The following is a 230,686-nucleotide window of genomic DNA, read 5'->3' on the forward strand; positions in this document are numbered from 1 at the left end:
AGCAAAAAACTCGTTGAACATATTGGTCTTCCGGATGAAGAATATTTTCTCGCTGCGGATGATGTTGAATTTTGCCTGAGAACCCAAAAAGCTGGTTTTAAAGTCTTTGTCGTAGGATCGAGCAAGTTGCACCACCCAGCAGCAGAAATGTACGATTTAAATCTGCTGGTAAAGAAACTCTCGTGCCTCAAACTTTCTCCATGGAAGCGATACTATGATGTCAGAAACAGATTACTTCTCTCCAAAAAACATTTTGGCATCGGATTCTATTTAAAAACAATACCTGGGTCTATTGTGCGCTATATCGGGTCACTGATATATGAAAAAAATAGAGGACTTCAAACAAAGGCATTTTTTGCTGGTATGCTAGATGGTCTGCTTGGTAAAAAGGGGCGTCGACATACCTTATGGGGATTATAGGTTATATTGTTACAGACTCCACGTATATACCACACACTTTCAATTTGCCTGACCAGAGGATTATCAAACAATGACAATGAAAACAGCATATCCCTCATTCCTCGTTGTTGGTGCAGGATTTTTTGGTTCGACTATAGCAGAGCGGTTAGCTACTACCTGTAACGTTAAGGTTTCAGTGGTAGAACGTCGTAATCATATAGGTGGAAACTGTTATTCAGAATATGATTCAGATACCGGTATCGAGTACCATGCATATGGTACCCATATTTTTCATACCTCCAATACAAAAGTCTGGGAATATATTTCACAGTTCACAGATTTCAACAGCTATTTTCACCAAGTACTGACAACCTATAAAGACAAGGTCTACCAGATGCCTATAAATCTGGAAACCATCAACTCTTTTTACAATCTCAACCTTAAGCCATTTGAAGTAGACGATTATTTATCTTCTGAAATTGCAAAGGATAACATCACAAATCCGACCAATTTTGAAGAGAAGGCAATATCCCTTATTGGCAGACCTCTTTATGAGGCATTTATAAAAGGGTATACTATCAAACAATGGCAAAAACACCCTCAAGATCTGCCTGCTTCTATTCTCAAACGTCTACCATTCAGGAAAAATTACAACGAAAGTTACTTCCATGACAAATGGCAGGGAGTTCCTGAGCAAGGGTACACTGCAATTTTTGAAAAGATGTTGGAGAACCCCAAAATCCATCTACTGCTGAATACTGATTTCTTCGATATCCGTGATAAAATAGCAGAGGAATCTATCATAATTTACAGTGGTCCCATTGATCGTTTCTTCGACTACAAATTTGGAAAACTTGAATGGAGAACACTTAAATTTGAAAAAGAAGCAATCAACGTCGAAGACTATCAGGGTACCTCTGTAATGAACTACGCTGAGGCAAATATCCCCTTCACGAGAATTCATGAACCACGACACCTTCATCCAGAGCGTGACTATACAAAAGATAAAACTCTAATCATTCGTGAGTACTCCGAAATGGATGATGGCACCGAACCCTATTATCCAATTAATGATTCAAAAAACCAGGCTTTACTCATGAAATATCATCATGAAACGAAAAAATACCCAAACGTCTTTTTTAGTGGCAGGCTGGGAGAATATAAATATCTCGATATGCATCAGACAATAGCAAATGCCCTCGAGTTGTTCGAAACCAAACTACGTCCTCTTATTGAAAACAAAAGGTGATATCAAACTGTGACGAACATGAAGACATTTGCAATAGTAGTTACATATAACAGAGAGATACTATTGCGGCGGTGCATTGAAGCCATTCAACAACAAACGTATCAACCCCACGCTATCATAATCATTGACAACGCATCAACGGATAACACCCCAATATACCTCAACGATATCAGTGATAATAATAGCAACATCACCACTATTACCCTAAAAAAGAATGTCGGTGGCTCCGGAGGATTTCACGCAGGCATTAAGTATGCTTCAAGTATTGATGATGCTTTGCCAAATACGGATGCACTTGAAAAATTCGTTGATAATGCAATAAATCCCGAGAACATCTATGGTAGTGTGGCCATTGATGAGACAGATGGAAGCACCAAAATTTGCTGGCCTTTTTCATTAATAGATGCCAGGTCCGGTTACCATAAAGAGATACAAGAGCACTGGCAAATATCCTCATTAGCAGAAGTGAATTGCCTACCCTTTCTCGGATTTTATATTCATACATCACTTACGAGAAAACTTGGTCTCCCTGAAAAAGACTTTTTTCTCAGTGGTGATGATATGGAATACTGTATACGTGCCCGAAAAGCTGGGTCGTCCATTATTGTAGTCCCAAACAGTATAATCAGACACCCTCTTCCCAGCCGTATACAAATCAGACTGTTTTTTACAAACATCCCCCTACTGGTTCTCTCAGACTGGAAGAGGTATTATGACACGCGTAACAGAATATTACTTGCTAAAAAGCACTTTGGTCCTAAACTCTGGACACACACACTTCCTGGGACATTTCTCCGATTATGTTTTTGCCTGATAATACAGAAAAACCGCGTTAAACAATTACAGGCATTCGCTAAGGGAATTACTGATGGGCTCTTAGGGCGAAGCGGAATTCGCTGGCCGCCTGGAGGATGACATAGTAATGAAAATACTCTTCCTGTGTAAGCGAAAATACATGAATCATGATGTTATCGATGACAGATATGGTCGACTCTACTATTTGCCCTATGAACTTTCAAAGCTTGGTCATCAGATCATCTGTTCGTGCCTCAGTTACAAAACAACACAAGAAATACCTTTTACAAACCAAACACAAAGTCACCAAGTTCCTAATTTTAGTTTGCATTCGTATAATGCAGGCCATTTCGGACAACACATACCCCGATATATACAACAGCTACTGGCTTCAATCAAAAACAACAAACCTGATATAATTATCGGCGGTTCAGATGCTTTTCATGTCATCATCACCCACCTGGTCTCTAAGTTAAGCAGCATTCCATTTTTTATTGATTTATATGATAATTTTGAAAGCTTCGGTCTCAGTAAATTGCCGCTTATGAAATGGGGATATACAAATGGTTTACGAGCATCCGGAGGAATAACGACAGTTTCAAAAGCTCTAGAACGACATATTAATGAGCATCACCCAAACGTACCTACACTTACACTTGAAAGCACCATAGCTTCAAACACTTTTAAACCCTGTGACACTTCAGTTGCTCGTGAGAAATTCAACCTTCCTCCAAATGCTATTCTCATTGGTACAGCAGGCTCTCTATCCTCAAATAGAGGAACAGATACTCTTTTCAAGGCATTTACTTCTTTAACCTTGATCAATCCAAATATTTACTTGGTACTTGCAGGCCCTTTGCATGGCACAATAATCCCTACAACACCAAGAATTATATATTTAGGTGAATTACCTCATGACGTGGTTAACTACTTTGTTAATGCACTTGATGTAGCGATAATCTGTATGAAGGATGATGCATTTGGCCGCTATGCTTTCCCTCAAAAAGCCTATGAAATTCTATCTAGTCAAACTCCAGTCGTTTCAGCTGATACAGGTGCACTCCACGATCTTTTTTTAGAGTATCCTGCCTGCCTGTATGCACCTGATGATGAGAGAGACTTAGCGGAAAAACTTTTGAATCAGATTAATGAAAAGATCATACCTGATATCATACCACCGGAATGGAATGATCAAGCCAAACACCTTGAAACCTTTATAACTTCAAACCTATGATGCCTTCTACAAGTACGCTTGGGTCCCAATGAACCATTGGGTTGCTACAATTCTCTATACACAAACATTATTTTTCAACAACACGCTTATATATATCAGAATAACTCTCTGCTATATGGTTCCAGTTATACTTCTCGATACATCGTAATCTACCTTTTCTGGCAATTTTTATCATCGCAGCCTGGTTCGACAGTGCATATATAATTCTTTCGGAAATAGCATCACTACTTTTCTGCTGTACCAATAGACCCGTTTGATGATCAATAATTATATCTCCAATCCCGCCAACATTACTACCAACCAATAAACAGCCCGACATAGCGGCCTCTACAAAAGTTAGCCCAAAGCCTTCCTGTTCCCCCCCTGATGCTTCAATTGAAGGTCCTACAAAAATGCATGCTTTTTTATAATAATTAGGAAGATCGGAATTTGGTATTGCTCCGGCAAAAGTTATATGGCCATCTAACCCCAAAGCAGTCACCTCTGCTTGCAATTCAGCGTCCAACTCTCCTGACCCAACAATCGTCAGACATACGTCAGGAAACTTTTCCAGAACTTCGCCTATTGCACGTATCAAATATACAACCCCTTTCACTTCAGTGAGCCTACCAACATAAAGAATTTTTTTCCTTTCGAATCGTTGAGCATTCACTCCTTGTTCATCAACTACCTCTGAGCTGAAAAGCTTATCATCAACCCCCATAGGCAGAACGATAATCTTTCTTGTGTCACAATGTTCAGTTAACAGCTCATTTTTGATAGCAATACTTACTGCCGTAACAGTAGTTGCTCTTTTACAAATCAAACTTCGTATTTTTTTATAAATAGAATTTTTAAAACCGAATACATCCCCGCCATGAGCCGTAACAATATATGGAATCTTGTACAATCCACTTATCAGATAGGTGAAAAAACCAAGTGGAATCAGCCAATGAGCATGGATAAGTGCTGGCTTTAGTGTACGTGAATACCTTATAAGCGCAATTAACGCAGAGATAAGAAAAAAAGGCAAAACACAATAATAGCGTTTGTCTCTCTTAAGTGTTGGAAGGATACCAATCGAACCTGCAAGCCTCTCATATTTAGGTATAAAATACCTGAATCTTTTCACATGAATCTCATCTAATTGCTCATGTAATGCTGCTCCTGGATAATGAGGCATGAGAACATAAACTTCAAATTCATTAGTCAAACGCTTGCATAATTCGAATACAAATGGAGGATCAGTATCTCTTGCCCAGCGCGGGAACGTCGTCGTGAAAACTAGAATTCGAGGTTTCATACACAGCTCATGGCCAGCAACATAAGTAATTATTTGACTCGATCATACCGCATCTGTGATATCTGCTCTGAAACGAGACCGATCATTAATATAATTACAGAGGTACTAACCAATAGTGCAGACATATTTGTAAAACGTCCTTGCGTGACAAAAGTGAAGATGTAATATGCTATTCCTGTCAAAAAAAGACTAATACTAACAGGTAAGAACATCCGCAAAGGTGAGAATAACGTAGCAATCTTAAAGATTATAAGCAAAAAGCGAATACCATCTTCAGCGATTTTTATCTTACTCTTACCTACTCTTCTGTTACTTTTAATCCCTACATATTTCAAACTGTAACCGAGCCGTAAGTAAGCCATAGTTAAAGTAGTTGGGTAAGAAAACGTGTTAGGCAAAAGATAGATGAAGTTACTGACAGTTTCTTTTCGGACTAACCTGAAACCTGATGTCAGATCTAGAATCCTGAAATTTGTGACATACGATGCAATCCGGTTATATAAATAGTTTGCAAGGTCTCTATGCAATGATGTTTCTGAAGATTTTGTGCGCGCACCAACAACCATATCATAGCTGTCTTTATGCTCTAAGAGTAATGCGATGTCTTCTGGGTTATGCTGGCCATCTGCATCCATCATGATGACCCAATCACCTTTCGCAGTGCGTAGACCTGATTTTATCGCAGCACCATTACCTATATTATAGGGGTGAGGCCAAACATTAGCACCAGCGTCCATGGCGACCTGCATTGTACTGTCAGTTGAACCGTCATCAACCACTAATATTTCAAAGTCAGGATGAAGCTCCTGAATTTTCAGAATTGTTTTGCCTATGCTGTGTTCCTCGTTAAACGCAGGAATCAGAACTGTGACTACTACCCTATCGTTTTTTTTCACGAAGTGATTCTCTCTTTTGCTGCTACCGGAAAGAACCGGTAGCAGGCGTTAGGAAAGAGATATCGGTCAGCTGCGGTCGGCCTTTCTTATAAGATCACATAACTCATCAGCCATTGTGTTTATCTCATTCTCATCCTGGCCTTCGATCATTACCCTGATAACGGGCTCGGTTCCTGAAGGCCTGACCAGTATCCTTCCATTTTTTCCTAGTTTTTCCTCTAACTTCTTTACAGTTTCAGGAAATTCAGGGATTGTGTCAACCGGAATTTTCGAGGACATTCGAACATTTTTGAGAACTTGCGGAAAACTCTCCATGACAGTCGCCAATTCTGAGAGAGTTTTTTTGCGCTTTTTCATAATTGCAAGCAACTGCAGACCAGCAAGGATACCATCACCTGTTGTGATGTGATCTAAAAACACCAGATGCCCGGACTGCTCACCACCAAAGGAGTAGCCACGCTTACGCATCTCTTCAACAACATAGCGATCGCCAACATCGGTGCGAACCATTTTGCCGCCCATCTTCTGCATGGCAACTTCAAGCCCCATATTTGACATGGTTGTTGAAACAAGGGTCTTTTTCTTTAGTTTGCGCTGCTTAATGAGTTCCTCTGCACAAATCGCCATGATGTGGTCACCATCAACAATCTGCCCGTTTTCATCACTGACAATCAACCTGTCACCATCCCCATCAAAAGCTAACCCAAGATCTGCGCCTAACGCCTTCACCTTCTCAGCCATTACCAGAGGGTGAAGTGCACCACAATCTTTATTGATATTTGTGCCATCCGGGGTAACACCCAAGGTTGTCACCTTGGCACCCAGTTCTTTAAAAACATGCGGCGCCACACCATATGTTGCACCATTCGCGCAATCAAGAACAATATGGAATCCGTCCAGAGTGTATTTTTTGGGAAAGGTATTTTTCAGGAATACAATATATCTCCCCTTGGCATCTTCAATTCGCGAAGCTTTACCAACCTCATCTGCAACAGGGCGAAGGGCTGCCATTTTCTGGGAGAAAATTAAATCTTCAATATCAAGTTCGACATCATCAGGGAGCTTAAACCCATCACTGGAAAATATTTTGATACCGTTATCCTGGAACGGATTATGGGAGGCTGAAATAACAACACCAGCGTCAGCACGCATGGACGTAGTAATAAAAGAAATACCTGGTGTCGGTAACGGCCCGACCAACAACACATCAACACCCATTGAGCAGATACCTGCAGCCAGAGCATTCTCCAGCATATAACAAGAGAGTCTCGTATCTTTTCCGATTACTATTCGGTGCCCTTTAGCTTTATCCTTTACAATAAAGGCAATCGCCCTGCCGACCTGCATAGCAATTTCGATTGTCATTGGATAGATATTTGCTACACCCCTTATCCCGTCTGTTCCAAATAATTTTCGCATTATTCTTCAATCTTTATTTTCTTTTTAATGGCTTGTAATTTTACAATTCCGTTTTTATCTACAACTGAAACAGACTCGCGGATTGCCTGAAGATCGAGTTCGTGATTGTCTTCTGTAGGTTCGTCTAAAACTTCTTCATCATCTCCGTTGTCGTCTAGTGATGTTCTTGAATTTTCATTGAGAGATTCCGGAAGTCTGACCAGCTTAACAGAATCTGGAACCACTGAAAGGATTTCTATAGGAAGCTCTGTATCTTCCCGTGGTATTACAGAAACTTTTAAGAAATCATCGTCTAGATCTCCGGCAATGGCAGTAACTGACAACAATTCCTTTAAATCAATTTTCTTTCGCATCAGTAATACCGGGACATTGGCAATAACATCAACAGTAGCAGGAGTCACAATTCGCTGGGATCCTCCAACGTATGCCACAACCTCCATATCACTGATTTTTTTCTCTACCGTCTTCGGACGAATGACTATGTCAGCTGTTACGGATGTCTCACCAATCAGGTCGACAATGCTTGGGTCAAGATCAAGCGGAACCTGAATTTGCCTTGACTCGTTCATCCCGTTAATATCAATAATATCGGTGAGAAGTGCGTCGGCAAATGAGAGAAGCGTCTCAGGACCTGTTATAGTAATCTCATCAGGATTCATTTGCATTTTTTCAAGAACAAATCCCATAGCGACATCACCTGTCGTAACCGGCATAACCTGAAACTGTTTTTGGATGAGTTTGTCGAGTGAAAGTATTATTGAAGACGGCTGAATACGAAGAACAGTTATACCGTTTGGCACCTTGATAGCATCATTACTATTTTGTACGACCTTAGTGCCTGGAATAGCATCTGAAAGATTAATCTGTCGAGTCAGACCCTTGTTCGCCATATCCTGAATCACGGAACGCGGACCACTCACAGTCAATTCAATCTCTTTCTTAAACTGGTTTGAAATGACAAGATCTCTAGGGAGGTTAATAATCTCGATAGGAACCATCACATTTTTATCGACGGTGTCCTCACCAGCAACGAAATACCACAGCATTGTTGCAAGCACTAAAGATACGCCCTTCAGCACCCAGTCCTTTGCCCAGATAGCCTGCCATTTTCTGGCAGAAAACACTCCACGAAGGAATCGGGAAACTTTCTTTAAAACCAACTTTTCCATGACTGGGAGGCCCCTTCCTTCGGTATAAAAATTGCTCGCAGGCTGTTACTCAAACTGATCTCATCACTTACCGTAGTTAACGCTCCATGGCGCACAACAGATATTTCCTGTGTTTCTTCGGACACGACAAGCACAACAGCGTCTGTCTCTTCAGAGATCCCTATTGCAGCTCTGTGCCTGGTTCCATACCGTTTATTGATATATGGATTCTGGGTCAAGGGCAGGATACATCCAGCAGACTGTATACGCCCTTTGTGAATAATTACACCACCATCGTGCAGCGGTGATACTGGCATAAATATAGAAATTAGCATTTCTTTGCAGAGTTTTGAGTCCAGATCAAAACCGGACTCAACATAATCCTGCAACCCTGTTTCACGCTCAATAACAATAAGGGCTCCAATGCGACGTTTCGACAGATAGAAAACCGATCGTATTATTTCATCCAGATCTTTGTCAGCGACATCCATTGTTTTTTGAAATGGAGATTTACCGACTTGAGTTAAAGCCCTTCTGATATCCTGCTGGAAAACAATGATTACAATTAAGAGCAGAGAACTCAAAAATGTCTGCATCAACCACATCAGGGCTGATAGATCGAATATTTTTGCAATAAAATAGACAATAGACAGAATAAACAGGCCCAAAACCATTTGAACGGAGCGCGTCCCGCGTATGATTGAAATGAGCTGATGGATTATGAAAGCGACAACGAGGATATCCAGGAGATCCTGCCAGCGAAAGTAACTAGGGACTTCAAACATTGGGTAATTATTAACAGGTTATCAATAGTTTAATCCGGTCTTCAGCAACCAGGTGATTTCTAGAACAACTTTTAATTAATTGTTTCATTTTGAACTGACTATTAACTTACTAGGTAACAACGTATTTTGCCAAATAAATTCAGAGGTGAAAGCAGGTTTTCTCAATTACCTCTAATTACCCTTAAACACAGAAATTATTAAATATCCACAGCCCCGGATTATTCATGCATGAGTTCTGATTATAAAATGACCGTAAATCCTAAACATAATTACACTCGTAAAACGTTATCATCCAAATATTACTATGATTCATGCTTGCAAAAAGCTTCAACAAAAGGCATACCTTTTATTCCGGCAACAATAGCTGCTCCAAATGTATCAATAGATTCCACTTTTGCGCATTTGAATATTTCAAAAAGAGCGGTAGATTTTTTCAAACCATTAGCCCTATTGTAGTGTCATCATGACTGATCGTTTTGGTACCATCTCTATCGACTCTGTTTCATCAGGCTCAAAAACGCCTTCACCTTCCAGCAGACAGAAGCAAAAAAAGAAAAGCAAAAAAACAGTCCCAGCGAAAAAAAAAGGATATTTTGATGTTGCGGCTATAGTAGTTATTGTCCTGTTTTTTCTAATTGGCGGCTACTCAGCCCTTGGCTTTTGGGCTGTACCTAAATATATCACTTCCAGCCTACCTGAAAAAATACAGAAAGATACAGGTTTGACACTAGAAATCAGTCAGGTGAGATTTCACCCTTTCACGTTTAATCTTGTGGTTGATGATGTTGTCCTTTCAAATCCTGATAAGCCTACCCCGCTTGCACAATTACAATCATTTCAAGCAGACATAGCTCTTATCCCGCTACTCAAAGGTGAACTTGTTACCACCAACCTGCTGATAAGTAACCTCAATATTGATATCATTCGCAATGAAAATGGTGAGTATAATTTTTCACAGACACTTACAGGTAAACAACAAAAGGTTACTGGAGAAATTTTTGATTTTACAGAACTCCCCTTTCTTTTCTCTCTCAATAATATTGCCATCAGAGATAGTAAAGTTACCTTTACGGATGTCCCGAAATCGAGCACACATCACATCGAACATATAGAGCTTTCCCTTCCAAACCTTTCGAATTTTTCATTTGCAGCAGAAGACTACATTCACCCAAGTTTCTCAGCAGTTATAAATGGCAGCCCTGTTAATCTTACAGGCCAGGCTGCAATTTCAGGCAACAACGAGACTAAAGACTCACTGCAAACCAACCTCGCAATACATTTCGACCTCATAGATCTCCCCCTCTATTTCGACTACCTTCCTGCAACACTGCCCTTTGACATAACACAGGGTAAAGCTACCGGTGACCTGCAGTTGTCATTTTCACAGGTATCAGCTAAAGAAAAGCTTGCGGTCGAATTCTCTTTTGAAGCAACAGATACTGTTGCAATAGACCAGCAAAAACTATTCAACCTTAAAATTCCAGTCGCTAAGTTTGAAGGTACACTCCACCCTTTCACTCAAGTCATTCGATTGAATTCAGTCGTTCTACGAGAACCGGTATTTCAATCGGGTAGTGACTTCTCAGAAATATTTTCCCGTAAAATCCCCTCTGATTCCCCAAATGCTATCAATCGTCAGTCAGGATCCATCACTGACAGCAGCATTACAATACAATCCGCACTCATTGATAATGGCACCTACCTGCGCGTTAAAGGGACGAGTGCAGATGTCATTGATAAGTGGGAATCCATTCAGTTTGGCCTGAAAAACTATGCCAGCACAGGTGCTTTAAGTTCATCAGAGCAAACACGGTTTCGTATTAGTGCAGAACAGAGCGATAGCCAGGCCACAATGAGTTGGCAGGGTACATTTGATGCACAAGGGTTACCCGCAGGAGATATACACCTTGATAACATTTCAGCTGACAAACTGTTTACTTTTGTCGACCTGACCAGCATCTCACAAACTTCAGGCACCGCTGACGCGAAGGGATTCATCAGTATTCGAAAAACTCCAGACGCCAGTTATCCATTTACAGCCTACATTGAAGAAGGAAACTGTTCACTGTACGATTTGGAGTTAAAAGACGACGATATCGTGTGGTATAAATCTGCTGTCAGCAAAATAAGCGGTTTTAGCAAAAAAGGAAAACTGATCAACCTTGGAGATATACAGTCTCAAAACAGTTCAATAGCCATCAACATCGACAGTCTGCCTGCTATATTAAATGAAATTTCTGCCCAGAATAGTTTACTTGGTGTTGATTCACTTGATATCTCTGGAGCATTACGATTGTCAAAAAGTAACTCTTCTACACCAGAACTTGTTTTCCCTGAGATATCTGTACAAGCCATCCATCTCAATAAAAACGATATAGCCCAGGAACGAGATAACCTGACTATTCGGGTCCAAACTGAACAGAACGGTGTTATTCAGGCAAAAGGGAAAATACAGATCAACCCTATGGCGGCCCACCTCAATACTCAGTTTCACAATTTAAACAGCCTGAAGATATTGCCATGGTTCAGCGACCATACTCTTTTAAAACAGATAGACGCTGAATTAAGCGGCAAAGGTGATTTTTCCTACCCTGATGTAGGCTTTACCGGCGAACTCTCCCTAAAAGAAGGTGCATTGTCTGAAAATGACAAAAAGTACTTTTCCTGGGAACACATAGAGTTTCCAGACCTGCTATATAGCCGCACGCCATCACACATAGGTGGCACAACATGCAATATATCCTCTCCAAAACTGCAACTGAATCATGATGCTTCAAGTAAACATATTGTCTCAACCCTCAATACCTTCTTTCAAAAACATATACCGTCCAAACATAGCAATCATGAAAAGACAACTATTGTGCCTCAGGTAGATTTCAAGGAAATATCTATAACATCTGGTCAAATTGAAGTAACTGACTCGCGACTTAAGCCAAGCTGGACTGGAGAAATATCTGAATTCAATGGTCGACTTGAAAAATTCACATCAAGTCCTCAAGCTCCGCCGACTTTATTCTCATTCGAAGGTTTGCTTGATTCTGTCACATTTTCTCTTTCAGGAAAGAATCATTTTTTTGACGCTTCCAAGCAAGGCGAGTCTACATTAACCATTAATGATTTTCCACTCCCCTCCTTCCACGCGCAACTATCAGAACAGCTTGATATTGACTCAAGCCATGGCAGTGTCTCAGTGGCAGTAAACACAACATGGGTAAATGATAAACTCACTCAGGATAGTCAGCTTGTATTCAGCCAGATAGATCCGATTTCTCCCACATCTCAATCGGCTCTTACACTTGCACTTATAAGTGATGCTGACAAAATTTTCACGTTATCCTCATCGACAGAAAGAGACCTTAACGACCTACAGTCTTCAGTTTTTTCCGATGCAGTTACCTCGTTCAAAAAGCTTGTTATTAAAGGATCAGTTTCACCATTACTCCTGTTACCTGATGACTATAAAGATCTCTCAGGTAACGAATTTGCTGAATTCTATCCAGGCCAGACGGAACTGACAGGTGCCGGGCGGGAGTCCCTCTCGCGGTTTAGTAATTTTTTATCTTCTCACCCTCAAACAGGTATCACTGTAACCGGTAGCGCAGATTCGATCGTCGATACTGCTGCTCTTACAAGGAAGCTGGAAATAATTGAACGTGATCGCGTTGAAGCAGAAAACCGCATCCGCAAAAATAGCTTACAACAGGCTAAAGAGGAGTATCTGCAAAAGATCATTGCTGCAAAAACAGCTCTCGGTGAACCAGTTGATTATATTGAAGAAAAAATTCCTCTGGAGATATTTCAAAAATTTGCACCTCTCCAGGCAGAACCCATAGCCATTGATGAGAGACTTCTCATAGAACTTGCCCAGAAACGTGCTCGAGTGATTACCGATTTTTTTACAGAGAAGCTCGCTCTTGAACCCAAAAGGATTACTGTTAACGCCGTCCCCCGGATTACCACTGATTCTAGCTCACAGGGTAATCGTGTACTTTTCTCAATTGGAACCTACTCTGAGACAGTAGAATCTCAGGTTCGGGATGATACTATTGAATTCAACACCAATCAAAACAATGACTATCAATAAACTCGTTGCACAGACCAGAACATGCAGAAGGTTTACAGGATCTCCAATTACCACTTCAACCCTGATGAACCTCATTGAACTTGCGCGGCTATCAGGATCGGCAAGAAACGGTCAACCATGGCAATATAGCATCATCAATGATCAGCAAAGCTGCTGTGACATATTCCCTCACCTTGGCTGGGCCGGCTATTTAGCTGACTGGAAAGGTCCTGCTCCAGAAGAGCGTCCGACAGCATATATCTTGTGCCTTCTGAACCATGATCGGTTAAATGTCGCGGAAAAGCATGCCCATTTTGACTTGGGAATAGCTTCACAAAACATATTGCTAGGTGCCTGCGAGCAACACATTCTCGGTTGCAGAATTGGTGCATTTTCGCCTGAAATTACTCGAACATTCAACATCCCTGACAATCTCACCCTCGAACTCATAATCGCTCTCGGTGAACCGAAAGAAAAAATTGTGATTGAAGAAGCAAAAGATAAAAACGACATACAATACTGGAGAGATACTGACCAGATACACCACGTCCCCAAAAGACCACTCAAGGAACTTCTTGTAACGCTGGAAAGGACTACAGACTGATTCTGTTTGGTATGAAAATTCCCATAATTACCTTTGACCAGCTGCAAACCTTGCTGCAGTATCTTGCGGGGTTATCAGTAATCACTTTCGTCTTGAGTCTTGTTTGTATCCCTCTACTTGTTTCACGCCTGCCTTGTGATTTCTTTTTGCGTTACAGTCCGGGAAGAAAAGCACTTCCGCGTGAAATCAGCGCTGGATATCTTGTTGTGTTGCTACTTAAAAACTTTCTTGGGTTAGCTCTTCTCTTTGCAGGAATTGCAATGCTCTTTCTCCCCGGCCAGGGGCTCATTACAATAATTCTCAGCTTCTCATTGATGAATTTCCCATATAAAAACCGTCTGATTTATGCTCTGATTAGAAGGCCATCTGTGCAGACCGGCCTGAACTGGATTAGAGAAAAAACTCGGCAACCACCATTTTCCTGGTCGTTTGATCATTGACTCGAATTTTCAGTCATTGGGCTAAATGGTCGATAAAGTGGGTCACCGACAAGAACCATCTGCCATGAAATATAGGGTAAAGAGATCAGGTAACTTTCTCCAAGATTCATGTACCCTTGCGTGAGTGCACCAAAAAACACTTCAGGAAGAGGAAATCCCTGCACATAAGGCTCATAAACCGGCCCAATAGTAGCAGCAACACCTCTTTTTAACATCTGCATACACCAGACCTGGCTGTCTTCCTTTTTCAGTGTTGTACACTCTGCCGATGCTATGTGATACGCAACAGCTCCCTGCACCCATGTAAAGCTGTCCACATACTTGGCAAGGGAATACCAACCTGAATATAACGCAGCATTCGGAGCAGAACCCTCGGGAAATAGTGAACTGGATGAATCCAGCACAACTTTCATTCGCTGCTTCACCAAGGCAGCAGCCTTATGCAGTGAAGCGTCCCATAGAGCATATCCACTCAATTCTTTAGCGTGTTCTCCTGCTGGTTCCTTCCAACGTGCATCAAAATATGCTGTCCCTTCAAGCCCCTTCTTCTCCGTCGCTATTGCGTCATCTATAAGTCGATAAACGGTCTTTTCATCAGGCCCATCAAGCCTGCTCACCAATATGACATCATTTTTCCCAATTGTTTTGTTCGAATCATCCCTGCTTTGAAAGCCAACAAAATACGGATTTTCTATCCATGCTGACAACTCGTAATCTTCAAGCTTTACCAGCATGAGTTCAGAGTCAACTGCAGCCTTTTTATCGTTTCCACTTACATCTTTTATAAGATCTGTAATCAGCTTCAATCGTGACGGATCTTTATCGAGTTTTTTCTGTAGAATGCTCTGTTCTTTTTTAAGATCCTCGAGACGCTCTTTTACATCCCAACCGAGTTCAGGGGGGCGAACTTTGAGAGGAACTCCATAAATCAGTACCAACGCATAAATATTAGACTTTCTTTCTAATGTGTCTATTTTTTTAACTATTTGTTTTTTAAGTTTATTATCAAACTCATCACGGTCCATTACCTCATCTAATGTAAGTGAGGTAACGAGCAGATTGTCTTTTGGTATTCCCCTGGCCTTCATATAGTACTTTGCTATATCAACGGCTCCGGACATCCTTTTGTTTACCACCACCAGCAGTTCATCAGCGGAAGCTGAGTAACAACTGGCAACACCGCTCAAGCAAAAAACAACAATTATGAGTGATATGAAAATCACTGATTTTATTCGCATACGTTCTCCAATATTCATCTGCCGGGAAAGATGAAAAAAAAATCATCCATTTTTAATTTCATGAGATATACTAACACATATATTCATTATGCTTTTAGTTGTAGGCCTTATCATCATATCTTCATATACACATAGAAATATCATCACTTATGATCGAAATTAAACAGGATATCGACAGACTTCTTCATAATCAGAGAAATCTCCTTGATGTAATGCAAGAGATGGTTCTACTCGTTCATGGAGGCGATAAGATCGAATACATGAACCCTAGTGCCATAAGCTTCTTCGGTGATATCAGAAATAATCACAAAAAGATCAACGCTGACAAAAACAAAAATCCGGCATCAGAACTTTTCTCGATTATTCATAGAGCAATTGAGCAGGATATGGTTGGGGTGCACAAAGAAATCACGATTAACGATGCATTCCTGGAATTCATACTTGCACCATTTGAAGGCTACAAGGGAGACAGACTTCACTGGCTGTTTCTTCGTGATATTACCCGTACAAAATCAAATATTGAGTCGATTCATGATTTCCAGAACAGCATGGAATCGATTCTCAATGATGAGATTAATGAGTTAAAAGACAGAGACCGCGTTCGAGAATCATTAGCAAGCGAGAAAAATTACCTCAACGACAAGTTCAATAATTTTTTCGAAGAAGGAACAATGGTTGGCTCAAGTAAATCATTGCGTCAACTTCGCGAAATGGTGCGTCGGGTCGCCAAATCCGATGCTACAATTCTCATAACAGGTGAATCCGGGACTGGTAAGGAACTTGTCGCTAACATGATTCGTGAATCAAGCGATCGTAACAGAAAGCCGTTTCTGAAAATTAATTGTAATACAATCAACGATTCTATCCTGGAAAGTGATCTCTTCGGTTATGAAAAGGGTGCGTTCACAGGTGCGGATTCTCAACGACACGGGAAATTTGAGGTTGTAGATGGAGGAACTATTTTCCTCGATGAGATCGGCGATATCAGCCCACGAATGCAGGCTGCATTACTACGAGTTCTGCAAGACGGAGAAATCATTCGGGTTGGCGGAAATACACCTATCCAAATTGATGTACGGATAATAGCAGCTACCAACAATGATTTGCCTAAAGCCGTTCAGGATGGCAGCTTTCGCCTGGATCTGTTTTACCGACTGAACATCATTAATATTTCGATTCCGCCATTACGTAGTCGTAAAGAGGATATTATTGATCTTGTCAGCCATTTTATCAGGCGATACAGAAGAGCATTTAAAAAAGATATCAATTTTCTCCCTCAAAGTGTTATTGACAGGCTGATTAAACACGATTGGCCAGGTAACGTCAGAGAATTAGAGAATGTTATACAACGCTCAATCCTTATGTCTAAATCTAATGTGATCACTGAAAATGATCTTTTTTTCGATAATCCCTTAGAAAAAATCAACTCAACAGATGAGATATCTTATCTGCACAGATTGGATGGGATGCCACTGAAAAACATGTTGGCAGAAGTTGAGCGAGAAATAATTTCCTATGCTTTAGCAAAAAATAAAGGTAATGTCGCAACAACTGCTGAACAGCTTAAAATTGGAAAAACAGCGTTTTACGATAAAATGAAGAGATACGACATATCTCCTAAAGAACATAAATAACGATTGCCAGGCCCAAGTATTGCAAAGGTGCTTTACGTACTTGCAATTATGCAACCAAACCAATCGTCATAAAAACTCATCGTAAAAATATTATGATCTGCCCTTACTGGTCAAGTCAACAAAACCGATGTCGAGCACAAGCCCATGGCCTACTAATTCCATTGGATATGCACGTCATAAGCTATTGCACATCCATACGCCACACAGATTGTCCTCATTATAGATCCTGTACCATCACCCCAGATGAGAATCCAATGAAGGAACCTGATAATTCATCACCAGACAAAACTCCAATTAATCAAAAAAAAGATAATTGATATGTATGGGTGTGAGGATTAAGGATGTATTTTTAGCACAAGTACAGCTTGAAAGACTACGCCCCCCGGCTATTTAACTTTCATCCACCTCATACTATTATCAGTTTACAGCCTCCCCGCGCACCAACCATACAAGCAGTAACACAGGTATACCTATACAGGCAGTCATCAAGAAAAATGACTCGTACCCTATAGCTGTTGATATAGTTCCCGAGTATCCGCCGAACAGCTTTGGAAACAACGTCATGACCGATGAAAATATTGCATACTGAACCGCTGTAAAAGATACATTTGTAAGCGATGATAAAAAGGCAAGAAACGCTGTAACTGCAATACCACCGCTGAGGTTGTCGGCCACAATCACCATAATAAGCATGGATACGCTGGCACCTGTTTTGGCCAGGAGTATAAAGAGCAGGTTAGTGAGCGAAGATAAAAGTGCCCCCACAAAAAGAATTTTATTCACTCCGTAACGCATGGTCAGCACCCCGCCACCAAGTCCACCAATCAGGGTAACGATCAGCCCGAACGTTTTCGAAACAGCTCCTATCTGAGGCTTAGAAAAGCCTACATCGAAATAAAACACATTGGAAATTACGCCAAGTACGATATCGGATATCCGATAAAATCCTACAAGCAACAAAAGGATAATGGCTATTCTCAGGCTATACCTACTGAAAAAATCCATTACCGGAAGTACATACGTCTGATTAACCAAATGCTTATCTACCAGTTTCACCTTAACGAGTGTAATAGCTACTATGCCAGCAACAAGAACAGCAACTGCGAATCGTAATACCTCAACACAAAATCCGACAAATTTTTCTGATAATGGGGCAATTGATGCGACACCTGTTTTCACTGCCTCAGCAATGTCACCTGAATGAAAGAAGGTCAGAGCAAAAGAGGCACTAACCACAAAGAACAAACCTAAAATCTGAGCGTATTGTCTTGCTGAAAAATTATGCGAAATTCGATCTTTGGAAATTTGCGGTTCTGGAATAACAAGGGTAGTAATCACTCCTATCAGCATAACCGCTGCCATTACTAAATAGGTCGATCTCCAGGCAACATAGCTGTATGCCGCTGCACTCGTACCAAACCATGTAGAGACATACAGAGACCCCGCACCTGCAACCACCATGGCAAGGCGATACCCGGTAAAGTACATCGATGCCAACAGTGCCTGCCTTGAAATGCCGGCACTTTCTATTCTATATGCATCAATAACAATATCCTGCGTAGCTGATGTAAAACCAAGCATAACTGCAGCACAGGCCATGTATGTAAGACTATTTTCTGACGCTGCCGGATCAACTAATGCCATCCAGCAAATGGCCACAATAATTGACAGCTGTGAAAAAAGTATCCAGCTTCTTCTTCGCCCCAGCATTCTGGTCAAATACGGGATAGGGAGTAGATCAACCAGTGGTGCCCATATAAATTTAAATGAATACCCTAGCCCTGCCCAACTGAAAAATGTTACTGCTGATCTACTGATATCGGCTTCCCGTAACCACAAAGAAAGCGTAGAGAAAATTAACAGAATAGGAAGTCCAGCAGAAAACCCAAGAAATAGCATTCTCACAGAAGTTGGATGTACCCAGGAAGTAAACGCTTCCTTCCAGCTTGGTTTTTCACCAATTTGTTGGCTCATTCTTGTCTTTTCCTTGTATTACGATTATGGTGTCAATTTTCTCAGCAAGGACAATTGAATAGCACCTTTACGCTTATCAAGCATAGAGGAATCAAACAACTTTAAGCTGTTCCTTTTCTTGCATCTGAGCAGTGTTGCAATATAATAACTCATACGGGATATTCCCGAATTACTTAATAAACGTTTTTCGAACTGTCCAGCCCCAGTCCATTTAAAATGACTATACGAATCTATAACACCCTTACTGGTAAGAAAGAGCCCCTTAAACCGATAGAGCCGAATCATGTAAAGCTTTATGTCTGTGGCATCACATCATACGACTACTGCCATATCGGTCATGCACGATCTTCTCTTGCCTTTGATATGATTGTCAAATATCTGCGATATCGTGATTACAAAGTAACCTTCGTCAGAAACTTCACTGATATCGACGACAAAATCATTAAACGAGCAGCCGAACAGAATACCACTTCAAGTGAACTCGCCAATAGATTTATTGACGAGTTTTATATCGATATGGACAAACTCGGCATTGATCGCCCGGATGTTGAACCAAAAGCAACTGAGCATATCCCTGAAATGGTCGCAATTATTTCGGAATTGATCGAAAAGGGAATGGCATATCAATCCGGCAACGATGTCTATTATGCTGTCGACAGTTTCCCTGAATACGGAAAACTCTCAGGCCGCAATCTTGAGGACATGCAGGCCGGCGCCAGAATTTCTGTTAATGAAATGAAAACCAATCCTATGGATTTCGTTCTTTGGAAAGGTTCAAAACCAGGCGAACCCAAGTGGGAAAGCCCATGGGGAGACGGCAGACCTGGCTGGCATATCGAATGTTCAGCGATGAGCCGTAAATACTTTGGTAAGACCTTTGATATCCATGGCGGTGGTAAAGATCTTATTTTCCCGCATCATGAAAATGAGATTGCCCAGAGTGAAGGCGCAAACTGCTGTCAGTTCGTTAATACCTGGATTCATCACGGCTTTGTCACTATTCGTGATGAAAAAATGTCAAAATCCCTCAACAATTTTTTGACTATCAGAGATCTTCTTGAGCATTATCATCCTGAGATTCTCAGGTTTTTTGTATTTTCTACTCAGTACAGAAACCCACTCGACTTCTCAGAAACTGCAATGCAGGATGCTACTGCCGGCCTTGAGAGATTGTATTCATGCATCAGCAACATTGACGCAATCACTACTAACGGGACAGCAGAAACCGCACCGATTGCTTCTGCCAAAGATCACCAGAAGCTTGAATCCATGAAAGATCGTTTTCAGCAGGCGATGGATAACGATTTTAATACTGCACAGGCACAGTCAATTCTCTTTGATGCTGTTAAAATCTTAAACAGAATTTCCAGAGAACTCTCCTCAGCACCCGCAGTTAAAGATATTGCTCTGCTTCGCACAAGTCGTGCGACCATGAAAGAACTTGGGGCAATAATGGGGCTTTTAAAAGAAGATGCAGCCACATTCCTCAGTAATCAAAAGCAGAAGATGCTCTCAGGCCTCGATATCGATGAAGCTGCAATACAAAAGTATATTGAAGAACGTCGACAGGCCCGTGCTGAGAAAAACTGGAGTCGCAGCGATGAAATTCGCGACGAACTCCTTGCCCATAACATTGAATTAAAGGACGGTGCAGACGGCACTTCCTGGACAGTCAAGCGTAGCTAATCCCACATTTTTATCCTGTGGAGCAATTATTATGCTCCACAGGGTGAGAAATTCGTCGTAAAATCTGCTATCATATCCTTTATAGGGTTTGTTGCCCCTCATTAATCGTCTGCCACACTGGTTTGCTAGTCGTATAGCAATCTCATTATCTGTTTTTTTGTTTTCTGCTTTAACGAGGGATCTCATGATCAGACAGCCTGCAGTAGCCGATCGTTTCTATCCCGGCAGCAGTACCATACTCTCCCGCACAATCGCGCAACTCCTGCCACCTCAATCAACTACCACCGCCAAGAAGGCCTTAGCGGCAATCTCGCCCCATGCAGGATACATGTATTCTGGCCCTGTCGCCGCAGAGACCCTTGGAGCAATCGCAATTCCGGAAACTGTAATTATCCTCGGCCTGAATCACCACGGGCAGGGAGACCCTATTGCGCTCTCACAGGCGACGTGGAAAATGCCTATGGGCGAAGTTAAGGTCAATCACGACCTTGCAACCTTGTTATTGTATAACGGCAGTCCTGTCACCCATGACGAACTTGCACATCAGGTAGAGCATTCTGTTGAGGTTCAGGTACCATTTCTTCAGGCGCTTCAACCAAACCTTTCGATTATCCCTATCGTGATCTCACACATATCGTATCAGATGTGTGAGGAACTTGGTGCCACCATTGCCGGAGCAATTACCACATATGGAAAAGATGTTCTGATAGTTGCTTCAAGCGATATGACACATTATGAGTCTCGAGAGGATGCCACGGAAAAAGATTCTCGCGTACTACGAATCATAGAAAAACTTAATCCGAGGTCAATGTATGACACTGTACACCAGCAAAGAATCTCCATGTGCGGAGTTATCCCTGTCACAGTTGCAATTATTGCCGCAAAAACGCTGGGTGCCAAAAAGGCTGAACTTATTCGGTATACAGACTCAGGTGAAGTTTCAGGTGACACTGATCAGGTTGTCGGATACGCCGGTGTAATTATTTCATGATCTTTATCATCTTTTTATTCGATTTTTTCTTGACACCAAATCCGATTTACTCTATATATCTCCGGACCTGAGCGACACACACCACTGGGAGATGGTCTAATGGCAAGACAGCGGACTCTGACTCCGCTTATCAAGGTTCGAATCCTTGTCTCCCAGCCATATATAAAAACGGCCCGTATCGAATTTCGATACGGGCCGTTTTGCTTTTTATGCTTGAGGTTTTCTCAATCAATCTTTTCTTAACACTACCCGAATCCCCCCCCAAAGTACATACCTCCAAGCCGGTAGACTAATCAGCCAAAGTAAAGATGGCAAAAAACGCATGATTACCTTAAAAGTATCTATCAGAAGAGATGGCTTGACCGGTTATTTCTTTCCAAACTTGCGCCTCTGCCGCTCTCATGACGAATTGGCCTTCTTCACTCGGCAGAGGCGCTTTTTTTATCAATCTTCCTGCTTGCGAGATATCCATGACCTCACAAAATTCCAAGGAAAAAAACACAGAGCACGTTACATCTGTTTCTGATGAAACTATCCTCAAAATTTCAAAAGAGATCGCTGTTAAATTTATTGAGGTGGGCAGAATAACTCCAGCCTCATTCAACGAACAATTCAGCGAGATCTACACTTCCATAGCATCAACAGTCAGGAAAAACTAACCATGGCGAATCTTGACCCACAGCTCAACTCTGCACCCTCGAAAATCAACCATATCCACATTATGGGTATTTGCGGTACCGGAATGGCAGCGCTTGCAGGAATGTTGCAATCAAGTGGTTTTACCATCACCGGGAGTGATCAGAATGTTTATCCTCCCATGTCCGACTTCCTTGCAGATCTTGGTATTACTGTAAAAAGCGGGTACAGCAAAAACAATCTTGAACCACGGCCTGATCTCGTTATCGTTGGTAACGTTATCACACGTAAAAACGAAGAGGCTATCCACCTTGCCGAGCTTGCTATTCCATATCTTTCTTTTCCGCAGGCGCTTTCCAGATTCTTTATTAATTCAAGAAAATCGCTGGTAATCACCGGGACTCACGGCAAAACGACCACATGCTCTATTCTCGCATCTGCCCTTTATCACGCTGAACTTGATCCGACCTTTATGATTGGCGGTATTGTTCCGGAATTTGGCGGTAATTTTAGAATTGGAGACGGAGAATACTTCGTTGCTGAAGGCGATGAATATGACACCGCATTTTTTGACAAAAAATCAAAATTTTTACATTACCAGCCTCATATAGCTGTTATTACCTCTTTGGAATTTGATCATGCAGACATTTTTGAAGATCTCCAAAGCATCAAGAGAGCATTCAGAAAGTTCGTCAGGCTAATCCCTGAAGATGGATTACTGATTGCCAACTTTGATGATGAGAATGTACGTGACGTCATTTCTGAAGCTCGGTGCAATGTTCAGAGCTACGGTTTAAACAGTGCATACGACTGGTCTCTTGCTGACGTTAGACGCGGAGAAAGCAACCTCACATCCTTTACCGCTCTTCAGGGAGGTAATCACTATTCTGATATTGCCATTCAGCTTCCAGGACAGCATAATTGTTTGAACAGCCTCGCTGTAACGGCAATACTGCATCATATAGGTGTACCTTCAGAAAAAATATCCTCAGGATTGAAAGCTTTTTCAGGTGTCAGAAGAAGACAGGAAATTCGAGGAATAGAAAAAGGTATAACTGTAATTGATGATTTCGCCCACCACCCAACAGCAGTCCGGGAGACACTGTCCGCTTTACGTATGGCATACCCTGACAATCGTCTTGTTATTGTCTTTGAGCCACGAACAAACACATCCCGAAGGGCAATTTTCCAGAAAGATTATGTCACCGCTTTTGATTGCAGCGATGTTCTCTGTATACGTGAACCTGTCCCTCTCACAAATGTTGCTGAAGACAACCAATTTTCTTCAGCACAACTCGCAAGAGACATAAATGAAACCAGAGAGCGCAAAGCAATGGCGTTCAATGATACTGATGCAATTCTGAGCTACCTCTCAACTCACCTGGAGTCAGGAGATATAGTTGCAATTCTATCTAACGGTGGATTTGACAACATCCACAACCGGCTCATTGAAATACTTCGAAACAGATAATACACACTGTCCTACGATTGTAGCTTTAAAAACAACAAAGGGGTTCTCCATACGGAGAACCCCTTTGTTATCTTTGCTGAGAACTATTATATCCCTACTGACTGACCAATTCGCCTAACGTTGTACGCAAATGGCCAACAAGGGCTGAATAATCAACTGATGCATCGCCTGCCTTACCTTTCTCTTCAAGATCTCTCGCTATTTCTGCACAATCGTGAAGACCAAGATTTAGAAGCGCACCTTTCATGGTGTGTGCGTTTTTACCAATCACCATCGTATCGCCTTCAGACAGTGCATCTTCTATGTTCTCCATGTGAGAGACTAGAGTTGAAATAAACTTTGGCAGCATCACGTCTACCTGGTCTCTGGGTAATTGGAATTTTTCGAGCAGGTAACGTCTCATCTGATCGATACGTTCCTCTTTCGACATGATCGCATCGTTTTTCATTATAAAACAGCACTCCAACTATGAGTTTTATGAGTTAATGGGGCAACAGAAATTCACGAACATGCGCTTCAAGTCGATCACGCAAAATCGGTTTGATCAAATACGCCTGACAACGACCAAGGTTGAAGGCATTCATAATGTTTCGTGCATCATCCAGAGCTGTAGTCATGAAGACAGTAGTTATCTTATCTCCGGCTACATTTCCCTCATGCTCCATTCTCCTGAGATGGCTCAAAACAGCATGCCCATCAAGTTCCGGCATCATAATATCAAGACAAACGAGATCATACCTGTCGTTGTTTTCATGTGCTTTCGTAAGTATCTCCAGTGCTTCCTTGCCATCTGCAGCTGTATCACAGATAGCATAAGGAGACAAAAATTCAGACAATAACGTTCGGCTGATAAACTCATCTTCAACAATCAAAACTTTCATTACACTCACCAATTTAATCCAATACACGCTATAAAGACGATAGTTGCAATTCAATGCAAGACTGCGTATAGCTATACCAGCCATATTTACAGATTTAAACAAAAAGCTCACTGTTTTTGTTAATAACCTCTTTGGAGCAAATCGTTTTTGTTACTACACAGAGTTTCCAGATATATTCGTAAATACAATCTCCTCAATGCGGGCGATACTGTTATTGTTGGTAATTCAGGAGGGCCTGACTCCACAGCTCTGCTCCATCTACTCCATTCCGTCAATCTCGACCTCAAACTGATAGCCGTTTATGTAAATCATAATCTCAGACCTGAAGAAGTAATAGCTGAACAGCGCTTTATCGAGCAACTGGCCAAAAGCCTCAACGTGATAAACCGAACTATAAGCGTCGATGTCACCGGTTATCAGCGTGACCACAAATGTTCACTCGAAGAAGCCGCCCGCAAACTCCGATACACTGCACTTGAAAAAGAACGTATAAACCATAATGCAGCAGCAATTGCTGTAGGTCACAACTCAGATGATCAGGTTGAGGAGTTCCTTATCAGAATGATTCGAGGCTCAGGTCTAAAAGGATTAAGTGGGATTTCCCGAAAAAATGGAAAAATTGTTCGTCCATTATTAGAGGAAACTAAAGCATCATTACTCAAGTACCTTCATGATGCAAACCTTGAATCCTGTCACGATTCCTCAAACGACGATGTCTCATTACTTCGTAATCGGGTACGGCATCATCTGCTCCCTGAACTTGAGAATCATTTCAACCCTGCTATACGCACAACCTTATTGCAAACGACATCCATTCTTGCAGAAGATGAAGCCCTGCTGGATCACCTGGCTACAACATCCTATGAGAATCTGTGTGAAAACTCGCATAAGAGTAAAGAGAAAACACGAGAATCAGTAATCACCGTGAAGTTGCTCCCCTTCCAGAAAGAACATGAAGCAATTCAACGCAGAGTTTTGGAAAAACTGATCTGGGCAATGGAGGTCAAACCTTCATACAGAACGATTACTCAGTTACAATCATTGGTCGCAACCGGAACCAACAACTCCTTACTGCATCTCCCAGAAGGACTGAGAGCACATATCAGTAATGGTGTACTCTCTTTTTCGTTTCCTTCAGGACGCAAGTCTTTACGTGGAGACAAACCAATCGCAGAGATTCAGGAACTGGAAATTTCCGAAACAGGTACATTCACAGTTTCCGGAATATCCAAAAAAATCACTATTACAAAAGAGCAAACCTCTACACTGGACATACGGGATGACAAAAAACTCTTTCTCGACGCAGCCAAAGTATCGTTTCCACTACACCTGCGGGCAGCTAAAAAAGGGGAAAAAGTCCAGTTGCTTGGCAGCCCCGGCCGTAAAAAAATAGCCAGGATCCTGAGTGATCGGAAAGTCCCGACCAGCAACAGACCTCACCACCCGCTTTTGATTGCTGATGATGAGATACTCTGCATTCTCGGTATACAGATTGCCGACCAGTTTAAAGTTGGACCCGACGGCACTGAAACACTTGTAGTACTTTGGGAAGATCTGGAAGAGAGTTGATTACCGCAGTCTGTTTCTATACCTTTTTTCTCAGGATACGTTTATCGCCAACACGGATAGTCAATTTAATCCGATCAATATATTCAAGTACAGGAATTGAAAATTTTCGAGTAAGACCTGTGAGATTTTTAAATCCCGGCGCATCAATCTCACCATCTCGTTTTAATACATCTATAACCTGATCGACAAGACCGTCTATAATAGCTTTTTCATAATAAAGGGTCTCACTGATTTTAACCAGGCGACCTTCCCGCAATAACAGGTCTATAACCTGCTTCACCATCTTCTCAGAGTACTCTGAGAATTTGTCCATGGTGTCACGCACTGTCGGCGTCGAGTATCCTTTACTCATGTACCAATCAAGAAGCTCTCTCTGCAACTCTTCTTCATCTGCCTTCAAGGCAACTTCATGGCCGGACAACCTGATCATTGACTCTTCCTGAACTATCTCTTCTTTTCTGAGCAGTTCATTAAGGCAATATGCAAAGACTTTTTGATCAATCTCCCTGCCGATTAACAATCGCAATTCCTCACGCACCAACCCTGTCTGCAAAGGATGGATTTTATGGTATGTTACCAGAGCTTCAAGAAGTTCTTTTTTGGTCTTTTCAGCTATCTGAACATCTACATATCGCTGTGTGGCAGAATCGACAACAACCATCTTCTTCGTAGAAAGTGGTTCCGTAAGCGCTTTTTTCAGATGCTTGCCAAAAAGTCCAAGCCGAATAGCAAGATCATCAAAGGTTAAGCCTTTTGCTCCGCTTTCTTTCAAAAACAGCAGACAGCGTTCTGTAAGATCACCTTCTATCAGGGTGTTAAAGGTCTCAACATTATACGCACGATCGGCATCAGTGAGACGCTTTCGCTTTCGTGGTGAGATATTACCAAGCACCCTGCCGCCACCAATGGTTGCCACAGGCGAATAACTTCTGATCACAAAATGATCATCCGGCCAAACCGCAACTGGTTTTTCAAGCAGAAGCTGGACGCCAACCTCTTCCCCCGGCTCAAGCTCATCACGATCAATAAGTGAAATCCTGCCTATAATTTCCGCTGTACCTAAATGAACACGTACCCGCTTGCGATGCTTTAGTGCTTTTGCATTGGAACCAAGATATAAAAACTGGCAATCCAGCATATAATTTGCCTGCAATGCACCAGGAGTGGCAAGTACCATTCCACGTTCAATCATGGAGGTATCAACCCCTTGCAGATTGATAGCTGTCCGATGACCAGCCTCGACGGTATCCACAGATTCGGAATGCACTTGAATCCCACGAACCTTTCCTACATTCTGGGATGGATATAAACGCAGTTCTTCACCAATATTCGTCCTGCCCGAGATTGAAGTACCGGTAACAACAGATCCAAAACCCTTCATGGCGAAGATACGATCAACAGGCAGGCGAAACGGGCCGAATGCTTCGTTGAATTGATGCTGACGAACGAAGTCATCCAACGTTTCAAGAACCTTGTCTATCCCGGTCCCTGTCGTTGAAGATACAGGCAATATTGGTGCTTCCTCCAGAAAAGATCCTTCGCAAAATTCCCGGATCTCATCCTGGACCATATCGATCCAGTCCTCTTCAACCATATCGATTTTGGTAAGGATGATCATGCCCTGCTTTACGCCAAGCAACCTGCAGATTTCAAAGTGTTCCACCGTCTGAGGCATGATGCCTTCATCTGCGGCAATAATGAAAGCAACAAGATCCATTCCGGTAACACCGGCGACCATGTTCTTTACAAATTTTTCATGCCCGGGAACGTCCACAATACCAATCCGATGACCGCAGGGGAGATCCAAATGAGCAAAACCGAGTTCTATGGTTATTCCTCGCTTCTTCTCTTCCTTGAGTCGATCCGTTTCTATTCCGGTAAGGGCTCGTATCAGGCTTGTTTTGCCATGATCAACATGACCGGCTGTACCAAGTACTATCTCACGCATGGGTAATGATTTGGCAATGTTTAAGGTTTACAGGAATGGATTGCTACGCTTCTCTTCACCGATGGTCGAACGATTACCTCCGTAACCATGACCAGGCCAGACGACAGTATCTTCAGGTAATACCAGAAGCTTTTGCCGAATGGAGTCCAAAAGGTCGATCTGAGATCCGCCAGGAAAATCGGTACGGCCAAGACCACCTACAAATAACGTGTCACCGGTTATAAGGTTTTTACCATTAAGCAGACACATACCACCGGGTGTATGTCCCGGGGTGTGAATAACCTGGAGTTCACAATTACCTATTGTAATGGTGTCACCTTCCTCTACCACAACATCTGTAGGAGGAGATGCTTCCAGTCCAAGCATAGAGAAATAACTGGTGACTTCAGGCTTCTCGAAAAATTCGACGTCATCCTTATGCATCACAATCTGTGCGCCAGTTGCTTCTTTTAACGCACGATTTCCGCAAACATGATCCGGATGTCCGTGGGTTGCGATGATGTATTTAATATCAACTCCCAGATCATTTACTGTTGCAATGATATGATCAACATCTCCACCGGGGTCAACTACTCCCGCCTGCTTAGTCTCCGGGCAACTTACGATGTAACAGCATACGCCCATGGAACCAACCGTAATCTGGTGTACCTGTATCACGTTGTCCTACCTCTTTAAGATTAATTGGTTATAAAGATGACTGTCCTGCGGATATGGGAAAACAGGACAGCCAGTCAGTAATCAGTAAAAGCAGTCAGGCTTATCAGGAACCACCACAACCACATCCACAGTGGGAATCTTTACCACCTGCCATACCTAAGGTAACAGGGGCAGAAACTGCAGGGAGTCTATTCTCGATTCCTGTCACAATCGCACTAAATGCCGTAATAGCTGGACTATCGCCGTCAGATGACAAATATGGTCTACCATCATCTCCAGCCATAACGACTTTCGGATCCATAGGAACCCGACCGAGGAAAGGTAGTTCAAACTCTCTTGCGATCTCTTCACCACCACCGGATTTGAATATATCCACAGTTTCACTGCAATGCGGACAAACAAATCCCGACATATTTTCAACAACTCCGGCAACCTCTACATTGAGGACGCGACAGAAATTGAGCGATTTTCTCACATCGGCCAAGGCAACTTTTTGAGGAGTTGTAACAACAACAGCTTTAACATTAGGGATGGTCTGAGCAACAGAAAGCGGCTCATCACCGGTTCCCGGAGGAGCATCGATCACGAGATAGTCTAGTTCACCCCAATCCATATCGGAAACAAACTGTCTAATAGCCTGTATTTTTAAAGGCCCGCGCCAGATGATAGCCTCATCCCTGTCCTTCATCATGTATTCAAGAGAAACAACCTTGAGATTCTCATTGTATTCAAGAGGTGGTACAAGAGCATCTTTTGAAGCAGGAGGCTGAAGGTTCCCTTTTAAATCGAGCATTCTTACAACATCAGGTCCATGAAGATCAACATCCATAAGCCCAACCTTGTAACCACGTTTTGCAAGGGCCAGGGCCAGGTTGACTGATACAGTCGATTTTCCTACTCCACCTTTACCACTCATTACCAGAATCTTATTTTTAATTTTTCCAAGTGATCTGGTTATCGCATTTTCCTGCTGAGCCGCGGCGGCCTGCTGTGATTCCTGGGTACCGCACCCTCCGCTATTACTGGAACAGGAACTTCCACATGAATCTGACATGATATTGCCTCCTGAAATTGTTGGCTGCTTTGTGATTATCTAACACACCTTCTAAAACCTGCTTCCTACGCGACATTGCAACACTACTTTCCGTAATATCACGTTATACCTCAGTAGTTTACACGAGTATTCACGCAGGATGGTTTGAAGAGATGCTTTATTAAAGAAGCCAATAGACGTAAATTTTTATATGTTACAGGGTCATACATTGATTATATATAGGGCCCGATTAAACGGCACCTCTACAGTAATCCTGTTGTCTGGAAATGCAAATAAAATCCGCTACAGTAGGTTACATGAACCTTAGCTGTCATTTGGTTATCACACAGGTAACTACCATTCTGGTCACTTTTTGTTGCGTAATTCGGACTCACTCCGTATTATGAAAAGTTCCTTTGAACACACAAATCGTTAGTTCTTCTCAAATCCATACTCACTCTCTAGCAGGAATACCTATGCTTGGTTGGTTTAAAAAGAAATTCTCGAAAAATAAAGAAGAGTCGCCCAAGGCTCCTGAAGATTTAAAAATCCCTGTGGCCCCTCGCGACTTCGGCCCTCCCAAAGAGGAAATTGAGCCTGAAATCGAAGCAAAACCGGAAAGCCATGACCTTCCGGAAATTGTCACTGAGATGGAGGAAGAGGTCACTCCACCCGTAGAAGAAGTGATAGATACACCTGAACCTGTTGATGAGATTGAACAACCTCAAATAGATGAGCAGGTTGAACCTGAAAGTAAGCCAGAACCTTCACTTCAGGAAGAAGCAGTTGCTGAAGAAGCTGAACTCAAAGAAAAAGACGATGACATTATTCGCCCGGAAGAACAGGGGCAGGATGAAGAGTTAGTCACCGAGCCGGCAGAAGAACTCCAGGCAACTGATAAAAAAATTGAAATTGAAATTAAAAAAGAAGTTCCCGCAACTGAGGAATCATCAAAGCCTGAGATAAAGATAGCAATCGACACTTCTCAAAAGATTCCAGTCGCACCTGTAATAACTCCGGTTACTCAGGAAGAAAAACGAAAACCTGCCGAGAAAGAAGGTTTTTTCTCGCGACTTACCGAAAAACTTGCTCAAACCCGTGAATCCTTCACCTATAAGCTTGACACGCTCTTTCTTGGTAAAAAAGAGATCGATGCTGAACTACTCGATGATCTGGAAGAACTGCTTATAACTGCAGACCTAGGCGTTTCTACCACTCAGGAAATTCTTGATCATGCAAGAAAGAAAGTAAAACGAGACTCACTCTCTGACCCCGCTGCGCTTAAAGAGGTCATTAAAGAAATAATTAAATCTTTTATAACAGATTACCAGCAGGATGCAGAACTGGTTATGCCGGACAAAGGACCATTTGTAATCATGGTCGTCGGTGTTAACGGTGTTGGCAAAACTACAACAATCGGCAAAGTTGCTCATAAATTCGTCAACGCAGGCCAATCTGTTCTTTTAGTTGCAGCAGACACCTTCAGGGCAGCCGCAGTTTCACAACTGAAAATATGGGGCGAACGGAATAACGTTTCGGTAATATCACAGCATGAAGGTGCTGACCCATCTTCTGTAGTCTACGATGCATTAGCCCATGCAACAGCTAAAGATTATGATGTTGTTCTTGTTGACACCGCTGGAAGGCTCCATACCCAGTCTAATCTCATGGATGAGCTTAAAAAGATTAAGCGGGTCATGAAAAAGAAAATGCCGGGGGCACCTCACGAGGTAATGCTTGTAGTAGATGCAACCACCGGGCAGAACGGTATTTCCCAGGCAAAACTTTTTGATGCTGCAGTTGACCTTACAGGCATCACCCTTACTAAGCTCGATGGAACTGCCAAAGGCGGTATCGTAGCCAATATATGTAGAGAGTTGAAGACCCCTATCAGATTTATCGGCGTAGGAGAACAACTCGAAGATTTACGAGACTTTGATCCAGATGAATTCATCGAAGCATTGTTTCAGGTAAAAGATTCAAGTGAGGCGTAAAGGAATCTCAACATGCAATACCAACGACGTGATCAACCAGGATGCGGCGGATGCCTGCTCATTGTCATTCTGCTTGTATTTGTAACAGGTGGTGCTCCTGCACTCATAAACTTTTTAGGTACCCTGATTTTCACAGGAATGGCCGGAGTTTTAGTTCTTTTTGCCTTATTCTGGGGGTTTTCATTCTGGATACGAAAAAGAGTTGCAGCATATGAGCAATCACAATCTGAAAGCCATAATCGTTTTGTCTGGCTTCTCGTTCAGATTCTCATGCATATCGCCAGGATCGACGGCGAAGTTACCCGTGATGAAGTGCAGACCATCCAACGCTTCTTTCAGTACAATCTGCATTACTCCCAGACACAGATGTTATGGGTTAAAGAACTGATTAAAGATGCTACAAACTCAAATGTTTCTCTAGAATCACTGCTTCAGGAGTTCAAGGATACGTTTGCCTATGAGCCGCGACTTATTCTTCTTGAGCTTGTTTACCAGATTCTCTACACAAAAAGCGTGGTTCCTGAAAACGAACTGAAAGTCGCACGCAATATCGCCAGCTACCTCGATATACCTGTATATGATCAACGCACCATTGAAGCGAAGTACAAATATGGGCGGCAACAGAGTTCAGCCAGAACTGCAGACAGGGCTTCACAGCACTATGCAGTATTAGGTCTTGAAACAGGCGCAACCAGTGATGAAGCCAAGAAAGCCTACAGGAAGCTCAGTATGAAATACCACCCAGATAAAGTTCGACACCTGGGTGAAGAGTTTAGAAAAGTGGCAGAAGAAAAGATGAAAGAAATAAACGTTGCTTACGATTTCATTAAAAAAGACACCGTATAAAAGCTGATTTTTATATAACCCATAGCTAATATAATACCCCACAAGGAGATACCACCATGTCCATTTCTCAGAAGATGCAGGCTTTTGCCGAGAAATCTTCATGGATACGTAAGATGTTTGAAGAAGGAACCCGTTTAAAAGCTGAGTTCGGCGCAGAGAATGTCTACGATTTCAGCTTGGGAAACCCAGATGCTCCACCCCCTTCTGCATTTTATGATGTTATGAAAAAAAGGGCTGACGATCACAGCGCGGGCGTACACTCGTACATGCCTAATAACGGCTACCAATTCGTTCGCGAAGCTATCGCTGCAAAGATGTCAAAAGAGCAGGAGGTAACCGTTGATCCTAACGATATGCTCATGACGTGCGGTGCAGCAGGCGGCCTGAATGTTGTTTTAAAGTCGTTGCTTAACCCAGGTGAAGAGGTAATACTTCTTGCCCCCTATTTTGTAGAGTACAACTTTTATGTAGATAACCACGGCGGAGTATCGAAGGTCGTCAATACCGATGAAGAGTTTAATCTCGACCTCGCCGCTATTGAATCCGCGCTGACAGAAAAGACCAAGGCACTGATCGTTAACTCGCCCAATAACCCTACCGGTCAAGTCTATAGCCAGGAAGCACTTATTGCTCTTGGCGGCGTACTTGAGGCAGCTGGTAAAAAATTTGGCACCACCATCTACATGATCTCTGATGAACCATATCGGAAAATCATTTTTGATGATCTGACTGTACCTTCTATCTTCAAAGCCTATAAAAATAGTCTTATTGTATCCAGCTATTCAAAAGATCTCAGTCTGCCTGGAGAACGTATTGGTTACCTTGCTGTTCATCCTGAAATTACAGACAAGAAACTGTTTCTTGGTGCGATGAATCTTGCCAATCGAATTCTGGGCTTTGTTAATGCTCCGGCACTCATGCAACGTGTTGTCGCAGAACTCCAGAATGAGTCTGTCGATAATTCGATCTACTCCGGGCGCAGAGAAATTTTCTGTAAGATACTTGAGGATGCAGGATACAGTTTTATCAAACCTAAAGGCGCATTTTACATCTTCCCGAAAACTCCAATTGCCGATGATGCAGAATTCTGTAAAATTCTACAGGAAGAGAAAATACTTGCCGTTCCAGGTAGAGGATTTGGTGCACCCGGCTATATCCGTCTGGCTTTCTGCGTACCGGATGACGTGATCAGTCGTTCCGCTGATGCATTTAAACGAGCAATGAAAAAAGCTCAGGAATTAGGTTAACTTTCTGCGAACCTGAAAAAATAGAACAAAAAAAGGGAAGCCGATTATGGCTTCCCTTTTTTATGGTACACATAACTCACTCAAGCATTCTGAGCAAATCTCTAAACACTGTTCTTATTTCTTGTTCCTTCCGCCTGATTTTTCTTTAAAAATCACTTGAATTGGAACCTTATCAAGACCCAGACCTTCCCTGAATCTATTAGAAATATACCGTTTATACGAGAAGTGAACCCCTTTCGCGCTGTTGGTCATAACCACAAAACGAGGTGGTCTGGTTCCGATCTGCGAAGTGTAGTAAAACTTCAAACGCTTGTTTTTGTAAATCGGTGGATTATGATCCTCTGTAGCTTCCTGCAACAACCTATTTAGTGCTGCTGTTGGAAATTTTGCCTTATATTGCTTGTAGACCTGGCCAATCACAGGGAATAACCGCTTAATACCAAAACCGGTAACTGCAGAAACTTTCAACAACGGTGCAAAACCTACAAATGGTAATTGCCTGCCGATCTCAGCAAGAACTTGCTCCTGCTGCTTAATATCATCAGCGACGAGATCCCACTTATTTACAAGTATGATCAGGCCTCTACCATGGTCTAAAGCATACCCGATAACTTTGGTATCCTGTTCGGTGATCCCCTCATCAGCATCAAGCAAAATAACTGCAACATCGCAAGTCTCAAGAGATGCCAGAGACTTAAGGATACTGAATTTTTCCAGTTTATCTGTGGTCTTACCCTTTCTTCTGATACCAGCTGTATCAATAAGAAAATAGCTGTAATTACCATGAGTAAGCATCGTATCAACAGAATCTCTCGTAGTACCTGAGATCTCCGACACAACCATTCTCTCTTCGCCAAGAATCCGATTGATTATAGAGGACTTACCTACATTCGGTCTCCCAAAAAATGCTACCTTAATAGCATCTTCAGGAATATCCGGCCCCATATCGCCTTCTTCTATGGTTTTAACCAACCCTTCCATAAGGGTGTTAAAGCCATAGCTATGCTCGGCAGAAAGAGACCACAAGGTTTCAACACCCAGTTCATAGAACGGAGAAAGCTTCGCAATTTCCTGCTCTGGTGAATCAATCTTATTGACCACATGATAGATAGGTTTCTGCGTACGGCGCAACAACTCTACAACTTCATAGTCAGCTGGCGTAACACCGTCTTTGGCATCCATCAGGAAAAGAACAATATCTGCCTCTTCAATAGCTGCAAGAGCCTGCTCTCGTATGTGGTTGACCAGCAGATCCTCTGGATTGTCATCAATACCACCGGTATCTACCAGCATAAAAGCACGCCCTGCCCACTCTACTCTTTCGTAGTGGCGGTCTCTGGTCACACCCGGAGTCGGGTCTACCAGTGCTTTTCGTGATTTTGTAATTCTGTTGAACAAGGTCGATTTCCCAACATTGGGACGACCAACGAGTGCAACAATTGGACATGAAAAATTTGCCATAATAATATTCCTTTGTTTTCGCAAAGGCTGTATGTAACCGATTGGGAGAAACTTTGCACCCTTTTCACGCTATTCTCGCGTTATTGCTGGTTAGGTACAATAATACGTTCAGAATAGAAGGCTTCATTTTGTCGTATAACATTGTCTTCAATCATCGCTTAACGCCATAAACTCATCCAATTAATTAACGATGATCACACCAACAAGATAAGCTATCGAGATTAAAAATTATTTTTTTCAAGTATGATTTCGGCTTCAGCAACCATATCAACCAATATGGGATAACAGTTTTCACCAGCCTGCTGAAGTAGATAGGTCATTGATATAAGTGATGGCTGTACATAGTTTCTGAAAAATAATTTGCCGCGCACTTCACTCAAAAAAGCAAAGGCACCGAGTATCTGCAGATTTCGTTGCATCGATAAAGCGATAAATTGACCTGCAAATACTTCCCGATCAATTGTAAGTATTGTTTCAACCTTTTGCAGATAATAATCATACAGCTCTTTCTGAAACCATAATGGCAGGCTAACATACGGATCAATAAGTAACGAGGCCAAATCATAACCTAGTGGACCACGCCGACCACCTTGGAAATCAATAATACGCACCTTACCGTCTTTAATCATGACGTTGCGGGACTGAAAATCGCGATGCAGAAAAAATGTGTTTTTTGCGCTGGCTGCTATATCAGCAATTTTTTCAAACTCGTTATTGATCCCTTTAGGTATATCCTTACCTATCAGTCCCTGCCAAAACGCTGTTAAAAAGTATCCTGACTCTCTTTCGAGCATCAGCTCTTTATCGTACAATGATGTATCCCAGCACCATTCTGATTGAAAGTCCAATCCTCCATGCAACTGCATCGTGACGAGTTGGTCGAGTGTTTCTCTGTAAATTTTTCTTAAATTTTCGGTAGATTCAGTTGACTCGAAACTCGTACCGATTACTAAACTATGCAGATGAGTATTGCCGAGATCTTCACATATCAGGATTCCGGCCTGCTCATCAAAGCCATACAACTCAGGTACAGAGACACCTGCTCGATATAGATGGTTCCCAATCTCCCAGACCGACTTAGATTCGCATAACTCTTTTGTCTCATTCTTTTCAGGTGCGACGAGTATACAATCACGACCGGACACAGTTCGTATTCTCCAAAATTTACGATTTGAGCCGTCACCTTGAAGCTTTTCGTGCGAGGTAACAAAATCAGTACTCTTTGAAGAACTGGCTTCAGTAGGAAATCGCCTCGTTATGAGCGTTTTCACAAGAGCCGCAAGATCTTTGGGAAAGTCATTATTCATATGATATCTATAAATCAGGATTCAAAGCAAAGAATAGTATCAGTTGATGAAATGAGCCTGTTGCGACAAACCAACCCATCAGGTAAATCCACACCATCCCAGATCACGGATCCGGATATGGTTATATTGTGCCCGTTAACCGATCCGATTGAACACCAATCTGATACATCAACGTTTCCGGTAAGCTCAGCGCTATCACTTATCAAATTGGGATTATCATCCTGGTATGCAAATTCAGACCACCTGTGAATATTACCAGTGAGTAATCCTTCATTAAGTCTCAGGTAATCTTGCGGTGTGCCCATATCCGTCCAGAAGTAATCATCTGCCCTGTAGACTGATAGTTTTTTACCTTTCGCCAGGAGTTGTCTATAATGATCGATTATACAGGACTCGATTCCTTCAGGTATTGCTTTAAGAATTTGAGGGTTAATTATATGGATTCCGGTAAAGGCAAGCAACTCACTCTCAGGATCAGTTCCGAATTCAACAACACGATCATGAGCTACAGCAACAGAATTAAATCGCGGATAATTGTGCATCGCAAGTGTAGCACAGCAACTAGCAGCAGAGTGAAACTGGTACAATTGCTTAAAGTCGATGGTATGATAAATATCGCCGTTTGTAACGAGGACAGGTTCATCCCGCATCAATTCAACTGCCTTGCGAAGGCCACCACCTGTACCCAGTATGTTTTCTTCCTGCTGAATCACTACCCCAGGGATATCAACAATTGCCTTAACCACCTGTTCTTTCAAATGGTGACAATTAACGATAATGAGATCGAAACCACTTCGTTGCAGTCGCTTAATAGTCAAAAGCAACAAAGGTTCATTAAGGATGGGAAAGAGAGGTTTGGGCCGTATGTTCGTATGAGGCAGCAAACGGGTGCCAAAACCTGCTGCCAGAATCATTGCCTGCACAGTGTTTCCTCAGGCAGGTAATATCTCTGCCATTACAATATTTCTTAGTTTCCAACAAAAATGCTCGAATGACTAAAAAACTCTAATACTCCAGAGATCCGTCCGCCATCTCTTTAACACCTACAACGATAATCCCGCCTGCATCAGCGGTTCTAACCATTTCATCCCGATCAAAAAGAAGCGCCTGTTCAGCTTCAACCGCCAAAACAGCACCTTTCACACTGCTCAGCGACTCAATAGTTTTTGCACCAGTGGCTGGCAGATCAAAACGAAAATCCTGCCCCGGCTTTTTAACCTTGACGACAACTGCTTTTTCCCTGGCAAGTGCTCCACCACGTTTAATTGCTTCGTCGGTGCCTTCAATTGCCTCGACAGCAACAACAGTACAATCGCGGACAACAACACATTGGCCGATATCCAGTTTGCCAATAGCCCTGGCATGATGCCAGCCAAACTCAATATCTCTTCGTTGCTTTTTGTTGGGTTTCTTTCGTGTAAGAATACCTTGTGGGAAAAGCAATTCACGCAGATACAGCGTAGACTCTAGAACCGCTATGCCTTCATCTTCAAGCACTCTGGCAATTGCGCGCAAAATAGCATCATCCTGCTTAGAATCTATCTTATTCCACAGAGACAATGCTTTAAGATCAGGCCGTATGTCCCTGAATATCTGTGTTTTTGTAATAGTCCCAAGAAAGACGGTTTCGCCAACACCTTCCTTATGAAACCAGGATACCAACTTCCCCAACTGACCAAGCTTTATCCAGATAACAGCATCAGCGGCTTCAGCAACGCGTTCATCAGTCTCACCGCGATGCGCAACAACCAGTACCTTACGCCCGGCTTTGTGAGCAGCTTCAATAAACAGGAGGGGAAACTGCCCACCTCCTGCTATAATTCCGATTTTTTGAGGATCGATTATCATCTGCTACTTAGTCCTCAATAGTGCGCTTTACCACCCCACGCTTTGACTGCTCCATAAAATCGATGAGATAATCAACTTCCGGGCAATCAGAAATATCTCTTTTCGCCTGCTCCAAAGCATCTTTATGAAGCAGATTCGGAGACCTGAAGATGATTTTAAAGGCTTGATCAAGCTTGTTGATGGTCTCTCTACTGAAACCATTACGCTTTAAACCAATTTTATTAATTCCTGAAATTCTGGTTCTGTTTCTGGTTCCTGCAAGAATAATATATGGTGCAACATCAAGGCTGATTCCGGAAACGCCTCCAATATAACTAAAGGCTCCAATTCTGCAAAACTGATGAACAGCAACCAAACCACCGATAGATGCACGATCGCCAACTTCAACATGCCCTGCAAGCGTAGCAACATTCGCAAGAATTACGTGATTGCCAATCTTACAATCATGGGCCACATGGGTATACGCCATCAACAGGTTTGAGCTACCGATTATTGTTTTACCTGGCCCATCCGGTGTTCCTCTATGGATAGACGCATATTCACGAATCTGGTTATCATCACCGATAATGAGTTCTGTTGGCTCTCCTTTGTAGCTGAGATCCTGTGGGTCACCACCAACGGTTGCAAAAGAACCTATAAGATTTCTTTTACCTATTTTGGTAGGGCCTGAAATCACCGCATGAGGCTCGACGCGTGTTCCCGCATCGATGCACACTCCGGCCTTAATGACCGCATATGGGCCTACAATAACTGAGCTATCAAGCTCTGCCTTCGCATCGACTACTGCTGTTGAATGTATGGACATAATATATCTTTAGTTTTACGAAACGAGTCGTAGTGTATTTTTTATCGGCTGATCTGGTCTGCCGCTCAATAATGAAGCAGGATTCTTACAAACTATGCCCACCAACCGCAAGGCCTAAATATAGGCTGTAAACAACGCTGTTCAAACGAACATACAGCAATCAGTTACGAAAACGAGGCCATAAGTTCTGCCTCTGCAACCACCGCATCATCTACATACGCTTTAGCTTCCATTATAAGAATAGAACGCTTCTGTTTAACAAGCTTCAGCTTATAAATGAGCTGGTCACCAGGTACAACCGGCTTTCTAAAGCGTGCTTTATCAATTCCGGCAAAAAACACGAGTTTCTCGCCAATGGCTTCCGGGTTAGCATAAAAGGCCATAACACAACCGACCTGTGCCAACCCTTCAAGAATTAATACGCCAGGCATTACAGGTTTTCCAGGAAAATGCCCCTGGAAAAACTGTTCATTTATTGTGACATTTTTCAGGCCTACTATTTCATTGCCAACATCCATTGTTAAAATTCGATCGACCATGATAAACGGATACCTGTGTGGTATCAGTTTCATGATTTCAACAACATCTATATTTTCCGGAGCCGGTAACTCACTCATCAATCTGCCCTCTTCAATTAATTATTTGCTAGTTTTTCCTGCAAAGCAGCAACTGCTTTCTTTAACTTCCTAAACTCGCTATATATTTCAGGGAGCTTGGCAAAAATGGTGTTCGCCTTAGCCCACTTTGTAATTGGAATAGCCGGATATCCTCCGACCTTTGCACCTTTTTCAAGTGATCCATGGACACCTGAACCACCTGCAACCATTGCCTGATCACCAAGGTGAATATGGCCGTTTAATGCGGATCTACCTGCCAGAACAACGTTGCGACCCAGTGTGGTTGAGCCGGCAATTCCCACCTGAGCGACTATCAGGGAGTTTGGCCCTACAACAACGTTATGCCCAATCTGCACCTGGTTATCAATTTTCGCACCAGATTGTATCCAGGTATCACCAAATGTACCACGATCAATGCTTACATTTGAGCCAATCTCGACATCATCGTCGATCTTTACTTTACCAACCTGAGGTCGTTTTACATGATTACCCATATCGTCAGTGGCATAACCATATCCATCACTGCCGATAACCGTGCCGGAGTGAATTATAACCTTCTTCCCCAATACACAGCCATAAGCGACAGTAACATTTGCTTTTAGATGAGTATCATCACCAATAATCACATCATCGCCAATAACAGTACCTGGCTCAATGCTAACACGCTCACCAATAGTAACTCTGTTACCGACAGCTACCAGTGGTCCAATAGATATGTTCTTTGAGATTGTACAATCGGATCCGATGTATGCACGTTCATGAATCCCTTCAGCTTTAAACTCTTTTTCAAGTAAAGCATTATGAACAATTGCTGAGGCCAGATAAGGATTTTTCACCTTTATTACCGGCATATGTTCAACGTCACCCATTGTCAGCGGAACCAGTGCGACTGCAGCCTTACAATTCTGGAGAAGCTCTGCTTCTTTCACCTTTGCTAAAAAAGCTAAATCATCAGGCCCTGCGGTCTCGATAGAAGCGATGTTACTTATGGTAACATCGCCATTTCCGATGAGTTCGCCATCAACCATTTCTGCAACTGCATCCAGTCGTAACGTTTTGGTTATCATAGTAGTTTTATAAATAATCCATTCAGGTTAATTAATCAGATGACACGATTCCGGGCTAAAAAATCTGTTAGTACAAAAAGTAGTGTTTTCGCCGGTTATCGAATGCTTCAAGTTGTGGCTTCCATTGTTCTTCCATGGCCAGGATCGATTCTACGCTTTCAAGATCCTTCCGCACTTTCTGACTTCCTAAAATTAGATCCATTGGCAGGCGTTTATACTCATATTCATATGGCGGTTCTTTGTAGGCAAACTCACCCTTGTACAAAGCCATGACCGCTCGAAGTAATGCCAGGCTAGTCCTGTAAGGAAGAAATGCATTGTTATCTACTACATGGATCTGGAACCCATTACAGGTTTGACCAGCAAATTTACCGGAGGTTGGTTCAAAAGCCAGAGTGCGAAGATAACAACCGGGAAGCGGTGTATCGCTCATGTGCTCCAAAATGGCATCAGCATCCCAGAAAGGCGCTCCGACAAGTTCAAATGGCAGTGTCGTTCCCCTTCCTTCAGAAACATTGGTGCCTTCCCAGATAACCTGCCCAGGATAGACGATTGCAGTATCCGGGGTTGGCATATTGGGTGATGGAAAAACCCACGGGAAGCCTGTATCACGAAAATACATCTTTCGGTCCCAGCCCTTCATCGGAATAACTTCAAGATCGACATCAATTTTGTATTCCCCTGCAATAAATCGCGCAAGCTCACCAAACGTCAATCCATGCCTCATAGGTATCGCGTAAAGGCCGACAAAAGATGCGCAGTCATCTTCGAGGATGTTCCCTTCAACCGCATTGCCGCCAATCGGATTAGGGCGATCAAGAACAACAACCTTCTTCCCCATTTGGGCAGCCAACTCCATACAATATGCCATCGTATACATAAATGTATAGACACGGGTTCCAACATCTACAATATCAATCAACAGAACATCCAGGTTGTCAAACATTGCAGAGTCAGGACGCCTCGAATCACCGTACAAACTGTACACAGTTAACCCCGTCATAGGATCAACCTGATGTGCAGACTCGATCATATTATCCTGTTTCTCTGCGAAAAAGCCATGCTGCGGAGAAAAGAGGCATGTCAGTTTTCCAGGAAACTGCTTCTCAATATGATAACGTGTATGGAGTAAATCAGAGGCAGTGGACGCCTGATTAGACAACAGGGCCAGTCGGGAATTCTCAGCCCAGGATGGCGGATTCAATAGGAAATTTTCTAGGCCAATCTGCAACATGGTTTAATAATATTTCTCAATAGATTGATAGTCGTGGAAAAGTCTTTACGTAAAGCATGGTATAGTAATTGCGCTGGATGAAAAAGTCAAAATGTAGATAGTGTTTACAGGAGAAAGCAGGGTCTCTTGAGTGCTTGAATAAAAACTACAGCGACTTGGAAAAGATAATCACGACATGTTTTTCTGATTGGATTCGAAATCCCTAACCTGGATTTCTCATCAATACAATTTTTCACAAGTCGAGACACACCGCTGCAGTAAACTACCGCACGTGGTTTGTAACGTTGCAGTTAGGGAAAAAATCTATTGACCATACGTGTTAGATTTTGATTTCAAACAGTACTATGAGGATTTGATACTGGAAAGAGGCCAGCTCAACCAAATAACTGTTTTTTTCTTTGAAATCAAAAGACAATGAGAAATGCGGGTTAGAAGGGAAAACCTAATGAGTGCTAATCAACTACAACCCGGTAGCATACTGAACAATCGTCATTCGAAAAATTCACGACTGATCGTCCAGTATCCTACACTATTACTCCACAACATTATCCAGCGCTAATAGCATTCTGTTATTCGACAGTTACGCTTTTTGCAAGATTCCTCGGTTGATCAACATCACACCCCCTGCGGGTTGCGATTTCATATGAAAGCAACTGAGCTGGAATTGTATAAAGTATCGGATTCATATCTTCATGAACCTTCGGCATATACACGATATCATCAGTGATATTTTGCAAATGATCATCACCGGCGGTTCCTATCAGGATTAATCGACCCTGACGTGCTTTTATTTCTTCGACGTTGGAGATACTCTTCTGATAAACAGCATCCTGAGGAACAAGTGCAAGAATCGGCATATCTTTATCAATCAGTGCTATCGGGCCATGCTTCAACTCTCCGGAAGCGTATCCCTCTGCATGGATATATGAAATTTCCTTCAGCTTTAATGCACCCTCAAGAGCTATAGGATAACTCAACCCCCGACCGACAAAGAGGAAATCTTTACTATCGTAAAACGATTCAATCAGCGTTGATATTTGATTTTGGATACGAGGCAGTTCATTATCAATAGTAGTAGAAATATCCAGAATTGCCCGGCCGAGTTCAATGCTTTTCTCTGCAGTAATAGTCTTTTTCTGCTGAGCGAAATACAAGGTCATCAAAAAGAGTGCGACAAGCTGAGCAGTAAATGCCTTGGTAGAAGCAACACCGATCTCCGGGCCTGCATGCGTATACACAGTTCCATCAGCTTCACGGGTCATTGTAGAGCCCACTACATTACAAATTGTTATAACCTTTGATCCAAGCTGTTTGGCAAGACGTATTCCGGCAAGGGTATCAGCAGTCTCACCCGACTGTGAGATTGAAATTGTCATCACCCGTTCGTCAATAAGCAGATTCCTGTATCTGAATTCAGAGGCTATATCAACTTCAACAGGGATTCTTGCATACTTTTCTATCCAGTATTTTGCAACCAGAGCAGCATGCCAGGAGGTACCGCAGGCAACAAGAAAGATGCGATCAATTGATTCAAGATCCTTCCCTGTAAAATTAATTTCAGGAATTGTTACCTCGCCGGTTTCAGGATTAATCCTTCCACTCAAGGTGTTGGTTATTGCCTGTGGCTGCTCATAAATTTCCTTCAGCATAAAGTGTTTATAACCAGCCTTTTCGGCCATGGCTGCATTCCACTCAATAAACTGAACAACTTTATCTACAACCTCTCCGGTATCCAGCGAGGTGATTGTGTAACTATCGGCAGTCAGTACAGCCATCTCCCTGTCTTCAAGGAAAATAACCTGATTGGTATATGGAAGTAACGCAGGGATATCAGAAGCCATAAATGACCCGATATCATCACTTACACCAAGAACAAGAGGACTCTGGTTTCTTGCGGCTACAAGTGTATCCGGATTTTTAGCCCAGAGAACACCAAGAGCGAATGAACCTTCAACATGCTTAACAGCCTCTCTGACAGCCTTAGGCAGATCATTTTCAAGATGTTCTTCAATAAGGTGAGCAAGAACCTCTGTATCTGTTTCAGAGGTAAATACATGCCCCTTAGCTTTTAATTCTTCACGCAGGGAATGATAGTTCTCTATAATTCCATTATGAACTACAACCAGATCACCGGTACAGTCACTATGTGGATGAGCGTTCTCTTCAGTTGGTGCACCATGTGTTGCCCAGCGCGTGTGACCAAGCCCTATGTGAGCTGGTGCGACTATGGCATCATCTATACGCGTTTCAAGATTGGCAAGCTTACCTTCGGCTCTGAATTTTACGAGTTTATCATCTTCTAGGTAAACAATACCTGCCGAATCATACCCTCGATATTCAAGTCGTCTCAAACCTTCAAGAATGACAGGGACGACGCGCTTAGGCCCGCAATAACCAACTATTCCACACATTAGTATCTCCTCAAATGTATATGTACGTATATACTGCAAGTGTTTCCACTACATATGCCTGACAACATAAAGATTATAGAATAACACGGGATTTTCATTCAATGCGAGGTTTTTCTTTTCACTAACAAAAAAACGAGCTAAGATGTAGGATTCTTCAGTTGAACATTGATCTCACATCAGCACACCAATAAATTAGCCAACCGAGGAATCCAACTTATTATGACTGATAGACAACGTCTTAAAGAAATACTACTTGAAAAATCTTACCGCAAAGGCACCTTCACCCTCACTTCCGGTAAAACTTCCGATTTTTATATCGATGGCAAGCAGACAACGCTTTCAGCTGAAGGCGCATACCTCTGTGGTAAATTACTTCTTGAACTTATCAATAAGAGCGGCGTGCAAATCGATGCAATTGGGGGCATGACCCTTGGCGCAGATCCTCTTGTTACTGCGGCTTCTGTTGTCAGTTTCCTGGAAGAAAAGCCAATCCCTGCATTTATTGTTCGAAAAGAAGCAAAAGGCCACGGAACAGGAAATTTCATTGAAGGCCTGAAAAATATGCCTGAAGGATGCAGTGTGGCCCTCGTGGAAGATGTTGTTACCACTGGCGGCACTCTTCTTCAGGTTATTGAAAGAGTAGAATCCCAAGGGTTCAAAGTCGGCCTTGTGGCCACAGTGGTTGAGCGCCAGGAAGGCGGTGTTGAAGTACTCGCGAAAGCAGGGTATCGCCTTGAATCCATTTTCACTCGAGAGGAGCTCTTAAGCTAATTTCGCCATGAAATGTCGAGAATGCTCAGCCAAACTTGAAGTACATAGAATGTGTCGAAGGGTCAGGATGCGTTGCACAGGATGCAAAAAAGAATATCACATACATGAAGTAGCCAGTGACCTCGACGAAGAGACTGAAGAGATTTTGGCCCGGTACACAACCATCGTATATGATTGATACTCACACGACTGAATAACACTCTTTCCTGCTTTATATGTCATCCATTGCTCTCAACTGGCAATGGATGACATGCACCTCTCACCGAGTCGCTCCATCCACCCTTATGCATTTAAAATAAAAAAGTAATTGCTTTATTTTTCGTCAGGCATAATAATATGTCCTGACAGATAATTGATTTCGCAAAACTAATTGTTCGATCGTCTCTATCGAAATCTTTCTCTCCTATTATTTATTTTCGAAATAGATGATTAGTGTTTCTGTCATGAACTCATCCAATAGGTGAAATGCGTGGCATCTCAACAACGAAAAAAAACACAGCATGATGAAGAGACAGTTGAAAAAGCATTCGTCAACGACGACGGCAAAGCTACTCTTGTATGCCCTAATTGTAACAGTGTAAAAGTAGTAACTACTGATCAATACAGAGAACGTCAACATCGCCTTAAAGTGCGTTGTTCATGCACCCATGTTTTTGTTGTGAACCTGGACTTTCGCCAGTGTTTTAGAAAAGAAACAAATCTGACAGGAATATTCAACATGCATCCCCCTGCAGTAGGTGGAGGCATGGTACAGATACAGAATCTGTCGCTTATTGGTGTAGCCTTTGCTATTAAGGGAGTACACTCTATTGAGCCCGGCCATAAAGGGCGGATCGATTTCACCTTAGACAACCGTAGAAAAACACGTTTAGTACGGGAATTTATCGTTCGAGCAACCAGAGGTAACTCAATCGGCTGTGAATTCAGGAAAGACCAGGCTTTCGAAAAAGAGCTTGGATTCTATCTCCGGTTTGGTCCCTGAGTTCCCAACACCTTACCTATCATTCGTTCAGCCTGGATAAGAAATGGTGTCAAGGTTGATGCGTCCAAAGCACTGATCACCACGCCCTCCCGTTCACTTTCTAATCGCAGCATATCCTGATTTTCAGCTTTATCGATTTTATTAAAGACCTTAAGCGTCGGAATGGTAGACAGGCCCAACTCTACAAGCAGCTTCTCTACAACAGCGACATGCTCATAGTGGTTCGGATTGCTTACATCTATTACATGCACCAGCAGATCAGCTTCCTCCAGCTCTTCAAGCGTTGCCATAAATGCTTGCAACAGATCTGCAGGAAGATTTCTGATAAACCCGACAGTATCGGTGATAATGACTTCCATGTCCGTCGGAAAACGCAATCGCCGACTGGTGGGATCGAGAGTCGCAAACAGCTTATTTTCAGCAAGAATATTGCTGTTGGTAAGTGTATTCAGCAAGGTCGACTTACCAGCATTCGTGTATCCCACCAGCGAGATAACGGGGAGATCCTTTTTGCGTCGTTGCGAACGTCTGCGATATCGTTCTTTACTGACATTTTTAAGCTCACGTGCCAGCCGTGCAAGCCTGTCATTTACGCGCCTTCGATCAATCTCAAGCTTGGTCTCACCAGGCCCTCTGGCGCCAATGCCACCGGTAAGTCTGGAAAGCGCATCATCCCGCGTTGAAAGATGTGGCAGCATATACTTAAGCTGTGCCATTTCGACCTGAAGTTTACCTTCCCGGCTCATTGCCCTATGGGCAAAGATATCAAGAATCAGTTGCGTACGGTCAATAACCCTGAGATCTGTAAAATCAGTAATCGACCGTATTTGTGACGGATTAAGTTCCTGATTAAAAATCAGCAGATTAGCATTACGCTGTAGCGCCATTATCATGATATCAGCCAGCTTACCCTTACCAAGGATAAGCCGGGGATTAACCTTACTACGTCTTTGCAGAACCGTTTCCAGCACTTCAACATCATCGGTTCGAGCCAACTCAACAAGTTCATTCATTGACTCTTCAGCCTGCATCCTCGATTCGGTACTTACACTGACAAGAATTGCCCTGTCTTTACCCTTGTCGACACTTCGCACCTTGTGCGCGCGGGCAAACTCATCTTCAAGCGCAGTTACAATCGACTCAAATGATTCTTTTTGTGCCGCAGGATGAACAGGATCGAGAAACGTCCAGCTTTTCCCTTCTATTGGAGCAGGAATAAGATGAGCTGAATACAGTCTTTCAGGTAAGCCATCTTCAGTAATTTTCAGGACTGACAACAGGTCAAAACGTAGAAACAGCAGATCCATAAGATCTTCATCGTCAATGTCCTCGCCCGATAAATGGGTATGGACAAGACGGAGGCCCCGTAATCTTCCTCCTGACGCACGTACAGACGAAAGTTGTGGAATCATGATGCCGCCAAAAGTACCGACAATGATCATCTCTATTTTTCCGGATCTGTGCACCAGAATGCCAATTTGGCGATTCAACTCTGTTGATATCTGGCAGAGGGATCGGGCCATCTCCGGGGCAATAATCATTTCCCGGGGTACGCGCTTAGTCCCAAGCCTTTCCAGAGTTTTCATCTGATTTTTCTTCAGGCCGTCTATATTGCCAGTTACGATACTAATAACTTCCTCCGCCTTCTACTGTTGAATAGCTGTTTCTATCAATGAAGTCATTCCACGCTTACACTGCATATCCGGTGTATAGGCTTTCCAGACAGGGTCGTTATACCTGTCATGGCACCCTACGCATAAACCGACTCGAAGTATTTTTTCTAGTTCAATCGAATTGAATGGACGAACATTTGAACGCGATCCATGCTGTAACTGCTCACCATCGATTGTTACCCAGGCATCAAATGGTACTGTTCGTCCATTACTTGTCTCAACGCCCTTATCTATTCCATTGAAAACAAGCTTGCCACCCTTTTCGTAAACAGTACCCTCACCCAGACCTACAGTCTTTGGAGAAGCATGACAATCAATACAACTCCTGCCTTTTTCTTCGGTGGTGTGCGGATTGATAGCTGCCATTGTAAAGCGATTGAACCCCTGCTCTTCCTCTCCGTCTTCATCAACAAGAGTAACGATATCCTGACAGCCTGGAGTGACAACAACTACTTCATCCCCCCAAACTCCAAGCATCGGCTTTTCATATCGTATATACGATCTGCCCTCTTGCCACATTCCATCAGTATCTTTAAGGGATAATTTATCTAAATGCTTCTTCCTCTTGTCCTGCTTGACGTGACAACCATAGCACTGGGGAACCCAGGTAGAATGGCAGGCTTCGCAAGTTACACGGCTGTGAGGTGCAAAATCGCAAACGCCTTGCTTAGGCCTGTTTAACGGTCGTATCTTATTATCAATCTTGCCTTTTAATGTGTTTCCGTCAGGGTTCGAAGAATAATTTGTAAGGAGTTGTCCTTTTCGAGTAGTACCAGGGTTGTCTGAATGACATGTTTGGCACGAAATCTCAAGCTGCTCCTCATAATGCGCATAACTGGTTCCATCACCCATTATCTCGTTTCGGGTATGACAATCAATACACTGCATCCCCTTTCGATGATGCACATCATCAGCAATTTCCAGATAAAATCGTGCTCCAGGCAGCTGTTTGCTACTTAATTCGCCACCTTCATACGGGGTACCATATCCTTCAGACTCAAACAAACCGGCATACGACAACCCTATACGGCCAGACCGGTTATGGCAGCGAATACAGTTTTCCTGATCAACTTTAGCGGTTATTAACGGGTGTTTCTTCTTTTCTTTTTCTGGACCTGTACTATCCTCATCATCACCTAGAAGTGCTTCCTCAACGGTGTTACCACCTTCTGGTCGCTGAAAATGGCATGCAGTACATCCACCACCCTTTTCATTAAAAAACTCAGGCGCTCCAGGCAGATCATTTTTCTGCTTCCACAGATGACATGTTGCGCAGAGTTTTCGGTAATAATCCAAGGCGAGTGATGTTTCTCCACTCTGCAGCAGCTCCTCGACAGTAAGCTCTGTATCCTGAGAATCAGTTTCACCCCAATAGTAGAGTAATGTTCCAAGAATACCACGATTAGTAGCCATCAGTGAGTTTTTCACCTTATGCACATCTGTCGGGTGACATCCTTCAACCGAACAGGTTTTTTCTACATGACGCAAATCACCAGGATTGATAACCATACCGGCATGAGCTTCTTCTTCTGTTATTGCAAGCGGGTCACCAAGATGACATGGTGCACATCCAATAATCTGAGCATCATGAGCGATATCAAGTTTTTCTTCCTTATGACAGGATAAACACATATCGACGGTACCAGCGGCTGTCAGATAAAGTTGATCAGGCCTTTTCAGCAATCCCTCTCGTGTAATGAGAAAAGCGACACCGGCAAAGAGAAGTACAACTGAAAGTATTGCCAGTCGTGAGGTTTTCTTATTTGTCATATTCATACCGGGATGATCAATCTCATTAGCCCCTGTACCTCTGTGTCGTCGGATATCGTCTACCGCATCCGAAAGCTTTTGTTGTCACCTTTAATCCAAGTGGTGCCTGCTTTCGTTTATACTCGTTAACCTGTACCCTGCGAATGATGTCTTTAACGACACTCTCAGAGAAACCACTGTTAATAATTTCTACGACTCCTATTCCCTGCTCCAGATACAAGTGAAGTATCTTATCCAGCACTTCATACGGGGGAAGATCATCCTGATCCAGCTGATCAGGTTTAAGTTCAGCAGAGGGAGGTTTTTCTATTATTCTCTCAGGTATCGTTTCTTCATCACGATTCACATAACATGAGAGTTCATAAACAAGCTGCTTCGGAACGTCGGAGATCACTGCAAGACCACCACTCATGTCACCATACAGGGTGCAATATCCAACAGCCATTTCACTCTTATTCCCTGTGGTAAGGAGGAGATGCCCGAACTTATTTGAAATGGCCATAAGCAGATTGCCACGTATGCGGGCCTGAAGATTCTGTTCTGTAAGATCTTCTTCACGTCCGGCAAAAAGTCCGCCAAGGCTGGATTTAAACTCATCAAATAACGGCTCTATTGCAATAACCTCAAAATTACACTTAAGGTTTTGAGCGAGTTGCTCTGCATCTTCAAGAGACTCTTTCGAGCTATAAGGCGATGGCATAGCTACTCCGAGCACATTATCCGCTCCAAGAGCATCTACAGCTATTGCGGCAGTGAGAGCAGAATCTATTCCTCCCGACAAACCAATCACGGCTGAAGAAAATCCACACTTTGTTACATAATCCCTAACACCCATAACCAATGCATCATACACTGCCTGAACTGACGGTGGATCGATGGGTGCATGGATATCCCCTTTCCAGTTGCTGGTATCAACAACAATCATATCCTCGCTAAATCCTTCAGCCTGTGCGACAATTTCACCATTTTGGTTCATTGCGAGACTACGGCCGTCAAAAATAAGAGAATCCTGTCCTCCAACCTGATTGCAATACATAAACGGTGTTTTGAACTGTTTGCAGTACGCGGTGAAAATTGAGCGACGAACATCTTCCTTTTCACGCTGGAATGGTGAAGCAGATATATTTATCATTGCTGTAAGTTGCTTGCCGTTCTTTGCGGCGTAGTTATGCAACTCTTCAACAGGTGCGATATCGTAATCCTTTACCTCATTGTGCCAGACATCTTCGCATATGGTCACACCGAAATATTGACCATCAATTTCATACAGATCCGAGGGTGGTCCTGGCTCGAAATATCGTGTTTCATCAAAAACATCGTAGGATGGCAGTAACTGCTTTCTCGCCTTAAAGACCACTACACCATTTCTTACAACGATCGCGGAATTGTATAAGGGTTTACCACCTTTCACATCATGACTTTCAATGGTGCCCAACATCACATCTATATCAGGCAACTTTCCAAATAGATTCTGTTCCGCCTGATGATAGTCAGATATGAATGACCTTCTTTCTAAAAGATCCTGTGGGGGATATCCGGAAATTACTAACTCAGGAAAGACTACCAGGCGGCAACCGTCTTCATATGCTTTATGAGCATATAAAAGAATCTTTTCACAATTCGACTCAAAATCACCAATTACCGGGTTTATTTGTACAAGGGCAATTCTCACCTTACACTCCGCACACGTTTATATTTACGAATGAATCCCGGCCATCAGCAATATCTGCTTTCATGATGACGAGAAATTTAATCAATATTGAACACAACTAAACAAAAATATCAGGACTTCTCTTTACCGTTTTTGTTCTCTTTTTTCCTCTGATATTTTCTTACAGCCCTGTTGTGATCTTTCAAATTGGTTGAAAACTGATGGGTACCATCATTTTTAGAAACAAAATAGAGGAATTTTGAGGTGGCAGGAAAAAGAACTGCATGCAAGGCCTCCCTGCCTGGATTAGCAATCGGCCCTATAGGCAAACCTTCTATGACGTAGGTATTATAGGGTGTTGGTGTTTTGAGGTGTTTTCTTGTTATGACGCCTGAATAACCAGCAACACCGTAAACAACGGTAGGATCTGACTGTAACCGCATCCCTTTTCTCAATCTATTTTTAAAAACTGATGCAATAAGTGGTCTTTCCGGTGAGCTCCCTGTTTCTTTCTCGACCATTGAAGCTAGAATAACCGTGTTAACCATATCAGGCTCGGGAGACATATCTTTTACAAGTTCCCCCCATACCTCCTGGAATCGACGGACCTGCAAAGTAATAATCTCTTCAGCTGTACGGATTTCCCGAGTAAGGTAATAGGTATCAGGATAAAGATACCCTTCCAAAGAAGTGATTCCTGTTATCCCTAATGACTCTATAAACGCTTTATCATGAATCAGGGATCCATACGTTTCAGAGTTCCCCCAGCCTCTCTCAGAAAATATCTGAGCAATCTCCTGAGCGTTCAACCCCTCGGGAATAGTTATAGCATGCTGGACAACTTTTGCCTTTACAAGCATCTTCAAGACTTCGACCGGAGTCATGCCTGTAGGGACCCTAAACTCGCCTGCACGTAATTTCCCTGCAACACCAAGCCACTTGGCGAGAAATAAAAACCGTATATCGTTATCGATTATTCCGGCATTTCCTAAGATCGCAGCTATGCCACGCATTGAGGTTCCCGAAGGTATAGTTATTATACTCTCCGCAGATTCAACCTGCGGTCCGTTACTGCTGGCGTAAATATACATCCAGGCAGATACCGACATTAACCCTATACACAAAAAAAGGGCCACCCAGAGGGCGACCCTTTTCCATATGCTTACAGAGCTCTTTGAACTGGGTTCTGTTAACTCTTCCACGACGTTCTTAATGATTTATTTCTTTTTATCGGTTGGCACTGCTTTTTTTACAGCTGCCTTTGCTTTCTTAACTGCCGGCTGAGCTTTTTTAGCGGTTGGTTGCGCCTTTTTCTGCAACCTCCCAAAAGCTATTTTAACAACCTGATCCATATCCTTCACCGGGAAGAATTCCATTTTATCACGGATATCCTGGGGGATTTCAACAAGATCTTTTTTGTTGTGAAGAGGGATAATCACCTTATTGATATCAGCTCTCAAGGCGGCAAGTGCCTTCTCTTTCAAGCCACCAATCGGCAATACACGACCCCTGAGTGTAACCTCACCGGTCATGGCCAGGTTACTGACAACCTTTTCGTCAATAATAGCAGAGTAGAGTGCTGTAGCCATGGTTATACCAGCAGATGGACCATCTTTAGGGATAGCACCGGCAGGAACATGCACATGAATATCTATTTTATCGAAATAATCCTCTGCAACTTTCAACTCTTTCGATCGGCTACGACAATAGGTTAAAGCCGCCTGCGCAGATTCTTTCATTACATCGCCAAGTTGTCCGGTAAGTATCAACTTACCTTTACCCGGCATGAGGTTAATCTCAATTTGCAGGATCTCCCCACCAACTTCAGTCCAGGCAAGACCTGTTACAAGACCAGGCTGCTCAAGTTTTTCAACCTCTGACTCAGGTATAGTCTTTGGAGGTCCAAGATAGGTGTCAATATTTCGCTGACTAACAGAATACGGTCCACGACCACCTTCAGCGACCTTTCTTGCTATCTTTCTGCACACCTTACCAATCTCTCTTTCAAGATTTCTAAGACCGGCTTCATAGGTATAATGGGTAATTATCTGTTTCAAAGTCTCATCAGTCATTTTCAGATGAGAAGGTCGTAATCCATTTTCTTTCAACTGTCTTGGCAACAAATATTTTCGTGCTATAACAGTCTTTTCTTCAAGGGTGTAGCCGGATAACCGGATAACTTCCATCCTGTCAAGCAAAGGTCCAGGAATCGTATCGGACATGTTTGCGGTGGTAATAAACATCACCTTTGACAGATCGATTGGAAGATTTAAATAATGATCTGAAAATTCTGAATTCTGTTCAGGATCAAGCACCTCAAGCAGAGCTGATGACGGATCGCCACGATAATCTGAACCTATCTTATCAATCTCATCCATCATAAATATCGGATTGTTAGAATCGACAGTTTTCAAACCCTGAACAATACGTCCAGGCATAGCACCGATATAGGTTCTCCTGTGACCGCGAATTTCAGCCTCATCCCGCATACCGCCAAGAGAAATTCTGTGGAACTTTCGTCCCATCGCTCTGGCAATTGATTGACCAAGAGATGTCTTACCGACACCCGGAGGACCTACAAAACAAAGAATTGGACCCTTTGTTGATTCGTTAAGTTTACGAACAGCAAGGTATTCCAAAATACGTTCTTTCACCTTCTCAAGGCCGAAATGATCAATATCAAGGACTTCTTTTGCCTCAACAAGATTAAGACGATCAGGAGTAGATTTTTCCCACGGCACATCAAGAATCCAATCAATATAGGTACGAATGATTGTTGCTTCTGAAGAATCAGGATGCATCATTTCCATGCGGCTAAGCTGTTTTTTAGCTTCTTTCCGCACTTCTTTAGGCATTTTCGTCTTTTTTATCTTGCTTTCCAGCTCGTCAATTTCTTGAGCACGCTCGTCTGTATCTCCAAGCTCTTTCTGTAAAGCATGCAACTGCTCACGGAGGAAATATTCACGCTGAGATTTGCTCATCTCTTCTTTGGCATCGTTTTGAATCTTTGCCTGAACAGTTGAGACCTCAAGTTCCTTTGAAAGAAGCTGATTAACAAGCGTCAGTCGTTTAACCGGGTCTGTCTCTTCGAGAATTGACTGAGATTCAACAATCTTCAGACGCAGGTTAGAACCAACGAGATCAGCAAGACGACCCGGATCATCAATATTATTAATGATCATCATGAGGTCGGCAGAGAGAATCCCCCTGAGTGACATGATTTTCTCTGTCTGCTCACGGACTGTTCTCATCATTGCTTCGACTTCAACAGAGATTTCTTCAACCTCAGTATCTTCGATTACTTCAATCGCGACTTCGTATGAAGGATCAGTTTTGGTAAATTCTGTTATCCTCGCTTTAGACATTGCCTGTACAAGAACTTTTAATCTGCCGTCCGGCATCTTCAAAGTCCTCATAACCATACAAACCATGCCTACATCGTAGAGGTCCGCCTCTTGGGGATTATCCTTGGTGGCATCCTTCTGAGTGACCAGCATTAAAAGCTTATTTGTATTCAAGGCCTCGTTAACAGCCTCTACAGAGCCGGGACGACCCACAAAAAGAGGAATGATCATATAATTAAATACAACCACATCCCTTACTGCCATCATTGGCAAAATATCAGGGATTTCCATCTCCTCATTATTGGAGAAATCGTCCATGCTAATACTCAAAGAATCATTAAATTCCACACATACCTCCTGACAGGACTGCTGAACCGTCGGATCAGAACAGCCAGCTCACTGTTTATAAAAAAAGCAGGATTGCCTCCCGCTTTTTTCTCTCCTGAACCAAGTATATTTTACATAAATTAAATAGTCTATCTGAAAACCGCCAAAAACCTAAACACAGACACCCCGTAAGTCAAGACAGGTTTCTGAAATCATTTGGCGGATTCGCATTTTTCCTTGAACTCAAGTGCAAATTTGTAGATAGTTGCATACTTCAAATCGTTTTATACAACTATACTTCCTCATTTTCGGAGATAAATATGCTGAGCGCAGAATCACTTTTCGACCTTTCCTCATTTTCACATTCAGAGATTTTCACTCATGGTGAACATGTATGGTCTGGCCTTAACAACTTGAAAGCATACATGGAAAAGTACAGCTACCTCTCACTCGACAGATCTCTGATACCTGATGGCAAACCTCTGCCTGATACAGTTATACTTCACAATGGAAAATTCATCAGTAGTGAGGATCTCGCGATTGAGTTTGGCGACGCAACCAAAGGTAGCCTGAAAGTGACTAGAAATAAAGAAGTTCTTTCAGGTGCCTCAGTATTAATGGCAGGGAGTGTCTTTTTAGGCGATCAAATTGCCCTCGGCGAAGGTGTTCTAGTCGAAACGGGGGCAATGATCAAGTCACCTGCAATCATTGGAGACTGCTGCGAAGTCCGCCAGGCTGCATATCTTCGTGGATACTGCCTGGCTGGAAAACGATGCGTTCTGGGTCATGCTACAGAAATCAAACATTCAATTTTCTTAAATGATGCCAAGGCTGGGCATTTTGCGTATTTAGGTGATTCCATACTCGGTACAAATGCAAATCTGGGTGCAGGTACCAAATTTGCCAACCTTAAAATGGTAAAAGGCAATGTTATAATTCGCCACAACGGTGATCGCATCGACACTGGAAGACGCAAATTCGGTGCCATCCTTGGCGATGAGAGCCAGACCGGTTGTAATTCAGTTACAAACCCGGGTACGATCTTTGGCAAACGTTGTATGCTCATGCCAAACACCACTTCACCTGCCGGATACCACCCGGAGAAAAAACTCATTAGGTAATACACTTTTATACTACTTGAGCAACATGAGGGTGAGCTTCAATCACCCTCAACTTCAGTGTCAATTGCCACAAGGTGACATTTGGCGCTGAATAAAATTAATGATTAAAAGATGTTTTCCGGATGAGATACTGCCACAAGCCCGGAAGCAGTATATTTTTATCTTGACGAAAAACCGCAAGACCACGTACATTGCGCAAACGATAATCTTCCTACTTATCGCTTTGCCCTTCCATTTTGCACTGCCTACCATACTATTTTCTGAACATCAATAAGGAGTAGCCCATATATGCTTACAGATAAAATTATCGGATTTATCGGCGGCGGCAACATGGCCGAAGCACTTATCAGCGGTCTTGTCGCATCCGGTGCAGCACTGCCTCAAAATATAATATGCTCTGATGTCCGTGAAGAGCCTCTGGCGGACCTTCGTCAAAAATATGGTGTGGAGACTTCAACAGATAATATTGTTGTCGCTAGAAAAGCAGAGATTCTTATCTATGCGACCAAACCGCAAATTCTAGCTACCGTGCTTAAAGAAACTGCTGAAGTTCTGGATAAATCCAAACTCATCATATCTATTGCGGCAGGAGTACCCCTTGCAGCAATTGCATCAGGCCTCCACAAAGAATTGCGATTGATACGGGTTATGCCTAATATCTGTGCCTTTGTAAAAGAAAGCGCAACAGCTATAGCCGCAGGCAAATATGTTGAAGATGGAGATATTGATATGGCTAAGGCCATTTTCGACTCTGTCGGAATAAGTGTATTCATCCAGGAGAATATCCTGATGGACGCATTTACAGGTCTAAGCGGCAGTGGCCCCGCCTATGTTTTCCTGATTATTGATGCAATGGCAGACGCAGGTGTGAAAATGGGACTTTCGCGCAAAGACTCTCTTCTCCTTTCCGCCCAGACGGTTATGGGTTCGGCTAAACTCCTGCTCGAATCCAAGGAGCACCCCGGTCAGCTGAAAGACCGTGTCACCTCTCCAGGCGGAACCTCTATTGCAGGTATCCATACACTCGAACAAGGCGGTCTTCGCACCACTATTATGGACGCTGTTGAAGCCGCTACAAACCGATCCAGAGAGCTTGGCGAAATGATGATCCAAAATTTTCTGGAAACAAACGGTAAATAACCATAAGCAGGGAAGCTAGCTGAAAACTATTTTTATACGGACAGCAAGGGAAAGGCGGAATGGTTTACCATTCCGCCTTTCCCTCTTTTTTACGCGGCCCTTGAAAGCCCCATACTGCTTAACGTACTCAATCCTTCGCGTGTAATAAGTGCCCGCTGACCATCCTGGTCACTCTCAACAAGTCCCTTACTGTTCATCACCTTAATCATTTGGCATGTCTCTTTTATGCTCAAATTAAGTCTTTGTGCTATCTTTCTTGAATCAACCACCTGGGGTTGAGAATTTTTCAGGTTTTCTACAAGAATGCCGAGTATCTGTTTTTTATATGCCAGAAATGCCATAACTAACCTCGAATTTTTCACTTCCTGATGTATCATGTCTAATACTTCAGGGACAAATGACGGTATAATCACTCAAGTAATAATCCATAATCTGATCACTCAGATCATTTTTTGAGTGCTTTAAAAAGCGACTTAGAAAATGAATCCTCAAAATCTTTAAGAAAAACTGACCACTCTGTTCCAAAGCTGTAATATGCGATAGACGCAAGCTTTTTAGTCAGGATCGCATCCCTGTAAGGCCTTAACTCGTCTGTATTCAGAATTCCCAAAATAGATTCCCTTCCTAGTTTTTCTATAAGAATCTGCGGGATATATTTTTCAAGTATTGCCCAGACAAGGCTTTCCTCAGCAAGAATTTCATCAATTCTCTCAATCAGGACATCCTGGAATGCAAATATCTCTTCACTTGTTTTTTCTGACAGATCAAACAACGGCACCATCGGATCTGCGTCATAGATCTTTAGCAGCATTGCCACTTCTATAGAAGTATAGCGTTCTACCAACTGGATAATGTCACGAATAAGTGCCCACCGGACCTGAACATCATTGAGCAGTTTTTCTTCATACTGATCCTGAAGCAGAAATGCTGTAAGAACCTCTGAAACCGAACTCGAGAAAACACCGCCCTTATTTGCTGATGAATCCTTTATCTGCTGAATATCCGTTGCCATTGCGATGTATCGTCTTGCAACATCATCAAAAAATACATTAGCTCCCTCAACAATGAATTTCAGTTCCTGGAACAGTTCCAGAAAATGCTTTACATTGCCCTGATTAATCGTGTCCTTAAAACCTCCACAAGGGATAAAGGCTGTGATATTAGCCTGCTCAATATATTTTCTGTTCTCAACAGTGGAGAGAAATGTCCGGTGAAAAAGTGCTCCATCCTCAACAAACGTTCCATCAGGCAGGGTAATATCTCTGGCTTTGAGCGGAACCATGAAACCGTTTTCACTTAGGCTATCAACAGGATAAAAGGTAGAATTATGGCGAGGATCGGAGTTTCTATTAAAGGCGAGCTTAAGAAGTTCTTTTTTATCAAGACCAGCAGGGTCAAAGAGGATAGATCCGCCATCGATAATCAAACAGATCTTACCTTTATAACACTGGATCTCGTTAGCACCAAGATCGCCGTCCGGGCCACCTGTAATCATTAGATTAAGATCTTCTTCCTGCTCGTTATAATGAGCTATAAGAGTGCGGAAGGCACTCATGACAGAGGTGGTGGTCATGCCTGAGAGATGTATCCTGCCGCCTATACGATCATTAACTTTCTCCATATCGTTAGTGACAAGGACAGATTCACCATCAATCTGCAAATCGACACCATCATCCCCGAGATTAAACAATCCGAACAGTTCACCACTGTCAAGAATCCCATACGTATCATGGGGGATACCAAATGATTTACCTGTGGTAATTGTTCGCCAGTATGGATAACCACGATCTTTTGCACGCATCGCGACACTATCCATGAGTGGAGCTGTGCCCTCATCAGGTCCGAAGAAGATGAGTTCAGGCTTACCATAGTAGTCAACAATTGAATCATCCAGCATCATCAGATCCATAATGCCTTCAGTATAGTCAAACAGAGATTGTTTGGAATAACATGCATACTCTGGGCGTGGAACGACCACACCTTTTGAACCACTCTCGCAGATATCCTTATGCTTCAATCTCTGAGCTTTTGGCCCAAGGGCATAGTTAAGCAGAACTGCATTGTCTAATTCAGTATCGTAATTTGATCGGGATACCCGTATCAACCTCAGTCCACCACGGGCAATATCTGCAGCCCGCAGATGGGTGCCGCAGGCATAATGACCGTTTACATAAAAAATTCCGTATACAAACTGATTGAATACAAGTGGATCTAGAATTTCCTGATTAAAACGAAAGGAAAATGATCGTTTTTCTTCCTTGTAAAAGTTTGTTTTCAAGGTAGAGCTGACAATCTTGAACATGAACTTAAATATGTCATATCCAAGGCTGAAATCAATAAAACGGGAAGTAATCAGTTTATCAAATTCACGCCATTTCTCATCAAGTTCAGCTTCAGATATCCTGGCTGTGGTAATCGGACTGAATTTTCTTTCAAAAAGGGTGTGAAGGATTTTTATGAGATCAACATTTTTCCTGGCTGTCTCTTCTATCAGCTGAATTCCGTAAATCGATTTATTGGAACTCTGCACCCTTTTGGCAAAAGCATCCTGATGATCTTTACTCGTCAGGCTATCAAGAATCTCCCGGTCAGTAGCATTTTCACTCTCCTTGTAGATGAACAGGTGAGTAAAGTCGATCGCATTTCCAGCAAAGAGCATCTCGTTGAAGGTGAGTTCATCATTAAGATACAGTTCTTTTACACTACTCACAGAAAATGAGAGAAATGAGCGCATATCTGCAAGTAATGCAGCTTCCTGGGTTCTAGTCAATTCCCCCTGTACATAGAGTGCACATACAGATGATGGTACAGAAGATTTTACGAGATAGGGCTCCCAGTATGCGCGCACAAGTTCCAGATCATGATCAGCAAGAAGCTTACGAAACAACGGCAACTGAGGCGTTTCAAAATCGCTGTGACACATCAAACGTGTCTCACCAGTCTCCGGCAGGTTGAATACTTCAATATATGGTACTACTGCCTGCTCGCTTTTCTTTAAGAAGCTCTCGTAACGCTTACGCGTCGGTTCAGGAGTCAGAGCATAATCTCCGGCCAGAGAAAAGAGAAAACGCGAATCTGTAAAAGAATCCCTAGGAAAATCTGCTACAACTTCAGGTCGGATGATATAGGTTGAATATTTGCTTTCAGGACTATAGTAATATTCTCTACGATGCCCGGAAATCTGGCTTTCAAGTACATCCTCCATGCTTTCTCTGGTTTCTTCAGTGGCAATACGTACCCGGCCGGCTGAACTCCCTGGAGCAAGATCAAAATCTATATTTGCTAAACGACCATAGAGGGTGACTGACCCGTCAACAATTTTAATACTCGTTGCAATTGATTTGAGAAGATGCTCAAGAGCTTCTTTCTGGATGTGTTCAAAGAAATATCGAGGTAACCCAAGGTCCTGCAGGAAAATACCTGCGGCTATATTAATACAGTTTGCAGTAACCAACCCTTCTGTGGAAAGATCTATAACCGCTTCATAGAGGAGCCGGGCATCAAGCCCGACACTCTCCGCTTTCTTGATAATATCTGCTCCCTGAGCTACAGGGCCTGCCGTACTTATTAACTTGTCCATGGTACCCTCCAAAAGAGTACATACTGGTCTGTGCTGTGTATGACCAGTTTCAGAAAAGATGCGAAACTTTCGTCAAAATACGTACCTAGCTTATAACTTGAATGTTTTTTTGCAGATTCCTCCAATGTTACCGAGGTTTTCACAAACCGTTATTCCGTTGTCACGCATCGCAGCAACCTTTGCCTGGCCGGTACCGCTACCTCCGCTGATTATTGCCCCAGCATGACCCATTCTTCGTCCTGGAGGAGCGGTGAGACCGGCAATAAAGCCTACTACCGGTTTTGTCACATATTCCCGGACAAAATCAGCGGCCTCCTCTTCTGCATTGCCACCAATTTCTCCTACCATGACAATCCCTTCAGTCTCAGGATCATCCTGGAAAGCCTTCAATACATCTATAAAATTTGTGCCGTTAACAGGATCGCCACCTATACCAATACACGTGGTCTGACCGATCCCGAGCTTTGTGAGCTGATCAACTACCTCATAAGTGAGGGTTCCTGATCGTGAGACAACACCGACGGGTCCACCGGCCTTATGAATTGAGCCGGGCATAATGCCGATTTTGCACACACCGGGAGTGATTATTCCAGGACAGTTAGGCCCGATTAATCTGCACGATTTTCCGGCCATGAAATTCTTCACTTTGAGCATATCCATTACAGGAACACCTTCAGTGATAGCGACCACCAGCTCCACACCGGCATCAACTGCTTCCATGATCGCATCAGCACAAAAGGCAGGCGGAACAAAGATCATGCTCGTATTGGCCCCGGTTTTAGCAACAGCTTCACGCACACTGTTGAAAACCGGTATGCCATTCATTTCCTGGCCACCTTTTCCGGGTGTGACACCGGCTACAACCTGAGTACCGTATTCAACACATTGCTCTGTATGAAACTGGCCTTCTTTTCCGGTTATTCCCTGCACCAGCAATTTCGTTTTCGAATTAACAAATATAGACACAACCCACTCCCTAATCAGTTATCGTTAAGGTATATTCTGCTACCGCTGTTATTTTACTGCAGCGGCTATCTTTTCTGCGGCATCGGCAAGGTCGACTGCAGTCACAAGGTTAAGTCCCGATTCAGCAAGAATCTGTCTGCCCTTCTCAACATTCGTTCCTTCCATACGAACAACCACAGGGATATTAATACCAACACTCTTTGCCGCCTGTACCACTCCTTCCGCAAACACATCGCATCGGAGGATACCGCCAAAAATATTGATCAGTATCGCCTTAACTTTCTCATCTTTCAGGATTATGCGTAATCCATTTTCAACCATTTCCGCAGTTGCACCACCACCGACATCCATAAAGTTAGCTGGCTCAGCCCCGGCATTCTTAATGATATCCATGGTCGCCATGGCAAGACCTGCGCCGTTGACGATATTACCCACATTGCCATCAAGATTAATGTAATTCAGGTTATATTTTGACGCCTCGACTTCGAGAGGATCTTCTTCACCAAGATCCCGATATGCTAGAATGTCTTTATGCCTGAACAACCCATTTGAGTCGACATCAACTTTTGCATCAAGCGCAAGCACCTGGTCATCATCGCTTATTATGAGTGGATTTATTTCAACCAGCGAGCAGTCGCGCTCCATAAACAGGTTAAACAGGTTCTTCACTAAGGTGGAGAAACCTTTGCGAACAGGTACAGGTAAATCCAGACCGAAAATCAATTCACGTAAGTGATATCCCTGTAATCCCTGAAGAGGATCAACAGTGACCTTAATGATCTTCTCCGGGCTGCGTTCTGCAACCTCTTCTATATCCATTCCGCCTTCGCGGCAGGTTATAATGATGATTCTCGCAGTCTCACGATCAACCAGCAGACTCAGGTAGAGTTCTTCACGTATCTTCTGGCCCGCCTCTATCAGTAAGGTATTGACCAACCTTCCTTCTGGGCCGGTCTGCGGGGTAACAAGAGTCATACCAAGAATGGCTTCTATATGATCTTTAGCCTCCTGCTTTGAAGCAGCAAGTTTCACACCACCGCCTTTTCCTCTACCGCCGGCATGAATCTGCGCCTTAACGACAACCGGGAATCCTCCCAGTTTATCGGCTGCATCAATCGCCTCTTCAACTGTTGTGGCAGCCTGCCCCTCTGGTACCGGTACCTTGTACTGTCTGAAAAGTTCCTTCGCCTGATATTCGTGAATTTTCATGAGACTCAATAATAGGTATGAATGAATAAAGGCAGGGAATGACCGCACACAAGCACAGTCACTGCCTGCCAATAGTTTATACTAAATGACTAGATTTACTGCTTATAAGGGGTACCCAACTCATATCCGAGATACAGCGCCTCGGTATTCATTTCGATAAAGTCCTTCGGGACCCTTTCACCAATTGCTTTTAAAACAGATTCAGGCTTAACCACTTCTGAAATACCAATAAGTGCCCCCAAAACACAGATATTGAAAACAATAGGTTTACCTATTTTTTCCATAACAGTCTCATACATAGGCAATTCTATCTGAAGCGCATCAACCTTCTTTGTGGTTTCTACAAATCTCGGGTCTGTAAGCAGTGTCCCACCAGGCCTGATCTCTGGTGCAAAGCTGGTGTATGCCTGCTGTGTCAAACATACAAGAATGTTGGGTTGCGATACCACAGGGAAATTTATTTCCTGCTCAGAGAGAATGACATCACTCCGTGTAGCACCTCCACGAGCCGCAGCACCGTAACTCTGTGACTGAGTCGCGTTCATGCCCTCATGGATTACAGCTGCCTCTGCCAGGATAATCGCAGCGGTAATAACCCCCTGACCTCCTGAACCGGAAAAGACGAGTCGTGCTCTTCTCATTTGCCAGCCCCCTTCATTGCGTGTTCAATAATCTTGTCATATTCAGAGCAATATTCCGGCCGTTCCTTCTGTACAAATATTCCACGTCCGAGAAGGGTTGGATCTTCTTCAAGAGCCTTTGAGCCGATTCTTGCAGTGATTTTGTTATAATTCTCCATCATCTGCGCAGCATCACCCTCTTTATTCTTTCTGCCGAAATGAGTCGGACACTGCGAGAGAATTTCAACTACAGAAAAGCCTTTATGCTCAATGGCTTTTTTGAGAATAGAGGTCGCTTCCTTGGCATGATATACTGTTGTTCTGGCAACAAAGGTTGCACCTGCAGCAGTTGCAAGGTCTACAATATCAAAATCATTATCAATCGTAGTGAAAGGAGCGGTAGTAGCTTTTACACCTAGACCGGATAATGGTGAAAACTGTCCACCGGTCATTCCGTAAATTCGGTTATTCATCACAATAGCGGTAATGTCTATATTACGCCGGGCAGCGTGAATAAAGTGGTTTCCACCAATCGCTAGCGCATCACCGTCACCCATTGGCACTAACAGAGTAAGCTCAGGCTGGCTCAGTTTAACACCGGTGGCAAAAGCAAGGGCACGGCCATGTAATGTATGAAGTGAGTGAAAATCGACATAACCTGATATTCGAGCGGAACAACCGATACCTGAGGTCATGACTATGTCATTTTTTTCTAACTGCAGCTCCTCAACAGCACGCAGAAGTGAGTTAAGTACGATTCCGTGGCCGCAGCCAGGGCACCACATGTGAGGGAAAAACCGTTGTCTGAGATAATCTTGTACTGCCATTGTTAAATTCCCCTCCCCTGGATTACCCGCAAGAGTCGCTTGATATCAGAAGGTGTAATAAGCTTACCATCAATACGGTTTGCAAGAAAAACCTTCTCCGGTTCATCAACTGCGATTTTGACCTGAGCAAGTACCTGGCCCATATTCATTTCAACAACCACTACAGACTTTGCACCAGCACATTTCTCACGAACTAGCTCATGAGGAAAAGGCCAGATCGACTGTAATTCAAGGACGCCTATTCTCTCACCTTTATCACGTCTGTTCTTTGCGAGATGAATTGCTGATCGCGCAGAAGATCCATACGAGACAAGAACATACTCTGCATCTTCAAGATAATGTTCTTTATAACGGGTGATCGACCTGATGTTATTATCTATCTTATCAACGAGATGACGCAGCAGTTCGTTTACAATTTTCGGGTTTGCGGAAGGAAAGCCCCACATATCATGATACAGACCTGTCACGTTATAACGATGCTCACCACCGAAATCGGACATCGGCAGTCTTCCATCCTCACGTGGCAGGTAAGGACGGTAATCAACACCTTTAGGTAAGGCTGTACGCAATCTCTCAACCAGCTCAATCTCATTCACATCCGGAACAACGAGTTTCTCTCTCATATGTCCGATCGCTTCATCAAGCAAAAGGATAACAGGAGTACGATAGGTCTCCGCCATATTAAAGGCATCAACTGTCATGGCAAAAACATCCTGATGATTCGAGGCTGTAAGCGCTATGATCGAGTGATCTCCATGGGTACCCCAGCGGGCCTGATTAATATCTCCCTGACCTACGTGAGTCGGATTACCGGTAGAAGGACCACCACGCTGAACATTAGCTATGACACATGGAATTTCTGCCATACAGGCATAGCCGATTGCTTCCTGTTTCAAGGAAAAACCGGGGCCACTTGTTGCGGTCATTACCTTATGACCAGTCAGGGAAGCTCCAATAATTGCACACATGGAAGCAATTTCATCTTCCATCTGAATGAATTTTCCACCAATTTCAGGCAATCTCCTGGAAAGATGCTCAGCAATTTCGGTGGATGGTGTTATAGGATATCCAGCGAAGAAATCGACACCGGCATACAATGCACCCTCAACACAGGCTTCGTTGCCCTGTACAAATTTAATCTTCTTTTCCATTTTCCCCTTCCTGGCTTTTCAGCACCGTTATTGCAAGATCAGGACATCGTAATTCGCAAAGCATACAAACAATGCAATCTTCTGGCCTTACCACCGTTGCCGTCCCCTTAGAGTCTAATTCAAGAACCTGCTTTGGGCAGAGCTTCACGCATATAGCGCACCCTTTACACCAATCGCGGTTAATGACTATTTCCTTGAGTTTTTGCCTCGCCATATTTTTTTCCTAACGGAGTCCCCGTCCCTCTTTTAAGGATGCTTTCATATCCATTTTACCACTTGGATAAGTTACTTATGCCGTAAACCGGTTTTTTTCCATTTCAGACCTCAAACAAATTGATTGAACCCAGTATTGGCAAATGCACAGAAACCTAGTTTCTACCATGTCTAAAATCTGCTTCCCAAATATATAGTTACATGCGGATTCCCCGGTAAAATCCTGCTACGAGAACCACATTGTATACAGAGAATGTAGACAGGACAATTAGCTCTCGATTCTACTCATGTCAACCATTTTCTGGGCAAAAATTGAGAAAGATATGACCTATGCTTTTTAAATAAATTTTTCACTTCAATCCTGTTATATTCTACCATTCACCACCACTGATATATTACAATTTTGTTAATTTACAATCATTGTGTACTCATTTTGCACACAATAGGTGTTTTTCCAACCAATCTATGCTATACAACATGATCGGAACAGCCTTGCATCTCCCACCTACCAGCAAACGGTCCAGGCAATACCCTTCCGTTGCTGGTTCCTACTGAAGATAAACAGTTTTTACTGCTGCCTGTACCGATGACGCCTATTAACACCAATTTCTCATTCACTATTTATTCAGTTTCATGCAGGTGACAAATGAGTACTATTCGTAAAAGTTCAGAAGAAGAAGTGTACAAAAAGCTAAAAAACGCTATACGCAAACGTTACATCAAGCAGGGAAGTCAGTTGGTTGAAGTAGCTTTAGCCCAGCAACTTGGCGTAAGCAGAACACCTGTGCGCAGTGCGATAAAAAAACTGGAAGTTGAAGGTCTGGTCAATTCGATCCCCAACAGAGGGGCCTTTGTTATTACCCCCACTCCACGCGAGATTGAAGAAACCTATATTGTACGTATCGAACTTGAACAGATGGCTGCCAGAATCACCGCTGAAATCATTACAAAAGATCAGGTGGCAAAACTCCGTGAATTTGTCGAAATGGAAAAAACCATCTTCGACCGAACTAATCTAGATGAATTTGATGTAGTCAACGCAAAGCTTCACCTGAAAATTGCTGAATTCACAAATAACAAAGTTTTATTTCAATATGTTAAAGAGCTTCTTGATCGTACCAGAATTTACATGATATTATTTGACCCCTTCATGAAGCTCGAATACAGCCCTACTGTTCACGCGCATGAAGCAATTATTGACGCACTTGCAGAGCACTCCCCTGCAAAGGCTGCCGAAGCAGTAAGAGTTCACTTGCAAACTTCAGTGGATGGATTGGAAAAAGTTGAAGTAATGCCTGAGGACTATCTTTCAATATGATCTGAGATATAAATAGAGAGCATTCTGCAATACGTTGCAGCCTTTGCTACTACCATGAAGGTTACCACCAAATCATATTCGCCGAATTCCGCGTAGTCTGCATTTCTCTGTATCTTTTTACTACAAGTACAACCATATCATTTCATATTGAACACACTTCTCACCTCAGATAACAGAGTAAGTTTCTCTTGCAAGCACTAGTGTCATGTCATGTGTCAAATGTAGTAATAATGCGAAGCTTTTTCTCTTCCTGCAAGGCACGACTGATTGAGCATAGCAGCGCTATGTAACAGAAGGAGTAACGAAGTCAGGAAGTGAAAAGGGCGAGCAGAATTAGACATCTGAGGCATGACAGGACACTAGGGACCCCTCTCTAGCCAATAGATATTTCTGCGGCTACCGCATTGCAAGGCCTATTCGATGGGGTGCTTCAGGTGAGTGGCATATGCCTTGTCCTTCGGAAAATTTCCTATGCAAAATCTACGTCAACCAATAGAATTGCGATTGATAACAATGAATTGATCTTTCAAAAATGTGACATACACCCGCCACTTAATATTTCACATAAAATCTGCATTTTATATATTTTTGATTATATTACTGTTAGACTTCTTTCCCAAAATATGTGAATATTGGCCCCGATAATCAATCAAGACTCAACCGCACAGGCCAAAGCTCTTCAAATCATTCGCCGTTTGCTGAATCCTGTATGATCCCTATAATTAGTAGAGGTAAAGTGCTTACATGGAACAGCACCTGATTGTGCCATTGCCAGCCATTCAGCACTTCGTAATTGCTTCGGCGTCATTTCTATTAATACGCGTAATTCCAGAAGGTCTTTTATATGTCTTTAAATAAAGTGGACTCTCCAGCCATCCCTAACGTTTATGTTCCTGACAATCCAGTATGGCCATCCTTAACAAAAACTGAAGTGCTGGATCTCAAAAATCAGATTAAATCATTGCTTAAAGAACACAATGCAGTTCTTGTCGCGCATTACTACACTGACGGCCTCCTTCAGGACCTTGCTGAGGAAACAGGCGGGTGTGTAGCTGATTCATTAGAAATGGCACGGTTCGGGGCTGAACAATCTGCAGAAACACTTGTTGTTTGCGGTGTTCGTTTTATGGGGGAGACTTCTAAGATACTCAACATTGAGAAACGTGTTCTGATGCCTGATCTTGCTGCAACCTGTTCTCTTGACGAGGGTTGCCCTGCCGACATGTTTACCAATTACTGCGATCAGTTTCCAGACCACACCGTTGTTGTCTATGCCAACACCAGTGCTGAGGTGAAGGCTCGATCAGACTGGGTAGTTACATCTGGAATCGCCCTCCCAATCGTAAAACACCTTGCAGAAAAAGGTGAAAAAATACTTTGGGGTCCAGATAAACACCTGGGCAGATACGTGCAGCGTTTAACTGGTGCAGAAATGATATTCTGGCCAGGCTCCTGTGTTGTTCATGAAGAGTTTCGATCTGTAGCTCTTGAGAGAATGCGTAAGCTTCATCCTGAAGCCGCTATTCTTGTCCATCCTGAATCACCTGAACAAGTTGTTGACCAGGCGGATGTTATCGGCTCAACAACCGCACTTATCAATGCAGTGAAAACCATGGACCGCAAAGAGTTCATTGTGGCAACAGATGCTGGCATCTTTAATAAAATGCGGCAGGTAGCGCCGGATAAGATTCTGCTTGAAGCCCCCACCATGGGAGAAGGAGCCACATGCCAAAGCTGTGCACGATGCCCGTGGATGGGAATGAACTCCTTACAAAACCTTGCAGAAGTGCTCAAGTCAGGCAGTAATGAAATCCATATCACAGCTGAGCTCGCCGAAAAAGCACGCATACCCATTCAACGGATGCTCGATTTTGCAAAAACAATGAAATAAGATACTAGCTGTTTCTTAGCGTGTATAGCAACAGGGGCGAGCAACACTACTGCTCGCCCCTGCACTATATGTTTATCGGGCAAGCCTCTCAACTATCTCTTCTGCAACCCTATTTAACGAACGCTCAGCCACATATATTTCAATCTCAGCCAAATCCCGATATATCGGCAACCTGCTCTCAAATAATTTACGGGCAGCCTCCAGGTTCTGGAGCAACGGCCTTTTCCGTATTTTCTTTTCAGCATTAGGATGATTCTCTATCCCTTTAATGATTGAGTCAAAATCAGAATGCAGATAAACTATTGTCCCGATATCCCTGATGTTTGGAACATTTATAAAACCGCCACCAGTTGATATTATCGAGCCTGTAACATTTTTTTCCAACCAAACAGCAGTTTTTCGCTCTAAAGATCTGAAGGCCTGCTCCCCTTCATCTCGAAATATTCTTTTGATCTTATTATTGGAAAAACTCTCGATAAGATCATCACAATCCAGCGCATACATTCCTGTTTTTTCAGCCAGCACACGTGCTGTACGCCCTTTGCCAACTCCCATAAAACCAATAAGGACAATATTTTTATTTTTATCAGCACACATATTTTTATTTCTTTTGTAAGTTCTTGATGGTTGATCTCTATTCATCACAGGCGGTGCTACCAAACAGCCAGTCACGATATTTTTCTGCAATATTTACCCATCCATACGACTCTGTCAAATCTTCTGATTCTTTGCGAGACATCCTTTTACTACTGCCAAGCAGGCGCTCCAGCGTATTTTCAAAACTACTGTCTGAATATAAAAATTCTTCAGGAAATAGTTCGGGGTAAGAGAGTCGATCAGGTAATAGCGGCACACACCCTGCTCTAACTGCCTCTAAAACAGAAATACCGAAAAACTCATGATGAGCGGTCGATACTACAATATCACCTTGCTTAAGCAACTCCCCGTATGCTTTTGCGGATTCAGCATAACCATAGTGAATTATCTGTTCAGATAACTCCTCTTTTCCCTCAACAAAACATTCGGGCATGTTTTTAAATGATTCTCCGAGCACAATAAGGCGAAAATCGATTCCTTTGTTTTTTAATGAATATAACGCTGCAAAAAACTCATCAGGATTTTTATCGTGTTCCCACCGATGATTCCAGACAATAACCGGACTGCCATTTCTACAACAATCCGGTGCAGCGTCAATGTGGCTAAAATCAATGCCTGGATGCAGAACAATACTTTTATCCCTGACACCATCATGCCAATCAATAATCGACATATCTGCAGCCTTTTTAACAAAAAAATAACTCCTGTCTAAAAAGGTATTCATGTTGTAAGCGGAGTTGAATGCAAGACGATCAGAAGCAAGTGCAGTCGTGAAATTTATAGCAGTAAACTGCTGGATGCCCTTATCCGGAACTCGACCAGGATAAGCGAATTGATTTTCGTGAAAGTATGTGCAAAACTGTGTTTTAGGATTCCAGCCTTTCACTTGACCGACGAGGGCCCGTAACACTGCGACATTTACAAAGGTAGAACATAAAACGGTATCAAAATAGCGGGCTTCAGGCTCTAACGCAGATATCTGCGAAACAAACCATGGTGCAGACATCTGCATCCGCATTTTCCATTTTCGAGCAGGCAGGCTAATGAGCTTAAAATCACACTCTATATTCTCCAAAAGTCCGTCAAGGAATGCTTGATGAGACCCACCATAATATGGCTCAATTACCAGTATTCTTTTTCTTTTTTTCATCTAATATGTCCAGTTCCTTTTTTAGTACCGTTGCAAAGGAAGTTATTTCCCTGAACAGGTAGCCACACTTAACCGGCACCTCTCCACCAGTAAAATAGAGATTCGTATCAGGAAAATTCCGACATATAGGCAATCTGTTTTCATGGTCTTTACAGATACCTGCCGTGGTAAACCAGGAACAGGAAAACAAAAGAAACCCCTGAGAATCGCGACCAACTACTGTAAAACGGGAATATTCAGGATGTTTTTCAACAACCCTGTAAAATTCTTTCTCTTTTCGTAACCATCTGCCATTAGCTTCAAGGCATATTCTTCTACAGCACCTTCCACACATGAGACAGTTACCTTCAATTACTACCTTTTTCCTGCGTAATTTCAAATGGAAAAAACGTATCCAGCCTAGCAGGGAATACTTTCTAAAATCCGCCAATACGTCATATAAGCTTTTCTTATCCATCATGCTTTTCCATTGAACAGGGAGGTTATCCAAGGTAAGGTTAAGGAACGCGTCAAGCAGTGAAAATACGAAAATGAAAACCGCATTGGAGACATATGCATGTGGAAGTCTAAAGATGTTTATTATGTTTCCGGAAACACGGGTATTCTCGCAAAGGATATGGGAAAAGCCCTGCTCTGCCAGTTTCCGGAAGTAAATTTTAATGAAGAACGCATACCGTTTATACGCACCGAGTCCCAGGCTAAAAAAGCACTAGAACGCATATTACAACAGTCAGCAGGGCGTTACCCTATTATCTTTTCCACACTCTTTAGTAAAAATCTTAATAAAATTTTCGATATACCCGAAGTTGAGTTCCTCAACATCTGTGATCACTTTCTGGTACGGCTTGAGGAAATTCTTGAGGCAAAGGCAATCAGGGAACCGGGAACCGCACGTGTAATGGACGATTCCGCTATGAATAAGCGCGTAAATGCCATTCACTATTCGATCGCCCATGACGATGGTACTGCTACCCAGGACTATGACGAAGCCGATCTTATTATCGTTGGAGTTTCCCGCTCTGGTAAAACTCCTGTTTCGGTGTTTCTGGCAACGCAGATGGGAATTAAAACAGCAAATTTCCCTCTCGTTGACGACAATCTGCATTCGTGCAGATTACCACCTGAAATCATACGTAATAAAAGCAGAGTTGTAGGCTTGTCCACAACCCCTGAAATGCTCAATTCCTTTAGGGAAAAACGCTATCAGGGCAGCACGTATGCCAAAATCGCAACCTGCTCGACAGAACTCAAACAATCTGATCAGATATTCCTCAAATATCAGATCCCTGTTGTGTTCTCAGATGGTCGATCTATCGAGGAGACTGCTACCCAGGTTGCCCAGGAGCTCAAACTAAAAACTGCACCGGATCATTAATTTCTTTTTAACATCCACGCCCCGATCTGATTTAATAGAAGACACCGCTTATACAAATCACGTTTCTTAATCGGGGCATAAAAGAAGTGCGTCCATGTCCTCCGCATAAGCACAATCTTCATCTCCGGGCTTTATTGCCCTGAAATATCATGACAATAAAAACTGCACCCTGCTTCTGCTGCAGCGAAAAACCCTTTAGTGAGTGCTGTGAACCCGTTTTACAGGATCACTCTAAAGCTTTGACGCCGCATACACTTATGCGCTCTCGCTACACTGCGTATATACTCGAAAATGAACCATACCTGCTCACAACATGGGACCCTTCGACACGACCCAAAAAGCTTTCTCTCGATGAAAACCCTGTAAAGTGGCTCAAGTTATCAGTCCATTCATATAGCGATGTCGATGAAAAGAGTAAAACAGGAGAAGTAAAATTCTCTGCTCAATTCCTGGACAAAGATCACCTCTGCACGATGGTAGAAACCAGCAGGTTTGTCCGCCATGGAGCACTGTGGTATTATCTTGATGGCCTGAACGAGATTAACCGCGAAAAGCTTGCCCGTAACGGAAACTGCCCCTGTGGATCAGGTAAAAAATTCAAACGCTGTTGTCTGATCAAATAATCACGTAGATATCATTTTTCACTTAGACAGTTCTGATCGTTGCTCTCTAGAGCAGATGTCTACAACTCTGTCGAGAAGCATATCCGCAATTCGTTCCTTCGAGACCAACGGAAGATTTTCAGAACCATCTGCGGTAAGCAGCAGCAGTTGATTATTATCTACTTCAAAACCTGTAGAATCTGACTTGATATTATTAACTGCTATCATATCCAGATTTTTAGCCTGAAGCTTTTTACGTCCTTCCTTCTCAAGCCGTGAACTTTCTGCTGCAAAACCTATCAGCACTTGTCCTTCTTTTTTTCTGCGTCCAAGTTCTTTGAGGATATCCGGATTTTTTTCAAGCTCAAGGCTTCCTTTGATCTGCTCTTTTTTGACTTTTTCATCAAAGATCGTCCTTGCTCGGTAATCAGAAACTGCTGCAGATTTGATTATTATTCTAGAACTACTTGCGTATTCCATAACAGCATCATGCATTTCAATTGCTGTCTGAATATCGATGCGCTTTACCCCAAGAGGGGCTGTAAGTGATGTTGGACCTGATACCAGGGTAACCTCAGCACCACGCCTGTAAGCGGCACGAGCCACTGCAAAACCCATCTTTCCTGAAGATCTGTTGCTTAAGAATCTTGCAGGATCAATCGGTTCCCGCGTCGGCCCTGCTGTAACAAGTACAGATTTTCCAGATAAATCGTGATTACTGAGAGCCCTTTGAAAAATATCGTCAACCTGATCCCATTCAGGCAGTCGCCCCTTGCCTTCTTCCTTGCAGGCCATCATTCCCTCATCAGGGTCAATGACCGTATATCCAAAGGATTTCAATTTTTCGAGATTGAGTTGTGTAGCAGGATGACTGAACATACGTGTATTCATTGCCGGACAAATATAGACAGGTGCCCTGGCTGCCAGAACAGTTGTGGAAAGGAGATCTTCAGCCATGCCGTTTGCAAGCCTGGCAATTGTCTGAGCACTCGCAGGTGCGATAATGATAATATCAGCCTCTCTGCCAAGATTTATATGAGCCATCACCTCACTGCTCTCAGTTTCAAACATATCAGTGTGAACCTTCTCGCCTGATAATGCACTAAACGTTAGAGGTGTAACAAACTGTCTGGCAGACTCTGTCATTATAACTGAAACTAGAGCTTCGGCCTTTGCCAGCGTACTCACCCAGCCGGCAACCTTAAATGCTGCAACACTTCCGGTAACTCCGATGAGTATTCTCTTTCCGGCATATACCCTGGCCATAATTACTCCTGCTTTACAATACTGAATCTCTTTAAACACAAAAAAGCATACCACTATTTCAGGGGTATGCTTCTGCTAAAAATACACTCTATAATATATCAAAAAAAACCGGTTCGACCCGGGTAACGTACTTACTCCCTGATAAGACTCCTATAGTAATTGCTTCAACTTAATGTGCAACTAAAACAGGCGGTGTAATGCATATCTCTTAACACCACGCCTCACTTTCCGTTTCGTTTAAACATCGTGACTATTGTCTGACCGATTATCTTGATATCTGTCCACAATGAATAATTGAGAATATACCAGTCGTCCATCTGCACCCGCTCAGTATAATTATCAACATCGGATCGTTTACCGACCTGCCATGGACCTGTGATTCCCGGCTTCATTGAGCAATACCGCCCGGCACTTTCTTTATAAAAGTTATCAAGTTCACAACCAACTATCGGCCGTGCTCCAACAACACTCATTTCACCTTTGAGCACGTTGAAAAACTGGGGAAACTCATCCAGACTCACCTTACGCAAGAACCTCCCTATTGCAGTCACTCGCGGATCATTTCTCAGCTTGAATCTATTCTGCCATTCCTCACGCAGTGTCTCATCCTGCTGAAGAATGGTCTCAAGCTCGTTATCAGCACCCACTCTCATTGTTCGGAACTTCAAACAGTTGAATTTTCTACCAGTAACTGTAATACGTTCGTGAGCGTAGAAAATCGGGCCACCATCCGACACCTTAATAGCAAGAGCTACCATGAGTGTTAACGGGAGTGAAAAGATCAATACCATCACTGAAAAAACAATATCGAAACTTCGCTTCCATTCTGTGTGTGGATTGAAGTTCAAAATGATCAACTCGCCAAGAGACTGGAGTTCAGCATGATGAATCCCAAAAAGATACAAATCAGGTATAAGATAAATCTTCGCCCCTAGTGAACGGCACTCACGGAGTATCTTAAATATCATCTGTTCTGCCCGCATAGGCAGTGCAATATACACATAATCAATATCATTCTGATCAAGATACCCCTGCATTTCATCAATGGTTCCGATGACTGGTATATCCATCACCTCGGTTATTTTTTCATCCTTTCTCACATCATCAAAGAAGCCAAGCACTTCAATACCAGCCCATGGCATAGCTTCAATTTCCTTCACCAGCGTCACACCTAGTTCACCTGCGCCGACAACAACTGCTCTTCGGACGTTTTTACCATTATTTCTTATCCTGCGAAGCATCGCACGAGCGAATACGTGTAAAAGAAAGATGAGAGCTGGTGTGCTGAGCGACCAGATAAGAAATACTACTCTGGAATAGGCGTGAGATATTTTGAATATAAAAAAGTAAAACAATAGAATACCGACAACCATGACCCAGGCTTTTAAAATGGCAAGCAGTTCGAGGTAAAACTTCCCACCACGCCAGGATCGATAGAGTTGCACTGATTGAAAGGAAACAAAACAGAGTATAAATGTCAGTACTGTAAGACGTGAATAGTAGATATTCCAAGGTATACTGTACCACTTGACCAGTGCTACCATATACCCGACACATAACAGGCAATCAACGAAATGCAACAATCTGGCAATCAGTGAACTTTGTTCTCGTAGATTGGTCGCGACCATAAAATTTAGTGTTTGGTAATCCTATTTATTTAAAAAGGTGAATGGAATTCAATCAGGCTTTCTGCCTTTTTTCCACCAGGCCTGATGCATGCTCAGCCCCGGTACTACTTCACCTGGAATCTTCTGATAATTTCTGCCGGCCTTATACCCTATAAACTTCATCATCGTACGGGCCATAAAATCTGCAGTCTTTACATACTCCTTCTTCTGCAGCAGATTATTCATGCCTGAACGGACATATTCGACACCGCGATTTTCAGCCTTCCCAAAATCATTAAAAAGAAGTGCTTCGACAGTATGCAGCACGCCGATGTCAAAAGAGCGTTTAAACTCCTGAACGATTTTATAATTATGGCTATGATAAACAGCTGCATCACTCACATATTTAATCGTATATCCTTTCTGCAGAAGTCTTCCTGCCGCGCAGGTGTCTTCACCGAAAATAAGACCATCCTTAAAATAGCCGACATCTGTAAGGGTTGATTTTCGGTATGCTGCAAACGAATTTGAAGTAAAGATTGTTCGTATCCCCAGCTTCTCCTTATCGTCATACTCTCTGGTATCAGGCTTATCAGGGTAATTGAAAGCACGTAGATGGGCAGCAGCAAAATCCGCATCTTCGTTTGGCAACTGTCTGCCATACGTCATTGCCAGCTTCTCATCGTCAACAAACGGTGCTATGAGCTTTTCAATAGCATCATTCGCTGCTGGAATTGCATCCTGAGTCATAAATACAAGAATATCGCCAGTTGCTTCCTCAGCCATACGCGTACGTGTTCCACCATGATCGAACTCTGATTGCGGGATTATGGTTACAGATGCCCCATAGTCTCTACATACGCTGACAGTAGCATCTTTTGATGATGAATCCACAACCAGAATCTCTTCTGGTATAACAGTCTGCTTCTCTAATACCTGAAACAGTTTAGTCAGTGTCTTGGCGCCATTATATGTTGGTATTATTATAGATAATTTCACACTACTCCCTGGTAACAGAAAAAGAGTGATTTTGGTGCTTACAGGTTAACTGATACAGATTCACAATTTATGTATCTCCTCGTAGCATACGAGCATTAAATTTTCACATACCGTACGAGAATGTATTTCATGACTGCCCACAGCATATACGGAGATGGATGCTTTCTGTAGAGAAGCATCTCACTTTTCGATGCTACTTCTCGTAAGAATACTTGTACATCCCGTCGTTTTCGCTTCCAGCCTCTGCCGTGATACGCAACAAGTTGAGGCTCAAAAAGCAACTTCCACCCATGCTTTCGCAATCGTATGGAAAATTCGATATCTTCTTTGTACAAAAAGAAATCCGGGTCAAAGATATACCCACTCATTGCCGCAAGCGCTTCAGGCCTGCAGGCGAGCAAGGCACCACAAACGGCAGGAAGAAACTGCCGCGGTCTGTTTATGCCAGCGTACCTGACTCCGTGGTCTCTATCGTACCAGCGACCATACCATTTCCTGAATACTCCGGTTGAATCAATATATTCTGTTGGTTTAGAAGAGTTCATGTCGTAACCAACAAGAACACCCGAAACAACACCCGCTTCAGGTGTATTTTTTAATAACGTTAAGGCTTTCTCCAGATATTTGTCCGGAAGTACTGTATCCGGATTCAAAAACACAACCATTTCGGTATCTGCAGATACAGCTTGATAGCCTATGTTATTTGCTTGAGAAAAACCAACATTCGAGGTTCGTATTAATCTGAAAGCATACCGATCTGCCAACTGGTCAAGATACCCGGTTTCTGTTGAGCCACTATCTACGACTATAAGATTGAGAGAGCATCCACTCTGATTTTCAAGCGCGCCCAAGCATTGTGGCAGCTCATGAGCTGAATTGTGGGATACTATAATCGCTGAAACAATAGGTATACTCATCGAATTTTAGTATTCGCCCATTCCCTGTTCTGACACCGGATTTCTTACGACCGAAAATCATCACCTGAACAAACTGCATTTACAACTGTTTCACGAGTTTTTCAATTACAAACACACGCTCAGAACAGCTATTTCAATATTGTTCGAACATATATTTCAACTGATGTTTGCCTAACCGCCCGAAAAGCATTGCGATTCACCCTGTTGTCAGGCGTAATGCTCTTCGCAAATTTTTTTTTGCAACCGGATTATCCTGCTGTTGTTATCTCTTCGTATACCTTCTCCTCAGTATTTTATAATCAAACACTGACTGGAAGTAATGCTTGTTGTACCCCTCTCCCAAAAACGGCAAAAATCACCCTGTTTATATTTACAGGCTGTCTTTTAAGCTGTTCTAAGTCACATGCGACAAATAAAGGATGTTATACTTTCAGAAAAACGCATTGCCATCCAACCAACATTGACCATCCGGAATATGCGCTAAGTTAAGTCTGCCACAAACAAAATAAATAATGAAGGGTAGAATTAAAAAAAATTCACTTTTTAGTTACACTATCTATAAATATTTATTTACTTGAAGTATCCACATTTAATGACGACACTGTAAGCATTATATAATTTATGAAAACAACAGGTAGATGTGTGTGGATTACCAGCATAAGAGCAGATCAAAGAAAAATCTTATTGTATGTCTCAAGAAGAAAATTTCCTTTGCCTAAAGCTTTTCTACGATTCATTATTGACTTCACTGCTTCCCTCTCGCTTAACGTCAACTCACCTCCAAAGGCTTTTATGGAAATAGCATGAGAGGAATTAATCAGTTCCCGTTTTTGCTGCATCAATTTCACCTGTTTTACGGCTTCACGTAGTCCTTTAAAATAGGCGTTAAGCTGTCCCTTTTTACATACAAATAAAAACCACATTAACTGGTAAATAACAATAACAGGAAAAAACCTGAAGAGCAAAGAAACAGGATAGTTTTTCACTAAAACATTAATATTATTTTTGGTTGATAAACGAATTGTAAACGGGTTAATTTTTGATCCGGAAGTTGCACTGCCGATATGGTAGACTTTGGCCGCGGCAAGATATTTACATTTCAATCCTGCACGTACTGCCCGCATATTTATATCAAGGTCTTCGAGGTAGGCAAAGAAATCTTCATCAAATAATCCTACTACTGAGAAAAATCTGCTGCTGTAAAGTGCTGCGCCAGCACATGCACCAAAAACATCACGGTCCGTATCGTACTGCCCGGTGTCCTTTTCGAGTGTTCCTACACGGTATCCTACACCACCGCGCAACACAGCGTCACCTGCACCATCAAACACCATACGCTCGTGATAGCTCATCATCCTGATGCTGAATGAATCGTATTCTTTGTAGGTTTCAATAGCATGAATCATCATCTCAACACATTGCTCTTCAACTTCAATATCATTATTGAGCAGCATGATCCAATCAGATTCGGATTGGCGTATTCCTTCGTTAACAGCCACGCTGAATCCACGATTTTCAGAAAACGATATGACCTTTACCTGTGGAAATTCACTACGAACAAACGGTAACGAGTCATCTTCAGATCCGTTGTCAACCACAGTAATGCAAAACTCCCGGCAGGTTTGCCTTGATAATGAATGCAAACATTCAGCCAGGAGTTCTTTACCATTCCAGTTAGGAATGATTATTTCAATCGTGCTATGAGGAGACAGGCTCTTCATTGTCGACCCTCGCAAACTTCTTGTCACCGATAACCCTACGCACATGATACACAGGTTTATTCTGTGCTTCATGGTAAGTCCTGGCTTGAAGTTCTGCTAATAACCCCATCGTAATAAATTGAAAACCAATGAATATCAGCATCACAGCAAGCAGCAATAATGGGCGATCGCCAAGAGGTACACCAAAGAACTGCTTCTGAACGGTTAAAACAGCTGCAATTGCGACACCTAGACCACCAGATAATACCCCCATAAGACCAAACACCTGAATTGGTCTCGTTGCGTAACTGAGCAGGAATTTCACTGTCAACAGGTCAAGAACAACCCGTAATGTACGTGAAATACCATATTTAGTTGCACCAAATCTACGCGCACGATGGTTAACTTTTACCTCTGTAAAATCAATGCCCATGCCACTTGCAATAGCGGGAATAAATCTATGCATCTCGCCATAAAGCTTTACGCATTTAATTACATCTTTATGAAAAGCTTTAAGTGTACACCCATAATCGTGAAGGCTCACACCGGTTGTCAGAGAAATAATCTTGTTTGCAATCATTGATGGTAACTTACGATTAATAAACGCATCCTTACGATCATGTCGCCAACCGGTAACGACATCGTACCCTTCCCGCACTTTTTGCAATAACAATGGAATATCATGTGGATCATTTTGCAAATCCGCATCCATAGTAATGATAACCTCGCCGCGAGCGTAATCAAAACCTGCAGCCATTGCCGCTGTCTGACCAAAGTTTCTTCTAAAGGATACGATAGTTACATTGTCATCACCGGCCTGTATTTCCTCTAAAATCGTTAAGCTTCTATCAGTGCTGCCATCGTCTATAAAGATTATCTCATGTTTATCCTCTAGTGAGACCAGCACCTCTTTCAACTCGTCATACAGCAGTTGAATATTGTCCTCTTCATTTAAAAGCGGTATCACAACAGAAAGTAGCACGGACCCCTCTCCCTCTAGATAGAGTTATCTATTTTCGCTCAACGTATCTGACCGCAATCCGTGGTCATCATAAGCCACAAGAACCATACGATTTAGCATGGTGTTCGAGTGTGCTCGTGTTCGTATTTCCAGGTAACTGTAATTACAGGGTAACACTCTGGAGCACACTGAAGACAAACATATGTAAATCAGCAAACTCGCATCATCCACACTTTACGGCAGAGTGCTATACAACCTATTGATAATGAATTATAAATATGATCAATGGAGCATTCATTCCAGACAATCTTTTCGTCAGGAGTGCTGTTATTCTTACTACTATTTTTCCTGACAAGCAAATGATTTCTGTCAAGATTTACCGTTGTTGGCAGATATACCTGATGTAATCAAACCCCAGAGATCAACATTGGAGATACAGGGCATGGACGACTGCCCTTTTAAATCGCAATTTTCAAATGCAATCGCATGCCCTACTACCTTGCATGATTGTGTAATTCCTTCAGCTCATCAAGTTCGGCACCATTACTACTTTTATACGACAGGTAAAATCCTAGACCAAGTATACCTAAACTCAGCATTTTCAACCGCAGCAACAACCCCATAGCAAGAGACTCAGCACCCGGTACACCAATTAGGAGAAAATACCCGACGAATATCGATTCGAAATATCCAAGATTACCAAGCAGTGTTACAGGGACATGTGCTACTAAAAGCGCGGGAGGAACAAGCACGCACACACCAAGGAAACTGATGTCTACTGAAAAGGCCTTAAAAGCAATAAAGACATTCACCATTGTAAGAAAATAAAACGCAACAGTCAGCGCAACGAGCTTTACCAAATAGCTCTTATCACTTCCCATTGCCGTAATAGCAATCTCAAGTCCGGATCTGATTTTTTTGGCTTTATCAACGATAATTTCAGTAACTTTTTCTAAACATTTTGCTATCTTCCCTTTTACTTTCAATTCACCAGCTTTTTCTGAACTGACAAATAGCCCTGGTAATTTGATTATACAATTGTTCAGCCATGAGTCCCGACTACCTGCATAAAACAAAAATGCAAAGAGAATAAGTGCACAACAGCCACCGACAGCCGGCAAATAGATGAATGGATTTACGTAGAGATCAATTCTGAATAGAGGCATTACGATAACCAGAACACACAAAAAAAGTATGCCTGTAAATCTTTCAAGAAATACAGAAACTGCTGCATACGCCTGATCGTTAATACGTTTACCAGCATAAAAGGATCGTACAACATCACCACCCACTGTAGATGGCAAAAAATTAGAAAAGAAATATCCAACAAAATACATTTTCAAGAGTTGCCACATCGGCACCCTGACTCGGCCTTTATCAAGCAAAAGTTTCCATTTGGCACAACTCACACAGAGCATCACTGGTGTCAGGCAAAATGATCCAACAAAATAGCCCCAATGGATTCGTGAAAAGACATCTATCAACTCATTGGTTTTCACAAATGAAAGAAGAACTGCAAAAAAGGCAATACTGCAAAGCGCTTTGGCAGTAATTTTTAGAGCTGGTTTTATATTTTTCATTGTTGATTAACCTGCTCTTCTTTTGGAGTTATTTAATACGGAAAACGACATGCATCATTAGATGATCTTGTTAACAATCCGTTTCATCAGGTTGTAGATCGAATTAGCACGCTGCTCATTACGAACCTGGAACCAGAAAGCCAACCCTGAAAAATGGTGGAGAATTCCAAGCACGAGCAGACAACGCAGATTGGGCCCGCTACTGAAATTACCAAGTGGTACAAAACGGGAAAGCACATACGTTCTGCCAACCCTAAGTGTTTCATTGCCTGTAATGTCAAATTTTTTACTCAATATCTTTTCCATTTCCCTTACCTTGCTCGTGTAGTTACTCACGAATACGTGCACGCAGATGCCCGATAAAAAGCCTCGTCCGTAACAACGGACTGAACCGAATCGCAAAAAGCGGATACTGCCAGAGGCTGGTTAGCTTTCCTGCTCCACTTTTTTTGGGCAGTTTATGTTGGCCATGGAAATCATCAAGATGATGTTTATGGCGGATAGCTGCAACCTCCCGTGCCTTTGGAAAGGCCAGTTTGCTCACCAGTAGATAATTAAACCATGGTTTATAATCATGAAGAGAATAACCAAGCAATGATGATGCCGCCCCATATCGTTCTGCACCGTCAAGTAGCCCTTGCTGTAAAGGGGCGAAATACTCATCCTGCTCTAACTCTGCACGTCCTACCGAATCGTCAGTCTGACGAAAATCAAGCTCATAACCGTCATCTGTGAGCGTATATCCGTTGAGTGTTGCATGGGGAGCCCGACACGCTTCTTCAAAGACATCTTGCGCCAGAAGCAAAGTACTTCCTGCCATGTCAAATTTGTGTTTGTCGTAGATAATTCCTTCAAGGTTATTATCAGGAGTTGCAGGAAACTCGATACCCCGTGTTGCTCCAAGCAAGTAACCGAAGATTCTGGGACAATCCGTCCTATGCTGTATAGCCTCATGGAGAAATCGTTGAATAGTACCAAGCCATCCTATATCTACTACAGCAATCTGTTTATGGTCAAAAACACCTGCATCCTCAAAATAGCGCTGCATCGCTTCGCTTGATGGTCGAACCTGTAATTTAACTTCCGCTTGAAAAGCTTCATCATCCAGGAGTTGTTCAAACGCGACCTGATGATCGGGACTATATCCGTCATGCATTGGGCTTAAGCAGGTATCGATGCGGAGCCCGAATCGTTCAAGTATAGGTATAAATTTGCCGCAATCAAATTTATAAATTCGGCATATATCTCTAAAGTCCCTGTTGCCAGGAGGCAAAAAAGCAATGTGGGCATTAACTCGGGTTAAGCCTTGATAGGCACAACTCGCGCCAGCCAGCGCCATTCTACTCACATAGAGGTATTCAATCTCAGGCAAACCACCCTGAGGGTAGAGTGCAGGCATTGCCTTTTCCCAAAAGCGTTTAAACGTGTACCCTTCACGCGAGAGGAAAAATATCTTCTTCACTCCTGCAGCAATACATTTCTCAGCAATCTGCTGTACAAACCCACCAATAATAGGTGCTAGAAAAGTATACCCCTCACGATACAATGCAGGCTTTGCAATGTTCTCACCCTCGTGCGGTTGCATGAGTTGCTGTAATGCCCTGCCCCTCCAGAACGGTAATCCTTTAGAGTAATTGAGATATCTCTTTGTTATTGATTTTCGTTGTTTCTCTGAAGCATCGTTTAGAATGATAGCGTTGATTCCATATTCAGACGGCCTTAAGCCATCTGAAATCGGGTTATCACCAACATGCAACCATCCTTTTTTCTGCAGATCGTATTTTTTTTCGAGATAGGGAAAGGCATTACCTGAAGCTTTGGCCAGAAAAGTGTCTGCCGACGAGATAACATCTTCCACACAGTCAAGAAAGCCAGCACGCTCAACAAGTGTTCGTAAATTCTCTGCGGGCAGATAAATATCTGAAACCACGAAAACACGTTTGCCCATATCAGAGAGTTCGATAAGCCACGCAACGAGTTCAGCACGTGGTACTATCATCTGCGACTCCATGAACATTTCGTATTCGGTAACTTCATGAAGAAGACTATCTACATCGTCACGATTAAAAATATGCTGGAGAAGTTCTTTCATGAAGTGAGGGTAACATGCTTCATGATCGTCAAACTGTTTTCCGGTTTCAGCGCGATGCTGAGATTCAATTTCGTCACGAAGAAGTTGAACTCGTTCGGGTGACACTACAATGCCATCAGCTTCAGCTTTGGTCGCAATAAAGCGTGCGACTGGCAGTTTGACAAGATCCGGATCATGGACCCGCCGAATTACCAGCGTATCAAAAAGATCAAATGTGACTACCTGAAGATCATCTTGAACAGCTTTGCCAGCTTCTATAAGAGACTTCAGTGAAAAGTATTTATTAAAGCTCATTCATGTAATCCTGAGTAAAATCGGGTTGCCGGATCAAGCCAGCTTTTTTCGGAACCAGATATTCAAACTATCAATCAGTTCCCGCAAAGCAGGTCGTACTCCCCTGCTAATGTGCTGAGGCTCAAGAATGTTTCGTACTTCGGTCAATTCCTGCTCAAGCTCGACCAGGCGTGACGAACCCGCATCAACGATTTCCTGAAGTTCCTCAGGAATTCTTTTAAGCATATATTTTTTTATCAGGTCGCGGTCCTGTTCACGGCCGATTATTGCAGCTTCACCCAGTGTGTTCCCTGAATGAATCCTGTAGTAGACCAGTTTTTCGTTATCGAGATAGTGTACTGCTCCTGGGCAGGAAAGCATCAAACGAAAAATGTAGTCATAGTCGTGAAGGTATCGGAGTGAACAGAATTCCCCTACTTTTTTCATTGCCTCTGCAGTCATAAACAGGTTGGAAGTTGTAACCATAAGGTTACCATGTAAAAATACAGAATAGAGATCGCCACAGGTCTTGTAGAACGTTCTGTTTTTCTCGTGCCACTGGTTCCAGCCAAAGGATGGAGATGTAAATTCCTTGCCGTCATCACCAATGGGGATAACATCGGTAATTATTGCCTGGGAGCGATGTTCATGCTGATATGCAACGAGTTTTTCAAGTCGGTCTGTGGTGTATATATCATCTGAATTGAGGATAGATATATACTTCCCCTTTGCCATGCCAAGACCTCTATTGATGGTATTAAACGCATCCCTGTTTTCCTGGTAGGTATACGACAATCGCTTATCATCGTAACTTTGCACGATATCACCTGTGCTGTCACGTGAACCATCGTCTATGACTATCAGTTCAAAATCATCCAGTGTTTGCTGCAATACACTATCGACAGCTGGACCAATAAATTTTTCATGATTATATGCCGGTATTACAACCGATACCAAAGGCGAAGCCATGCAGTTATACACCCCTCTTTAAGTGCTTTTTGTAAATCATGTCAGTTATCAGTGCGTATATATAAAGATAATTATAGCGAGCTTCAGCTCGTCTTTAGTGGCTGTACTATTAATTCCTGCCCAATTTTGAGAACCGTTCTTTCTGATTTTTCGTCTAGACTCGTCTAGAAAAATTTCAAGGTATTATCAGTCTCTTTAATACGCATACGTTGTTTACCTTCATTATGCAGATATCTGATTTCACCACCAATACACCTACAAGTCAGGCACACTATAACCTTTCCCTACCATTTCTGCTCCACCTTTCTATAACGAAACAGATGTAAGCACTATATACACTGAACTCAGCACCTAACAGCCTAACATTCAACTCAATAACATTGTTCATATCTAACCACAACAGAAGATGTCTACGTCAAAAGCAATTATTAGCATTGAACCCACATACACGGAAATCTATGTTGTCATCTGCAACAATTTGATTTCATGAGATTTTCATTCTAGACATTAAGCAAAACACAATCATCTGCGCTGTCCAAATTACTATCAAGACATTGTTTCCTTTGAAATGTCATATGACCATCGTCCCAATCCTCAGTAATCCGCATATAGAATAACGGAAATACATTTTATCGTATTATTGGATGTTTGAATCATGATTTCAGAAAAATTCCGTACTGATCATGCACCTTTCATGATCCTCTTCCTTGCCCGATTCGTTTCACCTCAGCCCATAAATTCATATCAGGCATCGTTCTTGCTGAACATCAGTATTATTGGCTTTTTTTATTAATGGTATTTACTCAACCACCTCAACAAACACCTCAATACCAATGTGTTAACAGATCAACAAGAAACGGTCTGATGACATGTTTGGGTTTCAGAGAAAAGATTTGAATTTCATTTAAGTAATTCAAATTCAGTAACTGAGATAAGTAAACGAAAGTTGATTGTTGTAAATCTCTACCCGAATTCTTGGTGATTGCATGAAAAATGTAAAACTCATAGCAGTAATTTCACTTTTAGCAATATCTGCTGGAATATTTACATTTCTTTTAACAAAAGATGATCATCAAACCACATCTGCCCTTCCTGTCCATGCAGACAATGCTGATGTTTCAGCAAATCTGTCACCAGAGAACACACCTCAATCGAAAAATACTGGTGTTCTTTCCAAGGATTATCACAAAAAAACGCCGACAGAAAATGGACGAAAAGCTTCCGGCACAAACACCACTCATGCTCATGTAGATACGACGAGTTCAAACTACATCGCCTCTGCCCCTGCTCAATTATTTACAGATCCCAAATCTCTGGTCTCTAACCCGAATGGAATCCTCCTTCAGAGGGGAGGATTTGACACATCACTTGGACAGGTTGAACTACCTGAAACACTGAAATTTGATCCGAAAAATACACCGCCCGGAATCCCCATACGATATTTGGTACAGTTCTCAGGTCCGGTCATTACCGAGTGGAAAAAAGCTGTTGAAAATGCAGGCGGTCTGATTGGTAACTATATACCGAACAATACTTTCATAGTAAGCATGACCTCAGAAACAAAAGATAGTGTGGCACAATTGTCTTTTGTTCAATGGATTGATTATTACCATCCGGCTTACAAAATTTCTAAAGATCTGATTGAGAAAAATGCCAATGTCCTCAGTGACGCGAAAAGAGATGATTCAAGCCGTTCACAAACACCTGATGAAAACAACTCTGCTCTTCATAACCCCTCTATAATAAAAGCTGACAGCGCTACAACCCAAACCGGGTCAGGAAATGATACAGTTTCCATTCCTGAAAACATATTACTGACCGTCCAGACCTTTGAAAACGGTAAACTACCTGCCCTCTATTCTCTTGTAGAATCGACAGATGTCGCTACGGTTGTAGACTCAAGCGATTCAAGAAAAAGCAGAGTACTTATCGAGGTTTTTGCTGACAGTCTTGATTACGCCTTGGAGTTACTGTCTCAATCACAAGATATAGAATGGATAGAACCTTACGTTCCACCTACCCTGAATAATGATACGATGCATTGGGTTGTCCAAAGTAACGTTTCAAATGAGAATCCGCTCTGGGATAAAGGATTGACAGGAGCAGGGCAGATTGTAGGTGTCGGTGATACAGGGCTAGATGTTGATATGGCCTTTTTCTGGGATGGAGTACAAGGTATTCCCACCAGCACTGTAAACAATGAACAGCGAAAGGTATTATCGTATCACGACCTGGCAGGAAATGGCGATTGGGACGCTCATGATCATGGGACCCATGTGGCCGGGACGATTGCCGGAAAATCCTTAGGTCCCAATGCATCCTACAACGGAGTAGCATACGATGCCAAACTTGTTATTCAGGATATTGGCTATGGTGGATCTCTTACTGGAATTCCCAACGACCTGAATCCCTACTTTCAACAGGCATATAACGATGGTGCCAGAATCCATTCCAACTCCTGGGGTGCTGCTGTTGGCGGTGCATACACCTCAATGTCCCAGGATGCCGATGAGTTTATGTGGAACCATAAGGATTTCCTGATTGTTTTTTCTGCGGGTAATTCCGGCTCTGCCGTAGACACTATAGGATCTCCGGGAACGGCAAAAAACGTTCTTACTTCGGGAGCCAGTGAAAACGCACACGCTGGCTACAACCAGGAAGATGTAGCATATTTTTCCAGCAACGGACCAACTGATGACGGCCGAATCAAGCCAACGGTTACTGCTCCCGGTCATTATATATCGTCAGCAAACAGTGACGGGAATATAACCACATTTAATTCAGACATCCGGACTATGAGCGGCACGAGCATGTCTGCCCCTGCACATGCTGGTAGTGCGACATTGGTCCGACAGTATTTTGTTGAGGGTTACTATCCTTCAGGTAGTGCTAATGGAACAGATTCTATCAATCCAAGTGCTGCACTCGTTAAAGCCATTCTCGTCAACAGCGCTGTTAACATGACGGGGGAATATACAGATGGTCCGATCCCCAGTACAGGACAGGGATGGGGACGAATACTACTTGATAATACGCTCCTATTCTCAGGCGACAGTCACACCTTATACGTAGATGACAATCATACAGGATTGAACACCAGTGAAGAAAAAATATATACCTTTTATGCAAGCGGAAATGAACGTGTAAAAATCTCACTTACCTGGACAGACTACTTTCCCTCACTTAGTTCAGCAATACAACTTGTAAACGATCTAGATCTTATTGTTGACGGTCCCAAAGGAACATTGCTTGGAAACGTATTTGCAAATGGTGTTTCAACATCTGGCGGAAACAATGACAGATTAAACGTACTGGAAAACATCCTCATTCCAGATCCTATAGAAGGCATTTATACAGTCACAATCCGTGCTCATAACGTTCCGAATGGCCCACAACCCTTTGCACTTGTAGCTACCGGTGTTTCATCAGGGTCCAGCGTTGGCACAATATCATTTGATAAACAATATTACCAACCAGGATCGACGGCAATACTAACAGTTACCGATCTTGATCTCGATATAACAGACGGTCTTGATACCGCTATAGTGAAAATCTCTTCAACGAACGATACCGGTCAAGATATAGTTTTAACAGAAACTACAGTGAATTCCGGCAGTTTTAAAGGAAGTTTTATCGTAGAATCAGTAGTACAGGTGGCAGAAGGCGATACTCTTACTGCATCATATTTTGATGCAGATAGTGGAGCGGGAAGTGGCGAAAATGTAGCAGATACAGCAGAAATAGACATTACATATCCAACCATCGCCAATATTCAATCAATTGGTATTAGTCATAAAACGGCGACGGTTACATGGACGACCAATGAAAAATCAACATCAGTTCTGCTCTATAGGGTTAAAGGTGACACAGAGTGGACAGAAAAGTTATCAGCATCATTGCTCGACCACACTATTCAGCTTGAGAACCTAACGTCCTCAACAAGTTACGAATTTTTAATCCAGGCAACTGACCAGGCTGGCAACACTGTTCTTGATGATAACAATGGACAATTCTACACGTTCTTTACAGACATTGAATATGTTTTCTGGTCAGACACAGCAGAGGTTGGTTCTACAAAATTTGCTCTCACAGGTGGGTCAAACACCGCTGGAGAAAACGGGCTCTGGCATGTAAGTGACTACTATGGTTGGAAATCGGAACCTACCTCCTGGTACTACGGCTTAGAATCTACATATACCTATGAAACCGGTTACCATAACTGGGGCCATATAACCACAGTTGAACCAATCGACTTGCAAGGCTTGGAAAGTGCAGAACTGCGATTCAAACATTACCTAAAAACAGAGAAGCTGTCTTATTATGACACAGCGCGAGTACAAATTTCCGAGGACAATGTAAACTTCACCACCCTCTACCAATCAGTATATTCAGCGACATTTTGGGAGGAGGTACAGATTGACCTGAGTTCCTATGTGGGTAAATCTGTATATATCCGATTCTATTTTGATACTGTTGACGGGCTGTACAATAATTATATGGGCTGGCTGGTTGATGATATTGAGGTTGTGACGTTTATTCCAGATGACGGTATCGCACCATCAACACCAGTAAATCCGATTATTTCCGACCCCGGCGATACCTCTCTAAATATCAGCTGGGATGCCAATATTGAGACGGATCTCGCCGGCTACAACATCTATCGTAATGCAGCACTACTCAATACAGTTCTTGTCACCGGCACCTCTTATAGAGACACAGACACAGTCCACGGTACCGATTACAGCTACGAAGTTACTGCTGTCGATAAATCCGGCAAGGAAAGCCCACACAGTAGTTCCGTCTCGGCAACAGCAGGCAAACCGGGAATTCCGACCGGCGTAACTTCCTCAAGCGGCAATACAGAGGTAACCCTCTCCTGGAATGCTAATAATGAAGCTGACCTGCAGGGCTATTTCATCTATACAGCGGATGCAGATGCCACAAGCGATGATGTGGCACTGCAATCTGCCGGTGCTTCGGTCATATCTAACCTCACCAGCGGCAGCAAAGCTGCACTTATTGATGGAGTTACCACTGTCCACACCAGTTATGGTGCTGTTAAATGGCCAGGGGATTTTATCCTTGATCTGGGCAAGGTGGTTAACATCAGCGGCATCGGCATACACAACTACGACAAGGACTCCCGGTACCAGAGATATACAGTGGCTGCCTCTGTAGATAATAGTACCTTCACTCAGGTTATCGACCGCTCCGGGGGCCAGAACAAAGGCTATCTTGAAGATGATATCTCGCCGGTAGTGGCCAGGTTCATCAAGATCAGAGCACTGTTTAATTCCGTAGGGCCAAACGTTGTATTGAAAGAGATCAAGGTCTTCCCTCAACCTTTCACCAAAATCAATACGTCTCCACTCATGGCTACTACCCTTACCATACCGAACCTTACCAATGGCGAAAATTATAGCTTTGCTGTAGGGGCGGTAGACAGTTTTGGCAACACAGGAGCATTATCCGATCCAGTCAACGGTGTACCTGATGACGGTATTGCACCTCTACCACCTGTAAATCCCGGCATTTCCGACCCCGGCGATACCTCTCTAAATATCAGCTGGGATGCCAATATTGAGACGGATCTCGCCGGCTACAACATCTATCGTAATGCAGCACTACTCAATACAGTTCTTGTCACCGGCACCTCTTATAGAGACACAGACACAGTCTACGGTACCGATTACAGCTACGAGATTACTGCTGTCGATAAATCCGGCAAGGAAAGCCCACACAGTAGTTCCGTCTCGGCAACAGTTGGCAAACCGGGAATTCCGACCGGCATAACCTCCTCAAGCGGCAATACACAGGTAACCCTCTCCTGGAATGCTAATAATGAAGCTGACCTGCAGGGCTATTTCATCTATACAGCGGATGCAGATGCCACAAGCTATGATGTGGCACTGCAATCTGCCGGTGCTTCGGTCATCTCTAACCTTACCAGCGGCAGCAAAGCTGCACTTATTGATGGAGTTACCACCGTCCACACCAGTTATGGTGCTGTTAAATGGCCAGGGGATTTTATCCTTGATCTGGGCAAGGTGGTTAACATCAGCGGCATCGGCCTACACAACTACGACAAGGACTCCCGGTACCAGAGATATACAGTGGCTGCCTCTGTAGATAATAGCACCTACACCCAGGTTATCGACCGCTCCGGGGGCCAGAACAAAGGCTATCTTGAAGATGATATCTCGCCGGTAGTGGCCAGGTTCATCAAGATCAGAGCACTGTTTAATTCCGTAGGGCCAAACGTTGTATTGAAAGAGATCAAGGTCTTCCCTCAACCTTTCACCAAAATCAATACGTCTCCACTCATGGCTACTACCCTTACCATACCGAACCTTACCAATGGCGAAAATTATAGCTTTGCTGTAGGGGCGGTAGACAGTTTTGGCAACACAGGAGCATTATCCGATCCAGTCAACGGTGTACCTGATGACGGTATTGCACCTCTACCACCTGTAAATCCCGGCATTTCCGACCCCGGCGATACCTCTCTAAATATCAGCTGGGATGCCAATATTGAGACGGATCTCGCCGGCTACAACATCTATCGTAATGCAGCACTACTCAATACAGTTCTTGTCACCGGCACCTCTTATAGAGACACAGACACAGTCTACGGTACCGATTACAGCTACGAGATTACTGCTGTCGATAAATCCGGCAAGGAAAGCCCACACAGTAGTTCCGTCTCGGCAACAGTTGGCAAACCGGGAATTCCGACCGGCATAACCTCCTCAAGCGGCAATACACAGGTAACCCTCTCCTGGAATGCTAATAATGAAGCTGACCTGCAGGGCTATTTCATCTATACAGCGGATGCAGATGCCACAAGCTATGATGTGGCACTGCAATCTGCCGGTGCTTCGGTCATCTCTAACCTTACCAGCGGCAGCAAAGCTGCACTTATTGATGGAGTTACCACCGTCCACACCAGTTATGGTGCTGTTAAATGGCCAGGGGATTTTATCCTTGATCTGGGCAAGGTGGTTAACATCAGCGGCATCGGCCTACACAACTACGACAAGGACTCCCGGTACCAGAGATATACAGTGGCTGCCTCTGTAGATAATAGCACCTACACCCAGGTTATCGACCGCTCCGGGGGCCAGAACAAAAGCTATCTTGAAGATGATATCTCGCCGGTAGAGGCCAGGTTCATCAAGATCAGAGCACTGTTTAATTCCGTAGGGCCAAACGTTGTATTCAAAGAGATCAAGGTCTTCTCTCAACCTTTCACCAAAATCAATACGTCTCCACTCACGACTACTACCCTTAACATACCGAACCTTACCAATGGCGAAAATTATAGCTTTGCTGTAGGGGCGGTGGACAGTTTTGGCAACACAGGAGCATTATCCGATCCAGTCAACGGTGTACCTGATGACGGTATTGCACCTGCACCACCTGTAAATCCCGGCATTTCCGACCCCGGCGATACCTCTCTAAATATCAGCTGGAATGCCAATATTGAAACTGATCTCGCCGGCTACAACATCTATCGTAATGCAGCACTACTCAATACAGCTCTTGTCACCGGCACCTCTTATAGAGACACCGACACAGTCAACGGTACCGATTACAGCTACGAGATTACTGCTGTCGATAAATCCGGCAAGGAAAGCCCACACAGTAGTTCCGTCTCGGCAACAGCAGGCAAACCGGGAATTCCGACCGGCGTAACCTCCTCAAGCGGCAATACACAGGTAACCCTCTCCTGGAATGCTAATAATGAAGCTGACCTGCAGGGCTATTTCATCTATACAGCGGATGCAGATGCCACAAGCGATGATGTGGCACTGCAATCTGCCGGTGCTTCGGTCATCTCTAACCTCACCAGCGGCAGCAAAGCTGCACTTATTGATGGAGTTACCACCGTCCACACCAGTTATGGTGCTGTTAAATGGCCAGGGGATTTTATCCTTGATCTGGGCAAGGTGGTTAACATCAGCGGCATCGGCCTACACAACTACGATAAGGACTCCCGGTACCAGAGATATACAGTGGCTGCCTCTGTAGATAATAGCGCCTACACCCAGGTTATCGACCGCTCCGGGGGCCAGAACAAAGGCTATCTTGAAGATGATATCTCGCCGGTAGAGGCCAGGTTCATCAAGATCAGAGCACTGTTTAATTCCGTAGGGCCAAACGTTGTATTCAAAGAGATTAAGGTCTTCCCTCAACCTTTCACCAAAATCAATACGTCTCCACTCACGGCAACTACATTCACCGTCTCAGGACTCAGTAACGGCACTGAGTACAGCTTTGCTGTTGGTGCCGTTGACTCTTTTAATAATGTTAGCAAAACATCCGATATTGAGAGTTCAATTCCAGTTCTAGATACAGATGGAGATAATATTCCTGATGAATGGGAAGTTTCTAACGGACTAGATCCTAACAATCCATTTGACGGATCGTCAGACAGTGATGGTGATGGACTATCGAATTTTGAAGAATACCAAAATAATATGGATCCATTATCTACAGATACTGATAGTGATGGCATCATAGATTATCTTGAAGTTTTTCAAGGAACCAACTTATCCCTGCAAATCGATTCAGATAATGATGGATTAAGTGATAATGATGAAACCATACTCTATAAGACAGATCCTTTTGATTGGGATTCTGATAACGATATGCTCTCAGATCTACGTGAAATTGTTGAAGGGACTGACCCCAACAGATATTCTCCGATTAATGCTTCACCAGATCCGGTTTTTGATTATTACACTTGGACACTACCAAAAGAATCCTCACCTGTAAAACTCGGACTACCAGCTAATTCGGATGATTTTGTATTTAATGCTGATGCAGGAATTACTGGTTTTGGAGTTCATCTGAGAAGGCAGATAAAAGGTATGGATTATGTCTGGTTCGACCTTAAAGCAAATACGCCAATATTTAGTTGGGCTGATGGAATTGTTAATGACATCACTGTTGACGATCAAGGACTCTACACTATAACGATTGATTACGGATCAAATCTAACAGGTTGGCACGCCAGTATTTCTGACACAAATCTTTCAATCGGCCAAGCCATTACTCAGGGGATGCCTATCGGCTTTGGCATGAATCGTGAGAAGGGGTCTGAATCATCAGCCTTTGGACTTATTGATGCTGGAAGAACTGATGGACCTGCAGCGATAGGCGGTGGAGTTCTAGTATCACCTTTTGATTACCTGAGCGATAAAGCCAAAGTAACTCTTATAAACGTTTATAAGCGACAGGTCATTGACAAATATGATCCTTCAGTTGAAACATCACTTGTCTGGGGATTTTCACCATACCAACCATACTTGACCAACAAACTCATGCTGCACAAAGATAAGCATGGAATGCTTTCAGGTGTATGGCAAATAGCCGAAGGCGAATTACCTCACGATCCTCTAAAAGACATACTGACATTTATAGAATCTGATGGTTCATTTCTTCTTGGAAATGTCGTATTTGGCATTAATGCCGACAATTCAGATAGCAATCTGAATCATATAGAGGGCCCTTTTGATGCAAATTATTCTGAAGGTACAGTTACGTTTCCAACTATAGAAGGTGTAACATACACTTTCCCATTCATCATCAATGAGGCTACATCACCTACAACTCTTACGATAAAACTTCATGAAACCAACTCAGACGGAGAGCTAATCGAAAAAAGAATCATCTACCATTTGGTAGAATAGAAAAGTAGAATGGGATAAGTTGTGTTTGTTCAAACAGAACTTATCCCACTTTGCAATGACTTCAGAAGAACTTACACTGCCGTAACACATATTGAGAGAAACTTTCATTTTGATGCCTTTTCAGTGATGCAAAAAAAGCCTTCAATGCGCCAATATTAGCGGTAGTCCTTAGAAATTGTTTTAAATCTGTAAGGTTTTGATTCTGATATTCAACAATCGACGCTAGAGCATCAGAACCAAGGGATTTAAAGCTCAGTTGAACATTTAACGATGCTGCACCAACCAGATACTCAGGACTGACATCCAGGAAACATTGCGGATCGTCATCAGCAAAATATCTGTCATTACCCAACTGGATAAGAGCATTATCCGAATTTACATATACTGTTCTGCTACTGTCATCCTGATATTTAAGGGTTACTTTTAGCATTTCTATAATTGCAGGGGTATCTATCGGATCAAAACGTAATCTTTGTATATTTTCATAATCATTAAGTTGAAAATCTATTGTTGAGGTTCCTTGCTCAACCTTCCGGCTAACGCTTCTTTCATCAGACACCCCTTCACCACAGTCAACATACAGCCTGCTGGTATAATAGTTTTCATTGGCATCAAGTAATGCCTCTATCCATACATCGATATTTTCACTGAACAACGTTTTGTGGCGCTCATATATCCTTTTGAGCATAGAGACTTTCTGCCATTTCTCCTTGCTGCGAATCATGGAATCCGAAGCGACCCGGTAGTAAAAAAGAATCTCGGGAATCTGATGAACGCCCTTACCCTTTTCAATGAGTGAAAGCCAGAAGTCGTAATCCTCCCAACCGTAGATCATGCCAGGATCATATCCTCCGACCTCTTCCCAGTCCCTTCTTCGAAAGAGCGCGCTGCAGAAAATGAGGTTGTCTTTTAGCATCCCTCTCAATGAATACTCAGGCAGCAGCCATTCCGTATCTACTGCGCCGAAAAGCTGTGCCCTGCAGTAGACTATACCTATATCGGGGTTTGAACCAAGAACAGCAACAGCTTTTTCGATATACTCTGGGCCAATACAATCATCAGCATCCAGCGGTAGTATGTATTCACCTTCTGCAGCTGAAATACCGTTGTTTCTTGCGGCTGCTAACCCCTGATTCTCTGTATGAATGACCTTCAGGTCGGGATGAGAAAGACTTCCGAGCATCTGTCTTGTAAAAGCATCACTGGAGCCATCATTTACAACAATTATCTCGATATCAGAAAACACCTGTTTATATACAGACTCAAGTGTTTCCGAAAGAACCGCCCCATGATTGAAACAGGGAATTATAACACTTACTTTCGCCATCTAGTCAGTTCACTTAACAAAGATTTATAATTTTGACATACTCGACTTTGCTCATTCCATCTCACTATCCAATTTTCTGACTTCGCACTACCGTCTACTAAACATAATATCCACAACACATGTTCACCTTTCCAATATTTGACTGATCATTCTGGATCATTTTCAATATCGTCCATACAGAGAAGTGCGTTGTAATCCAAATTATGCACATATTCCAAAACTAGCTCATTAGCTAAAGTTGAAAATTCAAAGCGATTCAGATAGACTGTAGTAGCATATAGAATTTAGTATTTCCTTATATACTGTAGACCGTTGCCAGTTATTGGACACCGACTACTTACTGTCATTCGAACACATTTAATAATATCTCTTTTTGTGTCGGGCTAAATAATCTATAGCTCTATTACTCCTACCATCATGGTAGGGTTCGACACGTTACCTATACCTTTTCGAAGAAGCATATGTTACATAGCGTCTATTAAATGATCAACATACTCAAATTTTTACTGGAGTACATGAGTAATGGCAATTCAAGCGATTTTTCTCGATATGGATCACACTCTCTGTGACACCGAACGTGCTGATAAATTAGCACTGACAGACTTTCAAGAAGCCCTAAGATCTGAATTTCAAAGTAATATCGCCATGGAAATAGGCGAGTATTATCTTAATGTAATTTATGGTAAAAATCGACACTTACAAGGTTGGCAAAAAGGGCCCAAAGATTCTGAAATAGAATACAGAGCCAAACTCCTTGAAAAAACAATAAATGATTTGACAGATATTAAATTAAAATGGAGCGAGTTAATTTTATATACAAATTTATTCATGGATCTGAGGATCAAACACTTTTCTTTTTTCCCTAGAGCAGGTGATATGCTCAGGGAACTCAAGCACCGTTACAGGCTTATTGTAGTTAGCAATGGTCCACTCTTTTCTCAAGAGCCAAAAATTAAAAAGGTGGCAATGATTGAGCATGTCCATGAGATCATTTTAGGAGGAACATTGAAATATGAAAAGCCTCACTCTTCTATTTTTGAACTGGCATGTCAAAAAGCCAAATGTAAGCCTTCTGAAGCAATTCATGTCGGAGATAAACTAGAAACGGATATTAAAGGAGCAAATGATTTTGGAATAAAGAGCGTCTGGGTCAACCCTAAAAATACTTTTACAGAGCCTATTCCAACTCCCAACTATACAATTGCTAATATTTGCGAATTAAAACAGTTACTCGACGACATATTTTAAGAGAAGCTTACCATAAAAACAGAATCAGTAATGAGGAGAGTATAGTTGAAAAATAACATTAAATTCAGTAGTAAACCAACTTTATTCCTGTTGAAATAAAGCATCTCTTTCTTCATTAAACTCCCAACCTCAAATATCTTTTTCTCCGATTTTTTCCTCCATGGTATCATCAAGATGCGATAAAGCTTCTCGACGTGTAAGTTCTGAAACATTTTGCTCAATTTTTTCAATTGCCGAAAGTAGTTTAAAAATGAGCATAAAAACAAATACAAATCCTATAATAATAACAGCATTAATATTTTCCCTGAAACCTAGAATCTTCGCTAATATTTCCGTTACATTTGGATAAACAGCAATTATAGCCATACCACCCCATACAAAAAAACGAACAATAAATTTCAAAAACGTTTGTCCGGTTTCTCTTTTCATATATTTTTTAGTTCCGTGAAACAGCATCACAGATGAAACACATAATACGACAATCTGATACAGTTGTATTTTCATTTAATATTGACCCATATACTATATTGTTAAACTATCATACCCCAAATCATCCGGAACATTGTTTTCAAACCGTTAATAAAACCTTGTTTTTGCGCTTTACCCATAGAGTATTCAGTGTACCTTACCTGAATTGGAACTTCTTTAAAAGATAATCTGTTGTTATTGATTTCACGAATAACTTTACTATCGTACTCGTATTTATCAGCTTTCGTGTCAATAATTTTTGCGGCATATCTTGAATAGGCACGATATCCGGATTGACTATCTGATACGTGAATACCGTACAATAAAAATGTTACAAGGTTTCCAATTTTATTTGCAATAATTTTAATGTAAGGCATCTCTCCTTTTATCTTCCGCCTAACCCCTAAGACTACTTCTATATTTTCACAGATTATTGGTTCAGTAAGGTTTTTTATGTCGGATGGATCATGTTGACCATCACCATCAATAGTAACAATGACATCCGCACCTAATCTGTTTGCCGCAACAATACCTGTTTTTACGGCAGCTCCTTTACCTCGATTAATCCTATGACGTAACGCTATAACACCTTTCTTTTTTGATTTATCGAACGTGAAATCCTTGCTGCCATCATCTACAACTACAATATTATGGTAATTGTGATGTTGTATTTCATCAATTACATCTTCGATAACCATTTCTTCGTTGTATGCAGCTATGACGATAAAAACATTTGTTTTATTCATGTATTTACCTATTTTCTCCAGACACATTATACGTTATGGTTGGACCACTGGAAGATATTTATAAATACTAAATGATTCAAAATGTGGTTTTCTGTGATACGTGATGCAATCTGGCGTTAAAACATATTCACTAATACTAGATGTAATACGTTCTTCAGGTTGCTTGTTGTTTAAATGTGCCACATAAAGACTGTTAAATAAATATTTATCCAGGTCTGTTATCTTTGTAGAAATGTAAACTCCTGGATTACCATTGTATCTTTTAAAAGATGTTAATTCACCCTTCGGCATCTTTATGTTTTCAATTACCTGACCATTTTTCGCGTTTATATTATAATGTTTGTTGAAATTAATGTATCTCGCCAAGTGAAGATAATGCAATTGGAGTGGATTATGCCATTCGTTGCCTTCCTCACATACAAAAAGTATTTTTGAAAGTGTTCGTCCTGATCTCAGAATATCATTATCCATATTGTTGGATAAATCATGAATGGTTTCAATTCCATAATTAGCTACTTCAGTAGAATAGTCCCTCATACTTGCAGCGGCAGGCAATATGGTGAAAAACATATAAATATACACAAATGAATAACTCAAAACCGCTACTTTAATATATTTTCCAGGAAGAGTTTTCGCCCAACAATAAACCACAGATAAAGAATATGACACTAGAAAAGAAAAAAGGAATACACTGGGATAAGTGTATTTTGTCAAAACAGGATCCCAAGGAATAAGTATTAGAAAAAAACCTATTGATAATGACAGCAATAACACAAAAAAGAGTAAATGATTATAAACTGATATATCATTAAACTTTTCCCTTCTCTTTGCCACAAGAAGAACTAAGGCAACGCAAACTGGAGTATAGGAAAAATAGTGATTAAGGGAATATTGGGTAGTACATGTCCACAACTTTTTAATTGATTGTACTAATTTAGAAAAATCAAGATGATATGCATTAGCATACCCGGATTTATTCATTGAGGTTATCAAAACAACACTTAAGGCTAACATTGCACTGGAAAGCAGGGTAACCCACAAAAAACGAACATTATATATAGGGAAATTGGCCAAGTCCACTTTCTTAAACATATACATCAATAACAATAAGATAAAATGACCGCCTACGAGAACAACTGCTGTTTCTTTTGTTAGAAAAAGAAGTAATAACGAGAGGAGTGAAACAACTAAAGCACTGGTTCTACCAGGGGATTTAAAATTGGCATTTAAAAAAACAAAGAATGAATAAATCCAAACCGATAGCCATAACATCAAAGGAATTTCCTGACTATCTATATAATTCTGGAGAAGATTTTCTGTCAATGAGGGGGATAAAGGAATAAAAAATATTGGTATTATACTAAAAATAATTGACCCAGTAAGTCTAAATATCAAATGAGCCATCAAAACCATCGATAGCGCAATACTTACAAGCAAGATGTATGAGAATATTCTCAAATCACCAGTCATAAGTTCTTTATATGATCTTCCCGGCATTTCAGAAAGTCTATTATGAACTACGGGTGAAATCATATATGAGGCTGAAATATACGTGAAAAAAGCTGGTCTGAATCTGCCATGGACAATATCTTCTTCAATAACATTCTTGATTTTTTCAATTACTGAAAGAGATTCATCCATATGAATATCAGGGTAAATTGAAACCCACCCATTTGCCAATTGTCTATATGCTAACTCGTTTTTAATGGCAAAATCATTGAACCAGAATACGCTCATACAAGACAATGCCACGACCAACATAAAAGGAATAAATTTATAGTTATTAAACATTATATTTAGCATTATTGTCTAGTATTACACACCTAACACAAAGTCATGATTATTTGATATTTGAATCAGCTATTATATAGTTTGGGCGCCCCTTCACTTCCATATATATTCGACCTATATACTCGCCACACATCCCTAAAAACAACAATTGAATTCCTCCAAGAAAATATATTCCAGCCATTATTGAAAACCATCCAGAAACCGCATGATTTGTGAAAATTTTCACATAAAATGCGTATAGAACATAAATAAAACTTACAAAGGCAATGCTTATTCCTACCAACGCGGCTAAGCGAAGAGGAAAAAAACTAAACGACGAGATCCCATCTACAGCCAATCCAACCATTTTCCGTAGAGTGTACTTACTCCCACCGCTCATACGTTTTTCTGGAATATATGTGAGTTCAAATTGCTTAAATCCTAGCCATGTAAAAACCCCTCTATAAAAAATAGATCGTTCTTGAAACCTAACAAGTACATCAACAACCTTTCTATCAAACAACCGAAAATCCGCAGATCCGTTTTTTAAATTAACATCTGAAATTTTACTTAAAATTTTGTAAAACATAGAAGATGTATGTCTTTTAAATAATGACACATTATAACTATCATCACGTATAGTACTTACTATATCGTACCCTTCATTCCATTTATTCATCATTTCATCTATGATATAAGGAGGATGCTGATGATCTCCATCCATTGAAATAACGATTTTCCCAGAGGTTTTTTCGATGCCAGCTCTCAAAGCATTCTGGTGCCCAAAATTACGCGACAACGAAATATAAAATACATTATTAATTTTCTTACAAATATCCTTCAACACATTTAAAGTATCATCTTTACTACCATCATTCACAAATATAATCTCATAGCTATTATATTTATCTAATACATCTATAAGAGAACAGACAAGTGAATTAACATTATCCTGTTCGTTATAGACAGGTATAACAATTGATATTTCTACAGTATCACAATTCATAATATATCAGAACATGCTCCCCATATATATTCGTTGGTTAAATATATTAATTCGTGCTTTACATAACCGACCTAAACATTGTCAGAAAGCAATACAATTACAACATATTGCTACATAGGAACTTTAGGTTTAATGTCGGCTAATCAGGTTGACTATTAATATTTTTTTCTAACTATAAAATAGCTACGAATTATATTCATAATGATTCTGACAGTCTTAAAATGTGACATGGCGCACTTGGTTGAACGCTGATTATCAATACTATCCAGCTAGTATATTGAGACGATATACATAAAGGATTCTGATTACGTATAAAGCTCAGCTATTTTTTTAGGGGTATCACTATATGAGTACCCTGTCCTGTTACACTACCTCCATACCACTAAACAAATGGAGGTAAATATGGCGAAAAATTCAATCCAGTTCCAACCAGGTCTCAGCTTGCAAGAGTTTATCTCAAAATACGGTTCTGAAGAACAGTGCTATCAAGCACTTTTCAGATGGCGTTGGCCTAATGGATTTAAATGTCCAGAATGTGGCCACGATCGCTATTGCACCTTAAAATCAAGAAAACTCATGCAGTGTAACAGATGCCGATCTCAGGTTTCAGTGACTGCCAGAACGATTTTTGACTCGACTAAGTTGCCGTTGACTACTTGGTTTTTCAGTATTTATCTTGTCACACAATCTAAAATTAGCATCTCCGCTCTGAGTTTGAAGAGAACTGTTGGTGTCTCTTATAATACAGCCTTATTGATCAAGCATAAAATACAACAGGTTATGAAAGAACGAGACGATTCAAAACCTATTTCAGCAACCCTTGTACAAGTTGACGACGCTTATTGGGGCGGCAAAAAACGTGATGGTCGCAGAGGCCGCGGGGCAACAGACAAAATACCTTTTGTTGCTGCAGTTTCGACGAATGAGAATGGTCATCCACTTCATATGCGTTTTAGCCAAGTTGCCTCCTTTACAAAGAAAGCTATCATTGATTGGGCAGCTAAACATCTTTGTAATGGCAGCGAAGTTGTCACCGACGGCCTTCTCGGTTTTGAAGGCCTTGATGATGCAGGTTTTTCTCACAAAGTAATTATCACTGGAGGTGGACCTGAAAGTGTTAAAATTGCTGATTTCAAGTGGGTTAATACTATCATCGGCAACGTTAAGAGGTCATTCCATGGTACATTCCACGCAATCAGCAAAAAACACTTTGGGCGATACCTAGCTGAATTTTGTTATCGTTTCAATCGCAGGTTTGATCTGCGACAGCTGCTACCCAGATTCACTTACGTGGCTCTAAGAACTCCACCGATGCCACAAAAGCTTATAAGAGTGGCTGAGCTTTGTGGGTAATCAGATAAAGGATTACGAGTATACAACCTTCCAAAACTCAACTATCCAATCTTACCGTATTTCCAATGCATTAATCATACTGCATCAGCAAGAGTAGTTGTTTCTTCACGCCTCACTCCTTATACCCGAATTTATACAAAGTAACTGTCAGGAGTAATCAAATATCAACTTACTTATAAAGAATCAAAGCCACTGACACAAAACCTAAGCATATACCAAGTATCTGAGTAACACTTAAAGACTCACTCCATAGTACTACACCAAAGATTATAACCAACAGCATGACAGACACTGTATTAACAGTGCTGGCAACACTTATTGGGAAGTACCTAACAGCAACTGAATAAAACACAAATGATAATACATATGAAACCAAACTGAGAGCAATAAAGCAGAACCAACCAAATGAGCTATAAGGTTTTTGTGATGCAACTTTAATAAGTAATTGCGCTGTAGTTGAAAATATAATTGGAACTACAAGTATTACATATTTACTCATAATTATTTTCTTCTAACTATCATAATTGTAACACATAGCATTTATAGCGACTCTGATAGTCATGTATTTTGCCTATGCACCGGGTGGAAAGGTGATTGCCCCTAATCCTCAATTTTGAACGGTGAGGAGAGAGGTGTAAGGTGTAATGAACAGGAAAACATTCACACACAGTAATCATCTTATTTCACAACAGATTTGAGATAATTTGCCGAATGATGCTGTAGACTCCTCACTCCTATCGCCTCACTTCATGTGGTTAGTTTTCGGTGGTAATCAAATAATTATTTGGAAATAACAGTTACAATGTGCATCAACAAAGAGAATTCACATTATTTACTGATTGCAACTAATCTTCAGCTTTGAAGTGTGACGCTTGAGGAACAAGGTGTAATGTCTATGCTGAACTGAAAACTAATTGCTATGATTGGCGACACCAATACATTTCAACCTGCTGTCAGCGTCCACAACACGACAGCATGCCTGACTTCTAACAATTTCAACGTAATTGCATGTGGCTGATCTTTAAAGGTAATACGTATTTTTTTACACATTTCAGCTCTATACAAACTGTTGATTCTCACAAATTACATTTCTCTTTTCTGCCTACTGATTTCAAGACATAGCAAGAAATAATACGTGGCTTGCATGAATGAATTTCGAATGCCGATTCGTCCTTCCTTCCCGCCCCCTAAAAACATTAATCCAGCAAAATGATAGGTGAAAATGAAAGGGGCCATCAATCTTGGGAACCGAGTGATTGCTGAATAGTGTGGTTTAAGTTCGATATCTTCAACAGGATAATACTCTAATTTGCTAGGGTCAGCCAGATGATATTGCGCATGAATTTTTATCCATTTTTTATGTTTGGTAAAAAGAGTTCTAAAATTAAAATTATCATATTCTGGTCTATGCTCCAGCAGATATGGAACCTTCTTGACTTTTCCTTCTACACGCACTTCCTCGTGAGGAAAGCCGATATATGACACCCTGTCCTTTTGAAAAAGTGCTTTTTTGTTCGGCCAGTTTTTTGTCCTGTACTTAAAACCGTCCCAATACGGCCAAAGAAACTCATAACATGCAACAGTGTCGTCTGTTACGAGGTCCTTAATATTTTCAATAAGTTCTTCAGAAAGAAATTCATCAGCATCAATCTGTAATACCCACTTATTTTTAGCATTAAAATACGTCCATACCCTGTGACCCTCACACATCCCTACATGCTTCCTCTCTTTGACCATACAGCCATACTTCCTGCATATAGTTAAAGTGTTATCCTCACATGGCCCATCATGAACGACAATTATTGAATTGGTCACCTGCTTTATACTTTTCAGGCATCTCTCAATGATTTTTTCCTCGTTATGCACCACGAGGCACGCTGTAACTAAATGACTATAGTCAATCTTCAAAATAAATCCTTTACTAGCTAATTTCACATTGAGGCTTTAAGACTATCTACTTTATCAATATAATTCCTGGCAATAACCAATGGGTCATATGCGGATAGAGCTTTATCTCGTCCTGATAATCCGACTTGTTTTCTTAACGACTTATTGCTCAATAGAATTTCCAGTTCAGATGCAAACTGCATGGTAACCGGGTCGGCAATGGGGTTGAGAGTGCCTTCCAACATTTCAGCCATCCCGCCATTTGGGCTGGCTACAACAGGTACTCCCCTTACCATAGATTCTAAAACTACTGTCGGGAATGTATCCCACCCTGAAGGAACAATAACAACCCAGGCACGTGAATATGCTCTTTCGAGATTTTTGCGATCAAGATGACCAAGGAATTTAATATGAGCGACATTTACGCCAAGTTTGCCTATCAACCATTTTCGTGTAGAACCAAGGAATCGAGCATAACTATCTTCACCAGCGATCTCTATTTTCAGGTTAGGGAATTTCTTTTTCAACTTTTCTATCATTTTGGACAAATGCGCTATCCCCTTACCTATATCAATTCGTCCAACAAGCAATAAAGTCGGGTCTGTCGCTTCCCTGTGGGTAACTTTCTCAATTGGTGAGATTGGATTAGGTATAACCCAACGTTTATCAGGAAGACTGACACCCTGTTCTTCCATTTCGGTCAAGAATCGCTCGCAGGGAGAAATAAGAACGGCTGCTTTTTTTAAACTATCTGATTCACGCCTCAAACATCTCCGATTACGAATACAAGCTAGTCCAATCAGATACTTTTGCCATGAATAATATACATGGCCATATCTTGATCGCTTCAAAACATCGTTATAATGAGCTTTGATAATAACAGGAATTCCTCTAAGATTTAAACCAAACAAACCGGCAGACTCACCAAGGTGGTCTGCACCCTCAATCCAGTCTACTTGATGTTTCTCAGCCAGCGTTCTTACAAGTTCTGAAACAAAAGGCTTACCAATGTCCTCGATCTTATAATATCTATAAATAACTCCGTTATTAAATTCTTCTCTCGATTTCCCTTCATCTCCATGGCTGGTAACAACCACAGTATAGCAGTCAAGCGACTGAAAAGCCTGTGTCATATGAAAGATATAACTGCCGATTCCAGACCCACGAGGCGGATATTCCCAACAGTGAAATAAGATTTTCAAGCGAAATCCTTTTTTTCAATTGCTAACATATAGAGTGATATAAGTTGATCTACGATCTTTTCTATATCAAAGTCCATCTCAGCTTTGTGCCTTGCATTTTCACCAAGCTGGATTTTCAACTTTTCATCACTTAAGATTTTAGTGGTCATTTCTGCCAATTTACATGAATTTCCTACCGGAAAGGTTATCCCATTAACCCCATCATCGACTACGGCAAGGTTGGCTGGAATATCTGATACAACACATGCAAGTCCCCAACTCTGGGCCTCAAGAAGAGCATTTGACATCCCCTCATGCCTTGATGGAAGGAGAAAAACGCTGGCTTGCTGATAATATCGTGCAGGATCTTCCACCGAACCAGTGAAAGTAAGAGAGTTTTCACAACCATATATCTTTGCTCGTGCCAACCATCCATTATAATCCCCTCCGCCAACGAGAATGAGATGCGCTTCGGGATTGACCTTGCCTATCTCAGACCATCCCTTTAAAAGAACATCAAACCCCTTATGTGATGCTCCTTGTGAAAAATTACCAACATACAAAACTGTCCCAGGTTGACTCTCTTTTGCTGACAAGTCCGGCAGGTCAACACCATTAGGTATGATGCTAATTCTTTTTTCCGGGATACCGGCGACAATAAGTTCTTCTTTTAAATATGGGTTGAGGGCTATAAAACTTGTCTCAGTTCTCATCCGACTCCAAAAGGACCTAAAAGGAGTATCATAGCCTATCACGTCTAATGCTGGAGTATTTCTGACTTTACAATAAACGGGGATACCGTTTTTTTTCCCAAGGTACCCCCCGAAACCAGCTAACCATGCTGTCTCATGCACATGGATCAAATCAATCCCATCATTATTGCGAGGGAAAAAGAGGAGGATGTCTATAATGAAACTCAACCGTGCAAGCCACTCAAAAGGTAGCATCAACCAGAATAACAATGCTCTCAATCCGGTCTCGAACCTTCCACCTTTTGCAGTTACTAGCCGTAACATTAAGCGTCGAAGCCATTCAGCCAAGGGACATAACCATCCATACCTCAGAACTATAGTCTCCCCGTCTTCGGATCGTCTGTTGAATTTAAAACTTGAGAGACTGGTAAGAACAACACTTTCCACGCCCTTTCGAGCGAGGTTCTTAACAACTTTTCTACATTGTCGCTCAGCACCACCTTCCAGACCGGGCCAATAGGACCATGTTATCATACATATTTTCATCTTTTTTTCCTAACGTCAACGTTGGCGGCAAGGAGCAAGTTTTATTCGTTTTCTTTTAGTGCATGTAGATTGATGGTCATAATGATTGCAAAGCGATATGCATTGCACTATTTTCTAGAAAAGTAAGTATATCATCAAGTACAATTGATCGAATTTTGTCAGAGTGATTGATTAACAACGTATATCAACAAAGCGTTAGGTAGGTCTTCCTCACCTCTTCAACCACTCTCTCTATTGAATACTTGTTTATCGTTCGTTCCCTGGCATTAATCCCAAAATTATATCGCAATGACGGATCCCTAAGCAGAGCGATTACAGCTGAAGCATATTCATCATGCGCATCAACAGGAACAATGTAACCGGTCTCACCATCTTGAACAATTTCTCGATTCCCTGGAATATCTGACACTACTGCTGGTATTCCATAACTATGAGCTTCTAACAGAGCATTGGACATTCCTTCCCCCCGAGAGGGCAATATGAAAATCCCTGCATCCATGTAGACCCGTCCAAGATCTGCTACGTGCCCAAGAAAACTCACCGTGTTTATGCATTGCAGATTCTCCGCGAGTGATTTCCATTTACCCAGATCCCCACCACCCGCCAGAACAAGATGGGCATCAGCAACGTTTTTTGAAACTATTGCCCAAGATTTCAAGAGAGTATCGAACCCCTTATGACCAGACCCCTGCGAGAAATTACCAACGTATAAGACTGTTCGATTATCCTCAACCGGTGCTCTTTCACTCGGAATTAAAACCCCATTAGGAAGAATCGTCACGTTCGCTTCATCAACACCTTCATCATAAAGCGCCTGAGCCATTTCAGGCACAAGCGCTATATAGTTTGTTTTTTTACGCCATTTGCTCCAAAATGATGAAAATGGAACTGTAGTCAAAAGTTGATCAAATGGCGGGAGATATGCAGCCTTGCAAACCACTGGTATATTTAGCATATTTCCAATCCAACCTGCAAAACCAGCATTCCAGCTAGCAACATGGGTATGTATTACATCAATTTCAGACCTGTTCCTGTAAATAAACCATCCGGAGGTAACAATAAAGCAGAGAGTATTCATCCACTGAACAACGATGGCCAATATTCCCACTTGTGCTCCGGCTTTCACATCAATACCGGTTTTGACTTGGCTCATACTTTCCTGACTGCAGTTTTTCTCTTTACTAAAGGTGTTTTTAATAGAAATCAATCGGTCAATAACCGGCTGTACAATAGGTACGCGGATAATCTCACATCCTTGGTCTATCTCCCTTCCCGGTAAATCATTTCCAACCTTAGCGGTAACCACAAAGCACCGGCACCCAGACCGGACTAGTTCTTTAGCCTGAAGCCTACATTGCCGTTCTGCCCCCCCTGTAGGCAGAGGGTAATAGTTATAAATGAGCATACAAACAGTTTTTATGGAATCAACCACCTTTCCTCCTGTGCTCATATAAAGATAAACATAAGCATATGACTCAAGAGCTATCCAAAATCATGCTCAAGAGATAGCAAATGCACGACACATCGCCAGATCAGCGACTATACTGTGTAATAATTGCGTCTAGATCTTTCCCGACCAAAGATGAAAATAACTCTCTACCGCTGGTTCTATTTAAATGATCTCCAACCCCAAAATGTGACTCCATTATGCCGGGATCACCCGTATAATCCAACAGGATACAGCCTTTCTCATTCAGGTATATTTTGAGATTTTGAATGTAATCTGCGAATTTATCTTGATCATCACTGGCATGAAGGTTTTTTCTTCGCTTTACTCTGACAAATACAAGTTGAATATCATTTTGTGCTGCCAGGTCAATAATTGAGGGCAGGAAAGACATCTCAAGCTGATCTTCAAAATCTAGCAGAGTTTTTGTATCTACCTTTTCCATCTCTAGTTGAGTCTTATTGAGCAGATCTTTATTCATTTTGGATTCTTTGAATTCTCTACCTATCGACTTATCAACTTCACCAGGGGTAAGTCCAAAACCTCTGGCCAAAAGCACATTTTTGAGCAGATCATCAACCTTTTCCTGTATGACAAACCTACGGGCAAGAAGAGGGATATTCCTGAACAGGTTACCTTTAAGAGAAGAACCGAAAACCAACTTGTCCACTATTGGTTCACTTTTCCCGGACATCTCGAGAATACTCTGAAGATACTTGCCTCCTGTTCTGTATTTAGGCAAAGTAAGAAAAGAGTCTCGGAAAAAGAAAACAACTGTCCGGGGTACCTTCTCAGCCTCGACAACCACATTCTTAAATGTAAGGAACCACCACGCTGAGGCGGAGCCGCCTCTAGCTATTTTCATTACTTTCATACCTGTTTTTTTAGCTATGATGTTTGGATCTATTCCTTCTCCCAGCATCGAATTGCCTATCAGCACAAACTCTGGTCCCAACGTTTTAATTTCATCAAGGTATCGCTTCATTTCGGACGTTTCATGGTTTGCTCCCGAATGTCCAAAACGGGTCTTTTCAAAAAAGATGTTCGCGCAAATAAACACGACCAGGGCTACAATAATCGTTATGAGATAAGATGAAGATCGCATATCAAAACTGGAAATATATAAAATCCTGACCACCCTCACCGTAGTACAATAGGGTAAAAATGAGGATAAATCCATATCCACACCCCGCTACTACTCGACCGGCCCTATCCTTTTTTTTCGGTAACATGGCAAACAAGACCAGCGGTGAAAGGTAAAAGAGTACGTACATCAAAATCGTCCCACTTGCATAGAGGGAATCCCCTGATATCCCGGCTATTGGGTTGGTGATCAGAGCCGCAAACAACCAACCGGTATCGGTTGTTCGGAACAAGCACCAGCCAAAGCATATAAACAGGAACATGACTGCACAGGAAACAATTCGTACACCTCTGTTGGCAGGTACCCAAGCGGAACCAATGCCTACAAGCCGATAGAGATAGATAAGCAAACCATGGTATGTACCCCACAGTACAAAGTTCCACTCCGCACCATGCCACAAACCGCACAGAGACATAGTTGCAACAATTACCCAAAACGACACTACTGGATTTTTTGAGCGTGAACCACCCAACGGAATATAGAGGTAATCCCTGATCCAGGTGGAAAAAGAAATATGCCAGCGCCTCCAGAAATCTGAAGGAGAAATTGACAGATAAGGGGTATTAAAATTTTCGATAAGCTTGAAACCCAGTAGCCTCGCAGATCCTCTGGCAATATCGGTATAGGCAGAAAAATCTGCAAAGATCTGAACAGAGAAAGCCAAAGTACCTGCTGTGAGTAGAAGTAACGACGGTTGCTCTAGCATGAAAACCTTATCTGCATAAATGGCTACATTGTCTGCAATAACAATTTTTTTCACAACCCCCCTGATCAAAAGAGGCCATGCGGAGCCAAAGAAATGAAAATCCCATCTACGTGCCGTTTCAATCTGCGGAAGTAACCTCTTTGCCCTTTCGATTGGCCCTGCAACCAATTGGGGAAAAAAGGAGACAAAAAGCGCAAAATCTATAAAATTTCTTCTGGCCTTCAGCTCGCCTCGGTAAATATCAATTGTATAGCTCAGCGTCTGAAAGGTGTAAAATGAGATTCCAACTGGCAGAATAATGTTTAGCTCTGTAAAACCAACCGTAAATCCAAATTCAGAGAAAACCTTATTGATGTTGGTAATAAAAAAATTGTAGTACTTGAAATACGCCAGAACCGCTAAACATGAGACGACACTCGTTGCAAGAAACCATTTCCTGTATCGACTATATTGTTCGATGAGTATCGCCGAAAAAAAATTCACGATTGTCATCCCAAACAGAAGAATACACAGTTTGGGATGGATGTATCCGTAGAAAAAATAACTGGCCAAAAGTAAAAGGACGTTTTGAATATCCTTTGATCTACTGAGCCAATAGAAGAGGAAAACAGTTGAGAGATAAAGTAAATAATCAATGCTTGTAAAAATCATAAAGCTGTACGCAATATTGTTCTGGAACAGAATATATCAACTGTCGACGGTAAGGTTTACGCCGGTTTAAAGTGAGGGATATCATCTCAAAGAGGCTTCCTGGCCTGAACGAAAACGCCTGCAGTTCTAAGATCTTCAGCTGTCATTTTCATAAACTTCTCTGGCAACCGGTCCTTTTGCAAGGTCGATCTCTGTTCATAGGTGCGTTCACAAAGCACCTCAAATCCGGCTTGCGACAAGAACGCCCGGTGAGTAGAAAATGGCTCTCTATTAATCAAAAACGGCCTTCTCCCTCTAATAATCTTCCATACCACAGCAGGGTATCCCCAATGACCATCCCAGGTCTCCGCAGTAGCGTGGGATTTAAGATCTATCTGATGTGAAATCATCCCACCGGGCTTGACCCATGTATACATGCAGTCATAGGCGTTCCACAAGGCATCAACATGCTCGAGAACAGCTTGGGAGTAAACTAGATCAATGGTTTCTCTCTCAATGACAGTATCGCCATCCCAAGGAACCTTATACTGAATGAAAGAGTTATCACTTTCTGTATTTCCAATCGCTTTTCTTATTTTTGCAATTCGCTCAGGTCGCAAAGAGTAATCTAGATGTTTCTCATTAAGAAGGTCGTGCGGAAAATCATAGGAGTCCAAATAGGGTTTGACCCTTGGAAATTCACCCTCACCCGGGATATCAGCTCTATCCCTGAACAGTTCAAGTAATTCCTCGAAGATTGTGGCATTGTAGTCGCTATTCGCATGCTCTACCACGTCGAGCGCATAGTATTTATCGCAACCGGAAATTAATGCAGCTAATCCTATCCCTATGGAGTCTCCAGGGCCCAGTTCTGCAACAACATGAGGAATAGTTGACAGACCATTTTTTCTGGCCATCACCAGATGTCTCAACCAGACAGAATAGCAGTATCTTGAGGATATAGTTCCACCAGTACCCTTCATTGAGTGATCGACTCCGGGTAAATATGAGAGAACTCCTTCTAATATCTGGCTTAACATTTTTCTCATCTCCTTCAGAGACTTTTATCTTCTACACTTTAAGACAATCCACTATCTTTCCGATAGCTACAATTCATTAGTTTTTTTCAGAAAAAGTTCCAAAGACTATGGCTCATTTCAGATTAAATATGACCTGGAATGCTAAAGGTTCGCATATCATCGAGAATGGTAGACATCCTGTTAATTATTACTGGTCAGCCGAAGTGACCATGAACACATCTTCAGTAAGAGGATATAATTTTAGCTCTGTTTTAAAGGACATTAAAGATTGAATATTACCCACTTCATCCCGCATCTCCTTCTCGCTAACTCCAGGAAATTTATGTTTGGAATAATCACCCCGCTCAGCCACACCAGATAACAGTTTATATAACAATACGTTAAGCTTCATATAGTATCGATAATTCAAACTATTGAGAAAAAACCATGGGCGACGGTTTTTTGTCTTTACACTGCTTACCACTTGATCAACATTGTCTAGAATAATTCCACTGGCACTAACCCCATCGAATCCATTCAGGTATTGCGACAAGACCTCTATTCTCTCTTCACTTCTTACATATCTTCCACTAGGTGCGTGGTCGTTCAACAACTCATTAAGAGCTGTGAGGAGATCATCTTCATCCTCAGCTTGAAAGTTTACGGAATTGGGTAGATACTGATCATAAACATTAGAAATTACTGGTCTGTACGCAATTGCAGGACGATCAAGTAACAACGCCTCAATTCCGGTTGTACAGCCATTATGTATCAAAACTGATGAGGCAAGTATCCACGGAATCACCTCTCCCTCGTGAAGGACAAAGACGTTGTTTTCAGTCTCAAACAACTCCACATAAGTTTCGTATCTTTCCCCGGGGTGCGGCCTGACAATGACTTTATAATCCTTGTACTCTTTGGCAATCCTTCGAATCATCGGAATAAACGCGTTGAAAATACACCGCTTATGAGCCATCCAACCAGAGGTGAATTTTTCATCCTCCGCTGAATTTAATTTACCAGCCTGCCGTAAGACCTCGACATAGCCATTTTCACCATTCCTGTGATTACAATGGCTGAAGTTTGTGTTGACTAGAATAAATGGTCCGTGTTTCTGCCTAAGCTCCTGTGCATCCTCTGAGAACACCTCTCTGTATGGCTGCTGCAGAAGGTCAAATCGAACATTGCCGCTGCAAACTATCCGGTTCTTCAGTTCTGGAAAATGCCTGGCGATCAAATCTGCCTGATATTGTCCCCAGGCAAAAAAGGTATCAACATTATTGATTTCATCCCGGGATATTTTTCTTCTCACGTAGTCAGCATCATCAAAAAAAACCAGGCCTTCCTCGCACCAAGCGACAACCCTATTACCAAGATGCTTGAATTTTTCAAAAGATTCCTCTTTTGAAGGTGCAACACCTTTTTCCAAAACTACCCCTGCAGGCAGCAAGTGAAGTGAGGCTCGTACAGCGTGAGCTTCACCTATGACCACATTATATCCACGCTGAGCGGCTAAACATGCAAGCAAGGTTTTTGCCTTGAACTCCCGGACCTTTACTTCAACCGGGATATAGAGCCATCTATCCTGTCTTCTACTTTCCATCATAATCAATAATTCTACCTTGCTAGAGCTCGCAAAAAATACCTTTTGGTTTTTAGGCCATTATCATTATTTAAAACCCGAAATCGAAAACTGCTGATCTTCGATCACGTTCTCTATTAGCTCTTTTCCTATTACATTTTCAAAATCGTATGGAGGTATTCCACCGCCAGGTGATTTCATACCAATATCTTCTCGTGTTAATACATGCCCTGCCTGCAAATCAGAATTAGCAACAAGGCTCTTGCCCATTTTGGTGATAGGCGCTTCTTCACTGGGAAACATCGCCTTATTTCCGTCGCCTAATGCTACCTTCAAGCGCCGAAGATCACGAACCATCTTGGTCAATCCTACCGGCTCAAGAGAAAACGCATGATCAGTACCTTTAGTAGCGCGGTTTAGTGTGAAATGTTTTTCTACAACCCTGGCTCCAAGCATATATCCGGCAATTGCCATTGCAATCCCACTGTCATGGCTTGAAAAACCAGTAACAATACCAGGGAAATTTTTCTGCAATGTGCTGATCACCCTCAAATTCAGCTCATCCCATGCTGGAGGGTAGCCTCCGGTGCACTGCATTATACAAAGCTGATTGTTTATCGGCATAATGGCATCGTATGCGCGTTTAATATCCTCAAGCGTGCCACCACCAGTACTCATCAATATTGGCTTGCCGAACCCTGCAATGTGTTTAAGCAATGGAATAGTCTTCAGATCACCTGAAGCAATTTTATAGGCAGGAACCCCAACCTCTTTGAGGAAATTTGCACTTGGAATATCAAAAGCAGTCGCAAAAAAATCTATTTTTTGTTCATCTGCAAATTTTTTCAGCTCAATATATTCTTGAAACCCAAATTCAAGGAACTCACGGTGTTCACCATACGTTGCACCAAAACTGTTCCGATTTTCATATGGCTTATTATACGCCTCACTCGTATACAATGTTTTGTTATCACGCTTCTGTAATTTTACAGCATCTGCCCCAGCTTTTTTGGCAGCTACAAACATTTCCTTGCAGACATCGACACTTCCCTGATGGTTATTGCCAATTTCAGCTATAACATAACAATCGCTATCATCATTAATCAGATGCTCACCTATCTTCAAGCTTCTTGTTTTTGTCATGGTATTTATCCGTCCGGAATTTTGAATTATTTCTTTACGGTTGTTTTCTTGCTTGTCTAAGTCCTCAATAAATCGCAGCCCCCCTAAGGATATAGCGTTGCAAGCTGCAACATTGCACCTGGCCCTTTAAGCTATCGAAACGTCATCCTTTTTTGATCTCCTTATTAACATCACAGTAACTTCTAAAGGAGATGGAAAACCCTTAGATACAGCACAGCTAATCAAAACTCATATGAATCGTCAAATAAGACATATTCATACCTGCGACCAGGTGATTTCATTCCCATTCAGACAATTCGTAGGCTTATATGATATAGTTTTCTTCATTGAGGTATAAAAGCACCACAGAAAGCAGTACGACTCACTATACCATTGAATAATGTCAGTTGTTTCCTGGATGAAAAGTATATTTCTTTATGTCACTTCTGTTCAGAGATATGATTCTTTATCTAGAAATGCATGAATTTAGAAACCATTTAAGATTCATTTTCACGCTAGGCGTATACGTGTTTTTTACAACTATTATGCCTGACATGCAACTGCATTCTTATTTGATTCTACTTTATTGACAGATATACTATCATCACTGTTTCGATTCTACAGACATCTCTCGTTGAACCATTTGCCTCTATGGAGCAGCAGATATGAATCTACTTCACAAGTCACTGCTTATGTGGTCAAGCAAAATGTTCACTTTTCTTAGGCGCCCTTTCTCCAATTCGTATGTTCTTTCAAAGTCATTAAGACTGAGATAGCCAAGAAATATATGCTGTCTCCTATTTTTGCAAAACAACTCTATGTGAACAAAAGATCTCTTCCGGGCAGAATCAGGTGAAATAGAGAGAACTATATATACGCTTAATCTTTAAAATTCCGAAGCAGGCTTCAGTCACACCGTCACCCCACCAATTTCCCTTACGGATATTGTTGCTTATCATCAAAATATATTTCTAGAATCTATTACTGTAGCACCAAATCCCACGATCTGAATAAAAACAGGGACCTGATGTTTGGCTGCGGCAGCAGACTGTCATTTACATTGCACTGATAACACTAGCTTTCGTCATCAAACTTTTCAAAAAACATCGACGACATTGCGGAAATACATCTATAGCAACTGTCAGATACAACCAACATTCTGAACTCCTGACATTTGATATCGTAACAATAAGCGTGTCAGATGCTGACATCTCCACAATACATGCAATATTAAACACTTGCAGTATATTTTGTATTGCTGCAGCATAGTCATTTTTTAATTGAGTTTTGAACAGTGTTAATGATCGTTTTTTTGTCTAATCCGTGTGCTTCAAGAACTTCGTCATTAGTCCCACAGACAGGAATCCCTATCACGCCCAGATGTTTGATTTCAGGGACAACATTGAGACAACCAGCAAGAGTATTAGATATCATCTCGCCCTGCCCACCTCGTATATAATGATTGTCCAATGTAATCAGAACATCACATCCATCAATAGCCACTTTAGTAAGCCATTCAGTGTCAACACAATTCAGCCATGGCAGATTGACTATCCTAACATTAATACCTTCAGCTTTAAGGATCTCAGCAGCCTTCCACGCCTGCGCGAGCAGTACAGGACCATAACCGATGAGAACAGCGTCATTTCCTTCTCTTAATATGATTCCTTTTCCTCGTTCAACTTTATGCTCTCTAGGAAGTTGATATGGTATTTCACATGGTATCGAAACAAGACGCATATAAGTACTACCAGAAGCAACGTTGAGGCAGTAATCCAGAAGAACAAAAACTTCAGCTTCGCAACAAGGCTCGACGACATCAATACCAGGAATTGCTGATAATGATGAGATATCCCTGACAGCCTGGTGCGAATGGCCTGGACCGCCAGGTACAATTCCTGCTAGAGATCCGACATAAACAATTTTGGTTTGTTCAGTTGCATTGTTATAAATCTGCTCATTGGGTCTCGCAGAGAGAAAGCAACCAAATGAATGAACAACAGGCAGCAATCCTCCTAACGCCATCCCTCCAGCTTGTGAAACCATATCCTGTTCTGCTATTCCACACTCAACAAAGCGCTCTGGGAATTCCTTTTTAAAGCGTATGAGGCCGGTATCTAATATGAGATCCGCATCAAGAGCAATTATATCAGGATTACGTTCTGCTTGCCCAACAAGTGCCTCTGAATATGCCGCAACAAGTCGTTCAACCTTTTCAGGCCCCTTGACGAGTGGTGGTGCAACAATATTTTCGAGAGCTACAGGCACTAGTCCAACATCAGAGGTCAACGTATCCAAATGTTCTTTCAGCTCAGTTATTGCCATGCGATACGCACTCTGATCCGGCGCACCACTATGGAACCGATACATTGCCACGTCAGAATCAAGACTTGTATGTTCCATAAATGAAACGCCACACCCTTTCACCGTGTCGGCTATCAGTACCTTCGGCTGATCAGTGATTCCTCTGAAATCATCGAAAACCCTTTGTAATTGGAGAATGTCGTTACCATCACACCGACCGACATGCCAACCAAAAGAAGAGAACTTTGCTTCGAGGTCACCAAGATCACTTGTCTTTTTAACAAACGTATCTGATTGAAGCTTATTATGATCCACAACTACAATAAGATTACCAAGCTTCTGGTTGGCTGCCGATACCAATGACTCCCAGATCTGGCCTTCCTGCAGTTCGCCATCTCCTGTCATAACAAAAACACTACCATCACGACCGAATCTTTCATTTGCAAAGAGAAGACCCTTTGCCTTTGAAATACCCATGCCAAGTGAACCGGTATTGGTCACACATGCAGACACAGAGACATCCGGATGACCAGGCAAACCTTTCTTTCGTCTTAGCGAGTGGATAAGATCAAAATTCAATCGATCCATGCCAGCCATCACCGCATAATACGCAGGGGCATCATGGCCTTTTGAAGAAAAGAAAAGATCATCCTTTCCCATTTCTCCAAGATGGAGCCAGGATACAATATCCAGACTCGAGAAACTGCTACCTATATGCCCGGAACCAGCTTTTGCGATCATGTATAACGCGTTTATTCTGGAAGCAAAGGCAAATATTTTGGCCTTTTGTGTTTCTTCAACTACAGCTTCACGAATTCTCGTGAATTCTGCGAATGGCACGAAATACAATACTCCCTCTACAGGTTCTCCTACAAGGTCACCCATCTATATATCCTTTCTTAACAGGTTATCTTTTATAAGGTGGCTGCGATATTTCAGGCAACTTCGCCTCAGCGTTTCTTATGTAATGTTCGGCAAGAACCCAATCCACTTCCTTATTAATATCGAATCCTTCAAAACCCTCTGTAATAAACGGTTGGATTATTTCTCCAGCTATGGTTCTGCCTTTTTCTATAACTGATGATCTAGCAATCTCAAGACTGGCATTCTGCACATACACCTCTGGTAAAGCTGCAAACTGGCTGGAGTGCCACGGTTGAGAGGGAGGTGTAACCGGCATCACCGGATACATTATTTCGCCACGAACAACCCACATTTTACCCGGATGCTGCGAGCAGATCTCAACAGCTCGAAGCGAATCCGCCTGCCCAAAGTCATGAAACTGTTTCCATGCTCGCTGAATTGTCTTCACCTGGCGGAAAGGAGATGTAGGCCGCAGTACACTGAAATACTGATATTCATCACCTTGGGCTTTCAACTCGCTCAAGGTGTATTCAACCCACTCAATATCAGGAGATTTCGAACCAGCAATACTAACAGGTCTCAAAAACGGCACTTTAGCCCCATAATATTGACCTATATCAGCATACTCTTTAGAATCTGTAGATATAAGAACAGTATCAAAAACGCCTGACTGGATTGCGGTAGATATCGTATAGGCGATCAGAGGATGGCCACCTAAGAGCCGTATATTCTTGTCCGGAACCCTTACAGAACCGGATCTTGCCGGGATAAGTGCTATTGATTTATTCATTCGTCTTTCACACTTTACCCGGGTTAGTAATTAAATTAATATATTTAACATCACTGTATACATCGAGCGCTTCAACGCCTGCCTCCCTCCAGCCCGTGCCGGAGTTTTTCAATCCGCCGAACCCCATGTGTGGTTCACTTCCGTGGGTTCCGCCATTTACAACGATCACCCCAGCCTGAACCTTGTTAGAGTATTCCATCGCCCGATTAATATCATTTGTGTGGATCGATGATGTAAGTCCAAACTCTGAGTTGTTGACTAACTCAATAGCCTCATTGAGATCTTTCACTTCATACAGACATGTTATCGGGCCAAACAGTTCATTCTGAGAAATCTGGCTATCAGGAGATACTTTCTCGACAATTGTAGGCTGCATATAGTAACCGGACTGAAGTTGCCCCTTTATCACTCGTTCACCACCAATAACAACATCAGCCCCATCCTCCTTCGCCTTACCAACTACTGAAAGCATGTTATCAAGTTGTTTCTCATTTATAACCGGACCTAGAAAATCAGTATCCCCGACTCCCATACTTAATTCATTCGTGGCATTTATAAGTTTCTTTTTAAACTTCTCGTAAATTGAACTGAAAACCACAATTCTACTTGCAGCTGCGCACCGCTGCCCTGCATTACTAAAAGCAGAGGCAACTGCCCACTGCACAGCATTATCGATATCTGCATCATCACAAACGGTCAGAGCATTCTTGCCGCCTAGCTCAAGACATACTTTGGCAAGCCTTTCACCAGCAACACGATTTATGAGACTGCCGGTCACATGACCACCGGTAAAACTCACCAGATCAACTTGAGGTGACTCTACAAGGGGCATCCCTGCTTCTGCGCCAAGCCCTTGTAAAACATTTAAAACACCGGCAGGGAGCCCAATCTCACGACAGATATCGGCGAATATCCAGGCAGTACCCGGTGTATCTTCAGAAGGTTTAAGAATGGATGCGTTGCCGCAAAACATTGCAGGAAATGCTTTCCAGGCGACATTTGCAATCGGGGTGTTCGAGGCGATAATCAAGGCTGCAACGCCAAGTGGCTGACGAACAGTGAGCACCTGTCGATTAGCCATTGTTGCCCCCATAGTTTTGCCATAATTTCGACGCCCTTCGCCAGCAATGAAAAATCCCATTTCAATGGCAGCCTGGGTTTCACCTAGAGCATGTGGAAGAGCCTTGCCGGACTCGGTTGCAACAATCTCTGCTATTTCACTTTTACGTTCCATCATACGAAAGGCTATATCCCGAATGATATCTGCACGTGCTACACTGGTCATGTTCGCCCATGCAGCCTGAGCTTTTTTGGCAGCAGCTATGGCCAGCAATGCATCCCCGGACCCTGAACGGGCGACCTTGCATACTTCCTGACCTGAATGAGGATTGATGTTCCCAAACAATTGTCCAGAACTAGCTGCACCCATCTTTCCATCTATGAAATTTGGAATCACTTCTGGAAAAGCTGTCATATTTTCCACCATATGTAAATTGTTACCAAGCAGACCAACCACCATCAACAACCAGGTTAGATCCTGTCATGTAGGATGAAGCATCAGATGCCAACAATATTACCGGACCTATAAATTCCTCTGCATCTGCCATCCTACCAATGGGCATCCTACTGAGATATGCATCTAAAAATTCTTTTGGTTGATCATTGAAAACACCGGCCAGTGTTAAGGTATTGACCCGCACCCCTGATTTGGCCCAGTAGGTTGCCAGGTATCTTGTTAGATTTAGTATGGCTGATTTAGACACAGAATAGGCCACCGGTTTGAAGAATTCTTCTCCTGCTGACCTGCGAAAATCGTATAAGTCCTGACAAGGCGAGAGAATGCCATATATAGAGGAAATGTTGATAATAGATCCACAACCTTTATCAGCCATGTCCTTACCAAACACCTGACAACAAAACAATGTGCCCTTTACATTGACATCCATTACTTTGTTATAGGATAACTCCGGATACGTTTCAAAAGGACCGACCTCTGAAGCAGGTGAATCCGGCGGGGAATCCAACGCGGCATTATTAATTAATATATCGGCAACTCCAAAATCATTTTTGATTTTCTGGGAAACCGAATCCACTTCTGCTCGATTGGTAATATCGACAACATATGGCTTTATCGAACCCTCTTCGAGATAGAGAGCAAATCTCTCATCTGCGATTTTTGGTACACTTGCCAAATCGAGAATAGCAACACGAGCTCCATGCTCCACAAGAGCAACCGAATAAATCACCCCAAGTTGCCCCATGCCACCGGTGATAACTGCAATTTTATCCTTAACATTAATCATAGTGTATATTTTTCTCCGAAAGAGTAAACACCAGCAGGTTTCAAAAAAATAGTTATCATTGTTATAATATCACCCCAAAACATTTTAAAAATTGTTAAGGATTGGTACCCCGTTATCAAAAATAAACGTTACTCTGCTCAGAAAGATCCAGGTGGACAAGGCTTGAAGGTAAATACTTAATCTTGACATTGCACAGCCACTAAGCACACTTTCCATTTACAGTTGATTGCTAACCGAAAAAAATGCAACATGAGAGTTATATCCCTTTAATATTTAAAATCTTTTCTATTGGATCAACTATAGACCTTTTTATACGATATAATCTTGAGAAGTTTGTATTTCTGACTTTCTCAATTTCGTCGAAGTACAATTGAGTACCATGCATCGTAAAGCTAATTCCATCCATAGAGAAAACAGAAACACATTGTTTAACGAAATCCAGGGTAGCTCCGTTATTCAAAACACGACAGAAAAAATCACGATCTCCGCAAATTCTATAGCTAGGATCATATAGTCCAAATTGTTCAAACAGATTTCGTTTAATGAAGGTAGATTGATGAGGTAACGGTCTATGGTAAATAAATTTTTTACGTACATCATGAAGATCGATTCTTTTTATAGCTGGCTCCCTTTTCCATATTTCAGGAAAAATTACTTTCAGCCAGCAGACAACAATATCTAAATGTAAATATCTTGAGCAAATCGATAACGCATCATAACTATAAAGGAAATCTCCAGCATTAAGGAACAAACAATATTCACCCTTGGATAACTTAATACCCTTATTCATTGCATCATAGATTCCTTTATCAGGTTCTGATATGTAGGTAGACACTAAGGGATTACTCTCAATATATTCTACTGTTCCATCATGGGAATTACCGTCGATTACCACCCATTCATAATCAATAAAATCCTGGTCTTTTATTGACTTGGCAGTGCGCTCAATTTCTTTTTTTGCGTTTAAACATACAGTAATTATGGAGATTTTAATTTTTCCCATAGTCTCTTCTAAACGGACATGTCACTATCGATATTTTCCCATTCATTATCGAGGAACCTGCAATAATTATTTATCACCTTTTTTCGAGGTAACTTATTTTCAACATAACTCCTAGCATTAACTCCCATCCTTTTAACTAAATCGCGATCAGTCAAACATAGTTTCAAAGCGGAAATCATATTTTCAAACAATTCAGACTCTTCACACAACAGCCCATTAAATTTGTCTTTTATAATCTCAGGATAACAACCCGAAGCGGTTGCAATTAAAGGTAACCCAGCGGCCATAGCTTCAATACCAGCCATGGAAAACCCTTCCCTTAATGTTGCGGGCATCAGACATACATCACCGGCACTTAGCAAATATGACATTTCCTCGCGTGGTACACCGCCACACCAAACTACCTGAGGGTGTGAGTCCAATAACTTCTCTAAGGATTTCCTATGATGAGGTGGTGATAAATTATGAAATCCTCCGATTACTAAAAAAGTCATGTCAGGGAACATTTGTTCAGATATTTCAATAAGCCGTTCTAAATACCTACTCCCTTTATAAAGTGCAATCTTAGATGGGAAAACAACAACAAGGTTTTCAGGATTTATTCCAAGATCATTACATACTTTTTGCCTTTTCATTGGAGATTCGGGTGAGAATTGATCAAGTTCTACACCGTTAGGAATTGTCAGAACAAAAGGATCAAGCCTAGCTGAATTGACGTAGGCTAATTTGGCCTGTCCTTGTGTTTGAGTTATGAGGACATCGCAATAATTATAAAAACTAACCTCACCTGGGTAACCATAGTGTCTTTGAGAGTATGCAATTGTAACATCAGGCAAAAGCCTCCTTAATTCAGGTAAAGAGTTAATTCCTCCCCAAACTAGTATTTTTTTTCCACCAGTAGCGCGAATCCATTCAGCAACACTTTTTAAAAAGACATCACCACCTTTACGGGTTATAACAGATTTCAACCAATTAACCCTACAGGTCATGGATGTGCTAAAATCCTTAGAATTTATATCAAATTGGCAAACAGCAGTGTTAGATTGATCAGCTAAATGGAATGATTTTGGAATATATTTGCAAATTAGAACATCCTTTTCGGCACGTTCTTTGATTAGTTCCCAAACCAGAAACTTATAAGACCCTCCTGTTATAGGCGGAACATCTTGAGATATACTAAGGTGAACCCAATCATATTTAATTTTTCCTTGCAGCATCTTTTCAGCACGATGTGTCATGTGACATTTAATCATAGAAAGCAACCTAGACGATTTTCATTTTGAATTTTCGCAACAAAAAAACCTGGAGCGCATGAGGTAGCCACCAGAAATTTTTCTTTGAGTATATTTGTATAATATTTCGCAAACCTGATTCATCGATCCCGACAAATTTCTCAAATTGACGATGTAATGTCTCATCATCATAATCAAGATTTTCAGGATATATTTGAGCTCTTAACCCGTATTCTGCTCCCAATAACGCATAGCCTCTTGATATATCATATTTTTGTTCAAATGCGCTTTTTAGTGCAGCTATATTAGACCAATGTCTAGCCCCTCCGGCAGAATGCAATACGGCACGGCCTGGCTGAATAGCCTTTATGGCTTTGTGAACTCCAAAATGAAAAGCCTGAAAGGGAGATGAATCTGGACAATGCCACGCAGCTGGTGCAAGATTTTCAAAATCTTTAATTTTTATGCCATGCGCAATAGGTCGAATATCAACAAACAAATCTTCTTTATTGTTTTTTTCCCATTTAACAGTGTTCCGAAATGCATTAAGGCCCATTATTAGTCTGTCAGTAAAATAATCATGAACAGCGACATATACACGATCTACGAGGGGATTTTCCTGAAAAACGTGGGATACTTCTTTGAAATATGTATCTCTAGTCAACACCATATCAGCATCAACTTTAATCATTATTTCAAACTCATCACTCATATCCATAAATGTTGAATATAAAGCATCATGGGCTTGCTTGTTTTTCAGATTATGAAATTCAAATATTTCAAAATCACAATCAATTTGTCTTTTTATACATTGCATACATCTTTCATATTCATTTTCATATGTATGCAAAACGCCAACAAATATTTTCATATTTCTATAATTTGATTGCCCTGAATCTCAGCAAGACATAAAGACTCGGATTTTTATTAAAAACAGTAGAGCGTTGAATTACGTTTTTTTATTTTACGTCTAACACAAGTTGATGTTCACCAAAACATGACCATAAAATATTTTTTTTGCCAGAGATCGCCTCTAAAAAACTATCTTTTAATTATCTTAATGAAGCTGAGAAAGAGGGGAAGTCACTATATGATCCCCCAAGCATGCCATCCTCCTGTTACCTACAACAACAGGAGGATATGTCATGGCAAAGAATCCGGTTCAATTTCAAAAAGGGTACAGCTTGCCAAAGTTCCTGAAAGCGTACGGCTCAGGACAAAATGCAAGGCAAAGCTCTACAAGTATCACTGGCCGAATGGTTTTGAGTGCCCCAAGTATGGTCACAATACCTGCTATGAATTGAAAACACGTCAACTTTTCCAGTGTATTCATTACAGATATCAGTGTTCCATCACCAGTGGTACAATTTTCGACTCATCACAATTGCCTCTTACGACATGGTTTCTCGGAATATATCTGATAACCCAAGCAAAGGATGGTATGTCTGCCCTTAGTCTCCGCGGGTTCCTTGACATATCGGTCAATACAGCAGTTAAAATGAAACACAAGCTTAGACACGTGATGAAGAATGCTGATGACCATGAACCACCTTGTTCTTGAAGGCGTCATTGAATTAGATGACGTGTATTGGGGTGGCAAGAAAAGTGGCGGTAAATAAGGCCGAGGAGCCCGAGAAAAAACACCTTTCCTTTCTGCTGTTTCCCGCAATGAAGCTGTTCGCCCAATTCATATGAGGATGAGTAAACGAAACATTTTTAACACATCTAAAGAATCATCTTGGTTGCAAAAGCATCTTCATGAAGAAGCGGATGTTATTTCCGATACTTTCAATCCATTTAACTGCTGATCAGATCTTATTGCATTTAATGCTAGAATTACAGCATTTTAAATTTACGAAAATACAGACAATAGAATCTTTCACTGGGTCAGCACCATGGTCAGCAATGTAAAGAGGGCTTTTCATAGGACATATCATTCTGTGAGTACAAATTACTTGTCACGATATTTGGCTGAATTTTGTTTTCAGTTTAATAACCGGTGTTACATAGGGCAATGATTGGAAATTTGATCATACATACCACTTAAATCAGCCCCTCGCCCCCTTCACCTCTTAGAGATTGCTGAGAAGGAGGGCGATTAGATTATTCGATAAACATTTGTTTTTTCAAAAAATCGAAAAAATGACAGCTCAATTAGTAATACGTTTATAAACATCTATGTATTGTTCTGCAACTTTAGTATATGCATAGTTGCAAACAACTTTTTCTCTGGCAGCTTTGCTTAATTTGTAGTGCCGCTCAATATCCCCTAAAACCCACTTGATTCCTTCTGCCAACATATTCGTATCAAAAGGCGAAACTAAAAAACCATTTTGTAAGTGATCAATCATATCAGGAATACCGCCAATACCAAAACCAACACAAGGTGTCCCGCAACTCATGGCTTCCATAACAGTATTTGGGAGATTGTCCATCATCGATGGAATAATAAATACATCTGCCAAGCTGTATAACATAGCCAATTTGTGGTCATCATTTATACGACCGACTTCAGTAACAGGTATTCCTTTAATGGTACTACGACCACTACACTTTCCACCAAAAGTAATACATTCTATAGCGGAAACTTCACTTCCAGAAGCAAACGTCTCAAGTGCTTGTTTCAGGAAATGAAAGCCTTTCAGTGGGTTTCTACTACCGCCATCAGCACCAAATAAAATGAGTTGTTTCTCTTGTGGTAAATTGAATGATTTTCTCGCATTATTTTTATCAGTGGGCTTAAAAACATCAGTGTTCAAACAATTAGGAATCACCGTGGCTTTTTCCCCAAAAAATAAGGAACTCATACAAAGACATTCTGCCATCCACCTGCTCGGCGTTACAAAATTAAAGTTTACATTATGCCAATGTTTCTTCTTACGGCGCCATGTCGATCCATCAAGATCAACCCAGCCTTTATGGCAAGTAGGCCGATTTTTGTTTGTATACCGTTCTCGGTAACGATTGGAGAAATCAATAGAGTCATAATGCTCAGCCCCACAAAAAGCCCACATATCGTGCAACGTCCAAACGATTGGCTTATTTATTTTTTTAAGCTCTGAGATACTAATTAGTTCCTTTCCTATCCAGTGAATATTAATAATATCTGCATCAATCCTATTAATTATTTTGTAGATTCCTGATTGGAAAAGGTTAAGCGAGTGGTAACTTGGGTTAGATGTTTTTTGATAACCAAGAAGTTTCTTAATAAAATGATTCTTTTTCACCTGATACGGTACAGGGTAACATCTTACACTTCTATCCAGACTATTCTTTCTGGCGACCAGCATCTCAGAATGGATACCACACTCTCGTAATGCAGCATGAATTCGATATGCAGCGCGAGCTGCACCGCCAGTAATATCAAAATTGTTTAAGTGGAGAATCTTCATGGCTTAATGGCTTCAATATAGAGCGAGTCTGGCTTATAAACAGTACTATCTGGTTCAGTATCAAGATTAAATGTAGACCAACCTGGGTGGTAGCTTTGCATAGCATCCCGCTGTACTATCTTCACAAAATTGCACTCCTCAAGCATCCTAGACAAAGAATATTTATCATACATCCACTGATGATTCTCACCTGAACGGCGAAATCGACCCACCATTAACGAGTCGTATTCACTACCAAGTAATATCTTGAGAATTCCCTCACGAATATTCCTTAAAACATTTTCAGGTTCTAATAAAGAGGAAAGGAATTTCGTCACTCCCATCTTACTAGTTCTGCGATGTTTTTCACCCCTACGCAGATCATATTTCCTTATTATATTTTTGGCTTCAATTCCACAACGTTCTACTATAAATTCACGATTTGGAATCGAATCACGATCTAGAAAGGCTGCCATCCCCCCCCCTGACGAGTTACGCACAACTTGATCATATAATTCAAGCATTATCCAATCATAACTATCACGTTCCGAAACATTTCCATCACTAACCCTTTGTAATATCCTTAAATAACATAAAACAATTTGTTCAAGATCAGGGACAGCAATTCGAATAATTCCAGCAGGTTTTAATACCCGAAAACACTCTTGGACAAATTGCCTGGCTTCATTCACTTCAAAGTGCTCTAATACATGCGAATGATAAACCACGTCAAAATGACAATCTAAGAAGGGCAGACCCAGTTCTACATCACACTGCTTTACAACTGGGTGAGCAGGAACCTTATCAATATTCACCCACTCCTCATGGATACGTTTGCCACAACCTATATTTAAAAGTTTCATTAAATTTTGCTTAAAGTTTTATAGCTACCCTGCCGGTATAATCAATTTCATGCAAACTGATTTCAACCGAATTCTTATCAAAATATTCATCTACAGCCTTCTTTGCCCCTTTCCAATGACCATAATCATCAATAATCAGTACACCTCCAGTTGCTAAACGTGGGAATAAAACCTCTAACTCATGTTTAGTAGATTCGTACCAATCAGTATCCAATCGTAATAAGGATATTTTTTCAGGAGCATTCGTAGTCAATGTTTCTATCACATCTCCAACAACATAATGAATTTTATTCCTAGGGTAGTCACTCTTATCCATTGTCTTTTTGACCTCAGAAAGGCCAGCAATACACCAAATATTACTACTCTGACAGCGGTCCTCCTGCTTCAGCAAATCAGATGCATCCATACCAGAAATATCAATATCACTTTCTGTTGGTTCTGTCATTCCAGTAAAAGTATCAAATAAGTATAATTCCTTATCAACAATATTTAAAGAGTCCAGGGTCAATGATGCGGCCAACATACTTCCACCTTTCCAGACACCACACTCAACAAAATCACCCGCAACAGCATTTTGCTGTAAATACCTTACTGAATTTATCAAGGCTAGTACTCTTTCTGGACTGGTCATTGTGTATGGTAAGACTGCAGTTAATATTTCTTTATCTATTGCTGACAGAGAACCTGGTTTCCCACTGCTCATGTACTTGTAGAAGTCTTTTTCAGCAGTACTTGCATACTTTTTAAATATTTTTTTTAAAAAACTCATTTTCTTCTCTGAACTTTTTATTGTTATTTCAAACCATTAAGAAGAACGCTAATCACAGTACAACATCATGGTCTAGAATATATCTATCAATATAATTCAACTGCTCAACGCAGCACGATGGACACTAAAACAGTCCCAAATAAACACTAATAAATATAATTGAGTAAGATGATAGGAAAAGTGCTAATAGTATTATAAACTCATCGAAGTCGCATACCAAGAGGATAGATCCCGACCTATAAGCTTCGATGTATTCTCAATATCTGCACGATATTTTGATTGAAGTAGCGTCTTAGTGTCCCCCTGCATCGTTTCCCAACGTAACTTGAACAGAGTTTGATTCCTCCTAAATAGATATTTGATTATGGCAGATTTACGCATCCAGCGATACCTATTTTCAAGACTCCGCAGCATAAAATGCAATTTGATGGAAACAGGCTTAAATTCCCCTTTATTATGGATCTTGATTGTTGGCTCATAATTATCGTCTACATCCAAAAAACGATATGTGTCCCGCACACAACCAACAGGGTCTCTTTTGATTTCATCCAACAAGATAATTTTAATTTGAGCAATCGGGAATGTTTTATAGTAGCGTTCCAACTGCTCAAAATACATACCAGATCCAAAATATAAATAATTGTAATAATACTGAGGATTTCCTATCATGAAATCCATGTCATCTTTTCGGGAAAACTCAGTTTTTAACGCCTTTTCAAATGGGTATATCCACTCGTAGCCATGACTAACCATCCACCTGTACAATGAATAAGCTCGATCAACAGGGTTCCGTAGTATCACAATAATCTTGGCATCAGGTATCTCTTCATTAATCCATTTAGCAGACTCAGGCGAGGTCAAATAAGCGTTTGAGGCGTCGCCAATAACCTTGCGTGATTTGGCAGATTCAAACAAATGCAGATATTTGTCTTTTTTCTTCACACCATAAGAATTACAAAAATAGGAAGGTTCTTTATGCTCGATATCCTCAGGCATAAAAATTTCTGGATGTTGCTTCAAGTACATCCAAAGTGAAGTCGTTGCGGCCTTAGCAGCTCCAATAATGAAAAAATTTGGCTTATTTATCATTTTTTAATAACCTGTTCTTAACCGATATCTCATAATTGTTATTTTTCGATAGCGGACCGTAAAACCACAGTCAATAATTCCCTCGAAAACATCAAACAGTATTCTATTTTCGAATGTTTTTTGATACTTTCAAAATGCTTAAAGCGCATCTGTTTATGAACAGGGATTAACACACCAAAGATAACAGATCTACTCCACTCACGGTTTATGAAAAAGTAATTATGTCTTAAGGTTACAATCAGTCAATATCATAACTCAGCATTTGAATCAAAGTACAATCCTCTTTTTTATGAAATGCTACCAATTCTTTATCGCCAAACACATCTCGCCATTGCCCTGAACGGCCTTTACGCACAAAAACAGTCTCACCATCTCCATATTTCCTGCCTTCATCGCGTTCAATTTTAGACATGGATTCAAAAGATGATTGTTTAATTGCTTTTCGAATCCTATCCTCATTTACTTGTATACCTGAGAATTTAAGAACTTTCAGCAAAACATTATATGTATTAAGTAACAAATCCTCGTATTTGATTACTATCACATTAGGTCGTTTTTCACCTATCCAAGATAGAACATGGTTACTCCAAGTGCCATATGGTCCGTCATATTTTTCTATAAAAGCAGCTAGGTCCCAAGATAGCGGAATCGTTTTTTTCATGAAATGATAGTAGGAAATATATACATCTCGCGGATCACGAACGATGTAAATAACCTTTTGAAAATTCTTATCATAAGAACTATGTGATTTATATATTTGCGGACATGTCAATCTTTTATTTTCACATTTCCTTTTTTCCCACTCGGGACAAAAATCGTGAACATTGTAAAAGTTAATTTTTTCATTTTCATTATCTTTCAACAAATTAGACAACAGAAATCGCATCCAGGTGTTACCGGATTTCGGGAACGAAACAAGAAAAACATCAGCACAAGAAACAGATGATGATTCTTTTGGTGACAGGATTTTTTCAAATAGTGATCTGATTTTATTCATGCTATCACTTCTCTAACTCCTTCATGGACCAATTCAAGCGAGGCGCTAGAACACCAGGCCATTTTTCTGTATATGTGGACCCATGACCACCAACCCCTTCAATATTTAAAGACAAATACTCTTTACCCTGAATCAACACTTTAACATTTGGGATACCAATATGGATTTTTATTAGATATCCACCGCTGTTTAAAAGATCAGCAGGAATCCGGCATGTCGTACAATATTTACCTGGTAGCAATTCCTGCGCTGCCATTTTTGAATGATTAGTAGATGAAAAAGCAACAACACCCTCAATTGTTAGCAAACTGATAATTATACGCATGCCACGGACTGGAAGCTTTACCTTAAACTTAATTTCCATATCGATGGGCTTTGAAGCACTATAAACAGAATGAGTTTTCCCCTCATCAAGTAATTTTATACTATGCAAACTTATTTCATCACAGTTAGGTGCACCATTATCATCCCATATAATCTCACCCGAATGTCCAACTCCTTCCTGCCCAAATGTCAAATACTGTTCAACCGCAGTATTTACACCAGCACTCAACATTAATTCTCCGTGATTCAAGATAATTGCTCGTGAACAAAGCGCTCGAACAGCCCCCATATTATGGCTTACAAACAAAATGGTACGTCCTTCTCGTGAAATATTCCCCATCTTTCCAATGCATTTTTTCTGAAATGCCGCATCACCAACTGCCAGTACCTCATCAACCACAAGGATCTCCGGTTCCAGATGAGCAGCCACGGCAAAAGCGAGGCGGACATACATACCTGATGAATAACGTTTTACCGGCGTGTCAACAAAATCTTCAACACCTGAAAAATCAATTATCTCATCAAGCTTACTCTTGATTTCCTGTTTAGACATACCAAGAATGGCACCATTCATGAAAATATTTTCTCGCCCAGTAAGTTCGGGGTGAAAACCAGTACCTACTTCAAGCAGGCTAGCAATACGACCTTTTACTTTGATATTCCCTCTAGTAGGTGCAGTCACCCGTGAAAGCAGTTTCAAAAGGGTGGATTTACCAGCGCCATTCTTTCCAATAATACCTAGAATTTCGCCTTGTTTTATTTCAAAATTAATATTCCGCAAGGCCCAAAATCGATTTCCATCAATTTGCTTTTCCTGTCCTGCTATATATGATGATATTTTTTCATTAGGATCTTCATTTCCTCTAAACTTTGCCCACCAAGACTGAAGATCATGAGTTAAGGTGCCATGACCGATTACCCCTAATCTGTATTCTTTCCATAGGTCATCTACTTCAATTACGCTCATTTTATTTATTATACCGACAATGTTTTTTTTGAAGGGGAGAGTTTTAAAATTAAATATCCCGACTAATTCTCAATCTATAACAACATAATTCATAGTTTATACTTCCGAATTAGAATGATAGTTGTAATGAAGAATATTTAAACAGTATCCATGAATGATTTCTCGATTCTACTAAATAGGAGTACACCGCAACCCAGCAACAGTAAAGTGACAAACCAACTAATTATAATATGATTAATGGTTAATGCACTGGTCCCAAAAACTCCGAATCGAAAGCTCTCAACAATAGCTACCATTGGATTTAAAACATAATATGGGAGTAACCATTCAGGAATTTGACTCAGGGGGTAAACTACTGGAGTACCATACATCCACAACTGTATCAGAAATCCCATGGCAAATTTTAAATCTTTATATTTAGTCGTTAATGACGATAAGAAAATTCCTAGACCAAAACTCAAGAGTGCCATCTGCAACAAAAGTACTGGCAACCCGATCAAGCTTAAACTTGGGCTGATATTTGCTCCTTGTGCCATAAAATAAACATAAAACCCAAAAAAAAGAGCTAACTGAATGAAAAACTGTAAAAAATTAACAATGACAGTTGCAATTGGAACACTCAATCGCGGAAAATAAACCTTCCCGAAAATAGCTGAATTCGTGTTGAATGTCCCTGCCGTTGCATTCAAGGTCGCAGCAAAATACCCCCACATCACATTTCCGGCCATGTAAAAAAGAAAAGGTGGCAAACCATCTGTGGAAATCTTTGCAACACGACCGAATATTATTGTAAATATCACTGTTGTAACAAGTGGTTGTATAATATACCAGAGAGGACCTAGGATAGTCTGCTTATAAAAGGTGAGAAAATCTCTTTTCACAAACATGCCGATAAGATCCCGAAATTGCCAAAGCTCCTTAAAATCGATATCGAACCAACCTGTTTTCGGCTTTATCACCAGATCCCATTGCTGATTTTTTTTCACCATGTGTTCTTTACTCATATATTCAACTCTTAATACCTGTAAGTAATTTTACCAGAGGGTTACCCAGTACCTGCTCCAACCCGTTTTTCAATTTTTGTGCTCTTTCAATTCTCTGTTTTAAAAAAATCAGCTCATTTTTTGATGGTGAATCATCCGGTATATCACTTATAAGAGCTAGACTTCCTTCTAACTCTCCGCCAAATACTTGTATTTTTTGGCGAGCTAGGGAGAGTATTCCGTGCTGAAGTGCATTGGCGATATTATCTGCACTTTTATAATAATTTCTTTTATCTCCGCCCTTCCACACTTTCTTTGCTAATCCCAACTGTTCAAGCTGACGGCCGGCAATACTAACAGAAGCCTTACTTAAGCCCAGTGCATCTCCGATATCATCCAATGAACATTCCCCGTCCTGCAAATACAGATACACCAAAACTTGACCGACTATCCTGCCAGTACCAAAATCCTGGGATACCCTACCACCAGTTTCGACGAGTCTCATTCTTGCTTCTTGAAGTTTTTTTCCGTCTTCCATAATTCACATGTTTTACAATTTTTAAAAACCTAACAAACATGTGAAACCTTTTCAAGCTAATTTTCGTCTTCCATTCACTAAAAAACAGCTTGAAATAAAGTGCTAGGAAATACTCTTCAAATCGTGTTTCCCCTGCTGTTTTATCACAAAAAAACATATCTTTGACATGAGCAAATTTCTATCAACATGATTCATCATGTGATCAGGGAAGAAGTACTAGCAAAAAAAAATCAACACTTTAGCATCCTAGACCTTACCTGACTAGCAGTGAGAGTATTACAGGTTTTGCCTAGCAGTTTTAACCGAATACATTATCAATTCACTATTAGAGAAAATTTCTTCAAACCTCAAATCAGCATTGATCTCCTTAACAAACTGAACAGGATAGACCCCAAGATTTGTGATTTGCTCATTCACGGTTGCAACAAGGTGTCTTTTTATTACCACCACGCTCACATGGTAACGTTCGAGTAATCTTACTCGCTCATCGTTGTCTGCCCGCCAAAAATCACGAAGCTGATATCCAAGATACCATTCATGTTGTGCAGGGAAAAATCGATAATTGCCTTCCGGGTACATAAAAATACGACCAGCTGGGGGATGGACTTTCAAAAAGTCAATACCATCTTGGAGTGCCGGTGTGATTGCACGCAGGCGGTATGTTTTTGAGAGAACAAAACCACTCTGTAAAAAACCTAACGTTGCAATTATAGAAATAATTACTTTAGTTTTAGGTAAACAGACCACTTTTTCAACAAAAGGAAGCAGCAAAAATGGTAACCCCGGCAGAAAAAACCTGGCATCAGGAGATGTCTTGATAAACCATGCCGCCAATAAAGTATATGATCCGCCGACTAAAAACGGCCATATATTTGATTCTTTAATTCTAAAACGATCTTTGAATCTATAGCTGTAATACAGCATGCCAATCACACCCAGTAAAACGAGAAGCCATACTACAGCCCCACCATAGATGAGGAAATTTTGCTTTATACGTAAATCTCCAGGGTGGTTCGCTATAACCTGGCGTCTTTGCTCCTTATTTTTGTTAATGTTCGACCCAACAGAAAGATTATTATTGTTTTTCTGTGATAGGTCTCTTTTTTTAGCGCTATCTGGAATATTATACTTGATAGCTTTATGTACTTTCTTAATTAATCTTTCTAATTGCTGTTGAGGATAAAAAGTAGCTTGGCCATACGTCTCGATCGCACTACCTATTAACCAGGTAATGCACATTACAATAACTAGACAACATACAGTTGCTATACTCCCCCTAAGCCATCCTGTTTTTTGGACCGCCAAATAGAAGAGTAGAAGAAAAAAAGCTGGATAAAACAGTACTGCAGTAACCTTAAAACCAATCGCCAAAGCTAAAAAGAGTGACGCCAGAAACCACCGTCCCTTACGTAGAAAGTAAAAGGAAGTAAGTATCTGTGCGGTCATTGGTACATCCTGATAGAATGTTACCGAAAAAATTAGAGACAATGGGAGTGATGCTAGAGCAATAACATACAATAGGGCAGATCGTGATTCTACTCCCTGACGATCACGGGCTATCAAATATCCTACAATGAGTAATTGAATCAGAAAAAACGTCTGATAGAGTTGAATGAAAGTGAAAGACCCTCCTGTAAGGCGGTAAATAACTGCTCCACCATAATGCCAGAAAAAGGAATGAGGATACCGCCTTTCTTCTATTTCACCGGTGGCAATAGGAATTTCTGCATAAAAATTAGGCTTTGATAAATCCTCCGCTTGATGAGTGAGCATATAATAATGAGTAACCTCATCACCAACCATCACTTGAGGTGCAGAAAGCCCTGTAAGCAGGACAGCAAAGGCACTAAGAGTTATAACGAGAGGGACACCAACGTTTGTCCCTCGTATTTCACGTCCTACTGTTTCTTCAGAAAAGATTGTACTTTTACAGTCTTTTCCTAAAGATTTAGCTGTAGTACTTATCTTCATTTCCCTCAACGAGGTATAGACAAAACCTGAAAGCGTTAGGAAAAATAATGCGCAGACTACAGTGCTTTGCTCGACTTCAAATATCCTTTGTAAAGAACTGGAAGTTACCTGATAAAAAGCTAAAGCAATACTGCAAAAACCTAATACAATAAGTTCAAGTACTCTTATCCTGCGATCCCAAAAAGCATTGATCAGAAGAATACAGAAAAGAATCCCAGCAAATGAAATGAGAACTCCAGACAGTCCTCCGAGCCACAGATCTATAAAATCTATTACCATTTTCATATGCTATACTGTCTTTTTAGGGGCTAGTTGATCTAGCCTTTCGGCGCCTTTGCTTCTTGCAGTCTCTGCATCAACCATCATCTGGACTACATCTTCAAGCCCATATGTTGCTTCCCACCCTAAGTCGCGTTGCGCTTTTGCAGGATTGCCAGAACCTTCGAGGATATCAGATGGTCGCAATAGTGACGGATCGGTCTCCACAAAATCCCGCCAGTTAAGCTTAAAAGCTTCAAAGGTCAGAGAAATAAATTCTTCAAGTTTTCTTGAAGTTCCTGTTGCAACAACAAAATCATCCGGATTGTCACGCTGAAGAATTCGCCACATTGCCTCGACATATTCAGGAGCCCACCCCCAATCGCGAGCTATTGAGATATTACCCAATTTCAGTTTTTCTCCGCTTCCGGTTGCAATTCTGCACGCGGTGGAAACAATTTTACGGGTAACAAAACGGTGCGGTCTCAATGGGGATTCGTGGTTAAAAAGAATCCCTGTGCAAGCAAATATCCCATACGCATCACGATAATTAGCTACAATCCAGTGAGCAGAGGCTTTTGCTACCGCATATGGGCTCTGTGGATGAAAAGGTGTCTTTTCAGTTGCTGCTATACCATTAGTATCCCCAAAGACTTCACTCGATCCAGCATTATAAAATTTAATATCCCTTTTCGAAAATCGAATCGCTTCGAGCAAATTAAGAACACCAATACTTATACTTTCAAGTGTCTCAACTGGCTGTTCAAATGAAAGGCCAACAGAGCTCTGGCCAGCAAGGTTATAAATTTCATCGGGTTCTACCTGCTGAATTGCCTGCAGCACGGATCTGAAATCATTTATAGCGAGCGATACTTTTTTAATCTTTTCGTTAATTCCTAGAAGTTTCAAATTTGCAAATGAACACATCTGTGCATCTCGAGAAGCTCCAAAGACTTTGTATCCTTTACTCAATAAGAGTTGCGCAAGATATGCACCATCCTGACCTGACACACCGCAGATTAATGCTTTCATAATCTTCCAACCTCAATTTTCATTTTGCCCCTGTTGATCTGATAGCTTTCTGAAACACTTCAAACATTGTCTGCGCTGATGTCAGCCATGTAAAAGTTTCGGCCCACGATTTAGCAGCATCGGTCATCTCTGTTCGTTCCTGTTGCGGGAGCGACTCTACCTTTAGGATTTGCTCAGCGATTGTGTGGTGATTAATAGAATTGACACGGAATGCATACTCCCCTGCTACTTCTTTAAGTGATGCTTCCTGAGTTGTTATAACCGGAACACCAGCCATCATAGCTTCCACAACAGGCAAGCCAAATCCCTCATAGGCTGACGGAAGAACAAACATATCGGCAGACTGATAAAGCATCTGCAATGTGCGGTATGGTAGCCCATCCTTAAATCTTATGACTCGGGACCTGTCTTTACATGATGACACCGAACTCGCAACAAGGTCTTCCCCTCTCCTGGCTCGACCGACTATAACGAGGTTATGGGGTATACTTTCCATAACATCATTAAACGCATCAATAAGCACATGAACCTTCTTGTGGGGATAGGTATGGGCTACACAAAGGATATATGGTGTTTCCAACTCCAGTAACCCACCAAGTGTCGCATTCTTTGCCTCTTCAGGGTAAAGCTCTCCAAAGGTCACATCCACACCAAGTAATACAGTGTGAACTTTCTCTGGACCAGCAAACTCATACCGGATCACTTCCTGTCGCGAAAATTCAGAAATAGCGAGAACAACCTCACACATACGGCATGCTCCACGCACAAGCACATCAAGTGTATTTCTCTCAAGCCAACTCATATCTTCAGGGTAACTTTTGTATTGCAAATCACAAATAGTTACCGCTTGAGGATAAAAAGAAATAAACGGAGCGGTATAGCCTGGCGACCATAAGACATCCAGCTCATATTTCTTAGCAACAAAAGGTAGCTTAAACTGTTCGAGAAGTATACGAACGGGTCGATTTGAAGCATTAAAATGCAAGCATACAAATCGTACATTTGATGAATCTTTACAGATTTGTTTAAGGTGTTCGTGGTTTTCGTTATTGGTGAACAGTATGAATTCAACATCTGGATAGGCCTTTAAAGCTGCAAGCAGCGTCTCACGTAAATAGGTTTCTGTTCCACCAACATCGCCTGGAACCATAAACAATGCATTGATACCTAGACGCATTTTCTCTCCCGATTAATTTAACTTCTATCAGTTATACACACAGCGATTGGTAGCGCAACGACCTGTATACAGGGTACAAGCCACATACTTGAATATATTATTGTCGTAACCTCTCCTACACTTGCCAGTGTTAGAAACAGCTTTTTAATTACATCTTGGAAGAGGTTGTGCTCCGAACTAATTTCATGCCGTTGTAGGCCCCAACTATGCCCCATCGAACAAAAGCATGTATCAATGCCTGCAATGATATTTTTCCTGCATCCTCTACAGCAGCATCAAACTCTTCCTTAAACTGTAGAGAGAAATTCTGTCCGCTTATTGACTGCACATGCCACCTGAAGGCTGAAAGAGGCTCCCCTTGAATACACACGCCCTTACCTTGTCGCCAAAGTCGGAGAATGAACTCATAATCCCATGCAGCAACCATATCAGTGCGTAATAGCCCGGCATCCAATAGCGCATTTCTTGAAAAAAACATTGCAGGCTGGGAAATGTAATTTATGCACTGGTACGTAAACCTTGAGTTGAGAGGAAAGAAAAATTCCTTAAACCCTGTAATGCCTTCACGAATCTCACTTCCTTTTTCGTCAATTATTAAACACTTACCAAATGCAAATGAAATAGAGGGGTCTGCCTTGAATAATTCAATAACCCTTTGAAGCGCTTTCGGATAATACACATCATCTGCATTTAACCACGCTACAACATCCCCAGTTGACGCTCTAAGACCTTTGTTGATAGCATCGGCTGGCCCGTCGTCTTTTTCGATTATCAGCCGGTCAATACTACTCCTATATTTCTCCAAAATAGAATGTGATTTATCGGTGCTCCCACCATCAACCACAATATATTCGAGATCAATACCGTTTTCCCGATGCTCAAGAACCGTGTTGATGGTTTGCTCGAGAAACAGTTCTCCATTAAAATTCGGTGTGATGACACTACATCGCATTTTTGTAATTTAAGATAGATAGTTAATATTTTGAAATGCTAGTGGCACGCAGCATTAGCTCATTGATTATGTTAGCGATTTGATTTGTTTGCTTATTCCAGATCATGTAATTATGCAGACCATCTTTTTTTCTTGTCCAGACATTCGAGCCATTCTGATCGATTCGCACCATTCCCTTTGGTGAGATATCCCAGTATTTACTTAAACCTTCTTCAAAATTATCTATGACTAGTATTGCCGTTTGATCCCAACTCTGTCGGTTTTCAAGATTGTTATAAAGCTCGTAAGCTTTATAAAGTGGATGGTTTTGGGAAGCGTTTCGTAAAGCCTTTCCAGTCATTACCTTCTTCCCGATCTCGAAACCACTAAATACTATTGGACTCGGCCAATGTGTCAGGACATAATCCGCAGATTGTGCATCCTGATAGATATTCCATTCCCTGCCTGTGGGAAACTGTCCTCCCATGCAGATAAATTGTGCCACCTTCTGCTTCACAAGTGTTACACCGTCAAGTGGACTGAACTCATCAGGTCCTGATTTGAGCAATAGCGAAAGATTACTCAAATAACCAATACTGACCACTGTAACGGAGTCATCTGGTTGTTCAGCAAGGAGTTTTCTATATAATTTAAAGGCCTCTGGTATATCTTGTCTCCCTAGAAGATCATTTGGATAATGCTGAGCTATATATTGGGTATACTTTGACACATGGGAAACTGCCTGCCCCTTGATTTCACCAATTGGTATATCCGGTCTCCCGAAGCTTGTGTTTAGTGCATCCAGACATGGACCGCTCCAAGGATCACCTGATGAAACCATCATTCCCAAAATTTCATTCCCCCCCTGTTCAACCAGAGCATGAAGAACTGCAACAGCTCCTGCATCATCTACATCAGAAGAAATGTCGGTATCCAAAATAATTCGATTCAAATTTCCAGCCTGTAATAAAGATGGCAAGAAGGTTAGAGCAAGCAGCAACAAACACATGCCGAACTTTACACTTTTGAGCCGCAATAAAAAGCATATACAGTTATACACAGATATCATTTCTATTCTTTTTAGCATAACAATCAGTAGCAATCAGAGGCAGTAGAAAATACGAACCAAGAAACGCAAAATAGTAGTATCGCCAATTAAAAATATTTAGAAAAACCAATACAGATACTGGGATGATAACAAAGAGACTAAAAACAGCTGTCATCGGCAACACTCTGAAGAATAGAGGTAGTAGAGGTAAAAGAATCAACATATAAAAAGGATTCCAACTAAAGTAGACCCATGGTTTCTGATAGCTTTTCCAATACAAATCCCAGGCAACTCCTCTCATTTTTTTTACCAGATCACCTCTTGGCATAGGTAAGTAGGGGTAAACATCATTCCATCTGACATTTTTCAAAAAATCATTGGAGTAGCGGCCATACATGCAAAGATGCACCAGGTCCCACTGCATGTTTGTTTGATTAACATCAAAAACACCAAGATATTTTTTCGCGCTATTCTCAACATACGAAAACGAAAGCCTGTTCATTGCCTGACTCAGGTATGTTCGGGTCTGTTTTACAAGATAACCGGATGTTTTTGAACCAACCGGAGTAGAAATAAATATTGTCCCGAGCAGGACAAAGAGCACTAAAAGTGCGCTTAATACTCTGGGTCGAATGCGAGCAATACCAAAAATAATGACAATAAATGGAACAATGGCCAGATACAGTATTCCATTATGTCGTAGCCCAACAAGCAATAGAGTTAAACAAATTATAGTGAGCCATGATCTCAAGGAGATATGAATTGATTTCGTCTGCTTATAAAAATAATAACTGGCTAATTTAAAACCTAAAAGCACAGTAATCAGCGCAAAAGGAACATCTTTCCACAAGACAATTGTGTATAGCCCAACCGGTAGAGAAAAAGCTATCATCCCATAACAAGGAAGAAGCAAATACAAGGGCAGACCTTTTCGGTATAGTGAAAAAAAGATATACGCAATCAATGATGAAGTCAGAACATTCTGGACTATTGGAACAATTGCCACATTGTTCCAAAATTGGCTTAAAAAGAGATAAAACAGTACATTCAACGGTGGATGATCGCCTAGATACATTCCCGGTAACTGAGCGGCTCGCCATACCTCCAGAGAGTCATTGGAAGTGACACCAGGCCAAAAAGACACATGCCAGAAAGAAAAAAGAACGCTGCTTAAAAAGAGCATCATCCAGAAGATATATCGTTTCTCGTAAATAAATATGTCTTTAATGCCATTGAAGCGTCCGACAAAAACCAACATGTATGAAAGCAACCAGGCAGATAACAGGGCAAATACTATCTGGAAAAGAAAACGGTGGGGATGAAAGTGACGTTCTAATTGGTCACTGATTCCAGACATAGGAAAATTTATCCCTTTGCGGTATTCAAAGCCTTCCGGTTGAAGCTCCTGAAAGTCCTCTGTCTGAATTGTCTGTGATACTAATGAAAAATCATTTTTTGAATCAACCCGCAGTGTGTTGACCCGGTAGCGCGGCATTGACATGCTGATAGTAAAACGACCGTTTTCATCTACGAACCAGGTGTTTATTCGTTTGACGGCTATACCATCCCACTGCGTTTCCTGTTGAGGCGAATAAAGATCGTAACGGGTTGTTTTATCCCCTAACCTGACATCCACCTTCCCTGCACGATTATGAACTGGAAATTCAAGCCGTACAGAACTTGTGGGTTTTATCATCAAGCGAAGTTCAGCACCCTCTTTTTTAAAAAACAGCTCATCATTTTTTTTTAGCTTAACACCTTGAGATAATAATTCTTCAGCAGGAATGTATTTTTTATCATCAATATAGATATTTCGAAGAACTACTTTCGATTCAAGGGATGCAGAATTGCGCACTCCTGGACGGGTTATAATTAAAGAAATGCCTTTCTCACTATTGAAATTCGGCAGAGGTTGAAGTGTATATCTTTGATATTCATAACCATTTAATCCATGCCCAGATTCCAATCGTACACCTATCTCGGCAGGAAGATCAGATACAGTTCCTGTGATATAAAACGTCGAAGCAGGATACCAGTGATTCCCCCAATAGAACCATGCAAAAAAACAACAGAAAAGGATCGGCGAAATCAATAACACTTTCCGATTATTTTTAAACCAAATGTTCATAGGTATCGATTAACCAAATTATATTTCACACATGCCTCTTTAAACTCTTAAATTGGCGAAAGTAACGGAGCCTGCCGTCAACTTTTTGCCAAAACCCAACACCAAATCGGCGGAGGAGTATCGGTGGCCAGATACCTATCTCTAATACAGGTGGATCTAAAACAATATTTTTCAGATTACGGAGTCGTTCAAAAATTGTGAATGTGTGATTAGTTTGAAAATTTGTAAATTCAAAAATACCGAAGTTTTCAAGATGGTATAGGTCTTCGAAAAATTCGATCTCACCAATATCAGGAAGATATACCATTCGCGCATGATGTCGTGAAAACCACTTATTAGAAGGAATAGTACATTCTGCTTCTATATATTTGGCTGTTAGCTGTACGAAATACTTTAAGAATGCATCCTGAATCGGCTTGATAGCTCTATTAAACAGTTCACGCTCCTCAGGGTGATCGAGAACCAGGACTGTGTACGATTCTCCATCAACAATTCGAGATTCATATACTCGTGCAGTTACTATCTGGCTGTCATTAAATTTGTCCTCAGTCAAATACCTCTCAGCGCTTCCATGAGATGCCCCCAGTAGCATCTCAAAAAGAGATCGATTATTGTTATACACATGGAAGTATTCGCTCTCATCTTCTCTATTTTCAAAGAGTATGCCCCTCTTTGTATTACCGCTCCATAATTCGGTTGGATTATAGGAACCGATATAATATCCCATTATGTTTACCGATCCCTCGAAAACATGGAAAATATTATCCTGAATCGACCCTTTCCACCCAACGTCCACCAGACACATCCCCTTCTGGGCAACGTCACCTACAAAGGAACTTACGTACTTCCGAAAATTAGCAGATTGCTCAGAACGAATATTTTCATATTTTTTTTGAAAATCATGCAACATCAAGAGAGCTTTAAAGTGAGGGTGAGCGGCCAATTCAGGTAAACGAAATTCGCAATCAAATGGGAGTCGATCAATTATCTCCGCAGTATCCTCTTTTGAAAAATTCAAACTCTGAAGAAATTCACGGATGGACAAATCTTTGTAATGGTTTAGTAGCCGCCCAAAATCTTCTTTCTCTAAAGGCCGCAATGAGGCAATAAACGTCGCCTTCCGTGATGCAATAAGATAATGGGACTGAATCAACCGTTTGCCGAAAAGACTTTTCTGATACGAGTCAAACAGGGCCTTTAAAAACTCACCCTCTTTTGACAGAAAAAAAACATCCCGAACATTGTGTTTATGCAATTCGCTAAAAAGCCTGTGAATAAACAACCAGAGACTTGCCCCCATCTCTTTAAAAGGGACTTGAGGAAAGGCAACTTCGCCAAACATAGCTTCTTGATGTATATGAGAGTTGCTTTCTCTTCTCTGCCTGTAAGAAGCATACTGTTTTTGCAGCTCAGGACGTACAACATGTAACGTTCTCAACCCGTGCTTTTCAGCCATGCTGATATCAGCGTGAGCATTATCCCCTATCATAAGGACATCTTGTGGATGGCAATTATGGAGAGCACATATTTCAGGATATAACGTTCCAGACCCTTTACTTTTACCACGAGTCGAAGAAACATAGATGTCACGAAAACAACCTGCCAATCCCTGAGATTCAACCATTGCCCTAAATTGCACTTCAGGGAGGTAAAAATCAGAAACGAGCAAAGTTTTAACACCAATTTGCTGTAAGGCATCAACTACTTGAATCATTTGTGGGCAACAGCGCTGAACAACTTTTTCGACAGACAGTTCTATGTCAAGAAGCATAGAGGTGAACTGTTCTTCATCGACATGCTCATCCCACTGTTTTTCAGCATCTTTTAAAACTTTATAAAACTCAACTGCAAATGTATCGAGCCGAAAATCAAGTTCGCCTGTGGCTCGGCCATTTGCAGTGGTCATCTCTAACTCTAGTTCACGACGCAACTCATACAGATCATTACCACTACATTGTAATTTCAGAGCCTTGTGTAACAACTCGCAGGCAACTACTTTAGTGTGTTCCGGCTCTACGGATCTGGTAACCAGGGTATCAAAATAGTCAAAACACACTATAAGCTTATCGCATAACTGTATATTCAATTCCTCAAGATAAGAAATTACAATAGTGGGATTCTTATGATCTACTATCCAGGTATCCATATATATGCTTTAAGCCGTCCGATGAGATTTACTCTTCAGGGATCCATCATACCAAAATGTTAATTTCAGAAATTCGTAAGGATTAGTGAACGAATCTCATTATTAAATATTCCATGAACATACTTACCAGGCGTCAAGGCAGTACATGAAAAGATATTATGGGCCCAACACTGAATGGTATGATCTACTGGATGGTCGCCCTCGCCCACACCAAGGGTTACAGTATATTCCTGCGAAATAACTTCCGGCCATTCAAATTCAAATTTTACAATTGAAAACCCGGCAGGAAGCTGGGGTGGAGTTTCAACAGTGGCTACACTATTCTCTCCAAAGACAGCCAAACCAACCCTATCTTTAACCGTATAACCGAAAATAACCTGTTCCAGTGCCCGTGCAGCACAAACAAGCATTCGGACCGTAACCTTTTCACCCTGCTCCACAGTTTTAAATATCTCACCATCTTTGGTAATTGAAACTTTGAGGATATCGACGGCCCCCCCACCACCACGACTTGAGCTATCGACAGGTATCCACTCTAGCAAATCTTGCTCAACTTCAAGGATTGCCCCTTGTATTTCTTCCGGCACCTTTTTATCTGAATCCATTGTTTTGGTAGCATCTTCAAAAAGCTCATCATGGACAAGTCGAGTATATAAAGCTATTCCCTCATCTGTTTTACCATCAAATATTTTCCGGCCGCCTTCCATGACAATGATTCGATCACAAAGGCTCGATACCGCCTGCATATCGTGAGAAACAAGTACGATGGTCTTTTCAGCCATCATTTTCTTCATATAATCCATACATTTCTGCTGGAAGAAAATGTCCCCTACAGCAAGTGCCTCATCCACAATCAAGAGATCAGGTTCTACGCTAATAGCCGTAGCAAAGGCAAGCCGAACAAACATACCACTTGAGTACGTTTTAACCGGCTGATCAATAAACTCACCAATGTCTGCAAAATCGATAATACTGGAAAATTTTGCGTCAGTTTCCTCTCTTGACATTCCCATTATCGAAGTAGACAGGTAAATGTTTTCTCTACCGTTAAAATCAGGATTAAACCCTGCACCCAATTCGAGCAAAGCCGAAACTCGACCGTCAACAATAACGGAACCTTCAGTGGGCTGTAAAATCCCGCAGATAACCTGAAGCATTGTTGATTTGCCACTACCATTACGACCGATCAAGCCAACAGTTTCACCTCTTTGTACTTCGAGATCGACCTCCCGTAGTGCATAAAACGGAGTATGATATTGTTTCCCGAACGGAAAAAGAGTCTCAAATACCCGGTGAACGTTTCGCCGATAAAGACAAAATATTTTATCCACCTTTGTTAATGTTATTGCTGTATTAGACATTGTACTCACACGACTAAAATTAAAGCACATCTACAAATTGTGGTTTCAATCTCCTGAACACCCAGCCACCTGTTAGAAGCATAAGTAGAGAAAATACCCAGAAATAAACAGTATAAGCACCATGTTCCCAGAAAGGGACAAAGTTGATAAACGAGTCCCTATATCCCTGAACGATATAACAAACAGGATTCAGCTTGAGCCAAAACTGTATATTCTTTGGCATAATAGTAATATCCCAGAATATCGGTGTAACCCAAAACCCTACCTGAATGACGACAGGAACTAATTGTCCAACATCCCTGGCATAGACATTGAGAGACGAAATAAGCCAGCCGACACCGCTTGCAAGTACGATCAGGCAGAGTAGATAATAAAATACTTGAAAATAATACAAACTAAATGGCATGCCGTTACAAAGTATGAGCACTATAAGCAGCAAGAGAAAAGCGCCATGTGCTACCATATTAGAAAGTATTTTTACGACGACAAGAATCTGAGACGGAAAAACCGTCTTTTTGATTATATGAGCATACTGGATTATCACTGTCGAGCAGGCCGTAATGATCCCTGAAAAAACAAACCAAGGCGCCATACCAGCTGTAAGCCAGATTACAAAAGGCACATCATTTAAAGGCTTGGCCTTAAAGCCAACACTAAAGACAAACCAAAAAACCAGAATCATCACTGCAGGCTGGATAAATGTCCAGATGAAGCCCAGAAAAGAACCGACGTACATGCTTGAGACTTCTCGCCATGCAAGCGATCTCAACATATGGTTATATCGTATTAAATCGCCCCCTAAACGGACAAGTCCTGCACCCACCATAGTTTCAACCTTCCCTATATGATACCGGCAAAATATTTCAGAATCGAATACAAATACTCTATGTTGAACCTGAGTCCAATATACACGTTCACCTGGCAGACTGATGTAAGACGACCTCATAATTACAACAGAATAGGTCTAGAAAATTGAGCTTTGTATTTTCTTCAGTAGTAAACAGTTGAACAGTTCGGACCAGTCAATGTACGCCCATCAAAATAGACGGTCAACACATTTATCAAAACCACTAATACGTTAGGAACCTGTTATCCCGCGCATCTTAACGATTTACATAACAATTCAGTTGAAAGTTAGGCGTGAATTTATTCTTACTGAACCAGTAAGACCGGCTTCCAGATAATACCTTCAATCGTTAACAGAATTGAGTTTACGCCATATACAACTCCAACAATCTTTAAACATTAGAAATGAATGCAGCGGGTTATGTATCAATCACCTATACGTTTCGTGAGGAAAGTATATGAGGATAAGCATTCCTAACAAACACATTGCCACAAATGTTGTTAATTTAAAAGAGTTTTTACCTGAATTTCTACTGTCCCTGTAATTATTTCATTATCATTGAATATTCTAACCGCTTGTCACAGAAGAGGTTGATTCAGATAGCAAACATTCGAATCTCACCTCTAATCAACGGGCTGACCTTAGTGTTTATCACTTCATGCACGACCGAAAACCGCTAATTTCCACAATTTCTTCGTTGGTCTCAAATTTTAATCCTCAAAATACTCAGTGTATTCATCCGGTTAAAATTATCGCCCGCCTTGAACTTGAGAAAAATTGCAGATTTTAGTTCAGGCACTACTTAGAAACACTTTAGTGTCTTATTGCTTGCCCTTTCAGCCCACAGAACTATAGTAGCCACGTTCCTGCTGATTATTTTATCAAACACATAATCATTGTGTTTTTACTATATACTCCAACACGCCGAACCACGACCCAGATATGTCACTCAAGCATAGATTCGAATATGGAATACTCAGGTCAATTATTTTCTTCATCAACCTTTTGCCCGTACCAGTTATCATCTGGTTTTCGGGTCTTCTGGGCAAACTTGCATGGTTAGTTTTCCCGTTCCGCCTTGATGTTGCATACAAGAACCTGTCAAATGTGTTTCCGCAAAAAGACCACTCACAAAAGTTGTCTATCTTAAGAAGAACCTATCTCCAGTTTGCAAAAACATTTGGGCTGATTTTTATTCTTCACCGAAAAAAACTCCTTGAGCTTGTAAAAAACACAGAAATAACTGGCCTGGAAAAAGTAGAAGCCGCTTTGAAAGAAGGTAAAGGGGTTATTTTAACCACATACCACGGATGCTGGTTTGAGGCATATTTTGCCTGGTTCAACCTATCCGGCCTGCCGACAAGCCTGATTTACCAGAAGCAGAGCAATATTTTATCCGACGCCTATTTCGTCAGGCAGAGAAATAAGTATGGTAACAGCCTTGAGCATGTCAATAGCTGGTCTGGAATGAAAGAATTTCAAGACGCGCTTGATCGCAACCGACTGCTCATCATCAGTCTTGACCAGAGTTACAGTCATCGCGGCACTGAGGTTCAATTTTTTAATACTCCACTCAAATGTGCAAAAGGTTCTGCTGTTTTGCATCTTCGGACAGGCGCACCAGTCCTGACCAGCGTCTATTATATGAAAGACGACAAACTGCATATTGACTTTGATACAGTTGACTTGCCTGCATACGATGAAATTAACGACGAGAACATCCAGGAAATCACGCAAAAATCAATCTGTAAATATGAATCTCATATTCGTGAATATCCCGAACAATGGTTCAGCCTGTTTCATAGACTCTGGAGTAAAAAGGGATATAGCAAAGTCAGTAGAAGTCTAAAAGAAGCCTTTTTCTCGTGAAAGACTTACTTCTCAACAACTTGCATACCGAAACAGCAGACAACAAGAAACTTTTTTTCGCCAGTCGGATACATTACCACACGTTCAATTCGTTATTCGAAAATTACCTTTGGTAATTCCTTTGAGTGGTGTACAACTACAGCCTATTTTAACGACTCAGTGCCTAAGTCCGTGTGGCTCAGGAATAGCGTATCTCTTTGGTTTCATTTCAGTGTAAATAAGCAAATCTACCAATTAATGTGATGTGTACAATTACACAATGTTCACCCAAGGAGCACCATCCTGTTTCGACTTCGATGTTGCAGAAAACATAAGCATACTTCAGGTTGCTTGCGACTTCTCGTCTCAACATCACCAAAGCCTTGACTGAAAACATTTATACTATATATTTATATAATTTCAGCCATTTATAACACACCTTCTTATCAACTTTTTTTACGATCTACGATGCAAGATAAAGAAATTCTTTTACGACTTTTCAAGGTAATCGGCCCATACAAGAAACTGTTGATTATCTCAATAATTGCGATGATTGCCTATTCGGCCTTCACAACAGCACAGGCGTATATACTCAAGCCTACCGTAGATAAAATATTCATAGACAAAGACCTCCAGATGCTGATGCTGATACCATTCGCTATCATAGGGATTTTTCTATTCAAAGCAGTCAGCTACTATGTATATACCTTCTTTCTTGAAAAAATTGGACAATCCGTAATTCGCGACCTGCGTACCAGTCTTTTTACCCATATCCATAAGCAACCGCTGTCCTTTTTTCATGACCATACCACAGGTACCCTGATCTCAAGAGTCATCTCCGACATTACACTGATGCAGAATGCTGTATCAACAGCTTTGGTTGGCTGTATAAAAGACTTTTTCCAAATAGTCTTTTTACTTGGATTTGTCTTTTACCAGGACTGGAAACTTGCGATGTCCGTTTTTATAATTCTCCCTGTCGCCGCTATCCCTATAGTTAAATTTGGTCGTATTTTCAGAAGATTGAGTACCTCTACACAGGAAGAGGTTGCCAAGGTCTCCGATCGACTTTATGAGTCGATTACCGGTAATCGCATAGTAAAAGCTTTTTGTCGTGAAGATTATGAAAACAAACGTTTTTCAAACCAGATCGCATCCCTTTTCTCGGTCACGATTAAAAATGCAAAATATCGTTCTATGCAGCATCCGTTAATGGAACTTATAGGCGGAGTTGCTTTTGCTGCTATTTTCTGGGTGGGGGGAAAAGAGGTAATTCACGGGACCGCAACTGCAGGTACATTTTTCGCCTTTGTCGTAGCACTTATTGCGGCATACGAACCAGTAAAAAATGTCAGTCACATCAATTCAGCAATCCAGCAGGGAATTGCAGCTGCAACCAGAATATTTGCAATTCTTGATATAGAACCCAAGATCACAGACAAGAAAGGCGCAACTACACTCAAGCCATTTAAACAAACTATCGAGTTTCAGAACGTCAACTTCACGTACGAAGACGATACCACCGTAATCAAAGATCTCAACCTGAAAATCCCTGCAGGACAGGCACTGGCTATAGTGGGTTCCAGCGGCGGCGGCAAGACAACCCTGACAAACCTTATCCCGCGATTTCTTGATATCAACACGGGATCTATTCGTATTGATGGAATTGACATCAGGGATGTCACTCTGGCCTCTCTCAGAAGTCAGATTGCAATGGTGACCCAGCAGACGATATTGTTTAACGATAGCATTCGCAATAATATCGCTTACGGCGATCTGGAGGCCACTGAAGAACAGATCAGAGCCGCAGCAAAAGCAGCCTACGCTCTTGATTTCGTCGAAAAACTCCCACATGGGTTTGATTCGATCATCGGAGAAGGTGGGGCCCGTCTTTCAGGCGGTGAACGTCAGCGAATCTCCATAGCACGGGCAATATTGAAGAATGCCCCCATCCTCATTCTGGATGAGGCCACCTCTGCTCTTGATACTGAATCTGAACGTGAAGTACAAAAGGCTCTGGAAAACCTGATGAAGAACAAAACCACCTTCGTCATCGCCCATAGACTTTCGACTATTATTAACTGTCACAAGATCATAGTTATAAAAGATGGTAATATTGTTGAGCAGGGCACGCATGATGAACTGCTTAAACTCCATGGTGAATACGAGATGCTGTACAATATGCAGTACACCTGAAACTGATGTTTACCCATTAATATCCTCCGCCTGATACGGTGTGTGCATCACACCTCAGGCGAAGACTTCAGAATAGATATGTAAGTGCTTATGACGCGAACACAAAGCTTTCAGCATTATGCAACCACTGCTGGTCAGATATCTGTTGTTTTAACCTGTCTGTTCATCCCGCTTTCAACCTCGTTGATGGGATTGTTTTCTTTACTGACCATGCTGTTCTGGCTCATTTCCGGCGGGATACTCAAACTGCCGACCCTTGTTGCGAAATCACCGACTGTTCTGGTGTGTATTACTCTGTTTATCTACATGGCCATAAGCATTGGATATACATCAGCCCCTGTTTCATTAGCTGTCGATACCCTGCTTAAATACCGAGAGCTCCTGTTTATCCCAGCAATAATAACACTTCTAAGCAACAATCAGCGCTATTCACGTATGGCAGAAAATAGCTTTCTTACAGGAAGCATCATTTTAATGGTCATCTCTTACGGGATATATTTCTCAATAATCCCGCCCCAAAAGTACGGCTATTCCATAATGTATCACATAACCCACAGCTTTTTCATGGCAGCACTCGGCTTCTGGGCATTTCAAAGGTTACTCGAAAACAGCAAATATCGTTATTTCTGGTTTATAGTTCTTCTTGGTGTCATAGTTAACATTTTCCATGTAAATACAGGAAGAACCGGAATGCTTATATTCCTCCTTCTAATTTTATTCTCTGTGATTCAACGACTTTCATTTAAAAAAATCGTTGCTGCCGTTGTAATTGCAGTTGCACTTCTCTCTGCTGCATTTATCTATTCAGACAACCTCTCTTCACGAACACAACTCGCGTTGTCAGAAATTCAGAATTATCAACCTGGAAAATCAAGATCTTCACTGGGAATGCGTTTTGACTGGTGGCAAAATTCCGTCGAACTCATACAGGAAGCGCCAATTTTCGGTCATGGGGCCGGCTCGTTTACTCAATTGCAAAAACGACTCATTGCAAATAAGAAAACTATGCCCACAGATAATCCGCATAACGAATACCTATTCATAAGCGTGCAATTTGGATACGTGGGATTAGTGATGTTTTTGTCTCTTCTACTCGCTCTAATTGCCGTCGCAAACAGCCTGACTAAAAACAACAGGCACCTGTTGCAAGGAGTAGTTGTAGCTATGGCTGCAGGCTGTTTTATAAATTCGTTCTTATATGATACGCATCAGGGACATTTCTTTGCATTCCTCTCAGCAGTCCTTGTTTCAAAAGCCCCATCTTTACAATTGGGCACATCCACTGAGAGGCAAATCGCCAACAGCACAGGTTAAACAGGCAACAATTCATCTGCCAAATAATTATACGACAGGCAATGCAACTTTCACGACAGTTCCCTCACCCTCTGTACTGTCGATTGAGATGGTACCACCATGCTCTTCAATAATCTTTGCAGATAGCGCTAAGCCCAAACCCGTCCCATCACTTTTAGTAGTGAAATACGGGTCAAAAACACGCGAGAGGTTAGTTTCAGCTATTCCTACTCCACTATCTGCAATAGTACATACCAGCCGATTCGAGGAAATCTCTGTACTAATGGCTAAAACTCCCCCGTCCGGCATTGCCTGAACGCTATTGAGAAGCAAATTCAAAAACACCTGTTTCATCTTGTCTTCATCGACGTTTACCAAAATTGGATTCTCGACAAAAGATGTAGTAATTGTGATTGCCAAAGACTCTGCATCGACGCCCACAAGCGTTGCTGCCTGCTTGAGCACGGTACTGAGATCAACGCTTTCTATCTGCAGTTTTTCTGGTCTAGTATAATCAAGCAGTTCACTAATGCTGCGATTTAGTCGTTCGACTTCCTGTACAAGTACATCTGCAGTTCGTTGACCCTCGGCATCTCCCACGGTTTTGCTTTTAAGCAAAACGGCCAGCCCCTTGATGGAACTCAAGGGATTTCGTAATTCATGGGCCACCCCTGCAGCCATCTTTCCTAACGCCGCAAGTCGTTCATTTCGTCTAAGATCGGTCTCTAGTTGTCTGAGTTCACTGATATCCTGAATAAGCAGAACGTCACCGATAAAACTCTTCTCGGAGTCGGCAACGGATAAAACTGTCAAAAGCAAAGAACGCCTGGAGTTTTCATCAGTGCGCAGAACTATCTCCTTGTTGATGTGTATTGAGTCCGTATGTCTACTCGAATTAAAGAGTTCGGCAACTTCACCCGGCAGTACGCTTGCCGGATGCTTTGTAATCATTTGCTCTGCTGTAAGTCCTGCAATTTTCTCAGCAGAAGCATTTACCATCCGGATATTTCCATCTGAATCGGTCGCGATAAGCCCTACAGGTAACGATTCAACGACAATATCATTAAAAGCACTAATTTGTTGTAATCTGGTTTGTGAACCTCGCAATCCCTGAAGAGTGAGCAAAGACAGCCATCCACCAACCCCTACGAGCAGAAGTATTATTGACAGGATGACAATTTCGAGCAATTTTCGCTGAACCGCACTATTGAATTGATCAAGATCCAGTTCAACCAGCAACGATAATTGCTCTCTATCCATCTTAGCCAACTCTGTCTGCATTTGCTCAGAACCAGAGTGTCCTCTAAACATCATGTCCATCGATTTGCCATGTTGGTTTGATCTGAACATTGGCCCCCTGATGCGTGGAGTATATTGTCGTGTAACCTGAAATGCCTGATGACTACTGCCATTCACAGTATAGATTCTAAATGCAGGTTCAGCTCCAACTGTTCTTTTAAGAAAATGTAAGCTTTCTGAATCTATACGTTTTCCAATTCTTTCAGGATTGGTCCCCGCCAGCACCACTCCATTACCATCTATCAGCTCTACAAAATGGATATCAGGTTGATTATGTATCTGGTCAATCACATTCTGGACATGATCAACCCAGCTGTACATAGCTTCTCCAGGACGTTGCCAGTTTGCACGCATGGAGACCATAACCCCGGTCTCCAGATACCTGACAACAGCAAGTCCTTTCTGGACCAGAGCGTCCGTCATGAGTTTTTTCTCACGACTATAATTGCTTACCGCAAAAACACCTATAATCACTGCAAGCAAGGTACAGGCTGCTGCAAGAATCCATGGACTTACACTGGCGAGTTTTCTTTTCATTCTTTGCAGCCTACTCATCTTCATAATTAAGAATCTTCTGCAGAATCACTTTTGAGATAAGGTAAGTTGGTATAATGCCCTCTTCGCCCATCGGGCCGGACGCCAGGGTCTGCCCACTAATGAGCGGGTTGTCTGATGCATAGTAGGCATATCGGGTTTTAAGACCTGCTGTAATATGGCCCTGAATAATTGCTGCATTGATTGCGCGCTGATAATGTCCTCCTTCCATTTCAAGCCCGATTGCATTCCAGCTTGAGGTATGGAAGCGCTCAAGCACATCCCTATTCTGGAGGGAAGTGCCAAGCACAGTCACCATTGGTCCACTATAGACGTCCACACTATCGTCAAAATCAGTTACCCTAAGATCATTCTTCACAATGTAATTATGTGGCGTCCCCTCCATCACGTGAGCGGTTGCCAGCATGATATCGCCTTTCTTACCTGGCAATATTCCTGCTTTTCCCATTACCGAGATTGATTCGATCTGAAACGAAACCACCTTGTCAGGAAAATAACAGGGGCATAACAGTTCATCCATCACTTCAAATGCCTGGGTGCCAAAAGCATAATCCATAACCACAAGCACAGGCTTCTGTTCTTTAATAAAATCAGGATTCACATTCAGACTCGAATGGATGTCTCCCTCATCAATCTGTGCCGTATCTATAATATGAACATCAATGTTGGAACCGGACCGATCTTCATGGACAACAAAACCATGGTTTACTGCATACGCCATAATTTTTTCTTCACGTTCCCGTATCAACGGCACCATACCATACATATCAGCAGGTACCTCTACCCCCTCAGATTTCAACATCCCCGGGCCGTAAAGAATATTTCGTATGGAATGGAGATTGGCACTGATCACATGACATGGCCTGGTTTGATAGCCGAGTTCATAGAGTTTCTCCTTAAGGGACTGAGCCCAGAGAGTCGCATATTTATGCTGACCAATCATCTCTCGGAGCGAGGGAGTGAAATACACGGTCAACTCCTCCCGACCGTTATCAGGGCTCTGCTCATCAAGAACGCGTTTACCTATTGTGTAAACGATTTTGAATAATCCACTATTACTTTGATGCTCTTCAAGGTTTTGCTGAAGATACTCAAACGTCTCCCGTGTTTCCTTGTAGGTGCGACCAAGAAGGATAGACAAATTCCAAATTGCCTGATCAAGTTCCCCGCCGTCAAGTTTTTTATCCTCCAGAACAATACGTTCCAACTCTTTCCATTCTGAAGTTGTCCCGTCTATACGGTTACAGGCCTGGTGGAATATCTTATGGGCTTCGATATTGAGAAAGGTAATGTGCGTCAGGATATCGTAGATTTCACTGAGCCCACGGGTTATAACAAAACACATCTCACGCTTAGATACCGAATAGGACTCACGCCGCCTTTTGAGCGGAAGAATCATCTTAAAGGCAGTATCATTAAAATCTTCCTGAGCTGTTAATATAAGCTTTGTGCACTGCTCAATGCCACGAGGCATACGATCGATTACGTACTCCAACCCCTTCAATTCGACAATTCGTGGATCTGACATTGACCCATATATCTCCGGGCTCAACATTTTTAACGATTCAGCAAGCTTTTCTCCCGCCTTGCCCGAAGGCGCATATACCCCCTGCAAAGTAAGGGCATCAGCGATGGTTTTGAATGCCCTTATGGCACTTCGTGCTTTCTGAGACTTTGACAACTCCTGCATGACCCACCTTTTTATAAATATATATCTAATTCAAGCCCTATCCGTGCACCTGGCAGACACACGAATAAACCCATTACAATTTATTGTGTTTTCTTTAGATGTTATAATACCAGCTTAATGATATTTTTTGAGGGCTTTTTTCTATCAGAACTATATCAAACTAGAAATTTTGCAGGTATGAAATGCAGGAAGAAGCTACGGGCAATGGAGGATTACAGCCGTGTTTTGACGAGTATGAGAATCACAATAGCGTTACTGCTATGATTCTCATATATTGGACAAGGTGCAGACTACAGTATTTACAGTATTACAGTCTGTGATCACATTTCCTTCAAAGATATTAAACCATTTACAGAAAGGTCTTTAACGCAGAAATCAATTCATCCCTGCCCTGGCCGGTTTTTGCAGAGAAAAGAATTCTTGTTTTAGGTGTTAGTCCGTGACCTGCATCAAGCAATTTTGCATTTTTGGTGCGCTCATTACCAGAGATTTTGTCAATTTTGGTGTACACAGGCAGATAAGGGATGTTTTTTTGGCTTAACCATGTCATCAACTGTGTATCCTGCGCTTTTGGTGCATGCCGGATGTCCAGAATAACCACCACGCATTTGAGACTTTTTCTATTCTCAAGATATCGCGTAATCAGCCCCTGCCAGGCATTTTGCATATCTTTTGACACTCTGGCAAATCCATAACCAGGAAGATCGACGAGATGCATAATTCCATCAACAAGAAAGTAGTTCAGGCCTTGAGTTTTTCCTGGTCGTGAACTGACTTTCACCATATCTTTACGCCCGATCAATTTATTCATCAGGCTGGATTTACCGACATTTGATCGACCAGCGAAAGCGATTTCCGGCAATTCTTCAAGCGGCAGTTGCTTATCACTATGTACACTAAGTACAAATTCTACATCATGAAAATTCATTGTTTTCCTTTTACTGCAACCGCAAATGTCTGGTGTTTTTCTGCAATAGGTAGAAATACAGCCCGCCAGTAGATCTGGCGGGCCAATTCCGTAATTGTACTATATTACTTTGTTAAGCGCATATTCAATAATCCCTTCAGCGCCTTTCTTTATAAGCTTAGGGATGAGATCTCTTACCACATCTTCACTGACAACAGTCTCTACGGAGAACCATTTCTGATTGTAAAGATTAGCGATAGTTGGAGCATTAAGGCTAGGTAATAATTGTACAATATCGTCGAGCTTTTCTTCTGCGATATTCATTTTAAGACCAACAATACGATCAGCTTTCAATGCACCCTGAAGCAAGATGAACATACTTTCAATCTTCTCACGTTTCCATGGATCATTCCATGCGTCTTTGTTCGCGAGAAATTGGGTGTTAGACTCCATCAGCTCGTGAATAATGCGCAAGCCGTGTGCCCTGATGGTACTTTCAGTCTCAGTAACCTCAACAACAGCGTCAACAAGACCGGCAACAACTTTAGCCTCAGTAGCACCCCAGCTAAACTCGATATCAACATTAATGCCCTTCTCTTCGAAAAAGCGTCGGGTAACATTTACAAGCTCAGTGGAAACTTTTTTACCTTCAAGGTCTTCAAGGGTTTTAATATCAGAATCGCCAGCCACTGCGATAACCCAGCGCGTTGGCTTTCTGCTTACCTTGGAGTAGACAAGATCGCCAACCAGAACTGTTTCTGATTCATTCTCAAGAGTCCAGTCTTTACCGGTAATACCGGCATCAAGCATTCCGCTTTCAACATAGCGTGACATTTCCTGCGGACGACAGATAGAGCATGTAAGCTCCGGATCGTCAATTTTAGGAAAATAATTTCTCGCGGCAGGTTTAATCATCCAACCCGCTTTTTCAAAAAGTTCTATAGTGGCCTTTTCAAGACTTCCCTTTGGAAGGCCAAGCTTCAATTCTGACATAACTATCTCCATCCCTTGCGGAACTGTATTCTTTAACGATTATTTCTACCGTATACGCGCAAGCTGCCCCAATCATAGCCAGATGGGGGTGCTGCTCATTAGTTACTACGATTATTTCTTACCGTATACGTCTTCGGGGTTGAAAACCTTCTCCCCTTCAACAATAAGTTCGCTTCCTGCAACTCTTCTGTAAAAACAGGAACGATGACCTGTATGGCACGCTGCACCACCGATTTGTTCAACATGATAAATCACGGTGTCAGCATCACAATCCACATGGATATCGTGAATCATCTGCACATGGCCGGAGGATTCCCCTTTAAGCCATAAGGAATTCCTGGATCGACTCCAATAATGAGCTTTTCCGGTTTCGAGGGTTTTTTGCCATGCCAGCTCATTAATATAAGCGAGCATGAGCACATCACCGGTTGCGTGATCCTGCACGATTGCCGGTAACAGACCATCAGCAGTTTTTTCAAAATTCAACATATCGTTACTCGTCCTTTAGCAAATTCTACGTGAGTACTCACAGGTAGGAACAGCATTTTCCTGCTTTTTCAGACAACTATGCACAACTTCCGTGCATGGGATTGCGTCTATTGTATGATTGCCAGCATATGTATAAATCGTTACAGTGACCATACAACCATTAGACAAGGGAACCTTGCACATTACGTGGATTGCCTGTCATTGTCAAGCATTTGAACAGGTTTTTTCATTTTATTGCTTATTCCTTGCAGAACACCCATCAACACATGTATTATTCCACGCTACTCAGATAGAAATCTGCCGTGAATTCGGACATCAGGTTAGGATGTCTAAAAGAATATAGTTCGCAAAAGGAGTTACACATCAATGAACGTTGTAGAACCAAAAGATATTGTCAGCCTTGCCTTTGTCGGTAAGCTCGATAACGGCGCAGTATTTATCCAGGCAACAGAAGATAAACCTTTCAAGGTCATTATTGGAGAAAGCGAGTTACCTCCGACCGTCGAAAATGCACTTATTGGCCTCAAGCCTGGGCAACAGCAAAACGTTAAGGTATCCCCTGATGAGGGATATGGTCCTCGTCAGAAAGACCTTCTTCAAACAATCGGCAATAAAGAATTCATAGAAAAAATCAAACCTAAACCTGGAATGATTCTCTCACTTAAGGTGAATAGAGAAGGACAGGATCATCAGGTTCCGGCAACTGTTATTGAGGTTAAAGACAACTCTGTAGTTGTAGATTACAACCATCCTCTTGCTGGTCACAACCTAACCTATGAAATAACCGTCGTAGACATTCAAAAAAGCGCCTAAATACATTCATCAAATCAGGGCATTACCTATCCTGTGGTAATGCCCTACTTCCCCCTGCATTTGTAGTATCACCTTGCTATTTTCTCATAAAAGCCCTGTACATTCAGTAATCCGTATGTATTAATTAATTAAGTTGCTTGCCACTAATATTGTTGATTGTAGGGAGTTCCTTTATGCAATTTGAAGATGATGAAATACTGCAGGGATTTATAGAAGAATCTCTAGAACATCTCGCAGACATAGAAACCGACCTTCTAGCCATAGAAGAGACCGGCGCAAACATTGATGAAGATCTGGTCAATAAAGTTTTCAGGGCTGCGCACTCAATTAAAGGCGGTGCCGGCTTTATGGGCCTTACCGCCATCCAGGAACTTTCGCATGCATCAGAAAATGTTCTGGGAATGATTCGGAGTAAAAAGCTCGTCCCCAATCCTGAGATAATCAACGTACTCTTACTTGCATCAGATCAGCTTCAACGAATGATTGAAGATGTTCAGAACAGTAACGATGTTGACATCACGTCTCATGTCGATCCTCTTAATGCTATTGCGGATGGCACGTTTGCTACATTATCGCCACCTGCTGAAACGGCTAAGGAACCACCTGTTCCGGATCAGGCAGAATCAGATCTTCCTGAACCTGATCAGCCGGAGCCTCTTCTAGAAGAAGACTTTGCAGATATAGAATCGATAGAAGAAGAACCAGAAGCTCTTCCCGAAGTCGAAGAACTTTCTCAACCGGAACCCTATTATGATCCGGAACCTCACCCCATTGAAGAGCCATCCTATATGCCGGACCCTGAACCTATCACCTCCGAAGCGACTATAGCCATGGCAGCTGTTACCGCAGAAGCGAGCCCTCAAGCCGCAAAAAAAGCAACAACAAAGCCTGAAACTTCGATACGTGTCAATGTTAGCCTGCTGGATTCACTCATGACTCTTGCTGGCGAACTCGTCTTAAGCCGCAACCAGTTACTACAAACCATCGGCTCAGATGATATTCGCAACGCTGAAACAGTAGGCCAGCGGATCGATCTCATCACCTCCGAGCTGCAGGAAGCTATAATGCTTACCCGAATGCAGCCAATAGGTAATGTTTTTAACAAATTCCCACGTGTTGTCCGGGATCTTTCCAAAAAGCTCAACAAAAAAATTGATCTCACCATTGTCGGTAAAGATGTCGAACTCGACAAAACTATTATTGAATCGATAAACGATCCGCTTACCCACCTTGTCCGAAATTCTGTTGATCATGGTATTGAAATGCCTGCCGACAGGAAGAAAACAGGCAAGCCTGAGAGAGGACTTGTTATCCTGAAAGCCTATCACGAAGCAGGCCAGGTCGTTATCGAGATAAGTGATGACGGAAGGGGGATTAACGGCGAGGCACTTGCTGAAAGTGCAGTCAATAAAGGCCTACTCACTGTCGAACAAACCAAAGCTATGTCCGACAAGGAGAAGGTAAACCTCATATTCCTTCCTGGTTTTTCAACCGCAGCCGAAGTAACCGACGTGTCAGGACGTGGTGTCGGTATGGATGTGGTCAAGACCAATCTTGACCAACTAGGCGGTCATGTAGACATTATTTCTGAAATCGGGCGAGGAACAACTATCTCCATTAAGTTGCCTCTGACACTTGCAATTATCCCATGCCAGATCATTATGACAGGCGGGGAACGATATGCAATTCCTCAGGTTAACCTCGAGGAGTTACTACGTATTCCGGCAAATCAGGTCAAAGAAAGGGTTGAACGGGTTGGTGATGCAGAAGTCGTCCGATTACGTGGCAACCTTCTCCCACTCATCCGACTATCAGATGTCATTGGGCTGGACCGAACGTACTGGGATGACCATGAAGAGGAATTCAAAGATGATCGGCGAGAACTTATCTCCGATCGCCGCGGTAAAGAATCGCCGATGTTCAACGACGATGGAAAACCTACCCAAAGAGCGCAGGAATCAGGGCCAAACCGTTCAGTTCTGGACAGACGATATTCTGCTTCGAGTGCTTTAAATATTGTCGTTGTCTCAACCGGCTCAATGAAATATGGCCTGGTTGTCGACCGCCTGCTTGACTCCGAGGAAATCGTCATCAAACCATTGGGACGTCACCTTCAGCAGTGTAAAGGATATGCTGGCGCAACAATCATGGGTGATGGCAGAATAGCCTTGATTCTTGACGTTGCCAATCTTGCCCGAATGTCAAACCTGACCTCACTTGACGGAACAGACAGAGCCACTGAAGTTGCAATCGCAGCAGATGAAGCACACAAGCTCAATAGAGATAAACAGGCACTGTTGATTTTCAGAAGTTCCGAAGAAGAACAATTTGCAGTTCCGCTTAATCAGGTCGAAAGAATCGAAAAGATCAAACAGAGTGATATTGAAGATCTTGGTGGCAAGCGTGTTATGCAATACCGTGGAGGCAGTCTCTCGCTTATACGGGTTGATGATGTAGCAATGGTCCAACCGCTTGCTGATATCGAAAATTTGCTGGTAATAGTCTTCAATGTTGCTAAGAGAAACATTGGATTATTAGCAATAGGCCCGATTGATGCTATCGAAATATCAGCTGATATTGATGATGTGACTCTCAAACAGACCGGTATCATGGGGTCGGTGATTATTGATACCCACACCACAATGCTGGTGAATATCTTTGAACTTGTCCAGACGTTGCTCCCTGAATGGTTTGAAGATATGGAAACATATGAATTTAGCGAAGATGAAGATAGTAATCCTCCTACTATTCTTCTTGCAGAAGATTCCAACTTCTTTAGAAATCAGGTTAAAAGCTACATGACTGAAGCCGGTTATGAGGTTATTGAAGCCGAAGATGGACAGATTGCATGGGAATCGCTGCAAGCTAATATTGATCAGATTTCAATGGTTATTACCGACATTGAGATGCCAAACATGGACGGGTTTGAACTTACCAAAACAATCAGGAATGACCCCCGATTTACCGGCATTCCGGTTATCGCCCTTACCACACTTGCGGGAGAAGAAGATATCGCCAAAGGCAAAGCTGTGGGAGTTGATGAATATCACATCAAACTCGACAAGGAAAGCCTCATGACTACTGTCCATCACTATATGAAGCAACTTCACTGACCCGATAGCTGCAGAATGTAGTACTTCTCCATTCTGCAGCATCAGCAACACAGCCCCTAACAGCACAAACTCTACCCTGACGAATTACTATGACAAATGACTCCACCCAGGTAACCAGGAAACAGGTTGTAGAATTAGCAACGTTTTATATTGGCGATGCGCTCTGCGGCATGGACATCCTCAAGATTCAGGAAATCAATAAACTCATGAAGATGACTAAGGTACCTCAAGCACCTGAGTATGTGCTAGGCATCTTAAACCTCAGAGGCCAGATCGTAACCATTATTGACCTTGGCAAAAAACTTGGGTTAGGCGAGACAGACATAACCCTTGACCCGAGAAATATTATAGTCAACTCGTCCGGAAGCTTTATAGGCTTACTCGTCAAAAAAATAGGTGACGTGGTTGAAGCCGATATGGAAAAACTTGAGGCATCACCTGCTAATATGCGTGGCATCCAGGGTGATTTTTTTACCGGTGTTTACAAAACCCAAACCCACCTGATTGGTATTCTAGACATTGATAAAGTTTTGAGCCTGGACGACTAGAGGATATATGATCGCACCAAAGAAGCTGCGTGTTCTTGTGGTAGATGACACGATCGTCTACAGAAAATCTGTGTCAGATATAATAAATGAAATTCCCGGCGTAGAACTTGCCGGTGTTGCCCATAACGGCAAAATTGCCATTGACAAGGTCATCACCCTTAAACCGGATTTACTGACCCTTGATATTGAAATGCCTGTAATGAACGGGATTGAAGTCTTAGCAGAACTCAAAAAGAATCATCCCGGCATAGGTGCAGTCATGCTCTCGACCTTAACTGCTGATGGCAGCGAAATGACAATGAAAGCATTGGACCTTGGTGCCTTCGACTTTATACTTAAGCCTCAAAGCAAAAACCTCATTGAAGGAAAACGGGAAATACGGCGCCTTCTTGAACCTATCCTGAGAGCATATTCAAGATCCCGTACCGCCAGAAATCTTCTGCAATCCAAACCAATAAGCAGACGACCGCAACCGGTATTAAAACGAACAACGCTTACCACGGCTCGCACAGATTTAAAAAAAGCAATAGGTGCCCAAAGCCCGGCAAGTGCGCTGCGGCGTAGAACCAAATCTGAAATTGTAACAATTGGAATTTCAACAGGCGGTCCAAACGCATTAAATCAAATGCTTCCCCAATTACCCGCCGATATAAATGTGCCAATTCTTATTGTTCAACATATGCCGCCCGTCTTCACCAAATCACTTGCAAATAGTCTGGACAAAAAATGTAAACTCAAAGTAAAAGAAGCTGAAGATAAAGAACCTATTCAGCCCAATGTTGTTTATATTGCTCCCGGCGGCAAACAAATGAAACTGGTAGCTGCCGCCGATGGTCATAACAGGCTCATAAAAATTACTGACGACCCTCCTGAAAATTCCTGCAAACCATCAGCAGATTACCTTTTCAGGTCTGTTGGTGATTATTACGTAGGCAGAACCACCGCCGTCATCATGACAGGAATGGGGTCTGATGGTACCAAGGGACTTGAAATATTAAAAAAGAAAGGAGCTCACATAATAGCTCAGGATGCAAACTCGTGTGTTGTCTACGGGATGCCCAAAGCTCCTACGGAACTAGGTTATGCAGATATTGTTGCCCCACTGCAAAAAATCGCTGAAGAAATCACAAAAAGCGTTAAATAATTTTTCACTATGAAAAAGCCACTTTTCATTAAACGGAACCCTCACAACAATGATTAAGATCGCCCCCGATGAACTAAAGATAGTTGCTCAGTACATCAAAGATATCTCGGGCATACATCTTGATCAGAGCAAGAGTTACCTCTTTGAAACTCGCTTGAGTTCAATAGCGGAAGAGGCAGGTTGTTCCTCCTACAGAGAACTGCAAAAAAAAGCAAAACTTGACGCATCCAAAAAAATTGAACGCCGGATAGTTGATGCTATCACCACAAACGAAACATTATTTTTCAGAGATAAGGGACCGTTCGAACTCCTTCAACATAAGATTCTGCCGGAAATGATTGACCTCAGAACTCCGAGAACCCCAACGATCAAAACCAATTTACGCATCTGGAGCGCCGCCTCATCGACAGGACAGGAACTTTACTCAATTGCAATAATCTTAAAAGAATTACTCAGAGACCTCTCTAAATATAAAATCACCCTTCTAGGTACTGATATTTCTGACAATGCGATCTCACAGGCCAGTTACGGCAAATATAATAAATTTGAGATAGAACGGGGCTTGGAAAGGCCGATGCTACAAAAATATTTCAGCCTCATCGGTGATTCCTGGAAGATTAAAGACGAAATCAGAAGCATGGCAAATTTCAGAAAACTCAACCTGATGCAGCCATTCACATCATTAGGTAAGTTTGATATTATATTTTGCCGAAATGTCGCCATATATTTCACCCTTCAGGACCGTCAAAAGCTGTTTAATAAAATCGCTGACAGCCTTGCCGATGACGGTTTTCTCGTGATTGGATCAACAGAATCGCTAACTGGAGTATGTAATCGTTTTATTCCTAAACGACATTTGCGATCAATTTTTTATCAGAAGAAATAGATGGGGAGGCCTCTACCATGAAAGATTTATCAATATTAGTGGTCGATGATGATCCAGTAATGAGACGACTTCTGCAGGAACGATTAAACCGCGCAGATTATACTAATGTGCTGGTTGCGGAAGACGGCCATCAGGCTACAAAGCAATTAAAACAGCATCGATTTGATGTAGTGCTGACGGATCTTGTTATGCCTGGCGGTATAAGCGGCATTGAAGTGTTGGAAATAGCTAAAGAACTCGATGCAACCACTGAAGTACTTCTCATAACGGCGCATTCATCAGTGGATACTGCTGTTGCAGCTATGAAAAAAGGTGCTGCCGACTATTTGGAAAAACCTATTAATTTTGATGAACTGCTCATTAGAATCGAAAAAATTTCGAACCTTAAGAACATCCTGCGAAGTGCACAGGAAATTGATCACGCAAGGTCAATTACTGAACGTGAAGCGTCTGCAACTATCCAGGATCTTGAGATGAATGTAGTTAAATTGCGTGAACTACTCGACAAGGTTGAATTGATCCTGCGTGACTATGGAGTGGCTGAAGATCAACGGATAGACGATGCACTCCAAGCTCTCTCGGAAAGCTAGCACGAAGTTCTCAGCAAAGACAACACTCTCTCTTTCATTGTGTTAAACCATTAATATCTATACGTTGGATAGGTACTACCCTCTTAGGTTTCGGCGTAACCTTAGAGGCAGTGACCAAACTCGTCCCCTTCCCCAGAGTCTTCACCACGTTAAGTTGCGGATCACTCGAGTCCATAACAGGATCATTAAACGATTGCTCACTGATGCTTTCAGTAATATCGTTTTCTATTTCAGAATATTCGACAGCTGCGAGCGGTGAATCAGAACGTCCTTCCTCAAGAATTGATTCCAGATCAATATCCTCGTCATCCTTTGCCACATCCTGATTATCGAATTTTGTTCCGGTAGTATATGCCCCCGCAAGAGATGTACCTGTAAGGTCAGCTCCACGAAGATCAGCATGAGCCAGATCAGCACCACCAAAACCGGTATTGCGTAAAATGCTATCTCGTAAATTAGCGCCTGATAAATTACAAAGATACAGTTTTGCCCCTGTAAGATCAGCACCCTGAAGATCTCCACCTGATAAATCAGCTCTATTGAGATTAACACCTTGCAGATTGCAATCACGACAGTTTTTTGTTTCAACCAGCCTGGCAAGATTTTCCTGAACCGTTTGTTCCACATCTCCTGCCATAATTCCAACAGGGCCAGCAATAAAACCGCATACGATTAATACAGAAATTGTGTGGGTTAGATAGTTCATATAGCCTCATTTGTCATCGGGTGATGATCTGAAATAAATGTCTCCGTAAACCACAGTTTTTTATTGAGGGGTAAACATTTCATTGACGCGTGCCTGGTCTAAACTTGAAATACTCTTAGAATATTTCATTACCGGAACCTGCGGATTATCTGGAATTCGCCGAATGTCGCCACTTCCAGGGCGGGACAGGATTCTTTCCGCCCCACAACCCGACCCGGTTTTTTCGTGCAGATCGTTCGGTTTTCTTCCATTCCCTACATATTGATTGCTTACAGTACGTTGTATACACCCAGGCTCCACCCTGCTTAACCAGAGCTTCATTAATATTGATGCTGCCAGTGTGTACTATTCCTACCAGTCTGCCATATCTGTCCTGGTTAATAACTCTAACTGAAACCAACTTGCCTTTCAGCAACTTTTCAGTTTGCCTCCTGGCTTTGTTGCCGTATGGCTGTTTATATTCAGGACTATCAATTCCCCATAGCCTGATTTCATGCCTGGTCTTACCCTCTCGTACAAGAATAGAGTCACCATCCAGAATTTTAACTACAGTCCCCTTGATAACGTCATTTGCAAAAACCGGGTCTGCGATTAAGAGCAGTACAGATATACCAACAGAAAAAATGCTACAGGCAATTTTTTGAATACATTGCTTCGAAAACGCAACCATGGTCATCCCGATTAAGCTGTCTGAAATAGACTGTCCCCACAACATATTAGACAGCAGGTAAAAATGCAATGACACGCGGGCGAACCCATGATCTCCGGTTTTATGAAAACTGCAAAAACATTATTGTTATTTGCAGTTTCGATGTGATATCGTTCAAATAGTCTCAGGTGTCAAAAAACAGTCACAGTTGGCAATATACCACGGCGGCCGGAATATTGTCAGCCTGAATTACTTCCATTTGAAATCATGGTTCAATTGCAAAAAAAAACTTAGCACATCAACTGATTATACAGGTATAGGCATTATGCCAGCAATTAAACTTACAGAATCAGAAGAAAATACACGATCATTTCTTCTCAATTTGCCCATTTTCGACAGCTTCAATGTCGATGAACTGACTATTCTTTCAAAGCACATGAGTTATGTGCACCTTCAACGGGGGGAACACCTTTTCCTTGAAGGCGACAAAGGAACATTCATGGGTTTTGTTGTACAGGGCTTGCTGGAAGTGGTCAAAAAATCTGACAACGGTCAGAATGTTGTCATTGCCAGGCTTACCAAAGGAAACTCAATAGGCGAAATGGCATTGATCGATAAATCTCCACGATCGGCAACTGTTATCGCCAAACAGCCGACAATTATGGTTACCCTCTCTGACAAAGGGTTTGACTTGCTTACAGAAAAATCTCCCATTCTCGGGGTAAAGGTAATACAGAAAATCGCCAGACTCCTTAGCCTCTATATGCGAAGAACATCAAGCAGACTTGCCGACCTCATGCAGGATAACGGACATGATAACCTCTAAGCACCACCTTGAGCATAAACAGATTTTATATGGTTCCATCAATATCAATACTCATTGCCTCAGAACCTTCAGAAAACAGTTCTGTGTTGCAATCACATATACACGCAGCATTTGATTCCACAGTTCATCAAACACAATCACTCTCAGAGTTGTATGATTGTCTAGAAAAGGAACATCCGGATATCCTTGTTGTTGACACCTCATCTCCCGTGCCGGAGCTGGGAATAAGCCTGATCAAACGATTGCGTAATGAATCGCCGTCACTTCTCATTTTACCGCTTATTTCCACAGATCGCCGTCAACTGATCCAACAACTGCTAAGCCTGAATGTTCAATTTTACATTCATACACCGCTGGAGGCTGCAGAAACTACTCTTACCCTCACACGGGCAACGGAATATTTACAAACACATAGACGGGTACCATCAGCAGAACTGAAAAATGACAACAGCGAATGCTTCCACGGGATGATAGGCGGAAGCAGTATTATGCAGAACCTTTTTGAACTCATACGACGGGTTGCTGATGACGATGAGTCAACAGTATTGATTCGCGGCGAATCAGGCACCGGAAAAGAAATGGTCGCCAAGGCAATCCATTCCCGTAGCGCAAGAGCCTCTAAGAATTTTGTACCGGTAAACTGTGCAGCAATACCTGATGACCTACTCGAAAGTGAGCTTTTTGGTTACACAAAAGGCGCGTTCACCGGTGCAACAAGCAACAAAATCGGGCGCATACAGTATGCTGAAGGAGGCACACTCTTTCTTGATGAAATTGGCGACATGAAGCCTTCGCTTCAGGCCAAACTCCTTCGTGTTCTGCAGGAAAAAGAGTTTGAGCCAGTGGGGGCACTCAAATCGATTCCAGTTGATACCCGCGTACTGGCAGCCACTCATTGCGATCTTGAACACCTTGTCAGTGTAGGAGAGTTCAGGGAAGATCTCTATTATCGACTAAGTGTTATCCCGGTTAATATTCCTTCATTAAAAGAGCGTCGAGAAGACATCCCACAACTCATCGAACGATTTGTCAGAAACTTCACAGAAAAGCGCAACAGAGAACCCTTCACGTTTTCAACACATGCCTACAATGCGCTGATAAACTTTGAATGGCGTGGCAACGTGCGAGAGCTTGAAAACCTCATCCAGCACATGTCGATCATATATAGCGGTAAAGAGATACATTTCGACGACCTACCTGAAAAATTTCTAAGCCTTAAGGATCTGGTTGAGTCAGCAGAGCAGATCAAATCACCCGAAACTGTAAATATACAGCGTGATGATATACTAAACAATTCTGCTCCACCGCAAGCATCTACGACTCAGGATCCTATAGGTAACGTAGCATGGCACGAGGGACAGGTAGACTTCAGGGAACTCATTAACAGCTTTGAAACTGAGCTCATTGTACATGCAATGAAACTTGCGGATGGTAATAAGAAGGAAGCAGCCCGCCTGCTTAACCTTAAGCGCACGACCTTGCTTGAGAAGATAAAAAAGAAAGATTTACAGGATATTTGGAAGAAGTAAAACGTATTTAGTTGAAGCCCCGCATCAGGCTGCTAATTTGACAAGATTGTTTTCCAGATTTTCCAGAATATCATCACCTGAGGCAGGAGTTAGCAGTATATCGGTTATACCGTATTTTACAGCCTTGATCACCTTACTTTTCGTCCATTGCGGCCCTGCTGCAATTAATGGCAGTGAACATGATGAATTCACCTTGATGATCATACCAAAAGCCTGTTCATCTATCCGGCTCATCACAATATAAATCGCCTTCAGCTCAGGTGTAATTGCCCCCCGTATATTATCCTTAAACGAGATTGTCCTGACAGCAAAGCCGCGAGCATCAGCACCGGCCACCAAACCTGATGCTGCTCCCTCATCATCACTGATAATCAAAATATCGACAGGAACATGTTTTGAAGGATCTATACTCCGCATTGCAGCGGCACCACCAGCCTCTTCCTGCGGCGGGGCGGATCCCTGCTTCACTGCTGCAGGTTCAACTGCCGCAGAGGCCTCAGACTCAGCCTTGGCCATTGCATCAAGGTTAAGCAACGCTGCCGGGAAGAGCATATTTACCTGTCCATGTTGTTCTCCATTGATTAACAACGACATGGAACTGAGATAATATTCTACATCAGGAACAGGCTCATCCGACTCTATATCAACCTTCATCGGAGTAATCTGATCAAGATCCGTTCGTACAAATCTGATCTTATGTATATATTGGGCCTCAAAGACTCCGGTATAGACACCAGCAATTATGTTGGCTATTTCACCGTAGGCATCTTTTGAATCTTCAGAGAACTCCTCTGCCGAAACTGTAGCTTCAAGTTCAGAAGGCGGTAGCATTATCAGCATTCCGCCCATATAAATAGCATCTTTTGTTGAAACAAAAAGATAGCTTTTTCCTTGAATCTCTCCAACGACATCCAGATTGGCCATAACCTGTTTGCCATTGACTGTATCAAAGAAAAAATCTTCTTTACTGACACTTGAGTTTTTCTGATCGACAAGCTCTATTTCTGCTCCCAGAAGTGCCCCGACCTCTCCCTTCATTTTGCCAACACACTCTTTCAGGAGTTTATCGACTCGTTTTTTATGTTTGACAATATCAAACTTCGGACCCGGGGCTGCAGCAGTTGTCGAAGGTGTCGTATCGGGTTGATCCTGTTGTTGTACCTCGGCATCAGGAGCCTTTGCTTCGGCCTGCTCACTCTTAGCTTGCTGCCCACTGTCTGCTGCAACATCCTGAACCACTTGATCAGCCTCGGCGATATGTAACATCGCCGCAGGAAACATCATCCTGACTTTCCCAAGATCTTTCCCATCGACATTAAGAGCCATGCAACTCATATAATACTGATCGTCAGCAATGGGCTCACTAGACTCTATATTGACCTTCATAGGAACGATATGGTGAAGATCCTTTTTTATAAAACGAAGGTTCTCATTATACTGTTCTTCAAATACCGACGTGTAGACACCTGAGACTATATTTGCTATTTCACCATAAGAATCCTTCAGATCTTCACTAAATTCCTCCTCACTGACAACCAACTCGAGCTCTGAAGGCGGCAACATAATCAACACGCCACCAAGGTGGATCGAGTCTTTAAGACTCGCAAAGAAATAACTCTTCCCTTGTTGATCACCAACAACATCCATATTTGCTGAAATCTGCTTACCTTCAACCTCTTCAAAGAAAAATTCTTCCTTGGAAATGTGCCGGTTTTTCAGGCCTGAAAATGTAATCTCAACCCCTAGCAGGCTTGACAATTCTTCAGAGAGTTTCTGCTCACATGAAGCAAGAATTTTATCAATACGCTTTTTGTGTTTTAAAGGATCAATTGTTTTCTTAGACGGGGCACCAGCTACTTCGGCTGCTTCAGGTACTTCGTCACCGGATTCGGGCGCGGTTTCTACTTCAGAATCCTGTTGTGCAGATTCAACCGTACTCTCGGCTTCAGCTTCCTGCTCCTGCGGAACTTCTTCTTGTACCAACCCAAAGGCCAACGCAGGCATGAGCATATGAAGATCGCCCATTTGACGATCAGCCATAGCAAGCTTGATGCTAACCTGATAATACTGCTGATCTGGAATAGGCTCATCGCTTTCAATATCTACTTTTACCGGCACAACCATTTCCTGCTCTTTACGTATGAATCGGCAGGATTTCGGGAACATCTCTTCAAACACTTTGGTGAACGATCCAGCTATGATGTTTGCTATCTCACCATATGAATCTTCAGACTCCTCTGTATATTCTTCACGGCCGACAACCTCCTCAAGCTCGGAATCCGGGAGCATGATAAGCGTACCACCAAGACGGATCGCATCTTTAATGCCGATAACCAGACATCCGACACCTTCAACCTCTCCGGCCACATCAATTTTAGCAAGGATCTGCTTGCCCATGAGGTTATCAAAAAATGCCTCCTTGGTGACAAGCTCAGCGCGAGCGTTGCTGACAGAGATTTCCACCCCGAGCAGTACACCCACCTCTTCTTTCACCTGGTCATGAACAGAACCCAGAATTTTATCGATACGTTTTTTTACGTCCATGTAAATATAAATTGATTATAAGACCGAGAGAATACACCTATATTGTTCACATTAGCCATAGTAGGTGTATCGGCTTCTGCTGCGTAAAACTTTAAATCTCTATCAGCTAAATTTCAACTTAAGACATAGAGCAGTTCGACCCAGAAGGTGCCGCTGTCTAATTGGAAGGAAATATTATGACGGATGGAACCAGACGCACCACTAACCCGAAAGCCATTTCCGACTACAGAGGTAGGAATAGCAAGTTCAACATTAATGCCCGCATCGGCATAGGATACCTTCAGGTTACCTGCTATCATGTTAACTATTTCACCAATTGCATCTTTTACATCTTCGTCAAGCTCCTCAACATCAATACCAAGAAAGGAGCCTGTTATAAATTGTGCTACCTCAGCAGGACAGTGTACGGCAAGCATTCCACGCACACCACCACCGAGACCGATCATGCTTGTAAGGTTAGAGGTGATTACATTCGCTTTTTGATCTGACACATCTTCGGCTGCAACTTCAAGCATGAGCATTGTCGAAAAAACATCCTGTGTTCCTGATATAATTTCCTGCCCAATATTTAATTGTTTACATTTATCAGTCATCGTATCCCTATATATTAAGCCGGTCGTTGATTGCCCGACATTAGAATGTACTTTGTCCATGGGTGCCTAAAGAATGATTTGACCTTTTCAGGAAGCCTCTGCAAGGACCGCATAATGCTCTCAACTCTTTTAAACAAATCAAAACCGTTCTTGGTGCATTGCCGACCAATTTTATGATTTTTAAGGTAATTCCAAACATGTTCATCAGGATTGAGTTCGGGAGAATAAGGTGGCAAAAAGAACAGACGAAGCTTTCCTGCTCTACTCTTAACAAACTCTCGTACTTCCTTGGATCTGTGAACTGAATGGTTGTCCAAAATCAAAAATACAGGCCGATTTGCCTTATAAAGCAAACGTTTCAAAAACTCTATAAAGACAGTAGCAGTGACATTCCCATCTGTGCTCATGAATCGCATAGTCCCTCTCGGGCTGATCGCAGAAACAAGGTTCACTTTATGCCGAGAGGCAGTAGTTTTGACAGTTGGTGTCTTCCCAACTGGTGCCCAAGTTGTGCCAGAATGATAATCAGATCGAACAGAGGACTCATCCCCAAAGAAGATCTCAGCATTCTGTTCTTTCGCCAGCTTGCGAATAGCAGGATAGTCTTCTGCCATCCATTTATAGACAGAAAGCTCGTCTCGTTGAATAGCCCTATGTGTGGGACGTTGAGGACTCAATCCCATCTTCTTGAGCAGGCGACCTACAGAGACCTCACTCAACTTGACTTTAAACTCACGCCAAATAAGCTCACGAACCATATCCCGCGTCCACAGGGCAAATTCGAATTTGAGTTGGCGTGGGTCAACACCAACCACAAGACGATAAATTTTCTTAAGTTGGCTACCGTTCAGCTTTGGCGTTTTACCTGGTGCCTTACGGCGTCGAAGAGCATCTATGCCACCTTCTCTGTACTTTGCAAGCCATTCGTAAATCTGGGATCTAGTAAACCCGAGTGCCTTAATAACGACTTCTGGACTTTCACCGGCTTCAACGCGTTGCACAGCCCTAATGCGAATTGCTTCAAGGGCCTTTCTGTCAATTTTTCTTCCGTCAGTATTTTTCATACGCTGAGTATAACAAATGTCGGCTAATCAATGCACGTCTTAATAACAGATTGAGAGCCTGATAAATCAGGCTCTTTATCGTCACAAAACAATATAGAATTAATTCTCAAGCTGCAGTTCAATTGCAAAAGTACCAACCTCACAGGAAAAGTTTATCAAGACCTTTTCCACCTCTTTAGTTGGTTGAAAATTATATTTATGACCGGAAATAGTTGATGGCATCGATAATTCTATATCCCTGCCTTTTTCTGACAAACTCGTTTTCACATTTCCGCCAAGCATGTTAGCAAGTTCACCTATAGCGTCTTCTACATCTTCACCAATTTCGGTCACTTCCATGCCAAGAAAACTGCTGGTTATTGCCATCGCCACCTTATTCGGCAAGTGTATAGCCAGCACCCCTTTATGCGTACCGGCAAGACCAATAACCCCGGATATACTATCCTCCATAATTTTGTTTTTTTCGATGTCTTTGCCTATGACCTCAATTTCCATCATGATCATTGTCGAAAATATCTCTTTAGCCGAATCGATGATTTTATCACCTAATTCCATCAAGTTATCCTCAGGTTGAACATTTACAACAAGGGTCCGAGAACCTCATTAACCTTATCAGGGGTAAAAGGTTTCTTTATTGCTCCGATAGCTCCAAGAGACTTAGCTTCACCAATAATATCATCTCCTGTTTCAGTGGATATCATCAGGACCGGTATATCCTTGATAGCGTCACGTGATGCTTTCTCTCGTAGGAAAGAAATCCCATCCATATTCGGCATATTGATATCACTGAGTACAATATCCACTTTCTCTTTTTCCAGCACTTCAAGTGCTTCAAGCCCGTCACTCGCTTCAAAGATGTTATCAAAATCAAGACCGGCCTGCCTCAGAGAGCGACCGATAATTTTGCGCATTGTACTTGAATCATCAACCAACAGCACATTCTTGCCCATTCTGTTCTCCTGTAATAGTAATCCTGTATTGAACAGACTGACCGTCGGGTAGTCTAAATACAGCGTAATAGCTTTTTTGTTTTGAAATACTATCGTAAATCGATAATTCGACATTTTTCCCTACAGGAAAATAATAGCAGTTAAAATCCGTAAAAATCAAATCTATGGCAAAAAAACATCTTTCAAGCTACTCATGTTGCCTCCCTTCAGGCTTCTTTGCACACCACCCTCATTATGCAATTACAACACGAAATCATTCAATACTATCGGATTGTTACTTCAGCACAGAGATGAGCACATTATACTCATCTTCAACGCACAGCATCAACAGTTCCAACTGCACATCGTCGACATCCATAAAAATGCATACTATTGATATAACACATGATAAACACTATCAACCTCCGCCCAATGTCCTCCAAGCACAGAGGGTATATTCCCAAGATGAACCATATAGACAAGTGACCGTAATTATTCACCTGCAGCTGAAGGTGTGTGGTAATGCTCTATTACTTCCTGAATATGTGTAAATTCAAGAAAACCTTCGTCGCCCTGCATTCAATGAAACAACCTGAATATCTCATTACTAGTTCCTGGCCAACCTTCCCTATCTTTTAAATCTGCCCGAGTTCAATTTTTATAGAATCAAGCTGTTCAATCATGTCACGACGTTCCTCAATCAAGTCCTGGATTTTATTTCTATAACTTCAGCTGAAGCTGAAACTTGAGAGCTCATAGCAACATCCTCTTTATTATCGCATACACACTCGAAACATCATTACCGTATAACTCAACATGCAATTTCAGCCATCGCAATACAACATCTTGTGGATAGCTATATATATGCAACAGTAGGGGCTACTCAAATCACACCTGTTTTTTTACTCCAGCAACTCAGTGGTCATTTTTTTGACACACTCAGCAAACATTCAATGTTTACAGCTGCCACAGGCATCACCTAACATTTCAGCACCCTACTCCCCCTAACCACAAAACCAATTACTGGTATATTTATTGCAAAAGATCTTCCATAAACCATGGAATACAATTGATATGAAAAATCTGATCACAACAATCTCCCTTTTAGGTATCTTCTTCCTAAGCCTGAATGCTATGGCTGAGTCCACACTTGTGAAACTCGCTAAGGCGGACAGTAAAGATATTGTTCAGATTTTTTTATCATTTGACGCACTGCCGAAATATACGCACAAGCTTGCAAAAAAACGTCTGGATATCATTTTTGAAGAAACTATTATTCCAAACGATATCAAACTGTTTGATTCGGACGGCCGAATTATAAAGGTCTTGCCGACCACCCGTGCAGGCAGATCTGTCCTCTCTCTTTTCTTTAGATATCCACCACAAAAGGTGAATGTCGAAACATCAAGCGACAACAAAATTGTCGCTGAGATTCTTTTGGGCAACCAGTACAGCAGATCATATCAGGAGCTATCCGAAAGACTTAAAGGGTTAACGGTAGTAGAAAGCGAACCTGTAGACTCTACCAACCCACTGATCACTTCACCCTATGCACAGGATTGGGACCGCTTCTTCCGTAAATACGAAGCTGATATCACTATCTCCGTACCAATTGAATTCACAGTTCCACCTTTCCCTATAATAGCCCTTATCCCTCCCGGCCTTGAGAAGAATATGGAACTGCTTCCAATGGAGTTTTACGAACTGGCCGAGCAGAACCTTTGGGATGATATGCAACCGCTTATTCTGGATCTACTAAGATCAACTCCTGACATAAAGAACCAGAAACTCCTGGCACTGACATATGGAGAAGCCCTTCTGCGGCATAATGATTATGAGGGAGCGTATAAGCAGTTGTATCTTCTAAACAGAGAATATTCTGACGAACATGTTGGAATCGTCTCACAATACCTTATCAACGTGCTCGATACAAAATTCCACGATCCATATACGTCAGATTATGAGTATAGAAAGCTTGAAAAATTACTCACTCCAACCAACCCGATCGCTCCATATTTTCTTATCTCGAGAGTAGAAACAGCTCTTGCCACAAAACAGTACAATAGGATGAAACGACTGCTGGACACAGACACCATCCCCTTCCCGGGGAAGTCGCAAAAAATAAGGGAACTCCGGCTTGGAGACTATTATAATGTCACTGATCAACCGGTAAAATCATTCGTTGCCTACAAGTTACTAAAAGACACCCCATTACTGAAATCTCACGCATTTTCATTAAATGGTTTCTGCAGCACATTATATAACCATCACAAATATGCACTAGCGTCCGAATGCTATAGGGACCTCAGCCCGCAAATAAACGATAACGAATCGCTGGGTTTAATAACGTTTCGAAAAAGCATGGCAGAACTAAAATATAAATCGGAAAACGAGATGATTGACAGCTTCGCAAGAATAGAGGACGCCTTTCCAGGCACAGAGGCTGGATTTAGGGCATCTTTAAAGCGAACCGATCTCAAATATCTCAACGACAAAGGCTGGGCAAATGAGGCAGTCAAATACTACCACGCTCTCGCACAACGATCGGTTATCCGCTCTACAGTTGCTGAAGCTGCATTAAAAGAAGCACTGATCCATTCAATCCTTGGGAACAAGGAAAAAAGTGTTTCACTTTTAATGACCTTTTTACGTGATTTTAAACTCAGTGAATTGCGGGATACGGCACTTGCACTCCTCGTAGATATTCTTCCAGGTGAGATTCAACGTAATATCAATGAGGGCGACTATATGGCAGCCCTTGTGCTGGCTAAACAAAATCGAGAGTTGTTCCAGAACAACTGGTTGGACATCGGCTTGCTTGCTGATATTGCCAACGCATATCAAAAAATTGGCATTTTCAGTGAAGCACAGCGGGTATATCTGTATCTTATAGAAGTTGTGGATGTCGAAAAACGTGAGAAATTTTTCCGACCATTGATCCAGTCAGTCTTCGACCAGGGCGAATATGGTCTTGTTGAGGATTTTGCTTCACAATACGCATATAACTATCCGGGCGGCAATGATACTGAGCCGATTCTCTCAATCAGAATACGTGCGCTCATCGCTTCTGAACAATTTACCAATGCGATAGAACTCTTACCATCACCACTTTCACCTAACAGAGAGATACGTCTTCTCGCCGCCGAATTGCATTTTAAAAACGATGATTTTGAAAAGGTGATAGATGCCCTGACAATTCTCAACGACTCAGAAACAGGGCTGCAAACAAATGAACATTTTTTACTGGCTGAAAGTAATTTCCAAACACAAAAGTATGACAAGGCAGAAGAACTGTTTTTACAACTAGAAAATGACAATCGCTTTGGTGAACAGTCACTTTACAGACTCGCCCAGATTGAACGTGAGAAGGGAAATTTTGAAAACTCCCTAAAACTCTTTCAAAAAATAGTCGAAAAAGGAAATGACACCTTGTGGCGTAAATACGCCGAAAGAGAGCTGGAATATTCCCAACTCACAAAAACAATCGAAAGTCTCATTGAGAACTGAACGTTTTTTTTTCAACCAGAGACTATGAGGAGGCTATCCGGGGATAGGAATTTTGGTCAAAAGGCCATTCTCGGACACAGCCCTCCTAGATTAACATGAAAAGACACAGGCACCCCACATGGAACCCAAATCAGGATTAATAGACCCGGGAATGCAACTGCTGACCAAAGTATTGGATCTGAGGGCACAGAACCAGCAGATTATCGCCGCAAACATCGCAAATGCTGAAACACCGGGGTATTCCCCGGCAAAATTTACTTTTGAAGATGAATTACGCAGCGTCTTATCTTCGCAGTCAGGCCTGCAACTTACCAGTTCACATCAGAAACATATACCGCTTGGGCCGCGAGATATTCAATCAGTTCAGGGAACAATCACCATTAATCCGGATCAGACCGGAATAGGTGATGAAAACGGTGTGAGTGTTGATGAAGAAATGCTTGCTCTCTCAGAAAACGAATTGCTCTATGAAACTGCAGCCCAGTTACTGAAAAAGAAAATGGGTATTCTAAAGTATGTCGTATCGGGCGGACAGTAAGCACCGTGGTCGATAGGAAACCATAAACAAACAAAGGACCATTATGGACATATTCACCACCTTTAAAATAAGCGCCTCAGCATTAAAGGCCCATAGGATACGACTTAACACAATCAGTTCGAATCTGGCCAATGTGGAAACCACTTCAACTCCTGAAGGCGGCCCGTATAAGAAAAAATCTGTGTTCTTTGAAACCAAACCCGTCGGGTTTCAGGACCATCTGGACAGTCACCTCAGAAACGCCACTCAGGGTGTTCAGGTAACAAAGATCCTTGAAGATACAGATCCACCTCAACAAATCTACAACCCTGCACATCCGGATGCCAATGAGGATGGATATGTAGAATTACCTAATGTGAATGTACTAAAAGAAATGGTTGATCTCATGTCTGCAACCAGATCCTATCAAGCAAATGCCACAACGATTAAATCCGCTAAGCGAATGGCACTCAAAGCCCTGGAAATCGGAGGATAACGATAAATGAGTATTACACCGATTATAACATCACAACCGCCAATGCCCTTGCGTCAACCTGACACCAGCAGTGTATCACAGGCCAAATCAGGATTTGGCGAGATACTCAGCAACACACTCAGTGAAGTTAATCAGGAACAGACAAGCAGCGAGGCTGCTGTGGAAAGACTCCACTCGGGGGGAGCCAAACACCTCCACGAAGTTATCATCGCTGTTGAACAGGCTGACGTATCTCTCAGAATGCTTGTACAGATGCGAAATAAGGTCCAGCAGGCGTATGAAGAGATAATGAGAATGCAGATATAATTGAACACCTTCTTTATACTGGTACCAATCGTAGATGATGTGCCCGAAAACACATAGGCAACAACAGACACATACAACCGCATATACTTTTCGAGCTAATTTTGAAGCTGCCCGCATGAAGCGCTGATGCAGTAAAACAGGACAATATGCATGGAAGCAGAACAGCAAATACCTGCTGATGGTATACCTGATACCACTCAGAAGCCTGTCAAAAAAAATGTGATACAACTGGTTCGGGATTGGCCACTCTCAAGGAAAATTGCCACTGGTGCAGTGATCCTCATCAGTATAATTCTCTTTGCCATCCTGATAATTCAGGCGCGGATAGCAGATCAGCAATTGCTGTATGCCAACCTCTCTGAAAAGGATGCAGCTTCTGTTGTGAGCTGGCTTAAAGCACAACGAATCAACTACACATTGAAAAACGGTGGCAGAAATATCTGGGTGCCGGCAGATAAAATCTATGAAACACGCCTTGACCTGGCTGCCAATGGTTTACCTAATGGTGGCAGTGTCGGATTTGAAGTGTTTGATAACCAGAGTTTCGCCCTCACCGATTATGTACAAAAGGTTAATTATACCCGTGCATTGCAGGGAGAACTTGCCCGAACTATCACCTCTCTTGATCCGGTAGAATCAACTCGTGTACATCTCGCCCTCCCAGAAAAACGGCTCTTCAAAGCCCAACAGAAGAAAGCCACCGCCTCAGTAATTGTAACGCTGCTTGCAGGCAGAACTCTGGATACCGAACAGGTAAAAGGCATACTTCACCTTGTTTCGGGTTCCATCACAGGTCTTGAGCCGGAAAACGTCAAGGTAATAGATAGTAACGGCATGGTACTGGAGGCCGAAGAATCTAAAAAGGATCAACTGCTCTCAGTGGATATGCTCGCTTTCCAGCAGGAAGTCGAACACCGCATGGAAATGAGAGCTCAGGACCTGCTCGACAAAACTATGGGTAAAAATAAAGCCATGGTCAGGGTAACGGCGGCACTCGATTTCTCCAAGGTTGAAAAAACTGAAGAACTCTATGATGCAGAAGAACCGGTTATCCGCAGCGAACAGATAGAATCTCAAAGCAGCGGCACCCAAACTACCGGCGGAATTCCCGGTGTTCAGTCAAACCTGCAGGGCAACAGTGGAGAAGCAGGATCCAATATTCCTCCATCAAACAGAAATTCCAGAATTACCAATTACGAAATTAGTAAAACTATCAGCAGAATCGTCAATCCAATCGGTACTGTAACTCAACTGTCTGTATCTGTACTTGTTGCAGATAAAACTGAAACAGATGAGGAAGGAAACGTCAAAAATATTCCGCTGACTGTTGATGAACTGAATTCAATAGAAAATATGGTTTCTGCTGCGCTGGGGCTGTCTACTCAACGCGGAGATCAGATCAATGTTCTCTCCATGCCATTCATTGATCCTCCCGAAGGAGTACTCGAACAGGAAAGTCTGGCTTCCAAATCACTCTATCAGTACTTACCTTTTATTAAATTGGGTCTCGTCTTTGTCGGCGCGTTACTCCTCTATTTCTTTCTTGTCAGACCGGTAATTAAAACAATGAAAGGTGAAGTTACAGAGCATTATAAAACAGTTGAAGAGCTTGAGAAGGAACAGAAGCTTGAAGCACAACAGGGAGAAGAGGAAATTATCGAAGCTCCTCCGACAATTGAGGATGAAATCGTCAAAATACGTCGTGATGTTATGCAGAATCAAGTACCTACAGCTCACATAATCAAAAACTGGATACACGAGGGATAACGGCATGGCTATCGAAACGCTTACCGGGCTCAATAAAGCTGCGGTACTGCTTATGTGTCTTGGCGAGGAAGCTGCATCAAGAATTTTCACAGAACTTTCAGACGATGAAATTCGTCAGGTAACACGCACCATGGCTACCATAGATCACATCCCTGTAGACATTAAGGAAAAGGTTTTGCACAGTTACGCCACTGCGCAGGATGATTTTGCCGGTGTTTTCGTCAAAGGCAGGGATTTCGCCAGAAAATCTCTCGAATCAATCTCCGCTGAGCCTCGAGGCAAACAGCTTCTGGATCAATTTATTTCAGGAACTGAGACCAGATCCCTAGAGACAATTGCGCTCATGCACCCAAGAATGGTTGCAGGCCTGCTGGAAAAAGAACACCCGCAGACTGTAGCCCTGGTGCTTTCCACCCAGCATATTGAACACGCAAGCGAAATTCTTTATCATCTCCCTGAAGAGCTGCGTGCCGATGTTGTCTATCGAATCGCTAAAATCGAAAAGGTTTCTCCTGAGGTAATTTCACGAATCGATGACGCCCTTAACCGCGAAATAGGCCTTGTTGCAGGCGCGGAGCACCGTCAAATTGGAGGACTCGATAAGGTTGTAGACCTGCTTGATCATCTTAAAGACAACATCGATGCAGAGATTCTCGAAGCGATGGAAGAGACTGATCCCGATATGGCTGAAGAGATCCGCAAGCGCATGTTTACTTTTGAAAATCTTGTCGCCCTTGATGGACGCTCACTGCAGATGATTCTACGTGAGGTCAATAACGATTCGCTCACACTGGCGCTCAAAACCGCTTCGGATGAGATGCGTGAGAAAATATTTGCCAATATGTCAGCCCGTGCTGCAGATATGATCAGGGATGATCTCGACGCAATGGGTCCTGTCAGGCTTTCTGAAGTTGAACTCATGCAACAGTCTATAGTGAAAATCGCCATGAAACTTGAAGAGGAAGGTAAGCTTGTTCTCAGCTCAGGAGGTGGGGATGAACTTGTCTAAAGTGTATACGTCAGAAACCGATTTTGAACCTGAAGATCTCATTTCGGGCAGAGTAGAAAGTGAAGCCGTTTTTGGTTCAATTATTACAGCAAAACTCCCGGCAGATCACATATTCAAACCGACTCCTCCCCGACCTCAGACACAGGCGCAACCTGAACCCAAAACTGAACCTGAGCCGGAACCTCAACAGGAACAAAAGACCCGGAACGAGTTTGTTCCACCAGATCAAAGCGTTCCCGAACCACCTCCGGAACAACCGGAGCCCATTACCCCGCCAACACAACAGACAAAACCTGAACCTCCCCGGCCCCCGATTTCCCAGCCTGAAATCCCTGTGAATCCTGAACCGGCAATCCCCCCCACCCCGCCGCTGCCACAGGGTATACCGGTTGAAGAAGTCGAGCAACTCGTGGCCGAATCATATGACAAGGGGGTACAAGAGGGACTTGAACAGGCTGAGGAAGATTTTGGAACAGCTACAAAAACTGTACTAAATATTTGCCAGCAACTCGATTCAATCCGGGAAACAATCCTGCGAAACAGTGTTGGAGAGATGCAGAGCCTGGTACTTGCTATTGCAGAAAAAATTATCAGAAAATCGGTTGAAGACCAAACCGACACAGTTTTACGTACTGTGGAGGATGCAATACACAAAGCGGTAAAATCTGATGAACTCTATGTTTATGTAAACCCGGATGATTTTGACATTGTTGAAAAAAAATCCACCGAGCTTGTAACCACCTTAAGCGGGCTCAATAATCTTATGATCAAACGGGATACGTCAATTGAACGCGGAGGATGTCGTGTAGAATCAGACAACTGCACTGTTGATGCAACTATACTGAGCCAGCTGGAAATCATCAGCGACCAGCTCAAGCAACAGGAATAGAATTCTCTCTTAAAAAGTCACATATTTTCTAATACCCATGCCTCTGCAAGCAACCCATATAAAAGAACTCAACACTATAAAAGTGTGGGGTAAAGTTACGCGAATAGTCGGCCTTGTTGTAGAGGGGTATTGTCCTTACGCATCGATCGGCTCGCTGTGTGAAATCATCCCAAGAGATAATGGCGAGCCTGTTCATGCAGAAATAGTCGGATTCAAGGAGCAGAAGGCTCTGCTTATGCCGCTCGGCGACCTCCGTGGCCTCGGGCCGGGCAGCAGGATTCGTGTAATCCGCGACAGTGCAACAATAGGTGTTGGCACGAATTTACTCGGCAGAGTGATAGACGGCATGGAACGCCCGCATGACGGCATGCCTGCCCCTTTGCTCACAGAAGAGATGCCTCTTTACGCCTCCCCACCGGGTCCTATGCTTCGGCAGAATATTACCGACATTCTCGATCTTGGAGTCCGTGCTATTAATGGACTTACCACCTGCGGCATGGGACAGCGAATGGGCATCATGGCTGGCTCAGGTGTAGGAAAATCCGTTTTACTCGGAATGATGTCAAGATATGCAAAGGCTGATATTAACGTAATTGCACTCATTGGCGAGCGTGGCAGAGAAGTACGGGAATTTATTGAACGAGATCTCGGGAAAGAAGGACTTGCCCGTTCGGTGCTTGTCGTTGTCACATCAGACCAATCCCCTCTTTTACGAATGCGTGGTGCTTTTGTCGCTACTACAATTGCCGAATATTTCTGTAAACAGGGTAAGAATGTCCTGTTAATGATGGATTCTGTTACCCGTTTTGCCATGGCCATGCGTGAAATAGGACTCGCCGTCGGTGAGCCACCAACGACAAAAGGATATACACCTTCAGTTTTTGCAACACTCCCAAAGCTGCTTGAGCGAGCTGGCCGATTTCGTGACCAGGGATCAATCACAGGTATTTATACAGTGCTTGTCGATGGTGATGATATGACAGAACCTGTGGCCGACTCAGTACGTTCTATTCTTGACGGCCATATAGTGTTGTCACGGAACATTGCCGCCAGAAATCACTATCCGGCAATTGACATTCTCAATTCCGCCAGCAGAGTAATGCGGGATATAATATCTCCGAGGCATCTTGAACTTGCAGGAAAAGCCAGAACTACCCTTGCAACGTATGCCGAAGCTGAAGATCTTATAAATATTGGCGCTTACGCCAAAGGTTCAAATCCAAAAATTGATTATGCCATCGGTAAAATCGACACTATCAATGATTTTTTACAACAGAAATTCGATGAATCTACACCGTTCAAAGTGACACTTGAACAACTTGGTGCCATCCTCAGTGAACGGAAAGATGAAAAAACACCTCAAAAGAACAGGCGTGATGGAGATTCAGGCTAATCACTCCAGATAACATATAGAATTATGCAGCCATTTAAACTTGATACAGTACTTGATTTCAGGCAGCGGCTTGAAGATATCGCCAAAAACACGCTTGCTGAAGCACGACAGATGGAAAGAGCCGTTCAGGTGCAACTTGATAATCAGCAGGCAAGCTATGCAACTTTGCTAACGACAATCGATCGTGTTCAAGCTGAAGGGGTTGATATAAATGAGCTTATACGACTTGAGGAACATCTGGTTTTCATTAAAAATCGTATAACCGAACTCAAAACACAACTTGCTAAAAGAAAACAGCAAGTAACTGTATGCCAGAATGAATTGCTGAAAAAAAGCCGTGAAAGACAGGTAATGAAAAAACTCAAAGAAAAGCAAAATACTGCATGGAAGCAGTATCTAAATAAAAAAGAAGCAGCGATGCTTGATGAAATCGCAATCATTTACCACAACAAATAGCTACCCTCATGATTTCAAATACTTCTCAACTCAAACACCCTCTTTCAATAAAAAAATGGATTTGTATCTCTGTGGTAATATCCACCGTGTTACTCCCGATTTCAATACACTGTGCGGTTGCCGCTGACACTGACTTAAAACAGGGAGAACAATTCAACTCAGTGGAGGAGCGCCGTTTATTCAATACAATACAGGCAGAGAGAGCAAACATACGTGAAGAGAAAAAAGAACTTGAACTCAGAAAAAAGGAACTAAAGAGCATTGAGGAGGGTGTCGATAAGAAACTTGCGGAGATTGACAGCAAGCTCGAAGAATTTAAACAGCTTCAAAAAACCATAGAAACGCTTCTCTCTGCAAAATCTGAAGAAGAAGTCAAACGGACCCAGGAACTTGCAAATATTTATGCAAAGATGAGTCCGGACAAAGCAGCACTTGCTCTTTCCGGTCTCAATCCGCAACTGGCAGCAGATCTTCTCGGCAATATGAAGGTTAAGGCTGCAGCAAAGATACTTGATCAGATAACCAGGCAGAAAGCGACTGAACTCAGTACAACATTCTCCACAATTCAAATAGAGTGACCAGATGGCTGACCTAGCTCCCATACTTCCCTTAGCACCGAAAACACCGCAGCCGCCGGCTTCTCTACCGGCAGCATCTGGCAGTAGCACATCTTTTGGTTCAGTTCTTGACGAGGCAGTAACCTCTCAACAACGCGTCAATGAAGCAGGCAACAGTTCAGCAAATGGTTCATCTGGTAATAGAAAAACAGCAGAAAACATTCATGAAGAAGGCAACCTGACAGCAACAAAATCCGCTGACTCTTCTACGAACGAACAACTTGCGAATAATGAGACAGACGTTAATACTATATTTTCAGCACGTTCATCCAAAGGTGCAGACGTTATTGAATCATTACTCAAAAGCGAAACAGTATCCGGCATTGCAATCGCCCTGCAGCAAAACGGATCTGGAGAGAACCTCACACCACACATGGAACGGGTAGCATCCTCACTCCTTTCGCAATTAAACACTTCGCTAGTCCCAGATAGCAGTACTATTCCAAAAGCAGAGCTGTCCTATCAGCAACAAACTGTTCCCACAATTGCATACACGGATTTAACAGGTGGTGCGCAGAATGCAACTGTAACCAACGAAGCGATACTGAGTAACCAGTTACGGGAACTCATCAATGCGAACGAAACAGGGACAGTCACTATTACGCGTCAGCAAACTGCAGAAGTTACCTTAGCTGACCTTCAAAATGGCACCCGCCCATTAACTGTTGCCCAATCACTTGAGTTATCCGCTACAACACAGTCGGTAACCATAGCCACACAAACAGCCACGGGTAACGATCCGCTGATGACAACTGTCAGCCAGCTGACCAGAATAGCGACACCGACAGGCGACACAGCTGTTGAAAAACCGGTACTGACGAAACTGGAAACATTACGTCAGGATGCCCAGAGTCAATTTCTTGAAGCTAAGGCAGAGGCTCAAAATACGGCAAATACCGGCTCTTCAAATCAGCAGTCAACTCAGCAGGAGGCAGCAACGCCAACCCAGGGATTGAATTCTCAACCGCAATTATCCTCTACAGAACAGACTACAGCTTTTTCTCAGACCCTGGCGAATATGCAAAACCCGACCACAGCACAACCGCAGATAGTTACACCTCAACCAGTAACTCTGCCACCGGGATCCCAGATCTACGAAGAGAATATAATGAATCAGGTGACAGAACGATTCCAGATAAATCTTCGAAACCAGGAAACCCAGTTGCAGATCAAACTGCAACCAGCTGAACTAGGTGAGTTGAAAATCGATTTATCCATCAAGGACGGGTCAATAAAAGCACATGTTGTAGCCCAGTCAGGAAAGGTACAGGAGATTTTAGAAAAGAATATGGCCCGATTAAAGGAATTACTTGAAGATCAGGGACTAACTGTCGAGGAAATCCTGGTATCACATAAACCTGATAATAGTGACAGCTTCGACCTACTCCATGAAAACCTTGCCAAACACAATAGACCATCAGGACAGACGAGCCGAAATTTTGACACCAGTTTCAACGAAACCTTTGAAGATATCGTCACGGACACTGAAAGCAGTGTGACCGGCGTAAATGTCCAAGCTTAGGGTAAAGATATGAGTAGTTATATAGAGAATATAAGCCAGGCAGCCACAGCATCTGCAGCCAAGACAGCTACTAAAGACGCCAAAACTGATGAAGTTCTCGGCAAAGAGGATTTTCTTACCCTGCTCGTGGCCCAGTTGCAGAATCAGGATCCGCTTAACCCGGATGACCCGACCGAATTTACAGCACAACTGGCTCAGTTCAGTTCACTTGAGCAGCTGTTTAATCTTAATGAAGGCATGGACGGTCTTGTACAAGCCTATGACAGTGCTGACAGATTATCGACACTCGGCGCAATAGGAAAGGAAGTTGTCTACAGTACCAGCAGCTTCGAATTTGACGGTGAACCTATTGTGATGGGATATAAACTTGACGGGCAGGCCAGCGAAGTAACACTTGCCCTGAGAAAGGATGGTGCAACAGTCGCGATCCTGGAAGGAGAACAACTCACCAAAGGCACGCATTACCTTACCTGGGATGGCACCACAGGCGGCGGTCAACCAGCTGCGCCCGGAAGTTATGAGATAATCCTGCAAGCCAAAGCCGCTGAGGGCGAAAGCGTTGAAGCTTCACCAATAGTGCGATCAGAAGTTACCGGTGTAGATCTTGATGGTGAAAACGGCGGTACATTGATCACAAAAATCGGCGAAGTACCATTTAACACCGTTCTTGGCGTATATGACCCTGCAAGCATTCCAAAAGATACACAATCTGAAGATACCAGTGAAGAAAACGTAAATAATGAGACGGCAGCAACCGATACAATAATAGATTCAGAAACAGATGCGACCCCTGAAGACCCAAGTCAGACCGGGTAACGGAAAGGCGTTATGATCGCCACCGCAGGATTCAATTTTAATAGACAGTACGTAGTATAGATACGCTAAGCTGGAAACGGAGGAGTAATAATGGGTATATCGAGTGCATTATACAGTGGCGTCAGCGGCCTGAACACCAACGCTCAGGCAATGACCGTCATTGGTAACAACCTGGCAAATACAAACACGCTGGGATTTAAAGGGGCACGTACGGTATTTTCAGATCTTCTCTCCAGTACCATTAACGGTTCAGGTGGTTTATCACAGGTTGGCCGTGGTGTTAACGTTTCTAAAGTTGATAATATATTCAGCCAGGGAACATTTGAATCTACTGAGTCGCCACTTGATGTTGCTATTGAAGGTGATGGTTTTTTCCTGCTCAAGCAGCCTGGCGATGACTCGACATATTATTCACGCGCCGGTGCATTCAGGTTTGATGAAGATGGGTTTATGGTTAATCCTGAAGGCTTCCGAGTGCAAGGACAGCAATACGACGCTAATGGAGTGCTAATCCCTGGCAACCCGAGCGATGTACAGATTGCCAACCAGGGACTCGTTGGTGCAAATGTAACCACTGAGGTAACACTCTCCACAAACCTTGATGCAACAGAAATAATCAATGCAGGCCCTGTTGATACTACAGACCCGACAACATATACCTATTCATCATCCACTCAGGTGTATGATACACTGGGCGGTCCACATCTTGTTTCATTTTACTTCAACAAAACAGGAAATAACACCTGGGATTGGAGCTGGAGTACAGTTGATTCTAATGGAGTGGCTATTCCGGCCGGAGCAGCCAACCCTTCAACTCCCGGTGGCACCCTCACCTTCTTACCAGACGGCTTGCTTGAAGATCCAACCAATCCTGGCAATCCCTATCCGGCGGGTGAAACACTTACTGCCAATATCCCGGCAATTGACTGGCAAAACGGAACAACTCCGACAGCCATGACTCTTTCTTTTGATACTACCCAGTTCAACTCGGATTCAGTAGTTATATCCCAGAACCAGAACGGGTATGGAGCAGGTGAACTTACTGGCGTTAACATTAATGAAGACGGTATAGTTATCGCCAGTTACGCCAATGGTGAGCAGGTATTTATTTCAAATCTGGTACTTGGTAAATTTACTAACCCCAATGGCCTTGAATCTGCCGGTAACAACCTTTTTCTTGCAACAACATCATCAGGTGGGTCGAGAATCGGTCTGCCAGGACCTGAACTCGGAAAAATTTTCACCAACTCTCTTGAGCAATCAAATGTTGACATGGGTTCTGAATTTGTACGGATGATTACCGTTCAGCGTGGTTTTCAGGCCAACTCAAAAATCATCACTACAGTCGATGAACTTCTCGGTGAACTGATAAACCTCAAACGATAACGTGTCAGTTTTTTGACCACATCGACGTCCTTGATAACGTAGAAAAGCATTCCATATGGTTTTCTACGTTTTTTTTTACCTCCCCTCCGGCCCTGCCATTGCTGCTCTGTAAATCTCGCTTTCAGATTTCAACATTTCTGCAAATTCTCATAACAAACTTTTTCAGCTATCTCATAAAATACCTAACCATCTCTGATTCCTGACAAATGATCACAAAGAGAATTCCAAAAGCACCATTAATACGATATTAATCGTGTAATTCCTTTTACAGACAATTCCATATTTCACCCTGCAATACCTACCCTTCTACTCTGTATACACATTCCTCTTCCAATCACAACAACCTCCATGCCTGCCTGGAATGAATTTTGCAAACTTGAGTTTTAAATTTCAAAGACCTATGATGAAGAGTGGAAGCATACGGCTGAAAGTATATAGATATCCCGTGCTTCGGAAAGTTCGTCGCATACGGTTAACTCTCAGCTGCACTCATCATTACATGGACTTTTTCAGGAGGATTGTTTTTTGGACCTTTCAACGATTCTGGGTATCGGCGCAGCCTTTGGGCTCATGCTCATGGCGATCCTGCAGGGCGGCCCTCTCTCGATATTTATTAATGTCCCTTCAATTCTCATCGTCTTTGGAGGCACTGCGGGAAATGCACTTGTTCACTATCCATTCAGTGATGTTTTCGATGCGATCAACGTAGCTAAAAAAACATTTCTGCATAAAGAACAACCGATCAATGATCTCATTATTCAATTAATGGAATTTGCGAACAAAGCTCGTAAAGAAGGAATACTTGCCCTTCAGGGAGCTATGGAAGAAGTAAAAGACGAGTTTCTGATTAAAGCCATGCAAATGGCTGTAGATGGGCAGGAACCTGAAACGCTACGGGCTATGCTCTCAACTGAAATTGAATACATTGAACAACGCCATGAAAAAGGCTCTCAAATCTTTCTATCTCTTGCAGCATATGCTCCGGCGATGGGAATGGTTGGAACTCTTATTGGTTTGGTACAGATGCTCCAGACAATGGATGATCCAGCGTCTATCGGTCCAGCAATGGCTGTTGCCCTCTTAACCACATTCTACGGAGCCGTTATAGCAAACCTTGTCTGTACACCGCTTTCAGGCAAACTGCAAATGCGGTCCAAGGCAGAAGTACTGCAAAAGACACTGATCATTGAGGGGATGCAATCTATCCTCTCCGGTGAGAACCCTCGTATTATGGAACAGAAACTGCATTCGTTTATTGCTCCAAAGTTACGCGAATCTACCTTTAATAAATAGGGAGATTTCTCATGGCAGAAGACCAAACTTCTCAGGAAGAGACAAAATGTAAACCGTGTAAATGTGCAGTTGGTGCACCAGCCTGGATGGTTACCTATTCTGACCTGGTAACCCTGCTGCTCACCTTTTTCGTACTGTTATTATCAATGGCCAGCATGGATCCTGTCAGATTTACAGAAGCCTCAAGCTCATTAAAAGATGCTTTTGGCATGCATGCAGAACCGGCCCATGTAGAATTTGCCATTCCGATTTTACCGTCTCCACCAATTACTAAGTTCACACCTGTCCAACAGGCAATGACCACAAAAGTGTATGAACGGGTAAAGTCACAGCTGGATCTAATGCAAATGAACAATGAAGTGGATGCTGTAAAAAAAGACAGTGATACCATAATATTACGGGTAAACGACTCGATACTGTTTAAACCTGGACAAGCCAAAGTTTCGCCAAATTCATACCCCATACTTCGGAATATTGCTGATATTATCAGACCATTACCGATGAAGCTGAGAATTGAAGGGCATACTGATGACATATTGATATCACAAAATCCTATAGGCAACTGGGATTTATCTGTATCGCGTGCAGTATCCGTTATGCGTTTCTTCAAGCAGGGAGATCTGCTTAAAATCGACAGGATGGCAGCCACTGGCTATGGCCCGGATCGACCTCTGGTGCCAAACAGGGATGATGCAACACGTGCCAGAAACAGACGGGTTGAATTTGTACTTCGTCTCGACAGGCTGCAGCAGGAATCAGATAGTCCTGCGAACAGGAAAGGAAGAGTACCTTTATAAATAGACGCTGCCAGTTACGCCAACACTCAGCACATCAGCACAATCGAGACAGGCAATTCATACCAACATTTTAAATAGAAAAAAAGACTATCATGGCTGATCAAAAAGATACCCAGGCTGAAGTCCCTGCAGAAGGTAAGAACAAGAAAAAACTGATCATTATTATTGGTGCTGCTCTGGTGGTTCTTCTTATCGCTGGAGGTATTGCCGGTTTTTTCCTGCTAAAGAAAAAGGAAGTCCCCAAAGAAGACCAGGACCCCGGCCTTGAAGTTCCTGTTCCGGAGTTGAGCCAAAGTTCCACCATCGGACCGATGGTAGATATAAGTGAATTTATCGTCAACATTATCAGTGATGACGTCAACCACTACGTAAAAGCTTCACTTACCGTCGAGCTCTCTAACGAAGAAGTTCAGGAAGAAGTTGAAAAGCGTATGCCTCAGATCAGAGATTCTATTCTGCTGTTGGTGGGCAATAAAACCTATGAAGAACTCCAGGATTTACAGGGCAAGAAGCAACTCAAGGCTGAACTCACCAGTAAAATTAACGGAATACTTCAGGCTGGTAAGGTTAAAGCTATATATTTCACAGACTTTGTAGTTCAGTAAGGGCAAATCGCGACCACTATGGAACCTATTCTCTCGAAACAGGAAATTGCCGATCTACTGATCGCCATTCGTGCTGGGAAAGTATCACTCGACCTTGATGATACACGCGGTTCTGATGATTTTTTACAATGCGAGCCTCTCGATCTGTTTGATATCACACAACGAAAAGATGATCAGGTTCGAATTCCTAATTTTGATTTGATCCTCGACAATTTCTGTCGAAACTATTCAATTTCTCTTACAAACCACCTGCAACGCACGTTTAGCATCACCCGAATCTCTATGGATTCATGTGAATACCGTGAATATTTAACCAAAAGAAAGAACCCGGGAGCAATCGGTTTATTAAATCTTCACCCTCTCCCGCACAGCTCAAAAATTATTTTTGATCACCAGCTGTCCTATTCAATGATTGAAATAATGCTGGGCGCATCTAATGAACTTGATCCGTTACATCTCGAAAGGCCGCTCACAACTATTGAACTGTCCATCGTAAAAACGGTCATGAATGATGCATGTGTTGATATAGACAAAGCTTTTACACCACTCATCAAGCTCGCATCGAATCTTGTTAAAGTTGAAAATGATACCAGACTGGTATCAATAACCGATCCTGAATCGGAGGTTATGGTAGGAACCTTTAACGTTAAGGTTGATGATCTCTCAGGCGAAATTGATTTGGTAATACCTGCAATGACGCTTGATCCTTTACGCGAAAAATTGAAAGAACTGTTGATGGTCGATGTTACTACACGGGATGCATGGAAAGACACATTACAAAATGAACTAAAACGAACAAGCGTTGATGTTATCGCACAGTCAGGCACTATTACCCTGATAGTTGAAGATATACTCAACCTTCAGGCAGGATTAATCATTCCGATCGAGTACGATCCTAATTCTCCGCTCAAAGTCCTGGTAGAGAAAATACCAAAATTTCATGCACGACCAGGAACCATTAACGGGAAAAAAGCGATCAGCATTTTAGGCACATATCAGGAAGGAGAATAGCATGGATCAGAACAACAATTCAGACCAGAGTGCCAGACCGGCACCAGAAGAACTTAAAGAACTTCTCGACAACAGCGATTCGGAAACCAACCAGCAGAAACATAAGCCGCGCGCCGCAGAATCAAATCGAGGCCTGGAATTTCTCTATGATGTTCCACTTGAAGTATCAGTTGAAGTTGGGCGAAGTAAAATTTTGCTAAGAGACCTCCTCCGGATGGGTGAAGGCTATGTTATTGAACTCGACAAAATGGCAGGCGAACCTCTTGATCTCTATGTTAACTCGAGACTTATCGCCAGAGGTGAGGCTGTAATGGTTGGTGAAAAATTCGGTATCCGCCTCACCGACGTGGTAAGCACCAGTGACCGCATAGAAAAGCTGGGGTAATAAAAATGTTACAACGATGCCGTCCCATCATTATAGCGATCATCACATTACCATTATTCATAACACCTGCAATGGCGGCTGAATACCCAGCAGATGAGTTCTCAGCTATTTTCCGGGTTATCTGGGCACTACTGATTGTTCTTGCTATTATTCTCATCCTGTACGCGCTTTTCAAAAAACGCTTCTCCCTTATCAACGCAAACAGCTCAAAATCGATACGAATCCTGGAGATTCAGCCCCTGATGCCAAAAAAAGCGATCTGTCTTGTTGAGGTAAGAGGCAAAGAATACCTCCTGGGGATTGGCAACGAGGATATCACCTTTCTTGCCTCTTTAGATCAGGATACTCCCACATCTTTCAGTAAAGCTCTACATGACTCCAAGGCCAAGTTGTGATCATGAAACGTTCATCGCTTTATAGCACAGCTTTTCTCATCTGCCTGATTCTCGTGGTCGGCAACATCTGTATCGGCACCACTTCAGAAGTCTATGCTGCCGGCCTGCCGACTGTAACTCTCGGCATAGAAGACGCTCAAACCCCTCAACAGGTCTCGACCGCTCTCAGGGTCCTATTTGTTCTCACAATCCTGTCTGTCACTCCCAGCATTATCTTGATGACGACCTGCTACACTCGAATCGTCATAGTGCTGGGATTCCTTCGCCAGGCAATGGGCACCCAGAATATGCCACCGACCCAGATAATTCTCGGACTCTCGCTTTTTCTTTCGTTTTTCATCATGTCCCCTACCCTGAATGAAATAAACGAGAAATCCCTACAGCCGTTTATGGCCGAGCAAATCAGCCAGAACGAAGCACTCGATCGTGCACTTATCCCTATGCGGGATTTTATGTTCAGTCAGGTCAGGGAATCAGAGTTACGCCTGCTGGCCGAATTAACGATGGATGCTGAGCCGATAGATGAGCAGGATATTCCAACCATGACACTCATTCCCGCGTTTATGCTCTCCGAGCTTAAACGAGCCTTTCAGATGGGATTCATGATTTACATCCCATTTCTGGTAATTGACATGATCGTTGCATCCATACTTATGTCAATGGGAATGATGATGCTGCCACCTGTAATCATCTCCATGCCTTTTAAATTGCTGCTATTCGTCCTTGTCGATGGCTGGAATCTCATTGTCGGCTCACTGGTTAAAAGTTTTGGTGTGTATTAAATCAGCTGAGGGAGTAGATCATGGAAATATTTACACCGGATATGGCAATTAATGTCTGCCGTAAAGCAATCCAGACGATTCTTATGGTTGCGGGACCAATGCTTATAGCCGGTCTCCTTGTTGGCCTGCTGATATCCACCTTTCAGGCTGCAACGCAGATCAATGAACAGACCATGACCTTTATCCCGAAGATTGTAGCTGTATTTCTTACCCTGCTTTTTTTCGGACCATGGATAATCCGTGTCATTACAACATTCACCATCGGCGTATTTGAAACGATGGGCACTCTTTAACAGACACCGTGGATCTCAACCTTATACCAGTCGATCAATTTCAGGTGTTTTTAGTAGTCCTTGCAAGAGTTGCAGGATTTATCGGAGCAATACCGGTTTTTTCCTCTGCTCAATCACCGACCAAAATTAAAATCACCATGATATTTGCCTTTGCGCTGCTCCTCTACCCCGCCATGTCAAAGGGGTTACCGGCGGTGAGCTTTGCACCTCTGGCGTTTACACTGTTTCTTGTTGCAGAGGTCTTACTTGGAGCAATTATCGGCCTGGTTGCCAGACTCATATTCACCGCTGTTGAATATGGGGCAACTGTGATTGGTTTCCAAATGGGTTTTGCTGCTGCTAATGTTTTTGACCCGACCAGTGAGCGACAGATAGCTCTGATCTCCCAGTTTCAAAATGTTTTTGCCATTCTGACATTTCTAGCGGTTGATGGACATCATCTATTTTTCAGGCTTGCAATACGATCCTTTGACCTGCTGCCCCCGGGTCACCTCAACCTCAGCGGTGATGCTGTGCCGTTTTTAATGGATCTCGGAGCAAAAATGTTTGCACTTGGTGTCCAGTTCAGTGCCCCGGTACTCGCCATCCTCCTGCTTTCAGGCCTGGTTCTTGGTATTTTGGCCCGTATCTTCCCGCAGCTCAACGTCTTCCTTCTTTCATTTCCTATAAATATCGCCACAGCATTCATTGTCATAGCTTTGACACTCGATCTTGCAAGCGCTCTGTTGCGACGGGAATTTGACCTGCTTGGGGAAACACTCATAAACATGATGGGTTACCTTAACTTCTGAATACACAACAAAAGGATTGAGGTTAAAGTGGAGTAGGACTGAGTAAATTACATTGAAAATGCAATACGCATCTGAAACACTCAGTACTTTCACCTTTGACCTAAGCCATTATCTACGCTTCCAGTCTATACAGTATGCTGGAAAAACAACAGATATGGCAATAAATGAAAAGATATGGGTGGAGCCTTTTGACTAGTGTTTTATAGGCCCCATAAACATTCAATCTCCATACAGGAGTAGCAGAAGTGGCAGAAGAATCCTCCTCTGGTGGTGAACGGTCTGAAGCGCCCTCGGCGAAACGGCGGGAAGATTTCAGGAAAAAGGGTCAGGTTGCACAGTCCAAGGAAGTGCAGACTGCCGCCCTGTTTACCATTGTTCTGATTTTCTGGCTCTTCTATATGCCGATTTTCTGGAATGGCCTCACAGACCTGCTCAAAGCACTCTTTCAATCTATCGACACCTTTGATGCAACTGCCTCATCAACACTTGTGCTGGCCCTGTTTATCATTCAAAAATCGATGATACTTCTGGCGCCTCTCTTTTTTCTTGTCTTGATAATCGGCTTCTTCTCAACATTTTTCCAAATAGGCTGGCTATTCACAGCTCAACCATTACTACCTGACTTCAACAAACTGAATCCAATTTCCGGGGCTGCCAGATTTTTTTCGAAAAAATCATTTGTCGAACTACTTAAATCTTTGATAAAAGTTGCTCTTGTAGGCTGGATTGGCTACTCCACCGTGCTCGATAAATTTGGTGAAGCTCTCTTACTTGTTGACACATCAATTGGCACAACAACTGCCTTTTTAGGCAAAACTGCTCTCCTTATTCTCGCTAAAATCTGTGCTATACTCCTCCTGATCGCCTTTATTGACTTCTTGTTTGTGCGGTGGGAAATGGAGCAGAAGATGAAAATGACTAAGCAGGAACTTAAAGAAGAATTTAAAGAAATGGAGGGTGACCCGTACATTAAGGCGCAAATCAGATCAATTCAGCAGGAAATGGCCAGAAAACGCATGATGGCTGAAGTTCCTTCAGCCGATGTGGTTGTCACAAATCCGACACATATATCGGTCGCACTGCGATATTCTTCTGGTGAAATGGATGCTCCGGTAATCGTTGCAGCAGGCACCAATTTTATTGCTATGAAAATTCGCGAGATTGCACGGGAACACGACATACCAATCGTTGAGAACCCTCCAGTGGCTCGATTATTGCATAAATTAGACATAGGCTCACCAATACCCGAAGATATGTTCAGAGCAGTGGCTGAAATACTTGCCCATGTATATTCACTCAAAAATAAAAATATCTGATGGAACTAGCAGAAGCACAGGCAATTATAAAAAAGATTCAAATTAAGGAACTTCTGGTACGCAGTGATGTAATTGCTGCGCTGGGCCTGGTTTCTATCCTGATGATAATGATCATCCCGATACCATCCATCATCCTGGATCTATTTCTGGCCACAAATATTACCATTGCACTGCTCATTTTGATCATCAGCTTATATGCTGCAAAAGCTGTTGAATTTTCGATTTTTCCTTCAATTCTTCTTACAACCACACTCTTCAGGCTATCACTCAATGTGGCTTCAACCAGGCTCATTCTGTTGCATGGAGATGAAGGGCCTTCAGCTGCAGGTTCAGTAATACAATCATTTGGTCAATTTGTGGTTGGAGGAAATTATGTTGTTGGAATCGTAATATTCGCAATTCTTGTTCTGATCAATTTCATGGTAATCACCAAAGGTGCAGGCAGGGTTGCAGAGGTTGCAGCACGTTTTACACTCGATGCTATGCCCGGTAAACAGATGGCCATTGATGCAGATTTGAATGCCGGACTTATTGATGAAAACGAAGCGCGGACCAGACGTGAAGAGATTTCAGCGGAATCCGCTTTTCACGGAGCCATGGATGGTGCTTCAAAATTTGTTAAGGGTGATGCGATTGCAGGTATTATCATTACCCTTATTAATATTGGCGCCGGGTTTGTTATCGGTGTTCTTCAAAAAGGCATGCCAGTTGCTGAAGCAGCACAAAACTATACCATATTGACTGTTGGAGATGGGCTTGTCGGCCAGATACCTGCACTCATTATCTCCACCGCTGCCGGTATGCTTGTTACCCGCTCAACAGGCGGCAAAGACTTCGGTACAGATATTCAGGTCCAGTTCTCTAAAAATTCTATTGCAATCTGGGTCGTTTCCGGAATTCTGCTACTCTTTGCTTTTATACCGGGTATGCCGTTTTTCCCTTTCATGATGCTCTCCCTCTCTCTTGCCTTCTTTGCATTTTCTCTCGACAAAAAGCAACGGGTGGAGGAAAAGGCTGTGGAGGAAGAAATTGTACCAGAAGCCCCGCTCCAGCGTGAAGAAAACTATGAGGAGATGCTCCACGTTGATCTTCTGCAGCTTGAGGTTGGTTATGGCCTGATTCCTTTTGTCGACTCGGCTCAGGATGGAGAACTGCTGACCAGAATACAATCGATTCGTAAACAGTTCGCTATTAACAATGGATTCATTGTCCCTCCGGTTCACATCAAAGATAATCTGCAACTTACCCCGAACAGGTACACACTGTCGCTAAAAGGTGTCATTGTAGCTGATTCAGAAATGCTACCTGGACATTATATGGCGATGGACCCCGGCATGGTGACTGAGACAATTAAAGGAATAGCCACAACAGAACCCGCGTTCGGCCTGCCGGCAATCTGGATCACTGAAGACAAAAAAGACAGGGCACAATTGGCTGGATACACCGTTGTCGATTGCACCACAGTTATGGCAACCCACATAAGTGAAGTTATCAAACAGCATGCCCATGAACTTATCGGCAGACAGGAAGTTCAGGGTCTACTCGATAATCTTGCCAAACATTATCCTAAACTCGTTGAAGAACTTGTGCCGACAGTCCTCTCACTCGGAACCATTATGAGAGTGTTGCAGAATCTGCTGAAAGAAGGTGTATCTATTCGCGACCTCCGATCTATTCTCGAAACAATGGCGGATTGGGCACCAGTTACGCAGGATATTGAAATATTGACAGAGTATGTACGTCATTCACTGGCAAGAACCATCAGTTCACAACTCGCTGTGGACGGAGTGATTCCACTTATTACTCTGGCGAAAGAGGTTGAAGACGCAATTCAGAGCTCAATACAACACCGGGAAACCGGGACATATCTGGCCATCGATCCGCAGATAGCCCAGAAAATCCTTGATTCAATTGGTCAGGCTATCCCGCTCTTTGAGGGCGGAAGCAGACCGACACTGCTGGCAGCACCTCAGATTCGTCCTCATGTCAGAAGCCTGACTGAACGTTACTACCCTGCCCTAGCAGTTCTGTCACATAATGAAATAAGCGCTAACTTAAAAGTACGATCACTCGGGACGGTAACCTTAAATGCAAGTTAGAGTATTTGAATCACACGACATGGCATCAGGTCTTAAACTGGTTCGTAAAGAGCTTGGACCAGATGCGCTCATACTTTCCACCAAAACCGTGAAAAACGGCAAGCTTGGTCTACTTGGGAAACCAACCATAGAGATAACTGCCGCCATTGATTCAGCATGGCATAAAGAGCAGCAGGAAAGAAAAAAACCTTCAGCAATGAGCACGACCAGAAAGAAGAAGAAAAACACCTTCGCCCCCGAACCCATGGTTGGAAAAGAATATACACATATCAACACGACAATCGGCGATGATGATCTTGAACTCGATTACGGTTACGACAGCACAGAAAACATTGATCACCATCAGGTTCGAAAGCTGTTCAGCAGTACCAGGTCACAACCAGCTGGTGACCTGCCCCAGGAACTGACACTACACAACGAAGTTGCTGAACTCAGAAATATGGTAAAGCTCATAGCCGGCCAGCTCGGTGAAACTGAGCGAACAACCGACTCTATTCAAGATCCTCACGCAGAAATCCCTCAGGGAAATATGGCCTTACGCGAACGGCTCAACCGTATCAACCAGATCAAAAACCCTGTAATCAAGTTACTTAACGAACATGGAATTGATAGCGACACAGCAACAACTATAGCCAATTTTGCGAAAGAACAGCTTAAAGGTGAAGAACTCGAAGATTCGGAGAAAATTCGTAAATTCGTAATCGCAACCATAGAAAGTCTGACCGAAGTTCAACCACCCGATTTTGAAAACAGCACAGAACAGATACGTATCGGATTAATAGGCCCCACAGGTGTTGGAAAAACCACTTCCATTGCAAAACTGGCTGCTCATTATCTCAGTAATTACTCAAATTCAGTAGCTCTCATCACCATCGACACCTATCGTATTGCCGCTGTGGAACAAATTAAGGTGTATGGTGAAATCATGCACCTTCCTGTTGATGTTGTAATTTCTCCAGACCAACTCGAAGACGCCTTAAAGCGCCACGCGGACAAATCGCTTATCCTTATTGATACTGCAGGCAGAAGCCCCAAAGACACCCTCAGTATCCAGGAACTTTCTTCTTTTTTACGACCTGATTTCAATATTGAAAAACATCTTGTTCTTTCTGCCACAACGCGGGAGAATGAACTACTGGATGCCATCCAGAAGTTTGCCGCGGTAGGCATTGACAGGACCATATTCACCAAGGTCGATGAGTGCATGAGAACCGGTGTTATCCTCAACGTTCAGATTCAAAACGACGCTCCCCTCTCATACATTGCAAACGGCCAGCGAGTACCGGAAGATCTGCTACAGATTACCAAACGCTCGGTTGCGGAACTGATCATGTCACCCCACCAAGGAATTACCCATGAATAATACAACCCAAATGGCTTCCGATCAGGCGAAAACCCTGCGTGCCCTCAACACGAGAAAAGAAAAGGACACGCTGCCTGCCGATACTGATCATGTCACACATGTGTATGCCATAACCAGCGGCAAAGGTGGCGTAGGTAAAACCGCTGTCACCGCTAATCTCGCATACACTCTGGCCAAACTCGGTAAAAGAGTGCTTATACTTGACGCTGATCTCGGGCTTGCAAACATCGATGTTGTTTTCGGCCTGACCCCCATGTACAACCTGAACCATTTTTTTTCAGGAGATCAGGAACTTGAATCAATTCTCGTTAAAGGACCACTGGGAATTAAAATTCTCCCGGCAGGATCTGGATTGCAGAATTTCATCCGTCTCAACTCACAACAAAAAATGAAGTTGCTCGACGGACTTGACTCACTGCACAACAGTTTTGATTATGTACTTATTGACACTGAAGCAGGTATCTCTGAAAATGTAACCTACTTCAACACTGCTGCTCAGGAGATACTTGTCGTCACTACTCCTGAACCTACAGCGATAACAGATGCATATGCACTGATGAAACTGCTCTCAACAAAATTTCATGAGAAACACTTCAACCTTGTCGTTAACCAGATTCAAAATGAGGATGAAGCACTCGAGGTATATAAAAAGCTCACGATGGTAGCAAACAGGTATCTGGACATATCTATTGATTACATGGGTTCAGTACCTAATGATAGACAGATGATAGACTCTATCCGAAAACAGAAGGTGATTATTGACCTCTATCCAAACTCAAAAATCACTGCAGCATTTAGTGAAATTGCCGCTAGAATATGTATGGAGCCATCACATTCCGAGCCAAAAGGAAACCTGCAATTCTTCTGGAATAAACTACTTAACCTAGGAAATAAAGGCTAACCGTAACAATGCTCTACAGCCAGAAAAACATCCCTGAAGATAGAACCAAGATGATTCAGGAAAACCTATATCTTGTTGACATCCTTGTCGGCCGCATGGTTACTCAAGTGCCGTCCTTCATGAACAGGGATGATATGAAAAGTGCTGGGATGATGGGGTTGCTGGATGCCGCAAACAAATTTGATCCATCAAAAAACATTCTATTTAAAACATTTGCAGAGCACCGAATTCGTGGATCAATTCTTGATGAAATGCGAAAACTCGATTGGTTTTCACGCTCCTTACGGGATAAACAAAACAGGATCGGAAAAACCATAGCAGCTCTTGAGTTCAAACTCGGTCGCGATCCCGAAGAGCATGAAGTTGCAAAGGCTATGGATATTACGCTTGAACAGTATCAGCGCCTTCTTGGTGAAGTAAGTCATCTGGGGTGCGTCAGTTTGAACGAAACTCTTGATCACTCCGATGGAGGACGTTCTTTTCTCGACTCACTTATAGAGACAAACGCCGACATGATGCCAGGACATCGGCTTGAAGCAGCAGAACTGACAAAAATTATTGCAGAGGTGCTTGAGCAACTTTCAGAAAAAGAACGGCTGGTCATATCTCTTTACTACTATGAAGAATTGACACAAAAAGAAATTGCAGAGATACTCACACTTTCTGAAGGCAGAGTATCACAATTACACAGCCAGGCGCTCATCAAACTTAAAACCAAGGTCCAGTCCCGGCTGCCATAATGGTTTCAGAATATCTCTCCTACCCAGATATAGTTGCAATCTTTGCATTCCTGCTGGTCGTTTGTGTTTTTATCCGTGCTCTTTTTTTCAGGAAACAGACAGACCGATTGTCTGACGACCTGCGACTCACACAGCAAGAACTGGCAATCGCCCTGGCTGACTTAGAAGTTTCACAACGAAAGCAGACAGTTAATCTCGGTTTTCAGGACGATCTCCAGAATGCTGAACTCACTATGAAGCTCCAGCAACCGCGTCTTTCAGCTCAATACGGGAATAGATCCACCACAACTCCTGAACGCTACCTCTATGTCCGATCTCTTGCCGAAAAAGGAATGAGTGCTGAAGAAATCGCATCAATACTTCAGATCTCAATTCATGAGGCTCAACAATTAGTAAATCTGTCGAAACTGGCCATCGTCTCGCAGTAATTCACCAATCCTATACACAGCATACTCCCTCCGTATCATCTCTAAACGCATTAACGCCTGAACTTATCGGTCTTTTCAAGCCAACTCAAAGAATTCATGAAGTTTTCTTTAAGATTTCCATTCTCGTGACCGATAAAACCTTATGCCAATTATATATTTTGACACATCTTCAATTGTGCAATGTTTATGCGTTTCAGCTGAAAACTATCCAATGTCCGTAAGGCCACTTTTTTGCCTTAAACAGATTGGGCTTAAGCTGGCTAAGTGACTGTTCAAGAAATGCTTCAAAAAGAAAAAATAGCAATTTCGTTGAACTTTGAATGTTTTGACATGTGACTAACAAACTCAGGTATTTCAATGGTATCAGGAAAATACAGTGCAGTTGCAGGAGCAGTTTCCCGCGAACAGAGCATAGCCAACATTTCGGCCAACCTCGCTAATGTTAATACCAACGGATATAAACGAACCGGTATGTCGTTTGAATCCCTGTTGCGTGGTGAGCGGCAGACTCAGGAAGCTAAAGGTATCAATTACAACCGGGTCCGACAGAACATTACAGACCTCACCCAGGGTGGAGTTCGAGAGACCGGCAATCCATACGATCTGGCAATAGCAGGTGATGGATTCTTTAAAGTTGAGGGCCCTAATGGCCCGTTGTACACACGAAGAGGTGACTTTTTAGTTGATCAGGAAGGTGTCTTGCGCACATCAAACGGCCAGGCTGTCCTTAATGATGGCAACGCCCAGATTACAATACCTGACACAGAAACAGGGAGAGTGACTGTTGGCGAAAAAGGCACGATTACGCTTGTTACTCCTGATGGTATCAGTGCAGAAGTTGGGCAGGTTGCGGTTGTTGGAATAAACGACAGATTTCTGCTCAAGCGAGAGACAGATACAACGTTTTCACTCAAAGATGGAGGCAACGAAGTTCCACCTGAAAATTTTCAAATACTTCAGGGAAACCTCGAATTATCAAACGTTAATATGACCGAAGAAATGACCAAGCTGATTAACAGTTACAGGACCTTTGAAACATATCACAAGGTGCTTGAAGGATTTTCAAGGCTTGGCCAGGTGCAGGATGAACTTGGAACTATCGGCTAATTAAAACCAGTATTTTTGTTTTGTGTTGCATGTTTTTAGCACTGTGTATTTTCAGTTGTAGTGTACAGTCTTGTCACTTTAGACCAACCTTATTGATAGGATAATATAATGATTCGATCCTTATGGACCGGCACTTCCGGAATGAACGCCCAGCAGTTGAACACCGACGTAATTGCGAATAACCTCGCAAACGTTTCAACCACCGGATTTAAGAAAAGCAAAACAGATTTCCAGGATCTTCTCTATCAAACCATAAAAGTACCCGGCAGTCAGACTTCTGCCGATACCCAATCTCCCACTGGCATCCTCGTTGGTCTCGGCGTAAAACCGGCAGCAGTCACCAAGGTTTTCACCCAGGGTGATCTAATCCAGACAGAAAATGAACTGGATGTTGCTATTGAAGGCGAAGGTTTTTTTCAGATTGAGCAACCTAACGGAAATACAGGGTACACGCGCGCAGGTGCACTCAAACGTGACAGTGACGGAAGACTGACGAATTCTGACGGCTATCCGGTACTTCCTGCCATCACAATTCCTGACTCATCCAGGCAAATAACCATCGGCGAATCCGGAATTGTCAGTGCCATCGTTGGTGATGATACAGAGCAGACTGAACTTGGCACCCTTGAGTTGGCAACATTTACAAACAACGCGGGTTTATCAGCCATAGGGAAAAATCTGTTTCAGGAAACTGCAGCATCCGGCACAGCCACTATCGGTACCCCGGGTGAAGACGGATTTGGCACCTTACTGCAAACCTTTCTTGAAGGCTCAAATGTCAATATCGTAGAAGAACTTGCAAGCCTCATTACCACTCAGAGAGCTTATGAGATCAATTCCAAAACGATCCAGACATCTGATGAAATGATGCAAACAACCAACAACCTCATCTAACAGCAGTCTTATGAAACAAGCTATCTTCATCATATTTTTGTGTTTGTGTTTTTCTCATTCAGCTTTTGCGCTGGTTATAGAATTTAAACAAACTGCGCTGGTTGACGGTGTTACAATCACCCTCGGTGACATTGCAGATTTTGATGAAGATACAGAACTCAGCAAAACACTGGCCACACAAACAGTAGCGCAAGCCCCGAGTCCCGGCCAGCAAGCTGAGCTTTTCAGCAGATCAATAATCAAATATTTCGAGCCACGGATCAGCCCGGACACCATAATAACATGGCGAGGAGCTGAAAAAGTTACTGTGAGCAGAAACAGTATCTCTGTCAGTTCATCACAAATTCTTGAAATAATAACTGCATTTTTAGTTGCCAATACAGACAAACTTCCGGAGGCGGATATTCGATTTATCGCTGCAGAAAAACCACTGCCGTTTCTCGTACCACCCGGAGAAATGAACTGGGAGGTTATACCATCCAGCCCTGGAATTGTTAAAAGCACCAGATTTTCCATTATTTTCAAGGTAGATGGGAGGGTTAGAAAAAACATGTCTGTTCGTGGACGATTAGAAATCCTTGCTCCTGTCGTTGTTGCTACTACACAGCTCCCAAAAGGCACGATCCTGACGCGTCAAAATATCGCCACCTCCATTAAGGATCTCACAACACTTCGAACACCGGGCCAAAATATAGACGAACTTTTGGGCAAGAAAATCAAGAGGACGTACAAAGCTGGTCAGGTAATTTCACTATCGCAAGTTGAATTCCCACCACTGGTCAGAAAAGGTGAACTGGTCAGGATCATTGTTAATACGGGGAAGCTTTTTATTACAGCAACAGGAATTGCGCGAAATGACGGTAAGATAAACCAGACTATTCGCGTACAAAACACAAACTCACGAAAAATTGTCTATTGTCGTGTAGCCGCTCCCGGAATAGTTGAGGTCGCATTATAAAATGAGAACATTACTCGTTACTCTTTGCTGTACTCTTTTACTTACGTCATGTGCTCATCAGGCACCACGGATTGTTCACATCCCGGAACCTCTTGAAGACAGCAAATCCCCGATAACTGTCCAACCGACTCCGGGGTCCCTCTGGTCCAGTGACAGCCCCTCAATCTATAGCGATCACAAGGCGCAGATGATTGGAGACATTGTCACTATTATCATTTCAGAGGAATCAAGCGCGACAAAAGAAGCATCAACAACTACTGACAGAGCGACCAGCATGAGCGCCGCAATCCCCAACCTGCTTGGTCTTGAAAATGCAAAATTCATTACGGATTCTAATCTTGATCTCGAAAATCTGGTAAATTCGACCTTTTCAAATTCATTTGATGGCGATGGAACAACATCACGGAAAGGGAGCTTTACAGCGTCGCTCACCACTCAGGTCGTCGGACAATATCCCAACGGAAACCTGAAAATTCGTGGCGGTAAAGAGGTGATGGTCAACAATGAGGTACAAATAATCTACCTGACAGGAATAATACGACCGGTGGACATCACCGCTGCCAACACAATTTCGTCCACCAAAATATTGAATGCGAGAATCAGCTATACAGGGCAGGGAGCAATATCCGATAAGCAAGAGCCCGGTTGGGTTATGCGAACCCTTGATAATGTCTGGCCATTCTAGTCTTAGTGGTATGGAGAAGAAATGATACGAATCATATTTACGATACTCGCAGTAATCGCCTTCATCTTTCCCGGCGGCACTGCATGCGATGTGTCCGCAGCCCGCATAAAAGATATTGCTTCTCTGCAAGGTGTGCGAAATAACCAGTTGCTTGGATATGGACTCGTTACCGGTTTAAATGGCACCGGCGATGATATGAAAAAATCGGGATACACCTTGCAGGCGGTTTACAACATGATTGCCCGCAATGGCATTACCCTTGACCCGGACAATATCGAAGACATCAAAGTCAATAATATTGCAGCCGTCATGGTAACAGCTAAACTCCCTCCCTTTGCTCGGCCAGGTTCAACAGTTGATGTTCATGTCTCATCCATTGGTGACGCAGACAGCCTCGCTGGCGGAACCTTATTAATGACACCGCTTCGTGGCGCAAATAACAAGGTGTATGCAGTTGCTCAGGGACCACTCACTATCGGTTCTTTTTCATTTGGAGGAAAGGCTGCAACAGTTCAGCAGAATCATCCGACTGCCGGACATATTTCCTCTGGGGCTATAGTCGAAGGTACAGTTCCAGTGGTTCTGGGAAAAGATGGTCAGCTCTTCTACCAGTTGAATAACGCTGATTTTACTACAGCGACCAATATGGCAAAAGCCATCAATTCATCCTATGAAGAGGAAATTGCTCACCCGCTTGACTCCGGAACTGTAAAAGTTATGATTCCGGCTTCTTATCAAGACACTAAGGTCGAATTTATCTCCGCTGTTGAACGGCTTCAAGTCGATCCGGATTCCAACGCCCGCGTGGTTTTAAATGAGCGTACCGGAACAATAGTCATGGGCAAGGATGTAAAACTCTCGACAGTCGCAGTCTCCCATGGAAATCTCAGCCTGATAATACGAGAAGACAGTGAGGTCGTACAACCAAACCCATTAGCCGAAGGAGATACGGTAACAGTTCCTAGAACCCAAATTACAGTCACTGAGGATCAAGGTCAGCTTATTGTCCTCGATATGGACAAAGATGAAGTTACCATCGGAGAAATTGCTACAGCACTTAACGCCATAGGAGCAACACCTAGAGATCTTATCGCAATATTTCAGGCAATAAAGGCTTCCGGCTCCATGCACGGCGAACTCATAATTCTCTAACAGATTGTATCAACCACGGAACCACCATGAACACTTTTATTGATCCCAGAACCGTATTGAGCTACTCCTTAAACAAAGCAACGCCACAGGAGCGCAAAGAACGTGATCTTCAATCATTACGTGAATCAAGCAGGGAATTTGAGACATTGCTTGTCATGGAAGCATACAAGGCGATGCGCAAATCAGTTCCTGATGGTGGCCTGATTAAAAAAAGCATGGCTATCGAAACGTTTCAGGAAATGTTTGATATGGAGATGGCCAAACAAACTACTCAAGGCAAAGGCATCGGTGTTGCTGATATGATGTATAAACAGATGGCGCACTTAATAGAGAACAAAAAATATGACGAGTAACAAATAGATTATGTAAGGTCTTTACCACAAACATGCCCCTCTAACCAAAATGCCAGTCAGATATCAGGAAAAAGGTGAAATCCTTTAATCATTTTGCCAGAAGAGCAGTAACTGTAGTTAAAAGGGCATCTCTATCAACAGGTTTCAGCACAGTTTTCCAAACTCCCGCTTCTGCCACCTGTTTGTCGGTAAATGTGGAGCTGTAACCGCTACACAAAAGAATCGGCATGTCAGGCCGTAAAGCAGCAACCTTTTTAGAAAGCTCAATACCCGTCATCCCAGGCATAGTCTGGTCAGTGATCATTAAATCAAATTTTCCTGGCTCCCGCTCTACTAAAGCATAGGCTTCCTTGCTGTTATTACAAGCTGTTACCTGATATCCCACATCCTGTAATAATAACATCGATATTCTTGCAATATCCTCTTCATCATCCACTATAAGCAGATGTCCCCTCCCTTCGGTGAGGAGACTGATGCCTGTAACTTTCGGTTTCAGACGTTTTTCCACGAGTGGAAGCCATACTTCAAAAACAGTCCCTTTACCCATCTCGCTGGAGACATTGATTACGCCGGAGTGGCTGCTGACGATCCCGTGAACCACTGCCAGGCCCATTCCTGTGCCTTTGCCAGTTTCTTTCGTTGTAAAAAACGGATCAAAAATTCTGGCAATATCCTTTTCACTAATCCCCTCACCGGTATCGCACACTGCCAGCCGAGCATAATTACCTGGCTCAAGCCCCTTAATCCGTATAACATCCATGTCGGATATAACAGCAGAACTAAGTGAAACTGTTAACACACCTCCTCCACTCTTTTCCATTGCATGAGCAGCATTGGTGCAAAGGTTAAACACTACCTGATGAATCTGCGTGGCATCAGCCACAATAGTTCCGGTCTCCTCTTCAAGATCAAGCTCGAAAGAAATTGTGGTTGGTAATGTGGCCCGTAAAAACTTTATAGCCTCTGCTACAATTCCATATATATCGACCTGTCCTTTGGCATGTTCTTTTTTACGACTGAAAATGAGTAAATGCTGGACAAGATCCCTGGCGCGCAGCGATGCGCTTACGATATGCTGTTGATACTCCTCGGACTTCGCATCCATAGCCTTGGTACTCATGATGAGTTCGCTATAACCAAGTATTACCGAAAGGATGTTATTAAAATCGTGAGCTATTCCTCCGGCGAGGGTGCCTATCGCTTCCATTTTTTGTGCCTGGCGCAGATGTGATTCAAGCACTTTTTTCTCTGTGATATCTGTTAATACGGAGATAAATCCGATCAATTCTCCAGACTGATTGCGCTTATACTGCCAGTCAATCTGGATATCAATCTGATTTCCACGATAGGTCTTTGCTTTACTTGTATGCGGAACAGGTGGAGGCTGTTCATCAATAATTAATTTAAATTTCTCTTGCAGTCGAAGTTTTTGGGCAGAGGATATCTCTGTTCTCCATATAGGTTGACCGATCGCCTCTCCCTTCTCTGCCTCAAAGATCCTGTCGTATGCTGAATTAGTAAACGTTATGATTCCGTCTAAGTCGTTTTCCTGAATCCCGTGAGGTAAGGCTTCAACAAGTTCTCTGTGCACCTGTTCACTTTCCAGAATACTCTGCTCACGCTGACTGATGGCCTCTGCCATCTTTCGGAAACTTTCATCAAGTTCCTGCAATTCCTTGAATCCATCTTTTTTTGATACCAGTGAATAATCTCCTTCTGCTACGCGGTGAACATCCTCTACTAAACGAATAAACGGTTTGCTTATCCTTTTGGCTCCCAAAAATGCTGAAAACGCCGCAAGAATCCCTGTTAAAACGATTCCCAACAGAAGCATATACCTGATCTTTGTTACCGGTGCAAAAGCATCATCATGGTGTTGTAGAAAAAACACCTTCCAGTCGGTAAGTGAAACCTGGACAACACTTGCAATAACCTTCATTTTTAAATCGGTTGTGATGAATGTATTCTCGCTTCGAATCACCGATTCCCGAATATGATCCAACGTTCCAATATTATCCCTTTGTTGAACACGCCTGGAAATATTATTGGCAATCACAGTTCCTATCCGGTCCGTAATAATAACGTACTGGTGGCTATCGCTAATCTTCTCAATCATTTTCGATAAGACAGCAAGATTCACATACCCGACAATCATGGAAATTCCTGAATTTCCCGTAGGGATACTTAAGCTCAACGTTGGTGAACCTGTTCGCATTGAAATAAACGTTGAAGACCATGAAGGTTTTTTGTTTTCAATTGTCTCCTTATAAAACTCCTGACGGGACATATCTGTTCCAATATAATCCTCTTCGTAGGGTGCAACCTTCCTGACTCTGCCATCACTGTCGAGAATCTGCACCATCTCAAAAAACGGATAATTCTCCACTACTGTTTCTAAATATCCGTCCACCCCGTTCTCTGACAAAACCCCCGGGGTCGAAACTACTTCAACGACTTGCTGGATAAGAGACAAAGGCTCCCTGAGGAATACTTCAACCTCACTGGCAATCGAAGTAGCAAGAGAAAAATTCTTATTATTTATCTCTTCCGTCAGGCTCTTTGACATCAAAAGTAATGTCGCTACTCCAAAGATAAGGACTGGAAATAACGCTATAAGAATGAAGTTTCCCGTAAGTATAAATTGCAGACTGGATCGAGATTTCACGGCTGTCCTATTTTGACGAATTGACCATCTTTTACTGTCATTATAAATGGACTCCGATCTGCATCACCATACTTATCGATACGAATCTGCCCTTGTGTCCCTTCAAAAATTTCCTGTTGTATAATAGTTGCCTTCAGTGATGATGGATCGCTGTTCTTTTGCAGGGCTTCGATCAAAATCATTGCGGCTTCGTAAGAAAAGTGACTGGCGAAAGTAGGCATTTGTCCAAATCGCTCATTATATTTTTTTCTGAAATTTAATGATTTTTCACCTGGATGCTTCGGATCAAACCAGTTTGTAAACGACACGCCCTCAGTGGCTGTGCCGCCATGCTGGAGAAAATCGTTGCTCATAGACCACATGGTTGTGAAAATAGGTATTTCAGATCCTGCTTTTCTAATCTGCTGGCAGAACATAGCGGCGTCAAGCGCACTGGCCACAATCAGAACACCATCAGCGTCGGAATCAGATACTTCAGAAGCAAACTGAGAAAAACTAAAATCCTTTCGTGAATCAAATGGGTATACACGGAGTGTATTTCCACGTTCCTTACTTCTCTTCCCGAAATAATCCACCCAATCTTTTCCAAACGCCCTATTCTGATCGTCATAGACAAGTGCTAATGAGTCAACACCGTTTTTTTCAAATATTTGTTCAGCTAATATTTTAATAACATGTATGTTTGAGGACATGACTCGCATGAAATAATCATCTATACCACTTAACTGATTGGTCGATGACGTCGGGCTGAACATGAGAATTTTCTTACGATTAGCTACCGGCACTCCTGCAACTGACATTGCCGAGGTAAAATGCCCAATAATTGCAATGACACCTTCTTCAATAAGATCTTCATCCACTTGAGTGGCTATTACTGCATCCTGTTTATCATCTTTAACGATGAGTTCGATTGGTCTTCCACGAATACCACCTCTGCTGTTAACTTCCTCAATGGCAAGCAATATACCGTTGCGGCCATACAAACCTAAATCTGCATGTTTTCCAGTCAATCCACCAGAGAACCCGATCTTTATCGGCTCGTTCTCCGAGCAACCACTCAGCATTACAATTAGAAAAAGTATAACTAACAAAGATTTTTTTTCACTACCAACACATGAACTATGCATAATCACACTCCATAATACGGATTCGTATCATCACCTGACAAAAGAGTTATCACCATCTTCTATTGATCTCCCTCAATAGCATGCCAGGTGAGAAGCCCCGCAAGTTCAATTTATACTTAGCAAAGAGTGCTGCTAAACGGTTACTCCATGCAATTCAAACTGCTCACAGTATATAAGCTTGCTTTTACTATGTCTAATTTTGAACAAAAGTTGATCCCGCATACTTTTTCAGGAACTAGCAATACAATTTCAGTGATTAGCGTTTAAAGGCTTAAATATTCACCCCATTTGCCCAATATATGCTTAATTTAAATGCTAGGCTTGAATTACTTCACAAAGAGCGCTCCAGTAAGGTCGGAAAACAATCTGAAGGCACCGGAGATAAAAGAACTACACAAAAACCACCACACTTTTTGCAAAGACTTCCAACCTCATTTTTTTCTAAAGTTCGATAGCATCATCACCGATAAGAATATGAACAGGAGGAATAAAAACTCTCCAGTCGGAACGCAAGGATGCAGATGCAACGCCAAGGAGGCACCGCAATGATTGACAATAAAGGAATTCAAAACACAGCTAACCCACAGATACAAAAGCAGAATCAGGGACAGCAAATATCCAGAGAACAGCAGAAGGGAAAAATGGAAAGTTCAACTCAAATCGGTATCAAAACAGACGAAGTATCACTCTCGTACAGTGCTGAATCGGTTGTCACATATGACAGTTCCATGACCCTGAATAATGTAAAACACGATGGTTTCGACCTTCTCCGTGCTTATGTAGTAGACCTTTTCAAGCAGCAGGGACTCACTCTTGAAGTCCCCACCGGAAGTAATGAGGTGGTTAACCTTGAAGAGATTACTCAGGAAGAAGCTGCGGACCTTGTTGCAGAAGACGGGTATTTTGGGGTTGAACAAACCTCAGATCGTATTGTAGATTTCGCTATAGGTCTTGCAGGCGGTGATACTTCAAGGATTGATGCTATTAAAGCCGGTGTAGAAAAAGGATTTCAAGAGGCGCTTCAAGCTTTTGGCGGTGAACTTCCTGAAATTTCATACCAAACCTACGATGCAGTTTTTGAAAAACTCGATGCATGGGTCGAAGAAGCAGGTCAAGAAGAACCCGGCAACAAATAATCAGGTGAAATCATGAGTGTTGAATTTTTCGGAGTTGGTGGACCAAACCAGATAGGTAGTCTTAAAAAGACGCAGAAAGCCACGAACGATAAAAAAGCGGAAGGCGCCGCGGCAGACAAGGTCGAATTCTCAACTGTTTTGCAGGATGTGCATAAAGCACAAGGTGCAAAGCAGGCTGGAAGCACAGAGCGTGCTAACAGGATTGCAGAACTCAAGGCCCAGATCGCCGACGGTTCATACAAACCGGATCTCGAGAAAGTTGCATCATCACTGGTCGAGTTCCTGATGCAAGGAAAATAAGAAAATGAAAGCCGGAACTACACATGAGTATCTTGTCGCCTTACTCGACATTATCATACAAGAACGTGATTGCGCCAGAAATCTTGACGTTGAAGGTATGGCTGCAGCAACTCAGGTAAAAGAACAACTCATTCAGGTCCTGGCACACGTCAAGGTAATTGACGAAGACGACAAACCACTTGCAGCCAAGATTCGTCACGAAAACAGGCGAAATGCTTATCTGTTCAAATCTGCCCTCGGCTGGATCCGTGATACCATGGAGTTCTTTGGCCGAAGAACCGTCACCTCAACATACACTGCTGCCGCTGGTAAAACTGCAGCACATGTAAACGGTAGATTGCTTTCAGGTAAGGTGTAAAAAATGGCTGGCTTATTTAATGCTTTAAATGCTGCTCGAACTTCTCTTGAAGTCAATCAGAAGTCAATAGAAGTCATTGGTAATAACATATCCAATGTAAACACCGAGGGCTACTCCCGGCAGTTTACTCATCTGACCCCTTATCCTTCAGTCAACTTTGGCGATTTTTTTGTAGGCCAGGGTGTACGGGTAACAGATGTTCGAAGAGATCACGATGTTTTTATCCAAAACCAGCTCGTAGATAAGTCAAGCGATTACGGATTTCAGAATGCACAGAGTCGACCGCTCTCCGAACTCGAAAGGGTCATGAACATTACCGAAGATAATATAGCCACAGACGTTGATGAGTTTTTTGACGCGTGGCAGGAGCTTTCAGCAAGCCCAAGTGACCTTGTTCTTCGTGATGTTGTCATTCAGCGTGGTGAGGTGCTCTCACAATCTTTCAATAATACGATCAATGATCTGAACACAGTTCAGGAAAATATTAATGACACACTCATCTCCAAAGTTGGAGATATTAACTCGAAAATTACTGAAATTGCCGCACTCAATGATCGGATCATGAATATTGAGATCAATGGTACACAGGCCAACTCTGCACGAGACAGACGAGAAGATCTTGCTACTCAACTTGCTGAAGACATTGGTGCCCAGTCATATTTTGCTACCAACGGCATGCTGTCCGTTCAACTTCCAGGCGGACTTCCGCTGGTTCAGGGCACTGCAGCAATGAGTCTTTCAGCTGTCACTACCGGCACACAACTTGATATACAACTTAATGCCGCCGGAGTAACACGCACCCTTGGTCAACGAAATATTGGTGGTGAGTTTGAAGGATTACTCTACCTTCGCGATACATTTATCCCCAGCCTCGAAAATGATCTTGACCGATTAGCCTATGAAATAAGTACTCAGGTCAATACCCAGCATTCAGCAGGCGCAGGTCTTGATTCTGTAGTCGGTAGAAACTTCTTTATTGATCCGCCCAATCTCGCAGCAGCACCACCTACTGACCCATGGCTGGACGCTGCACGCGCTATGTCTGTTGAAAGCACACTTATAGCAGAACACATCGCCACAGCTCAGGCCCCGACGCCTCCTGACCTTGTAGCTCCCGGCGATAATCGAAATGCACTTATCCTTTCAAATCTTGATGAATCTTACCTCATCAACGGAATAGATAATTTCAACTCATTCTACGGTAAAATAACCGCCAGTGTCGGAATTGAAACAAATCAGAATATGCTTTCAAGGCAAGGAGCAGAAGATTCCGTCGTCCAACTCGCAAACCTTCGCGACAGCCTCGCCGGCGTCTCTCTTGAAGAAGAGATGATCGAACTTATCCAGTTTCAGCGTGGCTTTGAATCATCAGCAAAATTTCTCACAACCGTTGATGAAATGATGGATACAGTCCTATCCATCAAACGATAATTTTTTTCTTTAAGCAGCCCGTTTTTTTCGACACGAGGAAAGGCCCATGAAAGTTACGGAAAACTCCACATACCGGTTAATGCAGACCAATCTTGACCGCATAACCAACAATCTCTTAGAAATTCGAAAAAACGGAGCAACCGGTCTTAAACTCAATAAAGCCTCAGATGATCCAGGCGCAATCAGACCAGTACTCACCACTCGAACCCAGATTTCCAAAACCGAGCGCTACATAGAAACAATGGGTGTCAGCCTTGATAAAATGGAGACGTCTGATGGTCATATGGCTAACGTTGAGAATATAATGCAACGAGCTAAAGAACTCACCATCAGCGCTGTAAACAGTGGCATGAACAATGAAGATCTCGTCACTATTGCAGATGAGATAGCAGAACTGAAAGAACAATTGCTTGACTCAGCTAATGCAACTATCGATGGTAAATATATATTTGCAGGCTATGAAGAGAACACCAAGCCCTTTATTCCAAACCCTGCATATGATCCCGCTCTCTACGATCAGACTGATTCAACAACATGGCCCTATACGTATCAGGGGGATGCTAATCCAACAGAACTGGAAATAACACCTGGTGAATATATTGAAGTAAACATGACCGGCAACGACCTGTTTATGGGTATTTCCAATGCCAACTGGGTTGACTCAGCAACACCTGCACTTGGTCAGCCAGAAGCTAACCGGACCGATCTGTTCAGTATATTAACACGTGCAGAAGAAGCTGTTCGTGCCGGTAACGTCGATGACCCACTCGGGGCAGGTGGCTCTATTCAGGCCCAGATCGATAATCTCGAACTCGCCGCTAACCAGAATCGAAGGGTGAGAAGTCGAATGGGCGTACGTGCCGGAAGAGTTGAGTCTGCAATCTTCCATCAACAAGAAGTAAGTGTTGACCTCAAACAGATACTCTCACGATACCAGGATGCTGATGCAATTGAGACATTTAACGAGATAGTCAAACAGGAATCAGCTTTCCAGGCAGCGCTTAACGTTACCTCACGTGTCTCTCAAGTGTCTATACTCGATTATTTCTAGAATTTTCGATGTATATTTGACTTCGCCTAACAGATTCAATAGTATATAGGCAGTTGAATATTATAGCACATTCCAGAATGTATACTTTCCCTTTTAGCCGTATCACCACCAATTTGGATCGGAGCAAAACATGCTTGTTCTCACCAGAAAGCTCGGTGAAGGAATAGTCATCGGAGATGACGTAACCATCAAGATCATTGAGATGAAAGGTGGAGCTGTTCGTATTGGTATCGACGCTCCCCGATCAAAGAAAATATACCGGCAGGAAATATATGACAAGATCATCGAAGAAAATATTGCAGCGTCTCACTGGGATATAACTGATCTGGATTCATTGAGTGACAACCTTATCGATAAGAAACAAAAGTGATGAAAACTATTAATACCCGTTTTGGTCAAATCGAATACGATCCTGACAACCTGTTATTCTTTCCGGAAGGCATGATCGGTTTACCTCAACTGCGTCATTTTATCGTTATGCCAAACCAGAAACAAGGACCACTTTTCTGGATTCAATGCGTCGATGACCCCGATATTGCGTTTGTACTTACCAATCCGGGCGACTTTTTTCTTGATTATGCTATCATGCCTGATGACTCAGAAAGAGAAAAACTTGGAATTGCCGCAGAAGATGAGTACTTCACTCTTGCTGTGGTAACAGTGCCACCAGACCAGAATATCACTCTCAACCTGTCAGCTCCTATCTTATTTGCCCCCAAAACCAATAAAGCTCTGCAAGTTGTTCTTGATGATCCAAAATATAAAACCAAGACACCGCTGCCTAAATAAATTCACACCTGGATAATCAAATAAAAAAGCCGAAAGTACTGCACAGTACTTCCGGCTTTTTTATTTGGATTTCGCATTGACACCAAAAATCGATATCAGTTAATTAACACGTTATCGTTGTAATGGTAGTGTTGTCCGATGTAGACCTTGCAAATCACCATATCTGTGTCGAATTGAATATGCTGTATCCAGCAACAGGTAATTAGTAACGCTTACGTCTAACCTCTCATACCTAAACCTAATTCGGTTATAACATCTACAACGTATTGCGTACCTCCCCTCAATTCCAAGCCTGCCAACCCTTTACACTCAAATAGAAATCTTTAATTATTTTTTCGAGTTCCGCCAAAAAAATGCATTTCCTTTCGTTTGTATTACTTCAATGAATATTTCTTTATTAATCAATTAAAGAATAGAGCAAGAAGCGACGAAACATATCCAACTGCGAGGATCAACAACGAGATATTACGTTTGTATAGATTGCACTGACGCCGATTTACCTGTTCAAGGAGGATTTTAACAATGGCACTGACAATCAATACAAACATAGCTTCACTGAATGCCCAAAGAAACTTAGGAAAAAGCCAGGGTGCATTAAACCGGTCAATGGAGAGACTCTCTTCAGGTTTACGAATTAACTCTGCAAAGGATGATGCGGCTGGTCTTGCCATCTCCGATCGAATGACTTCCCAAATTCGTGGCCTCAATCAGGCTGCTAGAAACTCCAACGATGGCATCTCAATGGCTCAAACCGCTGAAGGTGCCCTTCAGGAAACAACCAATATCCTGCAACGTATGCGCGAGTTGGCGATTCAATCCGCCAACGATACGAATAGCGCCTCTGATAGAGCCTCCCTGCAGGCGGAAGTTAATCAGCTCAAACAGGAAATCACCAGAATAGCTGAAACCACAACGTTTAATGATAGAAACGTACTGGATGGTTCTCTAAATGATGCCCAGTTTCAGGTCGGTGCCAATGCCTATGAGACAATATCCTTTTCCATAGCATCTTCTAAGGCTGTTGACCTGGGCGACCATGCGTTGACCTCAAACAACCCGACAGGTATCGAGGCAGCAACCACTCGTTCTGCAGACACCTCAGCCGGCAACAACATCGCGACTCAGGATCTGACAATAACAGGTCCCAGAGGAACCAGCCTTGTAACAATAGACGCTGATAACAGTGCAAACCGTATAGCTGAAATAGTTAACAGCGAATCGGAGACCACAGGTGTAATGGCTGAATCACGAACAACTGCTACACTCAGTGATCTTGCAGCTGACGGTACCATAGGATTTGACCTTCAGGGTATTAACGCCGATCCGATCCCTATCAGTGCCACTGTAACAACAAATGATCTTACTCCCCTTGTACGTGCAATTAATACTCAATCAGGAAGTACAGGAATCTCAGCATCACTGTCCGGAGATGAACGAAGCATCACACTTACCCAAAGTGCAGGTTATGACATTAAAATCAGTGACTATAACCATAGTGAAGATGATGGAGTTCTCCAGTCTCTGCGTGTAACAGGTACAGAGGGCATAGGCACAAACCTTGTAGAAACTGCACAAACTGAAGCTGTTACAACAGCTTCACTGTCAAACCTCTCTGATATTGGTGATGTAAGCCTTACCGTTGCAGGTACCGCAATAACCCCGGCTACAATTTCAGACGTAAAGGATCTTACTCCACTGCTCGAAGCCATCAATGCAGAGTCTGGAACGACTAATATCACTGCGTCTTTTACAGACATATCAGGCACCGACAAAAGCAGCCTGACCTTGGAAACAACTGCAGCAGCTGCCGATATTGTACTCACAGCATTTGCTTCTACGGCAGCAGGTGACCAGACCATGGATGTTGCAGGCGGTGATGGTGCAGCAGTAAGTGTGGCAGTATTAACCGAAACCACTGCTGCGGCATCTACAATTACCGCACCGCTTGCTGCTACTGTTGGTGATTCTACAGTAGTGGGTGGTGAAGTGATTTTCTCAAGTTCAGGAACGTACAATGTAAGCAGTTCTATTGCCCAGGCAGCCGGATCACTCTTCAACAGCGCCGCTGACGCAATTAATGCCTCCTCACTTAATTCTGTTGAGACTATTGATATATCAACTGTTCAAGGCGCAAACGAAGCGATACAGATAGTAGATGGCGCTGTAGCCCAGATTGACAGCCTCCGTGGTGACCTTGGTGCGGTCCAAAACAGATTTGAGGCAACAATCTCTAATCTTCAGAACGTCTCAGAAAATCTTTCCGCTGCACGTTCCCGGATCATGGATGCCGATATTGCCATGGAAACTTCAGCCATGACAAAAAATAATATTCTTCAGCAAGCGGGTGTTTCCATCCTCGCCCAGGCTAACCAGACCCCACAACTGGCGCTGCAATTGCTTCAAGGGTAAAAACTACCAATCAACTGAGTTGAGGTGACATTATTATGTTCACCTCAACCATCTTTTTCCCCTGCGTATTTACTATCATCATCCAGACTTTCTCACCAAACAGCATCAGCCTGTAATTGTATAAATCTGATATGCCGAGCAACTACAACAGTACCTGGAAGGGTGTCCGAGAATAGACAGTTCTTCTCAAATCGAGGAAATTTTACAATAATAATCGCTGACAAATACTAGATATTTCAAGCATTACTATTCCGGGAATGCCGAAGAGTTGAGGTAGATAAGCGCAGACTTCGAGATGGCATTCTAGGACACCCTCCTGGAAAATGATTATCAACCAGGAATATTTGGGAATATTTGACATAAACTCATTGGACTCATAGACTATAATTTAAGAGAAACAATCTACATACCACCTTCATAACTTTTCCATTTTTTCATAAAACAGATAACACCTCAATAATGAATTATAAAATCAGCATATTACACAATATGGCTCGATCAGGGGGTACGCTTATATCAAAGTGCCTTGGCTGTATGGAAAATGTTGTGTTGCTAAGTGAAGTTCATCCACGTGTCATGGATGGGATATTCAATCCACTTAAGCAAGCAGAGCAATGGCACAAATTGTTTCGAAAAGATGATCTCTGGCATATTCATAACCAACCGGATATTTCGTGGATTCAAGCTATTGAACTTATTTACAGACGTTCATTGCAAGCAGGAAAACACCTGTTACTTAGAGACTGGTCGCATATTGATTTCACGGCTGTCCCATGGGTTGATAAGCCATCATATACCCTAACAATAGCCTCAGAACTTGGGAAATATTTCCATATTAACAATACATGTACTGTTCGCCACCCTATTGACCAGTGGATTAGTCTCAGTAACCTATCAATAATCAGTGGAAAAATTGACATTTCTACATTTTTGAACGGGTACAGAAAGTTTGCAGAGATTGCTGCTGAAACAGGATTTATTAGATATGAAGATTTCACACAAAATCCTGACCAATCATTAAAGGTCCTGTGTGAAAGATTAAATATAATATATGACAAGACGTATCAGCAAAAGTGGTTCGATTTTACCCATGTCACTGGGGACACGAGCAATACTGGTTCCGGAAGAGGAAGCAAACACAAAGAAATCATTGTCTTAAAACGAAGAATGCCTGATGCTTCGACGCTAAAACTGTTTAAGAAAAACAAAGATTTCAAAACAAGTATTAAATTGCTAGGCTATGATTTTTAATACCAATTAACACAATATATTATTGCTTTCGTCGAATTTCGAATATAATTTTTTTTTTGCATACAATTACACATGGATAAAAGAGCCACAAACAACATTTTACAAACAGCAACCAATTTATTCAACAAAGGGAAATACGACCAATCCATTGCCCTCTGCAATAAATTAATTAAAAAACACCCAAGGCCTATATATGCAATTTTCTTATTGGGTCAATCATATGCAGCTAAAGGAAATTACAATAAAGCAATACATCATTTTGATACATTAATTGGGCAAGATACTAACAATCCAGAATACCTTTTCCAACGAGGGAAATGCTACTATATACTAAAAAATTTCACCAAGGCGATTGAAGATTTCACTAAAGCTCTTGTCTCTACACCTGACAGTTTCCCTTTGCGACTGATTACAGGAAAAGCATTCTTTTACTCTGCGGACTACGCCCATGCAAAGACTATGTTTTTGGAAGCAATACGAATTAATCCTGACAACATAACAGCATACGAAAGCTTGGCCAGAACATCCGAGTACTTAAATGAAGTTCAAGACGTTTTAAAATATTATCAAAAAGCTATAGAACTTGACAAAGACAACATCGCTCTATTGAATAATTTTGGTACTTTTTTATCCCAGCATAACAATAGTGGTATTGCAGTAAATTATTTCAAACGCATACTGGAAATTTCCCCTGGCAACGCTTTTGCCCTTAATAACCTGGGGCAAGCCCTCTGCAATTTACGAGAAATCCGTGCTTCTTGTAAATGTTTTATGGATGCTCTGAAGTCAGACAACAACTTTTCTGATGCACATTCCAACCTATTACTTACACTCCATTATGACACTATTTTTACAGCAGAAGACATTCTGTCAAAACATTTACAGTGGGAAAAACTCCATACTCAATCGATTAACTTATTCCAGCATCCTAAACCGTCAGATTTTACAAAAAAATTACGAATCGGGTATGTATCATCAGATTTCTTTTCACATTCAGTGGCTTACTTTATAACTCCAATCATTCAAGCTCATGATAAAGATAATTATGAAATTTATTGTTTTTCAAATGTATCCAAGCAAGACGATTTTACAAAGAAGATACGATCTATTCCGCAAATCCACTGGAGGGACATTCAAAATTTAAATGATTTTGATACAGCTGACTTAATATATAAAGAACAAATAGATATACTTGTTGACCTATCAGGACATACCGTGCCAAACAAGCTAAAAGTGTTCGCACACAAACCTGCGCCTATACAGATTAGCTACCTTGGCTACCCTGATACAACCGGTCTTTCCACGATGGACTATAGGCTGACTGACACGTGGGCCGACCCTATAGAAACAAGCGACTTACTATATTCTGAAAAACTATATAGACTTAGCAAAGGATTTCTTTGCTACCAACCTCCTGACAACTCCTCTCTTCCTTCAAAAAGTCCTGCTCTAAGTAATGGATATATTACTTTTGGTTCATTCAACAATTTTACAAAAATATCGGATGGAGTTATATCAATTTGGTCAAATATTCTTCAACAAACCCCAAACTCAAAGCTTCTCCTCAAATCTAAAGATCTTACAGGTCTAGCAGAAGAACGTCTCTTAAATGATTTTGAAAAATATGGAATACAGCAAGAACGAATTATAAGAAAATCTTTTGTTCCCTCAATGCTAGAACATTTAGAAATCTACAATCAAATAGATATTGCTCTTGACACCTTTCCTTACAATGGAACAACTACCACATTGGAAGCATTATGGATGGGAAAGCCTGTAATTACTCTTACAGGTAATACCCACGTAACCCGAGTAGGCTGTAGCATTTTGCAAAGCCTGGGGCTACCTGAACTCATTACATATTCCCCCGAGGAGTATGTCGAAAAATGTACAGTTCTTGCTGCTTCTCCGGAAAAAATTGACGAATTAACCCGCACACTGCGTGAACTGATGATGAGCAGTAACGTATTAAACCCTGCCATGTTCACCACTGAACTCGAGACTGTCTATAGGAAAATGTGGGAAACATATTGCTATGAAATAAATAATGCGGCAGTTCTGGAATCTCGCAGGGAAGTTATACTATTTTCCGGAGTCTTCATATCTGTCCCAGAAAACATTTCAAATAGAAACACCTATCAACTTTTAGAACATGAAGACATTCTCAATGACGAAATACGCTATCTACGCTCTATAGCCCAAAAAAATTCAACAATTATTGATATTGGCTGCGGTTATGGAGAATTTTGCCTCACTGCTGCTAAATATATAGGGCCGAATGGAAGAGTGCTAGCATTTGATGAATCTGCACTTAAACGTCAGCATCTTGCTAGAAGTATAAAAATCAACCTTTTGGAAAACATTGAAATATCGCCCCTGAATTCAGATACTTCTCTTTCGTGCATTTCTCTTGATGAGGGAGAGCATCCAGACAAACATTCACCGCTAAAAATAATCCGTATAAATATTTCCGGTCATTTAGAGGAACTTTTATCTGGTGCATCCGCGCCCATTCAACACCAATCCCCCCTGATAGTATTAGAGGTTCAATCCACTTTACCAACACCAATAGTAATACCTAAGATTCTATTAGATCATAGCTACTCCCCATATCGTTTCTTACCTGGTCCAGAAAAAATCATACCTCTTTCCGACCAAGATCTGGAGAATTTTTCAGATTCATTATTTTTGTGTAAAAGAGACACAGCAACAGCATTAAACTCAGAAGGATTTTTAGCATTGCAGTTATCTGATATCGAAATACCAGAATTGCACCAGTCCAAAACCCTTAGCGATCTTTATTCACGCTATGCCTATGCCCCTGTTTTTGCTACTGACTGGCTAAATGCTGCTCCCTTACCTGGATGGCAAACCTATTTCACCTCACTGAATCTGTACCTCATGTCACTCATTGAGAATGATATTACAAAAACCTGTTCTGAGCTCAAAAAAGCCTATCAACTTCTTTCACTTACATGTGATACTCATCCATCATTGACTCGCCTGCTTACCTTAGCCAGAATGGCTCATGATTTTGGGATGAAAACTCATTCACTGAATATTCTGCATGGAGTACTGGATATTATACTGGAAAACTCATCATTACTTGACCTCCATGCTGAACCCTTCCTTGTACCACATCCTCGATTTGATGATGTTTCCTGTGGGCAATTTGAAGGAGACTGGATACTTGCTGCAATTCTTGAACAAATCGAACGTATCGAACATCCAACATCCTATGCATGCAACAGAGATGATTTACTCAGATTAGAAATGATAGACAGTTCAGGCTTCGGGTCTAAGTTCAATGAGCGAAAACGCCAATTACTTCGCCTCCAACTTGGAATGCAAAAACAATTAACCCCAAGTATAACCTTAGCCAGACCTTCAAAAGACAATCTCAACTTCAAACTATGGGGTGAACCATCAACATCACAGTATCTCTCAACAATACCTATACGATAATGCCAACTGTCATCAACATCAGACAAAGATTCCGTTATATAAACAAAACCTCACCTGCATTGCTCTGCTTTCATATCAGTCACAACGCGACAACAATCCTATCGTTTCGTAGTTGCTAACAATTCTACCTTCCACATTTGCACTACTATCCAGTCCAGTCACTCTCTCAATTAAGTAACAGGAAAAATCTTTAATTATTTTTTAGAGTTCTGGAAAAAAAGTGCCTTTTCCTCCTTTTTTATTACTTCAATGAACTATTCTTCATTATTCAATTAAAGAATATTTCAAAAGACGACGAAACATACCCAACTGCGAGGAACAACAAAGAGATATTACGTTTGTATAGATTGCACTGACGCCGATTTACCTGTTCAAGGAGGATTTTAACAATGGCACTGACAATCAATACAAACATAGCTTCACTGAATGCCCAAAGAAACTTAGGAAAAAGCCAGGGTGCATTAAACCGGTCAATGGAGAGACTCTCTTCAGGTTTACGAATTAACTCTGCAAAGGATGATGCGGCTGGTCTTGCCATCTCCGATCGAATGACTTCCCAAATTCGTGGCCTCAATCAGGCTGCTAGAAACTCCAACGATGGCATCTCAATGGCTCAAACCGCTGAGGGTGCCCTTCAGGAAACAACCAATATCCTGCAACGTATGCGCGAGTTGGCGATTCAATCCGCCAACGATACGAATAGCGCCTCTGATAGAGCCTCCCTGCAGGCGGAAGTTAATCAGCTCAAACAGGAAATCACTAGAATAGCTGAAACAACGACGTTTAATGATAGAAACGTACTGGATGGTTCTCTGAATGATGCCCAGTTTCAGGTCGGTGCCAATGCCTATGAGACAATATCCTTTTCCATAGCATCTTCTAAGGCTGTTGACCTGGGCGACCATGCGTTGACCTCAAACAACCCGACAGGTATCGAGGCAGCAACCACTCGTTCTGCAGACACCTCAGCCGGCAACAACATCGCGACTCAGGATCTGACAATAACAGGTCCCAGAGGAACCAGCCTTGTAACAATAGACGCTGATAACAGTGCAAACCGTATAGCTGAAATAGTTAACAGCGAATCGGAGACCACAGGTGTAATGGCTGAATCACGAACAACTGCTACACTCAGTGATCTTGCAGCTGACGGTACCATAGGATTTGACCTTCAGGGTATTAACGCCGATCCGATCCCTATCAGTGCCACTGTAACAACAAATGATCTTACTCCCCTTGTACGGGCAATTAATACGCAATCAGGAAGTACAGGAATCTCAGCATCACTGTCCGGAGATGAACGAAGCATCACACTTACCCAAAGTGCAGGTTATGACATTAAAATCAGTGACTATAACCATAGTGAAGATGATGGAGTTCTCCAGTCTCTGCGTGTAACAGGTACAGAGGGCATAGGCACAAACCTTGTAGAAACTGCACAAACTGAAGCTGTTACAACAGCTTCACTGTCAAACCTCTCTGATATTGGTGATGTCAGCCTTACCGTTGCAGGTACCGCAATAACCCCGGCTACAATTTCAGACGTAAAGGATCTTACTCCACTGCTCGAAGCCATCAATGCAGAGTCTGGAACGACTAATATCACTGCGTCTTTTACAGACATATCAGGCACCGACAAAAGCAGCCTGACCTTGGAAACAACCGCAGCAGCTGCCGATATTGTACTCACAGCATTTGCTTCTACAGCAGCTGGTGACCAGACTATGGATGTAGCCGGCGGTGATGGTGCAGCAGTAAGTGTGGCAGTATTAACCGAAACCACTGCTGCAGCATCTACAATTACCGCACCGCTTGCTGCTACTGTTGGTGATTCTACAGTAGTGGGTGGTGAAGTGATTTTCTCAAGTTCAGGAACGTACAATGTAAGCAGTTCTATTGCCCAGGCAGCCGGATCACTCTTCAACAGCGCCGCTGACTCAATTAATGCATCCTCACTTAATTCTGTTGAGACTATTGATATATCAACTGTTCAAGGCGCAAACGAAGCGATACAGATAGTAGATGGTGCAGTAGCCCAGATTGACAGCCTCCGTGGTGACCTTGGTGCGGTCCAAAACAGATTTGAGGCAACAATTTCTAATCTTCAGAACGTCTCAGAAAATCTTTCGGCTGCACGTTCCCGGATCATGGATGCCGATATTGCCATGGAAACTTCAGCCATGACAAAAAATAATATTCTTCAGCAAGCGGGTGTTTCCATCCTTGCCCAGGCTAACCAGACCCCACAACTGGCGCTGCAATTGCTTCAAGGGTAACAGCGTAACCATTTCATATTAAAACAAGAAGGCCCGGCAATCATTGCCGGGCCTATTTTTTTTCTTGAATGCACTACAAATAAAACTATTTTTTTCTAATGCTCCCCTTCTGTCCTGCCGATATAGGTAAACAAGAAAAAATTTGTGAAAATGATTTTTTCTCTAAATGTTTTCATAAACCCTGTCGATGAAGACAAAGATACAAAAAATTACTTTAAGGAGGTGTACACGCAACAAACAGAACACACGCAACTCAAGTAATAATAGTAGAACCCCGGGCAAGGATGCTCGACTGTAACCCATACCAAATATTCAAGGAGGAATATAATGGGACTCTCAATTAACACAAACGTAATGTCTCTCAATGCTCAGCGTAACCTGGGCAATTCACAGAACGCTCTTAACAAATCAATGCAGCGTTTATCGTCGGGTCTTCGTATTAACTCCGCAAAGGATGATGCGGCTGGACTCGGTATTTCAGATCGTATGACCTCGCAAATCCGCGGTCTGAATCAGGCAGTACGAAATGCCAACGATGGTATTTCCCTTTCTCAAACCGCTGAAGGTGCACTTCAGGAAACTACTAATATCCTGCAGCGTATGCGTGAGCTGGCTGTTCAGTCAGCAAACGATACCAACAGTGCAGGCGATAGATCATCACTTCAGGCTGAGGTTAACCAGCTTAAGCAGGAAATGAGCCGTATCGCAGAGACTACTCAGTTCAACGGTAAGAATGTTCTGGATGGCACTCTTAGTAATGCTCAGTTCCAGGTTGGTGCTAATGCTGGTGAAACAATCTCCTTTAGTATCAATTCTGCTAAATCTGCAGATCTTGGTAACAATACCCTTGCAACTGATAACACTAATGGTATTGAATCGGCCACGCGCTCACTTTCTGCAGTTACCACAGATGGTTCTGCTGCTGGTGAAACCTATACAATTACCAAAACAGACGGTTCAACTGCCCAGGTAGCATTTGCTGCAGATGCAGCTACAATGGCAACGAACCTTCAAACAGAAACTGGTGGGACAGTTACTGGTACTTATTCTAATAGCCTCGTCATTGATGTCGGCACCCTTACAGATGCCGGTGGTACAACTACCGCAGGAACCGTTCAAATTGGCTTTGCAGACACTACAGGTGCAGATACTTTTACGTTCAACATTACCGATGGTACTTCAACCATCGCTTCATCAGGACAGGATTCTACAAACAGTAACATTACCGCATCATATGATGCTACAGCTGGTACATTGACCCTCAATTCTACTGATGGTGATAATATACAGCTTAATGCTTTCACGTATGATGGCGATGTTACAGGCTCATTTAGTTATACCAATGCAGAAACTGGCGTACTCGATACTATTACCGCTGCAGACACCGGTGTTGACCAGGCTTACGACCAACTTTCATCAGCTACCTACACTTTCAGTACAGATGCCGATATTGTAGGCATTTCCTCTGACGGCGGTTCCATTCTAGGAGCGGCAGCAGGAGAAGAAGGGCTTGGTGGTATAGGTCTGACAGATGCTTCTGGCAATAATAATGTTGCAGCTCAAAATCTCACAGTAGTAGGTGGTGAAGGATCAGGTACAGTTGCTGTAGACTTAGGAGACTCTGCAGACGTTATTGCTAGTAAAGTCAATAGCATCACCGCTGACACTGGTGTTACAGCTACAGCTGAAACCACTGCAACTATTGGTAACCTAAGCGCTGACGGTAGTATCACTTTTAACCTGCAAGGGTTAAACACTGAAACTACAACCATTAACGCAACAGTTTTGTCAAGTGACCTTACTGGCCTCGCCAATGCGATAAATGATCAGTCAGGTAATACCGGAGTTTTTGCAACTCTAAGTGCTGATAAAGAAAGTGTTGAGCTCAGGCAGTCTGCAGGTTATGACATTAAAATCTCCGATTTTGAGCATGGTGGAGCTATTACAGACACAGTAACTCCTGCTAACGCAGTTGTTCAAACAGTAACCGTGACCGGTAGTCAAGGAACTGCAACTACCCTTTCCGACGGCAGTGGCACTCTTGCAGAAGCTGATCAGTTTGATTCCACAATCGTAGGTGGTGAAATTACCTTTAACGGATCTTCCGGTTTTAACGTCACCAGTGATATCGGTTCTGGCGCTCAGTCCCTTTTTGGTTCTGCAGCTGATGGTGCAAACGTCAGTACTCTGAACTCTGTAAATAACGTTGATATTACAACAGTAGCAGGTGCAACCGACGCTATTGATACTATCGACGGTGCGATCGCACAGATCGACTCCATTCGTGGTGATCTCGGTGCTATCCAGAATCGTTTTGAATCAACCATCTCTAACCTTTCTAACGTCTCTGAAAACCTTTCTGCGGCACGTAGCCGAATCCTTGATGCGGATATCGCCCAGGAAAGTTCAGCGATGACTAAGAACAATATCCTTCAGCAGGCTGGTGTATCTATTCTTGCACAGGCCAACCAGGCACCGCAACTTGCCTTGTCACTGCTCGGATAATAATCCTTAACCCCAATCTGGAGGGATCGGTTTACCGATCCCTCCAGATCTGCCTATTGATGATTTGTTAAGGAGGCAACAATGAACATTGACGCTTTGGCTGGAACCGGAACAACTCCATCCATAAAAAACAGTCCATCCGAACAGGTAGATATTCAGAGAAAATCTACAAAAGAACCCTCTGACAATCCACAAGCATCAGCCAGTGCGAATAAGATTCAACCTGAAGAACTGCTTGATAAGATCAAATCCATTACACAAAATGGCGCATACAGTGTTCGATTTCAACAATTCAAAGAATCTGATCAACTTGTTGTACAGATTTTTGACTATGAGACCGATGAAGTAATACGACAGATACCAGCAGAAGAGTTGCTGGAACTTGAATTATCCCTTGAGGAGCTGCGCGGCAACCTGGTTAACACCGAAGCGTAAGCAGCAAACATCCTCAGCAGAACTGTAAACCAAGCGAGGCACAGTCATGGCTATAACATTTAGCGGACTTGCGACCGGTTTGGACACAGACTCTATAGTAAGCCAGATAATGGCTGTAGAGCGTGCTCCGATTGATCGACTAACAGCTCAAAAAGAATATCAAACCGAAAGGTTAAATGCTTTTTTTCAATTTAAAGGCAAACTCGACGACCTGAAAACCGCTGCAAGCGATATGTCGCTTACCAGCCAGGTTCGTACAACTAAAGCTTCGCTCAGTTCTGAAGGCCCGTTTACCGCAAGTACAGAAAGTGCCGCAATAGGAAGTTATGAAGTTTCAATCGCTCAACTTGCCCAAACACAAAAAACAGTCAGTGATGGTTTTTCTTCCAGCTCTGATTCTATTCTTGGCACTGGAACAATAACGGTGAATGGTGTGGATATTTCTATAACAGAAGATAACGATTCACTTCTGACACTTGCGGAAAGCATTAATAAAATATCTGATCAGACCGGTGTAAGCGTAAGTATTATAAATGATGGAAGTGATACAGACCCATATCATATGGTCTTCACAGGTAAGGATGCTAATACTTCTTTTACCGTCACTTCTGATTTGGTGGATGGTGCCGGAGATCCTGTTGCATTCAACACAACCGAAGGACGTGCAGCCCAGCAAGCTGTCGCATTTATTGATGGTATCAAGGTTGTCAGTGACTCAAACACTATATCGAATGCAATTTCCGGTGTTACCATCAATTTAGATGCATTAAGTCAGACTTCATCTGCAGGGACGGAGGAAATTGGTGTTGATCCCTGGGATTGGGCCGACCCTCCGGTTTATGCTACTACTCAACTTGAAATATCTGCCGATAGCGATGCATTAAAAGAAAAAGTAACTTCATTTGTGAACAGCTATAACGCGGTAATTGAGTTCATCAATTCAGGTTATGAAGAATTTGGCGGTGGTTCAGCTATTGAAACGGAGTCATCTGATGAGGATGCAGACAGTGATAAATTGCTTGGATCTATTCTCCGCGGTGATTCCTCGGTTAACAATGTTAAGCGACAACTCCAATCTGTCCTTACCCAATCTATAAACAACGAAGGTGCATTCAGTATTCTCTCAGAGATTGGGATTTCGACTCAAAGGGATGGTAGCCTGAAGCAGGACAATTCCAAGCTCGATGCCGCTATCTCAAATAATTTTGATGATATGGTTGCACTCCTCTCCGGAGAGGGAGAGGTAGATGGTGTAATGAAAAAATTCAACTCACTGCTCCTCAATGTCACCTCGGTTTCAAGCGGTGTTTACGCAACACAGAAAAATTCGTTCCTCTCATCCTCTAAAGATATTGATAGCCAGATCGAAGTGATGGAATCACGCATGACTAAACGCGAATCTACTCTTCGCTCTCAGTTTAGTGCCATGGAAGCATTAGTAAGCGGCCTTAATGCGCAAAGTGCGTTTCTCACCCAGCAACTCAGTGCCCTGAACAACAAGGAATAGTTATGAACGCATATACAAACCAATATCAACATAACCAGGTCGCAACGGCATCGCCTGAGCAAATCATGCTCATGCTTTATGACGGAGCTATTCGGTTTATCAGAAGAGCGATAAACGCGAATAAGGAAAATGACATGGTTGAAAAACTGCAGGGCATCAGTAAATGTCTTGCAATCATTACCGAATTTTCTAACACCCTCGATCATGAGATTGGCGGTAAAATTGCAGAAGATCTTGATGCACTTTACCACTTCATGATGCGCGAATTGAATTCAGCACGAAAAGATACAACAGGTGTACACCTGGAAAACGTGGAAAAGATCCTTGTTGATCTTCGTGATACCTGGGGCCAGGCTGTAGATATTAATAAGCGTGACCAAGCAAGTGCTGAACAAAAGGCTTCCGGTCAGAATAGTGTACCTGGAAACAACCAGTATAAATCACTGACAACAGCCGGATGACCAGCTCCAACATGTTAAGGGCAATTATTAGTATAGAAAAACAGAACTTTCAGGCAAAATCATGAACGATAGTCAAATACTTCTAAAAGTATCAAACCAGCTTTACAGAGAAATGATCCAATGCCTGGACATTCTCAATCAATCACCTAAAGCTGCAATGGACCCGCAATCAGGGTGCAGGATGGACAGATTTCGCAGCCTGCAGTCGCAGATAGAAGATAATGACAGCCGGATCACACAATTTTTACCAACGATTGGAAGAGACAACGACATAACCAATCACTTACTCTCTGAACGTGAAGCTCTTCTCAAGCATTTACTCAATCAAAATAAACTCGTTACCTCGAAGGCAGCTTCATTAAAATCTCTGTTGCGTGATGAACTGCAAAAATCAAGCAAGGGTCATACTGCATTACAGGGATATCGGCAAAGTGATCAGGTACGTAACAATGGAGTTTTTAAGAAAACGCTATAGATGACATTGCGACGTTCCAGACCATATACATGATCTACTGCTTCAATCAGCATACAACTACAAAGACATCAATATGAGTGGCCAGCAAGTAGTAGACGTTAAATATTTTTTCAATAACCTGATCCGGGATTATAGTATTTTTGGTAATTCCGCAGAACGACTTGCGACCCAGATAGCTACCCTCCCCTCTGAGCACCTAAAAGACAGATGTGACGAACTCTTTAATGAAAGAATAAAGCTCTCTCATCTAGACAATCAACTCATTGAAATAATACGACTTGCAGGAAAAGAGTTATCTGATGATCAGCTTATCTCTCAATACCGCGATGTTTTCTCAAAAGCGACAAAAGCTGTCGATGAGGTGAAAAATCAACTTCTTTTGAGAAGAAAATCGATAGAACAGGCTCCTGTTAAGCATTGATATTTTCTTCGTGTC

The 230,686-nt window shown here is 42.3% G+C and carries 190 protein-coding genes, 1 tRNA gene and 6 pseudogenes (1 of these 197 running past the window's edge); 97 read left to right on the forward strand and 100 right to left on the reverse strand.

Features of this window, described 5'->3' with window-relative positions; all coding sequences use genetic code 11:
* The 4 genes from FCL46_RS12405 to FCL46_RS12420 all read left to right on the forward strand — a co-directional run.
* Nucleotides 1-420: the 3' end of a glycosyltransferase family 2 protein gene (locus FCL46_RS12405; RefSeq protein ID WP_136808440.1), read on the forward strand. It extends 513 nt beyond the left edge of the window; 420 of the gene's 933 nt are visible here — the last part of the coding sequence; its start codon lies beyond the left edge, outside the window; the stop codon is at nucleotides 418-420.
* 76 nt (nucleotides 421-496) lie between these two features.
* Nucleotides 497-1,648 carry a UDP-galactopyranose mutase gene (glf, locus tag FCL46_RS12410; RefSeq protein WP_136808521.1) on the forward strand — a complete coding sequence of 384 codons (1,152 nt, stop codon included), beginning with the start codon at nucleotides 497-499 and terminating at the stop codon, nucleotides 1,646-1,648.
* An 18-nt stretch (nucleotides 1,649-1,666) separates the two neighbouring features.
* A complete protein-coding gene (locus tag FCL46_RS12415) occupies nucleotides 1,667-2,563 on the forward strand; it encodes a glycosyltransferase (protein ID WP_136808441.1) in 897 nt (298 codons plus the stop codon).
* A 7-nt stretch (nucleotides 2,564-2,570) separates the two neighbouring features.
* The gene (locus FCL46_RS12420; protein WP_136808442.1) at nucleotides 2,571-3,677 is read left to right on the forward strand and encodes a glycosyltransferase family 4 protein; all 1,107 of its coding nucleotides are present in this window, start codon (nucleotides 2,571-2,573) and stop codon (nucleotides 3,675-3,677) included.
* Nucleotides 3,678-3,744: 67 nt separating this feature from the next.
* Here FCL46_RS12420 and FCL46_RS12425 read toward each other — a convergent pair whose 3' ends face one another.
* The 5 genes from FCL46_RS12425 to cdaA form a co-directional block, all read right to left on the reverse strand.
* Nucleotides 3,745-4,959: a glycosyltransferase gene (locus FCL46_RS12425; RefSeq protein WP_136808443.1), complete on the reverse strand. Its 1,215-nt coding sequence runs from the start codon at nucleotides 4,957-4,959 to the stop codon at nucleotides 3,745-3,747.
* Nucleotides 4,960-4,988: 29 nt separating this feature from the next.
* The gene (locus FCL46_RS12430; RefSeq protein WP_136808444.1) at nucleotides 4,989-5,855 is read right to left on the reverse strand and encodes a glycosyltransferase family 2 protein; all 867 of its coding nucleotides are present in this window, start codon (nucleotides 5,853-5,855) and stop codon (nucleotides 4,989-4,991) included.
* A 66-nt stretch (nucleotides 5,856-5,921) separates the two neighbouring features.
* A complete protein-coding gene (glmM, locus tag FCL46_RS12435) occupies nucleotides 5,922-7,274 on the reverse strand; it encodes a phosphoglucosamine mutase (RefSeq protein ID WP_136808445.1) in 1,353 nt (450 codons plus the stop codon).
* On the reverse strand, nucleotides 7,274-8,443 hold the full coding sequence (locus FCL46_RS12440; protein WP_136808446.1) for a CdaR family protein: 1,170 nt from the start codon (nucleotides 8,441-8,443) through the stop codon (nucleotides 7,274-7,276). The genes glmM and FCL46_RS12440 overlap by 1 nt, the downstream gene beginning before the upstream one ends.
* The gene (gene cdaA / locus FCL46_RS12445) at nucleotides 8,425-9,207 is read right to left on the reverse strand and encodes a diadenylate cyclase CdaA (RefSeq protein WP_136808447.1); all 783 of its coding nucleotides are present in this window, start codon (nucleotides 9,205-9,207) and stop codon (nucleotides 8,425-8,427) included. Before cdaA ends, FCL46_RS12440 begins: the two co-directional genes overlap by 19 nt.
* A 228-nt stretch (nucleotides 9,208-9,435) precedes the next feature.
* Between cdaA and FCL46_RS12450 the strand changes: the two genes are divergently transcribed.
* From FCL46_RS12450 to FCL46_RS12465, 4 genes are read left to right on the forward strand one after another with little or no spacing between them, the layout of a single operon-like run.
* Nucleotides 9,436-9,663: a hypothetical protein gene (locus tag FCL46_RS12450; protein ID WP_136808448.1), complete on the forward strand. Its 228-nt coding sequence runs from the start codon at nucleotides 9,436-9,438 to the stop codon at nucleotides 9,661-9,663.
* A gap of 7 nt (nucleotides 9,664-9,670) precedes the next feature.
* A complete protein-coding gene (locus FCL46_RS12455; RefSeq protein WP_136808449.1) occupies nucleotides 9,671-13,291 on the forward strand; it encodes a DUF748 domain-containing protein in 3,621 nt (1,206 codons plus the stop codon).
* Complete coding sequence (locus tag FCL46_RS12460) at nucleotides 13,254-13,874, forward strand: nitroreductase family protein (protein ID WP_228723389.1); 621 nt, start codon at nucleotides 13,254-13,256, stop codon at nucleotides 13,872-13,874. Before FCL46_RS12455 ends, FCL46_RS12460 begins: the two co-directional genes overlap by 38 nt.
* An 11-nt stretch (nucleotides 13,875-13,885) precedes the next feature.
* Entirely contained in the window at nucleotides 13,886-14,314 is a 429-nt protein-coding gene (locus FCL46_RS12465; protein ID WP_136808450.1) for a PGPGW domain-containing protein, read from the forward strand.
* Here FCL46_RS12465 and FCL46_RS12470 read toward each other — a convergent pair.
* Nucleotides 14,308-15,552 carry a TIGR03790 family protein gene (locus tag FCL46_RS12470; RefSeq protein ID WP_167505932.1) on the reverse strand — a complete coding sequence of 415 codons (1,245 nt, stop codon included), beginning with the start codon at nucleotides 15,550-15,552 and terminating at the stop codon, nucleotides 14,308-14,310. The genes FCL46_RS12465 and FCL46_RS12470 overlap by 7 nt on opposite strands.
* A gap of 149 nt (nucleotides 15,553-15,701) precedes the next feature.
* On the opposite strand from FCL46_RS12470, the gene FCL46_RS12475 reads away from it, so the two are divergent.
* A complete protein-coding gene (locus FCL46_RS12475; protein WP_136808452.1) occupies nucleotides 15,702-17,186 on the forward strand; it encodes a sigma-54 interaction domain-containing protein in 1,485 nt (494 codons plus the stop codon).
* Nucleotides 17,187-17,603: 417 nt separating this feature from the next.
* Here FCL46_RS12475 and FCL46_RS12480 read toward each other — a convergent pair whose 3' ends face one another.
* On the reverse strand, nucleotides 17,604-19,160 hold the full coding sequence (locus tag FCL46_RS12480; protein ID WP_136808453.1) for an AmpG family muropeptide MFS transporter: 1,557 nt from the start codon (nucleotides 19,158-19,160) through the stop codon (nucleotides 17,604-17,606).
* A gap of 216 nt (nucleotides 19,161-19,376) precedes the next feature.
* Here FCL46_RS12480 and cysS point away from each other — a divergent pair, with 216 nt between their 5' ends.
* The 5 genes from cysS (at nucleotide 19,377) to mpl (ending at nucleotide 23,944) form a co-directional block, all read left to right on the forward strand.
* Entirely contained in the window at nucleotides 19,377-20,846 is a 1,470-nt protein-coding gene (gene cysS, locus FCL46_RS12485; protein WP_136808454.1) for a cysteine--tRNA ligase, read from the forward strand.
* A gap of 184 nt (nucleotides 20,847-21,030) precedes the next feature.
* A complete protein-coding gene (gene amrB, locus FCL46_RS12490; RefSeq protein WP_136808455.1) occupies nucleotides 21,031-21,837 on the forward strand; it encodes an AmmeMemoRadiSam system protein B in 807 nt (268 codons plus the stop codon).
* A gap of 85 nt (nucleotides 21,838-21,922) precedes the next feature.
* Nucleotides 21,923-21,996 (forward strand) — tRNA-Gln (locus tag FCL46_RS12495).
* Nucleotides 21,997-22,307: 311 nt separating this feature from the next.
* A complete protein-coding gene (locus FCL46_RS12500; RefSeq protein ID WP_136808456.1) occupies nucleotides 22,308-22,496 on the forward strand; it encodes a hypothetical protein in 189 nt (62 codons plus the stop codon).
* Between the two features lie 2 nt (nucleotides 22,497-22,498).
* On the forward strand, nucleotides 22,499-23,944 hold the full coding sequence (gene mpl / locus FCL46_RS12505) for a UDP-N-acetylmuramate:L-alanyl-gamma-D-glutamyl-meso-diaminopimelate ligase (RefSeq protein ID WP_136808457.1): 1,446 nt from the start codon (nucleotides 22,499-22,501) through the stop codon (nucleotides 23,942-23,944).
* Nucleotides 23,945-24,038: 94 nt separating this feature from the next.
* On the opposite strand, the gene FCL46_RS12510 is transcribed toward mpl, so the two are convergent.
* Both FCL46_RS12510 and FCL46_RS12515 read right to left on the reverse strand, forming a co-directional pair.
* Nucleotides 24,039-24,392, reverse strand: a complete 354-nt coding sequence (locus tag FCL46_RS12510; RefSeq protein ID WP_136808458.1) for an Hpt domain-containing protein — start codon at nucleotides 24,390-24,392, stop codon at nucleotides 24,039-24,041.
* 34 nt (nucleotides 24,393-24,426) lie between these two features.
* Nucleotides 24,427-24,825: a response regulator gene (locus FCL46_RS12515; RefSeq protein ID WP_167505933.1), complete on the reverse strand. Its 399-nt coding sequence runs from the start codon at nucleotides 24,823-24,825 to the stop codon at nucleotides 24,427-24,429.
* Nucleotides 24,826-24,972: 147 nt separating this feature from the next.
* Here FCL46_RS12515 and tilS point away from each other — a divergent pair, with 147 nt between their 5' ends.
* Nucleotides 24,973-26,394, forward strand: a complete 1,422-nt coding sequence (gene tilS, locus FCL46_RS12520; protein WP_136808460.1) for a tRNA lysidine(34) synthetase TilS — start codon at nucleotides 24,973-24,975, stop codon at nucleotides 26,392-26,394.
* A 16-nt stretch (nucleotides 26,395-26,410) separates the two neighbouring features.
* Here the strand turns inward: tilS and selB are convergent, their stop codons facing one another.
* From selB to FCL46_RS12535, 3 genes are all read right to left on the reverse strand, one after another.
* Nucleotides 26,411-28,342 carry a selenocysteine-specific translation elongation factor gene (gene selB / locus FCL46_RS12525; RefSeq protein WP_136808461.1) on the reverse strand — a complete coding sequence of 644 codons (1,932 nt, stop codon included), beginning with the start codon at nucleotides 28,340-28,342 and terminating at the stop codon, nucleotides 26,411-26,413.
* A 27-nt stretch (nucleotides 28,343-28,369) separates the two neighbouring features.
* On the reverse strand, nucleotides 28,370-28,999 hold the full coding sequence (locus tag FCL46_RS12530) for an MBL fold metallo-hydrolase (RefSeq protein ID WP_275942858.1): 630 nt from the start codon (nucleotides 28,997-28,999) through the stop codon (nucleotides 28,370-28,372).
* A 103-nt stretch (nucleotides 29,000-29,102) separates the two neighbouring features.
* Nucleotides 29,103-30,053 carry an Mrp/NBP35 family ATP-binding protein gene (locus FCL46_RS12535; RefSeq protein ID WP_136808462.1) on the reverse strand — a complete coding sequence of 317 codons (951 nt, stop codon included), beginning with the start codon at nucleotides 30,051-30,053 and terminating at the stop codon, nucleotides 29,103-29,105.
* 455 nt (nucleotides 30,054-30,508) lie between these two features.
* Between FCL46_RS12535 and ftsY the strand changes: the two genes are divergently transcribed.
* From ftsY to FCL46_RS12550, 3 genes are read left to right on the forward strand one after another with little or no spacing between them, the layout of a single operon-like run.
* Entirely contained in the window at nucleotides 30,509-32,026 is a 1,518-nt protein-coding gene (ftsY, locus tag FCL46_RS12540; protein WP_136808463.1) for a signal recognition particle-docking protein FtsY, read from the forward strand.
* Nucleotides 32,027-32,038: 12 nt separating this feature from the next.
* Nucleotides 32,039-32,872, forward strand: a complete 834-nt coding sequence (locus tag FCL46_RS12545) for a DnaJ domain-containing protein (RefSeq protein WP_136808464.1) — start codon at nucleotides 32,039-32,041, stop codon at nucleotides 32,870-32,872.
* Between the two features lie 56 nt (nucleotides 32,873-32,928).
* Complete coding sequence (locus FCL46_RS12550) at nucleotides 32,929-34,119, forward strand: pyridoxal phosphate-dependent aminotransferase (protein WP_136808465.1); 1,191 nt, start codon at nucleotides 32,929-32,931, stop codon at nucleotides 34,117-34,119.
* A 114-nt stretch (nucleotides 34,120-34,233) separates the two neighbouring features.
* Here the strand turns inward: FCL46_RS12550 and der are convergent, their stop codons facing one another.
* The 9 genes from der to glmS all read right to left on the reverse strand — a co-directional run bounded on the left by der (nucleotide 34,234) and on the right by glmS (nucleotide 44,869).
* Nucleotides 34,234-35,580, reverse strand: a complete 1,347-nt coding sequence (gene der, locus FCL46_RS12555) for a ribosome biogenesis GTPase Der (protein ID WP_136808466.1) — start codon at nucleotides 35,578-35,580, stop codon at nucleotides 34,234-34,236.
* A 221-nt stretch (nucleotides 35,581-35,801) separates the two neighbouring features.
* Entirely contained in the window at nucleotides 35,802-36,887 is a 1,086-nt protein-coding gene (locus FCL46_RS12560; RefSeq protein WP_136808467.1) for an aminoglycoside phosphotransferase family protein, read from the reverse strand.
* Nucleotides 36,888-36,901: 14 nt separating this feature from the next.
* Nucleotides 36,902-37,801 carry a nucleotidyltransferase family protein gene (locus tag FCL46_RS12565; protein ID WP_228723424.1) on the reverse strand — a complete coding sequence of 300 codons (900 nt, stop codon included), beginning with the start codon at nucleotides 37,799-37,801 and terminating at the stop codon, nucleotides 36,902-36,904.
* A gap of 91 nt (nucleotides 37,802-37,892) precedes the next feature.
* Complete coding sequence (locus tag FCL46_RS12570) at nucleotides 37,893-38,735, reverse strand: LpxI family protein (RefSeq protein WP_136808469.1); 843 nt, start codon at nucleotides 38,733-38,735, stop codon at nucleotides 37,893-37,895.
* A gap of 7 nt (nucleotides 38,736-38,742) precedes the next feature.
* Nucleotides 38,743-39,540 carry an acyl-ACP--UDP-N-acetylglucosamine O-acyltransferase gene (lpxA, locus tag FCL46_RS12575; protein WP_136808470.1) on the reverse strand — a complete coding sequence of 266 codons (798 nt, stop codon included), beginning with the start codon at nucleotides 39,538-39,540 and terminating at the stop codon, nucleotides 38,743-38,745.
* Nucleotides 39,541-39,704: 164 nt separating this feature from the next.
* Nucleotides 39,705-40,157 carry a 3-hydroxyacyl-ACP dehydratase FabZ gene (gene fabZ, locus FCL46_RS12580; RefSeq protein WP_136808471.1) on the reverse strand — a complete coding sequence of 151 codons (453 nt, stop codon included), beginning with the start codon at nucleotides 40,155-40,157 and terminating at the stop codon, nucleotides 39,705-39,707.
* Nucleotides 40,158-40,174: 17 nt separating this feature from the next.
* Nucleotides 40,175-41,224 carry a UDP-3-O-(3-hydroxymyristoyl)glucosamine N-acyltransferase gene (gene lpxD / locus FCL46_RS12585; RefSeq protein ID WP_136808472.1) on the reverse strand — a complete coding sequence of 350 codons (1,050 nt, stop codon included), beginning with the start codon at nucleotides 41,222-41,224 and terminating at the stop codon, nucleotides 40,175-40,177.
* Between the two features lie 67 nt (nucleotides 41,225-41,291).
* Nucleotides 41,292-42,458, reverse strand: coding sequence for an exo-beta-N-acetylmuramidase NamZ family protein (locus tag FCL46_RS12590; protein WP_136808473.1), 1,167 nt, complete (start codon nucleotides 42,456-42,458; stop codon nucleotides 41,292-41,294).
* A 569-nt stretch (nucleotides 42,459-43,027) separates the two neighbouring features.
* Complete coding sequence (glmS, locus tag FCL46_RS12595; RefSeq protein ID WP_136808474.1) at nucleotides 43,028-44,869, reverse strand: glutamine--fructose-6-phosphate transaminase (isomerizing); 1,842 nt, start codon at nucleotides 44,867-44,869, stop codon at nucleotides 43,028-43,030.
* A gap of 219 nt (nucleotides 44,870-45,088) precedes the next feature.
* Here glmS and pyrE point away from each other — a divergent pair, with 219 nt between their 5' ends.
* The 3 genes from pyrE to FCL46_RS12605 all read left to right on the forward strand — a co-directional run bounded on the left by pyrE (nucleotide 45,089) and on the right by FCL46_RS12605 (nucleotide 46,622).
* Nucleotides 45,089-45,640 (forward strand): orotate phosphoribosyltransferase, encoded by a 552-nt coding sequence (gene pyrE, locus FCL46_RS12600; RefSeq protein WP_136808475.1) that lies wholly within the window; start codon nucleotides 45,089-45,091, stop codon nucleotides 45,638-45,640.
* Nucleotides 45,641-45,707: 67 nt separating this feature from the next.
* Nucleotides 45,708-45,818: a dual CXXC motif small (seleno)protein gene (locus FCL46_RS28455; protein WP_476700521.1), complete on the forward strand. Its 111-nt coding sequence runs from the start codon at nucleotides 45,708-45,710 to the stop codon at nucleotides 45,816-45,818.
* 291 nt (nucleotides 45,819-46,109) lie between these two features.
* A complete protein-coding gene (locus tag FCL46_RS12605) occupies nucleotides 46,110-46,622 on the forward strand; it encodes a hypothetical protein (RefSeq protein ID WP_136808476.1) in 513 nt (170 codons plus the stop codon).
* Here the strand turns inward: FCL46_RS12605 and hflX are convergent.
* The 5 genes from hflX to lon form a co-directional block, all read right to left on the reverse strand.
* Nucleotides 46,601-48,208, reverse strand: coding sequence for a GTPase HflX (gene hflX, locus FCL46_RS12610; RefSeq protein ID WP_136808477.1), 1,608 nt, complete (start codon nucleotides 48,206-48,208; stop codon nucleotides 46,601-46,603). The genes FCL46_RS12605 and hflX overlap by 22 nt on opposite strands.
* Nucleotides 48,209-48,268: 60 nt before the next feature.
* Nucleotides 48,269-50,065 carry a hypothetical protein gene (locus FCL46_RS12615; RefSeq protein WP_176371603.1) on the reverse strand — a complete coding sequence of 599 codons (1,797 nt, stop codon included), beginning with the start codon at nucleotides 50,063-50,065 and terminating at the stop codon, nucleotides 48,269-48,271.
* Nucleotides 50,066-50,090: 25 nt separating this feature from the next.
* A complete protein-coding gene (locus FCL46_RS12620) occupies nucleotides 50,091-51,737 on the reverse strand; it encodes an NAD+ synthase (RefSeq protein WP_136808478.1) in 1,647 nt (548 codons plus the stop codon).
* 110 nt (nucleotides 51,738-51,847) lie between these two features.
* A complete protein-coding gene (gene mltG, locus FCL46_RS12625; protein WP_136808479.1) occupies nucleotides 51,848-52,825 on the reverse strand; it encodes an endolytic transglycosylase MltG in 978 nt (325 codons plus the stop codon).
* A gap of 108 nt (nucleotides 52,826-52,933) precedes the next feature.
* A complete protein-coding gene (gene lon / locus FCL46_RS12630; protein WP_136808524.1) occupies nucleotides 52,934-55,378 on the reverse strand; it encodes an endopeptidase La in 2,445 nt (814 codons plus the stop codon).
* Between the two features lie 329 nt (nucleotides 55,379-55,707).
* Here lon and FCL46_RS12635 point away from each other — a divergent pair, with 329 nt between their 5' ends.
* Both FCL46_RS12635 and proC read left to right on the forward strand, forming a co-directional pair.
* Complete coding sequence (locus FCL46_RS12635) at nucleotides 55,708-56,508, forward strand: LbetaH domain-containing protein (protein ID WP_136808480.1); 801 nt, start codon at nucleotides 55,708-55,710, stop codon at nucleotides 56,506-56,508.
* Nucleotides 56,509-56,796: 288 nt separating this feature from the next.
* On the forward strand, nucleotides 56,797-57,648 hold the full coding sequence (gene proC / locus FCL46_RS12640) for a pyrroline-5-carboxylate reductase (protein WP_136808481.1): 852 nt from the start codon (nucleotides 56,797-56,799) through the stop codon (nucleotides 57,646-57,648).
* A gap of 89 nt (nucleotides 57,649-57,737) precedes the next feature.
* Here proC and FCL46_RS12645 read toward each other — a convergent pair whose 3' ends face one another.
* The 8 genes from FCL46_RS12645 to FCL46_RS12680 all read right to left on the reverse strand — a co-directional run bounded on the left by FCL46_RS12645 (nucleotide 57,738) and on the right by FCL46_RS12680 (nucleotide 66,215).
* Nucleotides 57,738-57,989 carry a winged helix-turn-helix domain-containing protein gene (locus FCL46_RS12645; RefSeq protein WP_136808482.1) on the reverse strand — a complete coding sequence of 84 codons (252 nt, stop codon included), beginning with the start codon at nucleotides 57,987-57,989 and terminating at the stop codon, nucleotides 57,738-57,740.
* Nucleotides 57,990-58,093: 104 nt separating this feature from the next.
* Nucleotides 58,094-61,228, reverse strand: a complete 3,135-nt coding sequence (locus FCL46_RS12650; RefSeq protein WP_136808483.1) for an NAD-glutamate dehydrogenase domain-containing protein — start codon at nucleotides 61,226-61,228, stop codon at nucleotides 58,094-58,096.
* A gap of 90 nt (nucleotides 61,229-61,318) precedes the next feature.
* Nucleotides 61,319-62,194, reverse strand: coding sequence for a succinate--CoA ligase subunit alpha (sucD, locus tag FCL46_RS12655; protein ID WP_136808484.1), 876 nt, complete (start codon nucleotides 62,192-62,194; stop codon nucleotides 61,319-61,321).
* Nucleotides 62,195-62,242: 48 nt separating this feature from the next.
* On the reverse strand, nucleotides 62,243-63,403 hold the full coding sequence (sucC, locus tag FCL46_RS12660; protein ID WP_136808485.1) for an ADP-forming succinate--CoA ligase subunit beta: 1,161 nt from the start codon (nucleotides 63,401-63,403) through the stop codon (nucleotides 62,243-62,245).
* A 95-nt stretch (nucleotides 63,404-63,498) separates the two neighbouring features.
* Nucleotides 63,499-64,044, reverse strand: a complete 546-nt coding sequence (locus FCL46_RS12665; RefSeq protein ID WP_136808486.1) for a 2-oxoacid:acceptor oxidoreductase family protein — start codon at nucleotides 64,042-64,044, stop codon at nucleotides 63,499-63,501.
* Nucleotides 64,041-64,850, reverse strand: coding sequence for a 2-oxoacid:ferredoxin oxidoreductase subunit beta (locus FCL46_RS12670; RefSeq protein WP_136808487.1), 810 nt, complete (start codon nucleotides 64,848-64,850; stop codon nucleotides 64,041-64,043). The genes FCL46_RS12665 and FCL46_RS12670 overlap by 4 nt, the downstream gene beginning before the upstream one ends.
* A gap of 2 nt (nucleotides 64,851-64,852) precedes the next feature.
* Nucleotides 64,853-66,001 (reverse strand): 2-oxoacid:acceptor oxidoreductase subunit alpha, encoded by a 1,149-nt coding sequence (locus FCL46_RS12675; protein ID WP_136808488.1) that lies wholly within the window; start codon nucleotides 65,999-66,001, stop codon nucleotides 64,853-64,855.
* On the reverse strand, nucleotides 65,985-66,215 hold the full coding sequence (locus tag FCL46_RS12680; RefSeq protein ID WP_136808489.1) for a 4Fe-4S dicluster domain-containing protein: 231 nt from the start codon (nucleotides 66,213-66,215) through the stop codon (nucleotides 65,985-65,987). Before FCL46_RS12680 ends, FCL46_RS12675 begins: the two co-directional genes overlap by 17 nt.
* A 645-nt stretch (nucleotides 66,216-66,860) precedes the next feature.
* Between FCL46_RS12680 and FCL46_RS12685 the strand changes: the two genes are divergently transcribed.
* Both FCL46_RS12685 and nadA read left to right on the forward strand, forming a co-directional pair.
* Nucleotides 66,861-67,532, forward strand: coding sequence for a GntR family transcriptional regulator (locus tag FCL46_RS12685; RefSeq protein ID WP_136808490.1), 672 nt, complete (start codon nucleotides 66,861-66,863; stop codon nucleotides 67,530-67,532).
* An 844-nt stretch (nucleotides 67,533-68,376) separates the two neighbouring features.
* Nucleotides 68,377-69,423 (forward strand): quinolinate synthase NadA, encoded by a 1,047-nt coding sequence (nadA, locus tag FCL46_RS12690; RefSeq protein WP_136808491.1) that lies wholly within the window; start codon nucleotides 68,377-68,379, stop codon nucleotides 69,421-69,423.
* 72 nt (nucleotides 69,424-69,495) lie between these two features.
* Here nadA and FCL46_RS12695 read toward each other — a convergent pair whose 3' ends face one another.
* Genes FCL46_RS12695 through FCL46_RS12705 form a run of 3 tightly spaced genes read right to left on the reverse strand, consistent with a single transcriptional unit; the run spans nucleotide 69,496 to nucleotide 71,630 of the window.
* The gene (locus FCL46_RS12695) at nucleotides 69,496-70,020 is read right to left on the reverse strand and encodes a shikimate kinase (protein ID WP_136808492.1); all 525 of its coding nucleotides are present in this window, start codon (nucleotides 70,018-70,020) and stop codon (nucleotides 69,496-69,498) included.
* 37 nt (nucleotides 70,021-70,057) lie between these two features.
* Nucleotides 70,058-71,170 (reverse strand): tRNA-queuosine alpha-mannosyltransferase domain-containing protein, encoded by a 1,113-nt coding sequence (locus tag FCL46_RS12700; RefSeq protein ID WP_136808493.1) that lies wholly within the window; start codon nucleotides 71,168-71,170, stop codon nucleotides 70,058-70,060.
* Nucleotides 71,139-71,630: a YkgJ family cysteine cluster protein gene (locus FCL46_RS12705; protein ID WP_136808494.1), complete on the reverse strand. Its 492-nt coding sequence runs from the start codon at nucleotides 71,628-71,630 to the stop codon at nucleotides 71,139-71,141. Before FCL46_RS12705 ends, FCL46_RS12700 begins: the two co-directional genes overlap by 32 nt.
* Nucleotides 71,631-71,726: 96 nt before the next feature.
* Between FCL46_RS12705 and FCL46_RS12710 the strand changes: the two genes are divergently transcribed.
* Nucleotides 71,727-72,545: a pyruvate, water dikinase regulatory protein gene (locus tag FCL46_RS12710; RefSeq protein ID WP_136808495.1), complete on the forward strand. Its 819-nt coding sequence runs from the start codon at nucleotides 71,727-71,729 to the stop codon at nucleotides 72,543-72,545.
* A gap of 149 nt (nucleotides 72,546-72,694) precedes the next feature.
* Nucleotides 72,695-73,168, forward strand: a complete 474-nt coding sequence (locus tag FCL46_RS12715; protein ID WP_136808496.1) for a YchJ family protein — start codon at nucleotides 72,695-72,697, stop codon at nucleotides 73,166-73,168.
* 18 nt (nucleotides 73,169-73,186) lie between these two features.
* Here the strand turns inward: FCL46_RS12715 and coaBC are convergent, their stop codons facing one another.
* From coaBC to FCL46_RS12765, 10 genes are all read right to left on the reverse strand, one after another.
* Entirely contained in the window at nucleotides 73,187-74,413 is a 1,227-nt protein-coding gene (coaBC, locus tag FCL46_RS12720) for a bifunctional phosphopantothenoylcysteine decarboxylase/phosphopantothenate--cysteine ligase CoaBC (RefSeq protein ID WP_136808497.1), read from the reverse strand.
* 221 nt (nucleotides 74,414-74,634) lie between these two features.
* Nucleotides 74,635-76,041 (reverse strand): sugar transferase, encoded by a 1,407-nt coding sequence (locus tag FCL46_RS12725; RefSeq protein WP_136808498.1) that lies wholly within the window; start codon nucleotides 76,039-76,041, stop codon nucleotides 74,635-74,637.
* 48 nt (nucleotides 76,042-76,089) lie between these two features.
* On the reverse strand, nucleotides 76,090-77,019 hold the full coding sequence (locus FCL46_RS12730) for a glycosyltransferase family 2 protein (protein WP_167505934.1): 930 nt from the start codon (nucleotides 77,017-77,019) through the stop codon (nucleotides 76,090-76,092).
* A 95-nt stretch (nucleotides 77,020-77,114) separates the two neighbouring features.
* Nucleotides 77,115-77,936 carry a glycosyltransferase gene (locus FCL46_RS12735; protein WP_136808500.1) on the reverse strand — a complete coding sequence of 274 codons (822 nt, stop codon included), beginning with the start codon at nucleotides 77,934-77,936 and terminating at the stop codon, nucleotides 77,115-77,117.
* Between the two features lie 668 nt (nucleotides 77,937-78,604).
* The gene (locus FCL46_RS12740; protein WP_167505935.1) at nucleotides 78,605-79,657 is read right to left on the reverse strand and encodes a glycosyltransferase family 2 protein; all 1,053 of its coding nucleotides are present in this window, start codon (nucleotides 79,655-79,657) and stop codon (nucleotides 78,605-78,607) included.
* Nucleotides 79,635-80,618: a glycosyltransferase family 2 protein gene (locus FCL46_RS12745; protein ID WP_136808502.1), complete on the reverse strand. Its 984-nt coding sequence runs from the start codon at nucleotides 80,616-80,618 to the stop codon at nucleotides 79,635-79,637. The genes FCL46_RS12740 and FCL46_RS12745 overlap by 23 nt, the downstream gene beginning before the upstream one ends.
* A gap of 473 nt (nucleotides 80,619-81,091) precedes the next feature.
* The gene (locus FCL46_RS12750; RefSeq protein ID WP_136808503.1) at nucleotides 81,092-82,177 is read right to left on the reverse strand and encodes a lysylphosphatidylglycerol synthase transmembrane domain-containing protein; all 1,086 of its coding nucleotides are present in this window, start codon (nucleotides 82,175-82,177) and stop codon (nucleotides 81,092-81,094) included.
* Nucleotides 82,178-82,234: 57 nt separating this feature from the next.
* The gene (locus FCL46_RS12755) at nucleotides 82,235-82,483 is read right to left on the reverse strand and encodes a hypothetical protein (RefSeq protein ID WP_136808504.1); all 249 of its coding nucleotides are present in this window, start codon (nucleotides 82,481-82,483) and stop codon (nucleotides 82,235-82,237) included.
* Between the two features lie 22 nt (nucleotides 82,484-82,505).
* Nucleotides 82,506-84,563, reverse strand: coding sequence for an HAD family hydrolase (locus tag FCL46_RS12760; RefSeq protein ID WP_136808505.1), 2,058 nt, complete (start codon nucleotides 84,561-84,563; stop codon nucleotides 82,506-82,508).
* A gap of 33 nt (nucleotides 84,564-84,596) precedes the next feature.
* A complete protein-coding gene (locus FCL46_RS12765) occupies nucleotides 84,597-85,511 on the reverse strand; it encodes a glycosyltransferase family 2 protein (RefSeq protein ID WP_136808506.1) in 915 nt (304 codons plus the stop codon).
* A gap of 986 nt (nucleotides 85,512-86,497) precedes the next feature.
* Between FCL46_RS12765 and FCL46_RS12770 the strand changes: the two genes are divergently transcribed.
* The gene (locus FCL46_RS12770; RefSeq protein ID WP_176371604.1) at nucleotides 86,498-95,206 is read left to right on the forward strand and encodes a discoidin domain-containing protein; all 8,709 of its coding nucleotides are present in this window, start codon (nucleotides 86,498-86,500) and stop codon (nucleotides 95,204-95,206) included.
* Between the two features lie 61 nt (nucleotides 95,207-95,267).
* Here the strand turns inward: FCL46_RS12770 and FCL46_RS12775 are convergent, their stop codons facing one another.
* Nucleotides 95,268-96,533, reverse strand: a complete 1,266-nt coding sequence (locus FCL46_RS12775) for a glycosyltransferase family 2 protein (protein WP_136810861.1) — start codon at nucleotides 96,531-96,533, stop codon at nucleotides 95,268-95,270.
* Between the two features lie 522 nt (nucleotides 96,534-97,055).
* Here FCL46_RS12775 and FCL46_RS12780 point away from each other — a divergent pair.
* Nucleotides 97,056-97,781 carry an HAD family hydrolase gene (locus FCL46_RS12780; protein WP_136810862.1) on the forward strand — a complete coding sequence of 242 codons (726 nt, stop codon included), beginning with the start codon at nucleotides 97,056-97,058 and terminating at the stop codon, nucleotides 97,779-97,781.
* 129 nt (nucleotides 97,782-97,910) lie between these two features.
* Here the strand turns inward: FCL46_RS12780 and FCL46_RS12785 are convergent, their stop codons facing one another.
* Genes FCL46_RS12785 through FCL46_RS12800 form a run of 4 tightly spaced genes read right to left on the reverse strand, consistent with a single transcriptional unit; the run spans nucleotide 97,911 to nucleotide 101,771 of the window.
* Nucleotides 97,911-98,285: a DUF2304 domain-containing protein gene (locus tag FCL46_RS12785; RefSeq protein ID WP_136810863.1), complete on the reverse strand. Its 375-nt coding sequence runs from the start codon at nucleotides 98,283-98,285 to the stop codon at nucleotides 97,911-97,913.
* 26 nt (nucleotides 98,286-98,311) lie between these two features.
* A complete protein-coding gene (locus FCL46_RS12790) occupies nucleotides 98,312-98,995 on the reverse strand; it encodes a glycosyltransferase family 2 protein (RefSeq protein ID WP_167506115.1) in 684 nt (227 codons plus the stop codon).
* A gap of 33 nt (nucleotides 98,996-99,028) precedes the next feature.
* Nucleotides 99,029-100,786: a hypothetical protein gene (locus FCL46_RS12795; protein ID WP_136810865.1), complete on the reverse strand. Its 1,758-nt coding sequence runs from the start codon at nucleotides 100,784-100,786 to the stop codon at nucleotides 99,029-99,031.
* Nucleotides 100,787-100,835: 49 nt separating this feature from the next.
* Entirely contained in the window at nucleotides 100,836-101,771 is a 936-nt protein-coding gene (locus FCL46_RS12800) for a glycosyltransferase family 2 protein (protein WP_136810866.1), read from the reverse strand.
* Nucleotides 101,772-102,173: 402 nt separating this feature from the next.
* On the opposite strand from FCL46_RS12800, the gene FCL46_RS12805 reads away from it, so the two are divergent.
* On the forward strand, nucleotides 102,174-103,124 hold the full coding sequence (locus FCL46_RS12805; protein WP_136806938.1) for an IS1595 family transposase: 951 nt from the start codon (nucleotides 102,174-102,176) through the stop codon (nucleotides 103,122-103,124).
* A gap of 169 nt (nucleotides 103,125-103,293) precedes the next feature.
* Here the strand turns inward: FCL46_RS12805 and FCL46_RS12810 are convergent, their stop codons facing one another.
* From FCL46_RS12810 to FCL46_RS12890, 17 genes are all read right to left on the reverse strand, one after another.
* Nucleotides 103,294-103,623, reverse strand: coding sequence for an SMR family transporter (locus tag FCL46_RS12810; RefSeq protein ID WP_136810736.1), 330 nt, complete (start codon nucleotides 103,621-103,623; stop codon nucleotides 103,294-103,296).
* A 584-nt stretch (nucleotides 103,624-104,207) separates the two neighbouring features.
* Nucleotides 104,208-105,032, reverse strand: coding sequence for a glycosyltransferase (locus tag FCL46_RS12815; protein ID WP_167506105.1), 825 nt, complete (start codon nucleotides 105,030-105,032; stop codon nucleotides 104,208-104,210).
* Nucleotides 105,033-105,055: 23 nt separating this feature from the next.
* On the reverse strand, nucleotides 105,056-106,213 hold the full coding sequence (locus FCL46_RS12820; protein ID WP_136810734.1) for a glycosyltransferase family 4 protein: 1,158 nt from the start codon (nucleotides 106,211-106,213) through the stop codon (nucleotides 105,056-105,058).
* The gene (locus tag FCL46_RS12825) at nucleotides 106,210-107,430 is read right to left on the reverse strand and encodes a glycosyltransferase family 4 protein (RefSeq protein WP_136810733.1); all 1,221 of its coding nucleotides are present in this window, start codon (nucleotides 107,428-107,430) and stop codon (nucleotides 106,210-106,212) included. Before FCL46_RS12825 ends, FCL46_RS12820 begins: the two co-directional genes overlap by 4 nt.
* Before the next feature lie 184 nt (nucleotides 107,431-107,614).
* Entirely contained in the window at nucleotides 107,615-108,862 is a 1,248-nt protein-coding gene (locus FCL46_RS12830) for a glycosyltransferase family 4 protein (RefSeq protein WP_167506104.1), read from the reverse strand.
* A 100-nt stretch (nucleotides 108,863-108,962) separates the two neighbouring features.
* Nucleotides 108,963-109,982 carry a hypothetical protein gene (locus tag FCL46_RS12835; protein ID WP_136810731.1) on the reverse strand — a complete coding sequence of 340 codons (1,020 nt, stop codon included), beginning with the start codon at nucleotides 109,980-109,982 and terminating at the stop codon, nucleotides 108,963-108,965.
* A 1-nt stretch (nucleotide 109,983) separates the two neighbouring features.
* Nucleotides 109,984-111,210: an MBOAT family O-acyltransferase gene (locus tag FCL46_RS12840; protein ID WP_167506103.1), complete on the reverse strand. Its 1,227-nt coding sequence runs from the start codon at nucleotides 111,208-111,210 to the stop codon at nucleotides 109,984-109,986.
* Between the two features lie 254 nt (nucleotides 111,211-111,464).
* Complete coding sequence (locus FCL46_RS12845) at nucleotides 111,465-112,397, reverse strand: class I SAM-dependent methyltransferase (RefSeq protein ID WP_167506102.1); 933 nt, start codon at nucleotides 112,395-112,397, stop codon at nucleotides 111,465-111,467.
* A 187-nt stretch (nucleotides 112,398-112,584) separates the two neighbouring features.
* Nucleotides 112,585-113,982: a surface carbohydrate biosynthesis protein gene (locus FCL46_RS12850; protein ID WP_136810728.1), complete on the reverse strand. Its 1,398-nt coding sequence runs from the start codon at nucleotides 113,980-113,982 to the stop codon at nucleotides 112,585-112,587.
* Between the two features lie 63 nt (nucleotides 113,983-114,045).
* Nucleotides 114,046-115,101: an N-acetylneuraminate synthase family protein gene (locus FCL46_RS12855; protein WP_136810727.1), complete on the reverse strand. Its 1,056-nt coding sequence runs from the start codon at nucleotides 115,099-115,101 to the stop codon at nucleotides 114,046-114,048.
* A 1,248-nt stretch (nucleotides 115,102-116,349) separates the two neighbouring features.
* Complete coding sequence (locus FCL46_RS12860; protein ID WP_136810726.1) at nucleotides 116,350-118,269, reverse strand: transketolase family protein; 1,920 nt, start codon at nucleotides 118,267-118,269, stop codon at nucleotides 116,350-116,352.
* A gap of 22 nt (nucleotides 118,270-118,291) precedes the next feature.
* Nucleotides 118,292-119,038, reverse strand: coding sequence for an acylneuraminate cytidylyltransferase family protein (locus FCL46_RS12865; protein WP_136810725.1), 747 nt, complete (start codon nucleotides 119,036-119,038; stop codon nucleotides 118,292-118,294).
* 7 nt (nucleotides 119,039-119,045) lie between these two features.
* On the reverse strand, nucleotides 119,046-120,512 hold the full coding sequence (locus tag FCL46_RS12870; RefSeq protein ID WP_136810724.1) for an aldehyde dehydrogenase family protein: 1,467 nt from the start codon (nucleotides 120,510-120,512) through the stop codon (nucleotides 119,046-119,048).
* Between the two features lie 22 nt (nucleotides 120,513-120,534).
* Nucleotides 120,535-121,341, reverse strand: a complete 807-nt coding sequence (locus FCL46_RS12875; protein ID WP_136810723.1) for an SDR family oxidoreductase — start codon at nucleotides 121,339-121,341, stop codon at nucleotides 120,535-120,537.
* A gap of 256 nt (nucleotides 121,342-121,597) precedes the next feature.
* Nucleotides 121,598-122,344: a glycosyltransferase family 2 protein gene (locus tag FCL46_RS12880; protein ID WP_136810722.1), complete on the reverse strand. Its 747-nt coding sequence runs from the start codon at nucleotides 122,342-122,344 to the stop codon at nucleotides 121,598-121,600.
* A gap of 8 nt (nucleotides 122,345-122,352) precedes the next feature.
* On the reverse strand, nucleotides 122,353-123,597 hold the full coding sequence (locus FCL46_RS12885) for a glycosyltransferase family 4 protein (protein WP_136810721.1): 1,245 nt from the start codon (nucleotides 123,595-123,597) through the stop codon (nucleotides 122,353-122,355).
* 10 nt (nucleotides 123,598-123,607) lie between these two features.
* On the reverse strand, nucleotides 123,608-124,447 hold the full coding sequence (locus tag FCL46_RS12890) for a hypothetical protein (RefSeq protein WP_136810720.1): 840 nt from the start codon (nucleotides 124,445-124,447) through the stop codon (nucleotides 123,608-123,610).
* A gap of 219 nt (nucleotides 124,448-124,666) precedes the next feature.
* Here FCL46_RS12890 and FCL46_RS28855 point away from each other — a divergent pair, with 219 nt between their 5' ends.
* Nucleotides 124,667-125,137: a transposase gene (locus FCL46_RS28855; protein ID WP_167506101.1), complete on the forward strand. Its 471-nt coding sequence runs from the start codon at nucleotides 124,667-124,669 to the stop codon at nucleotides 125,135-125,137.
* 334 nt (nucleotides 125,138-125,471) lie between these two features.
* Nucleotides 125,472-125,594, forward strand: a complete 123-nt coding sequence (locus FCL46_RS28860; protein WP_136810718.1) for a transposase — start codon at nucleotides 125,472-125,474, stop codon at nucleotides 125,592-125,594.
* A gap of 132 nt (nucleotides 125,595-125,726) precedes the next feature.
* Here FCL46_RS28860 and FCL46_RS12905 read toward each other — a convergent pair whose 3' ends face one another.
* The 17 genes from FCL46_RS12905 to FCL46_RS12985 all read right to left on the reverse strand — a co-directional run bounded on the left by FCL46_RS12905 (nucleotide 125,727) and on the right by FCL46_RS12985 (nucleotide 146,301).
* Nucleotides 125,727-126,968: a glycosyltransferase family 4 protein gene (locus FCL46_RS12905; RefSeq protein ID WP_136810717.1), complete on the reverse strand. Its 1,242-nt coding sequence runs from the start codon at nucleotides 126,966-126,968 to the stop codon at nucleotides 125,727-125,729.
* Nucleotides 126,965-127,810, reverse strand: coding sequence for a class I SAM-dependent methyltransferase (locus tag FCL46_RS12910; protein WP_136810716.1), 846 nt, complete (start codon nucleotides 127,808-127,810; stop codon nucleotides 126,965-126,967). Before FCL46_RS12910 ends, FCL46_RS12905 begins: the two co-directional genes overlap by 4 nt.
* A gap of 10 nt (nucleotides 127,811-127,820) precedes the next feature.
* Entirely contained in the window at nucleotides 127,821-128,579 is a 759-nt protein-coding gene (locus FCL46_RS12915; protein ID WP_217909627.1) for a TylF/MycF/NovP-related O-methyltransferase, read from the reverse strand.
* Between the two features lie 192 nt (nucleotides 128,580-128,771).
* The gene (locus tag FCL46_RS12920) at nucleotides 128,772-129,668 is read right to left on the reverse strand and encodes a sulfotransferase family protein (protein WP_136810715.1); all 897 of its coding nucleotides are present in this window, start codon (nucleotides 129,666-129,668) and stop codon (nucleotides 128,772-128,774) included.
* Nucleotides 129,669-129,906: 238 nt separating this feature from the next.
* Complete coding sequence (locus FCL46_RS12925) at nucleotides 129,907-130,665, reverse strand: sulfotransferase domain-containing protein (RefSeq protein WP_136810714.1); 759 nt, start codon at nucleotides 130,663-130,665, stop codon at nucleotides 129,907-129,909.
* A 4-nt stretch (nucleotides 130,666-130,669) separates the two neighbouring features.
* A complete protein-coding gene (locus FCL46_RS12930) occupies nucleotides 130,670-131,956 on the reverse strand; it encodes an ABC transporter ATP-binding protein (protein WP_136810713.1) in 1,287 nt (428 codons plus the stop codon).
* Between the two features lie 137 nt (nucleotides 131,957-132,093).
* Nucleotides 132,094-132,960, reverse strand: coding sequence for an ABC transporter permease (locus FCL46_RS12935; RefSeq protein ID WP_217909628.1), 867 nt, complete (start codon nucleotides 132,958-132,960; stop codon nucleotides 132,094-132,096).
* 4 nt (nucleotides 132,961-132,964) lie between these two features.
* On the reverse strand, nucleotides 132,965-133,477 hold the full coding sequence (locus FCL46_RS12940) for a GbsR/MarR family transcriptional regulator (protein WP_136810712.1): 513 nt from the start codon (nucleotides 133,475-133,477) through the stop codon (nucleotides 132,965-132,967).
* Nucleotides 133,478-133,753: 276 nt separating this feature from the next.
* Nucleotides 133,754-135,733 carry an ArnT family glycosyltransferase gene (locus tag FCL46_RS12945; RefSeq protein ID WP_136810711.1) on the reverse strand — a complete coding sequence of 660 codons (1,980 nt, stop codon included), beginning with the start codon at nucleotides 135,731-135,733 and terminating at the stop codon, nucleotides 133,754-133,756.
* Nucleotides 135,734-135,736: 3 nt separating this feature from the next.
* Complete coding sequence (locus FCL46_RS12950; protein WP_136810710.1) at nucleotides 135,737-136,741, reverse strand: GDP-mannose 4,6-dehydratase; 1,005 nt, start codon at nucleotides 136,739-136,741, stop codon at nucleotides 135,737-135,739.
* A gap of 16 nt (nucleotides 136,742-136,757) precedes the next feature.
* A complete protein-coding gene (locus tag FCL46_RS12955; RefSeq protein ID WP_136810709.1) occupies nucleotides 136,758-137,915 on the reverse strand; it encodes a glycosyltransferase family 4 protein in 1,158 nt (385 codons plus the stop codon).
* A 148-nt stretch (nucleotides 137,916-138,063) separates the two neighbouring features.
* Nucleotides 138,064-138,867: a glycosyltransferase family 2 protein gene (locus tag FCL46_RS12960; protein ID WP_136810708.1), complete on the reverse strand. Its 804-nt coding sequence runs from the start codon at nucleotides 138,865-138,867 to the stop codon at nucleotides 138,064-138,066.
* Nucleotides 138,868-138,889: 22 nt separating this feature from the next.
* Nucleotides 138,890-139,933, reverse strand: coding sequence for a nucleoside hydrolase (locus tag FCL46_RS12965; RefSeq protein WP_136810707.1), 1,044 nt, complete (start codon nucleotides 139,931-139,933; stop codon nucleotides 138,890-138,892).
* Entirely contained in the window at nucleotides 139,899-142,022 is a 2,124-nt protein-coding gene (locus tag FCL46_RS12970; protein ID WP_176371605.1) for a hypothetical protein, read from the reverse strand. The genes FCL46_RS12965 and FCL46_RS12970 overlap by 35 nt, the downstream gene beginning before the upstream one ends.
* 25 nt (nucleotides 142,023-142,047) lie before the next feature.
* Entirely contained in the window at nucleotides 142,048-144,168 is a 2,121-nt protein-coding gene (locus FCL46_RS12975) for an HAD-IA family hydrolase (RefSeq protein ID WP_136810705.1), read from the reverse strand.
* Between the two features lie 65 nt (nucleotides 144,169-144,233).
* The gene (locus tag FCL46_RS12980) at nucleotides 144,234-145,529 is read right to left on the reverse strand and encodes an ABC transporter ATP-binding protein (protein ID WP_167506100.1); all 1,296 of its coding nucleotides are present in this window, start codon (nucleotides 145,527-145,529) and stop codon (nucleotides 144,234-144,236) included.
* 19 nt (nucleotides 145,530-145,548) lie between these two features.
* Complete coding sequence (locus FCL46_RS12985; RefSeq protein ID WP_228723392.1) at nucleotides 145,549-146,301, reverse strand: ABC transporter permease; 753 nt, start codon at nucleotides 146,299-146,301, stop codon at nucleotides 145,549-145,551.
* Nucleotides 146,302-147,318: 1,017 nt separating this feature from the next.
* On the opposite strand from FCL46_RS12985, the gene FCL46_RS12990 reads away from it, so the two are divergent.
* The 3 genes from FCL46_RS12990 to FCL46_RS13000 all read left to right on the forward strand — a co-directional run bounded on the left by FCL46_RS12990 (nucleotide 147,319) and on the right by FCL46_RS13000 (nucleotide 151,734).
* Entirely contained in the window at nucleotides 147,319-148,245 is a 927-nt protein-coding gene (locus FCL46_RS12990) for a lysophospholipid acyltransferase family protein (RefSeq protein ID WP_136810702.1), read from the forward strand.
* A gap of 447 nt (nucleotides 148,246-148,692) precedes the next feature.
* Nucleotides 148,693-150,420 carry a lipid A export permease/ATP-binding protein MsbA gene (gene msbA / locus FCL46_RS12995; RefSeq protein ID WP_136810701.1) on the forward strand — a complete coding sequence of 576 codons (1,728 nt, stop codon included), beginning with the start codon at nucleotides 148,693-148,695 and terminating at the stop codon, nucleotides 150,418-150,420.
* A 90-nt stretch (nucleotides 150,421-150,510) separates the two neighbouring features.
* Nucleotides 150,511-151,734 carry an O-antigen ligase family protein gene (locus FCL46_RS13000; protein WP_136810700.1) on the forward strand — a complete coding sequence of 408 codons (1,224 nt, stop codon included), beginning with the start codon at nucleotides 150,511-150,513 and terminating at the stop codon, nucleotides 151,732-151,734.
* A 27-nt stretch (nucleotides 151,735-151,761) separates the two neighbouring features.
* Here the strand turns inward: FCL46_RS13000 and FCL46_RS13005 are convergent, their stop codons facing one another.
* The 5 genes from FCL46_RS13005 to hisI form a co-directional block, all read right to left on the reverse strand.
* Nucleotides 151,762-153,549, reverse strand: coding sequence for a two-component system sensor histidine kinase NtrB (locus FCL46_RS13005; RefSeq protein WP_167506099.1), 1,788 nt, complete (start codon nucleotides 153,547-153,549; stop codon nucleotides 151,762-151,764).
* Between the two features lie 10 nt (nucleotides 153,550-153,559).
* The gene (locus FCL46_RS13010) at nucleotides 153,560-155,257 is read right to left on the reverse strand and encodes a DUF6909 family protein (protein WP_136810698.1); all 1,698 of its coding nucleotides are present in this window, start codon (nucleotides 155,255-155,257) and stop codon (nucleotides 153,560-153,562) included.
* Nucleotides 155,258-155,606: 349 nt separating this feature from the next.
* On the reverse strand, nucleotides 155,607-156,185 hold the full coding sequence (yihA, locus tag FCL46_RS13015; RefSeq protein ID WP_136810697.1) for a ribosome biogenesis GTP-binding protein YihA/YsxC: 579 nt from the start codon (nucleotides 156,183-156,185) through the stop codon (nucleotides 155,607-155,609).
* Nucleotides 156,186-156,284: 99 nt separating this feature from the next.
* Complete coding sequence (gene hisG / locus FCL46_RS13020) at nucleotides 156,285-157,157, reverse strand: ATP phosphoribosyltransferase (protein ID WP_136810696.1); 873 nt, start codon at nucleotides 157,155-157,157, stop codon at nucleotides 156,285-156,287.
* A gap of 111 nt (nucleotides 157,158-157,268) precedes the next feature.
* A complete protein-coding gene (gene hisI / locus FCL46_RS13025; RefSeq protein ID WP_136810695.1) occupies nucleotides 157,269-157,646 on the reverse strand; it encodes a phosphoribosyl-AMP cyclohydrolase in 378 nt (125 codons plus the stop codon).
* 366 nt (nucleotides 157,647-158,012) lie between these two features.
* Here hisI and FCL46_RS13030 point away from each other — a divergent pair, with 366 nt between their 5' ends.
* The 6 genes from FCL46_RS13030 to FCL46_RS13055 all read left to right on the forward strand — a co-directional run bounded on the left by FCL46_RS13030 (nucleotide 158,013) and on the right by FCL46_RS13055 (nucleotide 164,740).
* Nucleotides 158,013-158,459, forward strand: a complete 447-nt coding sequence (locus tag FCL46_RS13030; RefSeq protein WP_136810694.1) for an FKBP-type peptidyl-prolyl cis-trans isomerase — start codon at nucleotides 158,013-158,015, stop codon at nucleotides 158,457-158,459.
* A gap of 173 nt (nucleotides 158,460-158,632) precedes the next feature.
* Nucleotides 158,633-161,572: a hybrid sensor histidine kinase/response regulator gene (locus tag FCL46_RS13035; RefSeq protein ID WP_136810693.1), complete on the forward strand. Its 2,940-nt coding sequence runs from the start codon at nucleotides 158,633-158,635 to the stop codon at nucleotides 161,570-161,572.
* 89 nt (nucleotides 161,573-161,661) lie between these two features.
* The gene (locus tag FCL46_RS13040) at nucleotides 161,662-162,120 is read left to right on the forward strand and encodes a chemotaxis protein CheW (protein WP_136810692.1); all 459 of its coding nucleotides are present in this window, start codon (nucleotides 161,662-161,664) and stop codon (nucleotides 162,118-162,120) included.
* Between the two features lie 7 nt (nucleotides 162,121-162,127).
* On the forward strand, nucleotides 162,128-163,264 hold the full coding sequence (locus tag FCL46_RS13045; RefSeq protein ID WP_136810691.1) for a protein-glutamate methylesterase/protein-glutamine glutaminase: 1,137 nt from the start codon (nucleotides 162,128-162,130) through the stop codon (nucleotides 163,262-163,264).
* A gap of 49 nt (nucleotides 163,265-163,313) precedes the next feature.
* Entirely contained in the window at nucleotides 163,314-164,150 is an 837-nt protein-coding gene (locus tag FCL46_RS13050) for a CheR family methyltransferase (RefSeq protein WP_136810690.1), read from the forward strand.
* 17 nt (nucleotides 164,151-164,167) lie between these two features.
* The gene (locus FCL46_RS13055) at nucleotides 164,168-164,740 is read left to right on the forward strand and encodes a response regulator (protein ID WP_136810689.1); all 573 of its coding nucleotides are present in this window, start codon (nucleotides 164,168-164,170) and stop codon (nucleotides 164,738-164,740) included.
* A 34-nt stretch (nucleotides 164,741-164,774) separates the two neighbouring features.
* Here FCL46_RS13055 and FCL46_RS13060 read toward each other — a convergent pair whose 3' ends face one another.
* Both FCL46_RS13060 and FCL46_RS13065 read right to left on the reverse strand, forming a co-directional pair.
* Complete coding sequence (locus FCL46_RS13060) at nucleotides 164,775-165,446, reverse strand: pentapeptide repeat-containing protein (protein WP_136810688.1); 672 nt, start codon at nucleotides 165,444-165,446, stop codon at nucleotides 164,775-164,777.
* 145 nt (nucleotides 165,447-165,591) lie between these two features.
* Complete coding sequence (locus FCL46_RS13065; protein WP_136810687.1) at nucleotides 165,592-166,161, reverse strand: thermonuclease family protein; 570 nt, start codon at nucleotides 166,159-166,161, stop codon at nucleotides 165,592-165,594.
* Nucleotides 166,162-166,420: 259 nt separating this feature from the next.
* Here FCL46_RS13065 and FCL46_RS13070 point away from each other — a divergent pair, with 259 nt between their 5' ends.
* Nucleotides 166,421-166,921 (forward strand): cyclic nucleotide-binding domain-containing protein, encoded by a 501-nt coding sequence (locus FCL46_RS13070; RefSeq protein ID WP_136810686.1) that lies wholly within the window; start codon nucleotides 166,421-166,423, stop codon nucleotides 166,919-166,921.
* Between the two features lie 29 nt (nucleotides 166,922-166,950).
* Complete coding sequence (locus FCL46_RS28460) at nucleotides 166,951-168,450, forward strand: sigma-54 dependent transcriptional regulator (RefSeq protein ID WP_136810685.1); 1,500 nt, start codon at nucleotides 166,951-166,953, stop codon at nucleotides 168,448-168,450.
* A gap of 24 nt (nucleotides 168,451-168,474) precedes the next feature.
* Here the strand turns inward: FCL46_RS28460 and FCL46_RS13080 are convergent, their stop codons facing one another.
* From FCL46_RS13080 to FCL46_RS13100, 5 genes are all read right to left on the reverse strand, one after another.
* Nucleotides 168,475-170,994 carry a hypothetical protein gene (locus FCL46_RS13080; protein WP_136810684.1) on the reverse strand — a complete coding sequence of 840 codons (2,520 nt, stop codon included), beginning with the start codon at nucleotides 170,992-170,994 and terminating at the stop codon, nucleotides 168,475-168,477.
* 113 nt (nucleotides 170,995-171,107) lie between these two features.
* On the reverse strand, nucleotides 171,108-171,587 hold the full coding sequence (locus FCL46_RS13085) for a chemotaxis protein CheX (RefSeq protein ID WP_167506098.1): 480 nt from the start codon (nucleotides 171,585-171,587) through the stop codon (nucleotides 171,108-171,110).
* Between the two features lie 14 nt (nucleotides 171,588-171,601).
* On the reverse strand, nucleotides 171,602-172,651 hold the full coding sequence (locus FCL46_RS13090) for an IS630 family transposase (protein ID WP_136810871.1): 1,050 nt from the start codon (nucleotides 172,649-172,651) through the stop codon (nucleotides 171,602-171,604).
* Nucleotides 172,652-172,750: 99 nt separating this feature from the next.
* A complete protein-coding gene (locus FCL46_RS13095; RefSeq protein ID WP_136807903.1) occupies nucleotides 172,751-173,206 on the reverse strand; it encodes a chemotaxis protein CheX in 456 nt (151 codons plus the stop codon).
* A gap of 23 nt (nucleotides 173,207-173,229) precedes the next feature.
* Nucleotides 173,230-173,601: a response regulator gene (locus FCL46_RS13100; RefSeq protein WP_136807902.1), complete on the reverse strand. Its 372-nt coding sequence runs from the start codon at nucleotides 173,599-173,601 to the stop codon at nucleotides 173,230-173,232.
* Between the two features lie 1,053 nt (nucleotides 173,602-174,654).
* Here FCL46_RS13100 and FCL46_RS13105 point away from each other — a divergent pair.
* The 34 genes from FCL46_RS13105 (at nucleotide 174,655) to FCL46_RS13270 (ending at nucleotide 206,609) form a co-directional block, all read left to right on the forward strand.
* On the forward strand, nucleotides 174,655-177,087 hold the full coding sequence (locus FCL46_RS13105) for a tetratricopeptide repeat protein (protein WP_136807901.1): 2,433 nt from the start codon (nucleotides 174,655-174,657) through the stop codon (nucleotides 177,085-177,087).
* A gap of 118 nt (nucleotides 177,088-177,205) precedes the next feature.
* Nucleotides 177,206-177,625, forward strand: coding sequence for a flagellar basal body rod protein FlgB (flgB, locus tag FCL46_RS13110; RefSeq protein WP_136807900.1), 420 nt, complete (start codon nucleotides 177,206-177,208; stop codon nucleotides 177,623-177,625).
* A gap of 43 nt (nucleotides 177,626-177,668) precedes the next feature.
* Nucleotides 177,669-178,100: a flagellar basal body rod protein FlgC gene (gene flgC / locus FCL46_RS13115; RefSeq protein ID WP_136807899.1), complete on the forward strand. Its 432-nt coding sequence runs from the start codon at nucleotides 177,669-177,671 to the stop codon at nucleotides 178,098-178,100.
* 6 nt (nucleotides 178,101-178,106) lie between these two features.
* Nucleotides 178,107-178,406, forward strand: a complete 300-nt coding sequence (fliE, locus tag FCL46_RS13120; protein WP_136807898.1) for a flagellar hook-basal body complex protein FliE — start codon at nucleotides 178,107-178,109, stop codon at nucleotides 178,404-178,406.
* 150 nt (nucleotides 178,407-178,556) lie between these two features.
* Nucleotides 178,557-180,173 carry a flagellar basal-body MS-ring/collar protein FliF gene (gene fliF, locus FCL46_RS13125; protein ID WP_136807897.1) on the forward strand — a complete coding sequence of 539 codons (1,617 nt, stop codon included), beginning with the start codon at nucleotides 178,557-178,559 and terminating at the stop codon, nucleotides 180,171-180,173.
* Nucleotides 180,174-180,177: 4 nt separating this feature from the next.
* Complete coding sequence (fliG, locus tag FCL46_RS13130; RefSeq protein WP_136807896.1) at nucleotides 180,178-181,182, forward strand: flagellar motor switch protein FliG; 1,005 nt, start codon at nucleotides 180,178-180,180, stop codon at nucleotides 181,180-181,182.
* Nucleotides 181,169-182,071 (forward strand): FliH/SctL family protein, encoded by a 903-nt coding sequence (locus tag FCL46_RS28465; RefSeq protein WP_136807895.1) that lies wholly within the window; start codon nucleotides 181,169-181,171, stop codon nucleotides 182,069-182,071. The genes fliG and FCL46_RS28465 overlap by 14 nt, the downstream gene beginning before the upstream one ends.
* A 37-nt stretch (nucleotides 182,072-182,108) precedes the next feature.
* On the forward strand, nucleotides 182,109-183,464 hold the full coding sequence (locus FCL46_RS13140; protein ID WP_136807894.1) for a FliI/YscN family ATPase: 1,356 nt from the start codon (nucleotides 182,109-182,111) through the stop codon (nucleotides 183,462-183,464).
* Nucleotides 183,465-183,488: 24 nt separating this feature from the next.
* On the forward strand, nucleotides 183,489-183,920 hold the full coding sequence (fliJ, locus tag FCL46_RS13145) for a flagellar export protein FliJ (protein ID WP_136807893.1): 432 nt from the start codon (nucleotides 183,489-183,491) through the stop codon (nucleotides 183,918-183,920).
* A 71-nt stretch (nucleotides 183,921-183,991) separates the two neighbouring features.
* On the forward strand, nucleotides 183,992-184,498 hold the full coding sequence (locus tag FCL46_RS13150; protein WP_136807892.1) for a MotE family protein: 507 nt from the start codon (nucleotides 183,992-183,994) through the stop codon (nucleotides 184,496-184,498).
* Between the two features lie 4 nt (nucleotides 184,499-184,502).
* On the forward strand, nucleotides 184,503-186,059 hold the full coding sequence (locus FCL46_RS13155; RefSeq protein ID WP_136807891.1) for a flagellar hook-length control protein FliK: 1,557 nt from the start codon (nucleotides 184,503-184,505) through the stop codon (nucleotides 186,057-186,059).
* 9 nt (nucleotides 186,060-186,068) lie between these two features.
* Nucleotides 186,069-186,875 (forward strand): flagellar hook assembly protein FlgD, encoded by an 807-nt coding sequence (locus FCL46_RS13160; protein ID WP_136807890.1) that lies wholly within the window; start codon nucleotides 186,069-186,071, stop codon nucleotides 186,873-186,875.
* Between the two features lie 90 nt (nucleotides 186,876-186,965).
* Entirely contained in the window at nucleotides 186,966-188,261 is a 1,296-nt protein-coding gene (locus FCL46_RS13165; protein ID WP_136807889.1) for a flagellar hook protein FlgE, read from the forward strand.
* Between the two features lie 525 nt (nucleotides 188,262-188,786).
* Nucleotides 188,787-189,554 (forward strand): motility protein A, encoded by a 768-nt coding sequence (locus FCL46_RS13170; RefSeq protein WP_136807888.1) that lies wholly within the window; start codon nucleotides 188,787-188,789, stop codon nucleotides 189,552-189,554.
* Between the two features lie 11 nt (nucleotides 189,555-189,565).
* Nucleotides 189,566-190,351, forward strand: coding sequence for an OmpA/MotB family protein (locus FCL46_RS13175; RefSeq protein WP_136807887.1), 786 nt, complete (start codon nucleotides 189,566-189,568; stop codon nucleotides 190,349-190,351).
* Between the two features lie 92 nt (nucleotides 190,352-190,443).
* Nucleotides 190,444-190,956, forward strand: a complete 513-nt coding sequence (locus FCL46_RS13180; RefSeq protein ID WP_136807886.1) for a flagellar basal body-associated FliL family protein — start codon at nucleotides 190,444-190,446, stop codon at nucleotides 190,954-190,956.
* An 18-nt stretch (nucleotides 190,957-190,974) separates the two neighbouring features.
* Entirely contained in the window at nucleotides 190,975-191,967 is a 993-nt protein-coding gene (locus FCL46_RS13185; RefSeq protein ID WP_136807885.1) for a flagellar motor switch protein FliM, read from the forward strand.
* 1 nt (nucleotide 191,968) lies between these two features.
* A complete protein-coding gene (gene fliN, locus FCL46_RS13190) occupies nucleotides 191,969-192,352 on the forward strand; it encodes a flagellar motor switch protein FliN (protein ID WP_136807884.1) in 384 nt (127 codons plus the stop codon).
* Between the two features lie 5 nt (nucleotides 192,353-192,357).
* Nucleotides 192,358-192,747, forward strand: coding sequence for a flagellar biosynthetic protein FliO (fliO, locus tag FCL46_RS13195; protein WP_136807883.1), 390 nt, complete (start codon nucleotides 192,358-192,360; stop codon nucleotides 192,745-192,747).
* Nucleotides 192,748-192,749: 2 nt separating this feature from the next.
* Complete coding sequence (fliP, locus tag FCL46_RS13200) at nucleotides 192,750-193,529, forward strand: flagellar type III secretion system pore protein FliP (RefSeq protein ID WP_136807882.1); 780 nt, start codon at nucleotides 192,750-192,752, stop codon at nucleotides 193,527-193,529.
* A gap of 20 nt (nucleotides 193,530-193,549) precedes the next feature.
* Nucleotides 193,550-193,822, forward strand: coding sequence for a flagellar biosynthesis protein FliQ (fliQ, locus tag FCL46_RS13205; RefSeq protein ID WP_136807881.1), 273 nt, complete (start codon nucleotides 193,550-193,552; stop codon nucleotides 193,820-193,822).
* Between the two features lie 8 nt (nucleotides 193,823-193,830).
* Complete coding sequence (gene fliR / locus FCL46_RS13210; RefSeq protein WP_136807880.1) at nucleotides 193,831-194,613, forward strand: flagellar biosynthetic protein FliR; 783 nt, start codon at nucleotides 193,831-193,833, stop codon at nucleotides 194,611-194,613.
* A 245-nt stretch (nucleotides 194,614-194,858) separates the two neighbouring features.
* Complete coding sequence (gene flhB / locus FCL46_RS13215; RefSeq protein ID WP_136807879.1) at nucleotides 194,859-195,929, forward strand: flagellar biosynthesis protein FlhB; 1,071 nt, start codon at nucleotides 194,859-194,861, stop codon at nucleotides 195,927-195,929.
* The gene (flhA, locus tag FCL46_RS13220) at nucleotides 195,929-198,028 is read left to right on the forward strand and encodes a flagellar biosynthesis protein FlhA (protein ID WP_136807878.1); all 2,100 of its coding nucleotides are present in this window, start codon (nucleotides 195,929-195,931) and stop codon (nucleotides 198,026-198,028) included. The genes flhB and flhA overlap by 1 nt, the downstream gene beginning before the upstream one ends.
* Nucleotides 198,018-199,391: a flagellar biosynthesis GTPase FlhF gene (gene flhF / locus FCL46_RS13225; protein WP_136807877.1), complete on the forward strand. Its 1,374-nt coding sequence runs from the start codon at nucleotides 198,018-198,020 to the stop codon at nucleotides 199,389-199,391. The genes flhA and flhF overlap by 11 nt, the downstream gene beginning before the upstream one ends.
* On the forward strand, nucleotides 199,384-200,292 hold the full coding sequence (locus FCL46_RS13230; protein ID WP_136807876.1) for a MinD/ParA family protein: 909 nt from the start codon (nucleotides 199,384-199,386) through the stop codon (nucleotides 200,290-200,292). The genes flhF and FCL46_RS13230 overlap by 8 nt, the downstream gene beginning before the upstream one ends.
* Before the next feature lie 8 nt (nucleotides 200,293-200,300).
* A complete protein-coding gene (locus FCL46_RS13235; RefSeq protein WP_136807875.1) occupies nucleotides 200,301-201,032 on the forward strand; it encodes a FliA/WhiG family RNA polymerase sigma factor in 732 nt (243 codons plus the stop codon).
* The gene (locus FCL46_RS13240) at nucleotides 201,032-201,460 is read left to right on the forward strand and encodes a hypothetical protein (RefSeq protein WP_136807874.1); all 429 of its coding nucleotides are present in this window, start codon (nucleotides 201,032-201,034) and stop codon (nucleotides 201,458-201,460) included. Before FCL46_RS13235 ends, FCL46_RS13240 begins: the two co-directional genes overlap by 1 nt.
* A 357-nt stretch (nucleotides 201,461-201,817) precedes the next feature.
* On the forward strand, nucleotides 201,818-202,567 hold the full coding sequence (gene flgF, locus FCL46_RS13245; RefSeq protein ID WP_136807873.1) for a flagellar basal-body rod protein FlgF: 750 nt from the start codon (nucleotides 201,818-201,820) through the stop codon (nucleotides 202,565-202,567).
* Nucleotides 202,568-202,675: 108 nt separating this feature from the next.
* Nucleotides 202,676-203,461, forward strand: coding sequence for a flagellar basal-body rod protein FlgG (flgG, locus tag FCL46_RS13250; protein ID WP_136807872.1), 786 nt, complete (start codon nucleotides 202,676-202,678; stop codon nucleotides 203,459-203,461).
* 10 nt (nucleotides 203,462-203,471) lie between these two features.
* Nucleotides 203,472-204,419: a flagellar basal body P-ring formation chaperone FlgA gene (gene flgA, locus FCL46_RS13255; RefSeq protein ID WP_136807871.1), complete on the forward strand. Its 948-nt coding sequence runs from the start codon at nucleotides 203,472-203,474 to the stop codon at nucleotides 204,417-204,419.
* A gap of 1 nt (nucleotide 204,420) precedes the next feature.
* A complete protein-coding gene (locus FCL46_RS13260; RefSeq protein ID WP_136807870.1) occupies nucleotides 204,421-205,104 on the forward strand; it encodes a flagellar basal body L-ring protein FlgH in 684 nt (227 codons plus the stop codon).
* A gap of 21 nt (nucleotides 205,105-205,125) precedes the next feature.
* A complete protein-coding gene (locus FCL46_RS13265; protein WP_136807869.1) occupies nucleotides 205,126-206,256 on the forward strand; it encodes a flagellar basal body P-ring protein FlgI in 1,131 nt (376 codons plus the stop codon).
* 26 nt (nucleotides 206,257-206,282) lie between these two features.
* Entirely contained in the window at nucleotides 206,283-206,609 is a 327-nt protein-coding gene (locus tag FCL46_RS13270) for a rod-binding protein (protein ID WP_136807868.1), read from the forward strand.
* Nucleotides 206,610-206,697: 88 nt separating this feature from the next.
* On the opposite strand, the gene FCL46_RS13275 is transcribed toward FCL46_RS13270, so the two are convergent.
* The gene (locus tag FCL46_RS13275; RefSeq protein ID WP_136807867.1) at nucleotides 206,698-209,274 is read right to left on the reverse strand and encodes an ATP-binding protein; all 2,577 of its coding nucleotides are present in this window, start codon (nucleotides 209,272-209,274) and stop codon (nucleotides 206,698-206,700) included.
* Nucleotides 209,271-210,401, reverse strand: coding sequence for an ABC transporter substrate-binding protein (locus tag FCL46_RS13280; protein ID WP_136807866.1), 1,131 nt, complete (start codon nucleotides 210,399-210,401; stop codon nucleotides 209,271-209,273). Before FCL46_RS13280 ends, FCL46_RS13275 begins: the two co-directional genes overlap by 4 nt.
* A gap of 545 nt (nucleotides 210,402-210,946) precedes the next feature.
* Here FCL46_RS13280 and FCL46_RS13285 point away from each other — a divergent pair.
* The 20 genes and pseudogenes from FCL46_RS13285 (at nucleotide 210,947) to FCL46_RS13365 (ending at nucleotide 230,671) form a co-directional block, all read left to right on the forward strand.
* Nucleotides 210,947-211,537: a hypothetical protein gene (locus FCL46_RS13285; RefSeq protein ID WP_136807865.1), complete on the forward strand. Its 591-nt coding sequence runs from the start codon at nucleotides 210,947-210,949 to the stop codon at nucleotides 211,535-211,537.
* Between the two features lie 12 nt (nucleotides 211,538-211,549).
* Entirely contained in the window at nucleotides 211,550-211,837 is a 288-nt protein-coding gene (gene flgM / locus FCL46_RS13290; protein WP_136807864.1) for a flagellar biosynthesis anti-sigma factor FlgM, read from the forward strand.
* A gap of 4 nt (nucleotides 211,838-211,841) precedes the next feature.
* Nucleotides 211,842-212,195 (forward strand): flagellar protein FlgN, encoded by a 354-nt coding sequence (locus tag FCL46_RS13295; protein ID WP_136807863.1) that lies wholly within the window; start codon nucleotides 211,842-211,844, stop codon nucleotides 212,193-212,195.
* Nucleotides 212,196-212,198: 3 nt separating this feature from the next.
* Complete coding sequence (flgK, locus tag FCL46_RS13300) at nucleotides 212,199-213,626, forward strand: flagellar hook-associated protein FlgK (RefSeq protein ID WP_136807862.1); 1,428 nt, start codon at nucleotides 212,199-212,201, stop codon at nucleotides 213,624-213,626.
* A 46-nt stretch (nucleotides 213,627-213,672) separates the two neighbouring features.
* Nucleotides 213,673-214,677, forward strand: a complete 1,005-nt coding sequence (flgL, locus tag FCL46_RS13305) for a flagellar hook-associated protein FlgL (RefSeq protein WP_136807861.1) — start codon at nucleotides 213,673-213,675, stop codon at nucleotides 214,675-214,677.
* Nucleotides 214,678-214,807: 130 nt separating this feature from the next.
* Entirely contained in the window at nucleotides 214,808-215,047 is a 240-nt protein-coding gene (gene csrA / locus FCL46_RS13310) for a carbon storage regulator CsrA (protein WP_136807860.1), read from the forward strand.
* Nucleotides 215,047-215,466 (forward strand): flagellar assembly protein FliW, encoded by a 420-nt coding sequence (locus FCL46_RS13315; RefSeq protein WP_136807859.1) that lies wholly within the window; start codon nucleotides 215,047-215,049, stop codon nucleotides 215,464-215,466. Before csrA ends, FCL46_RS13315 begins: the two co-directional genes overlap by 1 nt.
* Before the next feature lie 522 nt (nucleotides 215,467-215,988).
* Nucleotides 215,989-216,351: pseudogene (locus FCL46_RS28865) on the forward strand (flagellin N-terminal helical domain-containing protein); the annotation flags it as partial.
* A gap of 1,290 nt (nucleotides 216,352-217,641) precedes the next feature.
* Nucleotides 217,642-217,875, forward strand: a pseudogene (locus FCL46_RS28870) (flagellin); the annotation flags it as partial.
* A gap of 534 nt (nucleotides 217,876-218,409) precedes the next feature.
* The gene (locus FCL46_RS13325; protein WP_136807857.1) at nucleotides 218,410-219,126 is read left to right on the forward strand and encodes a sulfotransferase; all 717 of its coding nucleotides are present in this window, start codon (nucleotides 218,410-218,412) and stop codon (nucleotides 219,124-219,126) included.
* A gap of 72 nt (nucleotides 219,127-219,198) precedes the next feature.
* Complete coding sequence (locus tag FCL46_RS13330) at nucleotides 219,199-222,591, forward strand: O-linked N-acetylglucosamine transferase family protein (protein ID WP_136807856.1); 3,393 nt, start codon at nucleotides 219,199-219,201, stop codon at nucleotides 222,589-222,591.
* A gap of 389 nt (nucleotides 222,592-222,980) precedes the next feature.
* A pseudogene (locus tag FCL46_RS28875) lies at nucleotides 222,981-223,343 on the forward strand (flagellin N-terminal helical domain-containing protein); the annotation flags it as partial.
* 1,290 nt (nucleotides 223,344-224,633) lie between these two features.
* Nucleotides 224,634-224,867 (forward strand): annotated as a pseudogene (locus FCL46_RS28880) (flagellin); the annotation flags it as partial.
* Nucleotides 224,868-225,221: 354 nt separating this feature from the next.
* Nucleotides 225,222-225,557, forward strand: a pseudogene (locus FCL46_RS28025) (flagellin N-terminal helical domain-containing protein); the annotation flags it as partial.
* 1,578 nt (nucleotides 225,558-227,135) lie between these two features.
* Nucleotides 227,136-227,372, forward strand: a pseudogene (locus tag FCL46_RS28260) (flagellin); the annotation flags it as partial.
* Between the two features lie 81 nt (nucleotides 227,373-227,453).
* Nucleotides 227,454-227,807, forward strand: a complete 354-nt coding sequence (locus FCL46_RS13345; RefSeq protein ID WP_136807853.1) for a flagellar protein FlaG — start codon at nucleotides 227,454-227,456, stop codon at nucleotides 227,805-227,807.
* 46 nt (nucleotides 227,808-227,853) lie between these two features.
* Nucleotides 227,854-229,314 carry a flagellar filament capping protein FliD gene (gene fliD / locus FCL46_RS13350; protein WP_136807852.1) on the forward strand — a complete coding sequence of 487 codons (1,461 nt, stop codon included), beginning with the start codon at nucleotides 227,854-227,856 and terminating at the stop codon, nucleotides 229,312-229,314.
* 2 nt (nucleotides 229,315-229,316) lie between these two features.
* Nucleotides 229,317-229,775, forward strand: a complete 459-nt coding sequence (fliS, locus tag FCL46_RS13355; protein ID WP_136807851.1) for a flagellar export chaperone FliS — start codon at nucleotides 229,317-229,319, stop codon at nucleotides 229,773-229,775.
* A 61-nt stretch (nucleotides 229,776-229,836) separates the two neighbouring features.
* Nucleotides 229,837-230,250: a hypothetical protein gene (locus tag FCL46_RS13360; RefSeq protein ID WP_136807850.1), complete on the forward strand. Its 414-nt coding sequence runs from the start codon at nucleotides 229,837-229,839 to the stop codon at nucleotides 230,248-230,250.
* A 73-nt stretch (nucleotides 230,251-230,323) separates the two neighbouring features.
* Entirely contained in the window at nucleotides 230,324-230,671 is a 348-nt protein-coding gene (locus FCL46_RS13365; RefSeq protein WP_136807849.1) for a hypothetical protein, read from the forward strand.
* Nucleotides 230,672-230,686: the final 15 nt, after the last annotated feature.

Origin of the sequence: Desulfosediminicola flagellatus (assembly GCF_005116655.2) — a bacterium.
Classification (GTDB): domain Bacteria; phylum Desulfobacterota; class Desulfobulbia; order Desulfobulbales; family Desulfocapsaceae; genus Desulfopila; species Desulfopila flagellata.

Bases quoted from the DNA above. Each gene is read 5' to 3' on its own strand.
- lpxD (WP_136808472.1), bottom strand. From the start codon at position 41,224: ATGATAACCAAAACGTTACGACTGGATGCAGTTGCAGAAATGGTTGAT.
- FCL46_RS12955 (WP_136810709.1), bottom strand. From the start codon at position 137,915: ATGCGTCTAGGTATCAATGCATTGTTTATGGTTCCAGGCGATGTTGGT.
- FCL46_RS13140 (WP_136807894.1), top strand. From the start codon at position 182,109: ATGCCTCTGCAAGCAACCCATATAAAAGAACTCAACACTATAAAAGTG.
- FCL46_RS12775 (WP_136810861.1), bottom strand. From the start codon at position 96,533: ATGGCGAAAGTAAGTGTTATAATTCCCTGTTTCAATCATGGGGCGGTT.
- FCL46_RS12590 (WP_136808473.1), bottom strand. From the start codon at position 42,458: ATGTTGCAGATTGGCCTAGAAAATTTCCTATTGAATCCGCCATCCTGG.
- FCL46_RS12455 (WP_136808449.1), top strand. From the start codon at position 9,671: ATGACTGATCGTTTTGGTACCATCTCTATCGACTCTGTTTCATCAGGC.
- FCL46_RS13095 (WP_136807903.1), bottom strand. From the start codon at position 173,206: ATGGAATTAGGTGATAAAATCATCGATTCGGCTAAAGAGATATTTTCG.
- glmM (WP_136808445.1), bottom strand. From the start codon at position 7,274: ATGCGAAAATTATTTGGAACAGACGGGATAAGGGGTGTAGCAAATATC.
- fliQ (WP_136807881.1), top strand. From the start codon at position 193,550: ATGGAAATATTTACACCGGATATGGCAATTAATGTCTGCCGTAAAGCA.
- fliO (WP_136807883.1), top strand. From the start codon at position 192,358: ATGTTACAACGATGCCGTCCCATCATTATAGCGATCATCACATTACCA.
- FCL46_RS12710 (WP_136808495.1), top strand. From the start codon at position 71,727: ATGTGGAAGTCTAAAGATGTTTATTATGTTTCCGGAAACACGGGTATT.
- FCL46_RS13240 (WP_136807874.1), top strand. From the start codon at position 201,032: ATGGTTTCAGAATATCTCTCCTACCCAGATATAGTTGCAATCTTTGCA.
- hisI (WP_136810695.1), bottom strand. From the start codon at position 157,646: ATGTTGAATTTTGAAAAAACTGCTGATGGTCTGTTACCGGCAATCGTG.
- FCL46_RS12865 (WP_136810725.1), bottom strand. From the start codon at position 119,038: ATGAATAAATCAATAGCACTTATCCCGGCAAGATCCGGTTCTGTAAGG.
- FCL46_RS28860 (WP_136810718.1), top strand. From the start codon at position 125,472: ATGGTCAGCAATGTAAAGAGGGCTTTTCATAGGACATATCATTCTGTG.
- flhF (WP_136807877.1), top strand. From the start codon at position 198,018: ATGCAAGTTAGAGTATTTGAATCACACGACATGGCATCAGGTCTTAAA.
- lpxA (WP_136808470.1), bottom strand. From the start codon at position 39,540: ATGTCCATACATTCAACAGCAGTAGTCGATGCGAAGGCAGAGCTTGAT.
- fabZ (WP_136808471.1), bottom strand. From the start codon at position 40,157: ATGAGTGAGTTACCGGCTCCGGAAAATATAGATGTTGTTGAAATCATG.
- sucC (WP_136808485.1), bottom strand. From the start codon at position 63,403: ATGAAAATTCACGAATATCAGGCGAAGGAACTTTTCAGACAGTACAAG.
- FCL46_RS13230 (WP_136807876.1), top strand. From the start codon at position 199,384: ATGAATAATACAACCCAAATGGCTTCCGATCAGGCGAAAACCCTGCGT.
- FCL46_RS12870 (WP_136810724.1), bottom strand. From the start codon at position 120,512: ATGACAGCTTTTCCAGAAGTGATTCCAAATTTCATAGATGGAAAGATG.
- FCL46_RS12940 (WP_136810712.1), bottom strand. From the start codon at position 133,477: ATGGAAGACGGAAAAAAACTTCAAGAAGCAAGAATGAGACTCGTCGAA.
- FCL46_RS12805 (WP_136806938.1), top strand. From the start codon at position 102,174: ATGGCGAAAAATTCAATCCAGTTCCAACCAGGTCTCAGCTTGCAAGAG.
- fliE (WP_136807898.1), top strand. From the start codon at position 178,107: ATGAGTATTACACCGATTATAACATCACAACCGCCAATGCCCTTGCGT.
- FCL46_RS12510 (WP_136808458.1), bottom strand. From the start codon at position 24,392: ATGAAAAACGATGCGATCATGTCGAAAGAGGAACGTATCGATCAGATG.
- FCL46_RS12665 (WP_136808486.1), bottom strand. From the start codon at position 64,044: ATGAGAAGAGCACGACTCGTCTTTTCCGGTTCAGGAGGTCAGGGGGTT.
- FCL46_RS13080 (WP_136810684.1), bottom strand. From the start codon at position 170,994: ATGGACGTAAAAAAACGTATCGATAAAATTCTGGGTTCTGTTCATGAC.
- FCL46_RS12790 (WP_167506115.1), bottom strand. From the start codon at position 98,995: ATGAATAAAACAAATGTTTTTATCGTCATAGCTGCATACAACGAAGAA.
- FCL46_RS12700 (WP_136808493.1), bottom strand. From the start codon at position 71,170: ATGAAAAAAAGAAAAAGAATACTGGTAATTGAGCCATATTATGGTGGG.
- selB (WP_136808461.1), bottom strand. From the start codon at position 28,342: ATGCGTGAGATAGTACTTGGTACAGCCGGTCATGTTGATCATGGCAAA.
- FCL46_RS12545 (WP_136808464.1), top strand. From the start codon at position 32,039: ATGCAATACCAACGACGTGATCAACCAGGATGCGGCGGATGCCTGCTC.
- FCL46_RS13070 (WP_136810686.1), top strand. From the start codon at position 166,421: ATGCCAGCAATTAAACTTACAGAATCAGAAGAAAATACACGATCATTT.
- FCL46_RS12535 (WP_136808462.1), bottom strand. From the start codon at position 30,053: ATGTCAGATTCATGTGGAAGTTCCTGTTCCAGTAATAGCGGAGGGTGC.
- flgB (WP_136807900.1), top strand. From the start codon at position 177,206: ATGGAACCCAAATCAGGATTAATAGACCCGGGAATGCAACTGCTGACC.
- cdaA (WP_136808447.1), bottom strand. From the start codon at position 9,207: ATGTTTGAAGTCCCTAGTTACTTTCGCTGGCAGGATCTCCTGGATATC.
- FCL46_RS13090 (WP_136810871.1), bottom strand. From the start codon at position 172,651: ATGAAAAATACTGACGGAAGAAAAATTGACAGAAAGGCCCTTGAAGCA.
- FCL46_RS12920 (WP_136810715.1), bottom strand. From the start codon at position 129,668: ATGATAAATAAGCCAAATTTTTTCATTATTGGAGCTGCTAAGGCCGCA.
- flgA (WP_136807871.1), top strand. From the start codon at position 203,472: ATGAAACAAGCTATCTTCATCATATTTTTGTGTTTGTGTTTTTCTCAT.
- der (WP_136808466.1), bottom strand. From the start codon at position 35,580: ATGGCAAATTTTTCATGTCCAATTGTTGCACTCGTTGGTCGTCCCAAT.
- mltG (WP_136808479.1), bottom strand. From the start codon at position 52,825: ATGTCGGTATCTGCCTGGATGTATATTTACGCCAGCAGTAACGGACCG.
- FCL46_RS12695 (WP_136808492.1), bottom strand. From the start codon at position 70,020: ATGTGTGCTGATAAAAATAAAAATATTGTCCTTATTGGTTTTATGGGA.
- FCL46_RS12565 (WP_228723424.1), bottom strand. From the start codon at position 37,801: ATGATTCTGGCAGCAGGTTTTGGCACCCGTTTGCTGCCTCATACGAAC.
- FCL46_RS12645 (WP_136808482.1), bottom strand. From the start codon at position 57,989: ATGGCATTTCTGGCATATAAAAAACAGATACTCGGCATTCTTGTAGAA.
- FCL46_RS12735 (WP_136808500.1), bottom strand. From the start codon at position 77,936: ATGAGTATACCTATTGTTTCAGCGATTATAGTATCCCACAATTCAGCT.
- yihA (WP_136810697.1), bottom strand. From the start codon at position 156,185: ATGAATTTTCATGATGTAGAATTTGTACTTAGTGTACATAGTGATAAG.
- FCL46_RS13260 (WP_136807870.1), top strand. From the start codon at position 204,421: ATGAGAACATTACTCGTTACTCTTTGCTGTACTCTTTTACTTACGTCA.
- FCL46_RS13285 (WP_136807865.1), top strand. From the start codon at position 210,947: ATGATTGACAATAAAGGAATTCAAAACACAGCTAACCCACAGATACAA.
- FCL46_RS13055 (WP_136810689.1), top strand. From the start codon at position 164,168: ATGAAAGATTTATCAATATTAGTGGTCGATGATGATCCAGTAATGAGA.
- csrA (WP_136807860.1), top strand. From the start codon at position 214,808: ATGCTTGTTCTCACCAGAAAGCTCGGTGAAGGAATAGTCATCGGAGAT.
- FCL46_RS12925 (WP_136810714.1), bottom strand. From the start codon at position 130,665: ATGAATAAAATCAGATCACTATTTGAAAAAATCCTGTCACCAAAAGAA.
- FCL46_RS13365 (WP_136807849.1), top strand. From the start codon at position 230,324: ATGAGTGGCCAGCAAGTAGTAGACGTTAAATATTTTTTCAATAACCTG.
- FCL46_RS13005 (WP_167506099.1), bottom strand. From the start codon at position 153,549: ATGAAAAGAAAACTCGCCAGTGTAAGTCCATGGATTCTTGCAGCAGCC.
- hflX (WP_136808477.1), bottom strand. From the start codon at position 48,208: ATGAAAACTCTGGAAAGGCTTGGGACTAAGCGCGTACCCCGGGAAATG.
- FCL46_RS12750 (WP_136808503.1), bottom strand. From the start codon at position 82,177: ATGAAAAATATAAAACCAGCTCTAAAAATTACTGCCAAAGCGCTTTGC.
- FCL46_RS12680 (WP_136808489.1), bottom strand. From the start codon at position 66,215: ATGGCGAGGCAAAAACTCAAGGAAATAGTCATTAACCGCGATTGGTGT.
- FCL46_RS13175 (WP_136807887.1), top strand. From the start codon at position 189,566: ATGGCAGAAGACCAAACTTCTCAGGAAGAGACAAAATGTAAACCGTGT.
- FCL46_RS12715 (WP_136808496.1), top strand. From the start codon at position 72,695: ATGACAATAAAAACTGCACCCTGCTTCTGCTGCAGCGAAAAACCCTTT.
- fliD (WP_136807852.1), top strand. From the start codon at position 227,854: ATGGCTATAACATTTAGCGGACTTGCGACCGGTTTGGACACAGACTCT.
- FCL46_RS12800 (WP_136810866.1), bottom strand. From the start codon at position 101,771: ATGAATTGTGATACTGTAGAAATATCAATTGTTATACCTGTCTATAAC.
- FCL46_RS12770 (WP_176371604.1), top strand. From the start codon at position 86,498: ATGAAAAATGTAAAACTCATAGCAGTAATTTCACTTTTAGCAATATCT.
- glf (WP_136808521.1), top strand. From the start codon at position 497: ATGAAAACAGCATATCCCTCATTCCTCGTTGTTGGTGCAGGATTTTTT.
- FCL46_RS12885 (WP_136810721.1), bottom strand. From the start codon at position 123,597: ATGATTAAATGTCACATGACACATCGTGCTGAAAAGATGCTGCAAGGA.
- FCL46_RS12855 (WP_136810727.1), bottom strand. From the start codon at position 115,101: ATGACAAAAACAAGAAGCTTGAAGATAGGTGAGCATCTGATTAATGAT.
- FCL46_RS12835 (WP_136810731.1), bottom strand. From the start codon at position 109,982: ATGCGATCTTCATCTTATCTCATAACGATTATTGTAGCCCTGGTCGTG.
- FCL46_RS13345 (WP_136807853.1), top strand. From the start codon at position 227,454: ATGAACATTGACGCTTTGGCTGGAACCGGAACAACTCCATCCATAAAA.
- FCL46_RS12915 (WP_217909627.1), bottom strand. From the start codon at position 128,579: ATGAGTTTTTTAAAAAAAATATTTAAAAAGTATGCAAGTACTGCTGAA.
- FCL46_RS13035 (WP_136810693.1), top strand. From the start codon at position 158,633: ATGCAATTTGAAGATGATGAAATACTGCAGGGATTTATAGAAGAATCT.
- FCL46_RS12550 (WP_136808465.1), top strand. From the start codon at position 32,929: ATGTCCATTTCTCAGAAGATGCAGGCTTTTGCCGAGAAATCTTCATGG.
- FCL46_RS12760 (WP_136808505.1), bottom strand. From the start codon at position 84,563: ATGAGCTTTAATAAATACTTTTCACTGAAGTCTCTTATAGAAGCTGGC.
- FCL46_RS12795 (WP_136810865.1), bottom strand. From the start codon at position 100,786: ATGTTTAATAACTATAAATTTATTCCTTTTATGTTGGTCGTGGCATTG.
- fliP (WP_136807882.1), top strand. From the start codon at position 192,750: ATGAAACGTTCATCGCTTTATAGCACAGCTTTTCTCATCTGCCTGATT.
- FCL46_RS12905 (WP_136810717.1), bottom strand. From the start codon at position 126,968: ATGAAGATTCTCCACTTAAACAATTTTGATATTACTGGCGGTGCAGCT.
- FCL46_RS12755 (WP_136808504.1), bottom strand. From the start codon at position 82,483: ATGGAAAAGATATTGAGTAAAAAATTTGACATTACAGGCAATGAAACA.
- FCL46_RS12985 (WP_228723392.1), bottom strand. From the start codon at position 146,301: ATGTTGAGATCGCTTGCATGGCGAGAAGTCTCAAGCATGTACGTCGGT.
- coaBC (WP_136808497.1), bottom strand. From the start codon at position 74,413: ATGGCCAGGGTATATGCCGGAAAGAGAATACTCATCGGAGTTACCGGA.
- fliN (WP_136807884.1), top strand. From the start codon at position 191,969: ATGGATCAGAACAACAATTCAGACCAGAGTGCCAGACCGGCACCAGAA.
- FCL46_RS12635 (WP_136808480.1), top strand. From the start codon at position 55,708: ATGCTGAGCGCAGAATCACTTTTCGACCTTTCCTCATTTTCACATTCA.
- FCL46_RS12465 (WP_136808450.1), top strand. From the start codon at position 13,886: ATGAAAATTCCCATAATTACCTTTGACCAGCTGCAAACCTTGCTGCAG.
- FCL46_RS12685 (WP_136808490.1), top strand. From the start codon at position 66,861: ATGAGTACTATTCGTAAAAGTTCAGAAGAAGAAGTGTACAAAAAGCTA.
- FCL46_RS13360 (WP_136807850.1), top strand. From the start codon at position 229,837: ATGAACGATAGTCAAATACTTCTAAAAGTATCAAACCAGCTTTACAGA.
- FCL46_RS12470 (WP_167505932.1), bottom strand. From the start codon at position 15,552: ATGCGAATAAAATCAGTGATTTTCATATCACTCATAATTGTTGTTTTT.
- FCL46_RS12725 (WP_136808498.1), bottom strand. From the start codon at position 76,041: ATGGTCGCGACCAATCTACGAGAACAAAGTTCACTGATTGCCAGATTG.
- FCL46_RS12890 (WP_136810720.1), bottom strand. From the start codon at position 124,447: ATGAAAATATTTGTTGGCGTTTTGCATACATATGAAAATGAATATGAA.
- flgK (WP_136807862.1), top strand. From the start codon at position 212,199: ATGGCTGGCTTATTTAATGCTTTAAATGCTGCTCGAACTTCTCTTGAA.
- FCL46_RS12440 (WP_136808446.1), bottom strand. From the start codon at position 8,443: ATGGAAAAGTTGGTTTTAAAGAAAGTTTCCCGATTCCTTCGTGGAGTG.
- proC (WP_136808481.1), top strand. From the start codon at position 56,797: ATGCTTACAGATAAAATTATCGGATTTATCGGCGGCGGCAACATGGCC.
- FCL46_RS13165 (WP_136807889.1), top strand. From the start codon at position 186,966: ATGGGTATATCGAGTGCATTATACAGTGGCGTCAGCGGCCTGAACACC.
- cysS (WP_136808454.1), top strand. From the start codon at position 19,377: ATGACTATACGAATCTATAACACCCTTACTGGTAAGAAAGAGCCCCTT.
- FCL46_RS12880 (WP_136810722.1), bottom strand. From the start codon at position 122,344: ATGGGAAAAATTAAAATCTCCATAATTACTGTATGTTTAAACGCAAAA.
- mpl (WP_136808457.1), top strand. From the start codon at position 22,499: ATGGCGAATCTTGACCCACAGCTCAACTCTGCACCCTCGAAAATCAAC.
- FCL46_RS12850 (WP_136810728.1), bottom strand. From the start codon at position 113,982: ATGATGGAAAGTAGAAGACAGGATAGATGGCTCTATATCCCGGTTGAA.
- FCL46_RS12475 (WP_136808452.1), top strand. From the start codon at position 15,702: ATGATCGAAATTAAACAGGATATCGACAGACTTCTTCATAATCAGAGA.
- FCL46_RS28455 (WP_476700521.1), top strand. From the start codon at position 45,708: ATGCGTTGCACAGGATGCAAAAAAGAATATCACATACATGAAGTAGCC.
- FCL46_RS12785 (WP_136810863.1), bottom strand. From the start codon at position 98,285: ATGAAAATACAACTGTATCAGATTGTCGTATTATGTGTTTCATCTGTG.
- FCL46_RS12930 (WP_136810713.1), bottom strand. From the start codon at position 131,956: ATGAGCGTAATTGAAGTAGATGACCTATGGAAAGAATACAGATTAGGG.
- FCL46_RS12845 (WP_167506102.1), bottom strand. From the start codon at position 112,397: ATGTTAAGCCAGATATTAGAAGGAGTTCTCTCATATTTACCCGGAGTC.
- FCL46_RS12765 (WP_136808506.1), bottom strand. From the start codon at position 85,511: ATGGCTTCGCCTTTGGTATCGGTTGTAATACCGGCATATAATCATGAA.
- FCL46_RS12860 (WP_136810726.1), bottom strand. From the start codon at position 118,269: ATGGGTGACCTTGTAGGAGAACCTGTAGAGGGAGTATTGTATTTCGTG.
- FCL46_RS12740 (WP_167505935.1), bottom strand. From the start codon at position 79,657: ATGAAGAGCCTGTCTCCTCATAGCACGATTGAAATAATCATTCCTAAC.
- FCL46_RS13235 (WP_136807875.1), top strand. From the start codon at position 200,301: ATGCTCTACAGCCAGAAAAACATCCCTGAAGATAGAACCAAGATGATT.
- flgF (WP_136807873.1), top strand. From the start codon at position 201,818: ATGGTATCAGGAAAATACAGTGCAGTTGCAGGAGCAGTTTCCCGCGAA.
- pyrE (WP_136808475.1), top strand. From the start codon at position 45,089: ATGACTGATAGACAACGTCTTAAAGAAATACTACTTGAAAAATCTTAC.
- FCL46_RS12615 (WP_176371603.1), bottom strand. From the start codon at position 50,065: ATGACAAATAAGAAAACCTCACGACTGGCAATACTTTCAGTTGTACTT.
- FCL46_RS13295 (WP_136807863.1), top strand. From the start codon at position 211,842: ATGAAAGCCGGAACTACACATGAGTATCTTGTCGCCTTACTCGACATT.
- FCL46_RS12980 (WP_167506100.1), bottom strand. From the start codon at position 145,529: ATGTCTAATACAGCAATAACATTAACAAAGGTGGATAAAATATTTTGT.
- FCL46_RS12810 (WP_136810736.1), bottom strand. From the start codon at position 103,623: ATGAGTAAATATGTAATACTTGTAGTTCCAATTATATTTTCAACTACA.
- FCL46_RS13085 (WP_167506098.1), bottom strand. From the start codon at position 171,587: ATGACTGATAAATGTAAACAATTAAATATTGGGCAGGAAATTATATCA.
- FCL46_RS13000 (WP_136810700.1), top strand. From the start codon at position 150,511: ATGACGCGAACACAAAGCTTTCAGCATTATGCAACCACTGCTGGTCAG.
- FCL46_RS13060 (WP_136810688.1), bottom strand. From the start codon at position 165,446: ATGAACTATCTAACCCACACAATTTCTGTATTAATCGTATGCGGTTTT.
- FCL46_RS13155 (WP_136807891.1), top strand. From the start codon at position 184,503: ATGGCTGACCTAGCTCCCATACTTCCCTTAGCACCGAAAACACCGCAG.
- flgM (WP_136807864.1), top strand. From the start codon at position 211,550: ATGAGTGTTGAATTTTTCGGAGTTGGTGGACCAAACCAGATAGGTAGT.
- FCL46_RS12450 (WP_136808448.1), top strand. From the start codon at position 9,436: ATGAGTTCTGATTATAAAATGACCGTAAATCCTAAACATAATTACACT.
- FCL46_RS13010 (WP_136810698.1), bottom strand. From the start codon at position 155,257: ATGCAGGAGTTGTCAAAGTCTCAGAAAGCACGAAGTGCCATAAGGGCA.
- fliJ (WP_136807893.1), top strand. From the start codon at position 183,489: ATGCAGCCATTTAAACTTGATACAGTACTTGATTTCAGGCAGCGGCTT.
- nadA (WP_136808491.1), top strand. From the start codon at position 68,377: ATGTCTTTAAATAAAGTGGACTCTCCAGCCATCCCTAACGTTTATGTT.
- FCL46_RS13045 (WP_136810691.1), top strand. From the start codon at position 162,128: ATGATCGCACCAAAGAAGCTGCGTGTTCTTGTGGTAGATGACACGATC.
- FCL46_RS13330 (WP_136807856.1), top strand. From the start codon at position 219,199: ATGGATAAAAGAGCCACAAACAACATTTTACAAACAGCAACCAATTTA.
- glmS (WP_136808474.1), bottom strand. From the start codon at position 44,869: ATGTGTGGAATAGTTGGTTATTGCGGGCCTAAGCGCGTCGTCCCTGTC.
- FCL46_RS13270 (WP_136807868.1), top strand. From the start codon at position 206,283: ATGAACACTTTTATTGATCCCAGAACCGTATTGAGCTACTCCTTAAAC.
- FCL46_RS13065 (WP_136810687.1), bottom strand. From the start codon at position 166,161: ATGTTGTGGGGACAGTCTATTTCAGACAGCTTAATCGGGATGACCATG.
- FCL46_RS12570 (WP_136808469.1), bottom strand. From the start codon at position 38,735: ATGATAATCGATCCTCAAAAAATCGGAATTATAGCAGGAGGTGGGCAG.
- flhA (WP_136807878.1), top strand. From the start codon at position 195,929: ATGGAACTAGCAGAAGCACAGGCAATTATAAAAAAGATTCAAATTAAG.
- FCL46_RS12780 (WP_136810862.1), top strand. From the start codon at position 97,056: ATGGCAATTCAAGCGATTTTTCTCGATATGGATCACACTCTCTGTGAC.
- FCL46_RS12825 (WP_136810733.1), bottom strand. From the start codon at position 107,430: ATGAAAATATGTATGATAACATGGTCCTATTGGCCCGGTCTGGAAGGT.
- FCL46_RS13050 (WP_136810690.1), top strand. From the start codon at position 163,314: ATGATTAAGATCGCCCCCGATGAACTAAAGATAGTTGCTCAGTACATC.
- FCL46_RS12935 (WP_217909628.1), bottom strand. From the start codon at position 132,960: ATGAGTAAAGAACACATGGTGAAAAAAAATCAGCAATGGGATCTGGTG.
- FCL46_RS13265 (WP_136807869.1), top strand. From the start codon at position 205,126: ATGATACGAATCATATTTACGATACTCGCAGTAATCGCCTTCATCTTT.
- FCL46_RS12415 (WP_136808441.1), top strand. From the start codon at position 1,667: ATGAAGACATTTGCAATAGTAGTTACATATAACAGAGAGATACTATTG.
- FCL46_RS13030 (WP_136810694.1), top strand. From the start codon at position 158,013: ATGAACGTTGTAGAACCAAAAGATATTGTCAGCCTTGCCTTTGTCGGT.
- FCL46_RS12425 (WP_136808443.1), bottom strand. From the start codon at position 4,959: ATGAAACCTCGAATTCTAGTTTTCACGACGACGTTCCCGCGCTGGGCA.
- FCL46_RS12480 (WP_136808453.1), bottom strand. From the start codon at position 19,160: ATGAGCCAACAAATTGGTGAAAAACCAAGCTGGAAGGAAGCGTTTACT.
- FCL46_RS12420 (WP_136808442.1), top strand. From the start codon at position 2,571: ATGAAAATACTCTTCCTGTGTAAGCGAAAATACATGAATCATGATGTT.
- FCL46_RS12705 (WP_136808494.1), bottom strand. From the start codon at position 71,630: ATGATGGATAAGAAAAGCTTATATGACGTATTGGCGGATTTTAGAAAG.
- FCL46_RS12910 (WP_136810716.1), bottom strand. From the start codon at position 127,810: ATGAAACTTTTAAATATAGGTTGTGGCAAACGTATCCATGAGGAGTGG.
- FCL46_RS28465 (WP_136807895.1), top strand. From the start codon at position 181,169: ATGAACTTGTCTAAAGTGTATACGTCAGAAACCGATTTTGAACCTGAA.
- FCL46_RS13325 (WP_136807857.1), top strand. From the start codon at position 218,410: ATGGAAAATGTTGTGTTGCTAAGTGAAGTTCATCCACGTGTCATGGAT.
- flgG (WP_136807872.1), top strand. From the start codon at position 202,676: ATGATTCGATCCTTATGGACCGGCACTTCCGGAATGAACGCCCAGCAG.
- FCL46_RS12965 (WP_136810707.1), bottom strand. From the start codon at position 139,933: ATGCTAAAAAGAATAGAAATGATATCTGTGTATAACTGTATATGCTTT.
- FCL46_RS12560 (WP_136808467.1), bottom strand. From the start codon at position 36,887: ATGAATAATGACTTTCCCAAAGATCTTGCGGCTCTTGTGAAAACGCTC.
- fliF (WP_136807897.1), top strand. From the start codon at position 178,557: ATGGAAGCAGAACAGCAAATACCTGCTGATGGTATACCTGATACCACT.
- FCL46_RS12675 (WP_136808488.1), bottom strand. From the start codon at position 66,001: ATGGAAAAGAAGATTAAATTTGTACAGGGCAACGAAGCCTGTGTTGAG.
- FCL46_RS13040 (WP_136810692.1), top strand. From the start codon at position 161,662: ATGACAAATGACTCCACCCAGGTAACCAGGAAACAGGTTGTAGAATTA.
- FCL46_RS28855 (WP_167506101.1), top strand. From the start codon at position 124,667: ATGATCCCCCAAGCATGCCATCCTCCTGTTACCTACAACAACAGGAGG.
- fliS (WP_136807851.1), top strand. From the start codon at position 229,317: ATGAACGCATATACAAACCAATATCAACATAACCAGGTCGCAACGGCA.
- amrB (WP_136808455.1), top strand. From the start codon at position 21,031: ATGATCAGACAGCCTGCAGTAGCCGATCGTTTCTATCCCGGCAGCAGT.
- FCL46_RS28460 (WP_136810685.1), top strand. From the start codon at position 166,951: ATGGTTCCATCAATATCAATACTCATTGCCTCAGAACCTTCAGAAAAC.
- FCL46_RS12970 (WP_176371605.1), bottom strand. From the start codon at position 142,022: ATGAACATTTGGTTTAAAAATAATCGGAAAGTGTTATTGATTTCGCCG.
- flgL (WP_136807861.1), top strand. From the start codon at position 213,673: ATGAAAGTTACGGAAAACTCCACATACCGGTTAATGCAGACCAATCTT.
- FCL46_RS12960 (WP_136810708.1), bottom strand. From the start codon at position 138,867: ATGCGATGTAGTGTCATCACACCGAATTTTAATGGAGAACTGTTTCTC.
- hisG (WP_136810696.1), bottom strand. From the start codon at position 157,157: ATGTCAGAATTGAAGCTTGGCCTTCCAAAGGGAAGTCTTGAAAAGGCC.
- fliG (WP_136807896.1), top strand. From the start codon at position 180,178: ATGGCTATCGAAACGCTTACCGGGCTCAATAAAGCTGCGGTACTGCTT.
- FCL46_RS12515 (WP_167505933.1), bottom strand. From the start codon at position 24,825: ATGAAAGTTTTGATTGTTGAAGATGAGTTTATCAGCCGAACGTTATTG.
- FCL46_RS13315 (WP_136807859.1), top strand. From the start codon at position 215,047: ATGAAAACTATTAATACCCGTTTTGGTCAAATCGAATACGATCCTGAC.
- ftsY (WP_136808463.1), top strand. From the start codon at position 30,509: ATGCTTGGTTGGTTTAAAAAGAAATTCTCGAAAAATAAAGAAGAGTCG.
- msbA (WP_136810701.1), top strand. From the start codon at position 148,693: ATGCAAGATAAAGAAATTCTTTTACGACTTTTCAAGGTAATCGGCCCA.
- FCL46_RS12990 (WP_136810702.1), top strand. From the start codon at position 147,319: ATGTCACTCAAGCATAGATTCGAATATGGAATACTCAGGTCAATTATT.
- FCL46_RS13105 (WP_136807901.1), top strand. From the start codon at position 174,655: ATGAAAAATCTGATCACAACAATCTCCCTTTTAGGTATCTTCTTCCTA.
- FCL46_RS13180 (WP_136807886.1), top strand. From the start codon at position 190,444: ATGGCTGATCAAAAAGATACCCAGGCTGAAGTCCCTGCAGAAGGTAAG.
- FCL46_RS12945 (WP_136810711.1), bottom strand. From the start codon at position 135,733: ATGAAAATGGTAATAGATTTTATAGATCTGTGGCTCGGAGGACTGTCT.
- FCL46_RS12975 (WP_136810705.1), bottom strand. From the start codon at position 144,168: ATGGATACCTGGATAGTAGATCATAAGAATCCCACTATTGTAATTTCT.
- FCL46_RS13160 (WP_136807890.1), top strand. From the start codon at position 186,069: ATGAGTAGTTATATAGAGAATATAAGCCAGGCAGCCACAGCATCTGCA.
- lon (WP_136808524.1), bottom strand. From the start codon at position 55,378: ATGGACGATTTCTCCAATAATGAGGAGATGGAAATCCCTGATATTTTG.
- FCL46_RS13280 (WP_136807866.1), bottom strand. From the start codon at position 210,401: ATGCATAGTTCATGTGTTGGTAGTGAAAAAAAATCTTTGTTAGTTATA.
- FCL46_RS12670 (WP_136808487.1), bottom strand. From the start codon at position 64,850: ATGGCAGTACAAGATTATCTCAGACAACGGTTTTTCCCTCACATGTGG.
- FCL46_RS12650 (WP_136808483.1), bottom strand. From the start codon at position 61,228: ATGGACAAGTTAATAAGTACGGCAGGCCCTGTAGCTCAGGGAGCAGAT.
- flgC (WP_136807899.1), top strand. From the start codon at position 177,669: ATGGACATATTCACCACCTTTAAAATAAGCGCCTCAGCATTAAAGGCC.
- FCL46_RS13185 (WP_136807885.1), top strand. From the start codon at position 190,975: ATGGAACCTATTCTCTCGAAACAGGAAATTGCCGATCTACTGATCGCC.
- FCL46_RS12875 (WP_136810723.1), bottom strand. From the start codon at position 121,341: ATGATTAATGTTAAGGATAAAATTGCAGTTATCACCGGTGGCATGGGG.
- FCL46_RS13100 (WP_136807902.1), bottom strand. From the start codon at position 173,601: ATGGGCAAGAATGTGCTGTTGGTTGATGATTCAAGTACAATGCGCAAA.
- FCL46_RS12500 (WP_136808456.1), top strand. From the start codon at position 22,308: ATGACCTCACAAAATTCCAAGGAAAAAAACACAGAGCACGTTACATCT.